The sequence below is a fragment of the Novosphingobium sp. BL-S-33 genome, assembly GCF_056857025.1.
This window is the reverse complement of the sequence record NZ_CM166474.1, coordinates 1,486,494-1,714,478: the sequence shown is the minus strand read 5'-3', so window position 1 is coordinate 1,714,478 and position 227,985 is coordinate 1,486,494. Positions and strand designations below refer to the sequence as shown.

Annotated in this window: 207 protein-coding genes, 4 tRNA genes and 2 pseudogenes (2 of these 213 running past the window's edge); 102 read left to right on the top strand and 111 right to left on the bottom strand. The window is 65.2% G+C overall.

The window, feature by feature from the left end:
- Positions 1–1,892, bottom strand: partial view of a transglutaminase family protein gene (locus AC1VVM_RS08135; RefSeq protein ID WP_482956288.1) — the 5' portion only. The gene continues 1,492 nt to the left of window position 1, outside the view; the window shows 1,892 of its 3,384 coding nt (coding positions 1–1,892); the start codon lies at positions 1,890–1,892; its stop codon lies beyond the left edge, outside the window.
- A gap of 206 nt (positions 1,893–2,098) precedes the next feature.
- On the opposite strand from AC1VVM_RS08135, the gene AC1VVM_RS08130 reads away from it, so the two are divergent.
- Together AC1VVM_RS08130 and AC1VVM_RS08125 are read left to right on the top strand one after the other, a co-directional pair.
- The gene (locus AC1VVM_RS08130; RefSeq protein ID WP_243652659.1) at positions 2,099–4,267 is read left to right on the top strand and encodes an RNA degradosome polyphosphate kinase; all 2,169 of its coding nucleotides are present in this window, start codon (positions 2,099–2,101) and stop codon (positions 4,265–4,267) included.
- An 83-nt stretch (positions 4,268–4,350) separates the two neighbouring features.
- Positions 4,351–5,832 carry a Ppx/GppA phosphatase family protein gene (locus tag AC1VVM_RS08125; RefSeq protein ID WP_482903493.1) on the top strand — a complete coding sequence of 494 codons (1,482 nt, stop codon included), beginning with the start codon at positions 4,351–4,353 and terminating at the stop codon, positions 5,830–5,832.
- Between the two features lie 172 nt (positions 5,833–6,004).
- Here AC1VVM_RS08125 and virB11 read toward each other — a convergent pair whose 3' ends face one another.
- The 8 genes from virB11 to AC1VVM_RS08085 form a co-directional block, all read right to left on the bottom strand.
- Positions 6,005–7,054: a P-type DNA transfer ATPase VirB11 gene (gene virB11, locus AC1VVM_RS08120; protein WP_482903492.1), complete on the bottom strand. Its 1,050-nt coding sequence runs from the start codon at positions 7,052–7,054 to the stop codon at positions 6,005–6,007.
- Between the two features lie 6 nt (positions 7,055–7,060).
- On the bottom strand, positions 7,061–8,164 hold the full coding sequence (locus AC1VVM_RS08115; protein ID WP_482903491.1) for a TrbI/VirB10 family protein: 1,104 nt from the start codon (positions 8,162–8,164) through the stop codon (positions 7,061–7,063).
- A gap of 3 nt (positions 8,165–8,167) precedes the next feature.
- Positions 8,168–9,007, bottom strand: coding sequence for a TrbG/VirB9 family P-type conjugative transfer protein (locus AC1VVM_RS08110; RefSeq protein WP_482903490.1), 840 nt, complete (start codon positions 9,005–9,007; stop codon positions 8,168–8,170).
- On the bottom strand, positions 9,007–10,317 hold the full coding sequence (locus AC1VVM_RS08105; RefSeq protein WP_482956287.1) for a TrbL/VirB6 family protein: 1,311 nt from the start codon (positions 10,315–10,317) through the stop codon (positions 9,007–9,009). Before AC1VVM_RS08105 ends, AC1VVM_RS08110 begins: the two co-directional genes overlap by 1 nt.
- A gap of 5 nt (positions 10,318–10,322) precedes the next feature.
- Positions 10,323–12,749, bottom strand: coding sequence for a VirB4 family type IV secretion/conjugal transfer ATPase (locus AC1VVM_RS08100; protein ID WP_482956286.1), 2,427 nt, complete (start codon positions 12,747–12,749; stop codon positions 10,323–10,325).
- 25 nt (positions 12,750–12,774) lie between these two features.
- Entirely contained in the window at positions 12,775–13,056 is a 282-nt protein-coding gene (locus AC1VVM_RS08095; RefSeq protein ID WP_132389294.1) for a VirB3 family type IV secretion system protein, read from the bottom strand.
- A gap of 10 nt (positions 13,057–13,066) precedes the next feature.
- The gene (locus AC1VVM_RS08090) at positions 13,067–13,411 is read right to left on the bottom strand and encodes a TrbC/VirB2 family protein (RefSeq protein WP_482903487.1); all 345 of its coding nucleotides are present in this window, start codon (positions 13,409–13,411) and stop codon (positions 13,067–13,069) included.
- A 307-nt stretch (positions 13,412–13,718) separates the two neighbouring features.
- Positions 13,719–14,093: a hypothetical protein gene (locus AC1VVM_RS08085; RefSeq protein ID WP_132389290.1), complete on the bottom strand. Its 375-nt coding sequence runs from the start codon at positions 14,091–14,093 to the stop codon at positions 13,719–13,721.
- 307 nt (positions 14,094–14,400) lie between these two features.
- On the opposite strand from AC1VVM_RS08085, the gene AC1VVM_RS08080 reads away from it, so the two are divergent.
- From AC1VVM_RS08080 to AC1VVM_RS08065, 4 genes are all read left to right on the top strand, one after another.
- Positions 14,401–16,017, top strand: a complete 1,617-nt coding sequence (locus AC1VVM_RS08080) for a hypothetical protein (RefSeq protein WP_132389288.1) — start codon at positions 14,401–14,403, stop codon at positions 16,015–16,017.
- Positions 16,018–16,118: 101 nt separating this feature from the next.
- Complete coding sequence (locus AC1VVM_RS08075) at positions 16,119–18,818, top strand: TonB-dependent receptor domain-containing protein (protein WP_482956285.1); 2,700 nt, start codon at positions 16,119–16,121, stop codon at positions 18,816–18,818.
- A gap of 339 nt (positions 18,819–19,157) precedes the next feature.
- On the top strand, positions 19,158–19,736 hold the full coding sequence (locus tag AC1VVM_RS08070) for a TMEM165/GDT1 family protein (RefSeq protein ID WP_482903485.1): 579 nt from the start codon (positions 19,158–19,160) through the stop codon (positions 19,734–19,736).
- 183 nt (positions 19,737–19,919) lie between these two features.
- The gene (locus tag AC1VVM_RS08065; protein WP_132389282.1) at positions 19,920–20,321 is read left to right on the top strand and encodes a Rap1a/Tai family immunity protein; all 402 of its coding nucleotides are present in this window, start codon (positions 19,920–19,922) and stop codon (positions 20,319–20,321) included.
- 8 nt (positions 20,322–20,329) lie between these two features.
- Here the strand turns inward: AC1VVM_RS08065 and AC1VVM_RS08060 are convergent, their stop codons facing one another.
- Complete coding sequence (locus AC1VVM_RS08060) at positions 20,330–20,794, bottom strand: nuclear transport factor 2 family protein (RefSeq protein ID WP_482903484.1); 465 nt, start codon at positions 20,792–20,794, stop codon at positions 20,330–20,332.
- Between the two features lie 174 nt (positions 20,795–20,968).
- On the opposite strand from AC1VVM_RS08060, the gene AC1VVM_RS08055 reads away from it, so the two are divergent.
- Entirely contained in the window at positions 20,969–21,904 is a 936-nt protein-coding gene (locus AC1VVM_RS08055) for a hypothetical protein (protein ID WP_482903483.1), read from the top strand.
- Positions 21,905–21,911: 7 nt separating this feature from the next.
- On the opposite strand, the gene AC1VVM_RS08050 is transcribed toward AC1VVM_RS08055, so the two are convergent.
- Positions 21,912–22,586, bottom strand: coding sequence for a response regulator transcription factor (locus tag AC1VVM_RS08050; RefSeq protein WP_482903482.1), 675 nt, complete (start codon positions 22,584–22,586; stop codon positions 21,912–21,914).
- A 225-nt stretch (positions 22,587–22,811) separates the two neighbouring features.
- Between AC1VVM_RS08050 and AC1VVM_RS08045 the strand changes: the two genes are divergently transcribed.
- Positions 22,812–23,723, top strand: a complete 912-nt coding sequence (locus tag AC1VVM_RS08045; RefSeq protein ID WP_482905175.1) for a UDP-2,3-diacylglucosamine diphosphatase — start codon at positions 22,812–22,814, stop codon at positions 23,721–23,723.
- Positions 23,720–24,787 (top strand): glycosyltransferase family 4 protein, encoded by a 1,068-nt coding sequence (locus AC1VVM_RS08040; protein ID WP_482903481.1) that lies wholly within the window; start codon positions 23,720–23,722, stop codon positions 24,785–24,787. Before AC1VVM_RS08045 ends, AC1VVM_RS08040 begins: the two co-directional genes overlap by 4 nt.
- Positions 24,788–24,949: 162 nt before the next feature.
- On the opposite strand, the gene AC1VVM_RS08035 is transcribed toward AC1VVM_RS08040, so the two are convergent.
- Both AC1VVM_RS08035 and AC1VVM_RS08030 read right to left on the bottom strand, forming a co-directional pair.
- Entirely contained in the window at positions 24,950–25,744 is a 795-nt protein-coding gene (locus AC1VVM_RS08035) for an IclR family transcriptional regulator (RefSeq protein ID WP_482903480.1), read from the bottom strand.
- A 6-nt stretch (positions 25,745–25,750) separates the two neighbouring features.
- Positions 25,751–26,758, bottom strand: coding sequence for an LLM class flavin-dependent oxidoreductase (locus tag AC1VVM_RS08030; protein ID WP_482903479.1), 1,008 nt, complete (start codon positions 26,756–26,758; stop codon positions 25,751–25,753).
- Positions 26,759–27,003: 245 nt separating this feature from the next.
- On the opposite strand from AC1VVM_RS08030, the gene AC1VVM_RS08025 reads away from it, so the two are divergent.
- Positions 27,004–27,489 (top strand): tetratricopeptide repeat protein, encoded by a 486-nt coding sequence (locus AC1VVM_RS08025; RefSeq protein ID WP_482903478.1) that lies wholly within the window; start codon positions 27,004–27,006, stop codon positions 27,487–27,489.
- Between the two features lie 634 nt (positions 27,490–28,123).
- Here AC1VVM_RS08025 and AC1VVM_RS08020 read toward each other — a convergent pair.
- Positions 28,124–29,008, bottom strand: a complete 885-nt coding sequence (locus AC1VVM_RS08020; RefSeq protein ID WP_482956284.1) for a tyrosine-protein phosphatase — start codon at positions 29,006–29,008, stop codon at positions 28,124–28,126.
- A gap of 25 nt (positions 29,009–29,033) precedes the next feature.
- Positions 29,034–31,343, bottom strand: a complete 2,310-nt coding sequence (locus AC1VVM_RS08015) for a TonB-dependent receptor (protein ID WP_482903476.1) — start codon at positions 31,341–31,343, stop codon at positions 29,034–29,036.
- 188 nt (positions 31,344–31,531) lie between these two features.
- On the opposite strand from AC1VVM_RS08015, the gene AC1VVM_RS08010 reads away from it, so the two are divergent.
- Both AC1VVM_RS08010 and AC1VVM_RS08005 read left to right on the top strand, forming a co-directional pair.
- On the top strand, positions 31,532–32,743 hold the full coding sequence (locus AC1VVM_RS08010) for a TetR/AcrR family transcriptional regulator (RefSeq protein WP_482956283.1): 1,212 nt from the start codon (positions 31,532–31,534) through the stop codon (positions 32,741–32,743).
- Between the two features lie 101 nt (positions 32,744–32,844).
- On the top strand, positions 32,845–33,066 hold the full coding sequence (locus tag AC1VVM_RS08005; protein WP_132389262.1) for a hypothetical protein: 222 nt from the start codon (positions 32,845–32,847) through the stop codon (positions 33,064–33,066).
- Between the two features lie 97 nt (positions 33,067–33,163).
- Here AC1VVM_RS08005 and ssb read toward each other — a convergent pair whose 3' ends face one another.
- The 5 genes and pseudogenes from ssb to AC1VVM_RS07980 form a co-directional block, all read right to left on the bottom strand.
- Positions 33,164–33,769, bottom strand: a complete 606-nt coding sequence (gene ssb / locus AC1VVM_RS08000; RefSeq protein WP_482903474.1) for a single-stranded DNA-binding protein — start codon at positions 33,767–33,769, stop codon at positions 33,164–33,166.
- 449 nt (positions 33,770–34,218) lie between these two features.
- A complete protein-coding gene (feoB, locus tag AC1VVM_RS07995; protein WP_482903473.1) occupies positions 34,219–36,063 on the bottom strand; it encodes a ferrous iron transporter B in 1,845 nt (614 codons plus the stop codon).
- Positions 36,064–36,191: 128 nt separating this feature from the next.
- Positions 36,192–36,419, bottom strand: a pseudogene (locus AC1VVM_RS07990) (FeoA family protein); the annotation flags it as partial.
- Between the two features lie 241 nt (positions 36,420–36,660).
- Complete coding sequence (locus AC1VVM_RS07985; protein ID WP_482903472.1) at positions 36,661–37,341, bottom strand: COQ9 family protein; 681 nt, start codon at positions 37,339–37,341, stop codon at positions 36,661–36,663.
- A 33-nt stretch (positions 37,342–37,374) separates the two neighbouring features.
- Positions 37,375–38,016 (bottom strand): ankyrin repeat domain-containing protein, encoded by a 642-nt coding sequence (locus AC1VVM_RS07980; RefSeq protein ID WP_243652639.1) that lies wholly within the window; start codon positions 38,014–38,016, stop codon positions 37,375–37,377.
- A 142-nt stretch (positions 38,017–38,158) separates the two neighbouring features.
- Here AC1VVM_RS07980 and AC1VVM_RS07975 point away from each other — a divergent pair, with 142 nt between their 5' ends.
- The 6 genes from AC1VVM_RS07975 (at position 38,159) to AC1VVM_RS07950 (ending at position 42,261) form a co-directional block, all read left to right on the top strand.
- Positions 38,159–38,764, top strand: a complete 606-nt coding sequence (locus tag AC1VVM_RS07975; protein WP_482903471.1) for an SCO family protein — start codon at positions 38,159–38,161, stop codon at positions 38,762–38,764.
- 41 nt (positions 38,765–38,805) lie between these two features.
- Entirely contained in the window at positions 38,806–39,303 is a 498-nt protein-coding gene (locus AC1VVM_RS07970; protein WP_482903470.1) for a YcgN family cysteine cluster protein, read from the top strand.
- Between the two features lie 3 nt (positions 39,304–39,306).
- Complete coding sequence (locus AC1VVM_RS07965) at positions 39,307–40,032, top strand: M48 family metallopeptidase (RefSeq protein WP_482903469.1); 726 nt, start codon at positions 39,307–39,309, stop codon at positions 40,030–40,032.
- A 97-nt stretch (positions 40,033–40,129) separates the two neighbouring features.
- Positions 40,130–40,672 carry a hypothetical protein gene (locus AC1VVM_RS07960; protein WP_482903468.1) on the top strand — a complete coding sequence of 181 codons (543 nt, stop codon included), beginning with the start codon at positions 40,130–40,132 and terminating at the stop codon, positions 40,670–40,672.
- Entirely contained in the window at positions 40,669–41,640 is a 972-nt protein-coding gene (ribD, locus tag AC1VVM_RS07955) for a bifunctional diaminohydroxyphosphoribosylaminopyrimidine deaminase/5-amino-6-(5-phosphoribosylamino)uracil reductase RibD (protein WP_482903467.1), read from the top strand. Before AC1VVM_RS07960 ends, ribD begins: the two co-directional genes overlap by 4 nt.
- A 3-nt stretch (positions 41,641–41,643) precedes the next feature.
- Complete coding sequence (locus tag AC1VVM_RS07950; protein WP_482903466.1) at positions 41,644–42,261, top strand: riboflavin synthase; 618 nt, start codon at positions 41,644–41,646, stop codon at positions 42,259–42,261.
- 266 nt (positions 42,262–42,527) lie between these two features.
- Here the strand turns inward: AC1VVM_RS07950 and AC1VVM_RS07945 are convergent, their stop codons facing one another.
- The 3 genes from AC1VVM_RS07945 to AC1VVM_RS07935 form a co-directional block, all read right to left on the bottom strand.
- Positions 42,528–43,064 carry a GNAT family N-acetyltransferase gene (locus AC1VVM_RS07945; RefSeq protein ID WP_482903465.1) on the bottom strand — a complete coding sequence of 179 codons (537 nt, stop codon included), beginning with the start codon at positions 43,062–43,064 and terminating at the stop codon, positions 42,528–42,530.
- A 1-nt stretch (position 43,065) separates the two neighbouring features.
- Positions 43,066–44,244, bottom strand: coding sequence for an amino acid aminotransferase (locus AC1VVM_RS07940; RefSeq protein WP_482903464.1), 1,179 nt, complete (start codon positions 44,242–44,244; stop codon positions 43,066–43,068).
- A 350-nt stretch (positions 44,245–44,594) separates the two neighbouring features.
- Positions 44,595–45,395, bottom strand: coding sequence for a DUF1134 domain-containing protein (locus AC1VVM_RS07935; protein ID WP_482956282.1), 801 nt, complete (start codon positions 45,393–45,395; stop codon positions 44,595–44,597).
- A gap of 298 nt (positions 45,396–45,693) precedes the next feature.
- Here AC1VVM_RS07935 and AC1VVM_RS07930 point away from each other — a divergent pair.
- From AC1VVM_RS07930 to AC1VVM_RS07910, 5 genes are all read left to right on the top strand, one after another.
- Positions 45,694–45,785 (top strand) — tRNA-Ser (locus AC1VVM_RS07930).
- A 289-nt stretch (positions 45,786–46,074) separates the two neighbouring features.
- Positions 46,075–46,380: a hypothetical protein gene (locus AC1VVM_RS07925; RefSeq protein WP_482903462.1), complete on the top strand. Its 306-nt coding sequence runs from the start codon at positions 46,075–46,077 to the stop codon at positions 46,378–46,380.
- Positions 46,377–47,036 carry a hypothetical protein gene (locus AC1VVM_RS07920; protein WP_482903461.1) on the top strand — a complete coding sequence of 220 codons (660 nt, stop codon included), beginning with the start codon at positions 46,377–46,379 and terminating at the stop codon, positions 47,034–47,036. Before AC1VVM_RS07925 ends, AC1VVM_RS07920 begins: the two co-directional genes overlap by 4 nt.
- A gap of 124 nt (positions 47,037–47,160) precedes the next feature.
- Positions 47,161–47,898, top strand: a complete 738-nt coding sequence (locus tag AC1VVM_RS07915) for a response regulator transcription factor (RefSeq protein WP_482905174.1) — start codon at positions 47,161–47,163, stop codon at positions 47,896–47,898.
- Complete coding sequence (locus AC1VVM_RS07910) at positions 47,898–49,223, top strand: ATP-binding protein (RefSeq protein ID WP_482903460.1); 1,326 nt, start codon at positions 47,898–47,900, stop codon at positions 49,221–49,223. The genes AC1VVM_RS07915 and AC1VVM_RS07910 overlap by 1 nt, the downstream gene beginning before the upstream one ends.
- 8 nt (positions 49,224–49,231) lie before the next feature.
- Here AC1VVM_RS07910 and AC1VVM_RS07905 read toward each other — a convergent pair whose 3' ends face one another.
- Positions 49,232–49,645, bottom strand: a complete 414-nt coding sequence (locus AC1VVM_RS07905; protein WP_482903459.1) for a hypothetical protein — start codon at positions 49,643–49,645, stop codon at positions 49,232–49,234.
- Positions 49,646–49,902: 257 nt separating this feature from the next.
- On the opposite strand from AC1VVM_RS07905, the gene AC1VVM_RS07900 reads away from it, so the two are divergent.
- From AC1VVM_RS07900 to AC1VVM_RS07890, 3 genes are all read left to right on the top strand, one after another.
- On the top strand, positions 49,903–50,592 hold the full coding sequence (locus AC1VVM_RS07900) for a carbonic anhydrase (RefSeq protein ID WP_132389228.1): 690 nt from the start codon (positions 49,903–49,905) through the stop codon (positions 50,590–50,592).
- Positions 50,589–52,118 carry a SulP family inorganic anion transporter gene (locus AC1VVM_RS07895; protein WP_482903458.1) on the top strand — a complete coding sequence of 510 codons (1,530 nt, stop codon included), beginning with the start codon at positions 50,589–50,591 and terminating at the stop codon, positions 52,116–52,118. Before AC1VVM_RS07900 ends, AC1VVM_RS07895 begins: the two co-directional genes overlap by 4 nt.
- 269 nt (positions 52,119–52,387) lie before the next feature.
- Positions 52,388–53,245, top strand: a complete 858-nt coding sequence (locus AC1VVM_RS07890; protein ID WP_482956281.1) for a TorF family putative porin — start codon at positions 52,388–52,390, stop codon at positions 53,243–53,245.
- On the opposite strand, the gene AC1VVM_RS07885 is transcribed toward AC1VVM_RS07890, so the two are convergent.
- Positions 53,158–53,982: a glycosyltransferase gene (locus AC1VVM_RS07885; RefSeq protein ID WP_482903456.1), complete on the bottom strand. Its 825-nt coding sequence runs from the start codon at positions 53,980–53,982 to the stop codon at positions 53,158–53,160. The two genes, AC1VVM_RS07890 and AC1VVM_RS07885, sit on opposite strands and share 88 nt — an antisense overlap.
- On the opposite strand from AC1VVM_RS07885, the gene AC1VVM_RS07880 reads away from it, so the two are divergent.
- Both AC1VVM_RS07880 and AC1VVM_RS07875 read left to right on the top strand, forming a co-directional pair.
- Positions 53,981–54,112: a hypothetical protein gene (locus tag AC1VVM_RS07880; protein ID WP_482903455.1), complete on the top strand. Its 132-nt coding sequence runs from the start codon at positions 53,981–53,983 to the stop codon at positions 54,110–54,112. The genes AC1VVM_RS07885 and AC1VVM_RS07880 overlap by 2 nt on opposite strands.
- Positions 54,109–54,561: pseudogene (locus AC1VVM_RS07875) on the top strand (sugar transferase); the annotation flags it as partial. The gene AC1VVM_RS07880 and the pseudogene AC1VVM_RS07875, both read left to right, overlap by 4 nt.
- An 8-nt stretch (positions 54,562–54,569) precedes the next feature.
- Here the strand turns inward: AC1VVM_RS07875 and glgX are convergent.
- Genes glgX through AC1VVM_RS07850 form a run of 5 tightly spaced genes read right to left on the bottom strand, consistent with a single transcriptional unit; the run spans position 54,570 to position 63,740 of the window.
- A complete protein-coding gene (glgX, locus tag AC1VVM_RS07870) occupies positions 54,570–56,384 on the bottom strand; it encodes a glycogen debranching protein GlgX (RefSeq protein ID WP_482956280.1) in 1,815 nt (604 codons plus the stop codon).
- Complete coding sequence (glgA, locus tag AC1VVM_RS07865) at positions 56,381–57,838, bottom strand: glycogen synthase GlgA (protein WP_482903453.1); 1,458 nt, start codon at positions 57,836–57,838, stop codon at positions 56,381–56,383. The genes glgX and glgA overlap by 4 nt, the downstream gene beginning before the upstream one ends.
- 22 nt (positions 57,839–57,860) lie before the next feature.
- Entirely contained in the window at positions 57,861–59,120 is a 1,260-nt protein-coding gene (glgC, locus tag AC1VVM_RS07860) for a glucose-1-phosphate adenylyltransferase (RefSeq protein WP_132389170.1), read from the bottom strand.
- Positions 59,121–59,169: 49 nt separating this feature from the next.
- Positions 59,170–61,344 carry a 1,4-alpha-glucan branching protein GlgB gene (gene glgB / locus AC1VVM_RS07855; protein WP_482956337.1) on the bottom strand — a complete coding sequence of 725 codons (2,175 nt, stop codon included), beginning with the start codon at positions 61,342–61,344 and terminating at the stop codon, positions 59,170–59,172.
- 14 nt (positions 61,345–61,358) lie between these two features.
- Positions 61,359–63,740 (bottom strand): glycogen/starch/alpha-glucan phosphorylase, encoded by a 2,382-nt coding sequence (locus AC1VVM_RS07850; protein ID WP_482905172.1) that lies wholly within the window; start codon positions 63,738–63,740, stop codon positions 61,359–61,361.
- A 320-nt stretch (positions 63,741–64,060) separates the two neighbouring features.
- Here AC1VVM_RS07850 and AC1VVM_RS07845 point away from each other — a divergent pair, with 320 nt between their 5' ends.
- Positions 64,061–65,713 carry an alpha-amylase family glycosyl hydrolase gene (locus tag AC1VVM_RS07845; RefSeq protein ID WP_482903452.1) on the top strand — a complete coding sequence of 551 codons (1,653 nt, stop codon included), beginning with the start codon at positions 64,061–64,063 and terminating at the stop codon, positions 65,711–65,713.
- Between the two features lie 151 nt (positions 65,714–65,864).
- Entirely contained in the window at positions 65,865–67,148 is a 1,284-nt protein-coding gene (locus AC1VVM_RS07840; protein ID WP_482903451.1) for a cyclic di-GMP phosphodiesterase, read from the top strand.
- Positions 67,149–67,608: 460 nt separating this feature from the next.
- Here the strand turns inward: AC1VVM_RS07840 and AC1VVM_RS07835 are convergent, their stop codons facing one another.
- A complete protein-coding gene (locus AC1VVM_RS07835) occupies positions 67,609–69,174 on the bottom strand; it encodes a bifunctional GNAT family N-acetyltransferase/carbon-nitrogen hydrolase family protein (RefSeq protein WP_132389162.1) in 1,566 nt (521 codons plus the stop codon).
- A 118-nt stretch (positions 69,175–69,292) separates the two neighbouring features.
- Here AC1VVM_RS07835 and AC1VVM_RS07830 point away from each other — a divergent pair, with 118 nt between their 5' ends.
- Complete coding sequence (locus tag AC1VVM_RS07830) at positions 69,293–69,559, top strand: hypothetical protein (protein ID WP_482903450.1); 267 nt, start codon at positions 69,293–69,295, stop codon at positions 69,557–69,559.
- Between the two features lie 312 nt (positions 69,560–69,871).
- Here AC1VVM_RS07830 and queF read toward each other — a convergent pair whose 3' ends face one another.
- Positions 69,872–70,333 (bottom strand): preQ(1) synthase, encoded by a 462-nt coding sequence (gene queF, locus AC1VVM_RS07825; RefSeq protein WP_207904722.1) that lies wholly within the window; start codon positions 70,331–70,333, stop codon positions 69,872–69,874.
- A gap of 189 nt (positions 70,334–70,522) precedes the next feature.
- On the opposite strand from queF, the gene AC1VVM_RS07820 reads away from it, so the two are divergent.
- Together AC1VVM_RS07820 and metC are read left to right on the top strand one after the other, a co-directional pair.
- On the top strand, positions 70,523–71,815 hold the full coding sequence (locus tag AC1VVM_RS07820) for a hypothetical protein (protein ID WP_482956279.1): 1,293 nt from the start codon (positions 70,523–70,525) through the stop codon (positions 71,813–71,815).
- Positions 71,816–71,876: 61 nt separating this feature from the next.
- Complete coding sequence (gene metC / locus AC1VVM_RS07815; RefSeq protein WP_482956336.1) at positions 71,877–73,109, top strand: cystathionine beta-lyase; 1,233 nt, start codon at positions 71,877–71,879, stop codon at positions 73,107–73,109.
- A 165-nt stretch (positions 73,110–73,274) separates the two neighbouring features.
- Here the strand turns inward: metC and AC1VVM_RS07810 are convergent, their stop codons facing one another.
- Positions 73,275–74,174, bottom strand: a complete 900-nt coding sequence (locus tag AC1VVM_RS07810; protein WP_132389154.1) for a GGDEF domain-containing protein — start codon at positions 74,172–74,174, stop codon at positions 73,275–73,277.
- Positions 74,175–74,461: 287 nt separating this feature from the next.
- Positions 74,462–75,181, bottom strand: a complete 720-nt coding sequence (locus tag AC1VVM_RS07805) for a helix-turn-helix domain-containing protein (protein WP_132389152.1) — start codon at positions 75,179–75,181, stop codon at positions 74,462–74,464.
- A gap of 549 nt (positions 75,182–75,730) precedes the next feature.
- Here AC1VVM_RS07805 and cobA point away from each other — a divergent pair.
- From cobA to AC1VVM_RS07780, 5 genes are all read left to right on the top strand, one after another.
- Positions 75,731–76,504, top strand: a complete 774-nt coding sequence (gene cobA / locus AC1VVM_RS07800; RefSeq protein WP_482903448.1) for a uroporphyrinogen-III C-methyltransferase — start codon at positions 75,731–75,733, stop codon at positions 76,502–76,504.
- Positions 76,501–76,797, top strand: a complete 297-nt coding sequence (locus tag AC1VVM_RS07795) for a DUF2849 domain-containing protein (protein WP_482956278.1) — start codon at positions 76,501–76,503, stop codon at positions 76,795–76,797. Before cobA ends, AC1VVM_RS07795 begins: the two co-directional genes overlap by 4 nt.
- A complete protein-coding gene (locus AC1VVM_RS07790) occupies positions 76,797–78,431 on the top strand; it encodes a nitrite/sulfite reductase (protein WP_482956277.1) in 1,635 nt (544 codons plus the stop codon). The genes AC1VVM_RS07795 and AC1VVM_RS07790 overlap by 1 nt, the downstream gene beginning before the upstream one ends.
- A gap of 86 nt (positions 78,432–78,517) precedes the next feature.
- The gene (locus AC1VVM_RS07785; RefSeq protein WP_482903446.1) at positions 78,518–78,949 is read left to right on the top strand and encodes a DUF934 domain-containing protein; all 432 of its coding nucleotides are present in this window, start codon (positions 78,518–78,520) and stop codon (positions 78,947–78,949) included.
- Positions 78,950–78,995: 46 nt separating this feature from the next.
- Positions 78,996–79,799: a phosphoadenylyl-sulfate reductase gene (locus AC1VVM_RS07780; protein ID WP_132389142.1), complete on the top strand. Its 804-nt coding sequence runs from the start codon at positions 78,996–78,998 to the stop codon at positions 79,797–79,799.
- 87 nt (positions 79,800–79,886) lie between these two features.
- On the opposite strand, the gene AC1VVM_RS07775 is transcribed toward AC1VVM_RS07780, so the two are convergent.
- Genes AC1VVM_RS07775 through AC1VVM_RS07765 form a run of 3 tightly spaced genes read right to left on the bottom strand, consistent with a single transcriptional unit; the run spans position 79,887 to position 82,083 of the window.
- Complete coding sequence (locus AC1VVM_RS07775) at positions 79,887–80,255, bottom strand: hypothetical protein (protein WP_482956276.1); 369 nt, start codon at positions 80,253–80,255, stop codon at positions 79,887–79,889.
- Positions 80,252–81,088 (bottom strand): proline dehydrogenase, encoded by an 837-nt coding sequence (locus AC1VVM_RS07770; RefSeq protein WP_482903444.1) that lies wholly within the window; start codon positions 81,086–81,088, stop codon positions 80,252–80,254. Before AC1VVM_RS07770 ends, AC1VVM_RS07775 begins: the two co-directional genes overlap by 4 nt.
- Positions 81,085–82,083, bottom strand: a complete 999-nt coding sequence (locus AC1VVM_RS07765; protein WP_482903443.1) for a GNAT family N-acetyltransferase — start codon at positions 82,081–82,083, stop codon at positions 81,085–81,087. The genes AC1VVM_RS07770 and AC1VVM_RS07765 overlap by 4 nt, the downstream gene beginning before the upstream one ends.
- Before the next feature lie 324 nt (positions 82,084–82,407).
- Between AC1VVM_RS07765 and AC1VVM_RS07760 the strand changes: the two genes are divergently transcribed.
- Entirely contained in the window at positions 82,408–83,610 is a 1,203-nt protein-coding gene (locus tag AC1VVM_RS07760) for an MFS transporter (protein WP_482903442.1), read from the top strand.
- Between the two features lie 97 nt (positions 83,611–83,707).
- On the opposite strand, the gene AC1VVM_RS07755 is transcribed toward AC1VVM_RS07760, so the two are convergent.
- Positions 83,708–84,256 carry a dihydrofolate reductase family protein gene (locus AC1VVM_RS07755; protein WP_132389132.1) on the bottom strand — a complete coding sequence of 183 codons (549 nt, stop codon included), beginning with the start codon at positions 84,254–84,256 and terminating at the stop codon, positions 83,708–83,710.
- Between the two features lie 366 nt (positions 84,257–84,622).
- Complete coding sequence (gene putA, locus AC1VVM_RS07750; RefSeq protein ID WP_482956275.1) at positions 84,623–88,228, bottom strand: trifunctional transcriptional regulator/proline dehydrogenase/L-glutamate gamma-semialdehyde dehydrogenase; 3,606 nt, start codon at positions 88,226–88,228, stop codon at positions 84,623–84,625.
- Positions 88,229–88,326: 98 nt separating this feature from the next.
- Between putA and AC1VVM_RS07745 the strand changes: the two genes are divergently transcribed.
- A complete protein-coding gene (locus AC1VVM_RS07745) occupies positions 88,327–88,800 on the top strand; it encodes an Lrp/AsnC family transcriptional regulator (RefSeq protein ID WP_482903440.1) in 474 nt (157 codons plus the stop codon).
- 199 nt (positions 88,801–88,999) lie between these two features.
- Here AC1VVM_RS07745 and AC1VVM_RS07740 read toward each other — a convergent pair whose 3' ends face one another.
- Positions 89,000–90,430 (bottom strand): protoglobin domain-containing protein, encoded by a 1,431-nt coding sequence (locus tag AC1VVM_RS07740; RefSeq protein ID WP_482903439.1) that lies wholly within the window; start codon positions 90,428–90,430, stop codon positions 89,000–89,002.
- Positions 90,431–90,751: 321 nt separating this feature from the next.
- Here AC1VVM_RS07740 and AC1VVM_RS07735 point away from each other — a divergent pair, with 321 nt between their 5' ends.
- The 4 genes from AC1VVM_RS07735 (at position 90,752) to AC1VVM_RS07720 (ending at position 92,249) form a co-directional block, all read left to right on the top strand.
- Positions 90,752–91,276 (top strand): hypothetical protein, encoded by a 525-nt coding sequence (locus AC1VVM_RS07735; RefSeq protein WP_482903438.1) that lies wholly within the window; start codon positions 90,752–90,754, stop codon positions 91,274–91,276.
- Between the two features lie 97 nt (positions 91,277–91,373).
- The gene (locus AC1VVM_RS07730) at positions 91,374–91,505 is read left to right on the top strand and encodes a hypothetical protein (protein ID WP_482903437.1); all 132 of its coding nucleotides are present in this window, start codon (positions 91,374–91,376) and stop codon (positions 91,503–91,505) included.
- Positions 91,506–91,796: 291 nt separating this feature from the next.
- Entirely contained in the window at positions 91,797–92,063 is a 267-nt protein-coding gene (gene infA / locus AC1VVM_RS07725; protein WP_132389124.1) for a translation initiation factor IF-1, read from the top strand.
- A 33-nt stretch (positions 92,064–92,096) separates the two neighbouring features.
- Positions 92,097–92,249, top strand: coding sequence for a hypothetical protein (locus AC1VVM_RS07720; protein WP_165912212.1), 153 nt, complete (start codon positions 92,097–92,099; stop codon positions 92,247–92,249).
- A gap of 114 nt (positions 92,250–92,363) precedes the next feature.
- On the opposite strand, the gene AC1VVM_RS07715 is transcribed toward AC1VVM_RS07720, so the two are convergent.
- A complete protein-coding gene (locus AC1VVM_RS07715; protein WP_243652631.1) occupies positions 92,364–92,600 on the bottom strand; it encodes a hypothetical protein in 237 nt (78 codons plus the stop codon).
- 75 nt (positions 92,601–92,675) lie between these two features.
- The gene (locus AC1VVM_RS07710) at positions 92,676–92,882 is read right to left on the bottom strand and encodes a cold-shock protein (RefSeq protein ID WP_132389122.1); all 207 of its coding nucleotides are present in this window, start codon (positions 92,880–92,882) and stop codon (positions 92,676–92,678) included.
- Between the two features lie 559 nt (positions 92,883–93,441).
- Between AC1VVM_RS07710 and AC1VVM_RS07705 the strand changes: the two genes are divergently transcribed.
- The 5 genes from AC1VVM_RS07705 (at position 93,442) to AC1VVM_RS07685 (ending at position 99,643) form a co-directional block, all read left to right on the top strand.
- Complete coding sequence (locus AC1VVM_RS07705) at positions 93,442–95,934, top strand: hypothetical protein (protein WP_482956274.1); 2,493 nt, start codon at positions 93,442–93,444, stop codon at positions 95,932–95,934.
- An 8-nt stretch (positions 95,935–95,942) separates the two neighbouring features.
- Positions 95,943–97,760, top strand: coding sequence for a GMC family oxidoreductase (locus tag AC1VVM_RS07700; protein ID WP_482956273.1), 1,818 nt, complete (start codon positions 95,943–95,945; stop codon positions 97,758–97,760).
- Positions 97,757–98,938, top strand: coding sequence for a catalase family protein (locus AC1VVM_RS07695; RefSeq protein WP_482956272.1), 1,182 nt, complete (start codon positions 97,757–97,759; stop codon positions 98,936–98,938). Before AC1VVM_RS07700 ends, AC1VVM_RS07695 begins: the two co-directional genes overlap by 4 nt.
- Before the next feature lie 208 nt (positions 98,939–99,146).
- On the top strand, positions 99,147–99,353 hold the full coding sequence (locus AC1VVM_RS07690) for a cold-shock protein (RefSeq protein ID WP_132389120.1): 207 nt from the start codon (positions 99,147–99,149) through the stop codon (positions 99,351–99,353).
- Positions 99,354–99,433: 80 nt separating this feature from the next.
- Entirely contained in the window at positions 99,434–99,643 is a 210-nt protein-coding gene (locus tag AC1VVM_RS07685; protein ID WP_132389118.1) for a hypothetical protein, read from the top strand.
- Between the two features lie 74 nt (positions 99,644–99,717).
- On the opposite strand, the gene AC1VVM_RS07680 is transcribed toward AC1VVM_RS07685, so the two are convergent.
- From AC1VVM_RS07680 to AC1VVM_RS07670, 3 genes are read right to left on the bottom strand one after another with little or no spacing between them, the layout of a single operon-like run.
- A complete protein-coding gene (locus tag AC1VVM_RS07680) occupies positions 99,718–101,121 on the bottom strand; it encodes a Dyp-type peroxidase (RefSeq protein ID WP_482956271.1) in 1,404 nt (467 codons plus the stop codon).
- The gene (locus tag AC1VVM_RS07675) at positions 101,118–102,404 is read right to left on the bottom strand and encodes a hypothetical protein (RefSeq protein WP_482956270.1); all 1,287 of its coding nucleotides are present in this window, start codon (positions 102,402–102,404) and stop codon (positions 101,118–101,120) included. The genes AC1VVM_RS07680 and AC1VVM_RS07675 overlap by 4 nt, the downstream gene beginning before the upstream one ends.
- 10 nt (positions 102,405–102,414) lie before the next feature.
- Complete coding sequence (locus tag AC1VVM_RS07670; protein ID WP_482903431.1) at positions 102,415–102,852, bottom strand: hypothetical protein; 438 nt, start codon at positions 102,850–102,852, stop codon at positions 102,415–102,417.
- A gap of 225 nt (positions 102,853–103,077) precedes the next feature.
- On the opposite strand from AC1VVM_RS07670, the gene AC1VVM_RS07665 reads away from it, so the two are divergent.
- Positions 103,078–103,698 (top strand): SOS response-associated peptidase family protein, encoded by a 621-nt coding sequence (locus tag AC1VVM_RS07665; RefSeq protein WP_482956269.1) that lies wholly within the window; start codon positions 103,078–103,080, stop codon positions 103,696–103,698.
- Between the two features lie 51 nt (positions 103,699–103,749).
- Here the strand turns inward: AC1VVM_RS07665 and AC1VVM_RS07660 are convergent, their stop codons facing one another.
- On the bottom strand, positions 103,750–104,445 hold the full coding sequence (locus AC1VVM_RS07660; RefSeq protein WP_482956268.1) for a glutathione S-transferase: 696 nt from the start codon (positions 104,443–104,445) through the stop codon (positions 103,750–103,752).
- A gap of 265 nt (positions 104,446–104,710) precedes the next feature.
- A tRNA-Ser gene (locus AC1VVM_RS07655) sits at positions 104,711–104,800 on the bottom strand.
- 155 nt (positions 104,801–104,955) lie between these two features.
- On the opposite strand from AC1VVM_RS07655, the gene hspQ reads away from it, so the two are divergent.
- Entirely contained in the window at positions 104,956–105,336 is a 381-nt protein-coding gene (gene hspQ, locus AC1VVM_RS07650) for a heat shock protein HspQ (protein WP_132389112.1), read from the top strand.
- Positions 105,337–105,415: 79 nt separating this feature from the next.
- On the opposite strand, the gene AC1VVM_RS07645 is transcribed toward hspQ, so the two are convergent.
- Positions 105,416–106,294 (bottom strand): ABC transporter permease, encoded by an 879-nt coding sequence (locus AC1VVM_RS07645; RefSeq protein ID WP_132389111.1) that lies wholly within the window; start codon positions 106,292–106,294, stop codon positions 105,416–105,418.
- Positions 106,295–106,392: 98 nt separating this feature from the next.
- Here AC1VVM_RS07645 and AC1VVM_RS07640 point away from each other — a divergent pair, with 98 nt between their 5' ends.
- The 3 genes from AC1VVM_RS07640 (at position 106,393) to AC1VVM_RS07630 (ending at position 109,399) form a co-directional block, all read left to right on the top strand.
- On the top strand, positions 106,393–107,100 hold the full coding sequence (locus tag AC1VVM_RS07640) for a GcrA family cell cycle regulator (protein ID WP_482956267.1): 708 nt from the start codon (positions 106,393–106,395) through the stop codon (positions 107,098–107,100).
- 25 nt (positions 107,101–107,125) lie between these two features.
- A complete protein-coding gene (locus AC1VVM_RS07635; protein ID WP_482956266.1) occupies positions 107,126–107,815 on the top strand; it encodes a peptidylprolyl isomerase in 690 nt (229 codons plus the stop codon).
- A 405-nt stretch (positions 107,816–108,220) separates the two neighbouring features.
- Entirely contained in the window at positions 108,221–109,399 is a 1,179-nt protein-coding gene (locus tag AC1VVM_RS07630) for a sensor domain-containing diguanylate cyclase (protein WP_482956265.1), read from the top strand.
- 405 nt (positions 109,400–109,804) lie between these two features.
- Here the strand turns inward: AC1VVM_RS07630 and pnp are convergent, their stop codons facing one another.
- The 7 genes from pnp to AC1VVM_RS07595 all read right to left on the bottom strand — a co-directional run bounded on the left by pnp (position 109,805) and on the right by AC1VVM_RS07595 (position 117,432).
- Entirely contained in the window at positions 109,805–112,111 is a 2,307-nt protein-coding gene (gene pnp, locus AC1VVM_RS07625; RefSeq protein WP_482956264.1) for a polyribonucleotide nucleotidyltransferase, read from the bottom strand.
- A 169-nt stretch (positions 112,112–112,280) separates the two neighbouring features.
- Complete coding sequence (gene rpsO, locus AC1VVM_RS07620) at positions 112,281–112,550, bottom strand: 30S ribosomal protein S15 (protein WP_132265086.1); 270 nt, start codon at positions 112,548–112,550, stop codon at positions 112,281–112,283.
- A gap of 6 nt (positions 112,551–112,556) precedes the next feature.
- Positions 112,557–113,513: a tRNA pseudouridine(55) synthase TruB gene (gene truB, locus AC1VVM_RS07615; protein ID WP_482956263.1), complete on the bottom strand. Its 957-nt coding sequence runs from the start codon at positions 113,511–113,513 to the stop codon at positions 112,557–112,559.
- 58 nt (positions 113,514–113,571) lie between these two features.
- Complete coding sequence (locus AC1VVM_RS07610) at positions 113,572–114,258, bottom strand: site-2 protease family protein (RefSeq protein ID WP_482956262.1); 687 nt, start codon at positions 114,256–114,258, stop codon at positions 113,572–113,574.
- A gap of 48 nt (positions 114,259–114,306) precedes the next feature.
- Positions 114,307–115,392, bottom strand: coding sequence for a tyrosine-protein phosphatase (locus AC1VVM_RS07605; protein ID WP_482956261.1), 1,086 nt, complete (start codon positions 115,390–115,392; stop codon positions 114,307–114,309).
- A gap of 157 nt (positions 115,393–115,549) precedes the next feature.
- Positions 115,550–116,470 carry a hypothetical protein gene (locus AC1VVM_RS07600; protein WP_482956260.1) on the bottom strand — a complete coding sequence of 307 codons (921 nt, stop codon included), beginning with the start codon at positions 116,468–116,470 and terminating at the stop codon, positions 115,550–115,552.
- 368 nt (positions 116,471–116,838) lie between these two features.
- Positions 116,839–117,432 carry a thymidine kinase gene (locus tag AC1VVM_RS07595; RefSeq protein WP_132389093.1) on the bottom strand — a complete coding sequence of 198 codons (594 nt, stop codon included), beginning with the start codon at positions 117,430–117,432 and terminating at the stop codon, positions 116,839–116,841.
- 155 nt (positions 117,433–117,587) lie between these two features.
- Between AC1VVM_RS07595 and AC1VVM_RS07590 the strand changes: the two genes are divergently transcribed.
- Positions 117,588–119,369, top strand: coding sequence for a DUF1963 domain-containing protein (locus tag AC1VVM_RS07590; RefSeq protein ID WP_482956259.1), 1,782 nt, complete (start codon positions 117,588–117,590; stop codon positions 119,367–119,369).
- A gap of 50 nt (positions 119,370–119,419) precedes the next feature.
- Here AC1VVM_RS07590 and rbfA read toward each other — a convergent pair whose 3' ends face one another.
- Complete coding sequence (rbfA, locus tag AC1VVM_RS07585; protein ID WP_132389089.1) at positions 119,420–119,842, bottom strand: 30S ribosome-binding factor RbfA; 423 nt, start codon at positions 119,840–119,842, stop codon at positions 119,420–119,422.
- Between the two features lie 110 nt (positions 119,843–119,952).
- Between rbfA and AC1VVM_RS07580 the strand changes: the two genes are divergently transcribed.
- Positions 119,953–120,291, top strand: coding sequence for an RcnB family protein (locus tag AC1VVM_RS07580; RefSeq protein ID WP_132389087.1), 339 nt, complete (start codon positions 119,953–119,955; stop codon positions 120,289–120,291).
- An 85-nt stretch (positions 120,292–120,376) separates the two neighbouring features.
- Here AC1VVM_RS07580 and AC1VVM_RS07575 read toward each other — a convergent pair whose 3' ends face one another.
- From AC1VVM_RS07575 to pspF, 10 genes are all read right to left on the bottom strand, one after another.
- On the bottom strand, positions 120,377–120,910 hold the full coding sequence (locus tag AC1VVM_RS07575) for a DUF1697 domain-containing protein (RefSeq protein WP_132389085.1): 534 nt from the start codon (positions 120,908–120,910) through the stop codon (positions 120,377–120,379).
- A 167-nt stretch (positions 120,911–121,077) separates the two neighbouring features.
- Positions 121,078–123,900 (bottom strand): translation initiation factor IF-2, encoded by a 2,823-nt coding sequence (infB, locus tag AC1VVM_RS07570; protein ID WP_482903418.1) that lies wholly within the window; start codon positions 123,898–123,900, stop codon positions 121,078–121,080.
- Between the two features lie 23 nt (positions 123,901–123,923).
- Complete coding sequence (locus AC1VVM_RS07565; protein ID WP_482956258.1) at positions 123,924–124,664, bottom strand: DUF448 domain-containing protein; 741 nt, start codon at positions 124,662–124,664, stop codon at positions 123,924–123,926.
- On the bottom strand, positions 124,645–126,264 hold the full coding sequence (nusA, locus tag AC1VVM_RS07560) for a transcription termination factor NusA (protein ID WP_132389079.1): 1,620 nt from the start codon (positions 126,262–126,264) through the stop codon (positions 124,645–124,647). Before nusA ends, AC1VVM_RS07565 begins: the two co-directional genes overlap by 20 nt.
- 4 nt (positions 126,265–126,268) lie before the next feature.
- The gene (rimP, locus tag AC1VVM_RS07555; protein WP_132389077.1) at positions 126,269–126,829 is read right to left on the bottom strand and encodes a ribosome maturation protein RimP; all 561 of its coding nucleotides are present in this window, start codon (positions 126,827–126,829) and stop codon (positions 126,269–126,271) included.
- A gap of 412 nt (positions 126,830–127,241) precedes the next feature.
- Positions 127,242–127,604 carry a JAB domain-containing protein gene (locus AC1VVM_RS07550; protein WP_243652630.1) on the bottom strand — a complete coding sequence of 121 codons (363 nt, stop codon included), beginning with the start codon at positions 127,602–127,604 and terminating at the stop codon, positions 127,242–127,244.
- Entirely contained in the window at positions 127,601–128,104 is a 504-nt protein-coding gene (locus AC1VVM_RS07545; RefSeq protein ID WP_165912211.1) for a hypothetical protein, read from the bottom strand. The genes AC1VVM_RS07550 and AC1VVM_RS07545 overlap by 4 nt, the downstream gene beginning before the upstream one ends.
- 18 nt (positions 128,105–128,122) lie before the next feature.
- On the bottom strand, positions 128,123–128,452 hold the full coding sequence (locus AC1VVM_RS07540) for a hypothetical protein (RefSeq protein ID WP_165912210.1): 330 nt from the start codon (positions 128,450–128,452) through the stop codon (positions 128,123–128,125).
- An 80-nt stretch (positions 128,453–128,532) separates the two neighbouring features.
- On the bottom strand, positions 128,533–129,057 hold the full coding sequence (locus AC1VVM_RS07535) for a LuxR C-terminal-related transcriptional regulator (RefSeq protein WP_482956257.1): 525 nt from the start codon (positions 129,055–129,057) through the stop codon (positions 128,533–128,535).
- Positions 129,058–129,264: 207 nt separating this feature from the next.
- The gene (pspF, locus tag AC1VVM_RS07530) at positions 129,265–130,329 is read right to left on the bottom strand and encodes a phage shock protein operon transcriptional activator (protein WP_482903415.1); all 1,065 of its coding nucleotides are present in this window, start codon (positions 130,327–130,329) and stop codon (positions 129,265–129,267) included.
- Between the two features lie 172 nt (positions 130,330–130,501).
- Here pspF and AC1VVM_RS07525 point away from each other — a divergent pair, with 172 nt between their 5' ends.
- The 7 genes from AC1VVM_RS07525 (at position 130,502) to AC1VVM_RS07495 (ending at position 133,302) form a co-directional block, all read left to right on the top strand.
- A complete protein-coding gene (locus tag AC1VVM_RS07525; RefSeq protein WP_132389071.1) occupies positions 130,502–130,690 on the top strand; it encodes a hypothetical protein in 189 nt (62 codons plus the stop codon).
- The gene (gene pspA / locus AC1VVM_RS07520) at positions 130,687–131,562 is read left to right on the top strand and encodes a phage shock protein PspA (RefSeq protein WP_132389069.1); all 876 of its coding nucleotides are present in this window, start codon (positions 130,687–130,689) and stop codon (positions 131,560–131,562) included. Before AC1VVM_RS07525 ends, pspA begins: the two co-directional genes overlap by 4 nt.
- A 104-nt stretch (positions 131,563–131,666) precedes the next feature.
- A complete protein-coding gene (locus tag AC1VVM_RS07515) occupies positions 131,667–132,080 on the top strand; it encodes a PspC domain-containing protein (RefSeq protein ID WP_482956256.1) in 414 nt (137 codons plus the stop codon).
- A gap of 47 nt (positions 132,081–132,127) precedes the next feature.
- Entirely contained in the window at positions 132,128–132,427 is a 300-nt protein-coding gene (locus tag AC1VVM_RS07510) for a hypothetical protein (RefSeq protein ID WP_132389065.1), read from the top strand.
- Positions 132,424–132,702, top strand: coding sequence for a hypothetical protein (locus AC1VVM_RS07505; protein WP_482903414.1), 279 nt, complete (start codon positions 132,424–132,426; stop codon positions 132,700–132,702). Before AC1VVM_RS07510 ends, AC1VVM_RS07505 begins: the two co-directional genes overlap by 4 nt.
- A gap of 19 nt (positions 132,703–132,721) precedes the next feature.
- Positions 132,722–133,060 (top strand): hypothetical protein, encoded by a 339-nt coding sequence (locus AC1VVM_RS07500; protein WP_132389061.1) that lies wholly within the window; start codon positions 132,722–132,724, stop codon positions 133,058–133,060.
- Positions 133,057–133,302, top strand: a complete 246-nt coding sequence (locus tag AC1VVM_RS07495; RefSeq protein ID WP_132389059.1) for a hypothetical protein — start codon at positions 133,057–133,059, stop codon at positions 133,300–133,302. The genes AC1VVM_RS07500 and AC1VVM_RS07495 overlap by 4 nt, the downstream gene beginning before the upstream one ends.
- A 5-nt stretch (positions 133,303–133,307) precedes the next feature.
- Here AC1VVM_RS07495 and AC1VVM_RS07490 read toward each other — a convergent pair whose 3' ends face one another.
- Both AC1VVM_RS07490 and AC1VVM_RS07485 read right to left on the bottom strand, forming a co-directional pair.
- Entirely contained in the window at positions 133,308–134,132 is an 825-nt protein-coding gene (locus AC1VVM_RS07490; RefSeq protein WP_482956255.1) for a CatB-related O-acetyltransferase, read from the bottom strand.
- A gap of 279 nt (positions 134,133–134,411) precedes the next feature.
- Positions 134,412–136,466 carry an NAD(+) synthase gene (locus AC1VVM_RS07485; protein WP_482956254.1) on the bottom strand — a complete coding sequence of 685 codons (2,055 nt, stop codon included), beginning with the start codon at positions 136,464–136,466 and terminating at the stop codon, positions 134,412–134,414.
- A gap of 78 nt (positions 136,467–136,544) precedes the next feature.
- Here AC1VVM_RS07485 and AC1VVM_RS07480 point away from each other — a divergent pair, with 78 nt between their 5' ends.
- Complete coding sequence (locus tag AC1VVM_RS07480; protein ID WP_482903411.1) at positions 136,545–136,958, top strand: SufE family protein; 414 nt, start codon at positions 136,545–136,547, stop codon at positions 136,956–136,958.
- Positions 136,955–137,314: a YbaN family protein gene (locus AC1VVM_RS07475; RefSeq protein WP_482903410.1), complete on the top strand. Its 360-nt coding sequence runs from the start codon at positions 136,955–136,957 to the stop codon at positions 137,312–137,314. Before AC1VVM_RS07480 ends, AC1VVM_RS07475 begins: the two co-directional genes overlap by 4 nt.
- A gap of 2 nt (positions 137,315–137,316) precedes the next feature.
- Here AC1VVM_RS07475 and AC1VVM_RS07470 read toward each other — a convergent pair whose 3' ends face one another.
- Positions 137,317–137,829: a sterol desaturase family protein gene (locus AC1VVM_RS07470; RefSeq protein WP_482956253.1), complete on the bottom strand. Its 513-nt coding sequence runs from the start codon at positions 137,827–137,829 to the stop codon at positions 137,317–137,319.
- 414 nt (positions 137,830–138,243) lie between these two features.
- Between AC1VVM_RS07470 and AC1VVM_RS07465 the strand changes: the two genes are divergently transcribed.
- The 8 genes from AC1VVM_RS07465 to AC1VVM_RS07430 all read left to right on the top strand — a co-directional run bounded on the left by AC1VVM_RS07465 (position 138,244) and on the right by AC1VVM_RS07430 (position 143,272).
- Positions 138,244–138,618, top strand: coding sequence for a hypothetical protein (locus AC1VVM_RS07465; RefSeq protein WP_132389041.1), 375 nt, complete (start codon positions 138,244–138,246; stop codon positions 138,616–138,618).
- A 100-nt stretch (positions 138,619–138,718) separates the two neighbouring features.
- Positions 138,719–140,152 (top strand): 3-isopropylmalate dehydratase large subunit, encoded by a 1,434-nt coding sequence (gene leuC, locus AC1VVM_RS07460; RefSeq protein ID WP_132389039.1) that lies wholly within the window; start codon positions 138,719–138,721, stop codon positions 140,150–140,152.
- Positions 140,153–140,160: 8 nt separating this feature from the next.
- Positions 140,161–140,322 (top strand): hypothetical protein, encoded by a 162-nt coding sequence (locus tag AC1VVM_RS07455; protein ID WP_165912208.1) that lies wholly within the window; start codon positions 140,161–140,163, stop codon positions 140,320–140,322.
- Positions 140,322–140,921, top strand: a complete 600-nt coding sequence (gene leuD, locus AC1VVM_RS07450) for a 3-isopropylmalate dehydratase small subunit (RefSeq protein ID WP_132389037.1) — start codon at positions 140,322–140,324, stop codon at positions 140,919–140,921. Before AC1VVM_RS07455 ends, leuD begins: the two co-directional genes overlap by 1 nt.
- A 238-nt stretch (positions 140,922–141,159) precedes the next feature.
- On the top strand, positions 141,160–141,477 hold the full coding sequence (locus AC1VVM_RS07445; protein WP_482903406.1) for a DUF1476 domain-containing protein: 318 nt from the start codon (positions 141,160–141,162) through the stop codon (positions 141,475–141,477).
- A gap of 12 nt (positions 141,478–141,489) precedes the next feature.
- Entirely contained in the window at positions 141,490–141,723 is a 234-nt protein-coding gene (locus tag AC1VVM_RS07440; protein ID WP_132389033.1) for a BolA/IbaG family iron-sulfur metabolism protein, read from the top strand.
- A 29-nt stretch (positions 141,724–141,752) separates the two neighbouring features.
- Positions 141,753–142,082, top strand: coding sequence for a Grx4 family monothiol glutaredoxin (gene grxD / locus AC1VVM_RS07435; protein WP_132389031.1), 330 nt, complete (start codon positions 141,753–141,755; stop codon positions 142,080–142,082).
- A gap of 398 nt (positions 142,083–142,480) precedes the next feature.
- Positions 142,481–143,272 (top strand): NUDIX hydrolase, encoded by a 792-nt coding sequence (locus AC1VVM_RS07430; protein WP_482903405.1) that lies wholly within the window; start codon positions 142,481–142,483, stop codon positions 143,270–143,272.
- A gap of 10 nt (positions 143,273–143,282) precedes the next feature.
- Here the strand turns inward: AC1VVM_RS07430 and AC1VVM_RS07425 are convergent, their stop codons facing one another.
- The 5 genes from AC1VVM_RS07425 to AC1VVM_RS07405 all read right to left on the bottom strand — a co-directional run bounded on the left by AC1VVM_RS07425 (position 143,283) and on the right by AC1VVM_RS07405 (position 148,559).
- On the bottom strand, positions 143,283–144,551 hold the full coding sequence (locus AC1VVM_RS07425) for an MFS transporter (RefSeq protein ID WP_482903404.1): 1,269 nt from the start codon (positions 144,549–144,551) through the stop codon (positions 143,283–143,285).
- Positions 144,552–144,720: 169 nt separating this feature from the next.
- Positions 144,721–145,041, bottom strand: coding sequence for a PilZ domain-containing protein (locus tag AC1VVM_RS07420; RefSeq protein WP_482903403.1), 321 nt, complete (start codon positions 145,039–145,041; stop codon positions 144,721–144,723).
- 123 nt (positions 145,042–145,164) lie between these two features.
- On the bottom strand, positions 145,165–146,478 hold the full coding sequence (locus AC1VVM_RS07415; RefSeq protein ID WP_482956252.1) for a sugar MFS transporter: 1,314 nt from the start codon (positions 146,476–146,478) through the stop codon (positions 145,165–145,167).
- Between the two features lie 255 nt (positions 146,479–146,733).
- The gene (locus AC1VVM_RS07410) at positions 146,734–147,723 is read right to left on the bottom strand and encodes a bile acid:sodium symporter family protein (protein WP_482903401.1); all 990 of its coding nucleotides are present in this window, start codon (positions 147,721–147,723) and stop codon (positions 146,734–146,736) included.
- Positions 147,724–147,980: 257 nt separating this feature from the next.
- A complete protein-coding gene (locus AC1VVM_RS07405; protein WP_482956251.1) occupies positions 147,981–148,559 on the bottom strand; it encodes a TetR/AcrR family transcriptional regulator in 579 nt (192 codons plus the stop codon).
- A 264-nt stretch (positions 148,560–148,823) separates the two neighbouring features.
- Here AC1VVM_RS07405 and AC1VVM_RS07400 point away from each other — a divergent pair, with 264 nt between their 5' ends.
- The 4 genes from AC1VVM_RS07400 to AC1VVM_RS07385 all read left to right on the top strand — a co-directional run bounded on the left by AC1VVM_RS07400 (position 148,824) and on the right by AC1VVM_RS07385 (position 157,657).
- Complete coding sequence (locus tag AC1VVM_RS07400) at positions 148,824–149,876, top strand: efflux RND transporter periplasmic adaptor subunit (RefSeq protein WP_482956250.1); 1,053 nt, start codon at positions 148,824–148,826, stop codon at positions 149,874–149,876.
- 3 nt (positions 149,877–149,879) lie between these two features.
- Positions 149,880–153,071: a multidrug efflux RND transporter permease subunit gene (locus AC1VVM_RS07395; RefSeq protein ID WP_482903399.1), complete on the top strand. Its 3,192-nt coding sequence runs from the start codon at positions 149,880–149,882 to the stop codon at positions 153,069–153,071.
- Positions 153,064–154,524, top strand: a complete 1,461-nt coding sequence (locus AC1VVM_RS07390) for an efflux transporter outer membrane subunit (protein ID WP_482956249.1) — start codon at positions 153,064–153,066, stop codon at positions 154,522–154,524. The genes AC1VVM_RS07395 and AC1VVM_RS07390 overlap by 8 nt, the downstream gene beginning before the upstream one ends.
- A 457-nt stretch (positions 154,525–154,981) precedes the next feature.
- Positions 154,982–157,657, top strand: coding sequence for a TonB-dependent receptor (locus AC1VVM_RS07385; RefSeq protein ID WP_482956248.1), 2,676 nt, complete (start codon positions 154,982–154,984; stop codon positions 157,655–157,657).
- A 186-nt stretch (positions 157,658–157,843) separates the two neighbouring features.
- Here the strand turns inward: AC1VVM_RS07385 and AC1VVM_RS07380 are convergent, their stop codons facing one another.
- The 8 genes from AC1VVM_RS07380 to AC1VVM_RS07345 all read right to left on the bottom strand — a co-directional run bounded on the left by AC1VVM_RS07380 (position 157,844) and on the right by AC1VVM_RS07345 (position 169,701).
- Complete coding sequence (locus tag AC1VVM_RS07380) at positions 157,844–158,119, bottom strand: LysR family transcriptional regulator (RefSeq protein WP_132389009.1); 276 nt, start codon at positions 158,117–158,119, stop codon at positions 157,844–157,846.
- A gap of 102 nt (positions 158,120–158,221) precedes the next feature.
- Complete coding sequence (locus AC1VVM_RS07375; protein ID WP_482956247.1) at positions 158,222–159,214, bottom strand: phosphatase PAP2 family protein; 993 nt, start codon at positions 159,212–159,214, stop codon at positions 158,222–158,224.
- A 932-nt stretch (positions 159,215–160,146) separates the two neighbouring features.
- Positions 160,147–161,271: a glycoside hydrolase family 53 protein gene (locus AC1VVM_RS07370; protein WP_482956246.1), complete on the bottom strand. Its 1,125-nt coding sequence runs from the start codon at positions 161,269–161,271 to the stop codon at positions 160,147–160,149.
- 14 nt (positions 161,272–161,285) lie between these two features.
- Positions 161,286–163,766 carry a beta-galactosidase GalA gene (gene galA, locus AC1VVM_RS07365; protein WP_482956245.1) on the bottom strand — a complete coding sequence of 827 codons (2,481 nt, stop codon included), beginning with the start codon at positions 163,764–163,766 and terminating at the stop codon, positions 161,286–161,288.
- A 191-nt stretch (positions 163,767–163,957) separates the two neighbouring features.
- Complete coding sequence (locus AC1VVM_RS07360) at positions 163,958–164,689, bottom strand: FadR/GntR family transcriptional regulator (protein WP_132388999.1); 732 nt, start codon at positions 164,687–164,689, stop codon at positions 163,958–163,960.
- 259 nt (positions 164,690–164,948) lie between these two features.
- Positions 164,949–166,133, bottom strand: coding sequence for a pyridoxal phosphate-dependent aminotransferase (locus AC1VVM_RS07355; protein ID WP_482956244.1), 1,185 nt, complete (start codon positions 166,131–166,133; stop codon positions 164,949–164,951).
- Positions 166,134–166,161: 28 nt separating this feature from the next.
- Positions 166,162–166,989, bottom strand: coding sequence for a sulfite exporter TauE/SafE family protein (locus AC1VVM_RS07350; protein ID WP_132389574.1), 828 nt, complete (start codon positions 166,987–166,989; stop codon positions 166,162–166,164).
- 84 nt (positions 166,990–167,073) lie between these two features.
- Positions 167,074–169,701, bottom strand: a complete 2,628-nt coding sequence (locus tag AC1VVM_RS07345; RefSeq protein ID WP_482956243.1) for a TonB-dependent receptor plug domain-containing protein — start codon at positions 169,699–169,701, stop codon at positions 167,074–167,076.
- Positions 169,702–170,579: 878 nt separating this feature from the next.
- On the opposite strand from AC1VVM_RS07345, the gene AC1VVM_RS07340 reads away from it, so the two are divergent.
- Both AC1VVM_RS07340 and adh read left to right on the top strand, forming a co-directional pair.
- A complete protein-coding gene (locus AC1VVM_RS07340) occupies positions 170,580–171,548 on the top strand; it encodes a GAF domain-containing protein (protein WP_482956242.1) in 969 nt (322 codons plus the stop codon).
- 177 nt (positions 171,549–171,725) lie between these two features.
- Positions 171,726–173,252, top strand: coding sequence for an aldehyde dehydrogenase (gene adh, locus AC1VVM_RS07335; RefSeq protein WP_482956241.1), 1,527 nt, complete (start codon positions 171,726–171,728; stop codon positions 173,250–173,252).
- Positions 173,253–173,294: 42 nt separating this feature from the next.
- On the opposite strand, the gene AC1VVM_RS07330 is transcribed toward adh, so the two are convergent.
- On the bottom strand, positions 173,295–174,341 hold the full coding sequence (locus AC1VVM_RS07330; RefSeq protein WP_132388991.1) for an acyltransferase family protein: 1,047 nt from the start codon (positions 174,339–174,341) through the stop codon (positions 173,295–173,297).
- A 193-nt stretch (positions 174,342–174,534) separates the two neighbouring features.
- Here AC1VVM_RS07330 and AC1VVM_RS07325 point away from each other — a divergent pair, with 193 nt between their 5' ends.
- Positions 174,535–175,953, top strand: coding sequence for a radical SAM protein (locus tag AC1VVM_RS07325; RefSeq protein WP_482956240.1), 1,419 nt, complete (start codon positions 174,535–174,537; stop codon positions 175,951–175,953).
- Between the two features lie 66 nt (positions 175,954–176,019).
- On the opposite strand, the gene AC1VVM_RS07320 is transcribed toward AC1VVM_RS07325, so the two are convergent.
- A tRNA-Arg gene (locus AC1VVM_RS07320) sits at positions 176,020–176,096 on the bottom strand.
- A 102-nt stretch (positions 176,097–176,198) separates the two neighbouring features.
- Here AC1VVM_RS07320 and AC1VVM_RS07315 point away from each other — a divergent pair.
- Positions 176,199–177,017 carry a queuosine precursor transporter gene (locus tag AC1VVM_RS07315; RefSeq protein WP_207904717.1) on the top strand — a complete coding sequence of 273 codons (819 nt, stop codon included), beginning with the start codon at positions 176,199–176,201 and terminating at the stop codon, positions 177,015–177,017.
- 54 nt (positions 177,018–177,071) lie between these two features.
- Positions 177,072–178,169, top strand: a complete 1,098-nt coding sequence (gene recF / locus AC1VVM_RS07310) for a DNA replication/repair protein RecF (RefSeq protein WP_482903387.1) — start codon at positions 177,072–177,074, stop codon at positions 178,167–178,169.
- A 151-nt stretch (positions 178,170–178,320) separates the two neighbouring features.
- Here recF and AC1VVM_RS07305 read toward each other — a convergent pair whose 3' ends face one another.
- Positions 178,321–179,037, bottom strand: coding sequence for an arylesterase (locus AC1VVM_RS07305; RefSeq protein ID WP_482903386.1), 717 nt, complete (start codon positions 179,035–179,037; stop codon positions 178,321–178,323).
- Positions 179,038–179,074: 37 nt separating this feature from the next.
- On the opposite strand from AC1VVM_RS07305, the gene AC1VVM_RS07300 reads away from it, so the two are divergent.
- A complete protein-coding gene (locus AC1VVM_RS07300) occupies positions 179,075–179,785 on the top strand; it encodes an ABC transporter ATP-binding protein (RefSeq protein WP_482905170.1) in 711 nt (236 codons plus the stop codon).
- Positions 179,778–182,318, top strand: a complete 2,541-nt coding sequence (locus AC1VVM_RS07295; RefSeq protein ID WP_482956239.1) for an ABC transporter permease — start codon at positions 179,778–179,780, stop codon at positions 182,316–182,318. The genes AC1VVM_RS07300 and AC1VVM_RS07295 overlap by 8 nt, the downstream gene beginning before the upstream one ends.
- Here the strand turns inward: AC1VVM_RS07295 and AC1VVM_RS07290 are convergent.
- A complete protein-coding gene (locus tag AC1VVM_RS07290) occupies positions 182,315–182,797 on the bottom strand; it encodes an RDD family protein (protein WP_132388981.1) in 483 nt (160 codons plus the stop codon). The genes AC1VVM_RS07295 and AC1VVM_RS07290 overlap by 4 nt on opposite strands.
- A gap of 528 nt (positions 182,798–183,325) precedes the next feature.
- Here AC1VVM_RS07290 and typA point away from each other — a divergent pair.
- Positions 183,326–185,158 (top strand): translational GTPase TypA, encoded by a 1,833-nt coding sequence (typA, locus tag AC1VVM_RS07285; RefSeq protein ID WP_132388979.1) that lies wholly within the window; start codon positions 183,326–183,328, stop codon positions 185,156–185,158.
- Positions 185,159–185,233: 75 nt separating this feature from the next.
- Here the strand turns inward: typA and AC1VVM_RS07280 are convergent, their stop codons facing one another.
- From AC1VVM_RS07280 to AC1VVM_RS07250, 7 genes are all read right to left on the bottom strand, one after another.
- The gene (locus AC1VVM_RS07280; RefSeq protein WP_243652626.1) at positions 185,234–185,644 is read right to left on the bottom strand and encodes a PilZ domain-containing protein; all 411 of its coding nucleotides are present in this window, start codon (positions 185,642–185,644) and stop codon (positions 185,234–185,236) included.
- 346 nt (positions 185,645–185,990) lie between these two features.
- Positions 185,991–186,758: a methyltransferase domain-containing protein gene (locus AC1VVM_RS07275; RefSeq protein WP_482956238.1), complete on the bottom strand. Its 768-nt coding sequence runs from the start codon at positions 186,756–186,758 to the stop codon at positions 185,991–185,993.
- A 100-nt stretch (positions 186,759–186,858) separates the two neighbouring features.
- A tRNA-Thr gene (locus AC1VVM_RS07270) sits at positions 186,859–186,934 on the bottom strand.
- Positions 186,935–187,028: 94 nt separating this feature from the next.
- Entirely contained in the window at positions 187,029–188,765 is a 1,737-nt protein-coding gene (locus tag AC1VVM_RS07265; protein WP_482956237.1) for a DUF885 domain-containing protein, read from the bottom strand.
- A 71-nt stretch (positions 188,766–188,836) separates the two neighbouring features.
- On the bottom strand, positions 188,837–189,700 hold the full coding sequence (locus AC1VVM_RS07260; protein ID WP_482905169.1) for a hypothetical protein: 864 nt from the start codon (positions 189,698–189,700) through the stop codon (positions 188,837–188,839).
- A 20-nt stretch (positions 189,701–189,720) separates the two neighbouring features.
- Positions 189,721–190,092: an MmcQ/YjbR family DNA-binding protein gene (locus tag AC1VVM_RS07255; protein ID WP_482956236.1), complete on the bottom strand. Its 372-nt coding sequence runs from the start codon at positions 190,090–190,092 to the stop codon at positions 189,721–189,723.
- A gap of 7 nt (positions 190,093–190,099) precedes the next feature.
- Positions 190,100–191,422, bottom strand: a complete 1,323-nt coding sequence (locus AC1VVM_RS07250) for a replication-associated recombination protein A (protein WP_482956235.1) — start codon at positions 191,420–191,422, stop codon at positions 190,100–190,102.
- Positions 191,423–191,505: 83 nt separating this feature from the next.
- Between AC1VVM_RS07250 and AC1VVM_RS07245 the strand changes: the two genes are divergently transcribed.
- The 4 genes from AC1VVM_RS07245 to AC1VVM_RS07230 all read left to right on the top strand — a co-directional run bounded on the left by AC1VVM_RS07245 (position 191,506) and on the right by AC1VVM_RS07230 (position 194,526).
- A complete protein-coding gene (locus AC1VVM_RS07245) occupies positions 191,506–191,943 on the top strand; it encodes a hypothetical protein (protein WP_482956234.1) in 438 nt (145 codons plus the stop codon).
- 159 nt (positions 191,944–192,102) lie between these two features.
- Complete coding sequence (locus AC1VVM_RS07240) at positions 192,103–192,483, top strand: hypothetical protein (RefSeq protein WP_132388971.1); 381 nt, start codon at positions 192,103–192,105, stop codon at positions 192,481–192,483.
- 237 nt (positions 192,484–192,720) lie between these two features.
- A complete protein-coding gene (locus tag AC1VVM_RS07235; RefSeq protein ID WP_132388969.1) occupies positions 192,721–193,221 on the top strand; it encodes a hypothetical protein in 501 nt (166 codons plus the stop codon).
- A 153-nt stretch (positions 193,222–193,374) separates the two neighbouring features.
- Positions 193,375–194,526: a glycosyltransferase family 4 protein gene (locus tag AC1VVM_RS07230; RefSeq protein WP_482905168.1), complete on the top strand. Its 1,152-nt coding sequence runs from the start codon at positions 193,375–193,377 to the stop codon at positions 194,524–194,526.
- 235 nt (positions 194,527–194,761) lie between these two features.
- On the opposite strand, the gene AC1VVM_RS07225 is transcribed toward AC1VVM_RS07230, so the two are convergent.
- The 4 genes from AC1VVM_RS07225 to AC1VVM_RS07210 all read right to left on the bottom strand — a co-directional run bounded on the left by AC1VVM_RS07225 (position 194,762) and on the right by AC1VVM_RS07210 (position 200,170).
- Positions 194,762–195,709 (bottom strand): MarR family transcriptional regulator, encoded by a 948-nt coding sequence (locus AC1VVM_RS07225; protein ID WP_482956233.1) that lies wholly within the window; start codon positions 195,707–195,709, stop codon positions 194,762–194,764.
- A 203-nt stretch (positions 195,710–195,912) separates the two neighbouring features.
- A complete protein-coding gene (gene hemH, locus AC1VVM_RS07220) occupies positions 195,913–196,917 on the bottom strand; it encodes a ferrochelatase (RefSeq protein WP_482903376.1) in 1,005 nt (334 codons plus the stop codon).
- On the bottom strand, positions 196,917–199,187 hold the full coding sequence (locus tag AC1VVM_RS07215; protein ID WP_482956232.1) for a molybdopterin cofactor-binding domain-containing protein: 2,271 nt from the start codon (positions 199,185–199,187) through the stop codon (positions 196,917–196,919). The genes hemH and AC1VVM_RS07215 overlap by 1 nt, the downstream gene beginning before the upstream one ends.
- Positions 199,187–200,170, bottom strand: coding sequence for a P-loop NTPase (locus AC1VVM_RS07210; protein WP_482903374.1), 984 nt, complete (start codon positions 200,168–200,170; stop codon positions 199,187–199,189). Before AC1VVM_RS07210 ends, AC1VVM_RS07215 begins: the two co-directional genes overlap by 1 nt.
- 210 nt (positions 200,171–200,380) lie before the next feature.
- Between AC1VVM_RS07210 and hflK the strand changes: the two genes are divergently transcribed.
- From hflK to dinB, 4 genes are all read left to right on the top strand, one after another.
- On the top strand, positions 200,381–201,658 hold the full coding sequence (gene hflK / locus AC1VVM_RS07205) for a protease modulator HflK (RefSeq protein WP_482905167.1): 1,278 nt from the start codon (positions 200,381–200,383) through the stop codon (positions 201,656–201,658).
- Complete coding sequence (hflC, locus tag AC1VVM_RS07200) at positions 201,658–202,497, top strand: protease modulator HflC (protein ID WP_482956231.1); 840 nt, start codon at positions 201,658–201,660, stop codon at positions 202,495–202,497. Before hflK ends, hflC begins: the two co-directional genes overlap by 1 nt.
- A gap of 164 nt (positions 202,498–202,661) precedes the next feature.
- A complete protein-coding gene (locus AC1VVM_RS07195) occupies positions 202,662–204,215 on the top strand; it encodes a Do family serine endopeptidase (RefSeq protein ID WP_482905166.1) in 1,554 nt (517 codons plus the stop codon).
- Between the two features lie 284 nt (positions 204,216–204,499).
- Complete coding sequence (dinB, locus tag AC1VVM_RS07190; protein ID WP_482956230.1) at positions 204,500–205,618, top strand: DNA polymerase IV; 1,119 nt, start codon at positions 204,500–204,502, stop codon at positions 205,616–205,618.
- A 16-nt stretch (positions 205,619–205,634) separates the two neighbouring features.
- Here dinB and AC1VVM_RS07185 read toward each other — a convergent pair whose 3' ends face one another.
- The 5 genes from AC1VVM_RS07185 to AC1VVM_RS07165 form a co-directional block, all read right to left on the bottom strand.
- A complete protein-coding gene (locus AC1VVM_RS07185) occupies positions 205,635–206,048 on the bottom strand; it encodes an NUDIX domain-containing protein (protein WP_482905165.1) in 414 nt (137 codons plus the stop codon).
- Positions 206,049–206,104: 56 nt separating this feature from the next.
- Positions 206,105–206,725: a 6-phosphogluconolactonase gene (locus AC1VVM_RS07180; RefSeq protein ID WP_482956229.1), complete on the bottom strand. Its 621-nt coding sequence runs from the start codon at positions 206,723–206,725 to the stop codon at positions 206,105–206,107.
- A gap of 55 nt (positions 206,726–206,780) precedes the next feature.
- Complete coding sequence (locus tag AC1VVM_RS07175; protein WP_132388949.1) at positions 206,781–207,242, bottom strand: Dps family protein; 462 nt, start codon at positions 207,240–207,242, stop codon at positions 206,781–206,783.
- Positions 207,243–207,326: 84 nt separating this feature from the next.
- On the bottom strand, positions 207,327–207,884 hold the full coding sequence (locus AC1VVM_RS07170) for a hypothetical protein (RefSeq protein WP_482956228.1): 558 nt from the start codon (positions 207,882–207,884) through the stop codon (positions 207,327–207,329).
- Positions 207,885–207,966: 82 nt separating this feature from the next.
- Entirely contained in the window at positions 207,967–208,428 is a 462-nt protein-coding gene (locus AC1VVM_RS07165; protein ID WP_482956227.1) for an XRE family transcriptional regulator, read from the bottom strand.
- 280 nt (positions 208,429–208,708) lie between these two features.
- On the opposite strand from AC1VVM_RS07165, the gene AC1VVM_RS07160 reads away from it, so the two are divergent.
- Positions 208,709–209,269 carry a murein L,D-transpeptidase catalytic domain family protein gene (locus AC1VVM_RS07160; protein ID WP_482956226.1) on the top strand — a complete coding sequence of 187 codons (561 nt, stop codon included), beginning with the start codon at positions 208,709–208,711 and terminating at the stop codon, positions 209,267–209,269.
- 200 nt (positions 209,270–209,469) lie between these two features.
- Positions 209,470–209,712, top strand: a complete 243-nt coding sequence (locus AC1VVM_RS07155) for a hypothetical protein (protein WP_482956225.1) — start codon at positions 209,470–209,472, stop codon at positions 209,710–209,712.
- A gap of 100 nt (positions 209,713–209,812) precedes the next feature.
- On the opposite strand, the gene AC1VVM_RS07150 is transcribed toward AC1VVM_RS07155, so the two are convergent.
- The 3 genes from AC1VVM_RS07150 to AC1VVM_RS07140 all read right to left on the bottom strand — a co-directional run bounded on the left by AC1VVM_RS07150 (position 209,813) and on the right by AC1VVM_RS07140 (position 213,161).
- Positions 209,813–210,979 (bottom strand): nucleotide sugar dehydrogenase, encoded by a 1,167-nt coding sequence (locus tag AC1VVM_RS07150; protein WP_482956224.1) that lies wholly within the window; start codon positions 210,977–210,979, stop codon positions 209,813–209,815.
- Between the two features lie 262 nt (positions 210,980–211,241).
- The gene (locus AC1VVM_RS07145) at positions 211,242–211,988 is read right to left on the bottom strand and encodes an HAD-IIB family hydrolase (RefSeq protein ID WP_482956223.1); all 747 of its coding nucleotides are present in this window, start codon (positions 211,986–211,988) and stop codon (positions 211,242–211,244) included.
- 126 nt (positions 211,989–212,114) lie between these two features.
- Complete coding sequence (locus AC1VVM_RS07140; protein ID WP_482956222.1) at positions 212,115–213,161, bottom strand: mannose-1-phosphate guanylyltransferase; 1,047 nt, start codon at positions 213,159–213,161, stop codon at positions 212,115–212,117.
- 260 nt (positions 213,162–213,421) lie between these two features.
- Between AC1VVM_RS07140 and otsB the strand changes: the two genes are divergently transcribed.
- From otsB to AC1VVM_RS07120, 4 genes are all read left to right on the top strand, one after another.
- On the top strand, positions 213,422–214,246 hold the full coding sequence (otsB, locus tag AC1VVM_RS07135) for a trehalose-phosphatase (protein ID WP_482956221.1): 825 nt from the start codon (positions 213,422–213,424) through the stop codon (positions 214,244–214,246).
- Entirely contained in the window at positions 214,243–216,057 is a 1,815-nt protein-coding gene (locus tag AC1VVM_RS07130; RefSeq protein ID WP_482956220.1) for a glycoside hydrolase family 15 protein, read from the top strand. Before otsB ends, AC1VVM_RS07130 begins: the two co-directional genes overlap by 4 nt.
- A gap of 50 nt (positions 216,058–216,107) precedes the next feature.
- Positions 216,108–217,553 carry an alpha,alpha-trehalose-phosphate synthase (UDP-forming) gene (gene otsA, locus AC1VVM_RS07125; protein WP_482956219.1) on the top strand — a complete coding sequence of 482 codons (1,446 nt, stop codon included), beginning with the start codon at positions 216,108–216,110 and terminating at the stop codon, positions 217,551–217,553.
- A gap of 196 nt (positions 217,554–217,749) precedes the next feature.
- Positions 217,750–218,007, top strand: coding sequence for a hypothetical protein (locus AC1VVM_RS07120; RefSeq protein WP_482903361.1), 258 nt, complete (start codon positions 217,750–217,752; stop codon positions 218,005–218,007).
- A gap of 25 nt (positions 218,008–218,032) precedes the next feature.
- Here the strand turns inward: AC1VVM_RS07120 and AC1VVM_RS07115 are convergent, their stop codons facing one another.
- The 4 genes from AC1VVM_RS07115 to AC1VVM_RS07100 all read right to left on the bottom strand — a co-directional run bounded on the left by AC1VVM_RS07115 (position 218,033) and on the right by AC1VVM_RS07100 (position 223,265).
- Positions 218,033–219,190: a hypothetical protein gene (locus AC1VVM_RS07115; RefSeq protein ID WP_482956218.1), complete on the bottom strand. Its 1,158-nt coding sequence runs from the start codon at positions 219,188–219,190 to the stop codon at positions 218,033–218,035.
- 7 nt (positions 219,191–219,197) lie between these two features.
- Positions 219,198–221,393 carry a GumC family protein gene (locus tag AC1VVM_RS07110; protein WP_482903359.1) on the bottom strand — a complete coding sequence of 732 codons (2,196 nt, stop codon included), beginning with the start codon at positions 221,391–221,393 and terminating at the stop codon, positions 219,198–219,200.
- Positions 221,394–221,537: 144 nt separating this feature from the next.
- Positions 221,538–222,785 carry an O-antigen ligase family protein gene (locus AC1VVM_RS07105; RefSeq protein WP_482956217.1) on the bottom strand — a complete coding sequence of 416 codons (1,248 nt, stop codon included), beginning with the start codon at positions 222,783–222,785 and terminating at the stop codon, positions 221,538–221,540.
- Between the two features lie 216 nt (positions 222,786–223,001).
- The gene (locus AC1VVM_RS07100; RefSeq protein WP_482903357.1) at positions 223,002–223,265 is read right to left on the bottom strand and encodes a hypothetical protein; all 264 of its coding nucleotides are present in this window, start codon (positions 223,263–223,265) and stop codon (positions 223,002–223,004) included.
- A gap of 58 nt (positions 223,266–223,323) precedes the next feature.
- Between AC1VVM_RS07100 and AC1VVM_RS07095 the strand changes: the two genes are divergently transcribed.
- Both AC1VVM_RS07095 and AC1VVM_RS07090 read left to right on the top strand, forming a co-directional pair.
- The gene (locus AC1VVM_RS07095; protein ID WP_482956216.1) at positions 223,324–224,256 is read left to right on the top strand and encodes a M48 family metalloprotease; all 933 of its coding nucleotides are present in this window, start codon (positions 223,324–223,326) and stop codon (positions 224,254–224,256) included.
- A gap of 99 nt (positions 224,257–224,355) precedes the next feature.
- A complete protein-coding gene (locus AC1VVM_RS07090; protein WP_165912202.1) occupies positions 224,356–225,069 on the top strand; it encodes a polysaccharide biosynthesis/export family protein in 714 nt (237 codons plus the stop codon).
- Positions 225,070–225,083: 14 nt separating this feature from the next.
- On the opposite strand, the gene AC1VVM_RS07085 is transcribed toward AC1VVM_RS07090, so the two are convergent.
- A complete protein-coding gene (locus AC1VVM_RS07085) occupies positions 225,084–226,022 on the bottom strand; it encodes an NAD-dependent epimerase/dehydratase family protein (protein WP_482956335.1) in 939 nt (312 codons plus the stop codon).
- A gap of 296 nt (positions 226,023–226,318) precedes the next feature.
- Between AC1VVM_RS07085 and galE the strand changes: the two genes are divergently transcribed.
- Positions 226,319–227,323: a UDP-glucose 4-epimerase GalE gene (gene galE, locus AC1VVM_RS07080; protein WP_482956215.1), complete on the top strand. Its 1,005-nt coding sequence runs from the start codon at positions 226,319–226,321 to the stop codon at positions 227,321–227,323.
- A 62-nt stretch (positions 227,324–227,385) separates the two neighbouring features.
- Here galE and AC1VVM_RS07075 read toward each other — a convergent pair whose 3' ends face one another.
- On the bottom strand, positions 227,386–227,985 hold the final stretch of the coding sequence (locus tag AC1VVM_RS07075; RefSeq protein WP_482956214.1) for an autotransporter domain-containing protein. It continues 2,589 nt past the right edge of the window; 600 of the gene's 3,189 nt are visible here — the last part of the coding sequence; its start codon lies beyond the right edge, outside the window; it ends in the stop codon at positions 227,386–227,388.

Sequence of the window (227,985 nt, the reverse complement as noted above, 5' to 3'; positions counted from 1 at the left end):
TCGACCGTGAGCGCAGTGCGCACGGCGCCTTCGATGATATGCTGCTCGACCACGTCCTGCGCGGCGTGGCTGCCCTCCGCCTGCTCCACTTGCTGCATGCGCTGGCCGTGCCGTTCCGCACCGGCCACGCGCGCCTCGCTGCCGCGCTCGATCACCTGTTCGCGGAAATCGGCCATCGGCTCGCGCGGCTCGGCCGTGTCGCGGGGGTGGATGTAGGGATAATCGGACGGCGGCACGAACGGCAGCGAACCCAGCGGCAATCTGTAGCCCAGCGCGGAATCGCCCGGCACCGCCGTCAGCACTTCCTTGCGCACGCGCCAGCGCTCGCTTTTCCAGCGCGGCACCGAGAGATCGGCGGCGTTCCAGCGCTGCACCGGCAGCACGTAACCCACCGCCTTGTCGAGCCCGCGCCGGTAAGTCCGCACGAAGCGGCGCGCCAGTTCCTCGTCATCGACCTTGGGATCGAGCGGGGTGACATTGAGCGGAAGCTCGGCCTCCTTCTCCGCCCATTCGCCCCTATCCTCGTAGACCGGCTGGACGAAACCATCCTCGACGCCCAGCCCCCGCGCGGTTTCGCGCAGGAGGATTTCCGCCACGGCGACATCCACGGTGGGAACCGGCTCCGCCTCGGCATCCTTGGCGCGCGGCTTTTCACCCGCGATCAGCGCGGGGTCGCGCCAGATCGGCGTGCCATCCTTGCGCCAGTAGATCGAGAAGCCCCAGCGCGGCAGGCTCTCGCCCGGATACCACTTGCCCTGTCCGTAATGGAGCAGCGAACCCGGCGCGAACTTCTCGCGCAGCAGGCGGATCAGCTTGTCGGCATAGGCCGCCTTGGTCGGGCCGACGGCAGCGCCGTTCCACTCGGCCGCCTCGAAATCGCTGTCGGCGATGAAAGTCGGCTCGCCGCCCATCGTCAGGTTGGCCCCGGCGGCATCCAGTTCCGCGTCCACCTTGTCGCCAAGGTCGAGCAGGGCCTGCCAGCGCTCTTCGGTGAAGGGCTTGGTAATCCGCACCGCCTCGGCAATGCGGCTGATGCCCATCTCGAACTGGAACTGCACTTCGGCAGGTTCCGCCATGCCCTCGATCGGGGTGGCGGAGCGATAGTGCGGCGCCGCGCAGAGCGGGATATGCCCCTCTCCCGCGAACATGCCCGATGTGGCGTCGAGCGCGATCCAGCCCGCGCCGGGCACGTAGGCCTCGGCCCAGGCATGAAGGTCGACCACATCGTCCTGCACGCCCTTGGGGCCTTCCTTGGGGATCACGTCGGCAACCAGCTGGATCGAATAGCCCGAGACGAACCGCGCGGCAAAACCAAGCCGCCGCAGCAGTTGCACCAGCAGCCACGCCGAATCGCGGCACGATCCGATGCCCACGCCCAGCGTCTCTTCCGGGGTCATCACCCCCGGCTCCATGCGAATCACATAGCCGATGCGCTGCTGGAGCTGGCGGTTCACCTCGACAAGGAAATCGACCGTCCGCCCCGCATAGCCGGTATGGCTGGCCACCAGTTCCTCGAACAGCGGCCCCTGCGGTTCCACTTCGAAATAGGCGGCAAGGTCGGCTTCCATCGCTTCCGAATAAGCGAAGGGGTAATTCTCGGCCTCAGGCTCAACAAAAAAGTCGAACGGGTTGATTACCGCCAGTTCGGCCAGCAAATCCACCTCGATCGAGAAATGGTCGATCGGATCGGGGAACACCACCCGCGCCTGCCAGTTGCCATGCGGATCCTGCTGCCAATTCAGGAAATGCTCGGGCGGGCTGATCTTCAGCGAATAGTTCGGCACCGCTGTCCGACTATGCGGCGCCGGGCGCAGCCGTATAACCTGGGGACCGAGGCGCACCCGCCGTGAATAACGGTAGCGCGTGAGATGGTGGAGGGCCGCCTTGATCATCGAACGCGACTTTGCTTGAAACAATGCTGCACTGCAATGATCTTCCATTGGTCTGGCGCCCGGAACTTGTTAGATTGCGCAAATGACCTCCCCGATTGCAGCAAAACTGTCATCGTGGCATGCAAGGGGGTCCACGGGTGCTCCATTGCGGGCTCTCCCCGCGCGGGGACCATTCCCGCCTACAAGCTCGGATGAAAACGAAGGACATGCTGGACATTCACGAAGCTCAGCCCGCCGGCGAAAGCAGCCCGGTGACGGACGTCACCACGCTGCCCGCGCGCTACTTCAACCGCGAGCAGAGCTGGCTGGCCTTCAACGAGCGCGTGCTCGCCGAAGCGACCAATCCGAACTATCCCTTGCTCGAACGCCTGCGCTTCCTCTCGATTTCGGGCAGCAATATCGACGAGTTCCTGATGGTCCGCGTCGCCGGTATCGCCGGGCAGGTCCGCCGCCAGATCGAGGAGATCTCGATCGACGGGCTCACCCCGACGCAGGCGATGGCCACTACGCACGAAAAAGTCCTCGAACTGGAGGCGATCCAGCAGGAAACCTGGGCCGGGCTGAAAGTCCAGCTGGCCGAGGAAGGCATCCGCGTCGTGGCCGAGGAAACGCTCGATCCGGAGCGCGAGGCGTGGCTGCGCACCTATTTCCTCGACCTCGTCATGCCGGTGATCACGCCGCAGGCGATCGATCCCGCGCACCCGTTCCCCTTCGTGGCCAATCAGGGCATCGGCATCCTGTTCTCGCTGACCCGCATGGCCGACGACGCGCCGGTCATGGAAATGGTGCTGATCCCCGCCCCGCTGCCCCGCTTCGTGCGCATTCCCGGTGAGGAAGCGGCGTGGATCTCGATCGAGGACCTGATCTACCGCAACGCGGGTGAACTGTTCCCCGGCTTCACGCTCCACGGTCACGGCGTATTCCGCATCCTGCGCGACAGCGACATCGAGATCGAGGAAGATGCCGAAGATCTGGTCCGCTATTACCGCACCGCGATCCAGCGCCGCCGTCGCGGCTTGGTCATCGTGCTACAGCTTCAGGGCAAGTTCGATCCGGCGGCCGAGGAGCTGCTGCGCAACCAGCTCGGCCTCGACAAGGCGCTTATCATGAAGACCGAGGGGCTGATCGGCTTCTCCGGCCTTTCGGCGATCTGCGACGAGGACCGGCCCGAACTGAAGTTCGAACCCTATTCCCCCCGCTATCCCGAGCGTATTCTGGAGCATGACGGAGATATTTTCGCGGCCATCCGCGAGAAGGACATCGTCATCCAGCACCCCTACGAAAGCTTCGAGGTGGTGATCGACTTCCTGCGCCAGGCCGCCCGCGATCCGGACGTGATCGCGATCAAGCAGACGCTCTACCGCGCCGGCAAGCAGTCGGGGATCATCTCGGCACTCATCGCCGCGGCCGAACAGGGCAAGTCGGTGACGGCGGTGGTCGAACTGAAAGCCCGTTTCGACGAGGAGCAGAACCTGCTCTGGGCCAGCCAGCTCGAACGCGCGGGCGTTCAGGTGATCTACGGCTTCGTGGACTGGAAAACCCACGCCAAGACATCGATGATCGTGCGCCGCGAAGGCGAAGGGTATCGCACCTACTGCCACTTCGGCACCGGCAACTATCACCCGATCACCGCACGCATCTATACCGACTTGTCGTACTTCACCGCCGATCCGGCGATGGGGCGCGATGTCGGCCGCCTGTTCAACTTCATCACCGGCTATGTCGAACCCAAGGGCACCGAGTGCCTGTCGATCTCGCCGATCTCGCTGCGCTCGACGCTCTATACGAACATCGATGGCGAGATTGCCAATGCCCGCGCCGGAAAGCCTGCGCAGATCTGGGCCAAGATGAACTCGCTGACCGACCCTGACCTGATCGACAAGCTCTATGCCGCCAGTGAGGCGGGCGTGGACATCGAACTGGTGGTGCGCGGCATCTGCTGCCTGCGCCCCGGCATCACCGGGCTTTCGGAGAACATCACCGTGAAGTCGGTGATCGGTCGCTTCCTCGAACACTGCCGCATCTGGGCCTTCGCGAACGGCGCTGAACTGCCCAATCGCAAGGCCAAGGTCTACATCACCTCGGCCGACGCTATGAGCCGCAATCTGGACCGCCGGGTGGAGGTGATGGTGCCGATTACCAACAAGACCGTGCACGATCAGGTGCTCGATCAGGTCATGTTGGCCAATCTGCTCGATACCGAACAGTCCTGGGTGCTCCATCCGGACGGCAGTTACGATCGGGTGGGAGAAGTGGACATGCCCTTCAATATCCACCGCTATTTCATGACCAACCCGTCGCTTTCCGGGCGCGGTGCGTCGCTTGCCAGTGGACGGAAGGTGCCAAAGCTCTCGCTAAGACGCGGCAACATCTGACATAAGGGGGGCGTCCGCCCGTAATGGGCTCAAAGGCGATTCGTCCAAAGCCCCCCTATGATCGGCATCAGCCTGGCCTTCCTATGATCGGCATAAGCCTCAAAAGCGAAAAGCGGGCGATCATCGATATCGGTTCCAATACCGTGCGCATGGTCGTCTACAACGGGCCGCCGCGTGCGCCCGTTGTCGTCCTCAATGAAAAAGTCAGCGCCCGCCTCGGCCGCGACCTCGGCAAGACCGGGGCGATCTCGGACAAGGCGATGCGCAGCGCGCTCACCACGCTGGCGCGCTTCGCCGGCTTGCTGCGCCTGCTCGACGTCCGCAACGTCGAATGCGTGGCCACCGCCGCCGCGCGCGATGCCAGCAACGGGCCCGCGTTCCTTGACGCCGTGCGTGCGCTTGGCCTGTTCCCGCGCCTGCTTTCGGGCGAGGAGGAAGCCCGCGCCAGCGCCACCGGCGTGATCGCCGCTTTCCCGGGCGCGCGCGGCGTTGCTGCCGACCTTGGCGGTGGCAGCCTCGAACTCGTCGAGATTGCCGAGGGCGAAAGCTGGCACGGCATCACCCTGCCCTTCGGCACTCTGCGCCTGCCGGACTTGCGCACCGAAGGTCCCGCGAAGTTCTCCGAAACCGTACACAACGGCCTTCACAACGCGGGCTGGGAGCAGGGACGCGGGCTGCCGCTCTACATCGTCGGCGGATCGTGGCGCGCGCTAGCGCTCCAGGCCATGCGGGTGCTCGACTGGCCGGTGGACGATCCGCACGGCTTCGAACTTCCCGCCTCCGAAGCGCTGCATCTGGCGCGCGATTTCGCCAGAGGCAAACTGGGCGAGGTCGATCCGCGCATCTCCAGTTCGCGCCTTGCCTCGCTTCCCGACGCGGCGGCGCTGATGGTGGAAGTGATCACCCGCATCAAGCCTTCGAAGCTGGTGTTCTCGTCATGGGGCCTGCGCGAAGGCCTGCTCCACGCACAGCTCGATGCGGAAGTTCAGGCCGAGGATCCGATGCTGGCCAGCGTCGCCGGCTTCTCCGCCAGCGCCCGCGTCACGGCCGACGATGCGGTCGAAGTGGCGAAGTGGACCGCGCCGGTCTGCCGCGAGGAACCGCAGGACCGCCAGTTGCGTCAAGCCTCCGGCTTGCTGGCACTGGCCGCGATGCGCACCGAGCCGAACTTGCGCACCGAAGAAGCCATGACCTGGGCACTCCGCAAGCGCTGGATCGGCCTCGACATGCACGGCCGCGCGATGATGGCGATGACCGTCTTCGCCAATTCCGGCCAGACCGATGTGCATGAAGCGTTCGACCGCCTTGCCTGCAAGGAAGACCTCGACCGGGCGATTGGCTGGGGCCTTGCCGTGCGCCTGTGCCGCCGCCTGACGGGCTGCTCCGAAGCCGGTCTCTCGCAGACCTCGATCCGGATCGCGGACGGGGCGCTTGTGCTGACATTGTCCGAGGCGATGCGCCCGCTTTACAGCCCCGGCGTCGCCAAGGATCACAAGGCGCTGGCCGATTGGCTTGGGCTGGCATGCGAGGTTCACGATCCAGCGGGACTGGCGATCGTCGATTGAGCCCCCTCATTCCTCCCCTGCAAGGGGAGGGGGACCGCCCCCGCTCATCCTGAGCTTGTCGAAGGAAGGGTGGTGGAGGGGTGTCAGCCCCTCGGCCGGGCGCCACGTCAAGAGCGTTACACCCCTCCGTCAGCCCTGACGGGCTGCCACCTCCCCTTGCAGGGGAGGAACGTCAGCTCAGCAGGCTCGCGCTTTCGGCGATCTGGCTGATGCCGCGCTTGCCGTCCTGCCGATCCAGCTGGACGACGATGTCGATCACCGAAGCCGCATATTCCAGCGTCTCGGCCCGTGTAAGGCCAATACCCGTCTGCATCGACATCAGCGCGATCTGTTCCAGCGCACCGCGCGGTGTATTGGCGTGAACGGTCGAGAACGAACCCGGATGGCCGGTATTAATCGCGCGCAGGAACGAGACCGTCTCGGTGCCGCGTAGCTCGCCCAGCACGATACGGTCGGGCCGCAAACGCAGCGCGGCTTGCAGGAGATCGTTGGCCGAAACTTTCGCCTCGCCCAGTTCGCCCTTCACGGCGATCAAGCCCACGCCATTCGCACCGGGCAGATGCAGTTCGGCGGTATCCTCGACCAGAACCACACGCTCATGCGCGGGAATTTCGCCGAGCATGGCATTGAGGAACGTCGTCTTGCCGGTGGACGTACCGCCCGAGATCAGGATCGTGCGGCGACGACGGATCGCATCGCGCAGGAAGGCGATAGGCTCGGCCATCGGATCGGGCGTCGGCTCTTCGACCGGAGGCGTGATCGGACCGCGATCGTAAGCATCCAGCGGGAGTTCGAGCAACCGATGGCGGCGAATCGCCATGGCCCAGTTCGCCCGCGTCGCTGGCGGCCCGACAAGCTGGATACGCGCACCGGACTGGCCGCCGTACCCCGGCAACGTGGCCGAGAGCAGCGGATGCTCGCGGTTGATGCCCTGATGGCTGATCCGCGCCACCTGTTCGGCCAGGCGCTGGAGCAGGCGGTCGTCCATCTCGGGCAGAAGCACGCGCTGCATGCCCGAGTGCTCGGCATCCTCGACCCAGATCTCGCCGGGGCGGTTGATCAGGATCTCGGTCACCGTCTCCCGGTCGAGCCAGGGCCGCAGCGGCGCGAGATAGGCGTCAAGATAGACGCTGCGCGGCGCGGCCTGATGCGGCGACACGCCCTCAGTCATGGTCGGGCCCGTCGGCGCCTGTGCGCCCTGAAGCGAAAGAACGTCCGCCATGCTTGGTCACTGAGCCTGACTGAAATCGAGGTCCTTGGCGGTAAACACGCGGATCGGTTCCCCCTGACGCACGCGTATGGTCGGTCCAACGCTGCCGGTCTGCTGGATAGCGGCCGCCGCTGCCGACTGGCCGCCGCCAACCACGACGCTCGCCCCACTCGACGCGATGGTGGACAGGCCTCCCACGACCGAAAGCAGCATCGCCGAACCGAACCGCTCGAAGAAATGCGAATTGACCTTGCCCGGCAGGCCGGTCTCGCCGCCGAAGGCAATGGCCGGCGAGCCGAGATTGACCGAGACGCCGTCCGGGCGGATCAACCGGCTCCAGATCACATAGGCGCGCTTCTGCCCCGCCGTGAGGCCGCTCTTGTATTGCCCGATCAGGCGCGAGGAACGGGGGATCAGCACGCGCTTGCCATCGAAGCTACGCACATCGGTCGAGACGATGGCGCGGACATAGCCGGGAACGTCGGTATCGATCGCGGTCTCCAGCACGGCCGGGATCAGCGTGCCCTGCGTGACCGTAGTCGCAGGGTCAAACGTGCGCGAGGCCGTCGCCGTGGAGCCCGAGCCGCCGATGCGCGCGGCGAAATCGTCATTGGCATTGCCGCCGGACTTGCCCTCACCGGCCGGGCCCGCGAGCTGCGGGACCCCGGTGCCGCTACCGACGTCGAAGACCACGGTCGGCGTCGCATAGGGATTGGCGGCGGTCGCCGTGGCAGCGCCGGGCGCGGCGGCAAGAACGGGTGCCGGGGCCGGGGCGGGAAGCGGTGACGGAGTCGCCTGAGGCTGGGGAGCCGGCTGCGGCGCCGCGATTGCGGGGGTCGCAGCAGGCTGCGGCACGACGGCGGCCTGCGGCGCGGAAGTCGAAGCCGGCGCCTTGCGCACCGAGTCCATGGACCACAGCGTCAGTCCGCCCAAAGCCATGACGAACACGACACCGGCAGCCAGACCCAGCCCGTCCGCCTTCTTGCGCTGGGTGACGCGCGGCAGGACGTTGCGGCTGGTGAGATCGATGACCTCTGCGCCCTGCCCGTCACGCGGATCGGTGGCGGTGGTGGGCGCGATCCGTTCGCGTAACGAGGATTTGGGCGAGGAATTGGGCGCCATGTGTCAGTTCCCCAGAGACGAAGCGGCAGTAGGAGCGGTGCCGGCCGTATTGGCCGCAACTGCGGCGGCGGCCGGAACGGGAGCCGCAGCTGGCATGGCCGCGCGGTTGTTTTCCAGCGTCGCGCTGGACTTGCCGGAACGCAGGATGATCAGCCGGGGCACTTCACCGATAACGATGGTCTGGCCGCGCACGGCATAGTTCACCGGGCCTTCGTCACCCTTCTCGTCCTGCACGAGGATCGCCGGGACAGCCGTGTTTGCCGGCCAGAGCAGATACGTCGACAATCCATCGTCGTAGACGCGGGCGGGCAGCAGCTTGGCGACACCGGCCGACTTCCACGCAAAGTTCAGCGCCGCCGCGTCCGAAGGCATCGCCAGCGGATCGCCTTCCGCAATCGCCCGTTCCGACGAATCGAGCGAAGCCAGCGCGGCAGGCACAGGCGCCGCAGTCTCGACCGGCTCGTCCTTGTAGGTAAAGCGCAGCATGTAGAGCGGCCGCGACTTGGGCGAGGCGACGAGGTCGAAGAAATAGGTGTGGCGGTTGGTCACCACCGTCATGTTGGTGCGCGCGGCAGGTTCCAGCGGCTTCACGAACAGCAGGTCGGCGCGCTTGTTGGGCGTGATCTGCCAGGTCTGGGAATTGCCGACCGCCACGTTCTCGATCGCTTCGTTCTTGCCGAAAGCGATGGTCGCCTGCACGCCGGTCCGTCCGTCGATGCGCACCACCTCGTTATCTGCGTAGGCGTGGCTCACGAGGCGCTCGTCCGCCAGAGCGGGGGCCGCCAGGGCAAGAAGCACCGGGGCTGCGGTCGCGGCGAGGGCATGGGCCTTGCGGCGGATCATCACGACTTCTCCTTCGCCGGCCCGGAGCCGGTATTTCCTGCGGCCGTGCGGCCGATGTCCCTCGACGTATCGTTGGAGGCGCTGCGGAACCGGCTGCCGATGCCGCGCGCGCGCGCCGCCGCGCCTTGCGCCAGCGGCTCGATCCCGCCCCCCGAAACTTGTGTGATCACCGTGCGCCGGTCGCTTGAATGCGTAGCCGAACCACCCTCGCCGCCCGAAGCCGCCACCATGGCCGCCGCGCTGGCGGCGGAAATCGCCGGGGCCCGTCCCTGCGCCGAAGCGGGTGCGAAAGGCTGAACCTGAACCGAGGGCATGGGCGCCGAAGCCGATTGTGCGCCGCTGTCGCTCCGGCCCCTCGCCTGCTCATTGTCGGCCAGGCCGAACACCCGCCAACCGGAAACCAGCCTGCCCGCGACTTTCAGCACCATGCCCATGAGCGCGAGATGGACGGCGGCGACCATGAACAGCGCCATGGCCGCGCGCCCATCGATCTCGCCCATTTCCGCGCCTTTCACTAGCGACGAGACGATCGGCACCAGCAGTTCCAGCGTGATCCCGCCGCCCAGCACGACGAAGAGCGGGGTCATCGCCGTCAGCGCAACGCCGCGCAGCCAGCCGGCGGTCAGTCCGCGCGTACCGCCGAACAGGCCCAGGACCACGAAAATCGGCCCAAGCGCGACCAGCACGCCCAGCGCGATGCGGGCAGTCAACAGTACGCCCACAGTCCCGAGTAGCAGCAGGAGCGCGCCCATCCACATGACGCTGTCGGGCGAGAACAGGCCCGCCCCTCCGGCTGCCACTGCGGTCTTGGCAGCGCCTGCACCCGCAGCAGCGGCGCCTTGGGCGGCTCCCTGAGCCGCTTCACCGCCGCTCTGGGTCGCGGCCTGCGAGGCCTCGGCAATGGCATTGAAGACGATATCGATGCGGTCTCCGAAGATCTGCGTGGCCGATCCCTTGGCCCCCATCACCGCGCCTGCGATCCAGTCCGGCCCGCCGATGGCGAGGTTCCAGACCACGCTCTGGTAGGCGATCCAACTCGTCGCAAACGTCAGCACGAAGCCGATCGTCAGCATGCGCGGCGTCAGCGCCGAGACACTGAGGCTCGACCGGCCCGAAAGCAGCGAAAAGCCGAGGAACGCGATATAGAGCGTCAGGACGAGGATCAGCACCGGGGCCATCGCCCCGTTGGCGCCGAACAGGCGGCCGAAAGCAGCCGCCGCCATCTCGTTGGACACGCAATCGACCGCGCGGAGCGCCGGGGCGACGCCCTGAGAGGCCAGTTCGGTGAGTTGCTCGCAGGCGGCGCTCATCCGCCTTACTCCGCCGCCTGGCCCCAGGCGGCATCGTGCTCGCCTTCCTCGAATTCTCCGGGCCATTGGAAGCCGGTCAGCAGCGGATACCACGCCGAGGGCGCATCGCCGTAGCGTTCGCGCAGCTGGTCCAGTTTGCGCACCGTGCTCTCTCGGCCCGACAGCACCGTCAGCACTTCGGGCATGCCCGAGAGATCAAGGCGCACCACCACCGAGGCATCGGACTGGCGGATCAGGAAGCAGCGCGAATGCGCGGGCAGCGTCTTGATGACGTCCAATTCGTGCTGCGAGAGTCCGAAGCCCTCGCAATAATCCTCATAGCGCGCGCGGGCGTTGGGCATGAACATCATCGTCGCGGTCTGTTCGACCAGTGCCGTCGCGATCTTGCTGTCCAGCGCGTCCCGCGCCGACTGGGTGGCGAAACCGACCAATGCGTTGCGCTTGCGCAGCGTCTTCAGCCAGTCGCGGATGCGCGCGGCGAAGACTTCGTCGTCGAGCGCCTTCCAGCCCTCGTCAATGAGGATCATCGTCGGCTCACCGTCGAGACGCTCGTCGATGCGGTGGAACAGGTACATCATGACCGGCGTGCGCAGGCGCGGGCTTTCCAGCAGCGCGGTCATGTCAAAGCCGAGTACGCGGGCGGACAGGTCGAGCCGGTCTTGCTGGTTGTCGAACAGCCAGCCGTGCTCGCCGCCCTGAATCCACGCATCGAGGCGCGATCCAAGGTCCCCGGGCTCGGGACGGCGGGCACCGGCCAGCAGTTCGCGGAAATGCGAGAGGCGGCGCAGCGAGGGATCGTTGTGATAGGCCGCATCGACGGCGCCGGCGATCATCGCCAGTTCCTCGGGGCCCTTGGCTTCCAGCAGCACGCCCAGCCAGTCGCGCAGGAAAGCGCGGTTGGCGGCGGTGTCGGGCAGCGAGAGCGGATTGAAGCCGGTCGGGTGCCCGGCAGCGACGCGGCTGTAGGTGCCGCCAATGCCGCGCAGGAACACTTCGGCGCCGCGATCCTTGTCGAACAGCACGGTGCGGGGGCTGAACTTCTGCGCCTGCGCGGCCAGGAAGTTCATGACCACCGTCTTGCCGGAGCCCGACGGACCGATAACGGTAAAGTTACCGAGATCGCCCTGGTGGAAATTGAAGAAGAACGGCGTCGCGCTGGTGGTGGCGAGCAGCGTGACCGCGTCGCCCCAGTGGTTGCCACCTGCCTGCCCCATCGCGAAACCGTGCAGCGAGCCGAAGCAGGCCATGTTGGCGCTGGAAATCAGCGCGCGGCGCACGATCATCGCCTCGTTACCGGGGAACTGGCCCCAGAAGCCGGGCTCCATGTTCACATCCTCGCGCACCGCGACGGCACCGGCATCGGCCAGCGCGGCGGCGCAGGAGGCCGTGACGTCGTCCAGCCCTTCCAGCGACGGCGCGCGCACCAAAACCGAGAGGTGATGGTCCCCGAAGCCCACCGCGCCGGTGCCGAGCGCATCGCGCGCGGCGGACATCTCGCGCCGTTCGGCCATGGCTTCCTCGTCCGCCGAGCGCAGGCGGCGGATCGCAAGGTCAATGCGTTCGCGGGCGATCTGGCGGTCGCACGGCGCATATGTCTCGGTCAGCACCAGTTCGGTCGGCAGACGCAACAGTGCGTCGGTCAGGCCCGGCGAAGTCGAATCCGGATAGTCCTTCAGGCTCACCAGCGAGGCGAAGCCCGAGCCTTCGGCGCCGCGCAGTTCCAGCGCGTCCATGCCGAAGCTCACGCGGCGATAGGGCAGCATGTGGCCAAGGTCGGTGCCCTCGACCGGGCGGCGCACCGGGCGCATTTCGCCATTGTAGAGCGCCGAGAGCAGTTCGAGAACTTCGGAACAGTTGCCCGCACCGCCCTCGTAATCGCCAAGGATGCGCGCGCCGTAGGAGCCGAGCGAGGCGACCATCGCCGTCGCTGCCGAGCGCAGCGCGCGCACATCGGCCACGTCAGCTTCGGCGGGCGCCTTCCCTTTGTTCCTCATGAAGCGGGAAAGCTTGTCCGCCCAGCCCGCCTTGCCGCGCGCGGGGCGGCGGACCAGCGTGATGAACTGGTCGTTGACAAACAGCGCGCCGGAACCCGTGCGCACCTTCCAGCGGGCGTCGATATGCGCGGCGAGCGGATCGTCGAACTGGCCGTCCATGGCGATCTCGACGCGGCGGCGGATCACATGGTGGTACAGCACGAAGCGGGCATCGAGCGACGAGCGCAGCAGCACTTCGCGCGTGGCAACGTGGGCGTTCAGTTCCTCGCTGTCGGCGGTCTCGAACGCGAGGCCCGGCACCACCAGCGAGAGCATGACCGAACCGTCGCGCAGAAGCACCACGTTCTCGTCCACGAAGGACTGGTAAGGCAGCCGGTCACCGACCAGCATCTCCTTGGCCCCCCAACCTTTCAGGCCCGATTTCCTCTTCCCCGACATCGTACCGCTTCCCCCCGTCACGCGCTCAGGGCGCGTAACTGTTGCAGCCCCAGCGCTGCCAGTTCGGCACGCGCGGGCACTTGCTGACCTTGGCAAGCCAGAGATCGAAAATCCTCGGCTCGCGAAGACAGGCGACATAGCCGACGCCGTGAATCGCCAGCGCCGCCGGCAGAGCCCAGAAGCTCTTGGTGATGAGGAAGATCTCCGTCGTCACCAGGCCATTGATGATGAAGAACGTGAACGTCACCCCCGCGAACATCTGCGGGCGGGTGAGTGCCCGATGGACCGGGAAGCGCGCCAGGCTCATCAAACGCCCCTTACCCTGCCGCCGACTGGATGCCGGAAACGATCGCCCCGGCGCCGAACAGCACGAAGCAGCCGATGATGACCGTCGCGCCAAAGCGCCAGTTCATGCGGCCCGTCAGCATCATGAAGCCCACAGCGGCGACTGCCATGACCGCAACCGCGGTGGCGACATTGCCCAGCAGCGTGCCTTGCAACCATCCAAGAGCTGCCACAATCGGGCCAGAACCAGCCGGATCGGCGCGCGTCACCTGCTGCGCCTGCGCAGCGGTGGCGGCAAACATGCCGAACGCACCGGCAAAAACCGAAAGAACACCGCGCAACGCACGGACCTGAACCTGAACGAGTCGAATCACCATTGCCCTCCGTATGAGGGCCCAGTGCGCCGTCCAGATGACAAGAGTGTGACGAGAAGACGACCCTACCCGGGTTCCGCCCCTCGATCCACCTCCCGCCAGAGGTACCTGTCACCAGCCTTGCACGGGGCCGTCGCGCTCCGCGCAGCGTCAGGAGATATGCAGATTTCCCCCGACCCCACCCGCACGGGCGAGCGAACTATACGTCAGGGCACGCGTTCCGCCTACACCCGATCCTGCACCGTCCACAGTGCACGATCCGGGGCCCGGCCCGCCAGACAGAATGCAAGAAAACGGCGCTTTTCAGGCCTCAGCGCGCGGCTTGCGCATTGGCGCGAAGCATCTGTTGCATCGCCATGCGAGCCGCCGCGCGCGAGTCCACCCAGGTCCCATCGGCCAGTTGCAAGTCATACCGCTGAGGGCTGACGATGGCCGCACGGTAGCTGATCAAGGCCTTGTCGGTGCGACCCGTGGCGGCATAGGCGGCGGCGAGGTTGATTAGCGTGGCCGGATCGTCCGAATGGGCGGCGCCATTGGCCTCCAGCTTGCGCAGCGCGGCGTCGGCACGGCCCTGCGAGAGGTCCTGATAAGCGACATCCACAGTGTCGTGCGTAGGCAGGTCCGTAGCCAGCGCAGCGGGGCTCTGAGCCAGCAGAACCGAAGCAAATGCAGCGACGAGCGACATGATTCTTCTCCCGGACGGATATGTTGATTGAGAGCAACATCCGCCGCAATTCGGCACTCCGCAAGAAAATGACGTAAGTGTCATAAAACTGCAATTAACGCATGAAGCGTCCGGACAATCGCGAGTCGCCGTCCCTTCGAGGCCGCTGCGCGCCTGCATCGCACAGCAATTGTCATATCACGGTCATCAATCGGTATATTTCTGTCACCGTGACGCCAACAAAGTGTCACTTCATCAACCTACACGCCCCTGACAACGAAAACGGACTCGCCGTTTCGTACCGACCTGTCCAAGGGGGGAAATTCACGTGAAGACTATTCATGGCATGCTGCTTGGGTGCAGCGCTCTTGCTCTCGCCGGTTGCGGTGCCGACGACATCTCCTCGCCGGGCGCAGGCAGCATCGTGATCAACAATCCGACGCCAACCCCCTCGCCCACGCCGACACCCACGCCGGGCACCGTCGTTGCGGCGGCAAGCTGCCCCAGCTTCAACGCCACCGGCGGCCTGACCGACAGCGGCGTCCTCACCGTCCCGCAGGGCAGCTGGCGCGTCTGCACGCTGCCGGCGCTGGTTGACGTCAACGCCACGCTTCCCAAGGTTACCGGCGTAATCTACCGCCTCAATGGTCGCGTCGACGTCGGCTGCGACGGCGGCTTTGCGGCGCCGACGGCCTCGGCGACGTTCACGACCACCACCGCCAGCTGCAAGAGCAAGGTCCTCTCGGCGGATACCAACGTCACCTTGACGATCGATCCGGGCGTGATCGTTTACGGCGAAAACTCTGCCGAGCCGGCCTGGCTTGCGGTCAACCGCGGCAACAAGATCAACGCTGTCGGCACCGCCACCAAGCCGATCATCTTCACCAGCCGCGACAATGTCGTCGGCACGAACGACGATTCGTCGCAGGGCCAGTGGGGCGGCGTCGTGCTACTTGGCCGCGGCAAGGTGACGGATTGCAACTACGGCGCTGCCGCCACCACTCCGACCGGCAACGGCACCTGCGAACGCGACACCGAAGGCTCGGCCAACAAGGCCGTCTTCGGCGGCAGCGACAACACCTACAGCGCCGGCGCCATGAAGTACGTGCAGATCCGCTACTCGGGCTTCATCCTGGGCAACGGCAAGGAACTCCAGTCGTTGACCGCCGAAGGCGTCGGCACCGGTACCACGCTCGATTACTTCCAGTCGGTCAACAGTTCGGACGACGGCGCCGAGTTCTTCGGCGGCGCGGTGAACTTCAAGCACTACATCTCGGTCAACGCCGACGATGACAGCCTTGATATCGACACCGGCCTCCAGGGCGCCTTCCAGTACGTCCTGCTGCTCCAGCGCAATGGCGGCGGCGACGCCTTGGTCGAAGCCGACTCCGACGGTTTCGAAGCGCAGTTCCCCCGCCAGAAGACGACCATCGCGAACTTCACGATGATCCAGCCTTCGGCCAGCTCGAACAACGACAGCAATGACAAGGCCTCGCTGCTGATCCGCGGCAACGCCGACATCGCGCTGGTCAACGGCATCATCTACACGCCGAACAACGAGTGCATCCGCGTCAACGGTTCGGGCGCGAATCCGGCAGATCAAGCCACGTTCACGGCCAATTCGGTGGTCATGACCTGCAACGCGACGAAGTATCTGGACACCGGCACTTATGCCGCCGGCACCGCCCAGTCCATGTTCGCCGCAGGCACCAACAACAGCGACACCTTCACCTCGACGCTGACGAGCACCTTCGTCAACGGCGCGAACGAGAGTGCCCGCACCGCTTACGCCAACCTCACCACGCTCTCCAGCTTCTTCGACAACGTCGCCTACATCGGCGCCGTCGCGAACGCTTCGGACACCTGGTACAAGGGTTGGACCTGCGACAACTCGACCGCCAACTTCGGTTCGAACGCCAGCTGCACCTCGCTGCCGACGACCTGAACGGGCCACCCGTGACTTCGGGGGGTGGTCCATCGCGGGCCGCCCCCTTTGTCACACTCCAAAGCCTCAACGACATCCTACGCGTTCCAGGGGGACCAGACATGACCAAGCCGCGGCTCGCCTCGTTGCTGCTGCTTTCCACCACGATCCTCACGCCGTCGCTGGCGTGGGCACAGGACAGCAGCACACCTCCCGCTCCCGAGAGCCCCGCCCCGCCCTCCGCATCGGCTGAAACCGAAGCCGACGCGGAAGGCCAGGCTCCCGAAATCTCGGTGCCCGGCGGCGCCATCATCGTCACCGGCCAGCGCAGCCGCAACGCGATGCGCACCGCGCCGCAGGTGATCTCGGTCCTTTCCACCGAGGAAATCGCCCGCACCGGCGAAGGCGACATTGCCGGCGCGCTCGGCCGCGTCACCGGTCTGTCGGTGGTCGGCAACGGCTATGTCTATGTGCGCGGCCTTGGCGACCGGTATTCGCTGGCCCTGCTCAACGGCTCCCCCCTGCCGAGCCCCGAACCGCTAAAGCGCGTGGTCCCGCTCGACCTCTTCCCGACCAGCATCGTGGCGTCCTCGCTCGTGCAGAAGAGCTATTCGGCGAACTTCCCGGGTGAATTCGGCGGCGGCGTGATCAACCTCACCACCAAGGCGATTCCGGACAAGAACTTCCTGGAAATCGGCGGCGGCATCGGCTGGGACACCGAGACGACCAACCAGCTGAGCTACACGTATTACGGCTCGAAGACCGACTGGACGGGCTGGGACAACGGCAACCGTTCGATCCCCTCGGCCCTGCAGGACTATTTCAACAGCGATCAGGTCATCAATCCCACCAGCGACTTGGCCCAGCAGCTGGGCGGTTTGCTAGTCAACGGCCGCAACGCGGTGATCCAGCGGGTCGACCATACCCAGCCGAACTGGTCTGCCGACCTGTCGGCCGGCGCCAAGTTCGATCTCGGCTGGGGTACTCTCGGCGTGATCGGCTCGGCCGGGTACTCGAACAAGACGCAGACCAAGCAGATCACCCAGCAGCGCGCGCAGGGGCTGACGTCCCAGCAGCTGTTCGAGGATTTTACTGCCGTGAACACCGACAACCGCATTGTCGGCAATGCCCTGCTGGGCCTTGGTCTGGAATGGGGTGAGAACTCGATCCGCTGGACCAACGTGTACATTCACGACACCGACAAGCACACGGGCCTGCGCATCGGCCACCGCGAGAACAACGCGCAGGCCGATTACATGAACCAGACCACGGCGTGGTACGAACGCCAGTTGATCGACACCCAGTTCGTCGGTGAGTTCAAGCCGGCCGACAACACCACGATCGATGTGCGCGCCGGCTACGCCAACTCCAAGCGCCTCGCCCCGTTCGAAATCACCGCCGAATACTTGCGCACCAATACCGACACCGACCAGTTCGGTGCCGATTTCGTCAACCGTTTGGGCAATGGCAACCAGGAGCCGACGACCATCACCTTCTCGCGCCTAAACGAGAACGTGTGGTCCGCCGGGGCCGACCTTAGCCACATGTTCGTGCCGGGCTGGACGGGCACGGTAGGCTATTCCTACCAGATCAACTCGCGCACCAACTCCCGCCGTTCGCTGGGCGTCTATGCCTATGGCGACCAGAACCAGATCTCGAACTTCGGCCTGCTGCGCCTTGACGTGCTGCTGCAGCCGGGCACCTGGAACCTGATCGACAACGGCGTGAACTACGGCCTCGAACTGCGCGAACCCGATGCGGCGACTTCGGTGTTCGATTCGCGGCTGCTCAACCACGCCTTCTACGGCAAGCTGGACGGCGAGATCACCGACGCGCTGAGCTTCGACCTTGGCGTGCGCTGGGAATACGCCAAGCTTTCGACGATCCTGCGCCCGGTTGGCCAGGCCGCTTCGCAGCCCACCGACCTCAAGAACGAGTACTTCCTGCCCGCGCTGACGCTGACTTACGAAGTCCAGCCCGGCATGCAGGTCCGCGCCAGCGCGTCCAAGACCATCGCCCGCCCGCAGTTCCGCGAGCTGCTCTATCAACCGTACTTCGATCCCGACACCAACCGCACGTATCAGGGCAACCCGTTCCTCGTGGACAGTCAGCTCTATAATGCCGAGGCGCGGTGGGAGTGGTACTTCGCGCCCGAACAGCGCGTGTCGCTTGGCGGGTTCTTCAAGCGCATCAACAAGCCGATCGAATCGTTCCTGACCGGTTCGGAGAGCTTCATCACGTCCTACGGCAACGCGCCCAAGGCCAACCTCTACGGCGTCGAACTGGAAGCGCAGAAGTACGTACGCCTCGAAAGCATGGGCAAGTTCTTCGAGACGCGCCGCTTGCTGCTCATCGGCAACTACACCTTCACCAAGTCGGAACTGAAGGTCTCCGATACCGATACCGTGCGCATCTACGGCGCCGGTACCGCCACCTCGCTCGCCACCGATTACTTCATGAACGGCGCCCCGCTGACCGGTCAGTCGAAGCATATCGGCAACGTGCAGATCGGGCTGGAAGACACCGACCACCTTTCGCAGCAGACGCTGCTGTTCAACTACGCCAGCAAGCGCGCGGTCAGCCGCGGTCTGGCCAACTCCGGCCAGCCGGACGTGGTCGAGAATCCGGGCCTCACCATCGATCTGGTGGTGCGGCAGGGCATCAGGCTCTCCGAGAACAAGGAAATCGAGCTGAAGTTCGAGGGCCGCAACCTCACCGGTCGCGGCCATCAGGAATACCAGCAAATGGAAGACGGCCGGGTGGACTACAATACTTACGACCTCGGCCGCGTCTTCACGATCTCGGCCTCGGCCAAGTTCTGATCGCTTCTCTCACCCGGAGGACCCTGACCCTCCGGACTATCCTTGAAGGGCCCGGCCGCGAGCATCGCGACCGGGCCCTCTTTTTCCCGCCCTCTTTTTTCTTTTGCCTCCACGCCCGCCCCCGGGTAAGGGCGGGGCGTCATCTGGGGAGTAGCCGCCCGCGTTTCCCGCGCGGGACCTGTCGTCAACATACTTGGTCGAGAGACCGTGGCGCACAGGAGGACGGACCGAACGATTTCGGACCAGTCCGGGCGAGACCAATGGCGTTGCAGCTCCGTCCGGCCGGGCGGGTTCTGCCGCGCTATTGTCTTGTCTGTCGCCCGGCCCGGAGAATTCGCCTTGGAAGCCCTGCTCACGTCGACCGCCGTCGTCGCACTCGCCGAGATCGGCGACAAGACCCAGTTGCTCGCCATCCTCCTTGCCACGCGTTTCAAGCGGCCCTGGCCAATTGTCGGCGGCATTTTCGTGGCGACGCTGGCCAATCACTTCCTCGCCGCGCTGGTCGGCGAACAGGCCGCTGCCTTCCTTCAGGGCCACTGGTTCCGCTACCTGATTGCCTTCAGCTTCATCGCCATGGCCGCCTGGACGCTGGTTCCCGACAAATTCGACGATGACGAAGCGCCCAAGCCCAGCCGCTTCGGCCCCTTCCTGACGACCGCGATCGCCTTCTTTCTGGTCGAAATGGGCGACAAGACGCAGATCGCCACGATCGCACTGGGCGCCCGATTCCAGAGCGTTCTGCCGGTCATGGCCGGCACCACGCTGGGCATGATGATCGCCAATGTGCCCGCCGTGTTCCTTGGCGATGCGCTTATCAAACGCGTTCCGCTGGGCATGGTCCGCACGGTGGCCGCGCTGCTGTTCCTGGTGATCGGCCTCTGGCTGCTGGCCCAGACTTCCGGCCTGCTGGGCGGCTGACAGGTCCACCCGCGCCGTGAGGTGCAAGCAGAGCATGATCCGTTCAAACGGAAGCGGATCATGCTCTGTCTATCATTCGGTGGCCGCATTTTCCGCGCCGTCGGATGCCATCGCCGCAGAGCGGTTATTGACGGGCTCTCCATTTGCCTCAAGTGTTTGCACCTTGGCTGGAGAGACTCGCGCATGAAACCCAGATACCTGGCCTGCATCGCCGCCGTGGTGCCTTTCGGGCTGATCCCCGTGGCCGCCGATGCGGGGTTTTACAGCGGCAATGAACTCTACGACGTCTGCACCGCCGAAAAGGGCGACAAGGGCTATGTCGAGAGCGCCTATCAGTGCCTCGCCTATATCACCGGCGCGGTCGATGCCTTCAACACCACGCGGGAGGCCGCCAAGCTCAAGAGCTGCATCCCGCCGGACGTGACGATCAGCCAGCTCAAGGATGTCACGGTCGCCTACTTGCGCGACAATCCGGAGACCCGCAACGCCTCCGCCTCCTCGCAAGTCTATGCAGCAACGCGCAAGGCATGGGCCTGCCCCGGCGCGAAACCAGCCGCCGCAGCGACGACGAAAAAGAAGAAATAAGCGCCCGTTTATTCCCCGCGCAGAGGAGCGCCGTCTTCCGGCCATTCGATATCGAGCCGCAGCCGCGTCAGGCTCAGGGTCGCTATGCGCCACGCACCGTCTTCGCGGCGGTAGGTCTCGTGATAATGACCGCGCCCGAGGATGCGCTTCCAGCCCTGCCGGGGATGGCGATCCTCCCATTCGATCACGTCCTGCATCGCCCAGATCGCGCGGGCATTCGCCGCATCGACGATCTCGATCTCGGCCGTCAGCCCCTGATGGCACGACACTGCGTGCTCCAGACTGTGCCGAAGACTGGCGGCATAGTTCGCCCCGCCTTCCGAATAGATGTCCCCCGCCGGGGTCACGACGGTCATGTCGCGGGTGAAAACGGAGGCCAGCTCGTCCCACAGCTTGCAGTCCATGCACCGGAAGTACTTCGCCTTGAGGGCGCGGATGTCCTCGATGGCTTCCAGCCTTGCTATTCTGTCCAAGATTGCCTCCGTCCTCACGGGATCCGCAGTACGAACGCGCCTTCCGGCAGGTCGAGCCCGATCCGGCGGCGCTGCCCGCATGGTCAAGACAGCCTTCCCGGGCATGCGTTCGCCTGACCGGCCAATGCGCGCAGAGAGATCCTGCTCGCCATTCGAGACCGGAGAATGTGACAGGTGACCGAATTCCCCGCCGCCGACCGCTTCAGCGACGGCGCTGACGACAATCCCTACTGGAACGAGAACAGCTGGTTCTCCGTCTCGATCCCCGAACGCGGCATTCACGGCCTGATCCAGCATTTCTTCCGGCCCAATATGGGCCTGCTGAACGGCGGCCCGGTGCTGTGGGATCGCACCGGAACCACGCAGTGGAACTGCCTCTACTACAACTGGAGCCATTTGCAGGCGATCCCGGAGGGCGCCGGGAAGTTCGACGTGACGGCCCGCAATTCGCTCTCCGTCAGGGTTCTGGAACCGCTCAACCGGTACAAGATCGATTACGACCGCGACGGGTTCCGGATGGACCTGCTGTGGGAAGCCGTGGGCCGGCATCACCGGATGGAAACCGGCGATCCCGATCAGGCGAAGACCGCCGCCTATCATATCGAGCAGCCGGGCCGGATGACCGGCACGATCCGGCGGGGCGGCGAACTCTATCCGATCGATTGCTGGTCCATGCGGGACTGTTCGTCCGGCCCCTACGACACCGAGCACTGGCCGACCGGCGGTTATTTCTGGGGCATCGGCGAGAGCGGCAGCTTCCTGACGCTCTGTATCGGCAAGGCCCGCGAAGTGCAGACCATGGGCGGCTTTCTGATGCGGGACGGCGTCATGGCGTCACTCGCATCGGGCAAGCGCACCGTGCTCGAATACGGCCACTTCGGACCCAGCCGCGTGATCTTCGAAGGCACCGATACCATGGGCCGCCGGATCACCGCGACCGGGACCATCGAACCCGGTCTGGTGTTCACCGGCTACACCGATCACACCGTGATCTGGTCGCTCGAAAAATGGGATGTCGCCGGCGAAACCTACTGGGGCGACAATCAGGAGTTCTATCCGGCCGAGGTCTTCCGCAAGATAGCGCGGGGCAAGATCAAGCTCGGCGCGTGAGCCCCGCTCACACCGTGTCGAAGACGTACCCCAACGAGCGCACGGTGCGCAGCGGATTGCCGGCACCCACGCCCTTGAGCGCGCGGCGCAGGCGGCCGATCCAGACGTCCACGGTGCGCTCGTCCACCGCCGGTTCCTGCTTGCCGAGCGCGGCGATCAGCTGGGTGCGGGTGAACACGCGGCCGGGATGCTCGATGAAATAGCGCAGCAAGCGCAGTTCGTTGGGCATCAGCGAGATCGGCTTGCCCTGCCAGCGGGCCTGGAACGCAGCCACGTCCACCGTCAGTTCGCCTTGCGCCAGCACGCGCAGGCCGGTGCTTTCCTGTTCGCCGATATTGGCGCCCAGCACGCGATCCAGCAGCGTCGCGCGGGTTAGCGGGCCGACGATATAGTCGTCCGCGCCCATGCGCAGCGCGCGCTTGCGATCCTCCTGGTTGTCTTCCTCAAGCACCATGGTCACGTGCGCGGTCTGCGTCAGCGGATCGGCGCGCAGGCGGCGGCACAGTTCAAGGCCCGACATTTCCGGCAGCACCCAGTCGATAAAGAGCCAGAGCGCGCCTTCCAGCAGCGGAAGCTCGGCAAAGTCGCTCCAGCGGTGCAGCACGACATCGAAGTCGTCATGCCGGAAGGCGGCGAGCCCCCCGGAGAGTTCGCTGGTCAGGAAGATGTCGATCCGCTGCATGGCCCCCGCGCCTTTTTGCCCCGATGTTCAGGGGCACGCGCGGCTAATTGCCCGGTGACTGTGACGATCACGTGACAATTCGGACAATACTGCCGTCAAAACAGAAGCCTGCCGACAGTTGGCACAGAGACACAAATTTCCTGTCATCGAATTGACCCGCAACCGTCACGCCCGCGCAACGCGAAGATGCCAAATATGACACAGCGAAACGGGGGTTTTGGAACGATGCGCAACGACGTGCAGGCACTCTTCGAACGCACCACGGGCCTTGCTGTCGGCAACGACAGCGGCGACGAACCCGGCGGCAAGATTCCCGCCTGGCTCGATTTGCCCGATCCCAAGGGCTTCCGCCCCAAGCGCAAGTACGACACCGTGTGGATCTCCGACGTCCACCTCGGCACACGCGGCTGCAATGCCGAGATGCTGGTCGATTTCCTGCGCTCCATCGAATGCAAGACGCTCTACCTCGTTGGCGACATTGTCGACGGCTGGCGCCTGCGCAAGGGCTGGTACTGGCCCGACGCCCACAACGAAGTGATCCGCCGCATCCTCAAGATGGCCCATCGCGGTACCCGCGTGGTCTTCGTCGCGGGCAACCATGACGAGATGCTGCGCGATTACGCGGGCCTCACCTTCGGCGGCGTTGAACTGGTGCTGGAAGCGGTCCACGAAACCAAGGACGGTCGCCGCCTGCTGGTCACCCACGGCGATGCTTTCGACGGCGTGGTGCTCTATGCCCGCTGGCTCGCGTTTCTGGGCGACAAGGCATACGGCATGCTGCTGCGCGCCAACATCGTGTTCAACGCGGTGCGCCGCCGCCTGAAGCTGCCGTACTGGTCGCTCTCGGCCTACATGAAGAAGAAGGTCAAGAACGCCGTCCAGTACGTGTGCAGCTACGAGGAAGCTGTTGCAAACGAGGCGATCTCGCGCGGGTTCGACGGCGTGGTCTGCGGCCACATTCACTGCGCCGAGATCCGCCAGTTCGGCGGCATCACTTACTATAACGACGGCGACTGGGTGGAAAGCTGCACCGCGCTGGTCGAGGATGCCAGCGGCCATATCTCGATCATCGACTGGATTGCCGAGACGGGAGGCCACACCGTTTCAGCCGATGCGCTGGCGGAGGCCGCCGAGTGAAGCTGACGCTGGCGACCGACGCCTGGCTTCCCCAAGTCAACGGCGTCGTCCGCTCGCTCTCGGCCACGCTGGATGAGCTGGTCCGGCGCGGTCATCAGGTCGAAACGCTGACGCCCGAACAGTTCCTGACCGTGCCGATGCCCGGCTATCCCTCGATCCGTCTGGCCATGGCGCCGCGCTTCGGGGTGCGCCGGATGCTCGACCGGACCCGGCCGGACATCGTCCATATCGCCACCGAAGGCCCGATCGGCTGGGCCGCGCGCGGCTGGTGCCTTGCCCGCGGGGTGCCGTTCACTTCGGCCTTCCATACCCGCTTTCCCGAATATGCCGCCGTGCGCACCGGGATCAGCGCCGAACGCTTCTGGCCGATCATGCAGCGCTTCCACGCGCCGAGCCAGGCCGTCCTGGTCTCCACCGCCAGCCTTGCCAAGGAACTGAGCGAGCGCGGCATCGGCCATACCCGGCGCTGGAGCCGGGGCATCGACCACGGCCAGTTCCGCCCCCACGGCCCGCGCCACCCGGCGATGGGTGCCCTGCCCGGCCCGGTCCTGCTCAACGTCGGCCGCGTCGCGCCCGAGAAGAACCTTGAGGCGTTCCTCGACGCGGACGTGCCCGGCAGCAAGGTTGTGGTGGGAGACGGCCCCGCGCTGGAAAGCCTGCGCCGCCGCTATCCGCACGTGCTGTTCCTCGGCGCCCTCGGCGGAGAGGAACTGGCGAGCGCCTATCGCACTGCCGACTGCTTCGTGTTTCCAAGCCTCACCGACACTTTCGGCCTCGTAGTGATCGAGGCACTGGCCTGCGGCACCCCGGTCGCCGCCTTCCCGGTGACGGGCCCGGTCGACATCCTCGGCCATCATGGCTGCGGCGTCGACGAGCCGCTGGATCGGCCCGCCGGAGCGGTGGACGATGACCTTGCCGTCGCGATCCGCAAGGCGCTGCGCATCAACCGGGTGGACGCTGCGGCTTTGGGTGCACAGTTCTCATGGGAACGCGCGACCGACCAGTTCCTCGCGGCGCTGACGGCGGCGCTGGAAGGCGATCGCGGGCTGCTCAGCGCGGCTTGAAGGGGCGGATCAGGACTTTCCGATTCATTACTCCGTCGCCCCCGCGAAGGCGGGAGCCCCGCTACCTTTTCGCCTCGCTCGCCGAGAAAAGCGGGGTCCCCGCCTTCGCGGGGACGACGGGGTTAGAGCGAACTGATTTCACCCGACCTTGCCGCTGATGCGCTACCGGAACCCCAGACTGCGCGAGATCAGCGCCGCTTCCGCCACCACCATCTGCGCCAGTTCGGAAAGCCGATCCCGTGCCCGCGCGGTCGGTGCGGCGATCACCAGTGCGCCGACGACCTGCCTCGCCGCATCCCGGATCACGGCCGCCGTGCCGGTGACGCCCTCGGCCGCCTGATCGACGGTCTGCGCAAAACCCTGCTCTCGCGCGATGCCGATCTCCGCCCTGAGCGCCGCCCGGTCGACCTGCGTGGCCGGTGCCAGCCGCTGGGCGACCAGCCGCTTGAGATAGCTGTCCACCGCCTCGGGCGAACACGTGGCCAAGAGCGCCCGCCCGCCCGCCGTGGCGTAGAACGGCCGTCGGTCACCGATACTGACGAGGTAGCGGACGACATGGCTGCTCTCGACAAGGTCGACATAGGTCATGCTGTCGCCCTGCGGCTCACCGACGCCGAGCAGCACCGTCTCGCCGCTGGCGCGGCTGAGGCGGCGCATGCCGTCGCGGATGAGGTCGGAACTTTGCAGCCGCCGCCGCGCCTCGGTCAGCGCGCTGCCCAGCCCGAAGGCACCGGGCCCGAGCCGCCATGCGCCGTCCAGACCAGTCACGAACCCCTCGTCCGCAAGCCCCCGCAACAGCGCCGCCAGACTGCTCTTGGGCGTGGCGAGGCGGCGGCTGAGATCGGCCAGCGAGACCGGCTCGCTGCTGGCGCAAAGCACTTCGAGCAGGCGGATCACCCGCGTCACCGACTGCGGCGATGCCGCCCGTCGCTCTCCCTCCTGCACCGTGTCGCTCATCTGGTCCTACCGAAACGCCGGGATCACTTCGTCCGCGAATAGTTTCGCATAGGCAAGGAAGCGCTCGGCAGGAAGCCCGGGCGGCATCATCATCGTGGCATGTTCGATCGGGGCGGCTTCGCGCAGCCCACGAAAATGATCGACCGCCTCGGCGGGGGTAAGGATGCGCAGCGTGCCGCTGGCCTTGAAGGCATCGAGCGTCAACGGCTTGAACAGCGGATCGTCGATGCCGATCGCCCCGTCCTCGGCCATCCACGCGGCGTAGGAATTGGCGACGTGCAGGAAATGCGGGGCCAGTTCGTCCATGGCCGCCGCCTTGTCATGCGCCACCACCAGCATCAGTTCCTGCACCCAGACTTTCGCCTCGGCCGGGTCCTTGCCCTGCGCCTCCAGCTTCTGGCGATAGAGCGGCCAGACATCGGCATTGCCGAAGTAGCCGTCGCCATACTTCGCCACGCGCTCCATCGCCTTGGGCGCGAAGCCGCCGATGTAGAGCGGCACCTGCCCCCGGCTTGAGAGCGCAGCAACCCGCGCGCCTTCCAGCCGGAAGTGATCGCCCGAAAAATCGACCGTCTCGCCCGCCCAGAGGCGGCGCACCACGTGCAGGAACTCATCGAACCGCGCGCCGCGCTTGCGGAAGTCGAGCCCGTGCGCCGCATATTCGCGCGCCCGGTACCCGATGGCGAGGCCCATCCTGAGCCGTCCGCCCGAGATCGCATCGAGCACCGCGCAGTCCTCGGCAAAGCGCAACGGTTCATAAAGCGGGCCAAGCGCGATCCCCGCCCCCAGCGCCATCCGCTTCGTACGCGCGGCAATCGCTGCCAGCATGACCATCGGCGAGGTCATGTAGCCGTCCTCGGCAAGGTGATGCTCAGGCACCCACGCACCATCGAAGCCAAGCGCCTCGGTTTCGGCAACCACGTCGAGCACTTCAGCATGAAGCACCTCGGACGAGCGGCGCCAGGGCGCCGGGTTGCGCATGTCGTAGAGATAACCGAAGCCCAATTCGCGCACTGATACTCTCCTGTAGTCGGGGAGAGCCTAGCGTGCGGCGAGCGCACGGAACATCAGGCGCCGGGGCGCCGGGGCGATGATGCTTTTCGGGCGGGAGCAACGGCAGGACGACCGGGCTGTTGCGGTAGGTGCGAGGCGGATCGGATTATGTCCGGGATGCGGACTTTCTGCCGGATAACTGCTGTTCCGGATCGCCAACCAAAGCGGACGTTGGCATTTCGGTAGGCGAGTGGCATTCTCAGCCAATGGTAAACACCAGAGCCCTTTTCCAAATCGGAGACGCCGCTGAAGAGGCCGGAAACTTCGCACACGCTCGTGCAGCCTTTGAACGCGGCGCTATTCTCGGCGACGGAGATTGTCTCACACGCCTCGCTTACCTTTTCGAAACTGGAACTGGCGTCGAAGCGGACAAATCTACCGCAATGCGGCTCTACCAACGTGCTTGGCGCAAGGAGCATAATATCGTGGCGGGCTCGAACATCGCCATACTATATCGTGAACGAAAAGAGTGGCGGTCCATGTTCCGATGGTGGCAGCGGGTTGCGGAAACCGGTGATGGAAGCTCTCAATTGGAAATGGCGAAGTGTTACTTTCGAGGGCGCGGCGTCAGGCGCGACGTGCAGGCAGCACTCCGCTGCCTCGCGATTGCCGAAAGTTCGTTCTACATCAGCGAATACGAGCGAGACCTAGTTCGACGCCTTTTGCGTAAGCTCCGCCCACGGCGGGTTTAAATCAGCTTGGGCGTGCCACTCCTGATTATGTCTGCTTCCCCAACACATCAGCCCTTCGGCACGGTGCCGCAATGCTTCAAAAGCGGACATCACTGCTTTCCTCTCCTCCCGACCATCGTTTCGATCCCGCTCAGGCTGAGCTTGTCGAAGCCCTCTGCGGCGTGGCGCTGTGGCTCCTATCCTTCGACAAGCTCAGGATGAGCGGTGCGTGAGAAAGTGAGGCAGTTTTCTCCGTTCATCGAACGCTGCGCAAAAGAAAAACGGGTTCACGCAGAGGCGCAAAGGTGTAGCGCTTCGGGAGAAGTCGTTTTGCGCTGCAAGGCTGCGGTTGCCGCAGTGTCGGGTGAAGAAGGAGAGATCGCGGCCCGGAGCGACATCTCTGCGCCCCCGCGTCTCCGCGTGATCCGATTTGCTTTTTCCGACCTGCGCCCAATCCCGCTCAGGCTGAGCGTGTCGAAGCCTCCTGCGGCGTGGCGCTGAAGCTCCTATCCTTCGACAAGCTCAGGATGAGCGGTGTGTGGGCGGGAAGTCTCGCTGGAAAGGTCGTGCATCTGCTGAAACTTCCCGGGCAGGCCCCGCAAGGTAATCATTCCCCTGCCCCCATGCGAAAGCCCGCCCGGGAAGTTCCCCTCGATCAGTCGAGGTACATCGCGCGCAGCTTTTCGATCTGCGCCTGATCCATGCCCATCTCGTCCTTGAAGTAGCCCATGGCGCCGCCCGGGTGCGCGTCGAGCTGGCTGAGCGCGGCCTCGATATAGCTGCGGTCTGCCTTCATGAACGCCGATTGCACGGCAGGCGGCAGCGACAGGAAGGCCTGTCCGGTGGCAGCATTCGGCGAAGTCTTCGCCTTGGCCATCGCCGCCGGGAGATATTGGTTGGTGAGCAGGTAGTCCTGGATCACCGTCTCGCGCGGCACGCCCAGCGCGGTGAGCAGCAGCGCGGCGGAAACGCCGGTGCGGTCCTTGCCGGCCGAGCAGTTGAAGGCCAGCGGCGCCTGTCCCGCCAGCAACTGCGCAAACATGCGCTTGTACTGCGGCCCGAAAGTCTTGAGCATCATCGGATAGCTCTTGGCCATCATCCCGGTCGCGCCTTCCGGCGTGATCTTGCCCATGTCCTTGGGCATCAGGCCAATTGCCATGCCGTCGTAATCATCGGCGAAGATGGTCGGGCCGGTTCCGGCCGCCCACGGCATCGGCTCGGCCTTGCGCTCGTTCTTGTCGCGGTAGTCGCAGACGGTCTTGAGGCCCAGCTTGTTGAGGTAGGCAAGATCGCCCGCCGTCAGATCCACCATCGAGCCCGAGCGGAACAACAGGCCCCACTTCACGGTGTGGCCGTTGGCGGTGCGATAGCCACCAAGGTCACGGAAGTTGCGGCCGCCTTCGAGCGGCAGCAGGCGCTGGTGCGCTGCAGGAGCAGCAGCGGTGACGGGTGCTTCACCAGCGGCCTGGGCGGCGAAGAAAGCCGGGGTGGACAGCGCGACAAGCGCTGCCCCGAGGATGGCGATCTGACGGATCTTCATTGTTTTTCCTTATGTTCTCTCAGGCTCAGTATTGGATGGTCGCCTGCACGCCGAAGGTGCGCGGGTCGTTGAAGATGCCGTAGTAGCCGAGCGACGCACCGCCGTTGGCCTTCACGAAAGTATGCTGTTCGTTGAAGAGATTGCGGGCCCAGACCGCCAGTTCCAGCTTGGCGCCGGTGCCGGGCATTTCCATGTCGCCCAGCGCGATGCGGCCGTTGACGACGAACGAGGAACCGGTCTTCGTCGGATCGTTGGCCATCGAGTACTGACCCGAGGAATAGTTGCCGTCGAGGTGGAAGTGCAGCGAGGCGTTGTCCACCGGCAGCTGGTAATCGACGGCGCCGCTGGCGGCATGGTCAGGCGTGTAGACGGCGTAGACCGGCGTCAGCACATTGCCCATGAACGGGTTCGGCGCGGGCGGCAGGTGCACGTCGGTATAGGCATAGGAGCCGCTCAGCGTCAGGCCTTCCAGCGGCGTGACGGTCAGGTCGGCTTCAATACCCTTGATGCGGCCGTTGCCATCGGCATTGGTGGTCTCGATCGTGCCGCGCGTGGTGTTGGCGACCGGCGCGTTGAAGTCGATCTGCATATCCTTGTAGGCCGAGGTATAGGCAGCGATGTTGAAGCGGGCGTGGTTGTCGAGGAACTCGGTCTTCGCGCCGATTTCGAAGGTCGCAACCGATTCCGGGTTGAAGGCGCGATAGGTGAGCGAGCGGCTGTTGGCGCCGCCGGCCTTATAGCCGGTGCTGTATTTGCCGTAGACGTGCACGTCCGGCGCCACGTCGACCGCAAGGTTCACCATCGGGTCGAAATGATCCCACGACTTGTCGAGCGTGTAGTCGGTGGCAACGCCGTTCACTTCGTCCAGACCGCCGGTCTTGGCGTCATGCGTATAGCGGCCGCCGGCAGTGAGGTGGACGATCTCATTCAGCATCTCGGGCGTCCAGGTCGCCTGACCGAACACGCCGACGCTTTCCGTCTTCGCGTGGCTGGCACGGTCGGGGAACGGGATCGACGAGGTCGGCGTGGCGAGAATGGTATAGGCCGTGCCGTCCGCGTTCCACTGGTTGGTGTAGGGCGTCCAGGCGTTGTCGTTGACCTTCTCGTGGTAATAGAAGGCGCCGGTCACGAAGGTCAGCTCCTTCAGCGTGCCTATCAGCTGGAGTTCCTGGCTGTACTGCTTCTGCCACGTATCGGCGAGGCTGAAGCGGCTGAACGCGGTGTTGTTGCTGTAGCCCTTGATGAAGACGCCAAGGTTGCTCGAACCGTTGTCGTTCTGGGTCTGGCTGAGCTGGCGGTAGGAGCTGATCGACTTCACTTCCAGTTCGGGCGAAATCGTCCAGTCCAGCGTCAGCAGGTGGCCGTGCGTCTTGCCGAGCGCCCAGGGCTGCGGCACGCCGATGTTGGCGGTATCGGCGCGTTCGTCCTGCATCTGCAGCAGCGGGCCGGTGGTCTTGCTCAGCAGCTGGAGGTAGTACGGCGTGGTCTCGTCGCGCGAAATGTCGAACGAATAGAGCGCGTTGAAGTTGCTGCTGGGCTCCCAGTAAACAGCCGCGTGTGCGCCCTTCTTGTTGTAGGCGTTGAAATCGCGCGCGCTGGCGAGCGGGTTGTCCACCGTGCCGCCGCGCGTGTTGATCACGCCGTCCAGCTTGACGGAGATATTGGCGAAGCTCGGCAGATCGACGTGCAGGCTGGCTTCACGCGAATCGTAGTTGCCCACGCCGACGCTGCCGCGCGCCGCGAATTCGCCGCTGGGCTTCTTGGTGACGATGCTGATCGCGCCGCCTTCGGTGTTGCGGCCGAACAGGGTGCCCTGCGGGCCCTTGAGCACTTCGATACGCTCGACGTCGTAGAGCGCCGAGCCCAGGCCCTGCGCACGGCCCTGGAACACGCCGTCGATGTAGACGCCCACGCCCTGGTCACGGGCGGGCTGGTTGGCATCGCCCAGCGTGCCGACGCCGCGCATGCCCACGGTCAGGGCCGAGCTGCGCGAGAACATCGGCGCGATGCGCAGCGAGGGGATCGAACCATCGCCCAGCGATTCGAGGCTGACGACGTGGCGGTTCTGAAGATCTTGCGAATTGACGACAGAGATCGAGATCGGCGTGGTCTGGAGGTTCGTCTGACGCTTCTGCGCGGTGACGACGATGTCGGTAAGGCCCGAACCGCCTTCACCGTCGGCGCCCTCAGCTGCGGGTGCGGCATCGGCTGCGGCAGAAGCGGCAGCATCAGCCGGAACGTCCGCAGCATGCGCGGCGCCGCCGAGAAGGAGTGCCGAAAGCGCGGTACCGGCAAGCGCGGCGGAACGGAAGGAATGCGAAATACGAACGGACATGTGCAAGCCCCTGAGCTGTTGTCGAGGGGGCCTCTAGAACGCCTGTATGGCGCTGCCGTTACACTTGTATTGAGGTTTGAAGACACTCTGGCAGTTACGGTTGTCGCACGGCTGTCACGTGTGGCATGGTACACCCTGTAGCGCCGATACAGGCCGCGCATGAAAGAGACGACGAGCCACTTCACGTCATGGATGCTGTTTTCCAAGATTTTTCGACGCAGGAGCGCCTGATCGGGACGGTCCTCGATATGTGGGCCACGCAAGGTCATGCCGCGATTTCCGCGCGCAACTTGTCCCGCGCAACCGGGTTGCCGACTTCCAGCATCTACCATCACTTCGGATCAATGGAACACTTGTTCCACTCCGCGCAAGACCATGCCCTGAAGGCCGCGCGTCACTGGTGTTCACATCGCCTCGACGATCTGGCCCGCTGGCCCGAAGGTGGCGGGCCAGAGGCGCTGGCGGCCATGATGGCCTTGCTCATCGACGATTGGGCGCGCGATTCGCGCCCGCTCGCCTTCGCCTGGGCGCAGTGTCACCTGCTCGCTTATGACGATGCCGCCTATTTGCCCGCGCTCGAAGGATGGCGCGATATCTGGAGCCATTTCTGGCGCGAGATCTGCCATCGCGCCGGGCTCGCGGCGTTTGGCGCGGTCACCGGCCACATGTTCGAAGGCACCGCGCAGCTCCACCTGATCCGCTGGCATCCGACCATCGACCGTGCCGCGCTTGGCGAACTGTGCCACGGCTGGGGCCACTGGCTGAACGGAAAACTGACCGCCGAAACGCCGTGGCGCCGCCTCGCGCGCGAAACCGCTGCCGAAGCCACGCCTGCGGCGCCGAGCCGCAGCGCCACTGCCGCCGCCATTGCCCGGGCGGCCGCCGCCGTTGTCGAGGATGGCGGAGTGTCCGCCCTCACCCATCGGGCCGTTGCCGCGCGCGCGGGGGTGACGCTGGGCGTTGTCTCCTACAATTTCCGCACCAGTTCCGATCTGGCGGAAGCGGCCTTCGAAACCATTTACCTCGGCATCACCGAGGTCGTGCGCGAAAGCGTGCACCCGGCACCCGCGCGCGACGAAATCATTGCGTCATGGCGCGATTTTCCCTCGCAGCCGCGCGGGATTTTCGCGATCGAGGAACTGACGCTGGCCGTTGCGCGCGATCCCGCGCTGATCGCGTTCGGGCCGCAGCTGCGCTACTTGCGCGGCCGCACCAGCGGCCTGCAACTGGCAGCCCGGCTTGGCGCGATGGGCGATCAGCTATCGCCGCTCGACACTGCGATCTACTCAAGCCTGATAAGCGGACAGCGCCGCGCGCTGATCGGGCGCAGCGTTGCCGAAATCGACGCCAGCCTGGACGAGATCGAGCGTCTTATCAGGGAACTGCACGCCCCTTCCTGACGTTTCACGCGCGGGAAACCCCGCAGCGGCAGTTCAGGAAGCCGAAAGCCGGCGGGGGGCACCGTCTGCCGCACGACGGGTGCGGCCGAAGGAGAGCAGCTATGATTCGCAAGATATTCGCGATCGCCGTTGTTGCAGGACTGTTGGGCGCATCCCCGGCGATGGCCGCCAGCAGTTGCCGGGATGCCCATGGCAAGTTCGTCAAGTGCCCGACTGCCTCCGCCCAAAAGGCGCCGCCCGCCGCCGCAACGGCCAAGGGCAAGGACGGCAAGTGCCGTTACACCTCCGGCCCGAACAAGGGCAAGTTCGCCAAGTGCCCCTGACGCGGCAATAACCCGTCACCGATAGCAGCACGGGCAGTGAAAAGGCCCGCATTCTTGCGAATGCGGGCCTTTTTCATGTCTGCAATGCAGGGCGATCTCAGAACGGGATATCGTCGTCGAGATCGTCGCCGAAGCCGCCGCCCGACGAGGAGGGCGTGCGGCCCCAATCGTCGCCGCCGCCCGTAGCACCGCCGGTGGAACCGCCCGAACGGCCCCAGTCGTCACCGCCGCCGCTGCGCGCGCCGCCGCCCGAGCGGCCGCCGCCGAAGCCGCCCGACGCGCCGCCGCTGCTGCCGCCTTCGTTCCAGCCGCCACCGCCGCTGCGTGCGCCGCCGCCACCGGCACCGCCCTGGGCGCCGTCAAGCATGGTCAGCACACCGCCGACGCCGCCGACCGAGACTTCGGTGGTGTAGCGGTCGTTACCGTTCTGGTCCTGCCACTTGCGGGTGCGCAGCTGGCCTTCGATGTAGATCTTCGAGCCCTTGCGCAGGAACCGCTCGACCACGCCGACGAGACCTTCGCTCTGGATCACGACGGAGTGCCACTCGGTACGCTCCTTGCGTTCGCCGGTTGCACGGTCTTTCCAGTTTTCGGAGGTCGCGATGCGCAGGTTGGCGATGCGGCCGCCGTTCTGGAACGACTTCACCTCGGGATCGGCACCCAGGTTGCCGATCAGAATGACCTTGTTGACACTGCCTGCCATGATGGAATCGCTTTCTTCTGAATCTTGGCGAATGGGGTAGCGAATGGGGCGCCCGGGCGCGAGTCTGATGCGCCGCGTTTCCCCAATCGAAAATGGATTTCACGCGGAGGCGCGGAGACGCGGAGGAATGTCGCGCCGCGTGGCGGCCTTCCGTCCTGTTCTAGATAGGAGCAGCTGCGGCAAGGTTCGAGGGCAAAATGCGGCAGCGTCCGGCTAGAATTTCTCCGCGTCTCCGCGCCTCCGCGCGAAACTGGAAAATAGATTTCGCGCAAAGGCGCAAAGGCGCGAAGATGAAGCGCTCGCGGCGCAGGCGCGCTTACCTCATAAAAGGCATCGGTCGAAAGGCCGGTTGGAGAGAGCATGCGGCGCGGTTCGGCATCTTTGCGCCTTCGCGCCTTTGCGCGATTCCCCTGCTCTCTTTCAGCTCACCGACTCGAAGCCGGGAAACGCTAAAGCCCCGCGCCCACGGCAATCCAGTAAGTCGCCCCCGCCGCCACGTAAGCAAGGCCGAACAGGTACGCGAGCATGAAGGCCGGCCACTTCCAGCCATTGGTCTCGCGCCGGGTCACGGCGATGGTCGACATGCATTGCGGCGCGAAGACGAACCATGCCAGGAACGCCAGCGCCATCGGCAGCGTCCAGCGGCCCTTCAGCCGGTCACCCAGTTCGACGGCCTGCGCGTTCTCGTCGTCGCCCGCGTCGACCGCGTAAGTCGTCGCCAGCGAGGAGACGGCCACTTCGCGCGCGGCCATTGCCGGGATCAGCGCCAGCGCCATGTCGCGGTTGAAGCCGATCGGCTCCACCACCACGGCAAGGCCATTGGCGATCTTGCCCGCGATCGAGACGTCCACCTGGCTCTCGCCCGGCTTGGCCTGCGGAAAGTTGAGCAGGACCCAGAGCACCACGGTGACCGTGAAGATGATCGTGCCCGCCCGGCGCAGGAAGATCCACGCGCGCTGCCACAGGCCGATCGCCATGTCCTTGATCCGGGGCATCTGGTACTTCGGCAACTCCATGATGAAGCCCGAAGCGGCGCCCTTGGTGATCGAACGGCGCAGGATCAGCGCCACCGCGATCGCGCCGACAATGCCGGCGATGAACAGGCCGAACAGCACCAGCCCGCGCAATCCGATTCCCAGCCCCACATCGACATTCGGGATGAAAGCCCCGATGATCACCGTGTAGACCGGCATGCGCGCCGAGCAGGTCATCATCGGCGCGATCAGGATCGTGGTCAGGCGGTCCTTGGGATCGGTGATCGAGCGGGTCGCCATGATGCCGGGAATGGCGCAGGCGAAGCTGGAGAGCAGCGGAATGAAGCTGCGCCCGGACAGTCCGACCATGGCCATCAGCCGGTCCATCAGGAAGGCCGCGCGGGCCATGTAGCCCGAGGCTTCCAGCGCCAGGATGAAGGCGAAGAGAATGATGATCTGCGGCAGGAACACCACCACCGCGCCGACGCCGGAGATCACGCCGTCGGTCAGCAGATCGCGCAGCAGGCTGGGCGCCATGGCGCCCTTCACGGTGTCGTGCAGCCATCCCGCCGCGCCGTCCAGCGCATCCGCGAACGGCGTCGCCCAGGCGAAGACCGCCTGGAACATGACGAAGAACACCACCAGCATGATCGCGAAACCAATCCACGGATGCAGCAGCACCCGGTCCAGCCGCGCGTGAAGGCGGTGGCGCTTCGATTCGGAAAGGATCGCGGCATCGGCCATGGCATGGGCGGCAACGCGGCGTTCGATGGCGCCCAGCGCGGTCAGGCCCGGGCCCGGATGGCGGGTTTCGGCAGAGGCAATCGCCTCGCCCAGTTCGGCAAGGCCCCGGCGGCGCACGGCCACGGTGGGGACCACACGCACGCCCAGCTCTTCCGCCAGCACCGCAGGATCGAGCACCAGCCCGTCCCGCTCGGCAAGGTCCACCATGTTGAGCGCAACCACGGTCGGCTTGCCCAGCGCGAGAATTTCCTGCGCGAAGACGAGATGCTGTTCAAGGTTGGATGCATCGAGCACCACCACGAGCACGTCGGGCGCGGCCTCTCCGGGGAAATGGCCGGCGATGACCTTGGCGGTGACTTCCTCGTCCGGGCTGGTGGCATCGAGGCCATAGGCGCCCGGCAGGTCGGTCATTTCCACCGGCTCGCCCGTCGGCAGCACCATGCGGCCCGACTTGCGCTCCACGGTGACGCCCGGATAGTTCGCGATCTTCTGGCGCGCGCCGGTCAGCGCGTTGAACAGCGCGCTCTTGCCCGCATTGGGATTGCCGACGAGGGCGATCTTGCGCTGGCGGCTCACGCGGCGTTCCTCCCGCTGGGCTGGGTATTCTGGCTGCTGGGCTCGCCATTTTGAGCGTCGCCGGAGTCGGCGCGCGGCGTTTCCACCTCGCTCGCAGTGGCGCGGGCGGCGCTCTTATCGATCGGAATAACAGTCATCGCCGCGGCGTGGGCCCGGCGCACCGCCACGGTCATGCGGCCGATGGCGATGGCGATCGGATCGCGGCCGCCGAACACCCCGCGATGCGCAAGCGCGACCTTGGCCCCCTCCTCCAGTCCGAGCGCACGCAAGCGGCGCGCTTCCTCGGAAACGAGAGCGTTCCAGTCCACCGCGACGATGCGTGCGTCCTGGCCAATGGGTAGCTGATCGAGAGTCATGAGGCTGCGCTGCCAGATAAGCGATTCAATTGCAACTTGTTCGCAATAGCCCGGAATGCAGCGCGTGTCCGCAGTTAATCGACCGCGCGCAAAGGGGCGCTGAAAATGCACCGAAAGCATATCCGCGGCACCGGCCCGCTCCCCCTCCCGATCTCCCCTACAGGTTAGAATTTGGGAGGTCGGGAGGGGGAGCGGGCTGGTGCCGCAAGTTCGTCACGGATGTGACGAACGCACCCAACCATCAACGCGCCGGGTAGCGCAGGCGTCCCATCAGTCGCACCAGACTGATTCGTTCCTCGGTCGGGCGGAGGAACTGCGCCTTGGTCTTCTCGAAGCGGATGATCCCCTCGATCCGGCGGTCGAGGAAGGCGCGTGTCTCCGCCTTGGGGCCCACCGCATCCTCGCTGGTGTCGCTGGCAAAGACCTTGAGCGTGGCGGCATAGATCGTGCCGAGGATCGCGCGCTTGGTATAGTGGTTGTAATCGGTCGCAGTGTCGCCCGCGAGCCGCCACATGGCGTCCGCACTGCGCCAGCCGAGCCGCGTGGCGGCCAGGACATTGCGCGGGAGCGCCATCACGGCGAGCGCCCGGCTGAGCGCCTCCTCACGGCCCGCCACGGCATCGAGCCGGGCCATGACGAGGCGGCGAATCCGCTCGCGGATCGGCAGGCCCGCCAGCGAGGAGGCCGGGGTCGTGCGCAGCATCTCGGCATCGACATGATCGATCCACGCCTCGATCATCGCCATTTGCGACAAGTGCGAGGATTCGCCGCGAAACGCGAAGCGGGCCAGTTCGGGATCGACACCGGCAAGCTGCGCGGCCTCGTCCACCGCCTTGGCGCTCCAACCGTCGAACGCGGCGGCGGCGGCAATCGCGGGCGCGAGCTGGCGGCGCAATTCCTCAAGCGTCCGGGGTTCGTCCATCACTTGTCCCTTCGCCGCCACGCCCATGTCCTCTTACAATACCGGCCCGTAGACCGCCTTGGCCTTGCCGCCCTTGACACCGTACTGCTCCACCACCTGGGCGAGCTGGCTGCCCTTGCCGCCTTCGACATTGGCATAATCGCGCGCGCTGCGGCCGGAATTGTCGGCACGGTCGGCATTGGCGCCTGCCTGAAGCAGCGCCTTGACCATGTCCACGTCCTTGCGGTGCACGGCGAAGATCAGCGGCGTTTCACCGGCGTCGTTGGAGGATTCGGTGGAAGCCTTGGCATCGAGCAGGATTTCCACGCCTTCGCGCCAGCCCAGATTGACGGCCAGTTCCAGCGGCGTGCGGCCATGATCGTCGGCAAGATTGACGTTGGCGCCCTTGCCGATGAGGAAGTTCAGCCAGGTGGCATCGCGGCGCTGGGTAACGACGTGGAGCGCGGTCTCTCCGGTCGTCACGTCCTTGGCGTTCACGATCTGGCTGTTGTCCATCAACTGCTTCTCGACCTTGTCGCCTTCCTTTTTCTTGACCGATTCGAGGAACTTGTAGCCCTCGGAATAATCGGCGTGCGCGGGCGAGGCGATCATCATTCCGGCTGCAAGAGCGGCCAGCCCCGACGCGAGGATGCGGCGCGAAAGCCTGGAGACATTCCCGGACACGGTGTTCGACACGTAGACATTCCTTCCAGACTTGACCCGCACGAGGGTCTGCGGGGCCTGGTGGCCGGCCCCGTCCGACTCCGGCGCCTAACCCCGGCGCCCTGACATCGCACCCTTGCACGGCCGCCTCTAGCAGAGCATGAAGCCTCGCGCCATGACCTACCGTTTCCCGTTTCGCCGGCTTGTTGCCGTTTCCGCAATCGCGCTTGCCTGCGCCCTGCCGCTGGCTTCCTGCGGCCAGTCCCACGAGGCGCCGCCGCTGGAAGGCGCCGAGATCGGCGGGCCGTTCACGCTGTTCGACAAGGACGGCAAGGCGCACACCTGGGACTCGTTCAAGGGCCAGTGGCGCATCGTCTATTTCGGCTACACGTTCTGCCCCGATGCCTGCCCGATGGACGTTCAGGCGATGATGCGCGGCTTCACTCTGTTCGAGAAGCAGAACGCGGACGCGGCGGCCAAAGTCCAGCCGATCTTCATCACTATCGACCCCGCGCGCGATACGCCCGCGATCGTCGGCCAGTGGACCGCCGCCTTCGGGCCGCGCCTGCTGGGCCTCACCGGCAACGCCGCGCAAGTGAAGCAGGCAGCGGATGCCTTTGCAGTCTACTACAAGAAGGGGGATAATACCCCCGGCGGCTACCTGATGGACCACAGCCGCATCGCGTTCCTGATGGACCCGGACGGCAAGCCGATCGCCATGTTGCCGGTGGACAAGGGGCCCGAGGCCGTGGCCGCCGAGCTTGGAAAGTGGGTAGACTGAAGACACCGTGAGGAAGGCCAAACCGTGACCTGGGCCAAACCATGACTGGGGAAACCCCCTTCTGGGAGCGTCCGCTCCACACCCTGAACCGCAAGGAGTGGGAAGCCCTCTGCGACGGTTGCGGGCAGTGCTGCCTGCACAAGGTGGAAGATGCCGATACCGGCGAGATCTATCACACCAATGTCGCCTGCAAGCTGCTCAACCTGAAGACCGCGCAGTGCAGCGACTATCCCAATCGCCGCAAGTTCGTGCCCGATTGCCTGAAGCTGACCCCGGCTTCGGCGGGCAACCTTTCGTGGCTGCCGCCCAGCTGCGCCTATCGCCTGCGCGCCGATGGCGATCCGCTGCCGGAGTGGCATTATCTCGTCTGCGGTGACCGCAATGCGGTGCACGAAGCAGGCATGTCGGTGGCCGGCAAGGCCGTCAGCGAGACGGTCGCCGGGCCGCTGGAGAACCATATCGTCTGGCCTTATGGCGAGGACGACGAGGATTACGAGGAACTGGAACCCGAAGGCCCCGCCCCCTGGGATAACCGGTAAAACGTGCTCGACTGGCTGCGCCGCGCTCCTGACGAAGACCCGGTGATAGAGATCGCCGGACGGCAGGTGCCGGTCCTGATCCGCCGCCTCTCCAATGCGCGCCGCATGACCATGCGCCTTGCGCCCGATGGCAGCGAGATCCGCATCTCTGTCCCGCGCTGGACCCGCACCGAAGATGCTCTCGCCTTCGCGCGCGCCAAGCGGTCATGGCTGGCGATCCAGATCGAGGCGCTGCCCGAAGCCCACCCGCTGGCCGACGGCACCACGATCGCCTTTCGGGGCGACGCACTGATCCTGCGCCACGATGCCGCCTATCCCCGCCGCCCGGTGCCCGATGACGGCCAGTTGCTGGTGGGCGGGCCCGAATCCTCGCTCCCCGCACGGCTGAAGCGCTGGCTGGAGACCGAAGGGCGCACGCTGCTGGAGCAGGACCTTGCGCATTATTGCGCCGTTGCGGGGCAGCCGGTGCCGCCGCTGGCGCTGTCCAGCGCGAAGCGGCGCTGGGGTTCCTGCGCGCCGGACGGGTCGATCCGGATCAACTGGCGGCTGATCATGGCGCCCGATTCCGTGCGCCGCTCGGTGGTCGCGCATGAAGTGGCGCACCTCGTCCACTTCGATCACTCGCCCGCCTTCCATGCCTTTCTGGCGAAGATCTTCGAGGACAGCGTGCCTGCCGCCAATCGCTGGTTGAAGGAAAAAGGCCGCACGCTCTACCTGCCGTTTGGATAGGATTTTGCCCGCCGCCACGGGCACATGCGCCGCCGCGCCGCAGAAATGCATGCGCTGCGGATTTCCAAAACGCCAAATCACGCCTACATAGCGCCACATGTCTCTGTTCAAGCGCTCCGGATACTGGAAAGACGTCAGCCCGACCGGCATGCTCGCGGATTTCCGCGCCGTGTGGAAGGAAGCTGGCCAAAACCGCTGGCGCATCGCCGCGGTTTCGGCGGCCTGTACGTTCGGCGTGTTCTACATGATGGCAATGCAGGAGGGCAAAGGCCCGCACCCGCCGCCGAAGGTGACGTGGATCTCGGTCCTGCCCGAGCACCAGACGGATGCGGAAATCCTCGCCTCGAACGTCGCCAACCAGAAGCGCAAGGAAGCCTGGGCCGCCGAAATGGCCCAGCGCGACAAGGACGTGCGCGAGATGTACAAGGTGATCGGCCGCTACTCCGGCATGGACGTGGACAAGATCGCCCGCGAGGCCGAGGCCGACGAAGCCGCCCAGAAGGCCGCCGAGGCCAAGCGCATCGGCACGCCGCGCCTGCCCGATGGCGTATCGCTGCCGAAGTATGACGAGCAGGCCGCCGCGCCGAAGGCCACGACCCCCGGCACTTCGGCACAGTCCCAGACACAACAGCAGCAGTGAGCGACGCCCGCTGGCTTTCGGCGGCGGCGGCGCTGGCCGCGCGGGCACGCCCGCTCAGCCGCCCCAATCCCGGCGTCGGCGCGATTCTCGTCAAGCACGGAAAGGTGATCGCGCGCGGCTGGACCCAGCCCGGCGGTCGCCCTCACGCCGAAGCCGTGGCGCTGGCCGCAGCCGGTGAGGCTGCGCGCGGTGCCACGCTTTACGTCACTTTGGAGCCCTGCGCGCACCAGTCGGCACGTGGGCCGGCTTGCGCCGATCTCGTCTGCGCATCCGGCGTGGCGCGCGTGGTGATCGGCTGCATGGACCCCGATCCGCGCACCTCGGGCGAAGGATTGGCCCGGATTCGCGCGGCGGGGGTTGCGGCGGAATACCTGCCCTCGTCCGCGTGCGAACGCAGCCTTTCGGGATACCTGATTTCCAAGCGCATCGGCCGCCCCGAAGTGACTCTGAAACTCGCCCTCTCGCTCGATGGCTGCATGGCCATGGCGAATGGCGAGAGCCAGTGGATCACCGGCCCGCAAGCCCGCGCGCACACCCACGCGATGCGCGCCAAGGCGGACGCCATCCTTGTCGGCGGCGGCACCCTTCGCGCCGACAACCCGCGCCTCGACGTGCGCCTGCCCGGACTTGCCGAGCGTAGCCCCGAGCGCTGGGTGCTGACCCATGGCGCAGCCCCCGAAGGCTGGCGCGCCCTGCCCTCGCCCGAGGCGATCTCCTCGATGGAAGGCGTGCAGTATCTCTTCGTCGAAGGCGGAGCGGTTACGGCCACGGCCTTTCTTGCCGCAGGACTGGTCGATCGCCTGCTGCTCTACCGCGCACCGATCCTTGTCGGCGGTCGGCCGGCGCTGGGCGATTACGGGCTTGCCCGCCTTGCCGATGCCCACAACCGCTGGTCCCTGACCGAGCGGCGCCAGCTTGGCAGCGACACGCTCGAAGTCTACGAGGCCCAAAATTCCAACGGGAAATAAGCCATGTTTACCGGAATAGTCACCGCCGTCGGCGAAATCCGCGAAGCCCATCAGTCGGGCGACTTGCGCGCCGTCATCACCTGCCCCTGGGACCCCGCCGGGATCTCCATGGGTGCCTCGATCGCCTGCTCGGGCGTGTGCCTTACCGTCGTCGACAAGGGCGGCGCGGCGGGCGATGCATGGTTCGCGGTCGACATTTCGGCCGAATCGGTCTCGCGCACCGTCGCCGGCCGCTGGGCCGAGGGTACGCCGCTCAATCTGGAGCAGGCGCTTAAACTGGGCGACGAACTGGGCGGGCACATCGTCACCGGCCATGTCGACGGGGTCGGTACCGTGGTCAGCATCACCCCGGAAGGCGATTCGCTGCGCTTCGTGATCGCCGCTCCGGCAGAACTCGCCCCCTACCTCGCGCCCAAGGGGTCGATCACAGTGGACGGCGTCTCGCTGACCGTGAACGACGTGGCCGACCAGAGCGACGGCACTTGCCACTTCATGCTCAACATCATCCCGCATACCGCCGAAGTGACGACCATCGGCGCGCTCAAGGCTGGGTCCGGGGTGAACCTCGAAATCGACGTGCTGGCGCGGTATCTGCAGCGGATGCAGTCGCTGCGGGGCTGATGGTTCACGCAAAGGCGCAGAGGCGCAAAGGGGTCGCGTCAGGCCGCCCCGCCGCGCTCTCGACGCCCTCAATTCACTAACCTCGTCGCCCCCGCGAAGGCGGGGGCCCCGCTTCCTTCTGCCACGCCCGCAAGAACAAGCGGGATCCCCGCCTACGCGGGGATGACGGTGTTTTGAGGTGACGGGTTGGAGGTAACCGGTAGGGGCAGACCGGTACCGGGCCAGTTACGCGACTTCTTTGCGCCTTCGCGCCTTTGTGCGAACCGCTATCCCGCCGCCAAAGGCCCAGCCGCGAAACTCTCGCGCGTAATCTCGAACAGCACATGCGGCACGATCACGCCGCACATCACCCGCTCAAAGGTGCGGTCGGTCAATCGCCCGCCGATATGCCCCATAGCCTTGCGCGAGATCACGTTGTTCGCGCCGACCATGAAGACCACCCGCTCGAAATGCGCGAGGGCGTGGCCGAGCATCAAACGCTTCATCTCGGCATTGAATCCGCTGCCCCAGTAAGCCCGGGCCAGAAACGTCCAGCCGATCTCGATCTCATCGCCCTCAGGCGGCCCGAAGCGGCTGGAGCCGATCACGGCCCCGCTCGACTTGTCGATAATGGCAAGGGCGCCGCCGCCATCCAGAGCGTCGGCAAAGTACTGGCGGAACACGGGCTCCTGCCAGCGATCGTGGGCGGGGTGAAGCGCCCAGATCTCGCGGTCCGAAGCGACCGCGTAGAGCGCGTCCCAATCGTCTGCGCGAAGGGGACGGAGGACCAGCCGGTCCCCTGCGAGGACCGGCTGGCGATCCATTTTACGCAGTCACGTCCGCAACGGCGGCGATGAACTTGTCGATGTTGCCCATCGTCAGGCCCGCCACGTTGATGCGGCCCGAACCGGCCATATAGACGCCGTGCTTGGTACGCATGGCAAGGACCTGGTCCTTGTTCAGCGGCACGATCGAGAACAGGCCGTTCTGCCCGCCCATCGGCGTCAGGTCGGCCGAACCGGCGGTGCCGGCCTCGGCCAGCTTGGCGCGCACTTCGCGCATGCGGTCACGCATTTCGTCCAGCTCGGCCAGCCAGTCGGCGGTCAGCTTCTCGTCTTCGAGGACGAGGCGGACAGCGGCGCCGCCGTGGTCTGGCGGCTGCGACCAGTTGGCGCGGGCAAGGTTGTGGCCGTTCGACATGACCTTGGCGAGGTCGGCCGGATCGGCAACCATCGCGTAGAGCGCGCCGACGCGGTCACGGTAGAGGCCGAAGTTCTTGTCGCACGAATAGCAGATCAGCGCTTCCGGCACGGCGGCGAGCACGCGGCGCAGGCCATAGGCGTCTTCTTCCATGCCCTTGCCCAGGCCCTGATAGGCGAGGTCGAGGATGGGCAGGATCTTCGATGCGGCGATCAGGCCGGCAATCTCGTCCCACTCCGCGTTGCTGTAATCGATGCCGGTGGGGTTGTGGCAGCAGCCGTGCAGCAGGATGGCGTCGCCTTCCTGGGCATTGGCGATGGCGCCGCGCAGCGCGTCCATGTCGGTGGTGCCCGAAGCGAGCGCGTGGTTGAATTCAACAACTTCAAGGCCGAGGTCGGCACAAATCTGGGCGTGGTTGGGCCAGCTGGGAACGCCGACGATGATGCGCTTGTAACCCGCGCGCTTCACCATGGCGAGCGCGAGGCGCAGCGAGCCGGTGCCGCCGGGGGTCTGCATGCCTTCGATGCGGCCGCCCATGCTGGGGTCGGCCTTGCCGAAGACGTAGGGCATCAGCGCTTCGACGAAGCCCATGTCGCCCTCAGGCCCGAGGTAGGCTTTCGAATCCTGCTCGGCGACGAGTTTGGCCTCTGCGGCCTTGATCGAGCGGAACACCGGAGTGTCGCCCTCACCGGTACGGTAGACGCCGACACCAAGGTCGATCTTGTCCGCGCGCGGATCGTCGTTGTGGAGCTTGATCAGCGCAAGAAGCGCGTCGGCGGGCTGTTGCTGAAGGTTCGTAAGCATGGCGGGCGGGCCTTACTCCGGGCCGCTGCGACGCGCAACCGGGATTGACAGGGAATTACCGCAAGTGGCGCACAGAGTGTTGCAACGGCCACAAAACCTATGCGGTGAAGCAACTTTCTTGGCGCGATGTGGGGGTGTCGGCTGCCTCACGGAACGCTCCGACACGAAACCCGAATGAAAAAAGTGCCCACCTCACCCGTCATCCCCGCGAAGGCGGGGATCCCGCTTTTCTTGCGGCAAACGAGAGGTTGCAAAGAAAAGCGGGGCCCCCGCCTGCGCGGGGGCGACGAATGAACTAACGGGTGATCGTCGAATTCGATCGAATTCGCAGAATTCTCAAATCGGCGTCCTCAGAACGGCAACCAGTTCTGCTTGTGCGAAAACTTCATGTAGCCAATATTCGCGCCAAGACGCAGACCGGCACCCGCACGAACCGGGATCAGCACCACATTGCCGCGCCGCAGGTAGCTGACGGTGAAACCGCCGACGAGATAGGCCTGCCCCTCGCCCGCGCCGAAGCGGTGGTAGAGGTCCTCGCTGTCATAGAGGTTATAGACCAACACGAAGGCATTGCCCGCATTGGCGCCGGCGTCGAAGCCCAGCGACGGGCCGGTCCAGTAGACCGGCTGCTCACCTTCTACCTTGTGGAAGAGCGTACCCGAGCCGTAACGCAGACCCACGGCAAATGCCCCGCCCGCCTCGCGGCCGATAATATAGCCGTTGGGCTCGCCCTGCTTCTTGAGCAGCCCCTCGATCAGTTCGGCCAGCCCCTTGGCGCCCTTGCCGAACACGCCCTCGGCCGCGCCGATCAGGTCGTCCTGATGATAGGTATCGGACGAGGACGGGCCTCTGGGCGGGATCGGTGCGGCGGCGGGAGGCGGCGCAACGCGCCCCTGGCCCTGATCGACCGGCATGCCGTTGTCCTGCGGCTCTACGGGTTGCTGCTCCGGCACCTGCTGGACGGGGGCAGCGTTCTGCGGCGGCCTGCCGATGTCCGAATCGATTGCCGCATCGGGATCGACCGTTGTCACTTGCGCCATGGCAGGGGCGAGCGGCGCGGCAAGGCCCGCCACCATCATGGCCACACTCACGGCGACCCGCATGCGGCGCGCCCTGTTCGGCGTTTCCGCGCTTGACGTCTCGGCTGGCATTTCTCTCGCTCCCCTGGCGTAATCTGAACTGTGCGAACCCGCATCGCATGCGCCGGGAGAGGCGCATTGCGGCATTCCACTAGAGAATCCACCACGCCTGACCCTGCAATGAACGGTCGACGGTGCGAGTCCAATTCGCGACAGACCGAATCGGCCAGAACCCGGCCTCAAACAATCGGCAGGGAAAAACAGTCCACAGGCATTTACCCAAGCAATTCGACAAATGCGCAAATCTGTAAAACGACCCCCTTGCCCGACCCGAAACCCCTCGTTATAGCGCGCCTCCTAGGCCGCATCCGGAGACGTGGGTGAGTGGCTGAAACCAGCGGTTTGCTAAACCGTCGTACCCTTAAGGGGGTACCGAGGGTTCGAATCCCTCCGTCTCCGCCAGCGGGCGCAGAGCTTTCTGTGCTTACAAGGCCTAGGTTTCAGCCCAAATCCAAACGATAGTACCCAGACGGTCGCCTCGAAAGAGACGACCTGAGAGGGGACTATCGGCGGATGGGCCTGCTGCCTTCCCCCTCCTCATCGCTCATTCGGCGCATCGGCCCTCGCGCAAGTCTATTGCCGCGACGTGTCCGATGATTTCGCGGCAGCAACACTTCGTTACAGGCACGTACGAAGCAGGACACGAAGCTGCACCATTTTCAGGGTCATCGCAGTCTTTGGAGACCTGAAAGTGGCCAAGTTCCCCGTTCTTTCTACCACCCTTTTGACATCGCTTGCCGCAGCGGCGCTTGCCCTGCCCGGCGCAGCGATGGCCAATGAAACAGTCGCCCATCTCAAGGGCAACCTCGCCGTCGCCGCGCCGAAGGCCCAGAACAACGCATCGGCCCGCACGGCCTGCCATCCGGACCCCGCCAAGGGCCGCGACTGCCGCCACCGCGCCATGCAGCGCGAAACGGAAGCTCACAAAGCGTTCGCCCAGAATCGGGCCGAGACGGTCGCCATCAACGAGGTCGCCGTTAACGAGGCTGGCCGGTGAACATGCTCGGCGCGGGCATGGTCGGGCTTTTGGCAGTGCCCGCGCTCCTGCTTTCCGGCGGGGCGCAGGCGCGCGAGGACCTGCCCCACGCTCTCGCCACGCTGACCCCGCAGGACTTCGCCGCGCGCACCGAAGTGGTGGACGATCCCGCCGAGTCGCACGTCCTTGCCAGCACCCGCAAGGCATGGCCGCGCGGATATGGCCGGTCCTCATCGGGCGGCGTGGAGATCGGCGACGTGCACTTGCGCGCGCTGGTCGACCGCGAGAGCGGCGCGGTACGCTGGCAGCTCTGGCAGGAACTGACGCATGTTGGCGCGCCCAGCGCGCTCACCGGCCTTGGCTTCCATGACGGGACCGAACCGGTCGAAGCCGCACTGGTCCATGCCGAGCGGCGCCCCGAACGCTGCCCCGCGCAGGACGCCCTGCACACGTCCTGTACGGTCCGCGTGCATTACATGTTCGATCTGCCGGCCGAGGCGATGACGCGCATCGCCGAAAGCTATGCCCCCGGCAGCCGCACCCCCTTGCGCCTTGCCTTCAGCGACGCCGCCGGACGCACGCACGAAGTGGCGCTCGCCCCGGCCGAAGTGGCGGGCCTCGCTGCCGTGGTCGGGTCCCTGCGCCCGGTAACGCAAAGCACGCGCTCCACCCGCTGACCGAAATCCCGGCCGATCCACGCGCGCCGTTTGCCATTCGCCGCCCCTCCCCCTACATTCAGCCGACGACGAGACCATGAACCAGAGTGTCGCCCCGATTTACCGCCACCTCGACGAAGCACCCATGTCCACCCCCACGATCCTGCTCGTCGAGGACGACGGCCCCCTCCGCACCCTCACCGCCCGTGCCTTGCGGCAGAGCGGCTTCAACGTGCTCACCGCCGCCACCGGCGCGGAGATGTGGGTGACGCTGCGCGAAGGGCCGGTCAGCCTTGTCGTGCTGGACGTCATGCTGCCGGGCACCAGCGGATTCGACCTGTTCCGCCGCTTGCGCCGCGAAAGCGACGTGCCGGTGATCTTCGTCAGCGCGCGCGGCAGCGAGGAAGACCGCGTGCTCGGCCTCGAACTGGGCGCCGACGACTATCTCGCCAAGCCGTTCAGCACCCGCGAACTGGCCGCCCGCGTCAGCGCCGTGCTGCGGCGCGGCAGTAACACGGCCGCTGCCGATACCACCGCCGGCGAAGGCGTGGCCGATGGCCGCATGCCCGAATCGATTCACTTCGAAGGCTGGAGCCTGTCGATGGCACGGCGCGAGCTGCGCTCGCCCACCGGGGCGATGATCGACCTGACCGGCGCCGAATTCGACCTGCTCGCCACGTTCCTGGCCTATCCGCAGCGCGTGCTGGGGCGCGAACGGCTGATCGAACTGTCGCGCGCGCGGCTGGGCGACAGCTCGGACCGCAGCGTGGACGTGCTCGTCAGCCGTCTGCGCCGCAAACTTCAGGGCGAAGGCGCCGAACCGCCGATCGTGACCGTGCGCGGCGTCGGCTACATGTTCAAGGCCGAGGTCACGCGCATCTGATGGAAACACGCCGGTTCCGCCTGTTCCGGCGCTTCGGCCTGGTCGAGCGGCTGATCGCGGTCCTGCTGCTCGTCATCCTGATCGATTTCATCGCCAATACCGTGCTGTTCGAGCGCGCCAGCTCGTTCGAGCTGCGCCGCGACGATGCCGAACGCATTGCCGAAAATCTCATACTCGCCAGCCGGGCCATCGAACGCGCCCCGCTGGCAGACCGGCCGGGCGTGACTGCCGCGCTCTCCACACCGCGCTTCGTGCTCGAATGGTCGCCGCCCTCGCAGCGGCGGCGCGGTTCGATCGGCCTTGCCAACTTGCGCGCGCAAGTGGTCCAGATCCAGCCCGAGCTGGCCCATGCCGATCTGGAACTCCATCTCGAATCGATCCCCGCGCGCGGCAATATTGGCGGTTCGCTGCGCCTTGCCGACGATTCAGTGCTCGACTTCCGCACCCACGCCCGCGCGGCATGGTCGCTGACCGCCGGGCGCGTGGCGAGCCTGCTGGTGCCCGCGCTGCTGCTGGTCTCGCTGGCATGGCTGCTGCTGCGCGCCGCGCTCGATCCGCTGCGATCGCTGGTGCGCGCGACCCGCAATCTCGGCGCCGGACCGCCCCGGCTCGTGCCCGAGCATGGCCCTGAGGAAATGCGCGAGCTGATCCGGGCCATGAACGAGATGCAGGAGCGCATTCACCAGTCGCTGCAGGATCGCACGCATACGATGCTGGCCATCGGGCATGACCTCAAGACGCCGCTCGCCCGCATGCGCCTGCGGCTCGATGACGGCGGCGTCGATCCCGAAGTGCGGGACGGGCTGGATCACGACATCGAAGAGATGCGCCTGCTGCTCGATTCGATTCAGGCCTATGTCGATACCGGCGGCACCAATATTCCGGCCGAACGCATCGACCTTGCAGTGATGGCCGAAACGCTGGTCGACACCGCCGCCGATCGCGGCGCGGATGCGACCTATTCAGGCCTGCCCAGCCTTGAGATCATGGCTCGCCCGGTTTCGATCCGCCGCGCGCTCTCCAACCTGATCGAGAACGCGCTCCATTATGGCGGCAATGTTCGCGTGCAGGTGCGCCGCGATGGCGGAGAGGCCGAGATCACCGTGGAGGATGACGGCCCCGGCATTCCCGAACACCGCATTTCCGACGCATTGCAACCTTTCGTCCGCCTCGACACGGCGCGTGCGCGCGATACGGCCGGAATGGGACTTGGCCTGCCCATCGTGCGCAAGGCGGTGCTTCTGGAAGGCGGGACGCTGGACTTGCGCAATCGGCCTGAGGGCGGATTGAGGGCTACGATCCGGCTGCCGTTGGAGGCTGCCTGAACCGCTCCCTAATTCTGATCAGGCTCAGACCATGTCGCAGAAACGCTGTCGACAAACAGCGTAATAGCATCGGGTAGGTCGGACGATGGCGGATGGGGCAATACTTCTGCCCTCCCCTTGACCGTTGCCATTACCCGATCCTTGGCATGTTCGATCTTATATCCGACCAAATCCACCACACCGCTGTCAGTTTCCGCAACATCGATCGCGTTTTTGCCATCGACAAGAATAGTGACGGGCTTTTCACAACCGATTTGCCGCGCCTCGAAGGGCCCATCGACGCTCAGAGCGACGATTTCGATCGATATCTCGATCTCTCGACCTTCGAATTGCTGGGCCCGCGACGGATCAAGACAGATTTCAGGGCCGACTTGCCCCATTCCGGCCAGCAGCAACAATGCGGTAGCGTCAACAAGAGGCATGCCCCAACCTAGGCGGAGCATGGGATGTCGGCAACCGGCAATGCTGCCCGTTCCCGAAACACCAAAGCGCCGGACGACCCTCCGCCCACCAGCTCTCCAAACACGACCAACCCACACCCTGCTGCACCGCAGCAACATTTCCTGACAAACCCGCACGACGGCCGAAAACGACTGGCCATACCTTACCAACAAGCCCCGCGCCGTACGTTCCCCACCCCTGACGTGCGCGGGGCGACCTGTTTGGAAAGGTTACGAAAGTGAACGAGCTGATCGGACGCGTCTTCCATTTCGAGAAGACCATTTTCCCCGCCAGCAGCGAGCTGTTCGGCAAACTGACGAGCGAGGGGCAGGAGCCCAAGGCGCTGATGATCTCGTGCGCCGATTCGCGAATCGTGCCCGAGCAGATCATGCAGGCCCAACCCGGCGACCTGTTCGTCTGCCGCAACGCCGGCAACATCGTGCCGCCCTATTCGACGCTGAACGGCGGCGTCACCTCGACGGTCGAATATGCCGTCGCCGCGCTCGGCGTGCGGGACATCATCGTCTGCGGCCATTCGGATTGCGGCGCGATGAAGGCGCTCAGCAATCCGGCCGGTCTAGAAACGATGCCCAATGTCGCGGCATGGCTGAAGCACGGCGCCGCCGCTGAGCACATCGTCACCACCTGCCACGGCGAGCTTGAGGGCAAGGAGCGCGTGCGCGCGATCAGCCTTGAGAACATCATCGCCCAGATCGCCCACTTGCGCACGCACCCCGCCGTCGCCGCCAAGATCGCGCGCGGCGAGATGACGCTGCATGGCTGGTTCGTGGACATCCACGCCGGTCAGGTCCTCGGCCTCGACGGCGATACCGGCCAGTTCGAGCCGCTGCGCGAAAATGCACCGCTGCCGGTCGCGCTCCATGCCCGGACGCGCATCGCCACCGAATATGCAGAGGCCGCCGAATGACGACCCTCACCGAAACCCGGAGTGGGCCTTTCGCCCACTTCGCCCGGGATTTCACGGCCTCGATTGTGGTGTTCCTGGTGGCGATGCCGCTTTGCATGGGCATCGCCATCGCCTCCGGCGTGCCGCCCGAAAAGGGCCTCGTCACCGGCATTATCGGCGGTCTGGTCGTGGGCCTACTGGCGGGATCGCCACTTCAGGTGAGCGGCCCGGCGGCGGGTCTTGCCGTGATCGTCTTCGAATTCGTGCGCGAGCATGGGCTTGAGGCGCTCGGCCCGGTGCTGCTGCTGGCGGGCGTGTTCCAGCTTATTGCCGGAGCCTTGCGCCTTGGCGGCCTGTTCCGCGCGATCAGCCCGGCGGTGGTCCACGGCATGCTGGCGGGTATCGGTGCACTGATCGTGATCGGTCAGTTCCACATCCTGTTCGACCAGAAGCCGATGTCCAGCGGGCTGCAAAACATCGCGATGATGCCCGCCCGCATCCTCGGGCTCGATCCCGGCAACATGGCCTCCACCGAAATGGCGGTGATGCTGGGCGTGCTGACGATGGCGGTGATGGTCGGCTGGGAGAAGCTGCGCCCGAAGAACCTCGGCCTCGTCCCCGGCGCGCTGCTGGGCGTGATGGCGGCCACGCTGGTCGCATGGACCATGGGGCTCAACGTGGCGCGTATTGCCGTGCCCGAATCGATCGGCGCTGCTTTCGCGCTGCCGACCAGCGCGAACTGGTTCGCCCCGCTCGCACAGCCGGCGCTGATCGTCGCCGCGCTGGCCATCGCCTTCATCGCCAGTGCCGAAACGCTGCTTTCCGCCGCCGCAGTGGACCGTATGCATGACGGCGTGCGCACCCATTACGACAAGGAACTGCGCGCGCAGGGCATCGGCAACCTGCTCTGCGGCGTGTTCGGCGCCCTGCCGATGACCGGCGTGATCGTGCGCAGTTCCGCCAACGTGCAGGCCGGTGCCAAGACTCGTCTCTCGACGATCCTGCACGGCGTCTGGATCCTGGCCTTCATCGCTCTGCTGCCCTGGCTGCTGCGCGAAGTGCCGATGGCGGCGCTGGGCGGCGTGCTGGTGGTGACCGGGTGGAAGCTGGTGAACCTCAGCCATGTGCGGCACCTGTTCCATGCCTATGGCGCGTTCCCGGCGGTGATCTGGGCGGTGACGTTCGTGCTGGTGGTGACCACCGACCTGCTGACCGGCGTGCTGGTGGGTCTGGCGCTGACCATGGTCGAACTGCTGCCCCATGCGAAGAACCTGCGCCTCAAGGTGCAGGAGCATGACAACGACGAGCATACCCGCCTCGAACTGGGCGGCGGCGCGACGTTCCTGGGCCTTACCCGCCTGAACGCGGTGCTGGAGAAGCAGCCCGACCACAAGCCGGTCCACCTCGACCTGCATCAAGTCAAGGTGATGGACCACACGACGGCGGAGACCATTCGAGAATGGCTCGGCCGCCGCCGCCAGAGCGGCCAGACCGATAGGGTCACCGGCCCCGAGGCGATCCTGCGCCCGCTGCCGCAAATGGCCTGAACGGACAACACATAGACGGCGGGCTCCTCACGCACCGCCTTCCCTTGCCGGGCGGCCTTTCCCATTCGGGCCGCCCGGTCTTTTCTTTGTCCGACGCCCTCGTCAGGTTTCGTGGAAACACTTTGTCACGCAGCGGCAAGCCATCGGACAAGGCCGGCCGGTAAGCAGAGGGTTCCGGCACGAAACGGCCCCGCCACGCATGCGGCGGCCGGCTGCCGGACGCAGGCAGGAACGCGAATAATCAATCGAAACATGAGGGCGTTCCGATCATGAATTACCGTCTTGCCAAGGGCCTGCTGGGCCCTGCTTCGCTGTTGATGGCCGCCGCCATGTGCGCCGCTCCTGCCATGGCGCAGGAGGAAGCACCCGGCGCGATCACCGTCTCGGGAAGCGCTGCGCTCGTCACCGATTACCGTTTCCGCGGCGTCTCGCAGACCGACAAGGAAATGGCCGTTCAGGCCGGCGCCACCGTCACCCACCGCAGCGGGTTCTACGTCGGCACCTGGGGTTCGAACCTCTCCGGCTGGGGCACTTTCGGCGGCTCCAACATGGAGCTGGACCTGATCGGCGGCTACTCCACCGAAGTCATGAGCGGCGTGAAGCTGGACGTCGGCCTCACCTGGTACATGTATCCGGGCGGCGCCAGCGATACCGACTTTGCCGAACCTTACGTGAAGCTCTCGGGCGATCTCGGCCCGGCCACGGTGCTGGTCGGCGTGGCTTATGCGCCGAAGCAGCAGGCGCTGGGCAAAGTCTACGCCAGCGGAGCGGACTATGCGGACGGTATCGGCCGCCCCGACGCCAAGTCGGACAACTTCTACATGTGGGCGGACGCCGGCGCCGGCATCCCGGGCACGCCGCTGACAGTGAAAGCCCACCTCGGCTATTCGAACGGCAACTCCGGCCTTGGCCCCAACGGGACGAGCGTGGCGCCCACCGGCGAATATCTGGACTGGCTGATCGGCGCCGACGCGGTGTTCGGCCCGGTCACGTTAGGTGTCGCCTATGTCGATACCAACATCTCGAAGTCGGAAAGCGCCTATCTGCTTCCCAACTTCTCCTCGACCAAGAACGGCTCCTCGATCGCCGGGTCGACCGTGTTGTTCTCTGCCACTGCGGCGTTCTGAGCCGGAGGTCCGCACCGGGCCAGCCATGCCGCGAAATCGGCATGGCAGCGCTCGGCGCCGAAATGCTCTGCGACCGCACGCCGCGCCGCCTCCCCCAGCGCGCGGCGCGCCTCGCGGTCGGCATCGAGAGCGATGACGGCATCCGCGAAGTCCTCGGCCTCTGCGGCGACGCGCACGGCGCCCGAGCAGATCGCCTCCACCCCCTCCACGGTAATCGGAGTGGCGACCACGGCCTTGCCCCCAGCCATCGCCTCCACCAGCTTGATCTTCAGCCCCGACCCGAACGTCAGCGGCGAGATCACCACCGAAGCGCGGGCGTAAAGCGGCGCCAGATCGTCGACCAGTCCGAGCAACCTTATGCCCGGTCGCTCGCCCGCTGAAAGCCCGCGCGCCACCGTTCCGGCCACGTCGAGTACGACGCCCGGCCGCGTCGCCCTCACGCGCGGCCAGACCTGCTGGCAGAACCATTCCAGCCCGACGACATTGGGTGCCGTATTGCTGCCCACGAACAGCAGCCGCCCCTCCTCCCCAGGTATCGCCGCCGCGACCGGCTGTGCCGCCATCGGCGTAAGGATGGCCTCCACGTCCGGCACCTCACGCAAGAGGAAGTCCGCCTCGGCCGCCTGAATGGCCAGCACGGCATCGGCGCGCGCAAGCATCGCCACTTCGGCATCGCGATCGACCAAGGCGACCGAGTCCGCGCCGCCCCCCGCCCGCGCATGAAACAGGTCATGCATGACGATGGCCGTCGGCACGCCACAGGAAGGCGCTGAACAGGCCCGCATTGTCGAAGTGCCGCCGGCATCGGCCGATACCCCGACGCAACGGGCGGCCCCACGCGTCTGGGCCGAGCTTTCGACATCGTGATCTCCTCGCTGGCGATCCTGGCCCTGCTGCCGCTGATCCTGCTGACCGCGCTCGCTATCCGCTCCTCAGGCAATGGGCCTGTGCTGTTCGTCCAGCAACGCGTCGGACATGGCGGGCGGCCTTTTCCCTGCTTCAAGTTCCGCAGCATGGTCAGCAACGCACAGGATGTACTCGAACGGCTGCTCGTCGAGTCGGAGGAAGCGCGGAGCGAATGGGCCATGGATCAGAAGCTGCGCCGCGATCCACGCATCACGCCGGTGGGCCGGTTTCTGCGCAAGAGCGGCCTCGACGAACTGCCGCAACTGTTCAAAGTCCTTGCCGGGCATATGAGCATCGTCGACCCGCGCCCGATCATTGCTTCGGAAATTCCGCGTTACGGCCATCGCTTCGATGCCTATTGCTCGGTCAAGCCAGGGCTGACCGGGCTGCGGCAGGTGAGCGGGCGCAACGCGGTTTCCTACGAGGCCCAGGTCCGCCGGTCCGTGACGCTGCGGGCATCGCGGTCGATCATGAATGAGCGGTGTGCGCCGCCCAGCCCGATGGGCGAACTCCAGCCCAGCCAGCTTTCGCCGGGCCGTTCCCAGTCCGCCACGGTCATGCTTTCGCCGCTCCGCGTCTGCCATGTCCCGAGATCGTCAAAGCGCTGGAACGATTCCAGGTTCTCCGCCCGCGCGGCGGCAAGCGCGGCCACGTAGTCTTCCAACTCGCGGTCGCGCCGTTCCCAATCGACCCAGCCGATAACGTTGTCCTGACAATAGGCGTTGTTGTTGCCTTGCTGGCTCCGCCCGAACTCGTCGCCCGCCGTCAACATGATCGTGCCGGTCGAGGCGAACAGCGTGCCAAGCATCGCCATGATGTCCGCCTTGCGCGCGGCGAGGATTTCGGCGTTCTCTGCCACGCCCTCCACGCCGTGGTTCCAGCTGAAGTTCTCTCCGTGCCCGTCGCGGTTCTGCTCGCCATTGGCCCAGTTGTGGCGGGTCTCGTACGACACCGTATCGGCCAGCGTGAAACCATCGTGCGCGGCCAGAAAGTTGACCGAGCGGCAGACCGCGTCCGGCCCCACTGGCCCGAATATGTCCGACGATCCCGCCAGCCGTGTCGCCAGCGTGCCGATGCCGCCGTCGCCGCGCCAGAAGCGACGGACATCGTCGCGATAACGGTCGTTCCATTCGAGGCAGTTCGCCGGGAATTTGCCGAGTTGATAGCCGCCGGGACCGACATCCCACGGCTCCGCGATCATGACGCGGGTGGAAAGCACCGGATCGGCGGCGATTTCGGCGAAGATCGGCGCGGCGGGATCGAAGCCCGGCCCGCGCGCGAGGACCGGCGCCAGATCGAAGCGAAAGCCATCGACACCGCAGGCCGTGACGAAGTGCCGCATCGCATCGAGCACCAATCGCCGCACCTCGGGATGGGCGAAATCGAGCGTGTTGCCGCACCCCGTGTCGTTGATGAGCGCGCCATCCGGGGCATGGGCATAGGCCGCATTGTCGAGCCCCCGCAGCGAGATCACGCCGCCCGCCACATCGCTTTCGCCTGTGTGGTTGAACACCACGTCCAGCAATACGCCGATCCCTTCGGCATGAAGCGCGGCGACCGTATCGCGCAGTTCGGCAATGCCGCCCGGGCAAAGGCCGGGATCGAGCGCCATCATCGCCACCGGATTATACCCCCAGGCATTGACGAGCCCGAGCGGCGGCAAGTGGCGCTCGTCGATCCAGGCAACCACCGGCATGAGTTCCACGGCCGCGACATGCAGCTTCTTCAGATGCGCCAATACCGCCGGATGCGCGAGCGCGGCGACGGTGCCGCGCACGGGCTCCGGAACATCAGGATGCAGCTTCGTGAAAGCGCGGACATTGACCTCGTAGACAAGGCCGCCGGGCGTGAAATGCACCGGCTCGGGCGTGACTGGCGGCCGCAGCGGGGGCACCACGGCGCGGGGCACGATATCGGCGGTGTCCTCGCCAAAGATCGTCAGCCGGGGATCCTGCACGAAGCGCCGGTCCAGTTCGACCGCGCGCGGATCGACCAGCAGCTTGGCCGGGTCGAACCACAACCCGCGCGAGGGCGCCCATTCACCAGCGGCGCGGTAGCCATAGTGGAGACCCGTGCAATCGCCCGGCAGTTCAATCGTCCAGTCCGGCCCCTGCCGGGTCATTGCATGGCGCGTTTCGTCCGGCCCATCGAAGCAGCAGAGCCAGACGCTGTCGGCCAGCGGCGAGCGGACCGTGAAGCGGGTTCCGCCCTGTCCGACTGCGGCCCCGCTCATCCGGCCAGCTTGTGATAGAGCCTTGCGTAAGCCGCCCCGCTCGCGCTCCACGAGAAGTCCGCCTTCATCGCATTGCGCTGGAGCATGCTCCAGCTTTCGGGCTCGTGCCAGAGTTCGAGCACACGGGTCAGCGCGGCAGCCATGGCGTCATAATGCACTCCGTCGAACTGTACGCCGGTGGCGACGCCTGCCGCCAGCGCTGCCGGGTTGGCGTCGATCACGGTATCGGCAAGACCTCCGGTGCGCGCCACCACGGGGATGCAGCCATAGGCAAGGCCGTAGAGCTGCGTCAGCCCGCAGGGTTCGAAGCGGGAGGGGATCAGGATCGCATCGCCGCCGCCCTGCATGCGGTGCGACAGGTCTTCGTCATAGCCGAAGCGCAGGCCGATCCGCCCCGGATGGCGGGCAGCGCCTTCGCGGAGCTGGCGCTCGATGGAACGGTCTCCGGCGCCCAGCAGTGCCAGCCTGCCGCCGATGCCGGCAAGGTGGTCCAGCACTTCGGGCAGCACGTCCATGCCCTTCTGCCAGGTGAGACGGCTGACGGCGATGAACAGCGGGCCGTCGTCCTCGTCCAACCCGAATTCCACTTCCAGCGCGCGCTTGTTGGCCTTGCGCTTGTCCAGCGTGCGCGCCGTGTAACGGGCGGCGAGTACCGGGTCCGTCGCGGGGTTCCACAGTTCGGTATCGATGCCGTTGAGAATGCCGCTGACGGCATTGCCACGCGCGATCACCAGCCCTTCGAGCCCCATGCCGAAATTCGAGGAGCGGATTTCGCGCGCATAGGTAGGGCTGACGGTGGTGACGGCATCCGCGCAGGCCAGCCCCGCTTTCAACATGCCGAGGCCGCCGTGGTATTCCACGCCGTCCATCGTCCACGCCGCTGCGGGCAGGCCGACGCTGGGGAATATCTCGGCGCCGAACCAGCCCTGAAACGCCATGTTGTGCACCGTAACCACAGAGGGCACCCGGCCGCTTTCGCCGCCCAGTGGCGCGAAGCGCAGATAGGCGCAGGCCATGGCCGCCTGCCAGTCATGCGCATGGAGCACGTCATAGCGCTGAGGCTTACCCTTGCTGACCACCGCCCCGCCCGCGATATCGGCAGCGGCACGGCCGAAGGCGGAAAAGCGCCGCCAATTGTCGCCCCAGTCGCGCCCGGCTCCGTCGGTATAGGGCGCGCCGTCACGGGTGAAGAGCGCCGGGGCATCGAGCACCAGCAGCGGATAACCGTCGATCTTCGCCGAAAGCAGCCGCGCCGGCACGCCCAGCAGCGATTCCCAGGTATGGACCGCCTTGGCCCGGCCGATCGCCTTCAGCACCGAGGGATAGCCCGGCAGCAGCGTGGTCACTTCCACCCCGTTTGGCGCGAGCGCGGCTGGCAAAGCCCCGGCAACGTCGGCCAGACCGCCAGTCTTGATAAGGGGAACCGCTTCGGATGCGACCGACAGAACCTTCAACTATCTATCCTTCTTCGGCCGATCAGAGTTCCAAACGCTCGATCATGCGCTTGGTGATCAGGCATACGCCATTGTCGGTGCGGCGAAAACGCTGCCCGTCCAGAACGGGGTCTTCTCCCACCACCAGTCCTTCGGGGATGCGCACGCCGGAATCGATGATCACCCGGCTCAGCCGCGCGTGACGACCGATGTTGCAGTAAGGCAGGATCACCGCTTCGTTGACGGAAGAGTAACTGCCCATCTTCACGCCGGTAAACAGCAGCGAGCGCCGCGCCAGCGATCCGGAGACGATGCAGTCCTGACTGATCAGCGAGGAGATTGCCTCGCCCCGCCGCCCTTCCTCGTCATGCACGAACTTGGCAGGCGCGGCGACGACGGTGTCGGTCCAGATCGGCCAGTCGCGGTCGTACATGTTGAGCTTGGGCACGGTGTCGGTGAGGTCGAGGTTGGCGTCGAAATAGGCGTCCACGGTGCCGACATCGCGCCAGTATTCGCCGATTTCCTCGGCCGCGCGTATGCAGGAATTGGTGAAGCGGTGGGCCTGCGCCTTCCCGTGCTTGACGATGTAGGGGATGATGTCCCCCCCGAAATCGCGCTTGGAATCGGGTTCGGCGGCATCGCGGCGGAGTTGTTCGAACAGGAACTCCGTATCGAAGACGTAGATGCCCATGGAGGCCAGGCAATTGTCCGGATCGCCGGGGATCGTCGGCGGATCCTTCGGCTTTTCCAGGAACGAGGTGATGACGTCGTCCTTGTCGACATGCATCACGCCGAACGCAGTCGCCTCCTTCTTCGGCACGACGAGGCAGCCCACGGTAACATTCGCGCCGGAGTTGACGTGCTGTTGCAACATCAACTCGTAGTCCATCTTGTAAATGTGGTCGCCCGCCAGGATCACCATGTACTTGGGGCTGTACGATGCGATGATATCGATGTTCTGGAACACCGCGTCCGCCGTGCCCTCGTACCACAGCATTTCGGAAATGCGCTGGCTGGCGGGCAGAATGTCGAAGCTTTCATTGCGTTCCGGCCGCATGAAGTTCCACGCGCGGTTCATATGGCGGATCAGGCTATGCGCCTTGTACTGCGTGGCCACGCCGATGCGGCGGATGCCCGAATTGATCGCATTGGACAGCGCGAAATCGATGATGCGGCTCATGCCCCCGAAATAGACCGCCGGCTTGGCACGATTGTCGGTCAATTCGGCAAGACGACTGCCCCTCCCTCCCGCGAGCACATAGGCCATGGCGTCGCGTGCAAGCGGCGATCCGGAGGTACGCATCTCAATCACTCTCCCTTGCAGACAGCGGGCCCGACGGTGGGCCGCATCCTCAGTCTTCGAATTCCAGCATGATGGTCGACAGCGGCGGCAGCGTGACGGTGGCGTGGCCATCGGCAGCCTTGACGGCACCCAGATTGCCCTTGCCGCTGCCGCCGTAAGTCAGCGCATCGGTGTTCAGTACTTCGTTCCAAGTGCCCGCCAGCGGCAGCGGCAGGCGATAGCCGGTCAGCAGCGCCGGGGTCATGTTGGAGATAACCGCGATGGGCTTCGCATCGGGCGTTTTGCGCAGCCACGCAAAGACCGAGTTCTCGGCATCGTCCACCACCAGCCATTCGAACCCGTTGCCATCGCAATCGCCGGCGTGGAGCGCGGGTTTGGTACGGTAGAGCGCGTTCAGGTCCTTCACCAGATTGCGCACGCCTTCGTGCGCCGGAGCATCGCGCAGTTCCCAATCGAGCGCGCGTTCCTCGCTCCATTCGCGGCGCTGGGCGAATTCCTGCCCCATGAACAGCAGCTTCTTGCCGGGATAGCCCCACATCATGCCGTAATAGGCACGCAAGTTGGCGAACTGCTGCCAATCGTCGCCGCTCATCTTGCCCAGCAGCGATCCCTTGCCGTGGACCACTTCGTCATGGCTGAGCGGCAGCACGTAGTTCTCGCTGAAGGCGTAGGTCAGCCCGAACGTGATGTCGTTATGGTGATAGCGACGATGCACCGGATCGCGGCCCATGTAGCGCAGCGTATCGTGCATGAAGCCCATGTTCCACTTGAAGCCGAAGCCCAGTGCACTGGCGCGCTTCCCATCGTCCACTTCGTAAGCGGGTTGCGTCACCCCCGGCCATGCGGTCGATTCCTCGGCAATCGTGATGACGCCGGGATGCTGGCCGTAAAGCGCGCGGTTGACGGCGCGCAGGAAGTCCACCGCCTCCCAGTTCTCTCGGCCACCCTGCGCATTGGGGATCCATTCGCCTTCCTTGCGCGAATAGTCACGGTAGAGCATCGAGGCGACGGCATCCACGCGCAGCCCGTCCACGTGATAGCGGTCCGCCCAGAACAGCGCGTTGTTGACCAGAAAGCTCACCACCTCACGCCGGCCGAAGTTGTAGATCAGCGTATTCCAGTCCGGCTGGAAACCCATGCGCGGATCGGCATGTTCGTAAAGCGCCGTGCCGTCGAAGCGGACGAGCCCGTGCTGGTCGGTGGGGAAATGCGCCGGCACCCAGTCGAGAATGACGCCGATCCCCGCCCGGTGCGCACCATCGACGAAGCGCGCGAAGCCCGCCGGTTCGCCGAAGCGCGCGCTGGGCGCATAGAGCCCGGTGGTCTGGTATCCCCATGACGGATCGTAGGGGTGCTCGCTGATCGGCAGGAATTCGATATGGGTGAAGCCCATCTCCACCACATAGGGGATCAGCCGATCGGCCAGATCGTCCCAGTTGAGGAACCAGTTGAACCGGTCACGCTGCCACGAACCGGCGTGAACCTCGTAGATCGAGACCGGCACCTTGCGCGGATCGACTTTGGCCCAATGCGCGCGGTGCGCCTCGTCCCCCCAGTCCAGCTTGGCCGGGTGCGCGGTCATCGAGGCAGTGGCCGGGCGGATTTCCGACATAAAGGCGAAGGGATCGGCCTTCAGCGGCTGCTCCGCGCCGTCCGCGCCGATGATGTGGTACTTGTAGGCGCGATAGTCAGCGATGTCGGGGATGAAGATTTCCCACACGCCGATGTCCTTGCGGTCGCGCATGACATGGCGGCGCGGATCCCAGTCGTTGAAATCGCCGACGACGCTGACCAGCCGAGCATTCGGCGCCCAGACCGCGAAGTGGACGCCGCCCGCGCCCTCATGCGTGATGATATGCGCGCCCAGCTTGTCGAACAGGCGGAAATGCGTGCCCTGCGCGATCAGCAGATCGTCGAGCGGCCCCAGCACCGGCCCGAAGGTATAGGGGTCTGTAACCAGCCATTGATGCTGCCCGTCCGAACAGCGGTAGCGGATCGGCTGCGGCTTGGCGATCAGGCGGCCTTCGAACAGGCCGCGATCGTCCACTTTGCCCAGCATGCCCAGCCGCCGCCCGCCCAGGCTGAACGCCTCGACATCCTCGGCCCCGGGCAGGATCGCGCGGACGAAGGTGCCGTCAGGTCCGGGCAGCACGCCCAGAAGCGAAAACGGGTCGACATGAACGCCTTGAAGGAGAGCTTCTATCGCACTTTCCGGTGGTTTCAGACTGTCCCTTGGCGTCACAGAACCTTCCAGATCTCTCTCGCATATTCGGCGATTGTCCGGTCGGACGAAAACCACCCGACATTCGCAATATTGCGTATCGTTGCCGCGCGCCAGCGTGAAGTATCTTCCCACCAGGCATCAACCGAACGCTGCGCGGCGGCATAACCGTCGAAGTCGGCCGCGCACATGAACCAGTCATGGTCATAGATGCCGCCGATCAGATCCTTGTAACGATCGGGGTCATCGGGAGAGAATACGCCCGAGGATATGGCGGTCAGCGCCTGACTCAACTCACGTGATCCGTCGATGACTTCGCGGGGATTGTAACCGCTGGCGCGTTTCTGGGCCACTTGATCGGCAGTCAGGCCGAAGATGACGATATTGTCGTCCCCCACATGGTCCTTGATCTCGACATTGGCGCCATCGAGCGTGCCGATGGTCAGTGCACCGTTCAACGCGAACTTCATGTTGCCGGTTCCGGAGGCCTCCATGCCCGCGGTCGAAATTTGTTCGGACAGATCCGCCGCCGGGAAGATCCGCTCGCCCAGACTGACGTTGTAGTTGGGCACGAAGACCACCTTCAGCAGCCCGCCCACCGAAGGGTCGGCATTGACGCGCCGCGCGATGTCGTTCGCCAGTTTGATGACCAGCTTGGCGTTGTGATAGCTCGGCGCCGCCTTGCCTGCGAAGATCTTCACGCGCGGCACCCAGTCCCGCTCCGGATGGCTGCGGATCTGGTCGTAGAGCGCCACCGTCTCGATCAGGTTGAGCAGCTGCCGCTTGTATTCGTGGATGCGCTTGATCTGCACGTCGAACAGCGCATCGGGATCGAGCCGCACGCCCATGGTCTTCTTGATATAATCGGCCAGCGCCACCTTGTTGGCGCGCTTCACTTCGGCCACGCGCTCACCCAGTTGCTTGTCGTCGGCATGGGCGTTGAGGTCGGACAGCTTTTCCGCGTCATCCAGGAAGCCGTCACCGATGGCGTCGCGAATCACGCGGGTCAGGCCCGGATTGCACTGCTGCAACCAGCGGCGGGGAGTTACGCCGTTGGTCTTGTTGTTGATCCGCGTCGGGTAAAGGCGGTGGAGATCGGCGAAGACCGTCTCCTTCATTAGTTCGGTGTGCAGCGCGGCCACGCCGTTCACCGAATGCGATCCCACGAAGGCGAGGTTCGCCATGCGCACGCGCCGCTCGCCGCCCTCGTCGATCAGAGAGATCGCCGCGATCTGCGCATCGTCGCAGCCCGCCTTGCGTGCTTCGCGCAGCACGCGGCTGTTGATCGCGTAGATGATCTGCATGTGGCGCGGCAGCATCCGCTCGAACAGCGGCAGCGGCCAGGATTCCAGCGCCTCGGGCAGCAGGGTGTGGTTGGTGTAGGAAACCGTCTGGCGGCACAAGTCCCACGCCTCGTTGAACTCAAGGCCGTTTTCATCGACCAGCAGCCGCATCAGCTCCGCCACCGCGACCGAAGGGTGCGTGTCGTTCAGCTGGATCGCCACCTTCTCCGGCAGCGTGCGGATATCGCCTTCGTACTGGACGTGGCGGCGCACGATGTCCTGGATCGAGGCGGCGGTGAAGAAATACTCCTGCCGCAGCCGCAGTTCCTGACCCGCAGGGCTGGAATCGGCGGGGTAGAGCACGCGCACCAGACTGTCCGCCCGCACCTGCTCCGCCAGCGCCCCGAAGTGGTCGCCAGCGTTGAAGGCATCCAGCTTGATCGGGTCGAGCGGGCTGGCCGTCCACAGCCGCAGCGTGTTCACGCGCTTGCCGCGCCAGCCGACGATGGGCGTGTCGATCGCGGTGGCCTCGACCTGCTCGGCCGGATGCCAGAACACGCCCTCGCCCTCTGCCACCACTTCGCCGCCGAAGCCGATGCGGTAGGTGCTTTCCACCCGCTCGAACTCCCACGGGTTGCCGTGGGCCAGCCATGTCTCGGGCAGTTCGACCTGCCAGCCATCGTCGACGCGCTGGCGGAACATGCCGTTCTTGTAGCGGATGCCGTAGCCGTAGGCCGGGATGTCCAGCGTGGCGAGGCTCTCCATGAAGCAGGCCGCCAGACGACCGAGTCCGCCGTTGCCCAGCGCCGCATCGGGCTCAAGCTCCTCCAGCGCGGCAAGGTCCAGCCCGTGCGCGGCCAGCGCCTTCTCGAACTCGCGCGTCATGCCCATGTTCGAAAGCGCGTCGCGCAGCAGGCGACCGATCAGGAACTCCATCGACAGGTAATAGACCCGCTTGCCGCCCGTATCGTACGTGCGGCGCGTGGATTCGAACCACTTGTCGATAATCTTGTCGCGCAGGGCCAGGATCGACGCGGTGTACCAGTCGTACTGCTTGGCCGCGCGCTCGTCTTTGCCCACGCGGTTGCGCAGCACGCTGACGATGTGCTTGTCCATCTCGGACGGGGTTTGCACGGACGCAAGGGGGCCCGCATCGGAAACGGAACCGGAAGTGTCTGACACAGGATCGGTAGCCACGGGCACACTCCTGAACGGGCCGACCGCCGGACAGAAAATCGCCAGACGGCAGCAGTTTACGTCATCGTCAGGATGCCTGGCTGCGCAAGCATCCCTATCCCTTCCCGACTTCCTCCCCCCCATGGCTAGCACAGCGTTGCAGAGCGGCAAGAGCCATTGTGCGCTGCCGCAAAAAATTCGCCAGCCCGCCGCGCCGATGCTATAGCGGCACGCTCCGCCAGCCTTCGCGAAAGGTGCGCATGACCCTGGACCATACCCCTGCGGATACCCCTCTGGGCGAGCCTGCCGAAACATCGCCTGACTCGTCCGCCCGCCCATGGTGGCAGGGCGCGGCGATCTATCAGATCTATCCCCGCAGCTTTCAGGACAGCAACGGGGACGGCGTGGGCGATCTGGCCGGGATCACCCGCCGGCTGGACTATGTGGCGGCGCTGGGCGTCGATGCGATCTGGATATCGCCCTTCTTCACATCCCCGATGCGCGATTTCGGCTATGACGTGGCCGATTACTGCGGGATCGCCCCGGTATTCGGCACGATGGCGGACTTCGACGCGCTGGTCGCCCGCGCGCACGAACTGGGCCTGAAAGTCCTGATCGATCAGGTCTATGCACACACTTCGGACCTGCATCCGTGGTTCGCGGAAAGCCGCCAGAACCGCGACAACCCGAAAGCCGACTGGTACGTCTGGCAGGATCCAAACGAGGACGGCACCCCACCCAACAACTGGCAATCGGTGTTCGGCGGCCCGGCATGGACCTGGGACGCGCGGCGGCGGCAATATTACATGCACACGTTCCTCAAGGAGCAGCCGCAACTCAACATGCACAATCCGCAGGTGCAGGACGCGGTGCTGGCCGTTGCGCGGTTCTGGCTGGAGCGCGGGGTGGACGGCTTCCGGCTCGACGCGCTGAACCACGCGATGCACGATCCGGAACTGCGGAACAATCCGCCCGCCCCCGAAGACGGTCGCACGCGCAGCCGTCCTTTCGATTACCAGATCAAGAAGTACAGCCAGTCGCACCCCGGCATGGTAGCGGTGGTCGAAAAACTGCGCGCGGTCTGCGACGAATTCCCCGGCGTCCACACCGTGGCGGAGATCGGCGGCGATCATCCGCAGGCTGACCGGCGCGCCTACACGGCGGGCGATCACCGGCTCAACAGCGCCTATGGCTTCGACTTCCTCTATGCCCCGGCGCTGACGGCCGGGTTCGTGGCCGAGACGCTGGCGCGCTGGGAACTCGCTCCCGGAGAAACCGGCGGCTGGCCAAGCTGGGCCTTCGAAAACCACGACGCTCCGCGCGCCGTCTCGCGCTGGTGTACGCCCGAGGATCGCCCCGCTTTCGCTCGCGTAAAGATGGCGCTGCTCACGGCGCTGCGCGGCAATGTGATCGTCTATCAGGGCGAGGAACTGGGGCTGGTTCAGGACGAGATTCCTTTCGAGCAATTGCAGGACCCGGAAGCCATCGCCAACTGGCCGCTCACTCTCTCCCGCGACGGCGTGCGCACGCCGTTCCCATGGGAAGAGGCCGCATCGGGCGGCTTTACCACCGGCGCGCCGTGGCTGCCGATGTCCGGCGAGAACCTCGCGCGCGCCGCTGCGGTGCAGGAAGCCGATTCGGAATCGTTGCTGCACTTCACGCGCCATGTCCTGTCGCTGCGAAAGGCGATCCCCGCGCTCCATCACGGCAGCCTGATCGACTGCACGGCCGACGGTTCGCTGCTGACTTTCGAGCGCGACGCGGGGACCGCGCGGGTGCGCTGCTTGTTCAACCTCTCGGCGGAACCGATAGACCTGCCCGAACCGGCCGAGGGCATGATCGTGCTCTCGGTAAACGGCGCCGATCACGACCATCTGCCCGCTTATGGCGCGCTCTGGCTGGGGATCGCCTGAGGCCTGCGCTCAGGAAATCGGATTTGCCGCGCGATCCCGCCCGCGGCGGCAAAATCCTTCTATAATAAGTATACTTACTGATCCTACCGCGAACGTCGAGACAGCCTTGCCCGCGTTATCGCGGGGGTCGGCACCACATCGCGGGTTTGGCATGGTTCTCAAGCGCATATCGCCGTCGCAAGTCGAATTGGGGATGTACATCCAGTCCTTCCACGGCAACTGGCTGCGCCACCCGTTCTGGCGCGCGCAGTTCCTGGTAGAGGACGTGGAACGGCTGGAAACCGTCCGCAACAGCGAACTCGACGCCGTCATCATCGACACCGAGCGCGGCGCCGACGTTCCCGCCGAAGACCCGCCCGCCCCCGCGCCGACCGCGCCGTTCCACATGCGACCGGTGCAGCGCCGCATGGCCTCCGTCCCGCCGCCCCGGGGTGCGATCATCGCCAACGGCGCCTCGCTGCGCTCCGGTCCGATCCCGATCAGCCGCGAATTCGGCAATGCCCGGCTGGTGGCCGGCAAAGCCCGCAAGACGGTTTCCAAAGTCTTCCTCGCAGCCCGGCTGGGCAAGGCGCCGCGCGTGATCGAAGTCGCCCCGGTGGTCGATGACATTCACGCCTCGATCGAGCGCAATCCTTTCGCTTTCTCCGGCCTGATGCGTTGCAAGTCCGACAGCGAACCCGTCTATCGCCACATGCTGGCGACCAGCGCGCTGATGGTCTCGCTGGCGCGGCAGATGCGGTTGCCCCCGGGCGAATCGCGGCTTGCGGGGATGGCCGGGCTGCTGCTCGATATCGGCGTGGCCCGGCTCGACGTGGAGATCGGCGACGAGGCTGGCGGCATCGCCCGGCTCGATCCCCGGCTCTGGGAGCGCCACACCCTGATCGGCCGCGACCTGCTGGAAGCCGCCGGCGACATGCCCGATGCAGTACTGCACGCGGTGGGCCGTCATCACGAACACCTTGACGGCAGCGGCTGCCCACTCGCCCTGACCGACCGGGATCTCGACCTGTTCTCGCGCATGGCGGCGATCTGCGATTTCTACGACCTCGCCTGCTGCGGCGCCCTGACCGGCACGGTGGAAGACCCGTCGCACGTGCTGGCCCACATGAGCGAGCGGCCGAACCTCTACGACGCCGAGATCGTCGCCCGCTTCATCGAGGCGGTGGGCGTCTATCCGATCGGCTCGTTCGTGACCTTGCGCTCGGGCCGCATCGCCATGGTCGTCGATCAGGATCCCGAGGCGCCGGAATTGCCGACCGTCCATGCGTTCTATTCGGCCGAGACCGGGCGTCACGTCGGCGGGCACACCATCGCCCTGGCCCATTGCTATGGCGAGGATGCGATCATGGGTGTGGCCCGGCTGGAAAACTACGCCCTGCCCCCGGCCAGTACGCTGCGCGAGCGGATCTCGGCGCAGATCCAGCGGATGGTTTAGTTCGCGCGGAATGGTGGGTGGCCAGCGGGGATTCTGATCCAAGACCTTCCTTTCCGGATGCGCCTAAATTGCGGAAGCTGGGATGACGATCGAGGAATGGCAGTTCCCCGCGTATCGTCATCCTGAAACAAGTTCAGGATGACGTGAAGGAGGAGGAAGTTTCGCATCTTCCCAAATCTGGCTATCCTGCGCGATCCGCCGCCAAAACAGCCACAACCACTTTCCAATTGATTGACTGTCTGACCTGACCCCAACCCGCTCAGGCTGAGCTTGTCGAAGCCCCGTCGGCGTAGCGCTGATCCAGCATCCTTCGACAAGCTCAGGATGAGCGGGATGAGGGAGAGCCAGCCCTAGACAAGCTGAGCCAAACACCCCCGTCGCCCCCGCGAAGGCGGGGGCCCCGCCTTCGCGGGGACGACGGGTGAGGCTCAATCCAAAGAACTTGCGAGCAGTCCGCTCCTCACCCGGGCTGCTGCGTCCACTCCACCCGGTACAGGTCGAACCGCCGGTCCTTCAGGTTCTGCACCGCCCCTGCCTGACGCGCGGTCAGCAGCGCGTCCAGACTGAGGTCGGCAATCGCGATCGTCTCGGTATTGGGCGCGGTATCCGCCGCCACGCCGTCGCGCGCGAAGGGGAAGTCCGAAGGCGTCAGGATCGCGCTTTCGGCATAGTGCACGTCCATGTTCTCCACGTTCGGCAGGTTCCCCACCACGCCGGAAGTGACGACATAGCACTGGTTCTCCACCGCGCGGGCCTGACAGCAGTAGCGCACGCGCAGGAACCCGCGCCGCTCGTCGGTGCAGAACGGCACGAACAGCATCAGCGCGCCCTGGTTGACGAGGTGGCGGGCCAGTTCCGGGAACTCGCTGTCGTAACAGACCATCACCCCGATCGGCCCGCAGTCGGTGGGGATCACATTGGCGCCGTAGCCGCCCTTGATGTTCCACCACTTGCGCTCGGACGGCGTGGGATGGAGCTTCTGCGTCTCATGCACCGCCCCGTCGCGCAGGAAGGTATAGGCGATGTTGCGAATCTCGCTCTTGCTGCCGCCCAGCTTCACGCGGGTGGGATGCGATCCGCCGACGATGTTGATGTTGTAGCTCACCGCCATGCGCTGCATGAATTCGACGAAGCGCTCGGTATAGGTCGCGATCTTTTCGATGGCCTGCGCCGGCTCCAGCTTGGTTTCCTCGATCGAGAGCAGTTCCAGCGTGAACAGCTCCGGGAAGACCACGAAGTCGCTCTCGTAATCGGCGGCCACGTCGATCCAGTATTCGACCTGTTCCTCGAACTGGTCGATGGTCTCGATCTTGCGCATCATGAACTGCACGGTGGCGACGCGCACGCTGGAGGGCACGCGCTCCTTGAAGCCCGGGATCGCCTTGCCGGTGTCGCGCGGGGCGAGCGGGTTGGTCCAGTACATGATCACGGCGTTGCCGCCGCTCTCGCGGTCGTTGGGCAGATAATCCGGCAGGATCCCGCGCGGCTCGTAGCCCTCGTTCATCTGGAAATTGATGACCTGATCGCGCAGCTTCTTGTTCTTCACCGCCTCCAGATAGTCCGCCGGGTTCGGGTACTGGCGCTTGCGGCGCGAATAGCCGGGCATGCGGCCGGCGAAGGCAATGCCTTTCAACTCGAAATACTGGCAGACTTCCTTGCGCTTGCGATAGAGCCGCTGGCCGATGCGCAGGCGCCGGTAATCGGGATCGACGCAGACCTCGAAGCCATAGAGCACGTCGCCCCCATCGGCAGGCGGGCGGCCGTAGCCGCCGTTGCTGATCTCTTCCCAGGTATGCGGGCGGAATGCCTGATCGGCGGTGACGATCATCGTCGCACAGTGGCCGACCACTTTGCCTTCGTACTCGGCGACGAACTGGCCTTCGGGGAAATTGATGACCTGCCCGCGAATTTCGGCGCGGGTGAAGCCGTCCGGCTTGCCGTAGACCTTGGTGGAAAGCCGGGCGATGGCGGGCGCATCGGCAACCGTCGCGGGGCGGATGATGAGCTTGGCTTTGATCTGATCCATGAGCCAAGGTTTACGCGCGGGAAGGCCAGCGGTTCCAGCCCCGAAAACGAGTCTTTTTCGTTGTATGGCGGGATATTTCCGGCGTGCCGACCGTTCTACCGGGCAAAGGAGAAAGATCATGAGCGCAGCCCTCATCGCCCTTGCCCTGTTCGGCTGCAGCGACGACGGGTCCGCTTGCGAGCGCCTCCCCATTCCCGTCCAGACTTACGAGAGTCGTGCCGCTTGTACGGCGCGGCTGGACGATGCGCTGGCCACGCAGGACGCCCTGCGCGCCGATGCGCCGACCGTCTATGCCCAGTGCCTGACGACGCGACAGCTTGCCGCGCTCGGCAAGGGCACGGTCGATCTGACGCGGTTCAACGATGTGCGGTTTGCCGCCCGATAGGAAGGGCCAAGTTAGAGAACGCAACCCGGCGCGGACTTCCGGGGACACGGCGCAAGCCGTCTGGAGGGAAAGCTCGGGGATACGGGGGCGCCGGATCGGCCCGGCGCCCCCGTTTCATTTTGGCCCGTTTCATATGGAGAGCGGCGTCTCTGTCCTCTCCGGCACGGGGAGGGGGACCGCTCCCGCTCATCCTGAGCTTGTCGAAGGAAGGGTGGTGGAGGGGATTCTCCACTCGGGACGACGCTTAAAGACGCAACTCCCCTCCGTCAGCGCTGCGCGCTGCCACCTCCCCGTACCGGGGAGGACAAGAGGTTAGCCCCGGCCGCGATAACCCGGCACGCCCTGATCGGGCACCCACAGGCCTTCCGGCGCCGCGCCGGACTGCCAGAACACGTCGATGGGAATGCCGCCGCGCGGGTACCAATAGCCGCCGATGCGCAGCCAGCGAGGCTTCATCTCGTCGAACAGACGCTGGCCGATGCCGACGGTCACGTCCTCGTGGAAGCCATTATGATTGCGGAAGGCGCCAAGGAACAGCTTGAGGCTCTTCGATTCGACGATGGTCGCCTCGGGCGCGTAGTCGATCACGAGATGCGCGAAATCGGGCTGGCCGGTCACCGGGCAGAGCGAGGTGAACTCGGGCGCGGCGAAACGCACCAGATAGAGGCTGCCCTGACGCGGGTTGGGCACATAGTCGAGCACGGCTTCCTCGGGCGAGGCGGGCAGATGGCTCGCCTGGCCGAGGTGCAGCGGGGTCATGGGGGTTTCGGTCATGCCGCCTTGATAGGTTCGCGCGCGGACTCGTTCAAGGCGCGCGCTATATCCGTACAAACTCGTTCGGCGGATTTGTCCGCGGCCACCGGTTCGGCTATGATGGCTCTCGTCTCGTCGCGGCGGCACCATACATTAACACAAGGTTCAGCGCCTGCCCGCTTCCGCGCTGGAGGGATGATGCGGGGCAAAATGACAAGAACTGGTACTCTTTCGGTAAATGCGGCGCTGGCGGGCGCCCTGATCGTGGCCGGCTACGCCGTGCCCGCTTCAGCGCAGGCCACCTGGAGCCTGCCGCCCGGACCCAACGCCACCGATACACCGCGCCCGCAGGGCCCGGTCGACGCGCAGGCCCCGGTCGTGCGCCCAAGCGACGCGCCTTCCGAAGCGCCACGCCCGGCGCCGAGCCCGCCCGTCCTAGTCGCCGCGCCGCCGCCCCCGGCGGCCGCCAAGCAGGCACAGACGCCTGCTCCGGCTCGTCCGGAACCGCGCGCCACCGCGACACCGGCACCGCAGAAGGCACCACAAACGGCAACGCCGGCCCCGGCCGCCGCAAGCCCGCAACCTGTGGCGACGCCGGAAAATACCTCGCCCTTCGTCCCGGGACCCGCCGCCAGCGAGAGCCCCGCGCCTGCGCCATCCGTGGCCGCACCGGCAGAAACCGCGCCTGCTGCAACGGCAGAGCACTGGCCCGACTGGTGGTGGGCGATCCCGATCGCGCTGCTGCTGGTGGCTGGCGGCATCGTCGCCCTGCTGCGCCGCCGCACCGCGCCGGCCACCGCATGGGCCGAAGCCGGCCTTGAACCGGAAGCCGAGGAAGAGGACGCTCCCGAACTGGCGGAAGCTCCGAAGCCAACGCCTGCCCCCATCACTGCTGCCCCGCGTCCGGCGCCCGTCGTGCCGCCCGCGGCAAAGCCGCTGGCGTCCGCCATCGTTTCGCCCTTGCCGAAGGCCGCCCCCTTGGCGCGTGCCGAATGGACGCTCGAACCCGTGCTGCTGCGCCAGTCGCTGGTCTATGCGACGTTGCAGTACCGGCTTACGCTGACCGCGCCCGCCTCGGGGCTGGCCGAGGGCGCGTCTGTCGCGGCCGACATGATCGCCGCCCATGCCTCGCTCTCGCAGACCGAACAGCTTGCGCCTGATCCGGCCTCGGTACCGCTGCGCCACCGCTTCGGGGCGCTCGAACCCGGCGAGACGCGCGAAGTGAAGGGCGAGATCCAGCTGCCGCTCAATGCCATCCGCGCGGTGCGGCAGGGCGATGCCGCGCTCTTCGTGCCGCTTGTGCGCCTGTTCCTCACGCTGCCCGACGGTTCGATCGAGCGCCGGGTGTTCTCGCTCGGCCAACCCGGTGCGGGCGCGGGCCTTGCGCCGCTGCGCGTGGACACCGGCCCGCGCGACCATGCGCCGATCCTCGCCCGCGAGATCGAAGGCGCCCGCTCGATCGGCGGCGCTGCGCCTTCCGGGGTTCCGGAAGCGGCGGAATAGGCCATCGGCCCTCTCGACCCCCGCTGATGCCCGGACTAGGGTTTCCCGCCGAGCTGCGGAGATTCCCTTGAGCGACTTCGAAAATATCGACGACCTGTCCCCCGCCACCAAGCTGGTCGCGGGCGGCCGCCGCAAGGACTGGACGGGGGCGGTCGTCAATCCGCCGGTCTGGCGGGCGAGCACGCATCTTTACGAGAACACTGCCGCGCTGGCCGAAGGGCCGCGCCATAACGAGGACGGCCGCTTTTTCTACGGCCGCCGTGGCGCGCCGACGCAGTGGGCGCTCTGCGATGCCCTCACCCAGCTTGAGCCCGGCGCGGCGGGCACGGTGATCTATCCTTCCGGCGTCGCCGCCATTGTCGGCGTCATGCTCACCCTGCTGCTCCCCGGCGACGAACTGCTTATCACCGACAATGCCTATGACCCCACCCGCTCGATGGGGCTTGGCCTGCTGACCGACTTCGGCGTGACCACGCGGTTCTTCGATCCGCTCGACCTTGCCGCTTACGAGGCTGCCTTCACGGAGCGCACGCGTGCAGTCATGCTGGAAGTGCCCGGCAGCCTGTCGATGGAAGTCTGCGACGTGCCCGCGCTGACCCGCATCGCCCGTGAAAAGGGCGCGATTTCGGTGCTCGACAATACCTGGGCCAGCTCGCTCGGCTTACACGGCCTGCGCAAGGGTGCCGATATCACGGTGATGGCGCTGACCAAGCATGTCGGCGGCCATTCGGACCTGATGATGGGCTCTGCCAGTGCCGGGCCGGAGCTTTACGCCAAGCTGCGCAACCGCGCGCAGCAACTGGGCAACGTGGTCTCTCCCGACGACGCAGCGCTGGCGTTGCGCGGCCTGCGCACGCTGGGGGTGCGGTTGAAGCAGGGAACCGAGACGGCGCTGAAGATCGCCCGGTTCCTCGCCGACCGATCCGAAGTGGCGCAAGTTCTCTGCCCGATGCTTCCCGACGCATCGGGCCATGACCTGTGGCTGCGCGATTTCACCGGCGGCTGCGGCCTCTTCAGCGTAGTGTTCAAGGATGTGAGCGTGGCCCAGCGCAATCGCTTCGTCGACGCGTTGCGGCTGTTCGGGATCGGCTATTCGTGGGGCGGCTTCGAAAGCCTCTGCATCCCCATCGCGCCGGCCGGCTATCGCTCGATCATGCCTTGGCCGCCCGAGGCGGAAAACCCGGAGGACCGCCCCAGAAATTCACAGGGCGTACGCTTCTCGATCGGCCTTGAGGACGCGGGCGACCTGATCGCCGATATCGAGCAGGCGCTGGAGGCGATGAAGGCCGCCTAGGTCTCACCGCCGTTTTTGGCGGCCATGCATTCGAATTTGATGATGAGCCGCCAGATCCATCACTTCGTCGCCCCCGCGAAGGCGGGGGTCCCGCTGCCTTGAAACTTCCCGTTTTGGACTGGCGTTCGGACTGGGAGCAAGCAATCCGCAGGAACGCCCGCGCCTTTACGCCGCCACGCGGCGCGGCTTCTCCATTTCCAGACGGTTGCGCCCCTTGGCCTTGGCGCAGAACAGCGCCAGTTCCGCACGCTCGATAGTGCTGTCCAGACTCTCGGCGATCTGTGCGACACTGCCGCTGGCGGTGATCGCCATGCGGCTTTCGCCCACGGTCTGGCGAAGGTCCGCCAGCGTCGCCACCACGCGGCTGCAGATCGCCTGCGCCTGCGAGGGGCTCGTGCGCGGCAACAGCACCGCAAAGCGCTCCGAACCGATGCGCGAGATCAGGTCGTCGCTCCGCAGCATCTCGCGTAGGAGGTCGGCGAAGACGCGCAGCACATCATCGCCGGTGTGCTGACCGTACTTCATGTTGATGGTGCGGAAGAAATCGATCGAGAACATCGCCAGACAGCCGTCCATCCCGGCATCGACCATGTGTTCGAGCATCGAGATGAAGGCGGCGCGATTGGTCAGGCGCGTGAGCGGATCGGTGTAAGTCGCCGCGAAAAGCTGGTCCTTGAGCACCCGCTTCTCGTCGATACTGCGCATGACCGCCAGCGCGCCGTACACCGTGCCCTGATCGTCGCGCAGCGCGCGGGCCTGCAATTCGAACCAGGTGTCGCGGTCATCGTTCGAGACGGCGGGAAATTCGACCCAGCGCTCCGTCTGTTGCCCGGCCAGTGCCGCATCGAGTTCGCGCGCCACCGCCGCCCGGGCGCTGTCGGCCACGAGATCGAGCACATGCGGCCCGATCCGGTCCGCCTGCAAGCGCACGCCAAGCCGCTCTATCCCCGGCGAGGCGTGGACGATGAAACCGTCACTATTGGTCTTGAGGATGACGTCCGACGTGGCCTCCGCAAGAAGGCCGTACAGCGTCCAAGATTCCTGGAATGTGAATTCCATTCCCATGCATAGTGCCCCGGTGCCGATGGATCGCAAAACGATCGCAAGGAACAAACGGCCTCCCGAAGCGAGCAGTTAGCAGACGCGCACCCATGGAAATGAGTAAAACCGACTACCAATCGAACGACTTCGAGCGACCCAAACAACGCCTCAAGCGCAAATTACGTTAGCCCTGTTATCTAACACACTTTGTCTTAAGTAATTGTTATTCCTATATTTACCATTGGGTAACTGAGTCGCAAAGGCGTTTCTCGGAAAAGACACGCCTCTGTTCGGCCCGAATCAGGACAAGATCACAATTCGATCATGATCTTGATCTTGTCGGGCGTGGTCTCCACCGCGGCAGCGATCTGTTCGCGGCAACGGGCAATGAGTTCTGGAAGCCCAGCGACAGTACGCCCCGGGCGCAGTTCGGACGTGCCCACACCCAGCTCGCGGGCGATCGCATCGAGCCGCTCCTCGATCGGGCGGGCCCGGCCCTGCTCCCAGGCCCAGACGGTGGGCTTGCTGACTCCCAGCCGCATGGCGAGTTCGCCCTGCGTCAGCCCGCGCTCCTTGCGCAGCCGATGCAGACGCTCCCCAAGACTTTCCCCGCCGATGGCCGCCGGGGCATTGCCGCCGGTCCCACCAGTGGAGACATCCGGGAAGCCATTCGTGGGAAGCTCGAAGCCGGGCTGGACCGCACTGCGCAATTGCGCCGCGCTCAGCGCCGCCCTTGGCAGCACGCGGTCGAACGCGCAGCCGTAGAGCTTGCCACTGGACCAGACCACGCGTGCGGGCGTGAGCCCCACCTCGGGCAAATCCAGCTCGATCGTCTCGCCGGGTGCAAGCACGGAATCGCTTTCAAGAAGCAGCCCCGTCTCGGAAAAATTGTGAACCAATACGGGCATATCCCTGGCAGTGGCACTCGATCCTTGCGTTTCGAGCATCAGCTTGCGGCGGGGTGCACGTATGCGGTCGCCGTCGGTCATGACAGCTGCGGGGTTAACTTCGAAATGTGCCTCAATGGGCATTGCGCGATCTCCAGGAGGCGCAAGGCTCTCCTCCCTGGGTTAAGATTCCGTTAGCGCACCGGCTAATCATCACCGGAACACGGCTAACCACTTACCCACCCTATCCACCTGCGATCGCAGTCTTAGAACCCACAGTTCACTTGTAGACAGAAGGAGGTAAGCCTGGACAGCATCTTGCGACCACCCGCACCAGATCTGCGCCAGATCAATTGAAGATCAATTGACAATTATCCGCGACGTTCCTTATCTATTTTTACTAATGCATATTCACCATAACTCGAAATTTTCCAGCCAGATCAAGATCTTGATGCGGTTCGACATGCATTCACCGCACTCCGGACGTCGAGTCCTGTGCATTAAACACGTTTTATCGTAGAGCACAGTTCGGAAAAACCGAGAGTGCACCCGTAAAATATTCCCGATCAGAGTCGGAATGCGGCGGGGATCGTTGCAACCGAAAACATTTTCCAGAGCCCCTAAAGCCGCTCTTGCCCCCTGCAAAGCCATTCTGGCTGGCATCGGCCTCATGGGGGGACCATGTGCGCCACCATGCAACCGAATCCCGCTTCCATTGGCCGAGTCTTTCTGGTCGGCGCCGGCCCCGGCGATCCGGACCTTCTGACCCTGCGCGCCGCGCGGCTGGTGATGAATGCCGCGCTGATCGTGCATGACGGGCTGGTCGATCCGGCGATCCTGTCGATGGCGCGCCCTTCCGCCCGTCTGATCTCGGTGGCCAAGGCCCGTTCGCGCCACACCATGAAGCAGGAGGAGATCAACGCCCTCCTCGTGCGCGAGGCGCTGGCCGGGAACGACGTCGTGCGCCTGAAGGGCGGCGATCCCTTCGTGTTCGGCCGCGGGGGCGAGGAAGCCGAAGCCTGCCGCGCCGCCGGGGTTCCGGTGGAAGTGGTGCCCGGCATCTCGTCCGCGTTGGGCGCTGCCGCCGCCGCGCAGATCCCGCTGACGCACCGCGACCATGCCTCGATCGTCAGCTTCGTGGCCGGCCAGTGCAAGGGCCTGACCGATCAGGACTGGTCCGGCCTTGCCGGCAAGGGCCGGACCCTGGTGATCTTCATGGGCCTTGCGACCGCCGCCCAGATCACCGAAAAGCTGATCGCGGACGGCCTGACGCCCGACGTTCCCGTCGCGGTGATCGAAAAGGCCACGCGGGGCGACATGCGCGTGATGCGCGCGTCGCTCGCCGGCCTTGCAGACCTTGTTGAGCGGGAACGGGTGGCCAGCCCCGCGCTCATCGTCATCGGCGCTGTCACCGCGCAGCCCGATACCATCGTAAGCGCAACAGCGCTGGAGGCAGTACAACAGTGAAGATCCTGACGGGCAACGACCTCAAGACCGGGGCGGTCATCTGGTGGACCGGCGTAAGCTGGTCGCTGGATGTCAACGATTCCGCCGACGTGGGCGAGCATGGTGCCGCCCTTGTCGCGCGTGAGGAAGGGGCCCGCAATGTCGTCGGCGCCTATATCGTCGATGGCGCGAAGTCCGATGAAGGCGTGCGTCCCGCCCATATCAAGGAGCGTATCCGCGCTCTCGGGCCGACCGTTCGCCCCGATCTGACGCTCAAGCCGTCCGACCCCGAAGCCGTGAACTGGGTGATCTGATGTACAAGTATGACGAATACGACCAGCAGATGGTCGATACCCGCGTCGCGGAATTCCGCGATCAGGTCCGCCGCCGCCTCGCCGGTGACCTTACCGAGGACCAGTTCAAGCCGCTGCGCCTGCAGAACGGCCTCTACCTCCAGCTGCACGCCTACATGCTGCGCGTCGCGGTGCCCTATGGCACGCTGAATTCCGCGCAGATGACGCTGCTGGGCGATATCGCGGACAAGTACGACCGCGGCTACGGCCACTTCACCACGCGCCAGAACATCCAGTACAACTGGATCAAGCTGGAAGACACGCCCGACATCCTGGCCGAACTCGCCAAGGTGGAGATGCATGCCATCCAGACCAGCGGCAACTGCATCCGCAACATCTCGTCCGACCAGTATGCGGGCGCCGCTGCGGAAGAAATCGTCGATCCGCGTCCTTACGCCGAACTGCTGCGCCAGTGGTCCAGCTTCCACCCGGAATTCCTGGTGCTGCCGCGCAAGTTCAAGATCGCCGTCATCGCGTCGGAAACCGACCGCGCGGCGATGCGTCTGCACGACATCGGCATCAAGATGGTGAAGAACGACGCCGGCGAGATCGGCGCCCAGTTCTACGCCGGTGGCGGCATGGGCCGCACCCCGATGATCGCCCCGCTGATCCGCGAATTCGTGCCGCTGGACCAACTGATCACGTATTCGGAAGCCTGCCTGCGCGTCTACAACCGTTATGGCCGCCGCGACAACAAGTACAAGGCACGCATCAAGATCCTCGTCCACGAACTGGGCCGCGACGAATACGTCCGCCAGGTGGAGGAAGAGTTCGCGCACCTGCTGACCCAGCCGATCGAGCCGCCGCTGGCCGAGCTGGAGCGGATCAAGACCCACTTCGTCGATCCCGGCTTCGAGGCCGGCGCCTCGGACGAGCTGGACCTGACCGATCCCGACTTCCGCCTCTGGGTGGAGCGCAACACGCATGCCCACAAGCAGGCGGGCTATGTGATCGCCACGGTTTCGCTGAAGCCCGTGGGCGGCATCCCCGGTGACGCCACCGGCGAACAGATCCGCCTGATGGCCCAGTTGGCCAAGGACTACAGCTTCGACGAACTGCGCGTGACCCACGCCCAGAACATCGTCTTCCCGCACGTGAAGAAGGCCGACCTCTACACCGTGTGGCAGGCGCTGGACGCAGCGGGCCTGTCGACCGCCAATCTCGACACCGTGGGCGACATCATCGCCTGCCCCGGCCTCGACTATTGCGCGCTGGCCAATGCCCGCTCGATCCCGGTGGCGCAGAAGATCTCCGAACGCTTCGGCAGCGCCGAGCGTCAGGCCGAACTGGGCGAACTGAAGCTGAAGATCTCCGGCTGCATCAATGCCTGCGGCCACCATCACGCGGGCCACATCGGCATCCTCGGCGTCGACAAGAAGGGGCTGGAAAACTACCAGCTCCTGCTGGGCGGCAGCGAGGGCGCGGACACCTCGCTCGGCCAGATCACCGGCCCCGGTTTCACCGAGGACGGCGTGGTCGATGCCATCGAAAAGGCCACCGAAGTCTATCTCGCCAACAAGCAGGGCGAGGAACGCTTCCTCGACACCTATCGCCGTATCGGCATGGACCCGTTCAAGGAAGCGATCTATGGTTGATTCCGCCACCACCGCTCGTGCTGAGCTTGTCGAAGCACGCTGCAATCCGTTCACCCTTCGACAGGCTCAGGATGAGCGGGGGCTCCATGGTTGATGTGCAATTCCGCTTTCGTGAAGACGAAGCGGTCAACGATCCGGCGGTGACCGTCGATTCCTTCGGCGAGCAGTCCAACGCCACCGCCGTCCGCATCGAGCCCGGCGACGACGCGCGCGACCTGCTGCCGCATCTGAACCGTCTCTCGCTGGTGGAAGTGAGCTTCCCCGCCTGGACCGACGGCCGTGGTTACTCCTCGGCCCGTATCCTGCGCGAAGCGGGCTATGCGGGCGAACTGCGTGCCGTGGGCGATCTCGTGATCGACATGCTCTCGCACCTCAAGCGCTGCGGCTTCGACGCCTTCGCGCCCGACAAGGCCCTCAACGAGCAGGACGCGCAGAATGCGTTCGAGCGTTGGGAGAACGTCTACCAGGCCACCGGCGTCGATGGCCGCCAGGCGATCTGGGCCAAGCGCCACGGCTGATTTCCGCCTCAATAACCGGAAAATCGCCGTCAAAAGGGACCACCCGATGACCCGTACCGAAGTGACTCGCATTCGCGACCTGATCGACACCGGCCCTCGTTTCGACGAGGCCGATGCCGTGCGCCTGAACCGCCTGTTCCGCGGCACCGACACGAACGAAATGCTCGAAACGGTTCTCAAGGAAGGCATGGCCGGCGATATCGCGATCGTGTCCAGCTTCGGTGCGGAATCGGCGGTTCTGCTGCATCTCGTCGCCTCGGTCGATCCTTCGGTGGCAGTGCTGTTCCTGGAAACGGGCAAGCACTTCCCCGAAACGCTGGCCTACCGCGACCAACTGGTCGATCGGCTGGGCCTGACCAACCTGATCAACCTGCTGCCCGACGCGGAAGAACTGGCGAAGAAGGACGAGAGCGGGCTGCGCTGGTCCTACGACCCGGACGGCTGCTGCGAGATCCGCAAGGTGAAGCCGCTGGAAAAGGCGCTGCTGAACTACGACGCCTCCTTCACCGGCCGCAAGGCGTTCCAGAACTCGACCCGCGCCACACTGCCGCGCTTCGAGATCGACACGACCGACGCGCAGGGGCGCCTGAAGGTCAACCCGCTGATCGACTGGAACCCGGACCGCATCGCCGCCTATATCGCCGAGCACGACCTGCCCCCGCATCCGCTGGTGGCGCAGGGCTATCCGTCGATCGGCTGCATGCCCTGCACCAGCAAGGTGGCGGCAGGCGAAGACCCCCGCTCGGGCCGCTGGCGCGGGTGGGACAAGACCGAATGCGGCATCCACGTCGCCCATCCCACGACCGACCACACCGACCAGAACGCGCCGGAGTTCGGGCTGGATCTGTGAGTTTGGTAGGAAGTCTGCTGTCGGCGGACTTCCTATCATCCATCTTGCCTACTCATTCGCCCAGACCGGCGCCGAACGTTTAGATCTTCAAAGGCCGAGACGTTGTTCGAGGACGCTCAGTCTCATTTCATGGCGATCAATCGCCCCCCGATAAGATGGGCACCTGCGACTAATCGGGATGATATACACGTCCGGCAAACCGCCATAACGGACCTTCATTGCTTTATCGATGCGCTTTTCCCGGTCAGCAAATCGCATTTTGTACCATGCCTCCGCTTGACGAGCACTCATCCCTCGGCAACGCGCCTCGTTGAAGGCCCCATCCGCAATCGAAGAACGCCAAAGCGAGACATCATCCAGAGCCTGTATCTTCCGGCGATCTTCATCGTTCGTTGTGGCGCAGCCGGAAACTGCCAAAAGCACGGCAAGGCCGAGAAGATATGACCGAACCTTCATCGCTTGCCCTTCAAGCGATCCTGCACCCACCACTTCGGCAGATAAGGCCGTTCGACCAGTTTCTCGGCGGCGTAGGGCCACCAGCCCGGGCCGAAGGGCCAGTAGAGCCGCACTGGCGCGCCGAGTTCGACCGCCACCCGGCTGCTGCGCTTCATGGGAAGGCCGCGCAACTGTTCCAGTTCGCAGGGGGTACCCGAGGCTCTCAGGATCTCCAGCGCCGCGCGGGCCAGAGTCGGGTCGTGCGTGGCTACGCCCACCGGCGCGGATCGTCCGGCGAGCAGGCGCACCAATTCGAGAAATGCCACCGAAAGGTCGCCCGCGTCGCTATCCGGATCGGCCCACTCGCCCTTGACCAGACGGATGCGCACGGGCGCGTCGCGCAAGCGTTCGGCGTCGGCCGCGCTGCGCTGCCAGCGGGCAGGGAGCGCAGTGCCGCTTGTGCCGTATTCGCCGGCCAGCCACTCGACCAGATCGAGCGTCGGCCCCGCCTGCGCGTGGGTCAGCGCGTCGAACACCACGGTCATGCCCGCCGCGCTGGCCGGAGTGGCGACGGCGCGCAGCAGGTCCTTGTCGAAATGGAGTGGGGACGCCTTGATAGCCAGGCACGTGCCCGGAACCGCGCCGTTCAAGGCGCGTGACAGGGCCCCGCAGGCGGTCACGATCCCGCCCGGTACGCCGTCCCACGCCGGAAAGTAGCTGAGCGTCGCGGCCATACCCCGTCTGTGCAAGGAAACCGCCGCCCGCGCTGCTGCCGCCGCGTCGGGCGCGGGAGCCACAGCCTCCACCGTGCGCGAGAAGGCCACACGCAATTTTGTGCCGATGCCTGCGCTCATCCGCGGCCCGGTCGCCGCTGCCACAGCCAGTTGGCCGCCTCCACCACGAGCGCGGCAAGGCCGTGGAGGTTGAACGGATAGGTCTGGAGCCGCACGCAGGCCATCGCCTCGCGCGTCCAGACATCCATGATCCACGGCTCCACTTCGCCCAGCAATTCGATGCCCAGCAGCCCTCGCCCGGTGGCATCGGCCAGCGCATGAAGCATCAGCAGATTGCCGGGAGACACGCGCGAGAAGGCGGTGTCGAACCCGATCTTGAACAGCCAGTAACGGCGCTGGAATTCCACCGCGAGCTGCATCGCCACGGCCTTGCTGCCGATCCGCATGAAGGCCACGCGGCAGGCACCCTCCCCACTCGCGCGGCTCAGAAAATCGCGGAAGAACGCAGCCTTGACCGGATCGCATCCCAAAGCCGTACCCGCATCGCCCTTCCAGCCGCTCCGTTCGATCTCCACCGCCTCGTCGAACAGGGCGTCGAACGTGGCGCGGCTGGGCGCGTGCATTTCAAAAGTGACTTCGCCTTCGGCCTCCGCCCGGCGGCGGGCCCGGCGGAAATCGGAGCGGCGGCCCGCGTTGAAGCGCGCCTCGGGATCGGGCGCGGCGGGGTCTATGGCAATCGTCGGGCATCCCGTGGCGGGGCGGACGACCAGCAGGCCCCTGCCCTTCATCGCCGTGCCGAGCGCCGCCACCAGGGGAGAATCCGTCGGCACCCGCTCCAACCGCAACGGACGCCTGAGCCGCGCCAGCTCCTGCCCCAGCGCGGCGGCGGCCACATCATCGCGGCACAGCGCATCGACCGGTTCGTAGACCTGTCGCTCACCCGCCACATGCCAGCGCCCGAACCAGCCCGGCCGGCGGCACAGCGGCAGCAGCGCGATGGGCCGACCACTCTCACGGATCGCCACCACGCGTCGCACGCAGCCCGCCAGCATGGTGGCGACAAGCGCTTCGTAGAACGCGAGCATCTGCGACGGCAGCCGGGCGCTTGCCTCCAAGCGGCGCCAATCTTCCTGCGGAACGTCGCCGGATGAGCCGCGCGGGACACGCAGGCGCGCCTTCAGTCCGGACCTTTCCGGTCCGGCCCTCCGTTCGGCCTCTGGTGTTTCATGGCGCACGCAGCGATTCCCTTGGCGACATGTTGGTCGCCCCCCGCCAAAGCGATAGCGAGAATCTGCTTATCCGAAGTTAAAGCGCGTCCGCGCCGGATCACTTCGGTTGCGACTGCCGAACTTTAACATGCAGAAAACGCACCTCCGAATCGTATTGGCTTTGCGCCGGGTTGCAGTAAGGCCCAAATGCCCCCAATATTGCAGTGCAACATGACCAATCGAAACGCCTCTCATACCCACCCCGCACTCGTCACGCTCGCGCTGGCGATGGGCGCTTTCGCGATCGGCACGACCGAATTCGCGGCCATGAGCCTCGTGCCCTATTTCGCGCGCGATTTGCATCTGACTGAGCCGCAAGCGGGCCATGCGATCAGCGCCTACGCACTGGGCGTCTTCGTGGGCGCGCCGGTGATCGCGGTACTGGCGGCACGACTGGGGCGGCGGACGCTGCTGATCGGGCTGATGGCGCTGTTCGCGCTGGGCAACGGGCTTTCGGCCATGGCGCCGAGCTATCCGCTGCTGATCCTGTTCCGATTCCTCTCCGGCCTGCCGCACGGCGCCTATTTCGGCGTGGCAGCGCTGGTGGCCGCCTCCATGGTGCCGGAAAACCGGCGCGCGCAGGCCGTGGCCATGGTCATGTCGGGCCTGACGGTCGCCACCGTGATCGGTGTTCCCGCCGCCAACTGGCTGGGGCAGGCTCTGGGCTGGCGTGCAGGCTTTGCCGTCGTTTCGGTGCTGGCGCTGATTACCGTGGCTCTCGTCGCACTGTTCGCGCCGCACCAGCGGCCTTCGGAAGGCGCGAGCCCGATGCGCGAGCTGGGTGCATTGCGCCGTCCGCAAGTTCTGCTGACGCTGCTGACCGGCGCGATCGGCTTCGGCGGGCTCTTCGCGGTCTATACCTACATCGCCTCGACCATGATCGAAGTGACAAAAGTGCCCGAAACCATGGTACCGCTGGTACTGGCGGTGTTCGGCGTGGGCATGACCGTGGGCAACCTGTTCTGGGCCTGGGCGGCCGACCGCGCGCAGAGCCGCGCGGCGATCGGTGCGCTGCTGTTCAGCGCCTTCTCGCTGGCGCTGTTCCCCTTTGCGGCGGGCAATATCTGGACGCTGGTTCCGGTGATCCTGATGGTGGGCTTCTCCGGCGGCCTCGGCACAATCCTGCAAACGCGCCTGATGGACGTCGCGGGCGAGGCGCAGGCACTGGCCGCCGCCGCGCACCACAGCGCTTTCAACTTTGCCAATGCGCTGGGCCCGTGGCTGGGCGGGCTGGCGATCTCGGCGGGTTGGGGGCTGACCTCCACTGGATGGATCGGCGCGGGGCTGTCGTTGGGCGGTCTGGCAGTGTTCCTGCTGACGCTGGCGCATCACAAGCGCGGCGTGGAACTGGAAGCGGTTCCGGCCTGCGCCTGAGGCGCTCAATACGCTAGCTGCGCCCATTACTCTCCGTCATCCGCCTTCGCGGGGGCGACGAAGTAGTTTTTGATGGGGCGAGGTAGGCCGCGCCGGCCTAATTCTGGTCCCGCCGCTCCAGCCGCATGTGGACGGCGCTGGGCGTGTTCTCCATCTCGGACACGAAATAGTCCTCGAAGGGCATATCTTCATCGAACAGCGGCGCGCCCCTGCCCAGCGCACGGGACATTACGCGCAGCCAGATCTCATCCGCCTTGCCGGTGCTGAGCGCGGCACTAACCGTTCGCGCTCCGCCGATCACCAGCACCGCCCTCTCGCCCGCCACGTTCTGGGCCGCAGCGAAAGTGGAGGCGAAATCGGCGTGAAAGTGGAAGTGCAGCCGCGCATTCTCCCGCGGCGCGGGAACGGGGGCATGGTCGGTAACGACGAAGATCGGCACCTGAAGCTCGTAATTGTCGGCATACCAATCGGGATCGCCGCCCGCCGCGAAGGCATGGGCGCTCATCACCACGGCACCGCAAGTATCCGCCAGCCGCGCAACCATCTTGGCGCGCCGCGCGTCGTCGACCGGGAAAACGGTCACGCCATCGGCATCGGTCCAATATCCGTCGATGCTCGTGGCAGCCTCTACGATCATCCTGCCCATGGGTGTTTCTCCACCTGATATCCTACACCTGTGACGGTCGGTCGCAAAGATGTGAAGAATGGCGGGCCGTCCGGGTTGCCGGAAAGCGGACGAGACGGGCCTCAGCCGGGCTGCGGCGACTGTTTCCGGCGTGTTTCGTTTTCCTACAAGCGTGCGATTTGAGACTCTTGCGCCATGCGGCGCGGCACGACTCGAATTGCGGGCAGGATCAGCGGCTTGCCCTCTGGCGGCTGCTGCAAGGTGACACCGGCGAGATTTTCTCTGGACCGTGTCAACTGTGTCAACCGGCCTGTCACCTAGCGAAAACGACAACGGACCGCCCCCACGAAGGGAGCGGCCCGCCCGAGTCGCAGTGATGAAAGCGGATCAGCCGATCATCATCAGGCTGGCATTGCCGCCCGCCGCCGTGGTGTTGATCGAGGTGGAGACCTCTTCCAGCAACCAGGCACCATTGGGTCCCGCGCTGACGTGCACCGGCACAATCGGGCCGGACATCGCCGCCACGGCCTCGCAGGCGGCGCGCACGGCGGCGGCGTCACCCTCCACAAGGCAGGCCGCGAAGGCTTCGCCCGCGACGGGGTGGAACCGCGCCTCGATCTCGGCAGGCAGGCCGCCGGGGACGTCCATGCCCTCCACGGCAGCGGTGTTGCCGGTGGCCAGTACCGCTGCCATCTGCGCGAAGAGGCCGGCGCGGGTGGCCGGGCGCAGCAGCACGCGGCCGCGCGGGTGAAGCGCGTAGAGGTTGCGCTCGCCCACCGGGCCGGTCAGTTCCATCTCGGTGCCGAGGGCGGATGCCGCGCCGATCTTGCGCGCCTGGACAGCGGCGCTCGCCTCGCCCACGCTCTCAAGCCATGCGGCGAAGGCTTCCACCAGCGGCGCGCCGTGCCCTGCTGGACCGAGCACTTCGGGCGCCTTGGTGACCAGACGGCCGAGGTAGAGCGGACCGCCCGCCTTGGGGCCGGTGCCCGAAAGCCCGCGCCCGCCGAACGGCTGCACGCCGACGACCGCGCCGATGGTGTTGCGGTTGACGTAGAGATTGCCCGCCTTCACCGCCGAAGTGACGCGCTCCACCGTGGCGTCGAGGCGGGTGTGCAGGCCGAAGGTCAGGCCATAGCCGGTGCCGTTGATAGCATCGATCAGACCCGGCAGATCGTCGCGGCGGAAGCGGACGACATGGAGTACGGGGCCGAAGACCTCTCGGCCAAGCTGGGCGATGCTGTCGATCTCGACGATGGTGGGGGCGACGAACGTGCCCTTTGCACACTCGGCGGGGATCGCCACCTGCTCCACCTTGCAGCCGCGTGCCTTCATCGTCTCAATATGCGCGGCGATGTTGGTCTGCGCCTCTGCGGTGATGACCGGGCCGATGTCGGTCGCCAGCGTCTGGGTATTGCCGACGGAGAGTTCAGCCAGCGCGCCCTTCAACATCTTCAAGGTGCGGTCGGCCACGTCTTCCTGAAGGCACAGCACGCGCAGCGCCGAGCAGCGCTGACCGGCGGAGTCGAAGGCAGAGGCGATGACGTCCGCCACCACTTGCTCGGCAAGCGCGGAGGAATCGACGATCATCGCGTTCTGGCCGCCGGTCTCGGCAATCAGCGGAATGGCACGGCCATCCGCCGAGGTGCGACCCGAGAGCTGCTTCTGGATCAGGCGCGCGACCTCAGTGGAGCCCGTGAACATGACGGCGGCCACTTGCGGCGCGGCCACCAGCGCGGCGCCGACCTTGCCGTCGCCCGGAACCAGTTGCAGCGCGTCGGCCGGAACCCCGGCCTCATGCAGGATGCGGACGGCTTCGGCGGCGATCAGCGGGGTCTCTTCGGCGGGCTTGGCCAGCACGGTATTGCCGGCGACGAGCGCGGCGGCAACCTGCCCGGCGAAGATCGCCAGTGGGAAGTTCCACGGGCTGATGCAGACGACGGGGCCGAGGGCGACTTGCTCCGCACCGAACGTCGCGCGGGCCTGCTGCGCGTAATAGCGCAGGAAGTCGATCGCCTCGCGCACTTCGGCAATGGCATTGGCGGCCGACTTGCCGGCTTCGCGGATGACAAGACCCATCAGCTCGCCGATCCGCGCCTGCATCATGTCGGCAGCGGCATCGAGCATGGCGGCACGGTCGGCCACCGGCGTACCGCCCCAGCGGCTGATCGCGGCGCGCGCGACCATGACGGCGGCGGCTTCGGGCGCTACTTCCATCACCTTGCCCACCACGTCGCGGTGGTCGGCGGGGTTCAGCACGTCGCGCACCTTGCCCTGCGCATTGGCCGGCATGGCGAACCATTCGCGCGTCACGGAGGCCTGAAGTGCGGCGGTGAGCGCGGTCAGCGCCGTCTCGTCGGCCAGATCGATACCGGCGGAGTTGCGGCGACCAGCGTAGAGGCCGGCAGGTGCGGCGATCTCGCTATGGCGCGCGCCGGGCTGCGGCATGGCGCGGACGATGTCGACCGGATCGGCAACCATCTCGTCCACCGGCACCGCCGGATCGGCAATGCGGTTCACGAACGAGGAGTTCGCGCCGTTCTCCAGCAGGCGGCGCACGAGGTAGGCCAGCAGCGTCTCATGCGTGCCGACCGGCGCGTAGATGCGGCAGGGACGGTCCAGCTTGTCCTTGCCGACGACCTGCGAATAGAGCGGCTCGCCCATGCCGTGCAGGCACTGGAACTCATACTTGCCGATGGCGAAGTCCGGCCCGGCAAGCTGGTAGATCGTCGCCAGCGTCTGCGCGTTGTGGGTGGCGAACTGCGGGAACACCGCGTCCGGCGCGGCCAGCAGCTTCTGCGCGCAGGCGACGTAGGACACGTCGGTATGGACCTTGCGGGTGAACACCGGGAAATCGGCCAGCCCATCGACTTGCGCGCGCTTGATTTCGGCATCCCAGTAGGCGCCCTTGACCAGACGCACCATCATGCGGCGGCCGGCGCGGCGGGCCAGATCGATGATCCAGTCGAGCACATAGGGGCAGCGCTTGCCATAGGCCTGCACCACGAAGCCAAGGCCGTCCCAGCCTGCCAGATCGGGATCGAGCGCCAGGCTCTCTAACAGGTCGAGCGAGAGTTCGAGGCGGTCCGCTTCCTCGGCATCGATGTTGAGGCCGATGTCGTAGCCCTTGGCGATCACCGCCAGCGCCTTCACGCGCGGCAGCAGTTCGCCCATCACCCGGTCCGCCTGCGCGCGGACATAGCGCGGGTGGAGGGCGGAAAGCTTGATCGAGATGCCGGGCCCGCCATAGACGCCGCGCCCGGCGCTGGCCTTGCCGATGGCGTGGATGGCATTGACGTAATCGATGTTGTAACGGTCCGCGTCGGCGGCGGTGGTGGCGGCTTCGCCCAACATGTCGTAGCTGTACTGGAAGCCCTTTTCTTCCAGTTCGCGCGCGCGCTTCACCGCTTCGTCGATGGTTTCGCCGGTGACGAACTGTTCGCCCATCAGGCGCATCGCCATGTCGACGCCGCGACGGATCACCGGTTCACCGGCGCGCGCGACAAGGCGCGTCAGCGCGGCGCCGAGGCCCTTGTCATCGACGCTCCCGACCAGCTTGCCGGTGACGACAAGGCCCCAGGTGGCGGCATTGACGAACAGCGACTTGCCATTGCCAAGGTGCGCACCCCAGTCGCCACCGGCGATCTTGTCGCGGATCAGCGCATCGCGGGTAGCATCGTCGGGAATGCGCAGCAGCGCCTCTGCCAGACACATGAGCGCGACGCCCTCCTCGCTCGACAGCGAGTATTCCTGCACCAGACCCTCGACGCCGGTGCCCTTGTGGTTGGCACGCAGCGTGGTGACGAGATTGCTGGCGGTGGCACGGACGGCGGCGCGGGTGGCGTCGGGCAGCGTCGCGGCGGCCAGCAGCGGGGCCATGCATTCGGCCTCGTCGCGGCGGAAGGCATCGGTGATGGCGCTGCGCAGCGCGGTCGGCGCGCTGACGGCGGGGGCGAAGGCAGCAAATGGGGCGGCGAATGGCGGGGTCTGGGTCATGCGCGCACAATATCGCGGGCGCACGTGGCAATCCGCCTTTTCACGCGACTTAAACAGGCCATATGGACTTATGTTCAAGCCATACCTAGTCTGTTCGCATGGCCAAACCGATCAAATCAGTCGATCTGGACGAACACGACCGCAAGATCATCGCAACGCTCAGAAACGATGGGCGGATCAGCGTCACCGAACTCGCGCGCGTAGTCGGCCTGTCCAAGACGCCCTGTCAGGTGCGGCTGCGGCGGCTGATCGATTCGGGGGTGATCCGGGGCTTTCACGCGGCAGTCGATCCGGCTGCGCTGGGGCTGGATCACGTGGCCTTCACCGAAGTGAAACTGTCCGACACGCGCGAGCAGGCGCTGAAGGAATTCAACGCGGCGGTGCGGCGCATTCCCGAAGTGGAGGAATGCCACATGCTGGCCAGCCACTTCGACTATCTGCTGAAAGTCCGCACCCGCGACATCCGCCGCTATCGCGAGGTGCTGGGGGAGAAGCTGTCCAATCTGCCCCACGTTTCCAGCACATCGACTTACGTCGCGATGGAGACGGTGAAGGATACCGGGAACGTGTGAGGTCGGGTTTGGGCCAATCGACACCCCACCCTGCCAAAAAACACCCACGTCGTTCCCGCGAAGGCGGGAACCCCGCTTTTCTTCAGGCGTGGCGAAAAGGAAGCGGGGCCCCCGCCTTCGCGGGGGCGACGGAGTGTTTGACTGGTCGGCCTGCGGATGATCGAGAGGCCGGCCCGTAATCCTAGCCTGAAGCGAATCCTCAGGCCGCGCGAAGGCCCGGCTTGCGTCCTTCCTCGATCTGAAACAGCCCCGCCTGCACGGCCAGCGCAGTGGCATCGGACGAGAGCGACCGGGTCGCCGCCGAAGTCTGCTCCACCATCGCCGCGTTCTGCTGGGTCGAACGATCCATCATACCAACAGTCGCGTTGATCTCGCTGATGGCGATAGCCTGCGCATCGTTATCGCGCGCCATGGAGGCGACCAGCTTGTGCACCCGGTCCACCTCGCCAGCGATCCGTTCCAACTCCTGATCGACGCGGGTGACGGCCGAAGCCGCTTCCTCGATCTCGTTGCGGGTGGCCGAAAGCCCGTCGCGGGCGCGGCGTGCCTCTTCCTCGGACCGCATGGCCAGCGAACTGACGAGATCGGCCACGACCGCGAAACCGCGCCCTGCCTCACCCGCGCGGCCGGCTTCCACCGCCGCGTTCATCGCCAGAACCCGCGTTTGGAAGGCGATCTTGTCGAGGCCCTCGATCACGCCGTCGATCCCGCGCGCGCTCTCCAGCACGGTGCGCATGGCCTGCACGGCATCCACTGCCACGCCACGCCCCTGCCCAACGGCGTTGAGTGCTTCGCCCGCGATCTCCAGCGTTTCCTGCGCGCCGCCGGCGGTGACCTTCACGCGGTCCTCCACCTGCTGCAGCGTCGCCGCCGCCTGTTCCAGACTGGCGGCATTGCTCTCGGTGCGGCGGGCCAGATCTTCCGAAGCGCGTGCAATCTCGCCCGCGCCGCCCTGGATGGCGCTGGAGGTCTCCACCACCGAGCCGATGGTACCGCGCAAGTTGGCAAGGCTTTTGTTGTAGGACTGGGTGAGCGAGAGATAGGTCCGCGGCAGATCGTCGATGTCATGCACCAGATCGCCATCGGCCAGACGCGACATCGCCCGGTCCAGCGCCGTGATCGCCTGCGTGCGCTCTGCCTCTGCCTCGCGGAAATAGATCGAGATGGACAAGTCCATGTCCAGCATCGCCGCCTTCACCAGTGCGCGATTGACCTTGCCGGCATCGCTGCAGGGGCGGAACAGGCGGCGCCACGGGCTGGCGGTGCGCTCCACGGCGGCCATGATCTCCTCAAGGATCATCGCATAGCCGCCGATGTACCAGCGCGGCTCCAGCCCGATGGTCGCATGGACTTTGCCGATCCGTGAAACGGCGTCGTAGTAATCCTGATCGAACTTGCCGGTGGCGATGCGCATCCAGTGGCCCACCTGCGCGGACTTGGCGGAATCGATATGGCTGTCACCCCGGAACATGCGCACCATTTCAGGCGTCGCGCGGACACGGGCGTAGAAACGGTCGAGAGCGGGGCCGATACACTTGCGCAGGAGCGGCTGGGCAGATGCGAGCACACGCCGCTGCGCAGCATTGAACTCAAGGAACGTGAGCCGTTCCTCGATGGTCTTGATGGTCAACTTCGTCTCCTATGCCGCCGGCTACGCCGAGCGATGATGAAAGCCCCCCACACGGAGGCTATGATAGGAGAAAAGAAAGACAATCCGGGCTCTCCGCCTAGGAATTTTGGCCGCTCACGCGCCCCCGCCGCTCGCAATTCGGCCATGGCAGAACCGGGATCGCTGTGTTAGGCGAAGCCTTCACGCGCAAGGCGCTCCTCTGTTCTGACTGTTTCGGAGAAGGGCAAACGTCGGAAAGGACAAGGCGTCATCGATCGATCGCCAACTGATCTCGCTATCCCGACCGGGCCTCTTGCGGCCGTTGCCACCGCACATCGTACATTGTCGTCGGGCTGCGCCTTCTGGGCGAGCCACGCCGCGCCGTTCTCGCCACCCACCGCGAAGGGCGTGACCGCGCTCATCCGCATGAACGGGAATCGGCTGAAGGAACTGGACCGCTTCCTGTTCAACCTGCTCGACGCCATTCTGCTCGCGAGCGGCCAGCGTATCCGCGAATATGGCGAAAATCCGCCTGCCGATGCGGCCATTCGCAAACTTTCGGCGGTGCAGTCGCTGCTGGGCATGGACTTTCATGCCCTGACCCGGCTGCGCGCGTTGATGCGGATCGCATCGGCGCTGGGCCGCCAGCCCGGCGAAGAGGCCGCTCGCCAGCTTCGCGCCGACATCCGCATCGCCTCAGGCCAAAAGGATATCGGGAAGGCCATCGATCCCAGACTTTTTTCGGAATCGGCAATCCTCGGGATATGCGAATTCTACCAGACGCTTGGCGACAATCTGGTTGCCGCTCTCCCCGCCCCGGGCGCGATTCGGGCGCATTCCGCGCCTCGGAAATCGAGATTCGCCTAGGCACTCCCTCTACCCGGTGTTAGCCTCCGAAAATCGGGCGCGGAGTTCTCTCGGTCCGATCAGGGAACGCATCGTTCCCGCGAACGAGGAGAATGCCGTGGGAGCCGATCTCCTTACCCTTGAGGCCGTAATCACCGGCACGACGATTCTGGCCACATCCGTCGGCTGGCAAGCCTTCGCGGTCCAGCGGAGATCCTTCCGCCGGGCTGATACGAAGAAGAAATACTGACGTCCTCAGGAATGCAGCCACCCAAGGGTCCCTCAGTCACCGATAGGCAAAACTGACTCGGCGATTATTGATTTTGTTCCGCGAGCACCTATCTGGATAGGGGCCATGGCCGTTTCTTTGACTTGAAATTGGCCGCGTCATTCCCTATCTGGCGGGTGCTGCGTCGCTCAATGACGCGATTTTGCGCCTGAATGGCTGCGACCTCGCTTTCCTCTTCGGCTTCCTGGCATTCACTCCTGGCTTTGCATCCGTGCACTGGCAGGGCAAAACGCATATCCGAGGACCGTTAGATTGGCGAAAGAAGAATTGCTGACGATGGAAGGCTTCATTGAGGAAGTGCTTCCCGATGGACGTTTCGCCGTCCTGCTCGACAACGGGCACCGCATCATCGCCTATACGGCGGGCAAGATGCGCAAGTTCCGTATCCGCACGGTTGTCGGTGACCGCGTCCACGTCGAAATGACACCTTATGACCTGAGCAAGGGCCGCATCGTATTCCGCGAACGCACCCCCGGCCAGGCTGGACCCGGCGCACGACGCAGCGGTTTCAGACGATAAAAAAGCGGCCGAGGGCCGCGAATTTAGGACTACATGATCAATAAAATTACCGACGCCTTCAAGCGTCCCTACGATAAATCTTCCCGCGGCAGCCTGCCGTCGCCTTTCGGTCAAGCACTGGATGCGACGCGCGCCGCACTCTCCCCCGAAGAACTTCGCGTTCTTGTCGCCGCAATGGTGGACTGAACCGGTGCTGCCCACGCCACGGTGTGGGTGACGCATCCGGAGGGAGAGACATTCCGCCGCAGGATGAAGGCAAGGCCCCCATCCTGCGGCGACAGGTATCGCGGATCCGATCCGCTACTGCAATTTCCCGGAACGATCGCCTTCGGCCCCGTCATCCTTGACGGAGGCCTCGACGCGTTCCCGCTCCTTCATTTCGCGCGCTTGCTCGGTCTTGAGGATGCGTTCCGACATGGCTTGCCATGCGGAAGCGGACCTCAGTTCGCGATCCCGCACGTTGGTCAAAGTTGCCTGAGCAGCCGCCTGGTTAGCCAGGCGAGCCATCTCGTCGCAATAACTCCGGCTCATGCTCATGTCGAAATTCCTGACAATCGGCAGCGGCGTTCGATCGGCTGGCAGGGCTGGCGGGGCCGCCCTGCGCAGTCACGATCAAACCGAGCGGAGATTGACTGCCGAAGCCTTGCCGTTGCGGGCAACTTCGATCTCATACGAGACGCGCTGGTCACGCTCGAGCGTCTGCATGCCGGAATTCTGAACGGCCGAAATGTGCACGAAGCTGTCCTGGCCGCCGTCTTCAGGCGAGATGAAACCAAAACCCTTATCGACGTTGAAGAATTTAACGGTTCCGACTGGCATTTTGCGTCTCCTTTCAAGAAACGATTATTGTGCGCACGAATATCGTGCGACTTTTAGGCGTCAAATCATCGAATGAAAGGAAATCGTCGCAAGAGGAAATTGAGCCGAGAAAACCTCCGCTCAAAATGCCAATATTGCCGAGACCCGTCGCAAATTCGACGTCAGCATTTCCGAAATAGCACATGTGGATCGAAACCACCAGTCGCAGTTCCGGCGCTCACCCCGGGAATTGGGCGCAAAGCCGCCAGATAGCGGGCCAAGTCAGGCCGTTTCGACGGCAGCAAACGCCCGGCCACACGGCAGCGTCCCCATACCCTTGGAGCCGCGACCAAACAGTTGAATCGGCTACGGATATCCAAAGGACAAGAAACAAGCGACTATTGATGCTTGTAAACATCATCCGAACCCCAGCCAAAAACGCTTGACCTCCGCTTCAAATCGGGTCCTCTTGATTTCCGATATCTTTCAGCGCCGCATTCCATTCGGTGCTTGGGGTCGCCGGTAAATACCACAGGTAAATCCGCACCATGGGACATGGGCGGCGCTATCGGGGGGAAGCATGGTGACCTGCAAGAAAGTGACCTGCTACAAATTCGCTGGCCAGAAAACCGTCCTGCGCTTGTCGGTCGCGGTGTCGCTCACTGCCCTGGCCGCCTGTCATGCCGGCCCGAAGGACGAAGCGCAGCAAGCCGGCGTGCGGGACGACGTTCTCGTCCAGGCGGACGAGGACTATTTCAAGGCCATGGACGATGGCGCCCCGCTCACCCTCGATGAGGTGAAGGGACGCAACATGTGGCTCGTCTGGAGCGGCGGCAACGACCGCTTCTGGGACGGCATGAGCAAGCCCACGCTGGGCGGCTTCGACTTGCTGAAGATCGTCGCGCCGCCGCCCGGCAGTCCCAATGCCCGCCCTACGCGCTGGAAAGTGCTCGGCCTCGTCAACGAACCGTGCTTCTCGCCCGCGACAGCGCCTGACCAGTACGGCCTCTGGCGCGACCGTCGCGATCCCGCCTGCCCGCCCGACCCCTTTGCCAATGCGCAGAAGTACCCGGGCGTGAAGATCGGCGCGCGCGGCTCCAATGTCCCGGTCGGCTCCTATTTCGGGGAGCCCTCCGGCATTCTCGGCCTGCGGCTCTTTCCCAATCCCGCTTTCGACGAGAAGGCCAAGGCGCACTGGGACGCCAAGCGCTATTACACCGATCCGCGTTACTACAACGATCCGAACCTCGTCCGCCCCTATCGCGTGGGCATGAGCTGCGGGTTTTGCCATGTCGGCCCCAGCCCCACGCACCCGCCCGCGGACCCCGCCAACCCCACCTTCGCGAACCTCAACTCCACCGTAGGCGCACAGTACATGTGGGTGGACCGGCTGTTCATGTGGAACCCGGACCCATCGAACTTCATGTACCAGCTGGTCTCGACCTACCGGCCCGGCGCGATGGATACGTCGCTGGTCTCCACCGACAACATCAACAATCCGCGTACCATGAATGCCGTCTACCTGCTGGGCGACCGGCTCGACGTCGCGCGGCGCATCGGGCGCGAGAAACTCGCCGGAGGCAGCAAGAACAACGTCCAGTTCAACGACATCTTCGATTCCGGCCCGCTGACCCGCTTTTTCGAGAAGCCCGACACTGTGTGGACGCCGCATGTGCTCAAGGACGGGGCCGATGCGGTGGGCGCGCTGGGGGCGCTGAACCGGGTCTACCTCAATATCGGCCTGTTCAGCGAGGAATGGCTGAGACATTTCAACCCGGTCGTCGGCGGCAAGATCATCTCTCCGATCGAGATCAAGGTGGCCCGTCGCAACTCGGCTTACTGGCGCGCAACCGAGAAGGGCACGCCGCTGACCGCGCTGTTCTTCCTCAAGGCCGCGCGCCCCGATCCGCTGGCCAATGCGCCCGGCGGCGCGGGCTACCTGAAGGCCAGCCCGCAAGTGCTCCAGCGCGGCGCCACGGTTTTTGCCAATACGTGCGCGCGCTGCCATTCGAGCAAGCAGCCCGAGGCGCCCGCCAATGCCACGCTGGTCGATGCGATCGGGGCCGACTATGTCACTCGCTTCAAGGCGTGGTGGCACTGGACCCAGACCGAGGACTTCAAGGGCAAGATGCGCGCCATCGTCGCCCAGCCCGATTTCCGCCAGAACAACTACTTCAGCACCGACGCCCGCATCCCGGTGACGCTGCTGCGCACCAACTTGTGCAGCCCGCTCGCCACCAATGCCCTGCGCGGCAATATCTGGGACAATTTCTCCTCGGAATCCTACAAGATCCTGCCTTCGGTGGGCACGGTTTCCTATCAGGATCCGTTCACCGGCGAAGTCCGGCAATATCGCATGCCGGGCGGCGGGCGCGGCTATACGCGGGTGCCGTCGCTGGTCTCGATCTGGTCGACCGCGCCGTTCCTGCTCAACAACACTGTGGGCAAGTTCAACGGCGATCCCTCGGTCGCCGGGCGCATGGCCGCGTTCGACGACGCCATCGGCAAGATGCTCTGGCCTGAGCGGCGCGAACACGATGCGATAGTCCCGGGCGCCTGGGGCATGATCGACCGCACCACGGCGCGCAGCTACCTCTACGTTCCCGCCTCCTTCCTGCCCAAGGCGCCCGGCCCGCTGGACGAAGAGGCGCAAAAAGCCTTGCGCTCGCTGGAAGATGCCAACGGCAATATCGACCTTGGCCCGATCCCCGCCGGCATGCCGGTCAACCTGCTCGCCTCGCTCCAGCCGCTGGCCGAAAGCCGCGATCCCGGCGCCATCGCGAAGCATTACGGCGAGCTTGTGATCCTGCTCGCGCGGCTCAAGCAGAGCCTGCTGACGGTGCCGAAGGGAGCCGACGACGCGGCCCTGCGCGCGCACTTCGCCGCTCTGCGCGGACCACTTCTGGCATTGAACAAATGCCCGGACTTCATGGTCAATCGCGGCCACTATTTCGGCACCGCTCTGTTCAACCAGCAACAGCATGCCACCGGAGATGAGCGCGCATTCGGCACCGAACCGGTGCTCTCCGACGAGGACAAGCGCGCGCTGATCGAATTCCTCAAGACGATTTGAGCTGAACGATGTCCGCCCCCGCCCATGACTATATCGTGGTGGGATCGGGCGCTGCCGGAGGCACCGTGGCCGCACGGCTCGTGGAAGCAGGCATGCGGGTGCTCGTGATCGAGGCCGGCCCCGATCCCTGCGCGCCATCGGAGGAAAATGCCGAAGGGCGGGCAAAGGCGGACTATGAGATCCCGGCCTTCCATCCCTTCGCGTCCGAAAACCCCGATTTCGCGTGGGACCACCGGGTCAGGCACTTCGCGGATGAGAGCGCGGCGAAGGCCGATCCCAAGGCGGATGGCGACGGGCTGATCGCCTATCCCCGTGCCGGTTCGTTGGGCGGCTGCACCGCGCACAACGCCATGATCTTCCTGCCCCCGCCGGACAGCGACTGGGACCGACTGGCGGCGCAGACCCACGATACCGGGTGGTCCGCCAGTGCCATGCGCGCGCATCGCAAGGCGGTCGAGAACTGCCGCCACCGGCCGCTCTGGCGCGCGCTTTCCCATCTTGGCATCGATCCCACCGGCCATGGCTGGCACGGCTGGCTGCCGGTCGAAAAGGCCGTGCCATCCAGGGCGCTGCGCGATGCAGTGCTGATCCGCTCGCTCCTGTTGGCCACATTGGCGGACCTTGCCAGCGAACACGGATGGCTCGGCAAGATCGGCGTCTTCCTGCGCGACTGGGGCGATCCCAACGACAGCCGGCGTCAGGACCGCGAGCAGGTCTGCTACACCCCGCTCGCCACGCGCGGCCATGTCCGCAGCGGCGCGCGCGAGCGGCTGGAGGCTGTGCGGCGCCGCCATCCGGGCCGGCTCGACATCATGACCGACTGCCTTGCCACGCGCGTACTGTTCGACGGGACCGGGCGTGCCTGCGGCGTCGAATGGCTGCGCGGCCGGCATCTCTACCGCGCCTCTCCCCGTCCGGGCATGGCGCTGGCCGAGGGCGAGAGCCTTGCCGATAGCGAAGTGATCCTGGCCGGGGGTGCCTTCGCTACGCCGCAGCTGCTGATGCTCTCCGGCATCGGCGAGAGCGCGCAGCTTGCCGCCCACCGGATCGCGACGCGCGTGAACTTGCCCGAAGTCGGCTGCAATTTGCAGGATCGCTACGAGATCAGCCTGGTCCATCGCATGACCCGGCCCTGGGGCTCGCTGGAAGGCGCCGCTTTCGCGCCAGGCGACCCGCTCTATCGCGAATGGCAGGAGAAAAGGCGCGGCATGTACATCTCGAACGGCGCGGCACTGGCCGCCCTGCGCCGTTCGAGCACGGCGCGAGACAGGGCGCCGGACTTGTTCCTGATGGGGCTGATGGCCCGCTTCAAAGGCTATTATCCCGGTTATTCCGCCGATCTCTGGCCGGGACTCGATGGCTTCAGCTGGACCGTGCTGAAAGGCCAGACCGGCAATCGCGCGGGCACCGTGCGGCTTGCCTCGTCCGATCCGCGCGACGCGCCGCAGATTAATTTCGCGCATTTCGAGGAAAACGGCGATGCCGACCTCACCGGCCTTGTCGAAGGCGTGGAGATGGCCCGCGCGCTCGCCCGCCCGCTCGTGGCGCGCGGCGTCATTGCCGAGGAGGAACTGCCCGGCGCCACAGTGACGGGCGAGGCCCTGCGCGACTGGGTGCGCACCAATGCCTGGGGGCACCATGCCTGCGGCACCGCCGCCATCGGCCCGGTGCTCGACAGTTCCGGGCGCGTGCACGGCGTCCGCGCGCTGCGTGTCGTCGATGCCGCGATCTTTCCGCGCATTCCCGGCCTGTTCATTGCCGCGCCGATCTATCTCGCAGCCGAAAAGCTCGCCGCCGACATCCTTGCCCAGCGCAGGGAGGCGTGACCTTGCTGCTTTTCCTCCATCGCCTGCTGGAACGGGGCCTTCATTTCGAGCGCCGCTTCGATCCCTTCTTTCGCCCGCTGTTCGACCGGCCGCTACGCATGCCGCTGACGCGGCTTGTCAACGGGACCATCAATCTCACCCGCAGCCGCGACGTGCCGCCGATTGCCGGGGAACACGTCGACCCCGACGAGGATCTCAGCCTCGACACGATCATTGCCGAGATGCAGCACCACCTCGACCTCGACTTCAAGCCGGGGCATTACGAACGCGCAGGCAATACCAAGACCCACGGGCTGGTGCGCGGCACTTTCACCGTCCTGCCCGGCCTTCCCGAGCATGTGCGGCGCGGCGTCTTCGCCAGCGAGCGCAGCTTTCCCGCTTGGATCCGCTTCTCCAACCCCGGCCCCCACGTGGAGCCCGACATCGACGATGTTGGCTTCGGCAGCATGAGCGTGAAGCTGATGGACGTGCCCGGCCCCAAGCTGATGGACGACGAACGCTTCACGCAGGATTTCACCTCGGTCACCGTCATCACGTTCCCCACGCCGGATACGCGCGCGAACGCGCATCTTCAGTATTGGAGTCGGCGCGAGATGGGGATCTGGTACTTCCTCAACCTGAAGCAGCCGCATTTGCGCGACTTCATCATGCAGGCGCTGTGGAACCGCACACTCGCCAATCCGCTGGCCAACGAGTACTTCTCCTGCACGCCCTATCTGCTGGGAGAGGGGCAGGCGATGCAGTACAGTTTCCACCCCCTCACCCGCGTTTCCACGCATATTCCCCGGCTGCCCCTGCGCCCCGGCGACGACTATCTGCGTGACAATCTTGCCGCCTCGCTGCGGGAGGGCGAGGCCCAGTTCGAGATGCGACTGCGCTTGCAGAAGGACCCGTTTCTCCAGCCCGTGGAGCAAGCCGGAGTGCTGTGGGATCCGGCGCGCACGCCCTATATTCCGGTCGCCCGGATCACCATTCCGCCGCAGGAATTCCGCGCGCCCGGACAGTTCGCTTTCGCCCGGCAACTCACCTGGAATCCTTGGCACTGCGTTCCCGAACACCGCCCGCTGGGTAACCAGAACCGGGCGCGAAAACGGCTCTACTACGAGATGTCGCGCTATCGGCAGGGCAAGAACGGCGAGGTCCATCTGGAGCCGACCGGGGCCGAGCGTTTCGAGTAGCGCGGGTACCGGCAACACGAAACATCCCCGGCCCGCATGTCTGAAATTGCATTTTCCGCAAATGCAGCCTATGGCTGTCCGTGCTGACGTCGCGTGCGACGGACTATCGGGCAGCCTTTGGCTTCCCCCTTTGTCCCTTACGAGCCTCATGAAGCCGGAATGCGCCGCGACGGCGCATGCGCGCCGCGTCGGCCAAAGGATATTCCATATGACTACCGGAACCGTAAAATTCTTCAATGCCGACAAGGGCTATGGCTTCATCGCGCCCGAAACCGGCGGCAATGATGCCTTCGTGCACATCTCTGCCGTGGAGCGTGCAGGCATGGGCACGCTGACCAAGGATCAGCGCGTTTCCTACGATCTGGAAACCGACAACCGCGGCAAGACCTCGGCTGTCAATCTTCAGCCGGCCTGAAGGGCGTTCGTGCGGGTGGCTCAGGCCATCCGCACCGCTTTTCCTGGCCTTAGAGGCCTACCGTTGAACGGGAATTGAACATGTCCGATCCGAGCTCACGCCCTTTCCTTATCAATAAGGACGCGGACGGAAACTTTCGCCTGACCGTAAGAACCACACGGTACAATTCGCAAGGTTATCCGCTCGTCACGTCTTCCCTTCAGGAAGAGTTCTTCAAGACAGCCAATGCCGCCCGCGCTTTTGCAGTGGCAAACTTCAACGCCAAGCCCGGCGAATACACAACGAAGTAAGGGTTTGGACGCGGTGTGTCGGTATGCGAAAGGCGCGTACCAGCACGCTTGCGACGTCGGCTTCGAATTGCCGCTTAATCCCTGAGGATCCGCGCGAGGCCGCCGATCCCCGGCAGAAAGAAATAGGCGCCGCCCACCACTGTCACGAACCGCGGCAGTCCCGAGGCAAGGCGCGGATTACCCGCCGTATCGTGGTGCGCGAAGGCATCGGTCGGCAGCCCTCCGTTTACCGGACAGCGATTGCCGAGCAGCGGATCCTGCCCCCCCGAGAGACCCGCGAAATAGGGGCTGGCGATCCAGCTTCCCTGCACGAACTCGAACTGACGGGCGAGACTGGCGTTCAGCGCGATGAAGTGCAGCCCGCATTCCTCTTCCGAGACGCGCCCGGCCATGGCGGCCTGCGGATCCGGCGCCGGACCGTAAGGACGCCCCCGCCGCAGCACCCGGTGAAACCGCGCCGATGCGACGGCATCGTGGATGGCGCTGCCCTTGAGGCCCAGCGAAGAAATCAGATCGCCGAAAAAGCCCCGCCGCCCGCGCGGATCGTCGCCGCTGCGCGGGTTGGCCCGGCGGATATGCGCGCCGATCGGACAGGCTATGCCGTCCGGATCTCCGCCGAAGGTGAAGCCGTTTCGGTCCACGGCACCGAGCGCCGGCAGCGGATCGCCATCGATCCGCCGTCCGACCATCCGCTCCGCCAGCGCCACGGCTTCGCCCTCGCCCGCCGCCCGCGCAGCCCAGCCCCAGAAACCGGCGACATCCTGCACAAGCTGGCGATAGACGAGATAGGTCCCGTTCAGGCCGATGCCGTCCTCGACCGGATAATCGGCGATGAACCCATACTCGTTGCCGTGGCCGAGCAGGAATTCGCCCCGCGCTATGCGCGCTCGATAGAGCCGGTCCTTCGCTCCCCCCGGCGCGAGCGCTCCCTCCCAGTCGATCTCCGGCTGCGAAATGCCGTCTACAAAGCCGAACGGCTCACGCTCGACATGCGTGCTCGCCGCGTTGGCAAGCATGAGCGAACAGGCATTCGCGAGCATGCCCGCGAGCATCTCGGCCATGAAGCCCGCGATGTCATCTGCTTCGGCCAGCAGGATCAGCAGGACATGCGGTTCTCTCTCGCCGCTGCCCCAGCGCCACTGCGACGGCGCGCTGTCCCCGATGTCTCCCAACCGGCGCGACCGCGCGGGATCGCCCGCCAAACCGTCAAGAAATTCGGGCGCAAAGCCGGGTATGGCGTCCACCGGCAGCCCAAGTGCCCGAAGCCCTGCCGCCGTGAAAGCGATCTGGCACACCCGCGGCAGACGTCGCGCCCGCGCATCGGCCAGCGTGGTGACGGCAAGGCCGCGCAGCCATGCCCGCGCCGCGCCTGCCTCCTCCACTCGCAGCAGCAGATAGCGCGATCCGTCGAGCGAGCCGAACCCGCGATCAACCAGAGCTTGCACATCTCCGGGCGCGAAGGCGGATTGGCCGCTCATATCTCGGCGATCCAACGGCGCAACGCATCCCCCTTGGGCACTGCCTCGAACCCCGCGCGGATACGGGCATTGCGCGCCATGTCGTAGTTCGAAAGGCCGGGAAACGCCTTGTACCAGACCTGTGTCGGGATCTGGTGGTGGAACAGATATCGTTTGAAATCCTGCTCGTGCCGCGCCCCGCCGACAATCAGCCAATCGGTGCGCGGATAGCCAAGCCCGTTCGAAAACGAGAGGTTGAGCCCGAAGGCCACCTTGTTGATGAAATCGTCGTTATAGGCCTCGCGGCTGCCGTCGTAATTGCTGGCGAAATAGACGCGGCGGCGGTCGTCGAGGAACGTCCAACTGGCGAAATGGATCGTGTTCACCCGCGCCAACCGTCCCTTGCAGTACAGATGACGCGCGCCCCAGTTGATTACCCAGAGGACGGCAATGGTCAGCCAGCGCCGAAACAGGCCGGGCTTGAGCGAGCCGATTGCGCTGTACTGGTTGGTCACGTCGTGATCCTCCAGCGCCGAAAGCATGCGGTTGCGCGCGCGGTCCGGTACCGGGACGAGGACCGGGTCGGTCTTCTCGCGATGGCGGAGCACGAGGATGAAGGGGATCAGGCCCAACACGATGAACGGCAGCAGAATCAGTCCGATCACGGGCAGCAGCAGGAGATGAGCAAGATGGCGCAGTTTCTGGCCGAACGTCGCGCCTTCCAAAGGCGTCAGCGACACCCGCCTCCCCGCCTCTGCCATGATCGGCCAAAGATCCTCGGGGCAGCCGGTGCCATGGGCGAGCCTTACGCTCCGCAGCACGCGGTGTAATTCGGCCTCTTCCGCGATCTGCCGCGTGCTCCGGCCGGGCCAGTTGATATAGTTCGCCGCCGTCGGCAGGCGATGGCCCAGCATCCACGAGGCAAGGTCTGTGTCCTCCTCGAAATCGATGCAGAAGGCAAAGATGCGCCGCAGCCCTGCCCCGGCCACCGCCACCAGCGCTTCGATAAAGGCCACATCCGAACCGTCGAAATCCGCAATAAAAGCCAGTCGCTCCGGCTCGTTCACCGGCAGGCTCTCTGCCAACGCGATCCGGTCAGGCAGCGAGGGATCGTCCAGCACCACGAAGCGTGCGACGTGGATCTGCTCCAGACGGCTGAAGGGAACGAGCGCGTTGTCGGGATCGGCTTGCCCGGGAAGCGCCGTCATCGTCGCCAGCAGAGCCTCCAGTTCCTCCCGCGCACCATGGCGGACCGGCGCGGCAATAAAGACGTGTCCTTGAGAGATCAGGCGTTTCCGGACCACCGGGCCGCGCTCAGCCGCCGAATTCCAGTGCGAAGTCGATCAGGCGCTTCTTGTCCCAGTAGACTTTGCCGAGATAGACTCCCGGTTCGATCATCCTGATCTCGTCGCGAATATGCGAAGCAAGCAGCGAGGTTTCCGAATAGTCCAGCACTATGCATTCCTTGCCATCGAGCCAGCTTGGATCCTTGTAGACTTTCGCGACGATCGCCTTCAGCCCGAATGGCAGGATCGTATTGCGCAGAAAGCCGCGCTCGGCATCGAAGTCCTTCCCCTGCCAGGCGAAGATATTGATGACTTTGGCGATTTCGTCGGAAACCGCTGTGCCGGGAACGATGATCGCGGTGCCCTTGGCCTCTCCATTAGGGATCGGCCCCGCCTCATGGGCCGAAAACAGCGCATCAAGTTCGTCCTGCGACATCTTGAGCCAATTCGAAACCGTCTGTCCCATCGCCGTCCTCCCAAGTCGATCGTGCGTACGAAAAGGAAAAGCAGAGCTTGAGCTTCTTCGGAAAACTTTACGTCACCTACCATAAACACTTGGACTCCGTAGAATCGCACATGAGTTTTCCGACGCTGACGCGAATGTATCATATGGGGAACAAACTACCATGCGGGCGCACATTGACTCCTGCCGGCGCACTCCCATCTTTCAGAAATGAGCAACATTTACCGCATGACCAAGCCAGTCGACGCGGTCACTGGCCTATTCCACGCCCCCGCAGGGGATTTGCCGCGCTTTGCAGCAGAGGTGCATCCGGGCAACCTCGGCCTTGTTGTCGCAGACGGAACGGTTCACGCCATGCGCTGGGGCTTTCCGGTTGCGCCCAAGAACATGATCGCGGCGCTGCCCTTAAGGCCCAACCCGGTCACCAGCGTCCGTGACGGCGAGTTGGAAACCGGCATGTGGGCGGACAGCTTCCACCATCGTCGCTGCCTGATCCCCATGACAGCCTGGGCCGAGCCGGAAGGTGCCGAAGGCGCCATGACGCGCACGTGGTATTCGCCGCTGGAGGAATCGCTCTTCGCCGTTGCCGGAATCTGGCGCCCCACCGTCGAATGGGGCCATGCCTTTTCCGTGGTGATGGTCGGCGGTCCTGACGCCCACGACGGCGAACAAAATCACATGCCGGTGATCCTCGCTCCGGAAGATTGGGAACAATGGACGCATGGCACCCCTGACGACGCCATCGAGCTTTGCCGGGTATACGGCGACGCGCTGATCGTCGACCGCACGGACGAACCATGGTTCAAGCTCACGGACCTCACGGGATCGACTGCGGCGCCTTTTTCCTGAGGTACGCCAAAGCACCTAGCCGCCGCCAAGTGTGCATTGCTTCGTTCGTCACTAAACGACTTTGCGCAAGGATTTCTCGATTTCCCCGCCGCAATAGGCATCGCCATAAGCATGCCTGGAATCCTGCGCGAGGCGGGCCAATTGCGGCAATTCGCGGGTCCTGCGCATCAAGCCCGCGACGCGAGGCGCGACCTCCTCCAGCAAGGACGCAATTGAGTCGAAGCGCTCGGCCATCGTCGACCACAGGACCGAGGTGACAATGTCGGCGACCCCAAACGCTTCCGTTCCGAGCAATGTGCCCGCCCGTGCTTCGAGCCCATGCGCTCGTCCCGTGGCTTCCCAGATTTCCATCCACCGCGTCAGGCGCGGAACGAATTCGTGCCACTTACGCACCGTCCACATCTCGCGCCCGCCATCGAGAGTGATTTCATCGAGCACATCGTTGGCATCGTTGACGACCTTCAGCGAAGATGCGCGGTCTTCCGGAGTGGACGGCAAAAGTTCCAGTCGTTCTCCGAGATAGAAGGCAATCGCGGGCATTTCCGCAATGGCAAAGCCGCTCGTATTGTCGATCAGGAGCGGCGGCCCCATGAACGGCGCCGGCTGATCGGCCGGCGCACGGCTCATGAGTTGGGCGATCTCGCCGCTGTCATGCTCAGTCCAACTCTTCCCCGCGAAAGCGAGAATGCCCCGGATGAACTGCCCGCGAAACGGGACCGGCCAATAGTAGAGTTCGAAGTCGGACATCACACGGCCTCCTCAGCGCGGGCACCGAGTTCAAAGCGCCGGACGAGCCGTCGTTCCCTGAAAAGGCTTCAGACTGACCTGCCAGGTTACCAATGGCGAGAAGGCGCCGGCCCCATAGTCCCTCGTTCACGCCGCACCATCGCGGCATCGATTCGATGCAAGGATTGCGTGCGATCCAGCTCCGATCGAAGCGGCATTAAACCATGAATTTTCGGTGGGTTTCGTCAATCCCAGTGCCGTACTGGGGCCCCGACGGAGGGGCTCTTGGCGGAGAGGGTGGGATTCGAACCCACGGTACGGTTTCCCGTACACTGCATTTCGAGTGCAGCGCATTCGACCACTCTGCCACCTCTCCGCTAGAGATGCGATAGCGATGGAAGGTCTCCATCGGGTCGGGAAGCGCGCCACTAGCCGGTGTTATCGGACTTGCCAAGCCCTCTTTTTACGAATTGTGGGGAACAATCCACAGGCAAGCTTGCCCGCCCTCTCCCGGAAACCTATATTCGGCCCATGAACAGGGCTTCGTTCTTTTCACCCCAGGCCGGCCGCGTCATCGACGCGCCCCGCCAGACCAGGGCCCGCTTCGCCATCGGCGATGTTGTCCGTCATCGTAATCACGACTTCCGCGGCGTCGTTTTCGACATCGACCCGGTCTTCGCCAACAGTGAGGAATGGTACGAATCGATCCCGGTCGATGTCCGCCCCAAGCGTGACCAGCCTTATTACCACCTCCTCGCCGAGAACGAGGATTCAAGCTATGTCGCCTATGTCAGCCAGCAGAACTTGATGGATGATGCAGAGGGCGGTCCGGTGGATCATCCTTCCGTCCCCCAGTTGTTCGACGCTTTCAACAACGGGCACTACCGGCTGCGGCGCGGCCTCGCGCACTGATCCGGCTGGTCAGGATACAAGAACGCCGGCGTGACAGGGTCACGCCGGCGTTCTTGTTTGTATCAAAGTGTGGAGCCGCTCAGCCCTTCAGCTTCCAGCCCGAGCGCAGCACCCAATAGACCACCAGCGCGAAGGCGGCATTGAGCACGCCCAACCCGATCGCGCTGTGCAGCACGGCAAGGTTGGAATTGCCGATGTCGCTCTGCCCCAGGAAGCCGAAGCGGAAGCCCGAGATCACATAGAAGAACGGGTTGAAGCGGCTCACCGTCTGGAACGCCGGCGCAAGGTTGTCGATAACATAGAACGTGCCCGACAGCAGCGAAAGCGGCGCGATCACGAAGTTGGTGACGGCGGCGTTGTGATCGAACTTCTCGGCCCAGATCGACGAGAGCAGGCCCAGCAGCGCCAGGAACACCGAACCGTTCAGTCCGAACCAGACGACCGCCCAGGGATGATGGAGCGTAAGGTCCACGCCCGGCCAGAGCAGCATGGCGCCGCCCAGCGCCAGTCCGACGAGCACCGCGCGCGTCACTGCCGCGCCGATCATCGCCAGCATCAGTTCGCCCTCGCTCAGCGGCGGCATCAGATAGTCGATGATGGTGCCCTGGATCTTGCCCGCCAGGAACGAGAAGCTGGAATTGGCGAAAGCGTTCTGCATCATCCCCATGACGATGAGGCCCGGCGCCACGAACGTCGCGAAGTTGACTCCCAGTACCTCGCGCCCGCCGCGACCCAGCGCGACGGTAAAGATCACCAGAAACAGCATCGTCGTGATCGCCGGTGCCCAGATCGTCTGGGTCTGGACCTTGAAGAAGCGCTTCACCTCCTTCATATAAAGGGTCTTGAGCCCCAACCAGTTTACCTGGTGTATCAGGGGCTCTCCCTTTGCCGGGAAGTGGCGGGGCTGCACAATCCCCTCGGGGGTCTGCAGAGCGGTCGAATTCGTTTGATCGGCCATGCCCCCGCGAGTATCGGCTGCGGCTTTCCAAGGCAAGCCGTGCGACGGAATTTCGGGGCGATTCTCCTGTATCGCTCCCCTGTAGAGATGGAAATGGAATGAGCTGGACGGACGAGCGGATCGAGAAGCTGACCAAGATGTGGGAGGGCGGTGCCACTGCCAGCCAGATCGCGGACGAGCTTGGCGGCGTCAGCCGCAACGCGGTGATCGGCAAGGCCCACCGCCTCGGCCTCAAGGCACGCCCTTCCCCGGTCAAGGCCAATGAGAAGCCTGCGCGCCCGGCGCCCGCCCCCAAGAAGGCGAAGCCCGCGGCCGAAGCGCAACCTGCCGCGCCCGAGCCCAAGGCGGAGCCCGTGGTTGCACGCGCTGCGCCGCAGGCCCCGGCAGCACCCGCACCGCGCGCAGCCGAACCGGTTGCGCCGCAGGCTGCCGCCCCGGCGGCCGACGATGCCGTCGTGAAGCCGAGCGGCCCGCGCGTCGTTTCGGTCGGCCCCGGCGGCTTCCTGCGCCAGGGCCCCGGCGATCAGCAGCAGCCGATCCCGCCAGCCCCGCCGCGCCGCCTTGTGCCCGCAAAGCCGAGCGCCGAGATTTCGGGCAAGACCAGCCTGCTCGATCTCAACGATCGCGTTTGCCGCTGGCCGATGGGTCACCCGGGCGAGCCGGACTTCCACTTCTGCGGCGCGGCCGTGAACCCCGGCTTCCCCTACTGCGTCGAGCATTGCGGCCGGGCCTATCAGGCACAGCTGCCGCGCGGCGCGCGCCGTCCCCCTCCGCCGCTGCCCTTCGGCGGCCCGCGGGTTCGCTGATCCCATGTCAACGCCAGAGTCGATGATGGCACGATGGAGCCGGCGCCTTGCCGTGCCCGTCCTTGCCGGCGCGGCTCTGGCACTGATGGCGGCACCGGCGATGGCGCAGCAGGCGCCCGCCGCTGCTGCGACCACCCCGGCTCCGGCCGCGACTCCGGTGGAATATGCCTACGTGGCCATGGTCACGAGCGAGGGCACGATCGTACTCGCGCTCGACAAGACGCATGCGCCGCTCACCACGGCGAACTTCCTCAAGTACGTCGACGGCAAGAAGTTCGACGGAACGACATTCTACCGCTCGATGCATCTCGACTGGGGCGATACCCCGGCCGGGCTGGTTCAGGGCGGCTTGCAGGGCATCAAGGTCCTGCCCCCGGTCGCGCATGAGCCGACCAGCCAGACGGGCCTGCATCACACTTCGGGCACGATCTCGATGGCGCGCTATGCGCCGGGCACCGCCACGGCTGATTTCACGATCATGGTCGGCGATGTCGTCACGCTCGACGCCAATCCCTCGTCGGACAATCCCGAGTTCAAGGCCGGATTCGCGGCCTTCGGCCATGTCGCTTCGGGCATGGACGTGGTCCACAAGATCTGGGACGCGCCGCGCTCGGCCACCAAGGGCGAAGGCGTGATGCGTGGGCAGATGCTGGATCCGCCGGTGAAGATCGTCAGCGCACGCCGGGTCCCGGCCCCGCCGACACCGGCTCAATAAGCATCCTGTAAAACCCTCCGCGGAGGCGCGCGCCTTGTTGGCAAGGCTGCCCCGCCCCCTCCAGATCTCGCGCCCAAAAGGCGCTGGATGCCGGGCGCCGCTGCGCGTTCATCGCCAGCCCGGATGACCATTCGGGCCGCGACACCTGCCCCCTCGCAATGCACCCAATGGTTAACAACAGAATTCGCAAAACTCCTGCCGAATGCCCGTTGTTATGTTTTTGTAATCGCAAATCGAGGACTTGCAGGGTTACCGTTTATTAGAGATTCCTACCTAGGCTCTTTTTAAATCGAATCTGGGTGCGAAGCGGTGCAGCAGGAAAGTATACTGTCGCCAAACGAAACGGTCACTTCTGTCCGTCGGTTTGCGGTGCATGCGATTCAGGCGACCTGCACCATCTGCGCCTTGGCCGCCCTGTTCGTCGACGGGCCGCTCGGCCACTCGCTCGCCACTGTGGCCGCTGCCTGCGCGCTCTTCACGCTCTTCGTCGGCGTCGTGTTCGGACGCCGCGCGGTTGCCGAACTGGACGACCATCTTCGCCTCATCGACGAGGCTCGCGACGCCCGCAATCAGGTCGAAGAGCTTTTCGCCATGACCGACATGCTTCAGGCGGCCGAGGATCATGACGATGCCGGCGCGGTGCTGATGGCAACTGCCGTGCGGCTGCTCCCCGGCTTCGGCGGCGCGCTCTATGTCTTCAACAACTCGCGCGACCGGCTGGATCTGGCCAAGTCATGGGGCCTTTCGGACAGGTTCGAACCGGCTGCGGCCCTGGTGCCCAGCAATTGCTGGGCGCTCAAGCGCGGCAAACCCCATATCAACGACCCCGCCGGCGGCACGCTGTGCTGCATGCACCAGATCGGCACCGGAGCGACCGTGGAAGTGCCAATGATGGCGCGCGGGCAAGTTTTCGGGTTGTTGCTGCTCGCCAGCGATGCGCCGGATGCGCTGGAGCGGTTCAACGACATCCGCCGCGTGGCGCGGGCGCTGGCCGATTCGATGTCGCTCGCGCTGTCCAATATCGCGCTGCGCGAAAAGCTGCGCACCCAATCGCTGCGCGACCCGCTGACGGGCCTCTACAACCGCCGCTACATGGAAGATGCGCTCGAACGCTATGTCAGCCTTGGCGAGCGGACCGGCACCGCCACTTCGGTGCTGATGATCGATCTCGACAACTTCAAGCGCGTCAACGACGAGTTCGGCCATGCCAAGGGCGACGCGGTGCTGCGTGACGTGGCGGCACAGCTTGTCGGCGCGCTGCGGCCCTCGGACGTGGTGGCCCGCTACGGCGGCGAGGAACTCGTGGTGATCATGCCCAAGTGCACGCTCGAGGACGCCGCCGACAAGGCCGAGATCCTGCGCAAGCGCATCGAGAGCCTCTCCGAAGCGCACGGCGCCGCGATCAGCGCCTCATTCGGCGTCGCCACCGTCCCCGAAACCGCGACCAATGCCTCCGACGTGGTGCCCTGCGCGGACAGCGCGCTCTACGTAGCCAAGCAGAGCGGGAAGAACCGCGTCAACCTCTCCGAGCGCCGCGCCAAGCGCGACGATGCTCCGGCACCGCGCCTCGCCGTTACGAACTGACCGATTTCGGCAGCGCGGGCAGGAATAACACCTCTCCTTACCTGCTCGCTACTAATATCCGACTTACGCGTCCAAAGCCGCGCGAAGTTTAGGTCTCACAGGCAACACCACACCATCTCGTCGCCCCCGCGGAGGCGGGGGCCCCGCTGCCTTCTCTCCGCGTCCGCAAAAGAAAGCGGGGTCCCCGCCTTCGCGGGGACGACGGGGCTTTGATTGCCGCGATAGAATTGGCCTCATCGGTAGAATTGGCCCCACTGGTAGAATTGGCTGTGCTGGCGAGAATCCGCGAGCGCCGTTCGCTTCGCGCAAAGAAAAAGGGGCCGCATTGCTGCGGCCCCTTCGTCATTTCAGCTCATGCGAGCCCTGAAGGATCAATCTTCCTTCAGGGCACTGATCGCTTGGCGATCAGTCTTCCTTCAGGAACGCCGGCATGTGGTCGGGATCGCCGCCGCCGTCGCGAGGACCGCGGGGACCGCGATCGCCGCGGGGACCACGATCGTTGCCGCCACGGCCACCGTCACGGCGCGGACCACGACGGTCACCGCCGCGATCGTCGCGGGGACCACGATCGCCGCGCGGTTCGCGCGGTTCGCGGGCTGGACGGGTGTCTTCCAGCTCGGCGCCGGTTTCCTGGTCGACGACGCGCATCGACAGGCGAACCTTGCCGCGCGGATCGATCTCGAGGACCTTGACCTTAACTTCCTGGCCTTCCTTGACGACATCGGTCGGCTTTTCGACGCGCTCGTTCTTCATTTCGGAGACGTGGACGAGACCGTCCTTGCCGCCCATGAAGTTCACGAAGGCACCGAAGTCGACGATGTTGACGACCTTGCCGTTGTAGATCTTGCCGACTTCCGCTTCCTCGACGATGCCGAGGATCCACTTCTTGGCGGCTTCGATCTGGGCGATGTCGGAAGACGAGATCTTGATCATGCCTTCGTCGTCGATGTCGACCTTGGCGCCGGTTTCGGCCACGATCTCGCGGATCACCTTGCCGCCGGTGCCGATGACGTCACGGATCTTCGACTTGTCGATCTGGATCGTCTCGATACGCGGTGCGTGGGCCGACAGTTCGGTGCGAGCCGAGCCGAGAGCCTTGTTCATCTCACCCAGGATGTGCGCGCGGCCGGCCTTCGCCTGCTCCAGCGCCTTGCCCATGATTTCCTTGGTGATGCCGGCGATCTTGATGTCCATCTGCATCGTGGTGATGCCGAGTTCGGTGCCAGCCACCTTGAAGTCCATGTCGCCGAGGTGATCCTCGTCGCCCAGGATGTCCGAGAGGACTGCGAACTCGTCGCCTTCCAGGATCAGGCCCATGGCGATGCCCGAAACCGGGCGGGCCAGCGGCACGCCGGCGTCCATCATCGAAAGGCAGCCGCCGCAGATCGTCGCCATCGAGGACGAGCCGTTGGACTCGGTGATGTCCGACAGGATGCGGATGGTGTAGGGGAAGTCTTCCTTAGCGGGCAGCACCGGGTGCAGCGCGCGCCATGCCAACTTGCCGTGGCCGATCTCGCGACGGCCCGGGGCGCCGAAACGACCCACTTCGCCGACCGAGTAGGGCGGGAAGTTGTAGTGCAGCATGAACGACGAGTACGACAGGCCTTCCAGGCCATCGATCATCTGCTCGGCGTCCTTGGTGCCCAGCGTGGTGGTGCAGATCGCCTGCGTTTCACCGCGGGTGAACAGCGCCGAACCGTGGGTGCGCGGCAGGAAACCGACCATCGATTCGATGGGGCGAACCTGATCGAGCTTGCGGCCGTCGATGCGCTTGCCGTCCTTGAGGATGGCGCCGCGAACGATTTCCGCTTCCAGCTTCTTCATGGTCTTGATGGCGACCATCTGCAGCTGCGGCGTTTCGCCGGCGAAAGCTTCCTTGGCCTTGGCGCGAGCGGCGTTCAGCGCGTTCGAGCGGGCCGACTTGTCGGTCAGCTTGTAGGCAGCGGTAACGTCCTTGCCGACGGCCTTCTTGAGCTTCGCCTTAACGTCGGCCGTGTTGTCCGACAGGTCGATTTCCCAAGGTTCCTTGGCAGCCTTTTCGGCCAGGTCGATCACGAGGTTCACGACCTTGCGGCATTCGTCATGCGCGAACATGACGGCGCCGAGCATCTCTTCCTCGGTCAGCTCCTTGGCTTCCGATTCCACCATCATCACGGCATCGCCGGTGGCGGCGACGACGAGATCGAGGCGGCCATCGGCCAGCGCGGCGGTCTGCTTCGGGTTCAGCGTGTATTCGCCATCGACGAAGCCGACGCGGCAAGCGCCGATCGGGCCCATGAAGGGCACGCCCGAGATGGTCAGCGCGGCCGAAGCGGCGATCATCGCAACGATGTCGGCCTCGGTCTCGCCATCAAAGCTCAGAACCTGGGCGATGACGTTGATTTCGTTGTAGAAACCTTCGGGGAACAGCGGACGGACCGGACGGTCGATCAGGCGGCTGGTCAGCGTTTCCTTTTCGGTGGCGCCGCGTTCACGCTTGAAGAAGCCACCCGGGATGCGTCCTGCGGACGAAAACTTTTCCTGGTAGTGCACGGTCAGCGGGAAGAAGTCCTGGCCTTCCTTCACCGACTTGGCGGCGGTAACCGCGCAGAGCACAACCGTTTCGCCATAGGTGGCAAGGACGGCGCCGTCGGCCTGACGGGCCACGCGGCCGGTTTCCAGAGTGAGCGTCTTGCCGCCCCACTCCATGCTTACGGTTTTGACGTCGAACATAAGAGGTTTTCCTCAGCCCACCGGCCCTATTGCGCGGCGGGGTTTACTGCCGGGTATGCCGTCCCGGTCCGGTGTGAGGCCGCTTTGGGGCCCCCGGGTCTGCCGCCGAATTGCGGACGGACCCCTGATGCAAGAAGCGGCCCGCTGAGGGGCCGCTTCCCATTAGTTCTTACTTACGCAGACCCAGCTTCTGGATCAGCGAGTTGTACCGCGCGACGTCCTTCTTCTTAAGGTAGTCGAGCAGCGAGCGGCGCTTGTTGACCATGGCCAGCAGACCGCGACGCGAGTGGTTGTCCTTGTGGTGAGCCTTGAAGTGCTCGGTCAGGTTGCGGATGCGCTCGGTGAGGATCGCGACCTGAACTTCCGGGCTGCCCGTGTCGCCAGCGACGCGTGCGTTGTCCGAAATGATGTCCTGCTTCTTTTCAGCGGTAACCGACATAGTACTTTACTCCGCGACATCTGATAGATTGAATCCCCTGACGACGCGGGCTTCTCCGCCCGAAAGCTCCATCAGCGCGACGGGAATGGTTCCCTCTCGCGCCCAGTAGAGCCCGTCTTCATGGGGCAGTTCGGTCAGAACGCGGCCCTGTCGGACCGCTCTTGCCTGCTCCGAACCGAGGTCGATGGCCGGGATGTCGTCCAGCCCCACCTCTAGTGGCAAGAGTATCTGTTCAAGCGGTGCGCCCTTGCCGATTTCGTTCAATTTGTCCAGCGAAATCGCCCGGGACAGGTCGAACGGACCGGCCTTGATGCGGCGTAACATGGTGACATGGCCCACCGTTCCGAGAGCAATCGCGATGTCGCGCGCGAGGCTGCGAATGTACGTTCCCTTGGAAACTTTTACCCGCAACGTAACGTATTGCTCACTCGCATCCCATTCGCCGACGAACCCCTCGGCGACGTACTCCCATTCGAAAATCGTCACCCTGCGGGATTTGAGCTGAACCTCTTCCCCAGCCCTCGCCAGGTCATAAGCCCGCTCGCCATCCACCTTGATCGCCGAGTACACTGGAGGGATCTGCTCAATTTCACCGGTGAAGCGCTCTTGCACGATCGATTCGACCGCGCCGAAGCCCGGCTGAAAGTCGCTCGTGGCTACTACCTCACCCTCAAGATCCAACGTATCGGTTTGTCGGCCAAACTGAATGGTGAACTCATAAATCTTGCTGGCATCGAGCATACGGCCGGCCAGCTTGGTCGCCTCGCCCAGCGCAACCGGTAACACGCCGGTCGCCAACGGATCGAGCGTGCCGCCGTGGCCGACCTTGACCTTCTTGCCATACCCCGCCTCGCGCAAGTTGCGCTTCACGGCGGCGACGGCCTGCGTCGAGCCCAGCCCGAGCGGCTTGTCGAGGATGATCCAGCCATGAGGGGCGGGGCGGGTTGCGGGAGTGGAAGTCATGCCCTCCCCCCAAGTCCCGCCGGGTCGGTTTGTCAACGTTAGTGCGGCTTTCGCGCCGTCAAATGCCGGCGACGGCGTGGGCCAGCGCATAGTAATGGTCGGTCATCCAGATCACTGGCGGCAGGACGAGGTGACGGACCAGCGCCCACTGCGGGAAGAAATAGGGCACCACGATCAAGAGCAGGATCAGCAGCGGAAATCCGTAAGGCCGCAACCGCGCATAGCTCGCCGCCAAGCGATCCGGCAGCAGCCCCTCGACGATGTGCGAACCGTCGAACGGCGGGATCGGCAGCAGGTTGAACAGCGCCAGGAACACGTTGATCATGATGAAATTGTTGAAGTTCATCGCGATGAACTGGAGCGCCGCGCTCTCGGAAGACCCGGCCACGCGCACCAGCAGTCCCAGCAACACCGCGCCGATCGCCGCCAGCACCAGATTGCTGCCCGGACCGGCTGCGGCCACCACCATCATCCCGCGCCGGGGATCGCGCAGCCGCCAGCGGTTGACCGGCACCGGCTTGGCCCAGCCGAACACAGGCGCTCCCGCCAGCGCAAGCGAGCCCGGAAGCAGCACCGTGCCGATGGGATCGACATGTCGCAGCGGATTGAGCGAAAGCCGCCGCTGTTCCAGCGCGGTGGGATCGCCAAGCGCCAGCGCGGTCCAGCCATGGGCAACCTCGTGGAAGACGATCGCAAGGATAAGGGGAACGATGAGCGCCGCGGCTTGCAGCAGGGTATTGTCCATGCCGCCGATCTAGGGTGCCGGGGTGCTCATCGCAATGGGCCCTCGGACTTACTCCAGATAGAACTTGCGAAGCTGGGCAATGTCTTCCTTGTGCAGGCCGATCCCCTGATCGAGGAAGGCATCAACCGATCCCCATTTCGCCTCGATCGCCTGGAAAGCAGCGGCGATGAACGGCACGCCGTCCGCGCCGGTCAGCGGAAACGGTTTCGCAAAGGCGGGTTCGCTCTGCATGGCCGCCCACATCGCCGCTGCCGGATGCTCCTTGACCGTCTCGGCCGAAATCGGCGGCATTTCCCAATGGGGATTGCGGGACTTCGTGGTCAGGACGTAATCGGCATAGATCTGGTCACGCGGCACGCCCAATGCAGAGAGCACCAGCGCGCTCACGATGCCGGTTCGATCCTGCCCCGCCGTGCAATTCCAGACGAGCGGCCCCTGATGATCGAGCATCGTGCGGAACACCATGCGGATCTGCGGCGTGATCATCTCCGGCATCGTGCGATAGGCCGCCATCAGGCCGGCGCCGGGATTTTCCTTCATTTTCTGAAGCTGATCGGGGCCGATGTTGATCGCGTTCATCGAATAGCCCATCGCCTGATAGCGAATGCCGTCGAGACGCGTGGGCGCGAGCACGCGCTCGTCGTTCGAGCGAAGGTCGGTGAGATTGACGATACCAAGGCCCTTGATCTCGCGCACGTCGTCGTCGGTCAGCATCGCCTGACCGCCCGACCGGTAGAGCATGCCCCAGCGGACATGCTTGCCGTCGGCACCCGGATAGCCGCCCAGATCGCGGAAGTTGGTGCCCTGCTCCAGTTGCAGAACGCGTTCGGCGACATGGACTGTCTGGCCCGTGCGCGTGTCGCGAAGCAGGTAGATCGGCCGCTCATGCTGGCCGGGATGCGCCTCGAACCGGCCGCCCGCATCCTTGGATACGAGCAGGCTGGCGGCGCTGTCCGGCGTGTCGAAGCCATTCGCAGCCAAGACGTCGACGGGATCGCCGCCGTTCCAGCGCACCGCGACCGTATCGGGCGACAGGCGCTCCACGACCGGAGCGTCGATCGTCGCGGCCAGCACCGGAGAGGCCGCCAGGCTGGTAGCAGCCGCCAGCGTCGCCAGAAGGATTGCACGTGTCATGGTCATGTTCCCCGTTTCAGAGCGTCATGGCGGGCCTGCCGCCATGATTACCCAACTCCTCTGGAACGGTTGTGTGTAGAGTTTATGACGCGTGCGATAGCTTAAGCATCACCGTTTCCACATTTTGAAACGATTGTATTCACAGCCCAACACCCGCCTAGAGCGGGTAGCCCAGCTCTTCCAGCGGCAGATCGCGCAGGGCCATGAGGCGCCGGTTGCTGTCCGGGTAGTGCCCGGCGATGCGCTCACGCAGGCGCGGAGCGATGCGGGCCGGGCGCATGGTGATCGCCGGCATGCGCCTACACAGCCACTTGGCACCGTGGCGCAGCACCTGTCCGCCGGGCAGGTCGACGATGTGGTCCTTGTTCACCACCGACTGCCGCGTGAAGAGGTTGACGCCGCGCATCACCGCCAGCCCGGCCGCCCCCAACGAGATATTCGCACGCGATCCCTCCGGCGGCATGTCCTCGATAGACAGACCCAGATCCTGCTGCATCCGTTCGATCAGGGCGTTGCGGTCGCACAGCCACTCGTAGGGATAGACGTGGACATGCTCGCGCCCGAACAGGTCGTCGTAATAGGCGACAAGGCGGTCGTACTCGAAATGCTCGAATTCGAAGACCGGCGCCTTCCACGGCCGCGTCAATGCGCCGCGCACCATGCGCGCGGTCTCGAAATAGCGGCGCTGGCCCCATGTCCCGCCCCCGGAGACATACTGCGCATAGCTTGCGCGGCAGATCTCGAACTGATTGCGGATGAAGATCACGATATGTGCATCGGGCAGGACCGCCTTGATGCGCCGCGCCACCTCGGGCGCCACGAAACCGTGGAGGCCGCCGTTATGGATATAGCCGGAGAGGTTTTCCTCGCTCAGCAACACCGGCCGATTGCGCCCGCGCAGTGAGAGTACCTCGCTGGCCTGTCGGGGACAGAAATGCATGCCGGTAGGCTTGAGAAAGGCCTCCTGAACGGCCTGCCGCGGAAGGAAATCGTGGCTGGTCGCATTGGGAAACAGCTGCTTCTGCAGCCATGTGGTGGCCGTCTTGTGATATCCCAGATGGACTATCGCATTCTGCATCAAAACCCGTCGCCTGCACCCGTTGTCGCACTCCGAACGAGAGAAAGAGACAATCGTTGCCTGCCGATTTCGCCCAGATTGCCACCGGGGGACAGGCCGCAGCGGGGAGTCGCCCGACTAACGGGACGGCTTGAGCCAGCGGCGCGGAGGCCGCCCGCGAATTCGGCGCTGAATTGAAGCCGTTTTCAACCCGCGACCAACGCGCTCAATATCGAGGCCGGACCACCAACCCAAAAGCTCGTCGCCCCCGCGAAGGCGGGGGCCCCGCTTCCTTTTGCCACGCTCGCCAAGAAAAGCGGGATCCCCGCCTTCGCGGGGATGACGGGTTGGAGTTGGCAGCCTTGTTCCTGTCTGAATTGGTCGTTCGCCTACAACCCCAGCGATTCCCCGAAATGGCGGCGACACAGCGCAACGTAGCGATCGTTGCCGCCGATCTCGGTCTGCGCGCCCTCGCGCACGCCCGCCCCGGAGGCATCAACCCGCAGGTTCATCGTCGCCTTGCGGCCGCAATGGCAGACCGCCTTCAGCTCGACGAGGGAATCGGCAATCCCCAGCAGCACGGCGGAGCCCGGAAACAGCTCTCCGCGAAAATCGGTCCGTAGCCCGTAGCAGAGCACCGGGATGCCCGACCGGTCGGCAATCCGCGCGCATTGCCAGACCTGTTCGGGGGTGAGGAACTGCGCCTCATCGATCAGCACGCAGGCCAGCGGCTCCACCGCGTGGACGGCGCCGACCCGTGCGGCCAGGTCGGTCTCGGGCGTGAAGCGGTGGGCGGCGGCATGGAGGCCGATGCGGCTTTCGATGGCGTGCTCGTCACCGCTTTCGCCGCTGCCACGGTCGTCCAGCGCGGCCGTCCAGAGCATCGTGCGCATGCCGCGTTCGTGGTAATTGAAGTTCGCCTGAAGCAAGGTCGCCGACTTCCCGGCATTCATGCTGGCATAGTAAAAATAGAGTTTAGCCATCTAACTGGGGATAACATGCCCACTTGCCCTCCGCACGGGCATGAACTGCATTTGTCCCCGCTTGAATGGAAGCCAGCAAGGTTCTCTAAGACACTATGGCGACAACTCGAAGCTGACGGTGGCCGAGGCTGAGTTGGCCCTTGCTGGAGGTGGTGATGAGGAGATGGATCGCCGTCTTCGCGGTCTTCACGCTGACCGCGATCGTAGCTGCATATGTCGCGCTGTTCCCGCTGGCACCGTTGGGTCCCCCCGCTGCGCGACCTGCTCTCGAAACGCTTGACCAGACCGCCGCACGCGCCTCCGCGCTGTCCGGGCGAGACGCCGCCGTGATCGCGCCGCTCGCAACCGGCATGGTGCTGGCCCTGCTGTTGGCGGTGGTAGGGCGTGGCAGCGGGCGCACAGCGCTTGTCCCGATGTCCGATGTCGAGCCCTCGCGGTCCCGGCAGGGGCGTCGGCGCAAGCTGGTGCATCCCGATCCCGAACTGGTCTGGCGGCCTGAACCCGATCCGGTCGAACCCGAAATGGACCGCGTGCCCGGCCTCCTGCGGGGTGAGGGCTACGAAGAAGTCGCGGATGTCGTCGGCGAGGCCATTCCGGCAGAGCCCGAATTTCCCCCGGTGCCCGATCCCGAACCCGTGGCGGTGGAGCCGCGACGGGCCGGCACCGTTCCGGCGCTTTCGCTCACCCCCATCGTGCTCTCCCGCCGCCCCCGCGAACGCGACATCGACGAGCAGACATGGTTCGACAGCACCAGCTGGCTGGGCGGCCTGCCCCGGCTCGGCGCACTGTCATGGCCGCGCGACGAACACGGCGCCCTGCCCTTCGCCGCGCAGATAGACCTTGCCGAACTGGCTGCCGCCTGCCCCGAAAGCCCGTTGCCCTGCTCGGGAGCCCTCGCGTTCTTCCTGGGCACCGGCGCGGTGATCGAGGTGCCCAGCGGCGATCACGTCTTCACCGAACCGCCCGCCGATCTGCCGCCCGCGTTCGACGAGGGCGGCTATCCGCTCCCCGAGCATGTTTCGCGGCTGTCCCGGCCCTACTTCCCGTTCTGGCCGGTGGCGCCAATGGTCGCGGAACGGCCTGCCGGTGTGCTGGCTCCGGTCGGCGGCGACTTGGCGGACGAGGACTACGAGCACCCGGTCGCGGAAGAGCCTGCGGTAGATGCAGGCGAAACCGCCTGGCTCACCGCCCGCGTGGCAACGCGCGAGAGCGCCTATACAGTGCGCGAACCGGTGCAGCGGCTGTGGTGGCACGGCGTTATGTATCTGGCTGACTGCCTGCACGCCGCCATGGATGGCGCCGCGCGGGAAATGGCAATGGAGCAGGAGCGCCTGACCCACGCCGAGGCCCGTCTGGCCACCCTGCAAGCAACGCCGACAGCCGCGCGCGGCGATCTCGACGAAGCGCGCGCCGCACTCGCTGCGAGCGAAGCGGAGCTACCCGCGCTTCAGGCCGAGCGTGCCAGCCTCGCGCGGATGATCGCCGCCATGGATGGCTTCATCGCCGGACGCGATGCGTGGAGCCCGCTCGATCCCGACGAGATGGATGTGATCGAGGAAGTGCTCGCGCAGGTCCATCACGACTGTGCGCGATTGGTGCGCTTCTGCGTGCCCCAGACGCTGGGTGATCTGGCGACGGTCTCGCTGCGCGCCATGGTCACCGGCGATGACGGCGCCTTTGCGCAAGTGCCCGACGAGGAACTGGCGCGGATCAATTCCGGCCATCTGCTGGCGATCCGCCACCAGCACCAGTTGTTCGGCGCCGGTGTAGCGGGCTCGCTGGTCCACCCCGGTCAGGTGATGCTGCTTCAGCTCGGCTGCGACGATATGATCGAGTGGAACTGGGGAGATACGGGGCTGTTCCAGTTCTGGATCACGCCCGAGGATCTCGCCGCCGCGCGCTGGGACCGCGTCACGCTGACATTCGCGCCGGGCTGACCCGGCGCGGGAGTATCGGGGGACGGAGGGCCACACGGCCCTCCCGCGCCTCACTCTTCCTCGTCGATCGGATCGCTTCCGGCAGCATCGAGATCGCGCTTCACGCGCGGGTCGCTGAGCAACGCATCGATGCGGCTCGCTTCCTCGAACGTCTCATCCTGACGGAAGCGGATCTTGGCCGCCGACCGCAGCTTCAGCCGCTGGGCGACTTCGCGCTGGAAGAAGGCGGTGTTGGTGCGCAGCGCCTTGAGCACCTCTTCCTCGTCCACACCGAGCAGCGGCTTCACGAAAACCGTGGCCTGCCGCAGATCGGGTGTCATCCGCACTTCGGTAACGGAAACGAGATGCCCGCTCAGCGTCTGGTCGTGGACCTGCTGGCGCGAGAGAATCTCGGAAATGATGTGACGCACTTGCTCACCCACCTTGAGAAGGCGGACGGAGTGCTGTTCGGGCGTGATCTGCTGGCGGGCCATGGAAGTCTCCATGTGGGCGGCCGGCGACAATTTGCAACAATTGTTTCTGACACCATTCGCCGTTCCTGTGGTTAAGACACCGTCCCCCCACGCTTCAAGGAGCTGACAAAATGCGAAAGTTCACCGCCACCCTGCTCGTCGCCGCGCTTGCGATGCCCGGCCTCGCAGCACCCGCGATGGCGGCGCCCGACTATCATGGCCAGCAGGGCCATGGTCCGCAGGGCCACTCCGAGCCCCACAAGCAGGCCCCCGCGCCGCACCGTTTCCAGAAGGGCGAGCGGTTCGACCGCAATCGCGCGACCAACTACCAGGTCGTCGACTATCGCCACTACCACAACGTGAAGGCCCCGCCGAAGGGCTACCACTACGTCCGTTCGGGCAATGACATGCTGCTCGTGGGCATCACCAGCGGCGTCATTGCCGCTGTGACCATGAACATGTTCCACTGATCCCCGATCACGGAACCAAATAGGAAGGGCGGTGCGCATCTGGCGCGCCGCCCTTTTTCATGCCCGACGCGGATGCGCCGGAGGCTCACATCTTGGCGACGATACGCGCCAGCGAGCGCACATTGCGTGCAGTGCCCCGGCAGCCAAGCTTGCGCTCGATGAAGGCCGAGGTCAGCCGGCTCTCGGCCACGCCATGGACGAAATCGACGTAGAGGCTGCGCGGCCCCAGCGCGAGAGTCTCGTCCCCGCGCCCGGCGTAATCGGCCACCAGCTTGTCGAACTGCGCCTGGGTGGGCTGACGTTCGAGCAGGAAGGTATGGACAAACTTGTCCTCGCTCCCGCCGACGAAGGGGTTTTGCTCCACTGCCGCCAGCACTTCGGCGCGATTGCGGACGGCCGCGAAGGTCTGCATGTCGAAGCGTTCGCGCATCACGTATTCGAACAGCTCTTCCAGGCCTTCGGTCGGGCGGTCGTCGTAGTCGAACAGGACATTGCCGCTGGCGATGACGGTTTCGACATTGGCGATATCCTCGCGCTCAAGCGCATAGCGCAAGTCGGCCATGGTCAGCCGGTTTCCGCCGACGTTGATCGAGGCGAAGAAGGCACAGTAACGGGTCATCGGTCCACCATCATAACCAGAGGTTCCGGCACTTAATCCGGCTGCCGGAAGATACAAACTGCTGCGGGTCCGGGAAGCCCCAACGGCGGACGGCCACCGCCGGGCTATTCGCCCGACGATGGCCGTCTGTTCGCGTTGAGCTTTCGCCCGCGTGAGAACGGCAGGCGTTAGCCGACCGTACGCTCGCGATGGCTGACCTCGAAGACTTCGAGGTGGTCGCCCGGCTTGATGTCGTTGGTATCCGCCAGCACGACACCGCATTCCAGACCGGCGCGCACTTCGTCCACGTCGTCCTTGAAGCGGCGCAGCGAGGAGATCGTCGTTGCCGAAACGATGACGTCGTTGCGGGTAAGACGGGCGCTGAGACCCTTGCGGATGAACCCTTCGACCACCAGCAGACCAGCGGCCTTGTCGCGCTTGCCGGCCGGGAAGACCTGCTTGACCTCGGCGCGGCCGACGACGGTTTCGATGCGTTCCGGACCCCAGATGCCGGCCATCTGCTTCGCGACCTCTGCGGTCAGCTCATAGATGACGTCGTAGTACATCATCGGCGTCTTGGTCTTCTCGATCTGCTCGCGCGACTTGGCGTTCGGGCGGACGTTGAAGCCGACGATCGGCGCCCCCGAAGCCGAAGCCAGAGCCACGTCGGTCTCGGTGATGGCACCGACGCCCGAGTGCAGGATGCGGACCTTGATCTCGTCGTTCGACAGGGCGTGGAGCGCCGAGTTGATCGCTTCGACCGAACCCTGCACGTCTGCCTTGACCACCACCGGGTACTCGATGACGTTCTGCTTGGCGGCAAGCGCCGAGAACATCGTGTCGATGCTGGCGGGCGCCGTCGCGGTGCGCTTGGCAGTCGCCTGTTCCTGACGGTAGGCCGAGACTTCGCGGGCACGCTGCTCGCTTTCGACCACGGTCAGCTTGTCACCGGCCATCGGCACGCCGCCGATACCGAGGACTTCGACCGGCATCGAAGGCGGTGCGGCCTTCACCTGACGGCCCTTGTCGTCGAGCATGGCGCGCACGCGGCCGCTCTCGGTACCGACGACGAGGATGTCGCCGACCTTGAGCGTGCCACGGTTGACCAGCACGGTCGCGAGCGGACCCTTGCCCTTGTCGAGCTTGGCTTCGATCACGGTCGCCTCGGCCTCACGGTCCGGGTTGGCCTTCAGCTCCATCAGTTCGGCCTGGAGCAGGATCTTCTCGATCAGCTCGTCCAGACCGGCGCCGGACTTCGCCGAGACTTCCACGTCCTGCACTTCACCCGACATCGCCTCGACGACGATCTCGTGCTCAAGCAGACGTTCGCGGACGCGCTGCGGGTTGGCCTCGTGCTTGTCCATCTTATTGATGGCCACGATCATCGGCACGCCCGCCGCGCGGGTGTGATTGATGGCCTCGATGGTCTGCGGCATGATGCCGTCGTCGGCAGCGACCACCAGGATCACGATGTCGGTCACATTGGCGCCGCGCATACGCATCTGCGTGAAGGCGGCGTGGCCCGGCGTGTCGAGGAAGGTGATCAGCTCACCGCCCTTGGTCTTGATCTGGTAGGCGCCCATGTGCTGGGTGATGCCACCGGCTTCACCCTTCACCACGTCGGTGCCGCGCAGGGCATCGAGCAGCGAGGTCTTGCCGTGGTCGACGTGGCCCATGATCGCGACGACCGGCGGACGCGGCTTCAGCGTCTCGGTCGCATCGACGTCGGTCGAGCTGTCGATGTCGACATCGCTTTCCGACACGCGCTGGATGTTGTGGCCGAATTCGGTCACGAGCAGCTCGGCGGTGTCCTGATCGATCGTCTGGTTGACGGTGACCATCATGCCCATCTTGAAGAGCGACTTGACGAGGTCGGCGCCCTTCTCGGCCATGCGGTTCGCCAGTTCCTGAACGGTGATCGCCTCGGGGACGACCACGTCGCGGACCTGCTTCTCGCGCTGCTGGTTGTAGCCCGAGAAGTGCGCACGGCGCTCCTTCTCACGGGCACGCTTCAGCGCGGCGAGCGAACGGGCGCGGGCGCCCTCGTCGTCGTTCAGAGCGCGGTTGACGGTCAGCTTGCCCGACTGGCGGCGGTCGCCGCCCTTGCGGTCACGCTCGGGCGTGCTGCGCGGCGGCGGCGGAGCGCCCTTCTTGGGTGCGGCCGGACCACGGGGAGCAGCGCTGCCCGCGTTCGCGGTTGCGGCAGGTGCCGAAGCCGTAGCCTGCGCGGCGGGCGCGGGAGCAGCAGCCGGAGCGGCAGCAGCGGGCTCGGCAGCAGCCGGAGCAGGCTCGGGACGACGCACCGGCTCGGGGCGCTTCACCGGGGTGAAACGACGCGGCGCGGGAGCCGGAGCGGGCGTTGCAGCAACAGGTGCGGCAGGCTGCGAAGCAGCCTTGGCTTCGACAGGCGCTTCAACGGAAGCCTCGGCAGGCGTTTCAACCGGAGCAGCGGCTTCGGCAGCCGGAGCGGCGACTGCTTCAGGCGCAGCCGATTCGGCAGCAACGGCTTCCGGGGCAGCAGGCTCGGGGGCCTGTTCGGTCTCGACCGGTGCGGCAGCCTCGCTCTGGGCGGCGCGGGCGGCTTCCTCTTCGGCGCGACGGTTATCTTCCGCGCGGCGCTTTTCATCCTCAAGCGCGCGCAGCTTCTCTTCCTGCTCGCGGCGATTGGCTTCTTCGAGCGCGGCAAAGCGATCGGCCTCAGCCTCGCGCTGGAGGCGGGCAACGCGCTCCTGCGGGGTCTCGCCCGGAATGATCGTCGGACGCGGAGCCGGCGGCGGCGTCGGCGCGGGGCGCTGCTGCACGGGGGCGGCAGCCTGCGGCGCAGGCGCCGGAGCGGCCTCTACTGCGCCTTCGGACCCGGGCTTGCCGATCAGCTTCTTACGCTTCACCTCGACCACCACCTTGTTGGTGCGGCCGTGGCTGAAGGTCTGCTTGACCTCACCCGCTTCCACCGAGCGCTTAAGCCCAAGCGGCTTGCGGCCCAGGGTCGGTTTGTTGTCGGTCTCGCTCATATCTCTCGTCTTGCCCTTCGGTCTCAATTCGTCGTCGCGGATGCAGCAGCCTGTGCCGTATCCGTGCCACTAGCCATATCGCCCCCGTGCTCATCGGCGGTTTCGCCGGCACGGGGTTGCCCCTGGAAATGCAGGAGGCGCTGCAACTGCGCCGCGACTCGGTTGGCCGAGCCGCGATCGTTGAGCGCCAGGTGAACGACGTTGTCGCGGCCCAATGCCACAGACAGCGTCTCCCGGTCCAGTGGCAAGCGTGTGCCCTTGAGACCGCTTCCTTCCGCCTCGCTCCCGACTCTCCAGGCCTGGTCGAGCTTTCGCGAGCCATCTTCGCTCGCATCGGCGGCATGGGCGAGCCACTCCACCCGGCCCTCACGCGCGTTCTGCGCGATACGGTCCGAGCCCATGAGCAACTTGCCCGATTTCAGTTCGAGTCCCAGCCGATCAGTCAGTGCGCGGATCAGCGCCTGTTCGATCCTGTCTGCCAGGTCTTCGGGGATGGTGAGTTGGGCGCCTTTATAAGCGCGCGCCATCGCTCCCTTAAGTTTGCCCTTCGCGAGGGCAATTTCAAGGGTCTCGCGCGAAACGCCAAGCCACGCGCCGCGCCCGGGGGCACGCGCGTGGACGTCGGGAAGCACCAGTCCGTCAGGCGAAATCGCCAGACGGACGAACGCTTCACGCGCACCGGTCTGGCCGGAGAGGATGCAAGTCCTCTCCGGGCCGGAACCGTCGATGTCGGAGCTTACGCGCTCATTGCGAGGATTCCGCATCGGCGGCCTCCTCGGTAGCCGGTTCGTCTTCGAACCAGTGGGCACGGGCAGCCATGATGATCTCGTTGCCCTGTTCTTCGTTCAGGCCGTACTCGCCGAGCACGCCGCCCTTGTCTTCGTCGCGGGCGCGCTTGTTCACGGAACCGTCGCGGCGACGCTGTTCGGTGCGCTTCTTGGCGATCAGCTCGTCGGTGGCGAGGTCCGCCAGATCGTCGAGCGTCTTGATCCCGGCCTTGCCGAGAACCACCAGCATCGCCTCGGTGAGGTACGGCAGTTCGGCCAGCGCGTCTTCGACGCCCAGACCGCGACGTTCCTCGCGGCTCGCTTCCTCGCGGCGCTCAAGCGCTTCCTGCGCGCGGCTCTGAAGTTCCTCGGCGAGTTCTTCGTCGAAGCCTTCGATTCCGGCCAGTTCGGCAACCTCGATATAGGCCACTTCTTCCAGCTCGCTGAAGCCTTCGGCCACCAGCAGCTGCGAGAGGGTTTCGTCGACGTCCAGTTCTTCCTCGAACATCTTCGAGCGCTCGGTGAATTCCTTCTGGCGCTTCTCCGAAGCTTCCGCCTCGGTCATGATGTCGATCTGCGAGCCGGTCAGCTGCGAAGCCAGACGCACGTTCTGACCGCGGCGGCCGATTGCCAGCGAAAGCTGGTCATCGGGCACGACGACTTCAATGCGGCTTTCTTCCTCGTCGATGACGACGCGGCTGACGGTCGCGGGCTGAAGCGCGTTGACCACGAAGGTCGCGGTGTCTTCGCTCCAGGGGATGATGTCGATCTTCTCGCCCTGCAGTTCCTGCACGACGGCCTGCACGCGGCTGCCCTTCATGCCGACGCAGGCGCCGACCGGGTCGATCGAGTGATCATGGCTGATCACGCCGATCTTGGCGCGCGAGCCCGGGTCGCGGGCTGCGGCCTTGATCTCGATGATGTTGTCGTAGATCTCGGGCACTTCCTGCGCGAAGAGCTTCTTCATGAAGTCCGGGTGCGCACGGCTGAGGAAGATCTGCGGACCGCGGTTCTGACGCTCGACGCGCATCACCAGCGCGCGGACGCGCTCGCCGACGCGGGCGGCTTCGCGCGGGATCTGCTGATCGCGGCGGATCACGCCCTCGGCGCGGCCGAGGTTCACGATCACGTGGCCGAATTCGACCGACTTGATCACGCCGGTGATGATCTCACCCACGCGGTCCTTGAATTCTTCGTACTGACGGTCACGCTCGGCATCGCGGACCTTCTGGAAGATCACCTGCTTGGCCGACTGCGCGTCGATACGGCCGAGGTCCACCGGCGGCAGCGGATCGACGATGAAGTCGCCGAGCTGCGCGCCCTTCTGGAGCTTTTCGGCCTGCTTGAGGTCAACCTGCTTGAAGTAGTCCTCGACGTGCTCGACCACCTCGACGACGCGCCACAGGCGCAGGTCGCCGGTCCGCGGATCGAGCTTGGCGCGAATGTCGTTCTCGGCGCCGTAACGGTTACGGGCCGACTTCTGGATAGCTTCCTCCATCGCCTCGATGACGATCGACTTGTCGATCATCTTCTCCGAAGCGACGGAATTCGCGATTGCAAGCAGCTCGGCGCGGTTGGCGGAAATCGCACTGGCCATTGGCTTAGTCTTCCTGTTCCTCGACGATCTCGTCGGCCCCGCTGACATCCAGCGGGCGGGTTGCGGCGATCAGCTTGTCCGTGAGGACCAGCCTTGCGGAATGAATATCGCCGAGCGGGAAAGTCACCCGGCCAGACTTGCGCTCGTCGAGCGTCACCACATCGCCTTCGATCCCGACCAGATCGCCTTGCAGCGTCTTGCGGTTACCTTCGATGGCAACGGTGAGAGTGATCTTGGCTTCCTGCCCTGCCCAGTTGGCAAAGTCCTTCGGGCGGGTAAGCGGACGGTCGATACCGGGCGAGCTGACTTCGAGGCGGTAAGCCTCCTCGATCAGCACTTCACCGGCTTCCTCAAGCGCGTCCATGCGGTCGGAAATGCGGTGAGACAGCTTCACGCAGTCCTCGATCACAAGCTGGCCGGTTTCCGGATTCTCAGCCATGATCTGGAGCGCGATTTCATCGTCACCCACTTCGCTTTTGCCGAAGATCCGCACGCGCACGAGATCGAAGCCGAGAGCGGTAACTTCCGGTTCGATGACTTCAGTAATGCGCGCGATGTCGGCCAAGCCGTGTTCTCCGGATCGATTCGTTGAGTCTGCAAACTGGACATTCGGTACAACGCGGTTTCGCGCCGGCCCCTTCCGGCGCCAGCCCGAACCTTGTTTCACCAATGTCGGGATGAGGCGCAGATAATCCCATTGCCGCAAAAAGGCAAGGCCGGAAAACGCCGCCGACACGCTCTCTATACAGCCCCGCAATCTTCGCGACAGAGCCTGTTTGAAAATACTCCGAGGCGCATTTTGAATGCGGCATCGACCCGCTCCGGGGCCCGGAATTTCGGAAAAAAGAGCAGGCCGGGCGGATGTTGTGGGTGGGGGGTGGGGCCCGCCCGGCCTGCGTCCGGCGACGGAGGGATTGTCGCCGAACCTTGTCGTCGGTCATCGGGTGGGCCGCTGGGACGGACAGATCGGGAGTGGATCAGGCCGATTGCGCCTGCGCCGTCCCCACGATCAGTCCAGCCTGGCGCATGCTTGCAACGCAGCGCCCGCCAATCACCAGATGGTCGAACAATTCCAGATCCACAGCCCGGCACACCGCCGCCAACTGGCGCGTCGCGGCAACATCGGCACGGCTTGGCCGATGACTGCCCGAGGGGTGGTTATGCGCAAGCACGATACCCGCCGCGTCACGCTCCAGCGCGCGATGGACAAGCATCCGATAACTGCCGCTGATCGAGTCGACACCTCCGGCGATGCACAAGGCCTCGCCGACCAGCCGCCCCTCGCGGTCGTATGGCAATTCCACCAGTATCTCCCGGCCAAGGCAGCCGAGCTGGATCACCAGTGTTTCGAGTAACTGGCGCGATAGGGGTCTGACCCGGCAGTATCCGGGGACCAGTCCTGCCAGGAGCGATCGCTGCCATCGCGACGCAGGCGCCGCAGGTGCAGTATCGTCCCGAAGATCAACGCCAGCAACGCGAAGGCCGTCGGCGTCCCACGCATCACCGCATAGACCAGGGGCGGAATGCCCAGGTCCGCCCACCGCGCGAAGTGCGCGCTCAGGCTCAGCAGTTGCAGGGAAGTAGCCCATAGCGGCCAGATCCTCAGTGCCTGGATGGCAAGCCAGCCGAAGCCGACAGTGCCCACCAGATCGGTCAGCAGGGAGAACGGATCGACTCGCCGGAACCCGCTGGGGAGGACGACCTCCGCCAGGGCTTCGATGCCGACCATGGCGAGGATCACGACGGCACCCCATCTCTCGGGGGCACCACCCTTCCACAACGCCAGCCCGACCGAGCCGATAAGGAGCAGGAAAAACACCACCTGTTCGGTATTGATCACGCTGCCCCTCCTCCGGGCTCAAGCGGCGATTGCCGCCTCCATCGTCGCGGGCTCATCCGCGACACGTGCCTGATCGGGGCAACGGATCGGAATGTCCATGGTCTCTGCAACCTTGGTCAGGTCACGGTGTGCCTTCACGAGTTCGAGACGCGCGTCCATCAGGCTCTTCTGCATGCTGGCAACGCGGGCCATCGGCTGGTGAACCAGACGGGCGGCTTCCTCGGTGGCAACGCGGGCGCGGGCGATCTCGGCCAGCAGTTCACCTGCCTTGGCGAGCAACTCGTCCATGTCGTCTTCTACCGAACGGATGCTGCGGGTAATGCGCAGGCTGGCAATTTCCGGTGTCATCGCTTCGATTCCTCGATGGCGCTCATGCGCCGAGTAAAGACCGAAGGCTTTGCGGGAAGATCCGCCAGACCGGCGCGCCGCTAGATCAGGCGTCCCAGCGCGGCTGCGATGGACAGTGCTGCAGCAAGTGTCAGCGCCATCATCAAGGCCAGGACGATCACAGCGGCAAGGCGCCCGGCACGGCCGAACCTTGCATCAAAAGCCTCCAGGCCCGCCAACCCCGATGGCTGCACCCCCGTCCAGTCCGGATGCCGCGTCAGAGGGCGGGCATCTGAAAGAACGAAGACCGGATCGACCGGCAGGTCCTGATCCATCTCATCCGCTTGCTCGTCCCCGTCGTCGACACGGGAAAACTCATATGGGGGTTTGCCACATAGCTCCACCAGCCGTCCGTAAAGGCGGGCGGTGTCCTTGCGGTTGATCGTGCCCCACTTGTCGCGGACGGCGGTGATGCGCTGGTCCACGGTATTGGGAGCGATCGTCAGCTCGCGCGCGATTTCCTTGGTCGTGCGGTGCAGCACCAGACGGTCGAGAACCTCGACCTGCTTGCCAGTCAGGCTGTCGAGCATGGCCCTGGCCTGCGCAATGTCGGTCACGTCGTACACGCCGGCCCTCAAAACAACACCTCGCACGGACTATAACAGAGCGCGCCGCTTAGCGAGCAGCCCCTTAAGCAAAATTTCCTACAGAATTGAAGCCAGGCACGTGATTCTGTCGACAATCACGGCATTTGCGGGCCCGCATTTTCGGGGCGATACTTTCCGCCACCCCGAAAAGGTTGATCGAGCAATCGATTGTACGCCCGATTCGCATCACACCCGCTCGCGAATCGAAGGCTCGGCCGAGAGCCGGTGCCGCTTCATCGCGTGACGAAGCTGATCGTAGCTGAGACCGAGCGCGGCGGCGGCACGGCGTTGATTCCAGCGATGCGCTTCCAGCGCTTCCACCAGCAGCCGGCGCTCGAAGCCATCGACCGCCGCGCGCAGGCTGCCGCCGCCAAGGGCATCCTTGAGATCCTCACGCGGCGGAGCAGTCGGCGCCGCCGGACGTTCGGCCGGGGTCGCCGTCGTGGAGACAGTCACGGCGCGCGCTTCGATTCGCCGCCAGGGATAGTCGAAGGGATCGAAGACGATTCGCCCGATCGCCTCGCCGCCGAAGCCCCAGCGATAGACCGCCCGCTCAACGACATTGCGCAGTTCGCGCACATTGCCCGGCCAGTCATAGGCCTCCAGCGTGGCCATCGCTTCGGGCGAGAAGCCCGGCCAGCCCTCCCACTCCAGTTCCGACGCCATGCGCCGCCCGTAATAGTCGGCCAGTTCGTGGACATCGCCTTCGCGCGCGCGCAGCGGCGGCAGGTTGATGACCTCGAAACTCAGCCGGTCGAGCAAGTCGGCGCGGAAAGTGCCCTCGTCCACCATTCGCGGCAGATCGGCATTGGTGGCGCCGACGATCCGCACATCAACCTGCGCCGGGCGCGAGGCACCGATTCGGGAAACCTCGCCATATTCGATCGCGCGCAGCAGCCGCTCCTGCGCCGCCATCGACAACGTACCCAGTTCGTCGAGGAACAGCGTCCCGCGATCCGCCTCCTCGAAACGCCCTGCCCGCGCCCGCACCGCGCCGGTGAAGGCCCCCGCCTCGTGCCCGAACAGTTCGGCCTCGATCAATGTCTCAGGCAGCGCCGCGCAATTGAGCGTGATCAGCGGCTCCCCCCAGCGCGGAGAAAGGTGATGAAGCCGCTGGGCGATCAGTTCCTTGCCGGTCCCCCGCTCGCCGATCACCAGCACCGGACGACGCACCGCGGCGGCGCGACTGGCCCGCTCGACCGCGTCGAGAAAGGCAGTGGATTGGCCGATGAACTGGACTTCGCGCTCCATTCCCAACTTTTAGCGAATTTCACCATTCATTGGCAATTCATATTTCGAACCCCGTCGGCGCAACACGCTGGAATCGAGGGATTCCGCCACTCACGCAATTTGGCACGCCCTTTGCGATAAGGCCCGCAACCCCCTTGGGGAATTTCACCGATCCAATCGAAGGACCGAAGCCATGCCGTTCCACGAAGCCCCTGCCGCCAGCCGCGCCGCTCCCCGCGCTCCGGTCCGCAGCAAGCTCGACTGGGCCATCATCGCCAGCATCCTGGCGATGGGCACGCTCAACCTGATCGTGATGAGCGACCAGTTCGCGACCAAGGCTTACGCCGCGGCCCCGATCTGCACTTCGGCCCACCTGCAATGAGCAGGCTCGACGCGGAGATCGAAATTCTCCAGACTTCGGCCAACGGCGCCAACGGCTCTTCCGGGCGGGCGCGCCCCTTCAACCCGGCCTCGCTGGGTTTCGAGGATACGGCGCGCGCCCCCCGGTTCAGCAGCTATGGTTCGGCCCATACCAAAGGAATTGCCACGATGGGTATCTTCTCCCGCACCCGCGACATCATCGCCGCCAACTTCAACGACATGCTCGACAAGGCCGAAGACCCGGCCAAGATGATCCGCCTGATCATCCTCGAGATGGAAGAGACGCTGGTCGAAGTGCGCACCAGCAGCGCGCGCACCATTGCGGACCAGAAGGAACTGCGCCGCCACGTCGCCAAGCTGGACAAGCTTCAGGCCGACTGGGGCGAGAAGGCTCAGCTCGCGCTCAGCAAGAATCGCGAGGATCTGGCCCGCGCCGCGCTTCTGGAAAAGAAGAAGGCCGGCGACATGGCCGAGCAGCTCAATGCCGAGGTCTTCGTGCTCGATGACGCTCTTCGCGCTTACGAGGAAGATATCGAGAAGCTCCAGAGCCGCCTGCGCGAAGCCCGCAGCCGCCAGTCGTCGATTGCCGCGCGCTTGCAGAGCGCCGAGAATCGCGTCAAACTGCGGACCTTGCTGTCGAGCGAACGCGTGGACGAGGCGCTGGTGCGCTTCGAGCAGCTCGAACGCCGCGTCGACTATGCGGAAGGCCGCGCCGAGGCGATGAGCCTGGCCGACAAGCGCCAGCCCTCACTCGCCGAGGAAATCGCCGCACTCGCCGATGGCGACACGATCGAGGCCGAACTGGCCGAGATGAAGCGCGCGATGGGCACTCCGGCGAAAGCCCCCGAAAAGGCGGCCGACGAGGAAGCCTGACCCAAACCGGCGCCTGCCCGGCATCCCGGCGAGCAGGCACCGCCCACCCGACCGGGAGCGGGGGCCCAGCCTCCACCAGTGTCTTTCAGGGAAGGGAAAACACAGTGTCACGCGGACATTTCTATATCGACAAGTCGAACGCCAAAGTGGCGGGGGTATGCTCGGGAATTGCCGAATATACCGGGGTAGACACGTTCTGGGTGCGTCTCGGCGCCGTGCTGCTCACGCTCTTCGGCTTCTACCTGACGATCCCGATCTACATCGCGCTCGCCCTGCTGGCCGACAAGAAGCCGATGTACCTCTTTTCGGACGAGGAAGAAGAACGCCTGCTGCGCCGCATGGAACGCCGCCGCGTGCGCCAGAGCCGCGGGCTTGACCGGGGGCTTAGCTTGGGCGGGGGCCGTTCCAGCCGCCTGCGCTCGGACATTTCGGACATCGACCGCCGCGTCGCCGAAATGGAAGAGCACTACGCCGGTACCAACGCGCGCCTTGCCGCCGAAATCGACAGCCTGCGCTGAACCTCACGACGTCGGGAAACGACGTCGTGAAAATGGGACACGACCACATGGATACCGCAAACCTCGCCCTCATGATCCCGCTGGCACCGTTCATCATCGGCGGCATCGCGATCTGGACGCGGCACCAGCACAAGATGGCCGAGCTTCAGCTCAAGGCCACCGCCGAAAAGGCCGCGCAATACGCCTCGGGCTCGCGCGAGCTGGAAGAGCGGGTCCGCGTGCTCGAACGCATCATCACCGACGGCGGCTACGACACCGCGCTCCAGATCGAGGCCCTGCGCGACGTTCGCCAGAGCGAGGGGCGCGTGGCCGAGGAAACCGCGCCTGAAAAGGAAACCCGCCAGTGAGCTTCGGAGATGTCATGGGCCTTGCGGCCGTGGTGGGCGGAATGATCGCCATCGCCGCCATCCTTGCCGGGGTCTACAAGCGCCGCCTTACCTATCTCGAACGCAAGCTGGAGCTGACCGCCGGACAGGCCGCCGAAAAGGCCGCCCAGTACGCCACCCACAATGCCGAGATCGAGAACCGCCTGCGCTCGCTGGAAACCATCGTCACCGATGGTGCCTGGGATACCGCGCGCCAGATCGAGACGCTGCGCGACGGCGAGCCCCGCACCAACTGAGCTTGAGGACACATCGCACATGGCTTTCGATACTCACGTTCTCGAATTGCTCTCGCCCGTGGTCGTGGTCGTCACTGCGGTGGTGATCGGCGGCTGGATCTTCAACAACTGGCTGCGCATGCGCCACGGCTATCCGTTGGAGAATTCTTGGGGCCGGGCGATCTATCCGAAGGACGACGGGCAGGCGCAGGCCCGCGTGCAATTGCTGACGCAGGAAAACGCCCAGCTTCGTGCCGAGATCGGCTCGATCAAGGACCGTCTGGCCAGCGTCGAGCGGATTGTCACCGACCAGGGTTATGATGTAGCTCGCCAGATCGAAAGCCTGCGCGATGCGCGACATGAGGTGACGCAACAATGAGCTTCTGGAATGCCGTCGTCGTTCTCTTCGCGATTGCCTGCGTGACCTGGCTGCGCGCCCAGAAGCTGCGCGGCGAGAAGCTGGGCTTCCACTTCGGCTCGGACGACCACAGCGCGCGCGAGCACGAGCTGGAAAAGGAAGTCGAGAACTTGCGCAAGCGCATCGCCGTCCTCGAACGCATCGCCACCGACGACAAGCGCGGCAGCGACCTCGCCCGGCAGATCGAGTCCCTCAGGGACTGAGGAAATCAGGCCGCGACGGGAACAAGGTGCTGCGCATCGGCATCGTAACGACACAACGTCAGGCTAGCATCCGTACCGATTACCGCCAGCGGAGCGGAATGGATGCGCGCCTCTCCGGAAGCGATGCGACGGTCCGCCGTGCTGATGACATTGGCGATATCCGTGAAATCGGCACCTTCCAGGGCGGTCAGGCCGTAATTCCACCATTGCAGGCGCAGCAGTTCGCCGACCACCTCGGGCTCGAACCGGTAGCGGATGATGCGCGCAGGGGAACCGCCGACGATGGCATAAGGCGGCACATCTCGGGTCACGACGGCGCGCGCGGCGATCACGGCACCATCTCCGATGGTAACACCGCGCCGGATGAAGGCCCCCTCCCCGATCCAGACGTCATTGCCGATGCGGACTTTGTCGGCACGGTCGCCCAGAGCCGAGGCCAGCTTGCGCCCCGCTAGGGCGATGCCCTCTTGGTTGCGCGCCTTGAATTCGTCGACATCCCGCCCCTTCATCGGGAAGCCTACGAATATCGGACTGGCCGAAACGAAATCGGTAGGATGCTCCGACGCGCCGCACAGGACGTTGGCCGCGATGGAGCAGAAACGGCCGATCGAATCGATATGCGTCATGAACGTGTGCGAACCGTCGATGCCGATATAGCTGAACGCGCCCATGAAACCGAACTTGTAGGTGCCTAGCTCCAGCCGGGCGGGGCTTTCGATGATCGTCTCGGTCGTGTCATGATGCGAGAATACGAATTTCGTGTTGTCCCGAACCGCGATATCCACGGCGTCCAGCATGGCGATCTGGTCATCGGAAAGCGCGGAAATCATCGGGGAGCCTCAAGTTGTTGCGGTATCATTATAGGCCGCCCGCCCCGATCCGCGTCCCGGAGCGCTTTTCCATTTTCCTACATGAGGGTCCGTCCATACCCTCGGCGACATGATATCGCCGCCAGCCTTCCTTCACTCCTCAGCCCGCTGTCACCTTGCGCCGACACAAGGTGACAGGTCATGGCATAAGGTGACACTTTCCGGTCGTGAAGTGTCACCTTGGACCCGCAAGGTGACAGGTTTTTCGCCTGGACCGTGTCAACTGTGTCAACCGCCGCTTCAGCGGATGGGCACCCTCGCTTCCAGTTCGGCCAGCCAAACCGCTGCGCTGGCATCAGAGGGCGCGCGCCAGTCGCCGCGCGGGCTGAGGGCGCCGCCGGAGGAGACCTTCGGGCCATTTGGCACGGCCGAGCGCTTGAACTGGCTGAAGGCGAAGAAGCGCCGCACGAACTTCTCCAGCCAGGAACGGATCGTAGCGAGGTCGTACTCGTTCTTGCGGTCCTCCGGGAAGCCCGCCGGCCATGCGCCCAACGCGGCATCGCGCCAGGCATGGAGCGCAAGGAAGGCGACTTTCGACGGCTTCTGCCCGAAGCGCATCACGTGATGGAGGAAGAAGTCGTTCAGCTCGTAAGGCCCGATCTTCGCCTCGGTGCTCTGGATCGCGCCGTCCGCGCCGGCGGGCACGAGTTCGGGCGAGATCTCGGTGCCGAGAATGGCGAGCAGCACCTCCTCGGTCTCGGCGCCGAACTGGTCGGTCGTCGCGCACCAGCGGATCAGGTACTGGATCAGCGTCTTGGGTACGCCGGCGTTGACCGTGTAGTGGCTCATCTGATCGCCGACGCCGTATGTGCACCAGCCGAGCGCGAGTTCGGACAAGTCGCCGGTGCCGATCACGAAGCCGTCGTGCTGGTTGGCAAGGCGGAACAGGTAATCGGTGCGCAGGCCCGCCTGCACGTTCTCGAACGTCACGTCATAGACCGGCTCTCCGTTCGAGAAGGCGTGGCCGATGTTCTGGAGCATCGTCGTCGCCGTGGGGCGGATGTCGATCTCTTCGGCGGTAATGCCGACGGCGTTCATCAACTTCCAGGCGTTGGACTTGGTGCCATCGCTGGTGGCGAAGCCGGGCATCGTATAGCCGCGAATGAAGGTGCGCGGCAGGCCAAGCCGGTCGCAAGCGCGGGCGGCGACGATCAGCGCATGGGTCGAATCGAGCCCGCCCGAGATGCCGATCACCATCGACTTGGCCCCGGTCGCCTCGATGCGGCGCATCAGGCCGTCGACCTGGATGTTGAACGCCTCGTAGCAGTCGGCATCCAGCTTGTCGGCGCGCGAGGGCACAAAGGGGAAGCGCGAGACCGGGCGGATCAGAGCGATGTCGCCGCCCGCCGGGGCATGGCGGAAGCGCACGGTGCGGAAGGTCTCGTCGGGATTGCCCGCCACTTCGGCCGCGTCGTTGAAGGTGGGCACACGCATCCGGTCGTTGACGATGCGGTCCACATCGACGTCGGCGATGCAGAGTTCCGCCTCCAGCGAGAAGCGCTCGCTCTCCGCCAGCAGGTCGCCCAGTTCGTAGACGATGCCCTGCCCGTCCCAGGCAAGGTCGGTCGTGCTCTCGCCATGCCCGGCGGCGGAGTAGACGTAGGCCGCCGTGGCGCGGGCCGACTGCGAGCGGCAGAGCAAGTGCCGTTCGTCCGACTTGCCGATGACGATGTTGGAGGCGGAAAGGTTGCACAGGATCGTCGCCCCGGCGAGCGCGCCGTGCGAGCTGGGCGGGGTGGCGGCCCAGATATCCTCGCAGATCTCGATGAAGAAGCGGAAGTTCGGCAGCACTTCGGAGGCGAAGACCAGGTCGACGCCGAAGGGCACGTCCTGCCCGTTCACGCGGATGGTCTGGCCCTTCAGCGTCTTGCCACTGGCGAACCAGCGCTTTTCGTAGAACTCGCGGTAGTTCGGCAGGTAGGACTTGGGCACCACGCCCAGCAGCCGCCCATGCGCGATGGCGAGCGCGCAGTTATAGAGCCGCCCCTTGTGCGGCAGCGCCGCGCCCACCAGCAGCACGGGCGAAAGATCGGCGCTGGCGTGGACGATTTCCGCCAAGGCCGCTTCCACCGCCTCGATCATCGCCGCCTGCAAGTGCAGATCGTCGATCGCGTAGGAAGAGAGGCACAGTTCGGGGAAAACCAGCAGGTCCACATGCGCCTCATGCGCGCGCTGCGCCTCTACCAGCACGGCGTCGCGATTGAAGGCGACATCGGCAGTGCGGACCTTGGGCGTGGAAGTGGCGACGCGCACGAAGCCGTGTTCGTGCATGGAGAAAAAGGGATGTGCACTCATGGGCAAATCCCTGACAGGATCGGACGCGAGAGGCAACTTCCCCTTGCCCTCCCCCGCGTCGCGCTTAAATGGCAGGTCATGCGCAGCCTCGACGACATCCGCGAAGAATACGAGTTTTCCGAAGGCGATGAACGCTATCGCCTGTTGATCGGCCTCGGTTCCGAACTCGATCCCATGCCCGACGCGCTGAAGACGGACGCGACCAAGGTGCGCGGCTGCTCGGCCAGCGTCTGGGTCTATCCGATGGCGCGCGAGGACGGCACGCTGCACTTTCTGGCGGACAGCAATGCGGCGATCACCAAGGGCATCGTCTCACTGGTGATCTCTGCCGTGCAGGATCGGCCCGCCGCCGAAGTGGCCGAAACCGACATCGCCGCCGCGCTGGAGCCGTTCGACCTGAAGAACCAGCTCTCGTCCAACCGCACGCAGGGCGTGCCGAACATGATCGCGCTGATCCGCGAGACCGCCGCGCGCTACGCGAGCACTGCATGAAGCACGTCAGCCGCCACGCATGGATGGCGGCGGGGCTGTTCTTCGTGGCGCTTGGCACGATCGGCATCTTCCTGCCGGTGATGCCGACGGTGGTGTTCTACCTGCTGGCGGCATGGTGCTTCGGCAAAAGCCACCCGGAATGGGCGGAGCGGCTCTACAACCACCCGCATTACGGCCACAACTTGCGCGAATGGCGCGATCGGCGGGCGATCAGCCGCAAGGGCAAGGTCTCCGCGATTCTGGCGATGAGCGCCTCGATCCCGTTCACCTGGTTTACGGTAGGCTGGCCCTGGGTGCTGATCCCGGCGGGAGTGCTGGCCGTGATCGGCCCGTGGATCTGGACGCGGGCGGAGTAACGTCAGACGGCGTCGCGCAGCACCGCAATGCCGTTCTTGCGCTGTTCGCGCAGTTCGCGCCGGAGCGCCGCAGGGTCACGCGCGATCAGGAAGCCAAAGCTCACGCCGCCCTCGCGGCCCAAAGTCGCATGGTGCAACCGGTGCGCCTGCACCAGCCGCTTCGCATAGCCCCGCTTCGGCACCCAGACGAAGTACCGCTGGTGGACAAGGCCATCGTGCACCAGCGTATATATAATGCCGTAGATCAGCACGCCGAGGCCCAGCCAGGTCCCCGGCTCCCACGCGCTCGGCCCCATCAGCATCGGCGAACCCACCGCGAAAAGGGCAATGCTGAACGCTGCGCCGAACAGGGCGAAGCGGTCGTTCCGTTCGAGGCGATTGTCGTGTGGCTCATGATGATCGCGGTGCCAGCCCCACGCGAAGCCGTGCATGATGTACTTGTGGCTGGCCCAAGCCACACTCTCCATCGCAGCGACGGTGGCAAGCACGATAAGGGCAGCAAGCAACGTGGACATGGCCGCCAGTCTAGCCGCCGTGAGGCCGCTTGTCAGCGCCGTCGCGCAAGCACGTATTCCGCAACGATTCGCGGCCAAAAAAAAGGCCGGTCACAAGGACCGGCCTGAAAAAGTTTTGGGAGAGGATGCCTGAAAGGCCCGATCCTTTTGCGTCATGTTGCGTCGCAGCACAAATGAATAGGGCGAACCCGGTGTTGCAAATCATGCAACCTTATTGTGCGCGCTTCATGCAACCGCCGCCGGTTTCGAACGCCGACTCGAACATCCTTCCCAGAAATGGGCTCTCAGCGACAATTGGTTACAAAAGCCGACAGGACTGTGACGTTTCAGTCGTCTGACGTTCAGGTTCACTCTCTTAAGTCTGAATGGACGGGAGCAAGTCCCGGAAGAGAAAACCAAAAAAAGGAACGCTTCATGCGCAAGACCGCCCGCTTCATCGTCCCCGCCCTGGTCGCCGCTCTGGGCATCTCGGCCATTGCCCCGGGCATTGCTGAAGCCGCTGCACCCCGCCACGAGGCTGCCCGCATCACCCCCAACCGCGAAGCCTCGATCCGCGCCGATATCGCCGGCCTGCGCGGCCAGATCGACCGTGCTGCCGCCCACCGTACGATCAGCCCGCGCGAAGCCGACGGCTTGCGCCGCGACGCAGCGGATATCCAGCGCCTCCATGCCTCTTACGCCCGTGGCGGCCTGAACGCCCGCGAGATGCAGACGCTCCAGACCCGCATCGACAAGGTTCACTTCGCCCTGCGTGCGGAACGCGGCGATCGCAACGGCCATCGCGGCTAAGCGCCAACCTCGATTGACCCCATAACGAATAAAGTTGCGTGAAAAGGCGTGCCCGTCCCCCTTGAATTGCCGGGCGGGCACGCCTAATCGCCCTTTCATCATGACCAACACGCCGCGCACCCTTTACCAGAAGATCTGGGACGCCCACGTCGTCGACACGCGCGATGACGGCACCAGCCTCGTCTACATTGACCGTCACCTCGTTCACGAAGTGACCAGCCCGCAGGCCTTCGAAAGCCTTCGCGTGGCCGGACGCCCGGTGCGCCGCCCCGACCTTACGCTCGCGGTGCCCGACCACAACCTGCCGACCACGGCCCGCAAGGACGCGGAAGGCCACGTGCTGCCCATCGCGGATCCCGAGAGCGCGCAGCAGCTGGCCACGCTCAAGAAGAACGCGCCTGAATTCGGCATTCGCTATATCGATTCGACCGATGCCGAACAGGGCATCGTCCATGTCGTCGGCCCCGAGCAGGGCTTCTCGCTGCCCGGCGCGACGATCGTCTGTGGTGACAGCCACACCGCCTGCCACGGCGGCATCGGCGCCCTCGCCTTCGGTATCGGCACCAGCGAGGTGGAGCACGTGCTCGCCACGCAGACGCTGCTCCTCAAGCGCTCGAAGAGCTTCGAAGTCCGCGTCGAGGGTACGCTGGGCGCCGGCGTCACGCCCAAGGACGTGATCCTGCACGTGATCGGCGTGATCGGCACGGCCGGCGGCACCGGCTACGTGATCGAGTATCGCGGCAACGTCTTCGAGGAAATGTCCGTCGAAGGCCGCCTGACGGTCTGCAACATGTCGATCGAGGGCGGTGCCCGCGCCGGCCTGATCGCGCCGGACGACATCACGTTCGAATATCTGAAAGGCCGCCCCTACACGCCCGTTGGCGAGGACTGGGACAAGGCCGTCACCTGGTGGAAGAGCCTGGCGACGGACGAAGGCGCGACGTTCGACAAGTCCGTCTTCATCCGTGCCGAGGAAATCCAGCCCACCGTGACCTGGGGCACCAGCCCCGAGGATACGTCTGCCATCGGCGGCATCGTCCCCGCGCCGGAAGACTTCGCCGACGCGTCCAAGCGCGACGCGGTGAAGGTCAGCCTCGACTACATGGGCCTGACGCCGGGCACCCGGCTGACCGACGTGGAAGTGCAGAACGTCTTCATCGGCTCCTGCACCAACAGCCGCATCGAGGATATCCGCGCCGCTGCCGAAGTGCTCAAGGGCCGCCACAAGGCCGATAACGTGAAGTGGGCGATCGTCGTCCCCGGATCGGGCCTCGTGAAGGCGCAGGCCGAAGCCGAAGGGCTCGACAAGATCATCATCGACGCGGGCCTGGAATGGCGCGAACCGGGCTGCTCGGCCTGCCTCGCCATGAACCCGGACAAGGTTCCGGCGGGCGAACGCTGCGCCTCGACCAGCAACCGCAACTTCACTGGCCGCCAGGGCCCCGGCAGCCGTACCCACCTGATGAGCCCCGCCATGGCCGCCGCCGCGGCCGTGACCGGCAAGCTCACCGATGTGCGCGAACTGATGGGATAAAGCACGATATGTCCGACGAAACCAAGAACGACCTCGCCGGCAAGGCCGCGATTGCCGCCGGCGCCGCCATCGGTTCGGCCGCCATCGCCGCCGCCCTGCTCTTCGTGAAGCGCCGGAAGGCGCGCGCCGAAAAGCCGCTTCACCCCGAGAAGGCACCAGAGACCGATTGATGCAGCCGATCTCCCATGTCGCCGGACGGGCCATCCCGTTCGGGCGCAAGAACGTCGATACCGACGTCATCATTCCCGCCCACTGGCTCAAGACAATCACCCGCGAAGGCCTTGGCCGAGGCGCGTTCGAGGCGGTCAAGAAAGAGCCGGGCAACGTCTTCACCGATCCCGACTATGCGGGCGCCCCGATCCTGATCGCGGGTGACAACTTCGGTTGCGGATCGAGCCGCGAGCATGCCGCCTGGGCCCTGCTCGACATGGGCGTGACCTGCGTGATCGCGCCCAGCTTCTCGGACATCTTCTCGGGCAATGCGTTCAAGAACGGCATCCTGACCGTGGCACTGCCGCAGGACGCGATCGACCGCTTGATGGAAGTCGCGCCGGAGCAGCCGATCGACATCGATCTGGAGACGCAGTCGGTAACGACGCCGTTCCAGGACCGCTGGACGTTCGAAATCGACGCCTTCCGCAAGCACTGCCTGCTCTTGGGGCTGGACGAAGTCGGCCTGACGATGGCGCAGGGCAAGCAGATTTCGGGTTACGAGGCGAAGGCCAAGGCGGATCTTCCGTTCCTCGCCCGCACGCCGGCGACAGCGTAAGATAAAGACACCTTTCGCGGCACCGGCCCACGCCCCCTCCCGACCTTCCTATGGGATATACTCTGGGAAGTCGGGTGGGGGCGTGGGCCGGTGCCGCAGCTCGTCACGGATGTGACGAGCCCACCCGACAAAGCCGCTTTTGCGACTCATTCTGCGAAACAGGATTGAACGCAATCCGTCCCCGCCCTATCGGCACGTGCTAATCCTACCGTGGCAGTGTATTACCAAAGGGTGCCTGATGACGAGTTTCCAGGATCGCGAGCGGGCAGAGGAGGCCAAGTTCGTGCATGATGCCGACATCCAGTTCCGCATTCAGGCCCGCCGCAACCGCCTTCTGGGCGAATGGGCGGCCGAGCGCATGGCGCTTTCCCACGCGGAGACCGAGGCTTACGCCAAGGCCGTAGTCCAGGCCGATTTCGAGGAAGCCGGTGACGAAGACGTGATCCGCAAGCTCATCGGCGACCTTACCGCCGCTGGCGTGGACACCAGCGAAGCCGAAGTGCGCACCGCGCTTGAGGCCAAGCAGGTCGAAGCCCGCCGCGCTTTCCTCGGCTGAAGGAACCCCGCCATGGCTATGTCCGCAACCGAGATCGAGGCGCTCATCCGTGAGGCCCTGCCCGACGCTCAGGTCGAAATCACCGATCTCGCCGGCGACGGCGATCACTACGCCGCGCGCGTAACCAGCGCCGCTTTCGTCGGCAAACCGCGTGTAGCCCAGCACAAGATGGTCTACGAAGCACTGGGCGGCCGCATGGGCGGCGTGCTCCATGCCTTGCAACTTACCACCGCCGTTCCCAACTGACGTCGGTACGTTTCTGAAGGTTTCGAACAATGTCCGACGTCAACGCCCGCATCGGCGAGATTGTAAACAATAACGACATCGTCCTTTTCATGAAGGGCACCCCGCTGTTCCCGCAGTGCGGCTTCTCCAGCCGCGCGATCGCGATCCTCGATCACCTCGGCGCCACGTATGAGAGCGTCGACGTGTTGCAGGACATGGAAATCCGCCAGGGCATCAAGGCCTTCTCGGATTGGCCGACGATCCCCCAGCTTTACGTGAAGGGCGAATTCGTCGGCGGCAGCGACATCATGATGGAGATGTATGAAGCTGGCGAACTGCATCAGCTCTTCATCGACGCCGGGCTTGCCACGCAGGGCTGATCCCCCGCCACAAGCCAGCATCGCATTCACGAACGCCCGGGAGGAAACTTCCGGGCGTTTTTGTATGCGCGCAGCAGGACGACGTCCTGCCAGAGGCCCGGTTTCAGCGATTTCGGGGGAGAGGCTCGGGGAGACGGGGCCGGGAGACATTCGGCCCCGTCTCAGTCGAGACTACTCGGGGGTACGAAAGTATATAAGCACAAGGCGTGCCAAGTCCATAAATCGGCCAAATTCAGCCATTTTCACTTTTGCGCCCGCCCCTTCGGGAACGCCTGTTGTAAAGATCACCGACAATGGTTGCCGGATATGGTTGCCGCCGTGGCGACGAATTGCCGCCCTGCCGACCCCGGCGGACAATTCGGCTTGCCAGCCCCGCGCGCGCGCGCGAGGCTGGGGCCATGGATACATCACCGCCCAGCGATCAACCGATGCCGCCAGACGGCCCGAAAGTGATACCCGCCTCCACGCTCGTCATTTTTCGAACTTCGGCTGAAGGACCGCCCGAACTCCTGATGGTCCAGCGCGCCAAGGAAATGCGCTTCGCCGGCGGTGCGGCGGTGTTCCCCGGCGGCCGGGTCGACGAAGCTGACCGCGAACTGGCCCGCGCCATTCTGCCCGACGAACCCATCGAGATCGCCGCAGGACGCATCGCCGCCATTCGCGAGACCTTGGAAGAAACAGGGTTGATGGTGGCCACGCATGCACCCGTCACCGCCGCAGAAGCGGCCGAGGCACGGCGCATGCTGCTTGAAGACGGGAGACTGGCGCCCGTGCTCGATCATTTCGGATGGCAGCTCGCGCCCGAGCGGCTCGCCTTCTTCGCGCATTGGTGCCCGCCATGGGAAGGCGCTTTCGACACCCGCTTCTTCGTAATCGACCTTGGCACCGGCGCGGTCGATGTGCAGGTGGACGCCACCGAGAACACCCGCCTGTTCTGGGCCAGCGCAGCCGAAGCGCTCGCCATGGCCGACCGGGGCGAGATCTCGGTGATCTTCCCGACCCGCCGCAATCTCGAACGCCTGGCCGGCTTCGCCTGCCATGCCGAAGCGCTCAGCGACATCGCGAGCCACCCGGTCCGCCGCATTCATCCCCGGATCGAGATCCGTGACGGGGCCGAGTGGCTGACGATCCCGGCCGACCGCGGCTACCCGGTGGACGGGCAGCCGAGAGCGACCGCACAACGCGGTTGAGCGCGCGCCGTCAGGCCGGCGCGACTTCCACTGCCGGGCGGGCGATGCGCCCCCCGGCGGCATAAAGACCCAGCAACATGGCCACCGCGAAGAAGCCAGCCATCGCCATGATCGCGCCGTCGTAGCTGCCGCTCGCCGTGAAGACCTTGGCCGAGCCGATCACCGAGAATGCGATGAACGGCAAGCCGATCAGCGTGTTGAGCCCGAAACCACGGCTGTAGCTCGCCTGCCCGAAGGCATCCGAAAGGCCGCGCCCAAGCGTCGGGATCGCCCCTGCCCCGTGCAGGCCGATCAGGCCGATCACGATGGCCGTAACCGCGAAGGGCGGGTGCAGCAGCAGCAGACCCCACAGCAGCGCACAGTCGAAGCCGATCAGCGCCAGCGAACGGCCGCCACCGAGCCGGTCCGCGATCCAGCCGAACAGGATCGAACCGGCAATCCCCACAAGCGACATCAGCGACTGAAGCAGCGCCGATTCGGCACGGGTGAAGCCCCAGGACTGGCCCATCGGCACCAGCAGCGAGCCAAGCATGACCGAACTGGCCATGCTGGCGATGGCCGCGAGGCACATCGCCCAGAAACGCGGGCGGCCGAGCAACTGGCCAACGCTGAGCGAGCCGTCCGATGTCCGCTTGCCGGCCGCCACCGGGGCGACCGTCTCGCCGCCCGGAGGATGGTCGATCGCGAAGAGACTGGCAGGAACCAGCACCAGAGCAATAGCAGCGGCGATCGCAAAGTAGATCGTTTGCGCGTCGAAGACCCGCAGCCCGCGCTCCGCCAGCCAAGGGGTGATCGCGATCACCACCGGCAAGTGCACAAGGCCAAGCGCCAAGCCCCGGTTGCGGCCGAACCAGCGCGTCACCAGCGTTGCCGGGGCGATCGAGCCGGCAAGGCTCATCGCCGGGCCCAGCAACAACCCGTAAGCAACGAGATAGAGCACATAACTATGCGTCAGCCCCAGCAGCGCGAAGCCGCAGGCTGCCAGCAGCGCACCGATCAGCATGATCAGCCGAAGCGAAACCTTGGCGATCAACACCCCGACGAAAGGCGCCAGAATGGAGGAGCCGACCAGCACCAGCGGAATACCGGCAGCTGCCGCCTCCGCGCTGATGCCGAGGCGCTGCTCGGCGGGCGCGAGCATGATGCTGAAGGCGCCCATGATCGTGCCGATCACGAAGTTATGCGATAGTCCCGCAATCACACCCATGCGCTTTGCCAGCGGATGGTTGGGGGATGCGTCCGTGAGCATGCCCCCGGCGTTGTCGGCATCCAGTGCCATTACTCTCTCCCGACTCGCCGGCTTGTTGCCGGGCTGCTTGCCTTTGGAAGAGGGGAGCCTAGGCGCTCACCGCCGCGTGGCGAGCGTGTTCACCAGCGGTGCGGCAAATACCGCCGCAGCGAAGCGCCGTGTACTGGGAAGGTGATGTCGCCCGGACGGAGTCTACGTCCTAAAGCCACTCGACCGTGGCAAGTCCGTGCTGGCGCAACAGATGATCGACGACCGGCTGATAGATGGCGCGGTCGAACTCGATTCCGGCAAAATCACGGTCTACCCAACGCACTATGCCGGTCAGGCCTTCAAGCCCCTGCGGGCGGATCACCACGCGGGTACCCACGCGAAACAGCAGCCCGCGTACGCGCACGCAGCACCCCTGAGCGGAAATGTCGGAAATCTCACCCTGATCGCGCAGCCCGTTCTGCGTCCGACACTGTGCTGTCAGCGAAATGGCCCGACGATACGCCTGCCGAGGGAGATCCGAGGAAGACATGTCGGAAATCTAGCACGTCCACGGTTTAACAAGTGTTAATCGCCGGACAAGACCGAATATCGGCAAGAGTTTCTTCAGAAAACCACATCAATAAATTGATATTTAAAGAAACTTTAGAGGCTGTTACTGGACCTCAAGGGGGCGGCGGGCACTCCAGCCAAACAGCGCGATTACCGCATAGCACAGCGCCGGCAACACCAGAGCGAGCGAGAGGCTACCGCTGCTGTCAGCAAGGACCCCGGTCAGCGGCGGGATCACGGCACCGCCCACCACCATCGTGCAGATCACGCCGGAGCCCTCCGGCGTGCGCTCTCCCAACCCTTCGCAGGCAAGGCTGAAGATCGTAGGGAACATGATCGCGTTCGTCAGGCCTGTGGCAAGGAACGCCACGCCCGCGACGGTGCCGGTGGAACCCACCGCGATCGCGAGCAGCACCACGGCGCCGATCGCGACGGTCGCCAGCGCCTTGCCGGCACTGACGTAGCGCAGCGCCCATGAGCCCACGAAGCGCCCGATCAGCGCCCCGCCCCAGTACCAGGGTAGCAGCGTGCCGGCCGTCTGCGGATCGAGCGAAAGCACCTGCGACTGCCCCATCCAGCTCACCACCAGCGAAGCAATGGCGTTCTCGACGCCGACGTAGAGGAAGATGCAGACTGCGCCGAAAGCGAAACGCGGGCGCAGCAGGAGGTTGAAGCTCCGGAAGATCGGCCCACCCTCACGCTTCTCACCCGGGATGCGGTTGCGGTTGAACCATACGGCCGCCGTGATGACCGCAAGGGCGGCGGCCACCATCAAGTAGCCGTGGGCGATGGCCTGCGTCGCGGCCGAGCGATAGGCCTCCAGTTCCGCGCCCGAAAGCGCGGTCTCGTTCACGGAGGCCAGCCCGCCCAGCATCAGCACGGCGCCGAAATGCGGGAAGACCGTGGCGCCGAGAGCATTGAATCCTTGTGCGAAATTCAACCGCGACGATGCCGTGCGCGATGGCCCCAGGAGCGAGATCAGCGGATTGGCGACGACCTGAATCAGCGTGACTCCGCTCGCCAGCACGAACAGCGCGAGGAGGAAGAGCGCGAAAGTCGCTCCGGTGGCGGCAGGTACGAAAAGCAGGCACCCGGCCAGCATCGCCAGCAGCCCCAGCGCTGCGCCGCGCATGTAGCCGATGCGTTTGACCAGTCCGGCACCGGGCACGCTCAACACGGCATACGCTGCAAAGAAGGCGGTATTGACGAGCATCGCCTCGGTATAGTCGAGCACGAAGATCGCCTTGAGCTTCGGCATCAGCACGCCGTTAAGCGCGGTTACGCCGCCGAATATGAAGAACAGCGCGAAGACAAAAACCTGAAGTCCCGGAGCATTGATATGGCCGGAACTGGCGACTTCGGCTCCCGGATCGGCGTCAGGGTCAGTGCTGGTCGGAGCGAAATCCTTCAGGGCCATGGACGCCTGCCTCGAATTGGAGGGATTCGTTTCTGGACTCCTGTCTGCGCATTTAGCGGTCGGCGGGCAAGTCTTTGTTGCCGGGGCGTTCTTTTGCGGTGCGCTGGCGGGCTACTCACCTGACCTCACCTCACCCCTATCCCATCCCGCTCAGGCTGAGCTTGTCGAAGCCCCCGCGGGCGTGGCGCAAGGCCTCCATCCTTCGACAGGCTCAGGATGAGCGGAGTGGAATGGACGGGAGTGGAGGAAGCTAATCTACTCAGCCGCCACCGGCTCCCCTGCAGCCTCGGCCTGCGCCGCCATCCGGCGCGCCAGCACCGCACAGACCATCAACTGGATCTGATGGAAGAACATCAGCGGCAGGATGATCGCCCCCACCTGAGCAGGCGGAAACAGTACCCCTGCCAGCGGCACGCCGGTCGCCAGACTCTTCTTCGAACCGCAGAACAGGATCACGATCCGGTCCGCGTGGTTGAAGCCCAGCACCCGCCCGAGCACATTGCCCACCACCATCACGACCGCAAGAATCCCCAGCGACAGCGCCGCGATCAGCCCGAGTTCGGCCAAAGTCACCTTCTGCCACAGCCCTTCGAGCACGGCCGCACCGAACGCCGTGTAGACCACCAGCAGGATCGAACCGCGATCGGTATAGCCCACCAGCTTTTTGTGCTTCTGCACGAAGCCGCCGATCCACGGCCGCAGCAGATGCCCGGCGACGAACGGCAGCAGCAACTGGACGGCGATGGCGATGATCGGATCGGTCGAGAAGCCCTGCGTCTTGCCGGTGATGAACACCGCCGTCAGCACCGGGGTCACGAAAATCCCAGCAAGGTTGGAGAACGAGGCACTGCACACTGCCGCTGCCACATTGCCCCCGGCAATAGCGGTGAAGGCGATCGATGACTGCACCGTCGAAGGCAGCAGCGTCAGGTAGAGCACGCCCATCGCCAGCGAGGGCTCCAGCCCCGGTATCGCGCTGACGCCCAACCCGATCAGCGGGAAGATCCCGAAGGTCAGGCTCGCCACGGTCAGGTGCAGCTTCCACGCCCGCGCCCCGTCGAGGATCGCCTGGCGCGAGAGCTTGGCGCCGTGAAGGAAGAACAGCAGCGCGATGCCTGCGTCCGCCGCGCCGCCCGCGATCCCCGCCCACATGCCGCGCGCCGGAAGCACCGAGGCAAGACCCACGGTCGAGATCAGCAGCAAGAGATAGGGATCGATGTTCAGGCGGGCGAGAAGGCGGTTCATACCCGCCCCTCTAGGACTTCGCGGCGCGCTGCAAAAGCCCCTGCTTTCCGGCCTTTGCATGCCGAGCCTTGCCATGTATCCTGCACGGCACCGCCCATCCCCCCGATGGCGGCCTCCTCACGGACGTGCGACCGGGAGAACAATATGCAGCCCAAGGCTCGACTGGACAAACTGTCCGCCATCCGATTTCCCGGAGCCGGAGACGAGCCCGGTTAGTGCCCCAGTCCCGGACCGGCATGCGACTGTTGCACGCCGCCTTACTGAATGCTGGGGGTGGTCTTCGCCGCCTCGCCGGTCGGGCGCGGCCGGATGCCTCCGAACAGCAGCGCGGCACCGCGCGCATAGGAGACGTCTTCCGGCACCACGCTTTTCGAACCGCGCGCCATGCTGAGCATCTCGATAGCCAGCTTGAGATCCTCGACGCCGAGGTCCGAATGGACCTGATCCAGAGCCTTGGCCGTTTCCAGCACCATGGCAATGATGCGATCGAACGTCGGGCCAACCGATTCGACGAAAGCCGCCAATCGCCCCTCGTCGAAGTTCATGAAGACCGGCATGTGGACGGCGAAAGCCCGGCTCTGACTTTCGAGGAAATCCTCGAAAAGCGCGGGATCACCCTTGCGGGTCTCCACTTCGGCCAAAGTGCGGAACACCTCGAATTCGATAACCGCCATGATCAGCGCCTCGCGGTCGGCAAAGTGGCGGTAGAGCGTGCCCCGGCCCAGCCCGGCCACCGCCAGAACGTCCTGCAAAGGCGCGGAAGGGCCCTTCGCGGCAAAAACGAGCGCGGCCGCCTCGATCAGATCCTGTCGATGTTTTCTCGCGTCGGCGCGCATGATTCTCCGTCCCCACGCCCATTCTCACCCTGGTGGTCCCATACCATGCCGACACAATTTGGCAACGCAAGCGGACACCCCTTGTCCGCTTACCGCAACTGCGATATGGACGCCGCTCAGAGCCCCCCGAAACCAGCTCATGGTGAAAATTTGTCTTCCAAAATCAGCAGGCTGCGCCACGTTGCGCTCCTGAGTGCCTTCGTCCTCACTGCGTGCGGTGGCGAACAAAAGCAGGGCGAAGCGCCCCCGGTTGCAGTGGAATCGATGGTGATCCGGGCTCAGCCCGTCCCCAATATCGTCGAACTGCCGGGCCGCATCGAAGCCGTGCGTTCCGCCGAAGTGCGCGCGCGGACCGACGGTATCGTGCTGCGCCGCCTCTATGACGAAGGCGCCTTCGTCACCGCCGGCACGCCGCTGTTTCAGATCGATCCGCGCGATTATCAGGCACAGGTCAAATCGGCCTCCGCCTCGCTCCAGCGCTCGATAGCGGCGGAGCAGAACGCCCGCTCGATCGTGCTGCGCTATGGCCCGCTGATCGACGAACGCGCCGTTTCCGCGCAGGAATACGATCAGGCGCAGTCCGATCTCCGCCAGGCTTCCGCGCAAGTCGCCGAGGCCCGCGCCGCGCTGGACCGGGCCAAGCTGCAATTGGGCTACACCACGGTCGATGCGCCGATTTCGGGCCGCGTTTCCGCCGCCGAAGTGACCGAAGGCGCGCTCGTCAGTGGCGCTTCGGGCACACTGATGACGCGCGTGGACCAGACGAGCCCGGTCTATGCGGTGTTCTCCGCCTCGAACGCCTCGATCCTCGACCTGCTTGCCAAAGTCCGCAACGGGGAGTTGAACCTGCCCGCGCTCGAGACCATCGAGGTCAAGCTGGTGCTGGAAAACGGGCAGGAATACGGTCCGGTCGGCCACCTCAACTTCACCAGCCCGGTGGTCGCGCCCGAAACGGGCAGCCAGACCGTACGCGCCACGTTCGTCAACAATTCGCAGGGCCTGCTGTTCCCCGGCCAGTTCGTGCGCGGCCGCCTCAGGCTCGGCACGCTGGAGGGCGGCATTCTCGTGCCTGCCCGCGCCATCCAGTTCAGGGGCGATGAGGCGCAAGTCTCCGTCATGGGCAAGGACGGCACCGTGACCGCGCGCACTATCCGGCTCGGCACCCTGCTCGGCAAGCAGTGGATCGTCACGTCGGGCCTCCGGCCGGGCGAGCGCATCATCGTCGACGGCTGGGCCAAGCTGCACCCGGGGCAGAAGGCAGTGGACGCGGCACAAGCGCAGAAGCCCGCCGCGCAGCAGCCCCAGCAGGGGCACTGAGGCATGAACCGCTTCTTCGTATACCGGCCGGTCTTCGGCTGGGTCATCGCTGCATTCATCGCGCTGGGCGGCCTGATCGCGCTGCTCAACCTGCCGATCGAACAGTATCCCTCCGTCGCCCCGCCGGCGCTCAACCTTGCCTACACGTACACCGGCGCCGATTCCGAAACGCTCGACAAGAACGTCACTTCGGTGATCGAGCGCGAGATGAACGGCATCGACGGCTTCCTCTACATGAGTTCGGCCAGCCGCTCGAACGGCACCGGGCAGATCACGCTGACGTTCAAGTCAGGCACCGATCTCAATGCCGCCCGCGTGGAGGTGCAGGATCGCCTCAATCGCGCGGAATCCCGCCTGCCCGCCGAAGTGCGCGCGCTGGGCATTCAGGTGACGGACAATACCGCCGGCTTCCTGATGGTGCTGGGTGTCTCGTCGGGCGACAATTCACTCAGCCCGCTGGAGATCGGCAACTACACGAACAACAACATCGTCAATGAGATCCGGCGCGTGCCGGGCGTCGGCGATGTCCAGTTGTTCGGTTCGCAATATGCAATGCGAATCTGGCTCGATCCGGTCAAGCTCACGTCCTTTTCGCTGACTCCCGGCGAAGTGCTGAGCGCGGTGCAGGAACAGAACAGCCAGGTGGCCGGCGGCGGCATCGGCGAGCAGCCGATTTCGCAGGAGACTGAGTTCACTGCCAAGATCGTGACGCGCGGCCGCTTTTCCACGCCCACCCAGTTCCAGGAAATCATCGTCAAGTCGAACCAGGACGGTTCGACCGTGCGTCTGGGCGACGTCGCCCGCGTCGAACTGGGCGCCGAAAACTACACATTCAAGGCACGCCTCAACGGCAAGGAAATCGCCGGCATGGGCGTGCAGCTTGCCTCGGGCGCCAATGCCGTGGCCACCGCCACTGCGGTCCGCGCGCGCATGGCGCAGCTTCAGGAGAACTTCCCGCCGGGCATGGAATGGCACGTCGCTTTCGATTCGACGCCGTTCATCAATGCCTCCATCGATTCGGTGATCCACACCCTGGTCGAAGCCATGGTGTTGGTCTTCCTCGTGATGTACCTGTTCCTGCAATCCTGGCGGGCGACGATCATCCCCGCCGTGGTGGTACCGATCGCGTTGCTCGGTGCCTGTCTGGGCCTGCTGCTGTTCGGGTTCTCCATCAACACGCTCTCGCTATTCGCCATGGTGGTGGCGATCGGCATCCTCGTCGATGACGCCATCGTCGTGGTCGAGAATGTCGAACGTATCATGACCGAGGAGAATCTTCCGCCTCGCCTCGCCACGATCAAGGCGATGGGCCAGATTCGCGGCGCGATCATCGGCATCACGCTGGTGCTGATCGCGGTGTTCATCCCGATGGCCTTCTTCCCCGGATCGACCGGCGGCATCTACCGCCAGTTCTCGGTCACGCTGGCCGTCTCGATCTTCTTTTCGGCGCTGCTGGCGCTCACGTTCACCCCCGCGCTCTGCGCCACCCTGCTCAAGCACCACACGGATGCGCCCCACAACGCCGAGCCTCTCGCGGGCTGGCGCGGCGCGCTGCCGCGCTTCTTCCGCTGGTTCAACGACCGGTTCGGCCGTGCCACCGACAACTACACCCACCGCGTCGGCGGCATGATGCGCGCGCCCGTGCGCTGGCTGGCAGTCTTCGCGGTCATGGCGGTGATGACCGGGCTGCTGTTCACGCGCCTGCCCGGCGGCTTCCTGCCGGACGAGGACCAAGGCTACTTCATAATCAACTTCGACGCCCCCGTCGGCGCCACCATGCAACGCACACAGGCGGTGGTGGAGCAGACCGAGGCGTTCCTCAAGAAGCAGCCGCAAGTGCGCGGCGTGGTCTCGCTGATCGGCTTCAACTTCTACGGCCAGAGCCAGAGCGCGGCGCTGTCCTTCGTCGATCTCCAGCCCTGGGAAGACCGCAAGCACTCGGACGACAAGGTCACTTCGCTGATCGGCAAGACGCAGAAGTTCGTGTCCGGCCTCACCGGCGCCACGGTCTTTGCGCTCAACCCGCCGGCGATCCAGGCGCTCGGCAATGCCACCGGCTTCTCGATGAAGATCGAGGACCGCTCGGGCACCGACCGCGCCGGGCTTGTCGCCGCGCGCGATGCGATCATCGCCGAAGCCGCGCAGAACCCCGTGCTCGCACAGGTCCGTCCTGACGGACAGGGCGACGCGCCCCAGCTCTATGTCGATATCGACCGGGTCAAGGCACGCGCCATGGGCCTGTCGATCAACGACGTGAACCAGACGCTGGCGATCAGCTTCGGCTCCTACTACGCCAACGACTTCACCCGCGACGGCAATACCCTGCGCGTCTATCTGCAGGCTGATGCCAATGCCCGCATGACGCCGGACGACATCATGGCCCTGCAGGTGCGCGGCAGTAACGGGCAAATGGTGCCGTTCAGCGCCTTCGCCCGCGCGCAGTGGGAATCCGGGCCGATCCAGGTGGAGCGCTACAACGGCTATCCGTCGCTGACGATCTCGGGCACGGCCGCCCCCGGCCAGTCCTCGGGCAAGGCGCTGGAGATCATGGAAGAGATCGCGAACCGGCATCTCTCGGGCAATTTCAGCTTCGAGTGGACCGGTACCGCGTTCGAGGAAAAGCAGGCCGGCGGACAAGTCGGCGCGCTGCTGGGCCTCTCCGTCATCGTCGTGTTCCTGCTGCTGGCGGCGCTCTACAATTCGTGGGGCATCCCGATCTCGGTGCTGATGGTCGTCCCGTTCGGCATCCTCGGCGCCGTGGTCTTCACGCTGCTGAGAGGATTGTCGGCCGACGTCTACTTCAACATCGGCCTCATCACGATCATCGGCCTTGCCGCGAAGAACGCGATCCTGATCGTCGAATTCGCGATCGAGGACGAGGACGCGGGCAGATCGCCAGACGATGCCACCGTGGAAGCGGCGCGCCAGCGCCTGCGGCCGATCCTGATGACCAGCCTTGCCTTCATCCTCGGCATGGTGCCACTGGTGATCTCGAGCGGCGCGGGTGCGGCCAGCCGTCAGGCGGTGGGTACCGGCGTCATGGGCGGCATGATCGCGGCAACCCTGCTGGGCGTGTTCTTCACGCCGGTATTCTACAACTTCGCACGCAAGCACCTTAGCAAACGACGCGACCCCGAAGGGGAAGACGCCATCTGGCTTGAACAGAACAAGCGGGAAGGAGGCGAACATGCGTAAGCAGGCCCTCCTCCTTTCCGCCGCGATCTCCACTGTGCTGTCCGGGTGCAATTTCGCGCCGCAGTACCATCAGCCGGTCGCGCCGGTTTCGAGCAGTTTCCCGAATGCCCCTTCGCGCGAAGAACTCACGCCTCTCGCCACCGAGCTCGGCTGGCGCGAGTTCTTCCGCGATCCGCGTCTCCAGACGCTGATTGCCACTGCCCTCGATCGCAACCGCGATCTCGCGCAGTCCTACGCCCGCATCGACCAGGCGCGCGCGCAGTACCGCATCCAGGCCGCCGACCGCCTTCCCGCGGTCGGTGTCAACGGCACGGGTACCCGCCAGCGCACACCGACATCGGTTCTGGGCGCGACCGGGCAGACGACGGGCGCCGACCTGCCGAACGGGATCGACTACTCGGAATTCGACGCCAAGGTCGGCGTGACCTCGTTCGAGCTGGATCTCTGGGGCCGGGTGCGCAACCTCACCGATGCGCAGCGCCAGTCGTGGCTGGCCTCGGTCCAGGGCGCGCGCGCCTTCCGCATCTCGCTGATCTCGCAAGTCGCTGCCACGTACTTCGACATCCGCAGCGGAGAGGATCGCATCGAGCTTGCCCGCCGCAGTATCGACGTGCGGCGCGAAGGCGTGCGCATTGCCAAGCTGCGGCTCGACGCGGGCGTTACCTCCACGGTCGACTACGATCAGGCGGTCCTGCTTCAGACGCAGGCCGAAAGCGAACTGGCCGATCTCCAGCGTACGACAGAACAGGCGCGCAACCTGCTCGACGTGCTGGTTGGCGGCCCGGTCGAAGCGACGCTGCCCACCGGCCTTGGCCTGTCCGACCAGCTCCTGCCGATCGCACCGGGCCTGCCCTCGGACTTGCTGATCAACCGGCCGGACGTGTTGCAGGCCGAACACAACCTGCGCGCGGCGGACGCCAATATCGGCGCGGCGCGGGCGGCGTTCTTCCCGAAGATCTCGCTGACCGCCGCCTTCGGCTTCGCGTCCACCGGACTGTCGAGCTTGTTCACCGGCGCGAACCAGAGCTGGAGCTATGGCGGATCGGTGGACCTGCCGATCTTCGACTGGGGCAAGCGCGAGGCGGAGCTGAGGCTGAGCAAGGCGCAGGCGAAGGAACTTACCGCCGCTTACCAGAAGGCCGTGCAGACCGCGTTCCGTGAAGTCTCCGACGGCCTCGTCGCCCGCCAGCACTACGCCGAGCAGATCGAGATCCAGCAGCGCACGGTAGAGGCCCAGCAACGCCTCGCCCACGCCGCGCGCCTGCGGTACGACAACGGCATCTCGATCTACCTCGAAGTGCTGGACGCCGAGCGCAGTCTGTTCTCGGCCAACCAGACACTGATCCAGCTGCGCGCCACCGAATTGCAGAACGCCGTCAGCCTCTACGCCGCACTGGGCGGCGGGCAGGAGGAAATTGCGCAAAAACCAGCGGGCGAGCAGCCGGAGCAATAGCTTTGTAGCTGAGGTCCGGATCACCCTGTTCCGCCGGGCTTCGTTCGACCTGACAGATCCCGCGTGGACCCGCCCCATACTGGTTCTGGCCGCGCGAATACCATTAGGGCGTAGGGATCAGCCATCCCTGCGCCCTATTCATTTCGCCCCGTCATGCGTGCCGAGTGCCTCCTGACCGGCAGGGTATCCGGCGTTGATGAGACTTGCCGGACCAAGGAGCACCTGTCTGTCGAGGGGCGCTCACGCCCGCGCGAAACGGTGTTAAATCGCGAATCGCCATTCTCGGAGTGATAGCGGTATCGCAACCGCCCCTCAGGCCACATCATCGATCATAAATATCTGTAAAATAGCGATTTAACGCTACACCAAAAGGCCGTAACGGCCCGCCCCGTTGACTTTCATGTCCGACAAATATAATTATCTTATAAATAAGACAGCAGTCTATCGGGAGGGATACGTGTACCTGCATCTTCGCAACGCCTTGCGTGCGTCCAGCGCGCTCGCCATCGCGCTTTTTGCCCAAACCACTTTCATCGAGCCTGCCTTTGCGCAGTCGACCAATTCCGGGGCGGCCGACGCGGCAGCTGACCAGAATTCGGGCCAGGACTCGAACAGCGACGCCATCGTCGTCACCGGGCTGCGCGCTTCGCTGCGCGACGCCATCAACGCCAAGCGCAACGCCACCGTCGTCACCGAAACGATCAGCGCGAAGGACATCGGCGTCCTGCCCGACGTTACCATCGCGGATTCGCTGGCCCGCCTGCCGGGCGTGACGGCCACGCGCGATCGCGGCAATGCCAGCCAGGCTGCCGTTCGCGGCCTTGGCCCGCGCCTCGTGCTCGGCCTCATCAACGGCCGCGAAGTCGCCTCGTCGGAGCCGGACCGCAACGTTCGCTGGGAAATCTATCCGTCCGAAATCGTCTCGGGCGTGACCGTTTACAAGTCGCAGCAGGCCGATCTGATCGCCGGCGGCGTCGCCGCCACGATCGACATCCGCACCGTGCGCCCGCTCGACTACTCGGGCCCCGCGCTCACCGTGCGCGCCGGCGCGCTCTACAACGACGGCGGCAAGGACATTCCGGACTACTCGGGCTGGGGCTCGCGCGGCAGCGCGCAGTATGTCGGCCGCCTGACCGACAACCTCGCCGTGGTCGTCGGGGGCACCTTCCAGCGCCAGAAGAACGGCTTCAACTCGTTCCAGGGCTGGGGCTACAACACGGTCGACACCGGCAGCCCGCCGACCCTCAATGGCGAGCCGATCAACGCTCCCTGGGGCGCGCAGACCGAGGTCAACGGCCTCAAGGAAACCCGCTGGTCGACCACCGGCGCGTTGCAGTGGAAGCCGACCACCGAGTGGGACATCAACCTCGATGTCCTCTATTCCAAGGTGAAGATCGACGAGAACCAGGCTCAGCAGTGGTACGGCCGTTCGAACGGCTGGGGCGACTGGGGCGGCACCATCGGCGGCCCGGACGATATCTATCAGGACGGCAACTACACGCTGTCCGGCAACACGATCACCGGCGCGACGCTGAACAACTTCTCCTCGGTCACCAACGCGATCGCCAAGTACACCGAGGACAAGAACCTCTTCGTCACCGGCTTCAACGCCAAGTACGACGATGGCGACTGGACCGCGAAGTTCGACGCGTCCTATTCGCGTGCACGCCGTGACAACACCTGGGGCGCGATTTACACCGAGTCCTACCCCGACACGACGACGTTCTCGACGGGCCGCAACGTGGTACCGACGGTCTCCGTCAGCAACAACCCGGGCGACATCACCAACCAGACGGTGCCGAGCTACTTCGCCGGCCAGTTCGACGGCCCGCAGCGCCTCCAGGACGACCTCGGCGCCGCGCAGTTCGACGCCTATCGCCACCTCGACAACGGCTTCTTCACCGGCTTCGGCGTGGGCATGCGCTATTCGAACCGCGTAAAGAGCTATCACGCCTCGACCGCGGCGGTTTCGACCAACACCGGCGGCGATCTCTCGATCGATCCCACGCAGCTCACCGAGTTCTCGGTCGGTACCTTCAATGTGCCCAACCTCATCTGGGGCAACTACAAGGATCTGGCGGCCGCTTACCTCACGCTCGCCGATCCGGTCGAGGACCAGTCCCAGTACTGGCGCGTGAAGGAGGACAACTTCGAAGGCTACGTGATGACGGACTTCAAGGGTTCGTTCTTCACCGGTAACCTCGGCGTGCGCTTCGTCAACGTCTCGACCCATTCGGACGCGATCTCATCCGTCACCTCGTGGGACGATGCTCTCCAGGAGAACGTCACCACGACGGCGCCGATCCGCGAGAACAACACCTACTTCCGCGCGCTGCCGAGCCTCAACCTCAACTTCGACCTGACCGACACGCTCAAGCTGCGCGCCGGCATTGCCCGCGTGATGTCGCGTCCGCCGCTCGACGAGCTGCGCGCCAACCTTGCGCTCAGCTACTTCCCGCCGACCAACACCGGCTCGGGCGGCAACCCGCAGCTCAAGCCGTTCATGGCGAACCAGGCGGACCTCTCGCTTGAGTGGTACTTCCACAAGGATTCGCTCTTCGCGCTGGCGGGCTACTACAAGGATGTGTCGAGCAACATCGGCTACACCCAGACGCAGCAGATCATCGGCGGCAACAGCTACCAGATCACCGCGCCGGCCAACGGCAAGGGCGGCCACATCGCCGGCGTCGAAGGCACGATCCAGACCCCGTTCTACTTCATCGGGCTCAACAACTTCGGCATCTACGCCAACGCCAGCTACGTCGATTCGAACATCAAGGAACTGGCACCCGCCAGCAATCCGTTCCCCGGCGTCGGCCTGACCAAGTTCACCAGCGAGGTCGATCTCTGGTACTCGGCGCACGGCATCGATGCCCGCGTGGCGCTCAAGCATCACAGCCCGTACACCGTGATCTACGGCTGGGATTCCTCGCAGCTGACCCGCCTCGAATCCGAGACGACGCTGGGTGCGAGCATCTCCTACGCGATCAACAAGAGCATCTCGGTCCGCCTCCAGGCCAACAACCTGACCAACCAGGCAGCGCGGTTCTACTGGAACAACGATCCCGACCAGATCGCCCGTTACGAGAAGTACGGCCGCAGCTACCTCGCGGACGTCACCTTCAAGTACTAACACCGATCACGGTTTGGGCCCCGCCTCCATCGGGGCCCGATACCCGGCCTGCCCAAGCGGGCCCAACCTCGAAAAGGGGCGCCACTCCTCCCGGCGCCCCTTTTTTCTTGGCCTTTTCCCGGCCCTGCTTCAGCCCGCACAAGGTGACACAGTTGACACTGTTGACACGGTCCTGGCCCAAAACCGTCACCTTGCGCCGCGCCTGTCACCTTGCATCGAAACTGTCACCTTGCGGGCGGCGCCGAGGCGCAGGCCCTCGTCCCACACATCGGCGAACTCCTTCCCCAACCGCGCGCGCAGACGATAGGCGGACTGGCGGCTCATGCCGACATGCCGGGCCGCCGCAGCGACCGAGGTCGTGCGCGCCAGCGCATGCAGAAAGGTGAGGATCTTCGCCCGGGTCCACCGATAGTCGGCATTGGAGCGGCGGGACTTGGGAGCGGCGCTGTCTGTCGGGATCATGCCCGCGAAATTATCGCAGCGGCCTGCCTGTAGGAAAACGGAATATGCGGATCGCAAAACGCGCGCCGGGTGCCCCGAAGAGCCACCCGGCGACGTTGGCCTTCACCCCGCGGCAGCCACGGAGGCCGGAGCCCCTGCCCTGTCACGCCGCGCCATAGCGAATTGCATGCGCTCGTAGAAACCGATCAGAGCCAGCGACACCACCGCCACAACCGCGCCCAGCAGCATATCGATCAGATAATGCGTGCCCTCTACCGGCGTGGACAGCAGCATCGCGACATTGAGCGCCACGATCGGCCAGCGCATCGACGGTATGCGCCACGCCGCAACGATGTAGAGCACCGCCGCCGCCGTGTGGAAGCTGGGCGCCGACACGATGCCGCGCAGCTTCGCCAGATCGACGATATGCACGCTGTGCGCCCGCAGCGCGGGGATCAGGCCGGACTGCCAAAGCTCGCTCTCAGGCATGTAGGGGATCGAGCCATGCCACAGGTGGGAGAACGGCCCGACCGCCGGCATCAGGCTGAACACGGCCAGGGTAATGACCGCCGCCAGCCAGAACCCGGCAATGAACCGATAGGCCTCTGCATGCTGCCCGGCCCGTGCCTTGGCCCATAGCAACAGCGCGGGCGTGACATAGATGCTGCGATAGGCCGCCGTCCCCAACAGTTGGAGCACGGGATGGGCGGCCACCGTGCGGTACCAGCCCAGCCAGTTGAACCCCAGAGCCTCATCCACGCGCTGCAAGGCGACATCCGCATAGCCGTGCGTCAGCGCCGCCACCGGATAGCTCGCGGTGGCGCCCATCAGCGAAATCAGCGTGAACAGCCCGGCATATTCGCAGAAGCGCGCGACCGGCACCGCGTGCTGCCACGCCGTGCGCGGCAGCCCGAAACGCAGCGCCAACAACACCACCCCGGCGGCATAGTACGGCAGATTACCCGCACGCCAGGGGTCGATGTGCAGCCCGGCGGCATGCATCAAGGCAGAGAGCGCGAACAGGCTGAGCAGCAGCGCGGTCAGGAAATGCCGCGTGATGGACGGCCCGGTCTCTCTCACGGCGGCCAGCGCGGGCGTAACAAGCTCATCGGCCATTGCTGAATCCACGCCTGCGGTGGAGGGCACGGGCCAGGACGGCTGCATCAAAGTCATTACGGTATGTCCAGGGCAGGTATGAGGGCAGACGGCGACGTGGGTGGCGACCAGCCCGAGTCACGCTTAAGGATGGATGAACCGGATACTCGAAGGCGCTCGAAACCGGCAGCTGAAATGTATGTTGGGGGAAACCGGGCGCTTCGGCAAGACCGTGTTGCAGTTCGTCCGGCGCATCGGGGCGATGCCCTCCGACATCCCTTTCACAACCCTGACGTTTCCGGATTTTACCGACCGGCGCATCGGCAAGTGCGCGCGCCGAACATACCGGAATCCGCGCCTTTCCGGGCAAGAGCAGTCCGGCCGAAGCCAAAGTTCATGAAATTTTTGACATGTTCTGTCCGCCTGCACTTCAACTGCCGAGAGATCCAGAACTGACGCCATCGGCGCTGCGCGGCCATGCGTTGACGCGCTGCGCGAATTGCATGCCCGGCTCCACGGAGTAATCGATCCGGCGAGATGCAAACCGGCCTATCGCCGCGAAGCCTGAGTGCCTCACGGCACGATCGCCATGCGCGTGTCCGCTCGCTACCGCGACGTCGCGAATAGCTGTTGGCGACGGAATCACCCCCTTCACCCTCACCTTCGATGTGGCGGATTGCGTCTCGTCGCCGCCGATTGTCGTCATCGCCGAACACATGCTTCAAGACGCTTCGCTGAGCACACTTTGATGCCGCCCACTCAGGACTGCCCCGCTTAGGACTGCCCTGCCGAACCCTCTCCCATCCCCGTCATCCCCGCGAAGGCGGGGATCCCGCTTGTTCTTGCGGCGGGGAAAAAAGGAAGCGGGGCCCCGCCTTCGCGGGGGCGACGGTGTTGTCAGGCCGCTCGCTCGTTACCAATATCCAACGCATTGGCACCGAGGCTTTGGCGCCCTACTTCGCGGACTTCGTGTAAGTCTTCGAGAGGAAGTCCATCACCGGCAGCACGTCGTGGCGCTTGAGATCGAACCACGCGGCGTTTTCCCAGTTGGAGCCGGTGCCCCAGCGCGTCTTGCACTGGGTCGAGACCCAGTCCGGCGCCCAGTAGACGACGCCGTTGCCGCCCGCATCGACCACCGTCTGCGTCAGGTCTTCCAGATACTTGAGCTGGCCCTGCGGGGTCGCCGGATAGCCCGGAACCAGCGAGTCCGTACCCAGCAGGTTGGGCGAGGCATCGGCGCTCTCCTCGGTAAAGGGATAGGCCGTCTCCACCACCATGACATCGGCGCCGTAGCGCTGGTGCGCGGCGGTGATCACCTTGCTCAGACCGGCGAAGTTATATTTCGACCACTTCGAATAGTAGCTGATGCCGATGATGTCGTAATCGAGCACACCCGCCGCCGTGGCATCGTCGAACCACGGCAGGACGTTTTCGGGCTGGGCGATGTGGAGCATCACCTTGATCGGCTTGCCCGCCGCCTTCGATGCCTCGCGCACGGCGGCGACACCGGCATTGATGAGGCGCGCGTTGCGCTTCCAGTCGATCGGCTTGTCCTTGGTGCCGCCCATGACTTCGGGGTTGGTCTCGTTGCCGACCTGCACCAGTTCGGGCAGTTCACCCGCAGCGTTCAACTTCGCGAGGACATCGCGCGTATAGTCATGGACCGCGCGGACCTGATCGTCCGTGCTCAGCCCGGCCCAGGCCTTGGGGGCGATCTGCTTGTCACCGTCGGCCCAGTCGTCCGAGTAATGGAAGTCCAGCAGAACCTGCAGGCCCGTCGCATGGGCACGGCGAATGGTCTTCAGCACGTCTTCGTAGTTCGAATAGTGCGTCCAATCCGGATTGTTCCAGATGCGCACGCGCATGATGTTGCCGCCCTTCTGCTTGAGCAGCACGAAAGGATCGACCGGCTTACCGTTCTGGCGGAACACCGCCCCGCAATCCGCCATCTCGTTGGCGAAGGAAAGGTCGGCGCCAAGGTAGAGCGTGCGGCCGGTTTCGGCGGCATGGGCCTGTGCGGCGGTCAACAGCGCGGCGGATGCCAGCATGGTGGCCAGCACGGGGCGAAGGGACTTCATGGAACCGGTGTCCTTCAGGAGTGGAAGCTGAGATCGATCGATGCGGGCGCCAGCCCGGCGCCGGAGACAGTGACGCGTACGGCGCCACTTTGCCCCGTGCCTTGCACGATCGCTTGCGCGAGGCCGTTGAAGGCCTTGCGCGTGGTGCCCTTGTCAGGCTCCGTCGACGTCGGATTGCCGTTGCCTAGGCCGATGATCCGGCCCGGTCCGGAAACCGCGAAGCTGAGAGCATCGTCGGCGGTGGGGACGGGGTTGCCCGCCCGGTCGAGCACTTCGATGCGCAGCATGGCCGCATCCGCAATGGCAGCGGTGTAACGCTTGCGATCGGCGGTGAGGCGCAGCTTTGCGGGGGCTCCGGCGGTCATCCGCGTGTCGCTGGCCGCCAGACGGCCGCCGTTGTAGCCGCGCGCCTCCAGTTTGCCGGGTGCGTAAGGCACCTGCCATTCGAGATGGCCGTTGCGCGGCATCGGCTTGCGGCCAAGGCTCTTGCCGTTGAGGAGAAGCTCGATCTCCTCGCAGTTGCCGTGTGCCCAGACCGGGATCGCCTGCCCGTCTCGCCCCGCCCAGTTCCAGTGCGGCAGCAAGTGGACCAGCGGCTGGTCCGGACGCCACCACGCGCGGTAGTAGAAGTAGTTGTCCTTGGCGAAACCGCACAAATCCATCGCGCCGAAGTAGCTGGAAACGCTGGGGAACGCCGGATAGGGCGTGGGCTCACCGCGATAGTCGAACCCGGTCCAGATGAAGCCGCCGGCGATATAGGGCGCATTGGCAACGATGGTCCACCACTCCTCGGCGGTGGAGGCCCACCAGGGGTGTTCGGTGTCGTAGGCCTTCACGATATGGCGCGCGGCATCGTTCTCGTAAGCGCCGCGCGTGGAGACGGTGCTGCCCGTCTCGGTGCCGATCACCGGCTTGTTCGGGTGGCGTTCGTGCCAGGCCGGGATCTTGTCGGTACGGTAGTTGAAGCCAACCACGTCCACCGCATCGGCGGCGCCGCTGTCCCAGCCCTGGTCCATCGCCTGCGTGGTAAGGCGCGTGGGATCGAGCGCCTTGCAGCGCGCGACCAGCTCCGCCGAAATGCGACGGCCGCGCTCGGTGCCCTGATGGCCTTCCTCGTTGCCCACCGACCACAGGATCACCGAAGGGTGGTTGCGCGAGGAGAGGATCATCCGCTCCAGCTCGTCCATCGCTTCGGGATTGGTGGTGTTGAGCCGCGTTTCGGCGAGTATCATCATGCCCTTGCGGTCACACAGGTCGAGCAGCGCCTGCGCGGGCGGGTTGTGTGCGCTGCGCCAGGCGTTGACGCCCATCTCGATCGAGCGGTCCACCCGCCATTCGTGCAGCGCATCGGGGATCGCGGTGCCGACGCCCGCGTGGTCCTGATGGTTGCAGACGCCCATCAGCTTCACGTTGCGGCCGTTGATGATGAAGCCCTTCACCGCGTCGAAAGTGACGGTGCGCACGCCGAAGGTGGTTTCATAGCGGTCCACCGGTGCGCCATCGCGCAGTACTTCGGTGAGCAGCGTGTAGAGGTTGGGCGAAGCGGGAGACCAGAGCTGCGGCGCGCGGATGTGCAGGTCCTGCCCGATCTCGGTGCTGGCAAGCGGCTCCAGCGCAACCTGCCGGTCGTCCGCCCGTGCCACTTCCCGTCCGGCGCCATCGCGGATGCTCTGGCGCAGCGTGACGGCGGACTTGCCCTCCCCGGCATTGGCCAGCGTGGTCAGCAGCGACACCTCGGCACCGGCCGCGTCGATGGCGGTGCGCACGCACGTGCCCCACTGCGGCACGTGGGCCGCATCGGCGCTGACGAGGCGGACATTGCGGTAGATCCCCGCGCCTTCGTAGAACCAGCCCTCCCCCAGCGAGGCGTCCACGCGCAGGGCAAGCTGGTTGGGGCCCCCGTCATAGTCGAGGAAATCGGCGATATTGACGCGGAACGGCGCATAGCCGCTCTCGCTCCCACCGGCCTCGAAGCCGTTGACGAAAACCTTGCTGGCGCGGAACACGCCGTCGAATTCAAGCCAGACCGCGCGGCCCTTATCGGCGGCGCCGACCGGCAGGCGCAGGCGGTACCAACCGACGCTGTTCTGCGGGAAAGCACGGCCAATCGCCTTGAACCCATGCGCGGCGACGGCATCGGCCTTGTCCTCGGGCGCGGGCGTCGCTGGAGGCGCATAGGGCAGGTCCACCGCCCAGTCGTGCGGAACCGAGACTTCCGCCCAGCCGCTCTCGTCGAAGTCGGCCACGGCAGCCGGCGAGGTGACGAGGCCGGGCTTGGCGTAAGTCCGCTGGTTAATTCCCCAGTCGAAGTCCTTGCTCATGTCCGCCGCATGGCCGCGATGGAAGCGCCAGCCGCGATCGAGCAGCCATGTGCGGCGCGGGCTCGGCACGGCGACAGGCGTATTCTCGGGAAGAGCCAGAGCGGTCTGCGGCAGGCTGGCAGCGGCCACGCCCGCTACGCCCAACACCATGGCATGGCGACGGTCGGTACGCATTCCAGCGACTTCTACGGGGGAAATTCCGGGGACTTCGGTCATTGCTTGCAGGGGCTCTCGTAGCTGTTTCCGGCGCGAATGGGGAGTCCACCCCGTCGCGCACGGGCCGGACTCATCGCCGCTCTGCCATTTTTTCGGATTTATATGATATATACGCTCAATGGGTCAATCCGGCGCGATACCGGCCTCGATCAGACCCGATTGGCGGCGCTTTCGTTGTGGTCGATAGCGACAAGAGCCTCGACGATGATACGCTCCATCCGCTCGCGCGCGCGCTGCGGATCGCGGGCGAGGATCGCCTCCATCACGCCCTCGTGCGCATCAAGGTCCCCACTGCGACCGACGATCCGGTTGGTATAACGGATCGAGGTCTTGAGCGCGGTGGAGACGACATCGCGGAACTGGCCGAAGAACGGATTGCCCGAGGCCTTGAGGATGGCGACATGAAACGCCACGTCGGCTTCCAACACGTCATCACGCCCGGCCTCGGCCGCCTGCATCCGCGCGAAGCCCGCCTCGATCAGCGCCCGGCCATCGTCGTCGGCAGCCTGTGCGGCCAGCGCGGCGGCGGCGGGCTCAATGGCGACACGCAGCTGGCTGAACTGCTTGAGCAGATCGATGGAAAAGCTGCGGTCGAGCATCCAGCGCAGCACGTCGGTGTCGAACAGGTTCCACTGGCTGACCGGCTGGATCATCGTCCCCTGACGCGGCCGCGCGGTGACAAGGCCCTTGGCCGTGAGCATCTTGACCGCCTCTCGCGTGACCGAGCGGCTTACGCCGTGCTGCTGCGAGAGTTCCGCCTCGGTGGGAAAGGAGCGCCCCTCGTAGGCATGGCCCACTATCTGCGACCCCAGCCGGTCCAGCAGTCCGTAAGTCAGATTGCGCCCGAGCGCCTCGCGATTTTCATGCGGATCGATGGGCATGCGTAGTCCCGGCACCTCTCAGTCTATTTAATCATATAAATAGGCAAAGACCGGGGATGGGCAAGCGGAAACACCCTTGGATGCGCCAAGGAAATCGGATCTTTTGCGTCGCCACAAGTATTTGATGCGGCAGCCATTTGAACGCCGGAATACCGAAGGCCCGGCGCGAGACGGTTCGCGCCGGGCCCTCTCCTGTCGGGACATTACTGCCGTGCTGGCCCGAGCCCCCACGGGCCGGCACGGCAGGCGGTATCCGCGATCAGGCCATCAGGATCTTGTCGAGCGCGAGGCGGAACTTCTGCATGTCCTCTGCCGAACCCACGGTGACGCGCGACATGCTGGGGTAAGCGCTCCAGCCACGCCCGATCTGCACGCCTTGCGCAAGGAAGGCGGCCATCATGTCCTTGGGCGTCTTCCCGTTCCAGTCGACCATGAACATGTTCGCGTGGCTGCCGGGCAGAACCTTGAGGCCGCGTCGCTCGATATGGGCGATGGTCTCCTCGCGCGCGGCGATCATCTGGTCGCGGCGGGCCTTGATCTGGTCGGCCAGCGGCAGCGAGGCGGTTCCGCAGGCGACCGCCGTCATCGGCAGCATCGACGTGACCTGACCGCCATCGTAACGCATCATCTTCTCGTGCAGGGACTTCGCGCCGAGCGTCAGGCCAAGGCGCATGCCCGCCATGCCGAACAGCTTGGAGAACGTGCGCATCACCAGCACATCGTCGCGCGAGGCGGCGAGTTTGGCGGCGTTTTCGGTCCCTGCGAAGTGGATATAGGCCTCGTCCACCAGCAGGATCGCGTCCTTGGGCTTGTTCTCGGCCAGCCAGGTGATGTCGGCGATGGGCGTCAGCGTGCCGGTCGGGTTGTTGGGCGAGCAGATGTAGTAGAGCCCGGCGTTGGGATCGGCGGCCAGCATGGCTTTCACGTCATGGCGATAGTCCGAGGTGAGCGGCACTTTGGTCACCTTGGCGCCGATCCATGCGCCGGTGCGCCAGATCGCTTCGTAGGTCGGGTCCGCCGTGACGATCCCGCGTGAGGGCGAGGCGAACGTGATCGCGGTGCGGCTGAGCGGGTCGCTCGATCCCGGCCAGGCGACCACATGGTCCTGCGGGATGCCCTCCACTTGCGCGACAGTGGCGAAGAGCTTGGCGTGCTCGTCATTGGGTTCGTAGCGGTTGCCCTGCATGACGATGGCCATGGCCGCCTGCGCGCCGGCGGGCAGCGGGCCGGTCCAGCACTCGTTGGCGCCGATCCGCACCGCGCCGGCCACGGCCTTGGCGGCCTGCTGCGCGGAGGCGGGCATGGCCTGCGCCACGGCCAGGCCGCCGCCCAGCAGCGCCGCGATCTTGCCTATGTTGCGGCGCGAATAGCCGCGCTCCAAAAGGTCCTGCGTGACCTCTTCGCCGCCGATCCGTTCGGCCAGCATGTCTTTCTCAAGCTGCATCCATCGAACTCCTTCCAGCCAATTTACGTCAGATTTTCAGTGCGTTGTGGAACATGACCATGGAGATCACGATCAGGTAGATGCCAAACACGCGCTTCAGCATGCGCGGCTCCAGCCAATGGGCGGCCGCCACGCCCAGCGGCGCTGTCAGGAGCGACATCGAGGCGATGGCCAGCGTCGCGGGCATGTTGACGAAGCCGAGCGAGCCCCATGGCAGCCCCTTCTCGTGCATGCCGATGATGGCGAAGCCGATGGCGCTGGGAATGGCGATCAGCGTGCCCACCCCCGATGCCGTGCCGACCGCGCGGTGGATCGAGCGGCCGCAGAGCGTCATCACCATGATCGCGATGGTGCCGCCGCCGATGCCCAGCAGCGAGGAAAAGGTACCCAGCCCGCCCGCGATGCCGACGCGCAGGATGCCCGAAGGCATCTGGTCGGTGATGACCTTGTCACCCACGCGCGGGACCAGGAAGTTCAGGCTCATGAGCAGCACGCCCGAGGCGAAGACCATGGTCAGCACTTTGCCGTCCACATGGCTCGCCAGCACCACGCCCACGCCGTCCCCCAGCACCACCCAGGGCGCCCATGACTTGAGGATCTCGAAATCGACCGACCCGCGCTTGGAATGGCTCATGACCGAGCGGATCGAGGTAACGATGATCGTCGCTGCCGACGTGCCGATGGCAACGTGTGCGTACTGTGCGTGATCGCCGCCCAGCAGCGGCAGCATCAGCAGAAGCGCGGGGACGACGATGAAGCCGCCGCCGATCCCGAAGACGCCCCCTGCGAAGCCGGCGACGAGACCGGCTGCCAGCAGACCGAGCGCCGGGACCAGCCAACTCAAGTCAGATACCATCACTATCGCAACTCCCTGAATGATCCTGGTTGTGGACTCTGCCTCCGGACGAACCGGGAGCAGTGCCTATGCAAACACTATTCATCAGAACTTCACCAAAACCCGGCCGTAGTAATAACCGCCATTGATTCCGTAAGGTGAAATGGTGGGGTAGATATTTGACGCGTACGTGCTTGAACCCGACGCCAACTGTGCGGCACGAATATTTTCGTAGGAACGCTTGGTCGGATACTTGTTGAACAGGTTGTTTGCGCCGATCGAAAGCTTGATGTTCTCGGTCGCCTTGAAGCCCAGTTCGAGATCGGTGATGAAGGCGGACTTGACCGGAACCTCAAGGTCCTGCCCGGCGATCGGGCTGCCGCCCGGCGCGGTTTCGAGGGCGAAGACCTTCGAATAGTAGCTTTCGCGCAAGTTCACCGAGAACCGGCTCGATTCCCAGAATGCCCCCAGCGTGGCGCGGACCTTGGGCGTGCTGTGCTCCAGCGTGACGACGTTATACTTGCTGATGAGCGCCGATTTCGAGGGATCGACCGTGCTGGTGTAAAGCGCGTCGGGCAGGTCCGCGATCTTCTTGACCTTGTTGTCATTGTAATTGGCGGAGAAGGTCCAGTTGATCTCGCCGATGCCGGTCGGCATGTCGTAGCTGGCCATGAAGTCCACGCCGCGCGTGCGCATGTCCGCGCCGTTGACGAAGGACTGGACCGAAACCGTGCCGCTGGTGTTGCGATAGCCGTTGACGTCGGTCAGCACGTAGCTGGGGATTTCGCCGCCCAGCGCCGAAGCCACCGCGTCGAACACCGCCTGCTGGTTGTAGAGATTGTAGTTGTCGGTGGTGTAGGGCACGCAACTGGCGGCATTGGAACCGGCATAGCCCGCCGGGCAGTACTGGCCGTTGAAGCCGTAGAACGAGCTGGAGATCATGATGCGGTCGCGGATCTCGATCCAGTAGGCATCGAGCGTGATGCTGACCCGCGAGTCCGGGGTGAAGACCACACCGGCACTGAAGTTGGTCGATTTCTCAGGCTTGAGGCCGCCGAACCCGAGCGAGGCTGCTGCGGCAGAGTTGGCAGGCAACACGCCCGAAACCGAGCTTGGGCCGACGTTGATGCCCGAATAAAAGCCTTCCGCCAAAGTCGGCGCGCGGAAGCCGGTCGATACGGTGCCGCGCACTGCGAAGGCGTCGGAGATGTCGTAGCGCGAGGTCAGCTTGAACACGGTGGTCGAGCCGAAGTCGCTGTAGTGCTCGTGGCGGACCGCGCCGTCGACCAGCCACCCCGGCACCGGTTTGAGCGAAATATCGAGGTATTGCGAGAAGTTGGTGCGGTTGTAATTGCCCGCGTCGTTCGGGCTGTAGCCGAAGAACGACTGGGCGCCGCTGCCGTAATAGGACGCCGGATCGCCCGCGACGATGCCGTACGTCTCGCGCCGCCACTCAAGGCCGCCGGCAATGTTCATCGGTTCAGACAGGCCGATGTCGAGCGGGTAGGTCAGGTCAAGCGTGTTGCTCCACTGCGATGCCTTGAAATCGCCGTTGTGGAACTCGGTCGGCGTGAAGCCGGTATTCTTGTAGAGCGAGGCGTTGGCCGAATTCTCGACATAGACGCCCACGAAATCGTCGCCGTACGTGGAGGAGAGATCGAAATCGAGATCGCCGAACTTGCCCTTGAGGCCCCCTGCCACCGAGTAATCGGTCTCGCGAATGGCCTCGAACGGAGCGAAGCCGGTCGGGAACAGCGGAACCCCGGCCGCCGATACGACGATGCCCGGCGTGCGATAGTTCTCATAGGCGCGGGCATATTTGTGGCCGTAGCTGCCGAAGCTGTAGAGTTCGAAATCGCCCGAGGTCCAGCCGGCGTTGTACATCGCCGTGGTCTGTTCGATCTGCGGATCGCCGGCGATGCGATTGACGTAAGGGTAGTACTTCTGGTCCACCAGATCGGGGAACTTGGTCAGGTTGCCCTGCGCCACCGCGTTGTCGCCGTAGACGCGCGGGTCGATGTCGCCCCGGAAGCTGAAGCCTTTCTTCTTTTTCTGGACGGTCAGGCTGACGTAGGAATTCTCGATCGGTGCGAAACCGACGTTACCCGAAACGCTGTAGGTATCGCCGCCCTGGTCCATGTATTGGCCAAGAGTGCCGTTCAGCACGCCGCCGTGGTCGTTGTCCTTGAGGATGATGTTGATGACGCCGGCGATGGCATCGGTGCCGTACTGCGCGGCCGCGCCGTCCTGAAGCACCTCGATATGAGCGATGGCATCGTTCGGAATGAAGCTCATGTCTGGCGCGGCGCTGCCGCCGAAGGGGCCTCCCGCGACCGAGACGTTGGCGGTGCCGTGGCGACGCTTGCCGTTGATGAGGATCAGCGTGTGGTTGGGGCTCAGCCCGCGCAGCTTCATTTGCAGGTTGTGCGCCTGAAGATCGCTGCCGAAGGCTTGCGCCTGGATCGATGGCAGGTTCTGCGAAAGGCTCTGGATCAGGTCCGGCTGGCCGGTGCGGGCGAGCGCTTCGCTGGTCATGATCTGGATCGGCGCCGGGCTCTCGGTCGCCTTCATGCCGATGGTGCGCGTGCCGGTGACGATGATCGCGCCGCCCGAAGCGTCCGCAGTGGAAGCCTCCGGTGCGGGCTCGGCCGGTTCTTCGGCCAAGGCCGGTGTTGCCCCGAATAGAAGCGCTGCCGCCAGCGCCGTTGCCGATACGGATACCCTGTCTGTCATCTAGGCCCCCTTGCCTGGTTTTGCTCCACGGTTGCGGCCTCTCCCTGTTTTCCCGCGGTCATCGCCGCCCCTGCACCTGCCAGACGCACGCCTTCCCCCTCGGGCCCGACGAATGGGCCAGAGGCCGGTCAACGGCCTGAAGCCGTCCGGAAATGACGTGCGCGCGAATGCCCCCGGCCCACCCCCCGGGGACCGGAACTGACTGTGCCCGGGCAAACGTGCCGCGAGTTCAGCGCGTTTTTGGAAACGGTGCGACCCGATGGCGGCCCCTCGAAGCAGTTCGAGTGGGCGGCGATACGGCGATCACGTCATGGCATGAGTCCCGATCTCGGCTGACGCCGACAATCGCTGCGGCCGGGCAAACGCGCCCCGCCCCACGGACACGCTTAGCGTGACCACGTTCCCAGAATTAAATTCGGATAATCAGAAAGCCCCAAGAAACGATTTCTGCTATTCGTTCTTAAAATCAGCACAGGTACGCGAATTCATGACGAACATTGACCAGCCCCCTCATAAGTTGGTCCAGCGCGTTCCTATCTGACATCGACCCCGAGAAATTTTATTTCATTTCTGTTTCACGACCGTATGTGAAATTGGCTGCATGTCAACGGCATCTCGCGCCCTCAAGATTATGTGCGCGAGGCGTCAATTTTGCCTCTCGCGCACAGTTCCGACAGAGGTGACGCAAATCCGCCAAAACTGCGTTTTAAGCTGGCAAGATCGTCCCATGAATGAAACATTCGGAGCCGCTGCCGGACTCGCGCACAATTGCATAGCGCCCGTGCCGACCTCAGGTTCAGCTATCGAGATGAACCGGGCGGCAGAGCAATGCAGCCGGATTCGTTCCGGTCAAAAGGCCGGCGGAGAGGACGAAAACAATGGCCAGCGACAGGCTCAATCACAGCGACCGGGTCATGGATACCGTGAAGCGGGGCAATGCCGCGGCGACATCGTCGCTGGCCGCGTCGTGGTGCCGGTCCGCCCTGCACCATGGGCTTGACCCCGCCGCTTCGCGCACGCGTGAGCGGATCGGCGGCAACATGCTGGCGGGCCTGCGCGACAGCAATGGAGAACTGCTCGCCGCCGCAACGCCGGTGCTGGACCAGCTGTTCGGCAACGTGGGGCGGACCGGCTGCTGCGTGGTGCTGTCCGATATCGACGGCGTGGTGCTCGAAGCGCGCACGGGCGCGGGCGATTCCTCGCTGTTCGACGCCATCGGCCTCGTCCCCGGCGGGCTCTGGGGCGAAGCGGCCGAAGGCACCAACGGGATCGGCACCTGTCTGGTCGAGCAGCGCCCGGTGACGATCCTGCGGCACGAGCACTTCGCGAGCCGCAACATCGGCGTAAGCTGCATGGACGCCCCTGTCTTCGATCCCGAGGGCCATCTTGTCGCCGCGCTCGACGTATCGAGCGCCCGCGCCGAACATGGCGAGGCGACAGCGGCACTCGTCGCCGCGCTGGTGCAGGATGCCGCACGCCAGATCGAGCGGGACTTCTTCTGCATGCGCTATGCCGGGGCGCGGATCGTCTACAGCCCGGATAGGAACGGTAATGGTGGGCGCGGTCTGGCACTGCTGGCGGTCGACCGTGACGATCTCGTCATCGGCGCCACGCGCGCCGCGCGCCTGACTCTCGACCTTGGCAACCGGCCTTTCGAGCGGCCGAGGCCGCTGGCCGATGTCATGGGCGATGTATCGAGCGGCTTCGACGACAGCGAGCGCGCGGTGCTGCGTCAGGCCCTCGCGCGGTCGGGCGGCAATGTCACCCGCGCCGCCCGCGAACTGCGGATCGGCCGCGCCACGATGTACCGGCGGATGGAGCGGGTGGGGGTCTCGCCCAATCAATAAGCGGGGCCAATAACGGGGATCAGTAACGGGGGCAAAAGCGGACGGATCTCCGTGTCTCACCGGCGATACACCGGGAGGCACGGCTTTCGCCCTCCCCCTGTCGCACCGGTACGACCAGCGGCAGGTTAATACCCAAGGCCGGACACCCGCGCCGACCCGTAACGAGAGGATCCAGTCATGGCAGATATTCAGGTTACCGAGAGGCCCCCGGTATTCGCCGCGCCCTTCGCGGCGAGCTACGACAACTTCATCGGCGGCGCATGGGTACCGCCCGTGGCCGGCCGCTATTTCGACAATGTCAGCCCGATCACCGGCAAGCCGGTCTGCCGCGTCGCCCGCTCGGACAGCGACGATATCGAGCTGGCGCTCGACGCCGCCCATGCCGCCAAGGACGGCTGGGGCCGCACGCCGCCTGCCGAACGCTCGCTGATCCTGTTGCGCATTGCCGACCGCATGGAACAGAACCTCGCCAGGCTGGCCACTGCCGAGACATGGGACAACGGCAAGCCGATCCGCGAGACCACTGCCGCCGACATTCCGCTCGCCATCGATCACTTCCGCTATTTCGCGGGCTGCATCCGCGCACAGGAAGGCTCCATCGGCGAGATCGACGACGACACCATGGCCTATCACTTCCACGAGCCGCTGGGCGTGGTCGGCCAGATCATCCCGTGGAACTTCCCGATCCTGATGGCGGCGTGGAAGCTGGCCCCCGCTTTGGCGGCGGGCAATTGCGTGGTCCTCAAGCCTGCCGAGCAGACCCCGGCCTCGATCCTCGTACTGGCCGAACTGATCGCCGATCTGCTGCCGCCGGGCGTGCTCAACATCGTCAACGGCTTCGGGATCGAGGCGGGCAAGCCGCTCGCCAGTTCCACGCGCATCGCCAAGATCGCCTTCACCGGCGAAACCTCCACCGGGCGCCTCATCATGCAGTACGCCAGCGCGAACCTGATCCCCGTCTCGCTGGAACTGGGCGGCAAGAGCCCCAACATCTTCTTCGCCGATGTCTGCGCCGAGGATGACGACTTCCTCGACAAGGCGATCGAGGGCTTCGTGATGTTCGCGCTCAATCAGGGCGAGGTCTGCACGTGCCCCAGCCGCGCGCTGATCCAGGAATCGATCTACGACAAGTTCATGGAAAAGGCGCTGAAGCGCGTCGCCGCGATCCGGCAGGGCAGCCCGCTGGAGATGGAAACGATGATCGGCGCGCAGGCCTCGCAGGAGCAGCAGGAGAAGATCCTGCGCTACCTCGACATCGGCCGCGAGGAAGGCGCGACGGTGCTGATCGGCGGCGATGCGGCCCATCTGGGCGGGGACCTGTCCGGCGGCTTCTATATCCAGCCGACCGTGTTCAAGGGCCACAACAAGATGCGGATCTTTCAGGAGGAGATCTTCGGCCCGGTGGTTTCCACCACCACGTTCCGCGATGCCGAGGAGGCGCTGGAGATCGCCAATGACACGATGTTCGGCCTTGGCGCGGGCGTGTGGAGCCGCGACATCAACACCTGTTACCGCTTCGGCCGCGCCATTCAGGCCGGGCGCGTCTGGACCAACTGCTATCACGCCTATCCTGCCCACGCGGCGTTCGGCGGCTACAAGCAGTCCGGCATCGGGCGTGAAAATCACAAGATGATGCTGGAGCACTACCAGCAAACCAAGAACCTGCTGGTCAGCTACAGCCCCAAGAAGCTCGGCTTCTTCTGAAGGACCAGTTGCCCGGTGCGGCCATGCTCCGCGCCGGGCAGCTCAGGCCGGGGGCGCGTCGGGCAGCGGTCTTGTCGGCAGGATCAGCGGCTCCGGAGCGGGCCGCGACCGAATGGCGCGCGCCAGACGGTGCGAGGGACGCTCGATCGCGTGATAGAGCAGCACGGCGGCGGTGATGCTCGCGGCCAGAATGAGCACGAGGCAGATAAGATCGGCCGCCATCCCGTGCCCGAACAGCCGGTGCACTATCGAATCCACCGCCTGCATCAGCGGCACGTGAACGAGATAGAGGCTGTAGGAAATCGCGCCCAGAAACTGCAGCCAGCGCCAGTTGAGGCCGGTCTCGGCCCAACCCGTCCACGCCGAGACGAACAGCAGCAAAGCAACCAGCGCCGGCATGCGCTCGAACCCGGAACCGCACAGCAGCGCCACGACCAGCAGCGCAAGGCCCACCCGCGCAATCTGCGAATCCAGCGCGCGCCGGGCAATGACGCCCACATAGAACACCGCCCAGTGCTCGACGAAGAAGCCGTGCCAATGCGTGCCGACCAGACCGAGCGCCGAAAGCATCGCCAGCGCCCATGTCCCGCCCTCCATCCACCTGGACCGGATCGTCAGCGAGAGCGCGAAGATCAGATAGAACTGGAACTCGTACGTCAGCGTCCAGTAGACGATGTTGATCTCCGGAATGCCGAGCATCTCTTGCAGGTAGAATACGTGGGCGAGCAGTTCGCCGATCGTCGGCAGATGGAAAATCCGGCCGTGAACGATTGCCGCCAGCAAGACGAAGGCGATGGCCACCAGCATCGAGGCCCAATAGGCGGGGTCCAGACGAATGGACCGGCCCAGCATGAACCTGCCGACCATGGCCGGCGTCATGTTCACACCGGCAAGGCCATGCGCGGTAACGAAGCCGCTCAACGTGAAGAACACGGAGACGGCGAAGAAATCGTTGATCAGCGAAAACGGTAATGCGGCCAATATGCTTGGCACATGCCCGCCCTGAATGGCGTGGAACAAGAGCACTGCAATCGAGGCAAATCCCCGCAGTCCCTGAACGATGGTGTAGTTAACCCGCTTTGTCGCCATCCGGTCATCATGACAGTGTGCCGGTGGGGTGTTCAATTTACCGGACCGTGAACAGGGATCGCGGACCTAAAAAATAAGCATGCCTCCCAATACCTCCCCGCCAGCAGGTTTTTCGCGGCCCTTTTCAGCCGTTCCAACGATCGATCGGCTACAATGAAGGCATCCGTTGGACGCACACGCATGGGGATTACTCTTGACCTTTCAGGATGACGCGATCGAAGCAGCCGAACCGATCCTGGTCGACGGCGAAACCGCCGCATCGCAAGCCTGCGACATCATGCTCGGTGTGCTGGGCGACCGTCTCGATCATCCCGAGCTGTGGGCGCTCGTGCCGTCGCTGATCGCTGAAAACCCGCTGGTGCCGAGTACACTACAGCACCGCGCCGCCAACGAACCCGATCCGCTGATCCGCATCCGCCTCCAGCTTCTGATCGGTATATGCATTGCTGGAGCCGGCGCTCCTGAAAAAGCGCTCAACATGCTCACGCCACTGAGTGTCGACCACAGCCAGAACGTGCAGGTCCAGGGCGCCCTCTTCCATGTCGAAGGCCTGATCGACCCCGAGAACCCGAAGTACAACCTTGCCGGCAAGATCTGTCTCTCGCCCTTCCTCCAGCTCGATGTGCTGGAATACTCTACCCACCAGTGCTGCGCGAGCTGGCTGCCCACTTCAGCGGGCAACCTGGCGTTCACGCCATGGCAGCAGGTCTGGAACGGCCGCGCCGCGCAGTCGATCCGCGAAAGCATGTTCGACGGGTCGTTCCGCCACTGCAACAAGCGCACCTGCCCGGCAATCCAGAGCAATCACCTGCACAAGATTGCGGACCTAGAGGAAAATCCCCGGTGGGGTGACATCGTGACCGCCCGCAGCACGGCAATGCCGCGCGGGCCGGAGAAGGTGAACCTCTCCTACGACCGTACCTGCAACCTTTCCTGTCCGAGTTGCCGGACGAGCCGCTATGCGGCCGATGATGCCGCCCGCGCACGGTACGAAACGATGCAGGACCGTGAAATCCTGCCCCTGCTCAAGAACGCCACGACAGTTTTCGTGACGAGCTCGGGCGATCCTTTCGCCAGCAAGAACTTCCGCCGGCTGATCGAACAGCTAAATGCCGAGGACTATCCCGACCTGAAGTTCATGCTGATGACCAACGGCATGCTGTTCACGCCGCGGCAGTGGGAGGCTTTCCCCAGTCTGCACCGCCGCGTGAAGTCTCTGCGCATCAGCCTCGATGCAGCGACCGGCCCCACGCACGAACTGCTGCGCCGCGGCGCGCGCTGGTCGGTGATGGAAGAGAACCTGAAGTTCGCAGGCGAATTGCTGGCGGCCGGCCTGATCGACGATTTCACCCTGCCCTTTACCGTTCAGACCGAGAATTTCCGGGAAATGGGGGATGTGGTCGACCTCGCGTATCGCGTCGGTGCGAATCACATATCCTTCTCGCGCATGACGAACTGGGGAACGTTCAGCGCCGAAGAATACGCGCGTAAGGCGGTCTTCGTACCGGGGCACCCCGAGCATGAGGACTTCCTTGCCGTATGCCGCGATCCGCGCCTGCGCGATCCGGTCGTGCAGGCCAGCGACCTTGACGAGTTCATCCGTCGGGATTGATGAAGGTGGCCAAGCCGGCAGATGTCCCCGCCGGCGCCCAACGGACTCTGCGGCCAAAGGCAAAAGTGGCGCGCCCGGCAGGGTTCGAACCTGCGACCCCAAGCTTAGAAGGCTCGTGCTCTATCCAGCTGAGCTACGGGCGCGCGCCGCGCTCCCCATAGCGTGGTTCGTCGCGCACGCAAACTGCACATCGGATCGAACTCCACACAACTTGTGCTTTGCCGAACGATCCCGGCAGGTTACGCATGCAGCCGATGAGCAACGCACCCCTTTCCCGTATCGACGGCATGACCGGCGCCCGGCGCCATTTCCGCTATTTCGATTTCGTGATGGTCGCCTTCGTGGTGATACTGTTGCTCTCCAACCTGATCGGCGCGGCCAAGCAGGCGCAAGTCGATTTTCCGCTGGTCGGCTCGGTCACGTTCGGCGCGGGCGTGCTGTTCTTCCCGGTGTCCTACATCATCGGCGACGTGCTGACCGAGGTCTACGGCTATGCCAACGCGCGCCGCTGCATCTGGGCGGGCTTCTTCGCGCTGCTGTTCATGGTGCTGATGAGCGTGGTGGTCGTCGAAATCCCCGCCAACCCCGAATGGGCGCTCGCCTCGGCAACATATGTGATCGACGGCAAGCAGGTGACTGCACCGAATCAGGCCGCCTATTATTCGATCTTCGGACAGACGCCGCGCATCGTCTTTGCTTCGGTCTGCGCGTTCTGGGCGGGCGAGTTCGTCAATTCCTTCGTGCTCGCGCGGATGAAGGTGATGACGCAGGGCAAGCACTTGTGGACCCGCACTATCGGATCGACGATCTTCGGCGAAGGCGTAGACAGCGCGCTGTTCTATCCCCTCGCCTTCCTGGGCGTGGCCGGCTTCACGCCGCACTCGATCGCGCTGCTGGCGCTGACCCAGTGGGTGATCAAGACCGGCTGGGAAGTGCTGCTTACCCCCGTGACTTATGTCGTCGTCGGCTGGCTCAAGCGCCGCGAGGGCGTGGACGTGTTCGACAACAACGTGAACTTCTCGCCCTTCGCCAAGGCCCGCAAAGCGGCAGCCCTCCCCGATTAACCTGCGCCCGAAGCTTGGCATGACCCGCCCACCCCGGTAGGTCCGCCAGCGATCATGCTCGACCGCATCCTCCTGTCCCGTTTCCGCAACCACCGTGAGACCGCGGTGGAAGGCACGGCGCAGTTCAACCTGCTCGTCGGGGAAAACGGCGCGGGCAAGACCAATGTGCTGGAGGCGATCTCGCTGCTCTCGCCGGGGCGAGGCCTGAGGCGCGCGAGCCTTGCCGACATGCCGGGGCAGGAATTCGACGGCGGCTTCGCGGTTAGCGCCGCGCTCATGGTGCCGGGCGCCGAACCCGTCCGCCTTGGCACCGGCGTCACGGCAGAGCGGCCGGGACGGCGGCTGGTGCAGGTCAACGGAGCAGAAGCGCCTGCGGTGCGCCTTGCCGAATGGCTCTCGATCGGTTGGCTGACCCCGGCGATGGACCGCCTTTTCGTGGAAGGCGCAGGGGCGCGGCGGCGTTTTCTCGACCGGCTGGTGCTCGCCGTTCGCCCGGACCATGCCAGCCACGCCACGCGCCTGGAAAATGCCCTGCGCGAACGCAACCGTCTGCTTTCGGACGAGCGGACGCCCGATCCGCGCTGGCTCGACGCTATCGAGACGCAATTGGCCGAGGCCGGCGCGATGGTTGCCAGTGCGCGCGCCGAACTGGTCGAGCGGCTGGAACGGACGCTGGCCAGACTGCCGGAGTCGCCGTTCGCGCGTCCTTCGCTCGCCTATCAGCCGGGCGGACCGATCGCTGCCGAGGCGCTCGCCCGCGCCTTGCGCGACGGCCGTGCCCGCGAGCGCGCGGCGCAGCGCACGCTCACCGGGCCGCACCGCGACGAGCTTCTCGTCACCATGGCGGGCAAGGGCCAGCCCGCCGCCGATTGCTCGACCGGCGAGCAGAAGGCCATGCTGATCGCGATCACGCTCGCCCACTCGCAACTGCTTGAACAGGGCACCGAACAGCGCCCGCGCCTGCTGCTGCTCGATGAAGTGGCCGCGCATCTCGATCCCGTGCGCCGCGAAGCCCTGTTCGACCGCCTGCGCGCCGGTTCCGCGCAAGTCTGGCTGACCGGCACCGAACTGGCTCCGTTCGAAGCGATTGTCGGAGAAGCGGCGGTCTGGGAAGTCACTGCGGGCTCCGTGCGGCGACTGGGGCAGCATTAAGCGCGCCGCAAACCTCCGCCAAATTCTTCAAATCGCACCATCACCAAAACACCCCGTCGCCCCCGCGAAGGCGGGGGACCCGCTTCCTTTTCTTCCTGCTCGCCAAGAACAAGCAGGGTCCCCGCCTTCGCGGGGACGACGAGGGTCAGTTTCAATGAGAGCCCGGCACTTTCGGCAGTGCATCGGCCACATCGTCAACCGTCGCGGTAACGATTTCCTCGACGCCAATGGCCGTCGGATGGACATGATCCGGTTGAAGCAGGTCTGGCTTGTCGATCACCGGCTGAAGGAAGAACGGGACCAGCACCGCGCCATATTCCTGCGCAAGCTGCGGATAGATCGGGTTGAACTGAGCGGCAAAATCCTTGCCGAGATTGGGCGCCGCCATCATCCCGAGCAGGACGACGCGGATATTATCCTGCTTGAACCGCTTCAGGATCGCCTCAAGGTTCTGGCGCGTCTGCTCGGGCGGGAGGCTGCGCAGCATGTCATTGCCGCCCAGGCTGATAATAACGAGTTCGGGCTTTTCGCTCTGGCTCTTGAGCGTGAAATCCAGCCGTTCGAGCCCCGCCGCCGTGGTGTCCCCCGAAACCCCGGCATTAGTGATCCGCGCATTGATCCCGCGTGCACGCAAGGCATTCTGCAGCCGCGCCGGATAGCTCTCGCCGTCTTCAAGACCATAGCCCGCCAGCAGCGAATCGCCGAAGGCCAGGATCCGCCGCTCGGGGCCCATGACCGGGATCGCCGGCGGCGCATCGAGCGCGCCGGTGCTCTGCTCGGGCGCGGGCGGCGCGCCTTTCTGGCACCCCGCAAGCACCAGCGGAATGAACAGCACGGGGGCGAGAACGGCAATCGCTTTGGCGCGCAAGGCTTTGTCCTTGTGAAACGACGGGTTGCGCACCCATATGGGGCACGTGAGCGATCCTTCCCAGCCCCCCGCCCTTTCGATTCATGCGCAGGACCTGCGCCTCACTCTCGGCAGCGGCGAAAGCGCGGTTGAGATCCTGAAAGGCGTCGACCTTGCAGTGCCGCAGGGCCAGACGCTGGCCCTGCTCGGCCCCTCGGGCTCGGGCAAGAGTTCGCTGATGGCCGTGCTCTCGGGGCTGGAACGCGCGTCATCGGGCGCGCTGCACGTGGCCGGGCAGGACTTTTCGGCAATGGACGAGGACGCGCTGGCCCGCGCGCGGCGCGGCCGGATCGGCGTTGTGCTTCAGGCTTTCCACCTGCTGCCGACGATGACGGCGCTGGAAAACGTGATGACGCCGCTCGAACTCGCCGGGATCGGCGGCGCGCGCGAACGGGCTGAGGCGGAACTGGTCGCGGTCGGGCTCGGCCACCGCCTTTCCCACTATCCGGCGCAGCTTTCGGGCGGCGAACAACAGCGCGTGGCGATTGCCCGCGCCCTCGCGCCGCGCCCCGCGCTGGTCTTCGCCGACGAGCCAACCGGCAATCTCGACGCCGCAACCGGCGCCACCATCATCGACCTGCTCTTCGCCCGCCGCGAGGAAGCGGGCGCGACGCTGCTCATCATCACCCACGACGAAAGCCTCGCCACGCACTGCGAGCGCGTGGTCTCGCTGGCCGACGGCCGCATCGCGAGCGACACGCTTGGCTGAGCGCGCGCCGCCTCCCACTTTGGCCTGGCGCACCGCCTGGACGCTGGCCCGGCGCGACCTCTCGGCGCGGTTCCGGGGGCTGCGGCTGCTGCTCGTCTGCCTGTTCCTCGGGGTCGGCGCGCTGGCCGCGATCGGCAGCCTGACCGGGTCGATCGAGCACGAACTGGTCGCGCGCGGACGGCAAGTGCTGGGCGGCGATGTCGAACTGAGGGCGTGGCAGCGCAAGCCCGCCGACGCCGAACTGAAGGCGCTGGCAAGCTACGGCACCGTCTCGCAGGGACTTCGCCTGCAAGCCATCGTGCGCAAGGGCGATCTCACCGCGCCGGTGGCGCTCAAGGCCGTGGACGCGCGCTGGCCGCTCTTCGGAAGGCTTGCACTGAAGGACGGCCGCACCGTCGGCGCACCGCCCACCGGCACGATCTGGCTGGCCGAAGGCACTGCCGCGCGGCTGGGCGTGACGACCGGCGACACCGTAACCGTGGGCGACATGCCGCAGCGCGTGGGCGGGATCATCGCGTCCGATCCCGAAACGCTGTCCGAAGGTTTCTCCTTCGGCGACACCGCGATCTCAGGGCTCGACTTGCCCGAACGCGCGGGGCTGACCGCACCCGGCGCCATGTTCCGCAGCGCCGTGCGCGTGAAGTTCATGCAAAGCGAGCGCGATCCGGACGCCGTGATCGACGCGCTCAAGAAGAAATTCGGCGACAGCGCCTTCGACACCCGCACCCGCAACGCCGCCTCGCCCTCCACCCAGCGCTTCGTCAGCCGCATGGGCCAGTTCCTCTCGCTCGTCGGCCTTGCCGCGCTGGTGATCGCCGGAATCGGCATCGGCGGCGGCGTATCGTCCTACCTAGAGGCACGGCGGACCAGCATTGCCACGCTCAAGGTGCTCGGGGCCACGAGCGGCGACATCGCCCGGGTCTATGTGTTGCAAGTGGGATCGGCGGCGCTGGCGGGGAGCCTTGCCGGGCTCTGCGCGGGCGTCTTGGTGACGCCGCTGCTGGCCCGCGCGCTCGGCACGCTGCTGCCGGTCCAGACCGGGTTCACGCTCTCGCCCGCGGCGCTCTTCACAGCGGCAGCCTATGGCCTGCTGGTCGCGCTCGTCTTCGCCGCCCCTCCCCTTGCCCGGGCGCGCGGTTTTCCGGCCATGGCGCTGATGCGCGCGCGTGTGAGTCCGCTGGCAGCGCGACGACGTGCTTGGGCCTTGCCGGTCGGCCTCGGCCTTGCCGCCATGGCCGGGCTCGCCATGGTCAATGCCGCGCAGCCGCTCGTGACGGCAGGGTTCCTGGGCGGTGCAGCGGTCATGCTGGGCCTGCTGGCACTGCTCGGCACCGGCATCCGCCGCCTTGCCGCCCGCCTGCCGCGACCCCGCGATCCGGTGCTGCGTGCCGGGCTCGCCAACCTCCACCGCCCCGGCGCGCAGACCGGCGCGCTGGTGACGGCGCTGGGCTTCGGGCTCTCCGCCTTCGTGCTGATCGCCGGGGTCCAGACCAGCCTCGACGCCAATATCCGCAAGACCGTGCCCGACCGCGCGCCCGACTATTTCGTGCTCGATATCCCGCAGGACGGCGCCCAGTCCTTCAACGACCTTGTCACGCGCCAGATCCCCGGCGCCACCGTGTACATCGTCCCCAACTTGCGCGGACGCATCCTTGCCTTCGGGCCCAAGGACCGCATGACCCGCGTCGCGGATCTCAAGAACCTGCCCGACGATGCCTGGGCGCTGCAAGGCGAGCGCGGCCTGACTTATTCGGCCAATATACCCGAGGGCAGCACGATCACCTCCGGCGCATGGTGGCCGCCCGTCTGGCACGGCGAGCCGCTCGTCTCGCTGGACGAGAAGCTGGCGCAGGCGGTGGGCATCAAGGTGGGCGACTATATCACCGTCAGCCTGCTCGGCGTCGAGCGCACCGCACGGGTGGCGGCGCTGCGGCGGATCGACTGGGATACGATGGGTCTCAACTTCGTGCTGGTGTTCTCGCCCAACACGCTGGCCGACGCCCCGCACAAGCTGGCCGCGACGATTCAAGCGCCCCCGGGCACGCCGACGACCGCGCTGCTGCCGCGCCTTGCCCGCGCTTTCCCGTCAAGCTCGGTGATCGAGACCGGCACCGTGCTGGGCCAGGCGCGCGACCTGCTCGACCAGATGAGCATGGCGATTCTGGCCGCCGCCTCGGTCGCGGTGCTGGCGGGGCTTGCCGTGCTGCTCGGCGCCATTGCCGCCGCGCGGGCGAGCCGGACCTATGACAATGTGATTCTGCGCGTGCTGGGCGCCAGCCGGGGCCAGCTCCTGCTGCTCCAGCTTGTCGAATATGGCGTCTTGTCGCTGGTGCTGGCGCTTGTCGCGCTGGTGCTCGGTAGCACGATGGCATGGGCCGTGACCGTGAAGCTGTTCGAATTCGACTGGCTACCCGACTGGCCGCGCGTGCTGGCCGTGCTGGGCGCCGGCCTCGTCCTCGTGATCGCCTTCGCGCTGGCCGGTTCGCTGCCGCTGCTGCGGGCGAAACCGGCGCGTGCGCTGAGGGAGCTTTAGGCGAAGACGCCCTCGTCGATATGCCGGGCTTCACGCGGGTCGCGTGTCTTGTAGACGAGCGTGCTGGCGATAATATCGTGCAGGCCCTGCTTGCGCTCCGTAAACCCGACCATGGCGTAGCCGATAAGCAGGATCAGGCTCGACAGGATCTTCGCGAAATAGCGTCCGGTCGCGCGCAGGAAGCTGATCCGGTTGCCATTCAGGTCGGTAACCACCAGACCGATGGCAAGCTTGCCGATAGTGCCTTGCAAAGGCGAGCTTTCGAGCACCGCGAAGTAAAGCCAGTTCAGGATCAGCGACACGATGGAGTTGATAATGATCAATCCGATCATCGCGGACGGATCCGCTTGAAGGTTCGCCATCGATGACATCATGCCGATGCCGAAAACCATCCCGACGATCATCATCGCGATGTAAAGGATCACGGCATCAATGAAATAGGCCAGAACCCGCCACCAGAAGCCCCCGTACGGTACCACGTTGCATTCCCCCTTGAAAAAGTCAGGGCACAATAGCGCCCGGTGTGGGGACCGCAAGTTCTGCGAAAACGCGCAAAAAAACAGGAAAATGGGGCGCGCATTGCTGCGCGCCCCTTACCAGTCTGCGATCCTTCGCGTCTCCTCCCAGCCGCGTCGGGACCGCTTTCACGCTCCGACTTTGAGCCGGTAACGCGCCGCCGCGTCCGAAAACGCGGCTGGTTCCTCCTGATTCCACAAAGTCTGAAGAAATTCCCGTTTCGGGGAACCCCAGTCTTCCTCTCGACCGGCGCCCGGGATTTTTTCGCTTCCCGATCCGCCAAAATCTATGCCTTGGAGGCTAAGCGGATTGCGTAGCAGTTACAATGACTCGAAAGTCGCAAAAGACGACATTTCGTCATCTGTGACGGGAATGTCACATTTCGTACCATGCGCGTGGTGCTTGCCGAAAAGCATGGTTTCAGGTAAGGGCGCCCAAATTTTGCGGTGCAGCATGCGCCGCTGGCAACTCCTCGAACCGATAGGCACTGCATGTCAGCCCCGCTTCCCCTGCGCAATATTGCGATTATTGCGCACGTCGACCACGGTAAGACCACGCTCGTCGACCAGCTTTTCCGCCAGTCCGGCACGTTCCGTGACAACCAGCGCGTCGAAGAACGCGCGATGGACTCCAACGACCTCGAAAAGGAACGCGGGATCACCATCCTTGCGAAGCCGACTTCGATCGAGTGGAACGGCTACCGCATCAACATCGTCGACACGCCCGGCCACGCCGACTTCGGCGCCGAAGTGGAACGCATCCTCTCGATGGTCGACGGCGTTGTGCTGCTGGTCGACAGCTCGGAAGGCGCGATGCCGCAGACGAAGTTCGTCACCGGCAAGGCGCTCGGCCTTGGCCTGAAGCCGATCGTCGTCGTCAACAAGATCGACCGTCCCGACGGCCGTCACGCCGAAGTGCTGGACGAAGTGTTCGACCTGTTCGTCAGCCTCGACGCCAATGACGAGCAGCTGGACTTCCCCGTGCTCTACGCTTCGGGCCGTAACGGCTACGCCAGCTACGATCCCGATCTGCGCGAAGGCACGCTGACCCCGCTGTTCGAAAAGATCGTCGAGCACGTGCCCGCGCCCGACCTCGACGTCGACGCGCCGTTCTCGTTCCTCGCCACCCTGCTCGACCGTGACAACTTCATGGGCCGCGTCCTCACCGGCCGCGTCCAGTCGGGCACGCTGAAGGTCAACGATCCGATCCGCGCCATCGACATGGACGGCAAGGTGATCGAAGTGGGCCGCGCCACCAAGGTGCTGTCGTTCCGTGGCCTCGAGCGCGTTCCCGTGGAAGAAGCCCGCGCCGGTGACATCATCGCGCTGGCCGGCCTCGAAAAGGCCACCGTGTCGAACACCATCGCCGACCCGCAGGTCACCGAGCCGATCCAGGCCCAGCCGATCGATCCGCCGACCCTGGCGATGCGCTTTGCCGTCAACGACTCGCCGCTCGCGGGCCGTGAGGGCGACAAGGTCACCAGCCGCATGATCCGTGACCGCCTGATGCGCGAAGCGGAAACCAACGTTGCCATCCGCGTTACCGAATCGGCCGAGAAGGACAGCTTCGAAGTCGCCGGTCGTGGTGAACTTCAGCTGGGCGTCGTGATCGAAACGATGCGCCGCGAAGGCTTCGAACTGGGCATCAGCCGTCCGCGCGTGCTGTTCGGCACCGACGAGAAGGGTGGCCGTACCGAGCCGTACGAAACCGTCGTGATCGACGTGGACGACGAATACTCGGGCACGGTCGTCGAGAAGATGCAGCGCCGCAAGGCTGAACTTACCGACATGCGTCCTTCGGGCGCCGGCAAGACCCGCATCACCTTCTCGGCCCCGTCGCGCGGCCTGATCGGTTACCACGGCGAGTTCCTTTCGGACACGCGCGGTACCGGCATCATGAACCGCCTGTTCGAGAAGTACGACAGCCACAAGGGCCCCATCGAAGGCCGCCAGAACGGCGTGCTGATTTCGAACGGCACCGGTGAAGCGGTCGGCTACGCGCTGAACAGCCTCGAAGATCGCGGCATCCTGTTCGTGAAGCCGCAGGAAAAGATCTACGAGGGCATGATCATCGGCGAAAACGCCAAGCCCGACGATCTCGAAGTGAACCCGATGAAGTCGAAGCAGCTGACGAACTTCCGTTCAACCGGCAAGGACGACGCCATCCGCCTCACCCCGCCCAAGATCATGACGCTGGAACAGGCGATCGCCTACATCGACGACGACGAGATGGTTGAAGTGACCCCGCAGTCGATCCGTTTGCGCAAGGCGTACCTCGACCCGAACGAGCGCAAGAAGCAGAGCCGCAAGAAGGAATCTGCCTGATCTTGAAAACCCCGCCGCAGCAATGCGGCGGGGTTTTTCATATGTGAGGTTCTGAAATGCCGCGTCGGCGGCGCCTTACAGCCGCGTCTTGCCCCGCACCCAGCTCTGCGCCACTTCGCGCACCAGATCGCGGTCGGCAGGCAGATGTGCCTTGTCGTCAAGGTCGCGGGTGGCGATCAGGGTCGCGGTCGGGATCATGTCGAAGAAGGCGATCCCGCAATATTGGCCCCGGCACCAGACCACTTCGCCAAAGGCTTCGAAGCGGCCCCATTCCAGTACCACTTCGGCACCGGGCTTTAGTTCGGCCTCGGTAGCGATCCGGGCCCCGGTGAGCGAAAGATCGGCCAGCACGGCGGGCTTGGTCTGCGTGCGCGTTATCACCCGGGCCGTCAGCCTGACCCGCAGGCGGCTGCGCCCGCGCCGGCCATGATCGGCGCCTTGCGCTGCCATCGATGGACGTTCCGAACCGGAAGGACCGTTGCTCATCTCGCTTCCTTGCCATCAGGCCAGCCCACCACGCGTTTACAGGGGCCTGGTGGATTTCCCCTGCCGACCGCTGGCGCCGCGCCCGTCCGGGGGGAAATGCGTCAGGGACCGCGCGGTTTCGTCCCCGGTCGATCGGCAGTTCATTATAGGGGCCGGGTTGTGAGTGTGGTCGCGCGCGGCAGGGAAAATCGAGCCTTGGCTGCCCTTTGCGAGCATCCGCGAACGCGCGCCCGCTACTACAGTCGGAGAGGGGAACGGTCCTCAGCTCCAATCGCCGTCGCCCCCACGAAGACGGGAGACCCGCCGCCTTTGTCTCGTTATGCGCAAGAGAAGTGGAGTTCTCCGATCAGGCGATGGCCATGATCGACTTCTTCAACCCATAGACCCGTTCGAACTCGATCCCGGCATTCGGGAACAACGCACGCATCTGATCAGCGTTGAGGAGGCAATTGGCCTGAATCTGCTGCATCGCATCGTCCAGCGTCACCTTGCGGTCACCAAATCCCCGAGGGCGGCGCATCATCATTTTGGCGCGGGTGATCTCCGGATACCAGTGGAAGAACAGCGAACGGAAATGCGGCTCGACCGGGAAGCCGAAATTGGGCGTCTGCACGAAATAGTGCGGCGCCACGCGGCGAATTTCCCGCGCCATCCGCATCATGTTGTTCCAGACGCCGACATGCTCGATCACGCTGTTGGAATGGACCATGTCGAACGCGTTGTCGCCGAACTGCGCAAGGTCGCAGGCATTCCCCGGCCGCACGCGAATGGCGCCGTGGTCTTCCTCCGGCGCGTCGAGATTGACGACCGTGATATCGAGATTGAGCCCGCCCCACAGGTCTCGCGTGGCCTGCCAGTAATCGACCACGCCGCCGATATCGATCACGCTCACCTTGCGGCCCGCCGGGAAGCATTGCCGCACGTGATCGGTGAACCGACCGAACCGCTTGCGGCGGAACCGGTTCATGTTCATCCCGTCTATCGGCGTGGAAGGCGCTTCGGCGGCGACCACTTCGGTCGAAACCACTTCCGCCGGATAGGCACGCGCGCCCGGCGCACTGGTGATCGCGAAATCTCGCGCGGGATCGATCCCGAGCCGGCTGAAAATTCCCACGCGTCTACTCCTGCGAAACCATCGCAGAGTGCGAACAATGCCGCATCGCATCAATTGTGAGAAAACCGCACAGGAATTGCGCTAAACGTCTGGAAGGCGGTGGTGCCGGCTACAGGATTCGAACCCGTGGCCCCCTGATTACAAATCAGGTGCTCTACCAACTGAGCTAAGCCGGCCCTTGTGCCTCGACTGGGGTGCCCCGCGAAACAAGTCCGGCGCCCTTACCGCGAGGCAGGGGCGCCGGTCCAGTGGTTTTCTTGCAGGCCCGGTTCAGAATACCGCGTGCGGGGCGTCTTCGTTCATCATCGCCTGACGAACCAGCGGAATCGGCGGGCCGCCGTAGCTGAGGAATTCGTCATGGAACGGCTTCCATGCCGCACGGCCGCCGCGCGTGGCGGTCCAGTCATCGCGCAGCTTGCGGATCATCAGCTTGCCCAGCGTATAGTTGAGATAGGCCGGATCGTAGGTGCCGCGTGCAGCCTGCTGTTCGGCAGTGCCTTCGTCCTGATAGCACTCGGTCATGAACATGCGCTTGGATTGCTCCTGCGTCATCCCGCGCGCGTGCAGGCCGATGGCCGAGAGGTAGCGACAATTGCGCAGCAGCGCGTTGGAAAGCTGGCCGACATGGACGCCGGCATCGCCGTTCCCAAGGCCCGCATCCCACATCATTTCCTCGGCATAATGCGCCCAGCCCTCGGCAAAGGCATAGCCGACGAACAGGCGCCCCACCCACGAAGGCGAGCGGTTCGAGTGGAGGAACTGCAGGAAGTGGCCCGGCATCACCTCATGGACCGAGGTGAACAGCAGGTCGTTCTTCCCCGGAATGTAGTCCTGCTGCATCTGCTGCGACCACGCAGGATCGGGCGGCGAGATGTAGTAGACCGAGGCGATGCCCTTATCGAGCGGACCGGCCGGATCGATATAGGCCGAGTTCTGGCGGTTGTAGGGCGGGCTTTCCTCCACCTTCGCCTGCTCGGTGCCGGGGATCGTCACGATGTCATGCTGGCGCACGAAGGCGGTGAGATCGGGGATTTCCTTGCGCGCCTCGGTAACGGGTCCGCCGTCGGGCTTATCCGCGCGCATCTTGTCGAAGCAGCCGGCGATGTCCTTGCCCGGAGCATATTCGGCGCAGGCCGTCGTCAGCAGGTCCTGATTGCGCTTGAGGTCGGCGCGGCCCACGGCTTCGAGCTGGTCGAGCGGGGCGTCGACGGCCTCGGTTGCCGCCAGCATGCGCGAGAAGCGGTCCGCGCCCATCGCGAAGTCCTGCGTCGGCGTCGCCTTGGCCAGCCAGTCGGCCAAGCCCTGCATGGACTGGGCGGCGGCCTCCGAACTCGCCTTGAATTCGGCCTGAAGCTTTGCATCCTTCACATCGGCGAAGGCGGCGCGGGCGTCGCCCCGGTAGTATTCGGCAAAGCCCTTGAACCCGGCGACGCCCAGCTTGATGAAGCTGGCGGGCATCGCGGTCTTCAGGTTGCCGCGAATCTGCGTGGCGGCCTTGGGAACGGCATTGAAGAAGGCGATCATCGCCTTCATCCGCGTCGGCTTGTCGGCATAGTCGCGGCTGACATAGACGTTCGGGTCGAGGCCGTTCTCGATGTAGAAGCCGGGATTGTTGTGCGGCTTGTCGGCATCGACCAGCCAGAACAGCTGGCCCTTGGCGACCTGCACCAGATAGTCACGCTCGAACCGGTCGGCGGCGGACAGGTCGGTGAACTTGCCGGCATCGGCGATCACGCCGCGCAGGAAGTCGGCACGGGCCTTGAGCCCGGCCGCGCTCCAGTCAGGCAGCTTGCCGTCGAACTGGTGTGCGCCCTGGTAAATCGCGAATGCCGGGTCCTGCGCCATCCATGCGTCGAGCGTCTTGCCGACATAGGCCTTCCACGGCGTGGCGGGCGTGCCCATGGCGGCGGTAACCGGAGTCGGATTGGCGGGTGCCTGGGCGGATGCGGCCCCCGCGCCAACGGCGAGAGCGAGGCAGGCCATACCTGCCAGCAGCGTGTGCTTCATGTCTTCGAGCGATCCCTGTCCATTTTAAGGCTGCGCCCGGCCGGGCGCGCCGTGATGGGCAAGGTTGTGCGTCAGAGCGCGCCGAAGGTCCAGCCCTCGGTACGGGCGAGTTCCGGGGTCATTCCGGCGGGTTTCCACAAGTCTGCGCGCGGCGCGGCGGTGCGCAGCCACGCGGCAGTGAGCAAGGCATCGGCGCTGTGATCGTCGATGGGCCCTTCCCCTGCCACGGGCGGCGATCCCAACACGGCCAGCGCGGCGTTGAGCGCGGCGTAATCGGTCATCTTGGCGCGTCCGGCCGAGCGTCCTGCGGCCACGGCGGCGAGCGTCGTGTAGATCTCGGTCACTACCGATCCGCTTTCCGGCAGCGGATCGACCGGCCAGACCGGCACCGCTCCGCCCAGCCGGTGGAGCAGCCGCATCCCGGTGAGGCTGGACTTGCCGACTTGCGCCGCGCCGACGAGGTTGAAGTTCGAGTACGGCTTGCACCCCGAACGCGCCTGCGCTTCCTCGGTCACGCGCATGCGGCCCCGACGGTGGCGCGCACCGGGCAAGTGGAACCGCTCCCCCTCGCGCCCGCCATGGCGTCGGAAATAGGCGCTGAGATCGGGATGATCGACGAAGCTGGTGGCGGAAAGATGCTCATCCGCCGCGCAGATCGCATCGATCATGGCCCAGAGCGCATGGGCATCGGCGGGGCTCTGGGCCCAGCCGGGAAAGAAAGCCCCTGCATCGGCAAAGGGCAGCGACACGCCAAGGTCGAGCCCGACCAGCGTGTCCTCCGGCAGTCCATCGCGCAGCAAGGCCAGCACGTCCCCGCGCGACCAATGCGCCTGACCCGCCGGACGCAGCAGCGCCGGCGCGCCGTCCAGACCGCAGAGGGCCACGGCAATACCCTTCTGGCGCGGGCCCAGCGCGCCGGACCAGTCGATCGCCATGAAATGCCGGAAGCGCGGCCTCACCCCCCTGCCCTTTGGCGCCCGCCTTTGGGCCGCGCCGGCTTGCGCGCCGCCGCCTGATCGCGGGACAGCGCGATCATCGCCGCAACACGCTCCGGATCGGCAGGCCCGAAGCGCACCAGCACGGCGGGCCAGCCCTGATAATGCGGGGTCTGCCAATAGGTCTCGGGCTCGGTGGCCATGAGCAACTCGACCGTGTCGAGGTCCACCTGCAAGACAAACGAACTTTCCGGCTCATGCCCGACCGCGAGGAACGAACGCCCGTTCGCCGCCACTTTGACCGCAGGCTTGCCGTAGCTGGCGCTCAGCACGGTGCCCTCCAGCGAAAGCGCATGGGCGACGACCCCATCCCAGTCGGCAAAGCCGGTCACCGCCGCCTCACTCGCCCCGGCGCTCGGCGCGTTTGCGGTCCCACCATTCCATGCGCTTCAGCACCTCACGCTCGAACCCGCGTTCGACGGGCTGGTAGTACGTCTGCGGCTCCATGCCCTCGGGCCAGTAATTGTCGCCCGAAAAGCCGTCCGGTGCATCGTGGTCGTAGGCATAGTCCTTGCCGTAGCCGATATCCTTCATCAGCTTGGTCGGCGCGTTCAGGATATTGGCGGGCGGGGCCAGCGAGCCGGTCTCCCGCGCACTGCGGAACGAGGACTTGAACGCCGTATAGGCCGCGTTCGATTTGGGCGCGGTGGCCAGGTAGAGGCAGGCCTGCACGATCGCCAGTTCCCCTTCGGGCGAGCCGAGGAACTCGTAGGCATCCTTGGCGGCAAGGCACTGGACCAGCGCCTGCGGATCGGCCAGCCCGACATCCTCGCTGGCGAACCGCACGAGCCGGCGCAGCACGTAGAGCGGCTCCTCCCCCGCCGTCAGCATCCGCGCCATGTAGTAAAGCGCGGCCTGCGGGTCGGACCCGCGCAGCGATTTGTGCAGAGCCGAGATCAGGTTGTAATGGCCGTCCCGATCCTTGTCGTAGACCGCCACGCGGCGTTGCAGGAAGGCGCCCAGCCCCGCCGGATCGAGCGCCTCCGGAATGTTGGCCGAATAGAGCGTCTCGGCCTGATTGAGCAGGAACCGCCCGTCGCCATCGGCCGAAGCCACCAGTGCGGCGCGCGCATCGCCGTCCAGCGGCAGCGGACCTTCCAGTGCCTCGGCCTTGTCCAGCAGCGCCTCCAGCGCCTCGGGGCCAAGGCGGTGCAGGATCAGCACTTGCGCGCGGCTGAGCAATGCGGCGTTGAGCGCGAAGCTGGGATTCTCGGTGGTCGCCCCCACAAGGGTAACTGTGCCGCGCTCCACGAAGGGCAGGAAACCGTCCTGCTGTGCCCGGTTGAACCGGTGGATCTCGTCCACGAACAGCAGCGTGCGCTGCCCGGCCCGCGCCGCGACATCCGCCTCCGCGAAGGCTTTCTTGAGATCGGCAACGCCCGAGAACACGGCGGAGACCGCCGCGAAGCGCATGCCCACCGCCGCCGCCAACAGGCGCGCGATACTGGTCTTGCCGGTGCCCGGCGGCCCCCAGAGGATCATCGAGGAAAGCCGCCCCGCCGCCACCATGCGGCCGATCGCGCCTTCGGGGCCGGTCAGGTGCTCCTGCCCCACCACATCGTCCAGCGTGCGCGGCCGCAGCCGGTCGGCAAGAGGGGCATCCTCACCCGGAGCATCAGGGGCACGCGAAGGCGGAAGATCGTCGGCAAAAAGGTCGGCCATGGGGACTATCTAGCAATTGCGACCGGCAATTGCATCGGCCCTGCGGGACGCGTAGCAGGTTGCCGTCACAGGGGAGAGCAACGATGATCGGATCCACGCAAGCGCGCGCCCCGTGGCACCTCTGGGTGATCGGCGTGGCCGCCACCCTGTGGAGCGCCATGGCCTGTCTGGACTACTGGAAGACGGTCACGCGCGACATGAACTGGCTCGCCGCCGTCCCGCCGGACATGATGGACTGGCTGGACGCCACCCCCACATGGGCGATGGCCGGCTGGGCGATGGGCGTCGGATGCGCGCTGGCGGGGTCGTTGCTGCTGCTGATGCGGTCGCGCTGGGCCGTGCCCTTCTTCGCGCTTTCGCTGGTCGGACTGGCAGTCAATCAGGTCCATCTGTTCGTTTCGGATGCCCCGGCGGCTATACGGTCGCCCTCCGGAATCGCCTTGCGCGTGGTGATCTGGATCGTGGGACTGGCACTGCTCTGGTACGCCGTGCAGATGCGAGGCCGCCGGGTTCTCGCCTAGCTTCGGGTAAAAGTGTTCATACAATCTCGTACAAACCTGAACCGAATCTGCCGAACCCGCTCCCATCCCGTTCAGCCAGGTCCTTGTAGAACAGGCTTCAAGAGATGGCGGAAACCTTCCGAATAACCGGATGCTTCCGCCACGAAAGGAGCAAAAACCATGACCATTATGCGCAAGATCGGCCTTACCGGCGCGCTGGCGGCAACGGCACTCGCCGCAGCAACCCCGGCCATGGCCCAGGACTATCGTCGCGGTGGCGACAACACGGCCGCAGTCGCCATCGGCGCCGGCGTGATCGGCCTTGCACTGGGCGCCATCGTCGCCTCGGGCAATGACCATTACCGCGACTATCCGGGCTATGCCTACGGCACAGCCTATGGGCCGAGCTGGAGCAGCTGGGAATATCGCGACGGTTGGTACTACGACCATGACGGTCGCCGCCACAGCCGGGACGAATATGCCCGCTACCAGCGGAACGACCGTCCCGATGCCCGTCGCGGATACGACCACGATCGCGGTGATTTCCGCCGCGGGTACTGAGCCGTAAACATAGACGGCACCACTGACCACCGAGCTGCCGGGTAATACCCCTCACCCGGCAGCCACGAGACGCCCGGCCCTCCCTCCTGGCCGGGCGTCTTTTTTTTTCGGCCGGGGCGAATCTGAAACATAAGCGAAATGTGAAGTTCACGATCGGTTCAGTGGCACCCGGGCAAAACAGACCCAAGCCCACCGGAACCGCCGTTAACTGGTTGGCCGGATAGGGAGTTCAATGAAATGAATGTGAAGCTCAGAAATCTCGGACTCGGTGCGGCCCTCGCGGCCTCTGCCCTGACCGCATCGGCCCCGGCCATGGCCCAGGACTACGGTCGCGGCAACGACGCCGCCATCGCGGTGGGCGCCGGGATCCTCGGCCTCGCCATCGGCGCGGCCATCGCCGACCATGGCGACCGTTACTATTACGACCGGCGCTACTACGGCGCGCGTCGCTACGTGACCGTGCGCGATCGGCCGGGCTATTACTACTACTATGAAGGCGCGCCGGGCCGCTACTATCAGGATCGTTATTACGACCGGTACTATGCCCCCTACTGGCGCGGCGCCCATGGCCCCAGCTGGCGCAACGATGCCCGCTACGGACGCTATGACGACCGGCGCGGATACTACCAGCGTTATGACAACCACCGGGGCAATGCCTGGGGCCGGGACCGCCACGACAATCGCGGGCATGACGACCATCGCGGCCACGACGACCGTCGCGGCTACTGGCACCGCTGATCGCCTTCGGGTCGCGACGGTAGTTCCAGAATGAATGCGCGCACGTGGCGGCATCGCTGAAAGGGTGATGCCGCCACGTGCCGAACGCTGCATGGGGCATTCCATGATCCGCACTCGCCAAGCCGGGTGGGGGAGGCTATGGGGCACCCCATCATGGATATCGCCGAGCTTCGTATCGCCCTGTTCTCGGGCAACTACAATTATGTGCGTGATGGCGCCAATCAGGCGCTCAACCGACTGGTCGGCTACCTGCTGAAGCAGGGCGCGCAAGTGCGCGTCTACGCCCCGGTCGTCGCCAATCCCGCTTTCGAGCCCACCGGCGACCTTGTCGGGATCCGCTCGCTGCCGATCCCGACCCGTTCCGAGTACCGCATTCCGCTGGCGATCTCCGGCAAGGCGCGCCGCGATCTGGAGGCGTTCGCGCCGCATGTCGTGCACCTTTCCTCGCCCGATCCGGTAGGACATCAGGCGCTGAAGTGGGCGCGCGATCGCCATCTGCCGGTGTTGGCATCGGTGCACACGCGCTTCGAAACCTATTTGCGCTATTACAACATGGCCTGGGGCGAGCCGCTCATCGAAGCGATCCTGCGCCGCTTCTACCGCCGCTGCGACGCACTGGTGGCGCCGTCCGAATCGATGGCGCAGCTGCTGCGCGAACAGCGCATGAACTACGACGTGTCGATCTGGTCGCGCGGCGTTGACCGCGAGATCTTCAACCCCGCCCGCCGCGATCTTGCGTGGCGCCGCGCCAAGGGCATCGGCGACAACGAAGTGACGATCGGCTTCCTCGGCCGCCTTGTCATGGAAAAGGGCCTCGACGTCTTTTCGGACACTCTGGACGACCTTACCCGGCGCGGCGTTGCCCACCGGGTTCTGGTGGTGGGCGAAGGCCCGGCCCGCGAATGGTTCGAAGCGCGCCTGCCGCAGGCTGTCTTCGTGGGCTTCCAGCAGGGCGAAGACCTTGCCCGCGCGGTGGCCAGCATGGACATGCTGTTCAACCCTTCGGTCACCGAGACGTTCGGCAACGTCACGCTGGAGGCCATGGCCTGCGGATTGCCGGTGATCGCCGCTGCCGCCACCGGCAGCCAGAGCCTCGTCGACGACCGCGCCTCGGGCCGCCTTGTCCCGCCGGGCGCGATCCATCAGTTCGCCGAGGCGATCAAGGGTTACATCGAGGACCCGGCAATGCGCGAAGCCCACGGCCTTGCCGGCGAAAACCGCGCGCTGGAATTCAGCTGGGACCGCATCAATCAGGAAGTCGCAGATACGTATCTGAGGCTGATCCGCCAGCGCACCCGCGGCTGAGTTTTTGGGAGGATTGCGATCCCGCTACCCATCCTGACGGCACCAGTGTTGCAAGCGAATTCGCTACCTGCTCCTCCCCCTTAGGGGGAGGGGGACCACCCGCAGGGTGGTGGAGGGGTATCCCCCTCGGTACGCATCACCGCCGGCGGTTACACCCCTCCGTCAGCGCCCCAATAACAGGATGGGCGCTGCCACCTCCCCTTGCAGGGGAGGAAATGCAACTACTGGCCCTGCCTCAAACCGGCGCCGGGGCCGTCAGCCCGATTTCGCCGAAGTAGCGGCCCAATGCATCCACCGCCTTGTCGGTCAATTCGATGAACGCTCGCCGCCGGTCGCTGTCATCGCAGACGCGGCGGAACAGGCCGTTTTCAACCATCTGGCCGATCCACCGTAGCGCCGTCGTCGGCGGAACGGCCGCGGCAATGCAGAGCGAGGTCACCGAAACCTGCTTGCGCTCAACCCGCGCGGCGGCGAGGTCCAGCAGCATGTCCCACGCCGGATCGGCGAACAGGTCACCCTCGATGAACCGCCCCCGCAACTGCCGCTGGCGCAGGATCTTGCGCACAAGCCGTGCTTCCGGCAGCCGCGCAGGCCTTTCGAGAACCTCCTGCATGGTGTCCACCTGAACCGGAGGCGCCACGAAAGGCGCCACCGTCGGCTCGGAAACACGGCTGGAGCGCCCCCATTCTACCCCGGCTGGGCCGGTAGGCGCCAGCCGCTCGATCCGACCCGCGATTTCGCCGACCTGCTCGGTCAGCCGCAGGATCATCAACCGATCGTCCTCGGAAAGCTCGCGCACACGGCCTTGCGACAGCGTGGCCAGCGCACGGCCCAGCGCGACGACGCGCTCGCCGCGACTGGGATCGACCAGCAGGATCGGATTCGAACAGTCCATGCAGGCAAAGACGTCATCGAGCGCGTCGACGCTGGTCGAGACGATCAGCCGCACCCCGGCGTCCGCCACGCGGATGTCCAGACGGGCCAGCGCGGCGATGGTCCGGGCATCGGCCCGCGGACAATCCACGAGCACTACATCGCCCAGCATAAGCCCGCCGTCGGCGAACGAGTCGTCCGCGAGTTCGCTCAGCCCGCTGTCGGTAAAATAGAGCCCGGCCGCAGCCCCATCCTCACGCATCGCGGCGCGCACATGGTCGCGGTCGGCGAAAATCGTGAGCCTGGGCATGGGCCCCGGCCTGCGCGATCGTCGCTGCGATCCGTCAGCGGTACTGCCATAGGTGAAATCGGCCGGATTACCCGGGCTATAATGCCTGTCGTCGATACGCTCCCCTCAGCGCTTCAATGGAGAGGAACATGACTAGAACAGAAGGTCTGCAAGTCAAGGAAACCAGCCGTTAAATCCTTGTCATGGCATGCGCGGCCTTGGCCTCACCAACCCGAGAGTTCGCGCCTGACCAGCGCCTCCAGCATGTCCATGCCGGGAATCGAATCGTTCAGGCAGGCGAGCACGGCAAGCTGCTCTCCGCCCGCTTCCGTGAAGACTTCACGCCCGCGGATCGCCAGTTCCTCCAGCGTCTCCACACAGTCGGCCGAAAAGCCGGGGGCGGCCACGGCGATACGCCGCGTGCCTGCCTTTGCCTCGGCCGCGAGCACCGTTTCGGTCGAGGGTTCGAGCCATTTGGCGCGGCCGAAACGCGATTGGAAGCTGGTTTCGATCCGCAGCGCCGGGAAGCGCTCGGTCAGGCGGGCCGACAGCAGGCGCGCGGTTTCGCGGCACTGGTCGTGATAGGGATCGCCAAGGTCTCGCGTGCGCTGCGGCATGCCGTGGAAGGACAGCAGCAGCACTTCGGGCACGAAATCGAGGGTCTCCAACTGGCCCGCGAGATCGGCCTCCAGCGCGCCGATATGCGCGGGATCGTCGTAGTAAGGCGGCAGGCTGCGCAGCGTCGGCTGCCAGCGCAGCGCTGCCATCGCCTCTCCCACGCGGTCGGTGACCGACGCCGTGGTCGCCCCCGAATATTGCGGATAGAGCGGCACCACCAGAATGCGCTCGCACCCGGCCGCCTTCATGGCCGAGAGCCGCGCGGGGATCGCCGGATTGCCGTAACGCATCGCCCAGTCGACATGGGCGCGTGCGCCCAGCCGTTCCTGTAGCGCCTTGGCCTGCGCGGCAGTGATGACTGCGAGCGGAGAGCCCCCCTCGGTCCAGACTTGCGCATAGGCATGGGCGGACTTGGCGGGACGCGTGCGCAGGATCACGCCGTGGAGGATCGGCTTCCACAGCGCGGCCGGGATCTCCACCACGCGCGGGTCGGAGAGGAATTCGGCCAGATATCGGCGCACGGCGGGCGCCGTGGGCGCGTCGGGCGTGCCGAGATTGACCAGCAGCACGCCGATCCGGCCGGAACTGGCTTTGGGGTGTTCAGCAGCCATCACAGCTCCTCGGCAAACAGGGGAAGGCGGCGAAACCGGAGCCCGGTGGCCGAATAGAGCGCATTGGCGACCGCGGGCGCCACCGCCGCCACGCCCAGTTCGCCCGGATCGGCGGGATCGGCCTTGCTCTCGATGAATTCGACCTCGATACGCGGGCAATCGGCCAGCACCGGCAGTGCCATCTCGCCCAGCCGGTCGCTGTCGGGCCGTCCGCCGACGTAGCGCGGTGCGCAGCCGAGCGTCAGCCCCAGCCCGAACACCAGTCCGCCTTCGATCTGCTGGCGGGCGATGTCGAAATTGACCACGCGCCCCACGTCGGCAACCGCGCTCAGCCGGTCCACGCGCACGCCGTTCTCGTCCCGCCGCGCGCTGGCGACGACGGCGATGCGGCCCTCACCGATCACATGACAGGCGATGCCCTGTCCGCTGTTGTCTCCGCCGCCGCCCCATTCGGACAGCGCGGCCACGCGCTGAAGGCATTCGGCAAGGCGGGCATCGCGCCCGAGCATCGCCATGCGATAGGACAAGGGCTCGCGACCGGCGCGGTGGGCCAGTTCGTCGATGAAGCTCTCGTTGAAGAAGGCCGTGTAGCCGTGCGCATTGCCGCGCATCCGCGCGGTCGGCAGGTCTATCGCGGCGGGCAGATGGTCGACCGCAATCGCGGGGATCGCATAGGCGGGCACGGCGCCCGCCAGCGCCATCGGGTCTGCCTTCCCGGCGACGGCGGCGATGGCCTCGCCCGGCGTGTCGCCATGAAAGAAGCGGCGACCGAACGAACGCATGCCCGGCGGGGCGGCGATGCGGGCGCGCCATCCGGCAATGTTGCCCTCCGCATCGGGGCGCGCCGCCATCACGGCAACCGCCGGCATCCGCGGAAATGCCGCGCGAAATTCCTCGCCGCGCGGCCAGGTGAGCTGCACCGGCCGTCCCGCTTCCTTGGCCAGCAGCGCGACTTGCGCGGCGTGGGCGCATTCCAGCCGCAAGTCGAAACTGCCGCCCAGTGCCATCGGATAGTGCACGACCTTGCCGATACCGATGCCGATCGCCTCGGCCGCCGCCGCGCGGGCGGCCTCGGGCGCCTGCGTACCGATCCAGAGGTCCAGCGTACCGTTCTCGAACCGCGCGGTGGCACAGGCCGTCTCGATCACCGCATGCGTGGCCGGGGCGACCTCGTAGCGGATCTGGACCGGCAGCAACCCGTCCACGGCGGCACTGTCGCCGGTAAGGTGGATGCGCTCGCCCGCGCCCGTGCGCATGGCGCTATCCAGCGCATTGTCGATCGCATCGCTGTCCAGCGCGCCGATCACCCGGTAACGCGGCTGGGCACGGACGAGAGCCGTCTCCGCGCTCCACCAGTCGTCGGCCAGCGCGGCGACCCAGCCGGGCCCCTGAACGAACCGCCGAAAGCCGCGCACCGTCTTCGCGGCCTGTTCGTTGAGCCCCGAGACTTCGGCCATTGCCCCCTGCCCGCCGACCAGCGGCGCATGGCGGATCGAGGCGCGCAACATGTCCGGCAGGCGCACGTCGCCCGCGAAGACCCATGAACCGTCGACTTTCGACGGCAAGTCCAGTCGGGGATAGCGCAAGGGCGCACCGGGCGGGAACTCGCCCGGCTTCTCGGCGGGAAAATCGGGCCGCAGCGGCGGCGGGTCGGGCGGCGAGAATGTCGCCGCATCTTCCGCGAGCGCGCCGAACGACAGCACCTTGCCCGCGTGATGGACCAGCCCGCCGCTGACTTCGCATTCTTCTGCGGAGACACCCCAGCGCTTCGCGGCGGCCTGCGCCAACAGTGCACGGGCTGAGGCGGCGGCAGCCCGTATCGGCGCCTCGTAAGCCGCGAGCGAGGTGCCGTCGGCAGTCACGTTGAAGCGATTGTCCTCGGCCCAGCGGCGGGCGAGAAAGCTGTCGGGCGCTTCGGCGGCCGAAGGCGCAAGCGGCATCCACAGCGGCGCCCACTTCGCGGCAAGCACCGCATTGGCATAAATCGCACTGACCGGCGCGGATTCCACCGCGATCTGCCGCCAATCCGCCCCGAGTTCCCAGGCGACAACTTGCGGCAGCAGCGTTGTCACGCCCTGCCCCATCTCCACTTGCGGCACCGCCACGCTGACCACGCCATCGGCGGCGATCTTGATCCACGCTCCGAAAGCATATTCGTCCTGCTCCGGCTCCAGCGGCAGCGGAAACCGGCGCGGGCGCAGCAGATAACCGACCGCGAGGCCGCCGCCCGCCAGCGCACCGATCAGAACGCCGCGCCGGGAGACCTGCATCAGAGGCGGTCCAGCCAGTCACCCACCTTGCGGGCGAGGGCGATGAAGGACTCCGCTTGCGGTCCGCTGCCGGCAGCCGTTGGCGTGCCCGCATCGCCCTCACGCCGGATCGCGATGTCGAGCGGGATGCGGCCGAGGAAATCGAGGCCCATGGTCTTCGCTGCTGCCTCGGCGCCGCCTGCGCCGAAGGGATCGCTCACTTCGCCGCAGTGGGGGCAGGCATAGCCCGCCATGTTCTCCACCACGCCGACCAGTGGCACACCGCTCTTCTCGAACAGCGAGACGGCGCGGGTGGCATCGATCAGGGCAAGGTCCTGCGGGGTGGAGACGATCACCGCCCCGGCGGGCTTGAACTTTTGCAGCATCGTCAGTTGAACGTCGCCGGTGCCGGGCGGCAGGTCGACGACGATGATCTCGGCATTGTCCCAATGCGCTTCGAGGAACTGGGTGAGCGCGCCCGCCACCATCGATCCGCGCCAGGCAATCGCCTGACCAGGCTCGGACAGCTGCGCCATCGACAGCACCGGCACGCCCCAGGCGCTTGCCACCGGCACCAGCCGGCTTTCGTGCGCGACCGGGCGCTGGTCGCCGGTGCCCATCAGGCGTCCTTGCGAGGGCCCGGAGATATCGGCATCGACCAGCCCGACCTTGCGACCAAGCCGGGCCAGCGCCACGGCAAGGTTGGCGGCCAATGTGGACTTGCCGACCCCGCCCTTGCCCGAACCCACCGCAAGGATGTGCTGGCGCGGCTTGTCGGCCATGACGGCGACGTGAACCTCGCTCACGCCCTCTGCCCCTTCGAGCGCGGCGCGCACGGTGGGCTCTATGGCAGCATGTTCCTGCACCGAAAGCCCGGTGCCGTCGATCACCGCGACGACCCGTCCGTCGGTCACCCGCAGGGACCTTATCCGCGCCGCCAAATCGGGCGTCAGCAGGGATTTCAGGCGGTCAGCGTCGGGGCTGGCGGCATCGGGGCTGGTCATGGCATCCTGTCGGGAAATCGGGAGAAGAGGCGGCGCGAATGCCGCTCAGGTGGCGCAGTCGAGGAAAAAGGGCAAGAGAGGCACTGTTTTTGACGAAAAAGGGTTCCTATAGATGGTGCCATGAGAACAATCGGTGACGCCACCTCCAGCGCCGGCCTCGGCACTGATCCGGACATCCGGTCCGGACCCCTTTCCGGCAATACGCTCGCCATGACCGGCCGCAAGAGCCCCTGGGGCTCCGGCGGTGACGGCGGAGATGACGGCGACGGCCCGCCGCGTACGGGTCCTTTGGCCGGTCCGCAAAGCGGCAACGAGGGCGGCGCGCCTTCGGGCGGAGACGGCGAACCCGAAAGCGGTGAAGGTCGGCAGGAGCCCGGCGCTACGCCGCCCGGCCCTGCCACGCCCGGCACTTCTGCTCCCGAAGGCAAGGGCGCGCCCAGCGAGCCGCGTGGCCCGCGCAATCCCTGGCTGCCCAGCGGCGGCACTCCGCCGCGCCGCTCCGCCAGCATCGAAGACATCTTCCGCCCCCGCGATCCGCGTCGCACCTCCGGCGGTGGAAATGGCGGCGGCCTTGGCGGCTTACCGAACCTGCCGCGCCGGTCCGATGGCAAATCGTGGCTGCCGCTCGGCATCGGCGCCGCGGTCGTGGTGCTGCTGGGCATTTCCAGCGTGCACGTGCTCGGCCCCACCGAGCAAGGCGTCGTCACCCGTGTCGGCCAGTTCTCGCGCGTGATCGATCACGGCTTCTCGCTGACCTTGCCCTGGCCCATCGAGCAAGTCGAAAAGACCGACGTGCGCAGCTTCTCGGTCGACCAGATTCCGGACGGCGAGGGTGAGAAGCTGATGCTGACGGCGGACAAGAACCTTGTCGACCTCAGCTATCAGGTGCGTTGGAACATCAAGGATCTGAAGGACTATTCCTTCCGCCTGACCGATCCGAAGGATACCGTGCGCGAAGTGGCGGAAGCCGCGATGCGCGCCTCGATCGGGCAGATCTCGCTCAACGACGCGCTTTCGGGTGCCGGGCGCGCGCGGGTCGAACAGGACGTGCGGGACCGCACGCAGCGCATTCTCGACTATTACCGTGCCGGCGTCGCCATTCAGGGCGTTGAGATCAAGAAGGCCGATCCGCCGTCGAAGACCCGCGCGGCGTTCGATCAGGTCAATGTCGCCCAGCAGGAGGCCGACCGCGACCGTTCAAACGCGCGCGCCAGCGCCCAGCAGGTGATCGCCCGCGCCCAGGGCGATGCCGCGCAGTTCGACAAGGTTTACGAGGAATACAAGCTCGCGCCCGAAGTGACGCGGCGCCGCATGTACTACGAAACGATGGAACGCGTGATCTCCGACAACGACACCATTGTCGCCGAACCCAAGAACATGAACAGCTTCCTGTCGCTTCCCGAGATGAAGCGCCGTGCCGATCCGGCCGCCGGTGACATCACCGTCACGGCCGGGCCGACCGCTTCCGCCACGCAGGGAGGCCAGTGATGAACAGCGTCTGGCAAGACTACAAGCCGGCCTGGATCGCCCTTGGCGCGGTCGTGATCGGCGCGATGCTGAGCGTGATCGTGGTGCCCGAGACCGAGCAGGTCGTGATCGTGCGCTCCGGCAGCCCGGACCGCGTGTTCAACGCCTATGTTCCCGGCGCGCCGTTCGGCGCCACCGATGCCGGCATCCACTGGCGCATCCCGGTCTTCGAGCGCGCGGTGCGCATCGACAAGCGCCTGCTTTCGGTGGACATGCAGCAGGAGCAGGTCCTCTCCACCGACCAGTTGCGCCTGAACGTGGATGCCTTCGCGCGCTTCCGCATCATCGATCCGGTGAAGATGGTGCAAACCGCCGGCACGACCGAGGGTGTGACCGAACAGCTTCAGCCGATCCTCTCCTCGGTGGTCCGCCAGGAGCTGGGCAAGCGGACGTTCGAATCGCTGCTCACTGCCGAGCGCGGTGAGGCGATGGCCCATATCCGCGACGGGCTGGACCGCGAGGCGCGCGAATATGGCGCGCAAGTCGTGGACGTGCAGATCAAGCGCGCCGACCTTCCCGAGGGCGCGCTCGAAAGCGCCTTCGCCCGCATGCAGGCGGCCCGTCAGGAAGAGGCCAAGACGATCACCGCGCAGGGCCAGAAGGACGCGCAGATCATCCGCGCCGATGCCGAGGCGCAGGCCGCGCGGATCTATGCCGACGCGTTCGGCAAGGATCCCAAGTTCTACGACTTCTACCGCGCGATGCAGAGCTATTCGATCTCGTTCGCCAAGGGCGAGGCCGGAAAGACCATTCTGCTTTCGCCGGATAACGCGTATCTTCAGCATTTCCGGGAACCATAAGGCTTCCCGAGCCATCAACCGGTCGGGGCTTTCGCCCAACGGCCTCACGCATTAGACACCATTCAAACCCGGTTAAGCTCACCAAGCGTCAATCGGGACCGGTGTCGACAGGACGTTGATCCGGCACCCCCGCCAGGATGGAGGAATCAAAGGACGTGAAGCCCGTGCGATATGCTTATGGATTGACCACCGCGCTCCTGCTCGGAGGCGCCACGCTCACCCTCGTCACAGGCTATCCTGCCGGGGCCCAGGTTGCGCAGAACGAAGCCAGCCAGATCGCCCGCGTCGCCCCGCGATCCGGCGCTCCGGCCAGCTTCGCCGACCTGACCGAACAACTCGCGCCCGCCGTCGTGAACATCTCGACGCGTCAGCGCGTGCAGGTTCAGGGCGGCGGCAACAACCCCTTCGCGGGCACGCCGTTCGAAGGCCTGTTCGGCGGCGGCGGTGGCGGCGGCAGCGGTGCCCCGCAAACGCGTGAGGCGCAGTCGCTCGGTTCGGGCTTCATCATTTCGGCCGATGGCTACATCGTCACCAACAACCACGTGATCACCGCAGAGGGCAAGGGCGAGGTCGAATCGATCACGGTCATCATGCCCGACGGTACCGAGCTTCCCGCCAAGCTGATCGGCAAGGATGCCGCATCCGACCTTGCGGTGCTCAAGATCACTGCCCCCAAGGCGCTGCCCTTCGTGAAGTTCGGAGACAGCTCCAAGGCGCGCGTGGGTGACTGGGTGGTCGCGATCGGCAACCCGTTCGGCCTGGGCGGCACGGTTACGGCGGGCATCGTCTCGGCCGTGTACCGCAACACCGGCGCCGGCGGCGCTTACGACCGCTATCTCCAGACCGACGCCTCGATCAACCGCGGCAATTCGGGCGGCCCGATGTTCGACATGAACGGGCAGGTCATCGGCATCAACAACGCCATCTTCTCGCCCACCGGCGGCAGTGTCGGCATCGGCTTCGCGATCCCCTCGGAGATCGCCGCGCCGATCGTCAACCAGCTCATCAAGGGTGAAAAGATCCAGCGCGGCTACCTGGGCGTGCAGATCCAGCAGCTCAACGAAGACCTCGCCGATTCGCTGGGCCTTGAGCACAACAAGGGCGAGTTCATCCAGAGCGTCGTCGCCGATGGTGCCGCCGCCAAGGCGGGCATCCAGGCCGGCGACGTGGTGGTGAAGGTTGGCGGCAAGGAAGTGACGCGCGACCAGAGCCTGTCGTTCATCGTCGCCAATACACCGCCGGGCACCAAGGTTCCCATCGAACTGATCCGCAACGGCCGCCACATGACGGTGACCGCCACGATCGACCAGCGCCCGAGCGAGGATGATCTGGCCCAGAGCCAGAACTTCGACGACAACAGCGGCGATCAGGACAGCGACGCCTTCAACAATCCGCCCGCGCAGCAGGCGCAGGGCGTGATCGAGAAGGCAACCGGCCTTTCGGTGACCCCGCTCACCGCGCCGATCGCCCGCCAGCTTGGCGCTGCGGAAGGGACCAAGGGCCTTGTCATCGTCTCGGTCGATCCCAGCTCGGATGCCGGCCAGAAGGGCTTTGCCCGCGGCTTCATCATTCTCTCGGCGAACAATCAGCCGGTCAACACGAAGGCGGATCTGGAGAACGTGATCAAGGCCGCCAAGGCAGACGGCCGCAGCGCGATCCTGCTGCGCGTCCAGCCGCGCGGCCAGTCCCCGGCATTCGTGCCGGTGCGCCTGCGCTAAGCACCGCTCTTCCGACAAAACAAAAACGCCCGCCGGGAGACCGGCGGGCGTTTTCGTATCAGGCGCACCTCTCTCCCTGTCGCCCCCGCGAAGGCGGGGGCCCCGCTTTTCTTGAGTTCACGCAGAAAGACCGTGCAGCAATCCGCCGTTCTCTCTGCGTCTCTGCGTCCTAAAAAAGAACAAGCGGGATCCTCGCCTTCGCGGGGATGACGGAATTTGATGCATTAGATTTCATCGGGCCAGACTCATATGGAGCCCGCCCACCACGCCGCTATAACAGGTCCATGCCATCGGCCGAACATGCACGCGAAGAGGAGGAAGCCGACGGCCTGCGCAAGGTGATCCACGTCGACATGGATGCCTTTTTCGCCAGCGTCGAACAGCGCGACGATACTTCATTGCGCGGCAAACCCGTGGCGGTGGGCGGTTCCTCGCAGCGCGGCGTGGTCGCCGCCGCCAGTTACGAGGCGCGCAAGTTCGGCGTGCGCTCGGCCATGCCCTCGGCCCGGGCCGTGCGGCTCTGCCCGGATCTGATCTTCCGGAAGGCCCGCTTCGACGTCTACCGGCAAGTCAGTGAACAGATCCGCGCGATCTTCCTCGATTACACGCCCCACGTCGAACCGCTCTCGCTCGACGAGGCCTATCTCGATGTCACCGCAGATCTCAAAGGCATCGGCTCGGCCACCCGCATTGCCGAGGAAATCCGCCGCCGCATCAAGGCTGAAACCGGCCTGACCGCCAGCGCCGGGGTGTCCTACAACAAGTTCCTCGCCAAGCTGGCAAGCGACCAGAACAAGCCGGATGGCCTCTGCGTGATCCGTCCCGGAGAGGGCGTGCAGTTCGTGGCCGCGCTGCCCGTGCGGCGCTTCCACGGCGTCGGCCCGCGTGGAGCGGAGAAGATGGCGCGGCTGGGCATCGAGACCGGCGCCGATCTTGCCAAGAAGGACCTCGCCTTCCTGCGCGCCCATTTCGGCAGCTTCGCCGAATACCTGTTCCGCGCCGCGCGTGGGGTGGACCTCAGGCAGGTCCGCGCCGATCGGCCGCGCAAGTCGGTAGGGGGAGAGCGCACGTTCTTCGAGAACATTGCCGGTGCCGATGCCCTGCGCACGACCATGGACGATATCATCGAGATCGTCTGGACCCGCATCGAGCGTGCCGACACGCGCGGCCGCACCGTGACGCTGAAGCTGCGCTACGCCGATTTCACAACGCTTACCCGTGCCCGGTCATTGCACCATTTCGTTGCCGACAAGGCCGAATTCGGCGCGATCGGCCATGCCCTGCTGGAAGACCTGATGCCCCTGCCCCAGCCGATCCGGCTGATGGGCCTGACCCTCTCCGCTCTCGAACGCGGTGAGGAAGAGGTCCGCGAAACACGCGGCGGCCAACTTTCGCTGCTCTGATCCGAAATCCGCCTGCTCAGGCGTCCCTCATCTGAAGCGCCCATTCGCCGATCTTGCGGGCAAGCCCGGCTGGCATCGCCTCTGGCAGTGCATCCAGCGCGAAGAAGGCGACTTCCACGATCTCACGCCCATCGGCGCGCGGCGTCCCTTCGACATGCCCCGCCACCATATGAACGCGGTTGCTGGCCCCTTGCAGGTCCTCGTCGATGGTCAGCAGGACTTTGCCGCCGAGCAACTCGCAGCTCGTTTCCTCGACGAATTCGCGCATTCCGGCCGCCAGCGGGTCTTCCGCCCGGTTCATCCCCCCGCCCGGCGGCATCCATTTCCCCGAACCGTAGGAATGGCGCAGCAGCAGGATCCGGCCCTGCGGGTCGAACGCAAGCACCCGCACGCCTTCAAGCCGGGGGCGACGGATCGACCACACGACCATCCGCGCCCGGTGCGCCACCCGATAGAGGGCCCGATGGAGGCCGGCGGGCAGGAAGTTCAGCAGAAGCAGGTGACCTTGTGTCGCGCCGCGCGCAGCAGCCGGGCGACAGGCAGGTCGTGGCCGCCTTTCACCGCATCCTCGAAAATCGCGCGCTTGTCGTCGCCGCGAATCACGAAAACGATCTCGTCGCTGTCCGTCAGCGCGGGGATGGTGAGGCTGATGCGATCGAATGGCGCCTCGGGCGGGAGCGGATCGGGCGTGAGCCGGCGCACCGCGTAAGGATCATCGATCTGCGGATCGGTATTGGGGAACAGCGAGGCGATGTGCCCGTCCCCGCCCATGCCGAGCCAGGCGATAGCGAAGTGCGGCGGCTGCGCATCCTCTGCCAGCGGTACGATCCGCGCGCCCACTGGCTCCAGACGAGCGCGTATCTTGCCGACATTGCTGGCAGGATGATCCTCGTCGACGATGCGATCATCGCCCGGCCACACCGCGATGCGGTGCCAGGGGATATCCTCCTTCGCGAGCAGGTCGAAGATCGGGAATGGCGTGGAACCGCCGGGAACGGTGATCGCGATATCGTCGGGACTGGTGGCGAGCGCGGCTTTCAGGCGCTCGGTAAACCATTGGGCGATCACCGCATTGTCGGCGTTTTCGATGATTTCAAGCTTCGGCATGGGAGGAGCCTAGCACCCCCCACGCCTGTCAAAAAGCAATCATTGGAAACGATAATCAGGCAATGATCTCGCGCAGGAACCAGGCGCGCTGTTCGGCCTGATCGGTCCAGTCGTCGATGATGCCGTCGGTGGCATTGTCACCGGCCTCACCGGCCAGTTCCTTGGTCGCCTTGAGCGTCGCGACATAGGCGGAATTGTCCTCGAACAGTTCCTTGACCATCGCCATCGCGTCCAGCGAAGTGTCGTCCTGATTGGCAATCGAGGTCTTGGCACCGATCGCGCCGATAGAGGTCAGCGTCTTGCCGCCCAGCTTGCGCACCCGTTCGGCAATCAGGTCGGTCAGGCCGAAAATCTCGGTCGCCTGCGTATCGAACAGCAAGTGCAGGTCATGGAACTGGGGCCCCTTGACGTGCCAGTGGAAGTTTTTGGTCTTCACGTAGAGCGCAAAAGTATCGGCCAGCAGCCCGTTCAGGCTGTCGATCAGCGCGGCCTTCGAATTGTCGTCCTTGGAAGTCATGCCTGGTTTCCTCGTTGGTCCGTCGTGGTGGAATGTAGAGTGGTGAACGTATGAAGAGAAGCCCGCTTCGAACGCGATTTCCGATCAGAGCAGTGAGAATTCCCGCAGAAACAGCACGATTGCCGCCAAGAGCAGCACGCCGCCGAGCGCTCGCCTGACCGTGCGCAGTCCCTTGAAGTCCAGCGCCTGCGGGCAGGCCCAGGCGAGCCCGGCGAGAACCGCGCCGCCGAGCGCCCCGCCCGCTCCCGCCGCATAAGGCGCAGCAAGGCCGACGCCGAGGCCGAAGACCAGGAACCTCGCCGCGTCGGTCAGTTGCTGTGCGAAAAGAACCAGCGCCAGCGCGCCCAGCGAGTTCGTCGGCTCCTTCGGATCGCGCCGGGGGACGAGCAGCATGAGTTCGGCGCCCGCCAAAGCCAAAGCCATCCCCGCAAAGATCGCGCGCGCCGGAGGCGGAAGCTGCAGGAGCAACACGCTCGCCGCCCATGCTGCGATGGCCGCCGTCAGCACCGCGCAGGCCAATGCGACCATAAGGACGCCGGGCCGCGCGCCCTGCCGCCGGGCGAGCCCCGCCACGGTCACCTGATCGCGCGCACCAAACCCGGCCAGCAGCACCGCGATCCATGTCAGATAAAACGCGGGCATCGACTCGGCGTCCGTAAAATTCCTGCAATCTCACGGTCACTTACGGGAAGCGGGCGAGAATGTCCCGCCCCATGACCGGGCCTCAACTCCTGCCGTCGTCAGCCCGCGCGATCAACGCGTCGAGCGAGGCCCGACCCTGCCGCAGTTCGGGCAGAATCTTGCCCAGTTCCGCGCGCGTGATTCGCTTGCCCCCGTCGCTGTCCACCGCCTGCGCCTCGACCAGTCGGTGCAACGCCTCCACCAGCGCGAGGATCGGGTCGACGCCGATCACCCGCTCCGGCAACGCCACCGCCCGCACTTGCGCCAGCGCAAGGCACCGGTCGATGGCGCCGGGGCCGAAACCCCGTTCTATCGCCAGCAGGAGGATGGGATCGAGGCTGGTCGCTTCCGACTTCGCATTGCGGATCGTGCCGGGCGAACATCCAAGCTGGTCGGCCAATTGCCGGTCGTTCAGCCCCTGCCCTTTCTGAATGCTCCGGATGATCGCTGAAACGGCCTTGCGATACTCGTCGCTGGTGGGCGGACCGGATCGGCTAGCAGTCATGCGAGGGTTTCCTGGAGTTTTCGGGGCAAGGGCGCGAATACAGCACGTTGTGCCGATTTATGTGAATCTCTCCAAGACGTTGTCGATGAATCTGGCCTATTGGGACGACGATATGAGATTCAGCCGACGTAACTTCATCGTCGCCGCGACGGCATTTGCGGCGAGTTCCTCGACTGCGGTCAGCGCAATATCCGCCTCAACCCTCGGTTCAGGCGGCTTTCCTGTGCCCGGGTCGCCCCCTCCCGGCTCTTTGCCGATGGGTCCGGCGACGATAGGGGGAGTGGCGCCAACCGTCCCCGCCGCGCCGCGCACGATTCCCGAACTCCATCCCGCGATGGCGCCCGGACTCTACGCCGCCGCCCTGTCCGCCCTCGACCGACATGCCGGTCGCGCTCAGCGCGACCGCATCGGTATTGTCGACTTCGCGGTGTCCTCGTCGGATCCGCGCCTTCATCTCATCGACCTTGCCAACGGGACGGCCGCGTCGCTGCACGTCGCGCACGGCAGCGGCTCGGACCCGGGACACACCGGCTGGCTCCAGCGTTTCTCGAACAGTCCAGGTTCTAACGCCACCAGCGAGGGTGCGTTCCTGACCGGCGATTATTATTTCGGCCACCATGGCCGCTCGCAGCGGCTGATCGGGCTCGACCAGACCAATGACAACGCGCTGGAACGCGCCATCGTCATCCACGGCGCCTGGTATGCCGAGCCGACGATGATCGGCGCGCACGGCAAGCTGGGCCGCAGTCAGGGTTGCCTTGCGGTGGGAGACAGCCTGCTCAACCAGGCCTTCAACCACCTCGGCACCGGCCGGCTGATTTACGCTGCCAAGATGGCGTGAACGGCCCGGACTGAAGTCCCCGAAGATTGTACCGGCCCACTCTCGGCTGGAAAATGCCGCGCGATAACCGTCGACCGGACGCCCCACGGCCTCGGCACGTCTCATATTCCTTTTCTCTACTATATTAGTTGAGATAAGATGCTGTCGCCCCGGGACGTAAACCGAGTCGACCGGTTGCATCGCTATCGCGGAGATACGTGATGAACGATCACAGATGGGCTAGATCGACCCCGCGCGGCAATGTGCCTAGCCTCGCCATGCCACGCGATGGGCGGCCGACATGGCGGCGGCCGGATATCCGGGCCGACAACGACGATGTGTTCGCAACCGCCCACGACCTTGGCCAACGGCGCGGCCGGCGACTGGGCGCGTTGATCTGCCTGTTCGTGCCGCTGGTGTTCTGGGGCGCGCTGGCTGTCTTCGCCTTGGCGCAATCACTGTAGGCCGACCTCAAAACGCCGAGAACGAGGCGCCTGTCCGCAAGCCTGTAGGGCGCGCAGCAGGCAATCCGCCGCTCCAACAAGCGCACCCGCACACCGCAGATCAGTCCGCGCCGAACAAGTCGCGAGAGAAAACCTTGTCCATCACGTCCTCGATTTCGCCGGTCATGCGATTGGCGATAATAACGTCAACATCGCGCTTGAACGCATCGAGATCACGAACGACTTTGGAATTGTAGAATTCTTCCTCCGCCATCGCCGGTTCGTAGATCACGACCTCGATGCCCTTGGCCTTGATACGCTTCATGATGCCCTGGATGGAGGACTGGCGGAAATTGTCCGATCCCGCCTTCATGACCAGCCGGAACACGCCGACCTTCTTCGGCTTCCGCGCGATGATCTGGTCAGCCAGGAAGTCCTTCCGGGTGCGATTGGCATCCACGATCGCACGGATGAGGTTCTGCGGAACCTCCGAATAGTTCGCCAGCAGCTGCTTGGTGTCCTTCGGCAGGCAATAGCCGCCGTAGCCGAAGCTGGGATTGTTGTAGTGCATGCCAATGCGCGGATCGAGGCCGACGCCCTGGATGATCTGGCGCGTGTCCATGCCGCCGGCGATGGCATAGCTGTCCAGCTCGTTGAAAAACGCCACCCGCATTGCAAGGTAGGTATTGGCGAACAGCTTGATCGCCTCGGCCTCGCGGGTGTCCGTGAAGAGGACTTCAACGTCCTTCTTCTCCGCCCCGCCCAGGAGCAGATCGGCGAAAATGCGCGCACGTTCAGAGCGTTCGCCCACGATGACGCGAGACGGGTAAAGGTTGTCGTGCAGGGCACGCCCTTCCCGCAGAAACTCGGGGCTGAAAATCACCTGATCGGTCCGATAGCGCTCACGCACATCGTCGACGAAGCCGACCGGGATGGTGGATTTGACCACGATAGTCGCGGCCGGGTTCAGCTTTACCGCGGCCTGGATGACCACTTCGACCGACGACGTGTCGAACTTGTTCGTGTCCGCATCGTAATTGGTGGGCGTGGCGACAATGACGTAGTCCGCGCCCTTCAGAGCCTCCGCCTGATCCAGCGTGGCCGTGAGGTTGAGCGACCTTTCGGCAAGGAAGGTCTCAAGCTCGGGATCCGCGATCGGGGATTTTCTCGCGGCAAGCATCGCCACCCGTTCCGCCGAAATATCGACGGCAAAGACCTCATTGTGCTGCGCCAGCAACACGGCGTTGGAGAGACCAACATAACCAAGGCCAAAAACCGCGATCTTCATGTAGGTCACTCACGTTATCAGTGTATTCAATCACGGGAAAGCGCGCGCCAAGGCCGCCCGCAGCCCCGGGGTCATGTGTTCTATTGAGGGCCCGGCTGGCCGCGTCAACGAGATAGTGCTGCAACTGCACATTCCGGGATAAACCGAAGATTTTCAGCAGTCGAAGCGAAAAACCGGCATGTCCGGCGCCACAAAACGCCCGCCGCTGGCCCCGCATCGGACGAAGGAACCGTCCCCCATCCGGTGGAAAATGCGCGAGCGCTTACTTCTGGCAGGCAACGATGGCGTCGATGACGTTGAGCGTATCGGCCGGATCGCGCACGCAGATAGTATCCAGACCCATGGTCTTGGCCGGGTAGTCGTTACCGCCCGGGAAGATGGCGTCGCCGATGAACAGCATCTCCCCATGGGCGAAATTGCCGCGCTCGGACAGACGCTGAAGGCCCCAGGCCTTGTCGACGCCAGGCTGCGTCACATCGACCGAGGTCGCCCCGCCGAGATTGACCGAAACGCCGGGCAGGCGTGCCATGAGGTCGGCCTGGATCACCTTGCGCTTGGCGAAATTCGGGTCCCAGACTTCCTTGGCTTCGAGCGGCGCCTGCTGTCCCAGCGCCGAGAACGTGATCTGGCTGCCGCGATCCTCGATCCGCTCGCCCCAGGTTTCCTCGGGCGTGAAGCCGGTGGCGGCCAGCGCTGCGTCGAAAGCGTCGAGGATCTCGCGCTTCTGCTGATCGGTGAAAAGCTCGGCATAGACCGGGTTCCAGGCACCGTCGCCGTGAACGTAGAGCTTGGCCCCGCTAGTCGGCATCAGCCACAGGCGCTTGCGGTCGGCATGGGCCGGGAGACGGCTTGCCACCTGCTTGTCGAACTGCGGCCAGTCGCCGCCGGAGATCACGGCGACATCGGTGACCTGAAGCAGCCGGGCCATCGCCTCGGCCATCTCGTCGGTGAGCGGCTGCTTGCTCTTGGCCAGCGTACCGTCGAGATCGAAGGCAACGAGTTTCTTCATTTCCGGTCTGTCCCTGTAATTCGGAGCACTTGGCGGAGCCATCTGGTGCGCGCACCTGCCACCGGACGCATGACTTGAAAATCCCCTTTGCGCCGAATCCGTGGCAATCGGGGGACAATTGGCGTCTTACTGATTCACGGCGCCGGAAAGCTTGCCGACTTTCTGCACGCCTTCAACGGTGGTGACGAGCACCTCGTTCCCGTCAATCACGACGACCACGTTCGACAGCCCGATCACCGAGACACGCGGCCCGTCGCTGTCGACCAGCACATTGGTACAGTCGACCAGTTCGGCCTCACCCGCACCGCGCACCGAATTGCCGCTGCCGTCACGGTCGAGCGCGTCGTGCAGCGCCTGCCAGTTGCCGATGTCCGACCAGTCCATGTCGGCAGGCACCATGGCGGCGCGACTGGTGTTCTCCATTACCGCATAGTCGACCGAATCGCTCTCGACGTCCGCGAAAGTGGCGGCATCGGGATGGAAGCGGTGGCCGTCCGCCGCGCCCTTCTCGACCGCTTCGCGGACCTTGGCGGCGATCTCGGGCCGGTGTGCGGCGAGTTCGGCCATGAAGTCGCCCACGCGGAAGGCGAAGATGCCGCCGTTCCAGGCGTAGTTGCCGTCCTCAAGGAAGGCCTGCGCACGGGCGAGGTCGGGCTTCTCGACGAACTGGGCGGTGCGGAAACCGGACGTGCCTTCGATGGGCTCGCCGCGCTTCAGATAACCGAAGCCGGTCTCGGGCCGGGTCGCCTCGATGCCGAACGAGACCAGCCAGCCCTCGGCGGCAAGCGCCGCCGCTGCGCAGGCGACATCGGCGAAGACCTCGGGACGGCCGATATGGTGATCGCTCGGGCAGACCAGCATCACCGCGTCCTCGGGCAGGCGGCAGGCGGCCAGCGCGATGGCGGCGGCAGTGTTGCGCGCGGCAGGCTCGACAATCACGGTCGCCCCCGGCGCGCCGGCCAGCTGCGCCTCGACATGTTCAAGGTGCTTGGCGCCCGTCACCACCACCGGCGCGGCAAAGCCCTGCGCTGCCGGGCAGCGCGCGAGGCTCGCCTCGAACAGCGTGGTCTCGCCCACCAGCGGCAAGAACGGCTTGGGACGATCGGCACGGCTGCGCGGCCACAGCCGCGTACCGTTGCCGCCGCAGAGAATGACCGGAACTATCTGGGGCATGGGGCGTGATGTACTCGATGAAGGCCGCGTCACGGGCCACTGGTGATACCGGGTGAGTAACGTGTTGCAACCGCGATTTGCTCCCGCCGGCGCGGCCTGTCGCACGCAGCTGTACGCGGAACCTATTCGGTGCCGGTGCGTTGCCCCCACCATGCCTTTATCCGCGCCGAATTCCGCGCCCATTTTCTCAAACCGCCTTCGTTGCGCCACGACTTTTCAAGGGGTGGCCATTGCCGCTGCGAAGTGAGAGACTGCCGCCAATGACCAGCCCGAGCGAACGCGTTCCTCCGGCGGACCATGGCGAGATCCGGCGCGATCTCCCGCCGCCGCCGCCCTTGCGTTTCGCGCGCATCGGCGCACCGCCGCCCTCGCTCTTTCTCGATTTCGACGGCACGCTGGTAGAGATCGCCGACCATCCGGACGACGTGGTGGTGGCGACCACCCTGCCCAGCCTGATCGCACGGATTGCCGACGCCCTCGATGGACGGCTCGCGCTGGTGACGGGACGCTCGATCGCGTCGATAGAAGCGCTGGTGGGCCCGCTTGAGGTGGCCGTTGCCGGATCGCACGGCGGCGAATTCCGCCCCGCCGGGCAGCACGAGGCCCTCGCGCTCGCCGCCCCGCTCCCGCCGCTGGTGGTCGACCGGCTCACCGCCTTCGCACAAGACAACGGCGGCCTGCTGGTCGAACCCAAGCCCCACAGCATCGCCGTCCACTATCGCCGCCATCCCGAGGCGCTCGAACCGCTGCTCGCCTGCGCGGGCGCGCTGGGCGACGAGCTTGGCCTTGCCCTCAAGCACGGCAAGCAAGTGATCGAACTCGCCATGCCGGGATCGGACAAGGGCAGCGCGGTCGCCCGGTTCATGGGAACGCCGCCTTTCGCAGGCTCGCAGGCATTGTTCGTGGGCGACGATGTGACCGACGAAGACGCATTCGCCGCCGTTATCCGCCTTGGCGGCCACGGTGTGCTGGTGGGTCCGATGCGCGCAACGGCGGCGACATGGCGCCTCGACACCGTCGGCGCCGTCCATCGCTGGCTCGAAGAGGCCCTTGGGGCCACAAGGCAGGAGAATGTCCCGGCATGAGCGCGCTTGAACTCTGGCCCATCGGCAATTGTCAGGTCTCCGGCCTTATCGATACATCGGGCGCGCTGGTCTGGGGCTGCGTGCCGCGCGTGGACGGCGATCCCACGTTCTGTGCCCTCCTGCGCGGCGAAACCGGGCAGGACGCCGGCACCTGGCGCTTCGAGCTGGAGAACCAGGCCACCGTCCACCAGGGCTACTTGCGTAACACCCCGATCCTCGTCACCCGGCTTGAGGATGCGACCGGCGGCGCGGTCGACGTGATCGATTTCTGCCCCCGCCACGAACGCATGGGGCGGATGTACCGGCCGGTCGCCTATGCGCGCATCGTCCGCCCGGTCAGCGGATCGCCGCGCATCCGCTGCTTGCTGACGCCGATGAGCGGCTACGGAGCGCAAATGGCCGCCACGACGCGCGGTTCCAACCACATCCGCTACCTTGTCGAGCGCAATACCATGCGTCTCACCACCGATGCCCCGATCGGCTACGTGCAGGACGAGCGCTATTTCCGCCTCGAAACCCCGCTGCATTTCTTCCTCGGCCCCGACGAGCCCTTCGACGGCGATGTCGAGCACCGGCTGGAATCGATGCTGCGCCATACCGGCGACTACTGGCGGCTGTGGGTGCGCGGGCTCGCCACCCCGCTCGACTGGCAGGACGCGGTGATCCGCGCGGCGATCACCCTCAAGCTCTGCCAGCATGAGGATACCGGCGCGATCGTCGCCGCGCTGACCACCTCGATTCCCGAAGCGCCCGGCAGCCAGCGCAACTGGGACTATCGCTACTGCTGGATCCGCGATGCCTATTACACCGTACAGGCGCTGAACGATCTGGGCGCGCTGGACGTGCTGGAAAAGTACCTCGGCTACTTGCGCAATATCATCGACGATGCCGAAGGCGGCGCGATCCAGCCGCTCTATGCGGTCAGCGGCGCGCGCGAGATCATCGAGTGGGAAGCGCCGGACCTACCCGGCTATCGCGGCATGGGCCCGGTGCGCGTGGGCAATGCCGCCTACTATCAGGTGCAGAACGACTGTTACGGCCAGATCGTCCTGCCGGCGATCCAGGCTTTCTCCGACCAGCGCCTGTTGCGGATGGCCTCGGCAGACGATTTCGCCAGCCTCGAACAAGTCGGCGAACTGGCCTGGAAGACCCACGACCAGCCCGACGCGGGCCTGTGGGAACTGCGCACACGCACCGCGGTCCATACCTATTCTACCGTGATGAGCTGGGCCGCCTGCGACCGCCTTGCCAATGCCGCCGAGCATCTGGGCCTGCACGAGCGTGCGGACTTGTGGCGGGAGCGCGCAGAAACCGTGCGCCGGAACATCGACGAGCAGAGCTGGCACACGATCGAAGGGCCCGATTTCGACGATGGCGGCGCCGGCGGCCACTATGCCGCCACCTTCGGCGGGGACCAGCTCGACGCCAGCCTGTTGCAGATGGTCGAACTGCGCTTCGTCGCGGCCGACGATCCCCGGTTCAAGGCAACGCTGGCCGCCGTGCAGAAGGCCCTGCGGCGCGGCGAGCACATGCTGCGCTACGATAGCGAGGACGATTTCGGCCTGCCCGAAACCGCCTTCAATATCTGCACCTTCTGGCTGATCGAGGCGCTCCACCGGTCCGGGCAGGACGAGGAGGCACGACGCCTGTTCGAGGCGATGCTGGCCCATCGGACCCGGTCCGGCCTGCTGTCCGAAGACATGGATTTCGAGACCGGCGAGCTGTGGGGGAACTTTCCGCAGACCTATTCGCTGGTCGGTATCATCAACTGCGCCGGGCAACTGTCCCGGTCGTGGCGGGACTGGCGCTAACGCCCGTTCCACAAGAGCGCGTCAGGAGGCGCGCTACTGGGGATAATGCAATGAGTAGTAGATTGATCGTCATTTCGAACCGGGTCTCGGTGCCCAAGGCGGCGGGTGCCGCTGGGGCACAAGGGGGACTTGCGGTGGCGCTCAATGCCGCGCTGCTGGAACATGGCGGCATCTGGTTCGGCTGGTCCGGCCAGGAGACCGACGAATTCACCGGCCACCTCGACATGCAGCGCAACGACGGGATCACCACGGCCACGATCGACCTCGAACCGCAGGACATCGACGAATACTACAACGGCTATGCCAACCGCACGCTCTGGCCGCTGTTCCACTACCGGATCGACCTGACCGAGTACGACCGCAATTTCGGCGAAGGCTACGAGCGTGTGAACGAGCGCTTCGCCGATGCCGTGCTGCCGCTGATCGAGGGCGAGGACCTTGTCTGGGTCCATGACTACCATCTGCTGCCGCTGGGCTCGATGCTGCGGCAGAAGGGTGTGAAGAACCGGATGGGCCTGTTCCTCCACACGCCCTGGCCGCCGACGCGGCTGCTGGTCTCGCTGCCGCTGCACGAGCGGCTGGTGGCCTCGATGCTGGAATTCGACGTGATCGGCTTCCAGACCTCCGAGTGGCTCGAAAGCTTCCTGCACTATGTCCAGAAAGAGATGGGCCTGAAGGTCAATCCCGACAATTCGATCGACTATCAGGGCCGCCGCGTGGTCGCCCGCGCCTTCCCGATCGGCATCGATTTCGACGAATTCGTCGAGGGCGCCGCCGGTCCCGAGGCGCGCGACGCGCACGACCGTCTCAAGCAGAGCGTGCGCGGGCGCAAGATCCTGATCGGCGTCGACCGGCTCGATTACTCGAAGGGCCTGGGCGAGCGGATGGAAGCCTTCGGCCGCTTCCTGGCCGATAATCCCGAACAGGCGGGCAGCGCCGTGCTGCTCCAGATCGCGCCGCCGTCACGCGGGGATGTCGCCAGCTACCAGATGATCCGCGAGGATCTGGAGCGCAAGACCGGCCACCTCAACGGCGCCTATGCGGACGTCGCCTTCGTGCCGATCCGCTACGTCAACCGTGGCTATCCGCGCGAGCAACTTGCCGGGTTCTACCGCGCCGCCGACATCGGCCTCGTCACGCCTCTTCGCGACGGCATGAACCTTGTCGCCAAGGAATATATCGCCGCGCAGGATCCCGAGAATCCCGGTGTGCTGATCCTCTCGCAATTCGCCGGGGCCGCGCATCAGTTGAAGGATGCGCTGCTGGTCAACCCGCACTCGATCGAGCATGTCAGCGAGGCTATCAAGCGCGCGCTCGAAATGCCGCTCGATGAACGCCGCGAACGGCACCGGAAATTGCTCGCTTCCGTGCGCAATCACGATGTGCGCCGCTGGCGGCAGGATTTCGTGAGCGCCCTATTCGGCGATGAGGCCCCGCCCCTGCTGGACGATGCTTCTCCCGAAGATTCCAGCGAACCACAGGACCAGACGGCGTAGGAACCGACCGTCGCAGGCCCGGCACGGGTCCACCGGGAAAATTCGTGGTACCGCCAAAACATCCCTCGCCTGCAACCAATCTGACCACTAAGTCGGATATCGAGAGGGTGTGGACGACGGGAATCGGGCCATCGGCAAGATGCCCGGACGTTCTATAGTACACTGGAAAGCCCGAAGAAGCGGGCGACATGGTGAGATGATGGGCCAAGTTCTTTACGGCGAATGCGTTCGCTCCGGCGAGACGACGATCGTGCGCATATCGGAACTAGCCAGCCGCAGCTGCGCGGTTGAAACCGATTTGCCGGTTGTCGACATGGAAGGCGACCTGAGCCTGTGGATCGGTGCGATAGGCCCGCTCGCAGCCAGGGCGACGCGCCGGGATGACACCAATCTGGCCGTCCACTTCGTGCAGCCGCTCGACGCCCAGATCCTGCACCATTTCTCCCGCTCCTGACCGATCCCGGTCAGAGCGGGCTTGGTCAGAGCGGCCGGACGGTAACCGAGCGGATTGAACCTTCGCCGCGACCGGTCATGAGCGTCAGTTGCTGCGAGGTGCAGTCCTGCGCGGGAACGGTGAATTCGTTCGCCGCCGAATGCAGATCCAGATCGGCAACGGTGCCCCCCTCGCCGGTCGGAGCGAAGCAGGTAACCCTGAGCACGAGCGGCCGGAAACCCGCCTCACCCTTGGCATCGGCGTCGATCGTGACCGCATAACCACCTGCCGGAAAAGCCGCGTTGCGCGTGGCGATCGGACCACGTGCCGCATTCCGGTTGGTGTAGCGGATTGCGATACCGGTGCCTTGCGAGACGAACTCCCGCTCCATGCCGTCCACTTCGGGATATTGCCAATCAAACGGGCCGGGAAGGCTGCCTTCGGCATCGCTTCTGAAGGCAAAGTCGTTCGCCTTCGTCATCCGCCCCGCCGCGCAGAGGTCCTGCCACAGGATCACCGCCGCGCCCACTCGTCCTTCGCGGACAAGGCCGGGCAACGTTGCCGAGAGCGCCGCGCAATCGACCCGCGCACCGTGACGGGCCATCGCGCCAACGGTCTGGGTCAGCGGACCGTCCGCCAACGTTTCTCCGGCCCAGGATATGAAGGCAGTGGCCCAATTCTTTTCCTGGCCAAGCTGATTTGCGAAAGCCTTGGCGCCGTCCGGTTCGGACAGAAGCTGCGCGGTCATGTCCTTCAGGCGATCATCGGTGATGCCGACGCGCCAGAGGGCGAGGCTCCGCTGGGCCGCTACGCTCCATTCCCGTGACTGAAGCGCCATGACGATCAGCATGTCCTGCGTGAACCGATTGCGCCATCCGCGCTGACCGGCCAGCAGCAACGATTGGACAGCGCCGTTCTCGTCGCCCTTTTGCAACTGCCCGTAGGCCAGCAGGGCGAGTCCGTCCGAAGGCACGGGACTGCGGCGTACCAGTTCGCGCGACAGTGCCACACCGGCCGCACTGTCATGGCGATCGTAGGCATCGTCAATCAGCGGTTGCAGCGCGAAATACCGGAACGGCTCCGGAACCCGGGACGCCACGGCGCTGTCTTGCCGCGCCTCCCGGTCGAGCTGGAGCCCCGTGACCAGGACCGCGGCGATCGCAAACCCTGCGAACCAGGCAGTCTTTCCGATCGCCGCCATCATGGTCAGGTCAGTCCTGCTTTTCGCCGTAGCTATAGTAGTTGTACGTATAGTAGCTGTAATCGTCACCGCCGACCTTCGGATCGAAGCGGTTGAGCACAACGCCCAGAATGTTCGCCTTGATCAGGGCAAGGCGGCGAAGCGCCGATTTGACCGCACCGCGATGGAATTCGAGTGCGTCGATCACGAACAGCACGCCATCGGCATGGTTGGCAAGCAGCGCGGCATCCGACAAGCCAAGCAACGGCGGGCAGTCAAGAACGACAGTATCGAACCGCTTGCGCGCTTCTTCGATGAAGCCATAGAGACCTTCACCAGCCAGAATGAGCGCCGGATCGGGCGGCATCGGCAGCGCCGACATGTAGCTGAGCGTCGGCACGTTGGAGCTGTAAACGGCGTCGTCAAAGCTCTTCTGGCCTGTCAGCACATCGGCAAGGCCGGTGGCCTTCTGATCGCTCATCACACGGTGAAGCGTGGGACGGCGCAAGTCGGCATCAACCAGCAGCACGCGCTTGCCAAGCTGCGCGATATCGCTGGCGACAGCACGGGCGGTCGTCGATTTACCTTCCGATTCCCGCGAACTGGTGACCATCAGAACGTGCGGCAAACCAGTGGCGGTCGAATAGCGCAGATTGGTGACAAGCGAGCGATAGGCTTCGCTGACCTTCGAGCGACGGTCTCCGAAATGCGCCTCGACATCGCCATCCTTCTCGAGCGGGATAAGCCCGAGAAGCGGCATGCCCAGCTTGCGCTCGACATCGTCGGGCGAGCGGATCGTATCGTCGAAGATTTCGCGCAGGAACACTGCGCCGGCCGCGACGATGATGCCAAGCACCAGCGAAATGAGCACATTGATGAGCAATCGCGGCGAATAGGGTTTGGTGGGAACCTCTGCCTGATCCACGATCGTCAGGTTGTTGGACGATGCCCCGGCAGCCGCATTGAGCTGATTGTAACGCGACAGCAGGGTATCATAGAGCGTCCGGTTGGTATCGGCCACGCGCTTGAGCACCGCATACTGGACACCGCGATCCTGCTCCTTGAGCGCATCGCCGCGCAAGCTGCCGACATGGGCCTGAAGGGAATTTTCCTGCTGGAGCGCTGCCTGATATTCGAGCCAGGCCGACTTCTTGAGCGAATCCGCGATCACGCTGATGCGCTGATCGTATTCGGCAATCTCGGCCTTCTTCGACTTGACTGTCACGAAATCGTCGCGGTGGCGCGATTGCTCTTCGGCAAGATCGGCTTGGACTTTGGCCTTTTCGCTGACGAGCGTCGAAATCGCGGGGTTTGCGTTGACTTCGGGAATCGAAAGCGGCGCCGCATTCGCAAGCGTATGCCAACGGTCCTCAGCCTCGATCCGCGCCGCGGTCGCTTTGGAGGCAGCGTCGTTCAGCTGAACGAGCGTGCTGTTGGTAACCGAAAGTACCGATTCCTCATTGCCGTTCTCACCTTGGCTGGTGATACGGATGAGCCCTGCCGCGCGCGCGTACTGGTTCAGATCGCGCTCCGACTGCGTCACCTTTTCCCGTGCTTCGTCGAGCTGATCGGAAAGGAAGCGACGCGCGTAGGACGAGCTGTTGTACTTCTGGTCAAGATTGCGGTCGATGAAGCGCTGGCCATATAGCTGGGCCAGCTTCGCAGAATAGGCGGCGTTCCGGCTGCTGACACTGATCGAGACGATGCGGCTGTCCGGCGGAAGATCGACAGTCAGATTATCGAGGAGGGCCTCAATGGCGGCCTCCTTGCGAAGCTGGTCGAGAGTTTTCTTGCCGCCGACTTCGGCGAGGTCCTGTTCGGTGGGGAATTCCACGCCCATCGCCTCGAAGAACGCAGGGTCGCGATTGAGACGGCCGCTTTCGACGACGCTCTGCGCCAGCGAACGGCTCTGGATAATGCCGACCTGGGTCTGAAGGAAGCGATCCGTATCCTGGACGTTGTTGACCTTTTGCAGGTCCGTGCCTTCGATGATCTGATCTGCCTGATCTTCAATCAGGACACGTACCTGAGCACTATACTTGGGAGCGACAAGCAAGGTTACAATAATGCCGAGCACCAGAACAGTGGCGATCACCCCTGCAATGAGAGCCCAATTGCGCCGCATGGCGCCCATTACCATCTTCAGTATGGCAGTCAGATCCGGGCCCGTTTCCTCAACGGCGGGATAACCCTCCAGATCGTCCCTATCGAGATATGCGTCACTCAAGATTTCTTCCCGCCATATATTCTGTTTCGGTTCATGACCGAACGAGACCCATCACTCGCCCCGTAAGGGCTGCTTCCGACAACCACCGGTTGCACGGCTTGGACAATAAAACTTCGCCTGATCAGCTGACTGCCGCGTCAATCTTCAAATGCGATCGGGCAGGCCTCCCTCATGCGCAGGCCTTCCCTCTCGCGTGCCCAGAAGCAACGCGAACATTAAGGCGGCAATGCACAGCAAGGTCTGACTCCGCAAGGGGTAGTCAGTGAGCGATTGAAGCGCCAGCTGTACCAACACGCCAACAGCGGCAAGAGGCACACCTCCATGCCGCGCCGAAAAACCGAGCGTTGCCACGGCAACCATCCAGCCGCCGATCAGCAGAATTCCGATAATCCCGGATTCCAGTGTGACCTCCAGAAAATCGTTATGCGCACGTCCGGCGCGGCCGAGGCTGACGTTTTCAAGCGCTTCATCGACCTGGAAGACTTCGTCAAACGATCCAATTCCCGCCCCAAGCGGCCAATAGCGCTTGATGGCGACAACCGTGTCCGCCCAGATTTTCGGGCGCTCCTCATCCTCTACGGAATCGAAACGCGTCAAACTCTGGTGGACACGCTGATTTCCGCTCAACAAGAAACTCCCACCCCCAATCACCAGCGCCACGGCGAGCACCGCTCCCACGACCACCTTTCGGCTATGGGCAGCCCCCCTCCTGATCCACCAATTCCATATTGCGACCAAAGCCGGAACTGTCAGAAGCGTCATGCTTGAGCGAGACCCCGTCAACACGACACCAACCACAAGAAGGATCGCGACGGCTACTGAACCAAGCTTCCATACGGGTCCAGCCCGATGCCACGGAACCGCGCCGACAAGTGCAACAAGGGCGATACCCAGCATGAGACCGGCGGTATTGCGATTGGCAAAGGTGCCCTGCAAGTTCCTGGATCCCGCGACTTCGTCATAGAAAACCAGCAACCGATTGTTCGTCGCAAGCTGTTGGGCGCCAAGCAGCATGACGATAATGCCGGCGACAACCACCGCCTGAAGCATCAGGCGCTTCTGCCGTTCCGGAAGATCCCACGACAGGACCAGAATCGCCAAAGGAGGCAAAAGAGCGAAAAAGGCCATCGCCGTTCGGTTGACGCTCAGCGTGAACGGGCGCCACGCGCCTTGCACCCCGATCAGGTCATAGGATTGCACCGCCAGGTCGCGCCCCGGGAGGGACTGCCAAATCGCAGGCGGCAAAGGCAGGAGTTGCAGCAAAGGCAACAGCAGCGTAGCTGCGACAAGAATGACAGGCATTCTCGGAGCTTGCGCAAAAAAGGCAAAGATAGCCTGCCGGTTGAAGGCAAGCACGGCAAGGCCAGCCAATTGCACAACCAGATTGGCCAAACCCGCAGCGGATCCCCCACCCCCGAAAATGAGTGCGACGAGAAGCAGCAGGACCGCGTACCCGGCCCGGCCCTGCGGGATAAAACCGACCGATGGCGGCCTTTTACGCTTTGTTCGCGACCCGGACAGAGCGTCACCTTTTAAATTATTATTCAGGACATAAAAAATCCTGCCCCTGGATTTCTCAAGGGCAGGACTCTTACGAAGTCAGGCGAATCAGACGCCCTTCGACTTCGAATTGCCGCTGGTGGCAGCCACGATACCGCCGATAGCAGCAGCACCACCAAGAGCGGCAAGCGCATAAACGCCGGCTTCAGCCTTCTGGCGGCCCTTGACGGCAACCGAGCTACGCTGGCCAACGCTCGACAGGCTGGCAGCCTTCGGAAGCGCGGCCGAAGCTGCGGTCCCTGCCTGAGCGGCCATCGGAGCTACGATCGCGCTGGCAGCAGCCACGGCCACGAGCACATTCTTCAGCTTCATGTGTCCTCCTTGAACAACTATAGACGAAGTGTCCTTTCTGGATGTACCGCCCTGCACAATGCAGCGCAATCGTATATCTGTGTTTTTCCGTAGCCTTGCGCTTCTCGCCGCCTCTTGCGGGCTATTCATCGCAAAGGGTCATGCAAATGCGGCGGAAGCTCCCTGGCCGGTCGCGATTCGGTCCGAAATGGACCGACTTGCGGACGTTGGATTCAGACTGAACCTGGCGGCTGCCCCTTTATGCAGCACCTCCGCAGCAGGCACCGGAATCGTCCTGGACCATATCGAAGCCTATTCGCCCGCGGACCGTGACGCGGTACGCGCGTTGCTTTCCATGACGGACGCTCCGCAAATTGCAGCACTGGCCATGAACAGCCCCGCATCGCGCGCCGGTGCGCGGGTTGGGGACGATATCCTTGCGATCGACGGGCAATTGACCAGCGATCTCCTTGCCGTATCGCCGGATCGCTCCATCTTCGCGGACGAACTTGAGACACGCCTTGCCCTGACACCACCCGGCAGGATGATTCACCTATTGTTGCGGCGGGATTCCAGGTCATTCGAAGTGGAGATTGCGCCCGTGCGAACCTGCTCCGCGCGCTTCGTCATCAAGACGGACAAAGGTTTCGATGCCTTCAGCGACGGCAAAAACGTCGCCCTCTCTCGAAAACTGATCGACTTTGCCCGCAACGACGATGAACTCGCGCTAATTGCCGGCCATGAACTGGGCCATATCGTCAACAAGGACGGTGACGCCCACTCTTTGGGAGAAAGGCGCAATATGGAAGATCGCGCCGATCTTCTGGGGGCGGGCCTTGCAAGATGTGCTGGATACGACCCTCAGGCGGGCGTCGAGTTCTGGCTCCGCCGTGGCAGGCAGGACCCCTTTCGCATGTTTCGCGCGCCTACCCACCGCAAACCTGAGGACAGGGTTGCTCTGATGCGGGAGAAGGCCATGACCGGGCCATGCCCGCCAAATGAGGTCAAGTGAGCAGGCACTGCTTGGAAACGAAATCCCAGACCTTGCGTGCGCCCCCCCGCCCGATTACCCGGTGACCAAATGCGTTTAAGGCCATGGAGACCCTCGAAGGTGCACAGTTCAAACAAGGCCCTTGTTCTTACCCCCCTAATGGTCGCGGTCTCTCTGACCGGCTGTACCGCCACGGCTACACATAATCCCGCGCTTCCTGTCGGCGAGGCTGCCTATCAGGTCATTCCCGCCACTGTCCCCGCTCCCAGTGTCTATACGATCGTGCCGCGCGACGTTCTGCAGGTGCGCGTCTACGGCGAGCCGGACCTTTCCGTCGAAAAGGCCCGGGTGGACGATGCCGGCTTCATCCAGCTTCCCATGGCCGGACAGATCAGCGCCGCCGGCCTGAGCGCGGACGAGTTGACCAAGCAGGTCACCGCAGTGCTGGGGCGCAAATACCTGCGCAATCCGCAAGTCGCCGTCTCCGTGGACGAGGCAGCTCCGCGCTACGTCTCGGTCGAGGGCGAAGTGAAGATGCCCGGCGTCTACGAGCTGACCACGAACACCACGCTGCTGGGCGCATTGGCGCGCGCGCAAAGCCCGCTCGTTACGGCGAAGCTGGATCAGATCGTGATCTTCCGCACGATCAATGGGCAGCGCATGGCCGCACGCTTCAACGTGAAGGACATTCGCACGGGCATCAGCCCCGATCCGATCGTCATGGACGGCGATGTCGTCATGGTCGGCTATTCGCGGATCAGCGGAGCCTGGCAGGACTTCCTGAAGATGGCGCCGATCTTCAATATCTTTGCAGTCGTGGCCACCCGGAACTGATCCGGGTCACTCGCTCAATCCGGCAAATAGGCCCGATACCATTCCACGAAACGCGGCACGCCCACTTCGATGGGCGTGCTGGGCGCATAGCCGGTATCCCGCGTCAGCGCGGTGATATCGGCATATGTCGCGGGCACATCGCCCGGCTGCATCGGCAGCAGCCGCAGTTCGGCCTTCACCCCGCAGGCACCTTCCAGCACTTCGATCATCCGCATCAGTTGCTCGCTGCGGTTGTTGCCGATATTGTAGAGCGCGTGCGGCTTGACGCTGCCGCCGGCCTTGGCTTGTCCGTCATCCGCCGGAGGCTGATCGAGACAGGCGAGCACGCCGCCGACGATATCGTCGATATAGGTGAAGTCCCGGTACATCTCGCCGTTGTTGTAGACCTCGATCGGGCGCCCCGAGAGCATGCGCTCGGTGAATTTCCAGAGCGCCATGTCCGGCCTTCCCCACGGCCCGTAGACGGTGAAGAAGCGGAGGCCGGTCAGCGGAATGCGGAACAGGTGCGCATAAGTCTCGCTCATCAGTTCGTCCGCCTTCTTGGTGGCGGCATAGAGCGAGACGGGATGATCGACACGATCCTCGACCGCGAAGGGCAGCTTTGCATTGCCGCCGTAGACCGAGCTGGAGCTGGCATAGACCATATGCGCGACCTGCCGGGCCCGGGCGATCTCCAGCATGTTGACGTGCCCGGCAAGGTTCGCGGCGACGTAGGCCTGCGGGTTCTCCAGCGAATAGCGCACGCCCGCCTGCGCGCCGAGGTGGACGATCGTGTCGAAGCGATGCGGTTCGAGCGCGGCCGTCAGCGCCGCCATGTCCGAGAAGTCCAGCCGATGGAACGTGAAAAGGTTGCCATGCCGCGCCGTCAACCGGTCCCGCCGGGCCTCCTTGAGCGAGACCGGGTAGTAATCGTTCATGCTGTCGATACCGATTACCGGCGTGCCGCGCGCCATCAGCGCTTCGGCAACCGCCGCGCCGATGAAGCCGGCCGCACCGGTGACGATCGTCGGGTATTGGGACAAGCTGGAAATCTCCGGTCTGGTGCCATCGGGGCCGGACGGTCCCTTCACGAAATGGCATGGTGGAGCAAGGCCTGTCGCTTGAACAGCACTCACTTGCGCCAGGTCGGCGCGAATCGTTGCATTTCAATGGCAGCGGAAGCGTTTGACGCAGTGCAACACGCACCATATCGAAACAGCAAATCATGCAAAGGCCGGCCGCGAAGCCCGGCGTGAATGAGCGGAGATCCATGACAAGCAAAGTCCCCGTCCTCGTTACCGGCGGCGCCGGCTACATCGGCAGCCACGCGGTCCTCGCGCTCAAGGATGCGGGTTGGCCGGTCGCCGTGATCGACAACCTGACCACCGGCTTCCGCTTCGCCATTCCCGACGGCGTGCCGCTCTACCAGGGCGACATCGAGGATGCCGACCTGCTCGCACGCATTTTCGCCGAGCGGGGCACGAAGGCGGTCATGCACTTCGCAGGCTCGATCATCGTGCCGGAATCGGTGGAGAATCCGCTCAAGTACTACCACAACAACACGGCCAAGAGCCGCGCGCTGATCGATGCGGCGGTGAAGGCGGGCGTCTCGCACTTCATCTTCAGTTCGACCGCGGCGACTTACGGCATCCCCGAAGTCTCGCCGGTGACCGAGGACAGCCCGAAGCTGCCGATCAATCCCTACGGCATGTCCAAGCTGATGACCGAGATCATGCTGGGCGACGTGGCGAAAGCCCATCCGCTCAACTTCTGCGCGCTGCGCTATTTCAACGTGGCCGGTGCCGATCCGCAGGCGCGCACTGGCCAGTCGACGGCGGGGGCGACGCATCTCATCAAGGTCGCGGTCGAGGCGGCGCTGGGCAAGCGCAGCCATGTCGGCGTGTTCGGGACCGACTTCGACACGCCTGACGGGACGGGCGTGCGGGATTACATCCACGTCTCCGACCTGGCCGCCGCGCACGTCCTCGCGCTGGAAGCGCTGATCGCGGAGCCTGCCCGCTCGCTGACGATGAATTGCGGCTATGGTCAGGGCTTCTCGGTGCTGGATGTGCTGGACGCCGTGGACCGCGTCACCAACCGCACGATCGAGCGCCGCCTCGAAGGTCGCCGCGCGGGCGACCCGGATTCGCTGATCTCGGACAACAGCCGGATCAAGGCGACGCTGCCGTGGGTGCCGAAGTACGCGGACTTGCCCACCATCGTCGAACACGCGCTCGCCTGGGAGCGCAAGCTGGGCGAGCTTCGCCCGGAATAGAACCAAAAAAAGGGCGTGGCCGGACCGAAGTCCGACCACGCCCGCAGCCGTATAGGTTTCCGTCAGAACGCGACGCTAAGCGAAGCGCGCGCCGACAAGTCGGTGGACCAGGTGGTCTGCTCCGCCCGGGCCGAGATCTTCCAGGTGAAGTCGTAACCACCCGCCAGCATCGAGACTTCGCCGATCCATGCGCCCTTCAGGCTTTCCGGCGTGATCGTGAAGCTGGAACCGGCGTCGTAGGTGTCGCCGCCGTTGAAGTAGGCGGTGGTGCTGCCAAGCTGGCCCGCAAGCACCTCGCGGCGGCCGGCTTCCAGCTGGAATGTCAGCGGGCGCCAGTCGGGCGAGATCTTGCCCAGCGAATAGGCGGCGGTGACGGTCGGCGTGACGGTCGTCTCCTTGCTGGTGCGGCTGTCGACGGTCAGCGCCATGGCCTCGCTGGTGCTGGTTTCGCTGTAGCCGTTCTCCTTCAGCCAGTACTGCTCCAGTTCGATCTTGGGCTTCAGGCTGAAGCGGGTCGAGGCCTGGTACTTGTACGAGGCTCCGGCGATGCCCGAGATCAGCCAGCCGTTCCACTTGCCGTTGGCGGTATCGGTGAAGTCCACATCGTCCACCGTACCGGTGAACGTGCGCTTGGAATCGACCGAAATGCGCGAGCCGCCAAT

What these genes read in the sequence shown, in the direction of transcription:
- AC1VVM_RS08130 (WP_243652659.1), top strand. Translation starts at nt 2,099, where the DNA reads ATGCTGGACATTCACGAAGCTCAGCCCGCCGGCGAAAGCAGCCCGGTG.
- AC1VVM_RS08125 (WP_482903493.1), top strand. Translation starts at nt 4,351, where the DNA reads ATGATCGGCATAAGCCTCAAAAGCGAAAAGCGGGCGATCATCGATATC.
- virB11 (WP_482903492.1), bottom strand. Translation starts at nt 7,054, where the DNA reads ATGGCGGACGTTCTTTCGCTTCAGGGCGCACAGGCGCCGACGGGCCCG.
- AC1VVM_RS08115 (WP_482903491.1), bottom strand. Translation starts at nt 8,164, where the DNA reads ATGGCGCCCAATTCCTCGCCCAAATCCTCGTTACGCGAACGGATCGCG.
- AC1VVM_RS08110 (WP_482903490.1), bottom strand. Translation starts at nt 9,007, where the DNA reads ATGATCCGCCGCAAGGCCCATGCCCTCGCCGCGACCGCAGCCCCGGTG.
- AC1VVM_RS08105 (WP_482956287.1), bottom strand. Translation starts at nt 10,317, where the DNA reads ATGAGCGCCGCCTGCGAGCAACTCACCGAACTGGCCTCTCAGGGCGTC.
- AC1VVM_RS08100 (WP_482956286.1), bottom strand. Translation starts at nt 12,749, where the DNA reads ATGTCGGGGAAGAGGAAATCGGGCCTGAAAGGTTGGGGGGCCAAGGAG.
- AC1VVM_RS08095 (WP_132389294.1), bottom strand. Translation starts at nt 13,056, where the DNA reads ATGAGCCTGGCGCGCTTCCCGGTCCATCGGGCACTCACCCGCCCGCAG.
- AC1VVM_RS08090 (WP_482903487.1), bottom strand. Translation starts at nt 13,411, where the DNA reads ATGGTGATTCGACTCGTTCAGGTTCAGGTCCGTGCGTTGCGCGGTGTT.
- AC1VVM_RS08085 (WP_132389290.1), bottom strand. Translation starts at nt 14,093, where the DNA reads ATGTCGCTCGTCGCTGCATTTGCTTCGGTTCTGCTGGCTCAGAGCCCC.
- AC1VVM_RS08075 (WP_482956285.1), top strand. Translation starts at nt 16,119, where the DNA reads ATGACCAAGCCGCGGCTCGCCTCGTTGCTGCTGCTTTCCACCACGATC.
- AC1VVM_RS08065 (WP_132389282.1), top strand. Translation starts at nt 19,920, where the DNA reads ATGAAACCCAGATACCTGGCCTGCATCGCCGCCGTGGTGCCTTTCGGG.
- AC1VVM_RS08050 (WP_482903482.1), bottom strand. Translation starts at nt 22,586, where the DNA reads ATGCAGCGGATCGACATCTTCCTGACCAGCGAACTCTCCGGGGGGCTC.
- AC1VVM_RS08045 (WP_482905175.1), top strand. Translation starts at nt 22,812, where the DNA reads ATGCGCAACGACGTGCAGGCACTCTTCGAACGCACCACGGGCCTTGCT.
- AC1VVM_RS08035 (WP_482903480.1), bottom strand. Translation starts at nt 25,744, where the DNA reads ATGAGCGACACGGTGCAGGAGGGAGAGCGACGGGCGGCATCGCCGCAG.
- AC1VVM_RS08025 (WP_482903478.1), top strand. Translation starts at nt 27,004, where the DNA reads ATGGTAAACACCAGAGCCCTTTTCCAAATCGGAGACGCCGCTGAAGAG.
- AC1VVM_RS08020 (WP_482956284.1), bottom strand. Translation starts at nt 29,008, where the DNA reads ATGAAGATCCGTCAGATCGCCATCCTCGGGGCAGCGCTTGTCGCGCTG.
- AC1VVM_RS08015 (WP_482903476.1), bottom strand. Translation starts at nt 31,343, where the DNA reads ATGTCCGTTCGTATTTCGCATTCCTTCCGTTCCGCCGCGCTTGCCGGT.
- AC1VVM_RS08010 (WP_482956283.1), top strand. Translation starts at nt 31,532, where the DNA reads ATGGATGCTGTTTTCCAAGATTTTTCGACGCAGGAGCGCCTGATCGGG.
- AC1VVM_RS08005 (WP_132389262.1), top strand. Translation starts at nt 32,845, where the DNA reads ATGATTCGCAAGATATTCGCGATCGCCGTTGTTGCAGGACTGTTGGGC.
- ssb (WP_482903474.1), bottom strand. Translation starts at nt 33,769, where the DNA reads ATGGCAGGCAGTGTCAACAAGGTCATTCTGATCGGCAACCTGGGTGCC.
- AC1VVM_RS07985 (WP_482903472.1), bottom strand. Translation starts at nt 37,341, where the DNA reads ATGGACGAACCCCGGACGCTTGAGGAATTGCGCCGCCAGCTCGCGCCC.
- AC1VVM_RS07975 (WP_482903471.1), top strand. Translation starts at nt 38,159, where the DNA reads ATGACCTACCGTTTCCCGTTTCGCCGGCTTGTTGCCGTTTCCGCAATC.
- AC1VVM_RS07970 (WP_482903470.1), top strand. Translation starts at nt 38,806, where the DNA reads ATGACTGGGGAAACCCCCTTCTGGGAGCGTCCGCTCCACACCCTGAAC.
- AC1VVM_RS07960 (WP_482903468.1), top strand. Translation starts at nt 40,130, where the DNA reads ATGTCTCTGTTCAAGCGCTCCGGATACTGGAAAGACGTCAGCCCGACC.
- AC1VVM_RS07950 (WP_482903466.1), top strand. Translation starts at nt 41,644, where the DNA reads ATGTTTACCGGAATAGTCACCGCCGTCGGCGAAATCCGCGAAGCCCAT.
- AC1VVM_RS07945 (WP_482903465.1), bottom strand. Translation starts at nt 43,064, where the DNA reads ATGGATCGCCAGCCGGTCCTCGCAGGGGACCGGCTGGTCCTCCGTCCC.
- AC1VVM_RS07940 (WP_482903464.1), bottom strand. Translation starts at nt 44,244, where the DNA reads ATGCTTACGAACCTTCAGCAACAGCCCGCCGACGCGCTTCTTGCGCTG.
- AC1VVM_RS07935 (WP_482956282.1), bottom strand. Translation starts at nt 45,395, where the DNA reads ATGCCAGCCGAGACGTCAAGCGCGGAAACGCCGAACAGGGCGCGCCGC.
- AC1VVM_RS07915 (WP_482905174.1), top strand. Translation starts at nt 47,161, where the DNA reads ATGTCCACCCCCACGATCCTGCTCGTCGAGGACGACGGCCCCCTCCGC.
- AC1VVM_RS07910 (WP_482903460.1), top strand. Translation starts at nt 47,898, where the DNA reads ATGGAAACACGCCGGTTCCGCCTGTTCCGGCGCTTCGGCCTGGTCGAG.
- AC1VVM_RS07905 (WP_482903459.1), bottom strand. Translation starts at nt 49,645, where the DNA reads ATGCCTCTTGTTGACGCTACCGCATTGTTGCTGCTGGCCGGAATGGGG.
- AC1VVM_RS07895 (WP_482903458.1), top strand. Translation starts at nt 50,589, where the DNA reads ATGACGACCCTCACCGAAACCCGGAGTGGGCCTTTCGCCCACTTCGCC.
- AC1VVM_RS07890 (WP_482956281.1), top strand. Translation starts at nt 52,388, where the DNA reads ATGAATTACCGTCTTGCCAAGGGCCTGCTGGGCCCTGCTTCGCTGTTG.
- AC1VVM_RS07880 (WP_482903455.1), top strand. Translation starts at nt 53,981, where the DNA reads ATGACGATGGCCGTCGGCACGCCACAGGAAGGCGCTGAACAGGCCCGC.
- AC1VVM_RS07885 (WP_482903456.1), bottom strand. Translation starts at nt 53,982, where the DNA reads ATGCATGACCTGTTTCATGCGCGGGCGGGGGGCGGCGCGGACTCGGTC.
- glgX (WP_482956280.1), bottom strand. Translation starts at nt 56,384, where the DNA reads ATGAGCGGGGCCGCAGTCGGACAGGGCGGAACCCGCTTCACGGTCCGC.
- glgC (WP_132389170.1), bottom strand. Translation starts at nt 59,120, where the DNA reads ATGCGTACCTCCGGATCGCCGCTTGCACGCGACGCCATGGCCTATGTG.
- AC1VVM_RS07850 (WP_482905172.1), bottom strand. Translation starts at nt 63,740, where the DNA reads ATGGACAAGCACATCGTCAGCGTGCTGCGCAACCGCGTGGGCAAAGAC.
- AC1VVM_RS07845 (WP_482903452.1), top strand. Translation starts at nt 64,061, where the DNA reads ATGACCCTGGACCATACCCCTGCGGATACCCCTCTGGGCGAGCCTGCC.
- AC1VVM_RS07840 (WP_482903451.1), top strand. Translation starts at nt 65,865, where the DNA reads ATGGTTCTCAAGCGCATATCGCCGTCGCAAGTCGAATTGGGGATGTAC.
- AC1VVM_RS07835 (WP_132389162.1), bottom strand. Translation starts at nt 69,174, where the DNA reads ATGGATCAGATCAAAGCCAAGCTCATCATCCGCCCCGCGACGGTTGCC.
- AC1VVM_RS07830 (WP_482903450.1), top strand. Translation starts at nt 69,293, where the DNA reads ATGAGCGCAGCCCTCATCGCCCTTGCCCTGTTCGGCTGCAGCGACGAC.
- queF (WP_207904722.1), bottom strand. Translation starts at nt 70,333, where the DNA reads ATGACCGAAACCCCCATGACCCCGCTGCACCTCGGCCAGGCGAGCCAT.
- AC1VVM_RS07820 (WP_482956279.1), top strand. Translation starts at nt 70,523, where the DNA reads ATGACAAGAACTGGTACTCTTTCGGTAAATGCGGCGCTGGCGGGCGCC.
- AC1VVM_RS07810 (WP_132389154.1), bottom strand. Translation starts at nt 74,174, where the DNA reads ATGGGAATGGAATTCACATTCCAGGAATCTTGGACGCTGTACGGCCTT.
- AC1VVM_RS07805 (WP_132389152.1), bottom strand. Translation starts at nt 75,181, where the DNA reads ATGCCCATTGAGGCACATTTCGAAGTTAACCCCGCAGCTGTCATGACC.
- cobA (WP_482903448.1), top strand. Translation starts at nt 75,731, where the DNA reads ATGCAACCGAATCCCGCTTCCATTGGCCGAGTCTTTCTGGTCGGCGCC.
- AC1VVM_RS07790 (WP_482956277.1), top strand. Translation starts at nt 76,797, where the DNA reads ATGTACAAGTATGACGAATACGACCAGCAGATGGTCGATACCCGCGTC.
- AC1VVM_RS07785 (WP_482903446.1), top strand. Translation starts at nt 78,518, where the DNA reads ATGGTTGATGTGCAATTCCGCTTTCGTGAAGACGAAGCGGTCAACGAT.
- AC1VVM_RS07780 (WP_132389142.1), top strand. Translation starts at nt 78,996, where the DNA reads ATGACCCGTACCGAAGTGACTCGCATTCGCGACCTGATCGACACCGGC.
- AC1VVM_RS07775 (WP_482956276.1), bottom strand. Translation starts at nt 80,255, where the DNA reads ATGAAGGTTCGGTCATATCTTCTCGGCCTTGCCGTGCTTTTGGCAGTT.
- AC1VVM_RS07770 (WP_482903444.1), bottom strand. Translation starts at nt 81,088, where the DNA reads ATGAGCGCAGGCATCGGCACAAAATTGCGTGTGGCCTTCTCGCGCACG.
- AC1VVM_RS07760 (WP_482903442.1), top strand. Translation starts at nt 82,408, where the DNA reads ATGACCAATCGAAACGCCTCTCATACCCACCCCGCACTCGTCACGCTC.
- AC1VVM_RS07755 (WP_132389132.1), bottom strand. Translation starts at nt 84,256, where the DNA reads ATGGGCAGGATGATCGTAGAGGCTGCCACGAGCATCGACGGATATTGG.
- putA (WP_482956275.1), bottom strand. Translation starts at nt 88,228, where the DNA reads ATGACCCAGACCCCGCCATTCGCCGCCCCATTTGCTGCCTTCGCCCCC.
- AC1VVM_RS07745 (WP_482903440.1), top strand. Translation starts at nt 88,327, where the DNA reads ATGGCCAAACCGATCAAATCAGTCGATCTGGACGAACACGACCGCAAG.
- AC1VVM_RS07720 (WP_165912212.1), top strand. Translation starts at nt 92,097, where the DNA reads ATGATCAATAAAATTACCGACGCCTTCAAGCGTCCCTACGATAAATCT.
- AC1VVM_RS07715 (WP_243652631.1), bottom strand. Translation starts at nt 92,600, where the DNA reads ATGAGCATGAGCCGGAGTTATTGCGACGAGATGGCTCGCCTGGCTAAC.
- AC1VVM_RS07710 (WP_132389122.1), bottom strand. Translation starts at nt 92,882, where the DNA reads ATGCCAGTCGGAACCGTTAAATTCTTCAACGTCGATAAGGGTTTTGGT.
- AC1VVM_RS07705 (WP_482956274.1), top strand. Translation starts at nt 93,442, where the DNA reads ATGGTGACCTGCAAGAAAGTGACCTGCTACAAATTCGCTGGCCAGAAA.
- AC1VVM_RS07700 (WP_482956273.1), top strand. Translation starts at nt 95,943, where the DNA reads ATGTCCGCCCCCGCCCATGACTATATCGTGGTGGGATCGGGCGCTGCC.
- AC1VVM_RS07690 (WP_132389120.1), top strand. Translation starts at nt 99,147, where the DNA reads ATGACTACCGGAACCGTAAAATTCTTCAATGCCGACAAGGGCTATGGC.
- AC1VVM_RS07685 (WP_132389118.1), top strand. Translation starts at nt 99,434, where the DNA reads ATGTCCGATCCGAGCTCACGCCCTTTCCTTATCAATAAGGACGCGGAC.
- AC1VVM_RS07680 (WP_482956271.1), bottom strand. Translation starts at nt 101,121, where the DNA reads ATGAGCGGCCAATCCGCCTTCGCGCCCGGAGATGTGCAAGCTCTGGTT.
- AC1VVM_RS07670 (WP_482903431.1), bottom strand. Translation starts at nt 102,852, where the DNA reads ATGGGACAGACGGTTTCGAATTGGCTCAAGATGTCGCAGGACGAACTT.
- AC1VVM_RS07665 (WP_482956269.1), top strand. Translation starts at nt 103,078, where the DNA reads ATGACCAAGCCAGTCGACGCGGTCACTGGCCTATTCCACGCCCCCGCA.
- AC1VVM_RS07660 (WP_482956268.1), bottom strand. Translation starts at nt 104,445, where the DNA reads ATGTCCGACTTCGAACTCTACTATTGGCCGGTCCCGTTTCGCGGGCAG.
- hspQ (WP_132389112.1), top strand. Translation starts at nt 104,956, where the DNA reads ATGAACAGGGCTTCGTTCTTTTCACCCCAGGCCGGCCGCGTCATCGAC.
- AC1VVM_RS07645 (WP_132389111.1), bottom strand. Translation starts at nt 106,294, where the DNA reads ATGGCCGATCAAACGAATTCGACCGCTCTGCAGACCCCCGAGGGGATT.
- AC1VVM_RS07640 (WP_482956267.1), top strand. Translation starts at nt 106,393, where the DNA reads ATGAGCTGGACGGACGAGCGGATCGAGAAGCTGACCAAGATGTGGGAG.
- AC1VVM_RS07635 (WP_482956266.1), top strand. Translation starts at nt 107,126, where the DNA reads ATGGCACGATGGAGCCGGCGCCTTGCCGTGCCCGTCCTTGCCGGCGCG.
- pnp (WP_482956264.1), bottom strand. Translation starts at nt 112,111, where the DNA reads ATGTTCGACGTCAAAACCGTAAGCATGGAGTGGGGCGGCAAGACGCTC.
- rpsO (WP_132265086.1), bottom strand. Translation starts at nt 112,550, where the DNA reads ATGTCGGTTACCGCTGAAAAGAAGCAGGACATCATTTCGGACAACGCA.
- truB (WP_482956263.1), bottom strand. Translation starts at nt 113,513, where the DNA reads ATGACTTCCACTCCCGCAACCCGCCCCGCCCCTCATGGCTGGATCATC.
- AC1VVM_RS07610 (WP_482956262.1), bottom strand. Translation starts at nt 114,258, where the DNA reads ATGGACAATACCCTGCTGCAAGCCGCGGCGCTCATCGTTCCCCTTATC.
- AC1VVM_RS07605 (WP_482956261.1), bottom strand. Translation starts at nt 115,392, where the DNA reads ATGACACGTGCAATCCTTCTGGCGACGCTGGCGGCTGCTACCAGCCTG.
- AC1VVM_RS07600 (WP_482956260.1), bottom strand. Translation starts at nt 116,470, where the DNA reads ATGCAGAATGCGATAGTCCATCTGGGATATCACAAGACGGCCACCACA.
- AC1VVM_RS07595 (WP_132389093.1), bottom strand. Translation starts at nt 117,432, where the DNA reads ATGGCTAAACTCTATTTTTACTATGCCAGCATGAATGCCGGGAAGTCG.
- AC1VVM_RS07590 (WP_482956259.1), top strand. Translation starts at nt 117,588, where the DNA reads ATGAGGAGATGGATCGCCGTCTTCGCGGTCTTCACGCTGACCGCGATC.
- rbfA (WP_132389089.1), bottom strand. Translation starts at nt 119,842, where the DNA reads ATGGCCCGCCAGCAGATCACGCCCGAACAGCACTCCGTCCGCCTTCTC.
- AC1VVM_RS07580 (WP_132389087.1), top strand. Translation starts at nt 119,953, where the DNA reads ATGCGAAAGTTCACCGCCACCCTGCTCGTCGCCGCGCTTGCGATGCCC.
- AC1VVM_RS07575 (WP_132389085.1), bottom strand. Translation starts at nt 120,910, where the DNA reads ATGACCCGTTACTGTGCCTTCTTCGCCTCGATCAACGTCGGCGGAAAC.
- infB (WP_482903418.1), bottom strand. Translation starts at nt 123,900, where the DNA reads ATGAGCGAGACCGACAACAAACCGACCCTGGGCCGCAAGCCGCTTGGG.
- AC1VVM_RS07565 (WP_482956258.1), bottom strand. Translation starts at nt 124,664, where the DNA reads ATGCGGAATCCTCGCAATGAGCGCGTAAGCTCCGACATCGACGGTTCC.
- nusA (WP_132389079.1), bottom strand. Translation starts at nt 126,264, where the DNA reads ATGGCCAGTGCGATTTCCGCCAACCGCGCCGAGCTGCTTGCAATCGCG.
- AC1VVM_RS07540 (WP_165912210.1), bottom strand. Translation starts at nt 128,452, where the DNA reads ATGACACCGGAAATTGCCAGCCTGCGCATTACCCGCAGCATCCGTTCG.
- pspF (WP_482903415.1), bottom strand. Translation starts at nt 130,329, where the DNA reads ATGGAGCGCGAAGTCCAGTTCATCGGCCAATCCACTGCCTTTCTCGAC.
- AC1VVM_RS07525 (WP_132389071.1), top strand. Translation starts at nt 130,502, where the DNA reads ATGCCGTTCCACGAAGCCCCTGCCGCCAGCCGCGCCGCTCCCCGCGCT.
- pspA (WP_132389069.1), top strand. Translation starts at nt 130,687, where the DNA reads ATGAGCAGGCTCGACGCGGAGATCGAAATTCTCCAGACTTCGGCCAAC.
- AC1VVM_RS07510 (WP_132389065.1), top strand. Translation starts at nt 132,128, where the DNA reads ATGGATACCGCAAACCTCGCCCTCATGATCCCGCTGGCACCGTTCATC.
- AC1VVM_RS07500 (WP_132389061.1), top strand. Translation starts at nt 132,722, where the DNA reads ATGGCTTTCGATACTCACGTTCTCGAATTGCTCTCGCCCGTGGTCGTG.
- AC1VVM_RS07495 (WP_132389059.1), top strand. Translation starts at nt 133,057, where the DNA reads ATGAGCTTCTGGAATGCCGTCGTCGTTCTCTTCGCGATTGCCTGCGTG.
- AC1VVM_RS07490 (WP_482956255.1), bottom strand. Translation starts at nt 134,132, where the DNA reads ATGATTTCCGCGCTTTCCGATGACCAGATCGCCATGCTGGACGCCGTG.
- AC1VVM_RS07485 (WP_482956254.1), bottom strand. Translation starts at nt 136,466, where the DNA reads ATGAGTGCACATCCCTTTTTCTCCATGCACGAACACGGCTTCGTGCGC.
- AC1VVM_RS07480 (WP_482903411.1), top strand. Translation starts at nt 136,545, where the DNA reads ATGCGCAGCCTCGACGACATCCGCGAAGAATACGAGTTTTCCGAAGGC.
- AC1VVM_RS07475 (WP_482903410.1), top strand. Translation starts at nt 136,955, where the DNA reads ATGAAGCACGTCAGCCGCCACGCATGGATGGCGGCGGGGCTGTTCTTC.
- AC1VVM_RS07470 (WP_482956253.1), bottom strand. Translation starts at nt 137,829, where the DNA reads ATGTCCACGTTGCTTGCTGCCCTTATCGTGCTTGCCACCGTCGCTGCG.
- AC1VVM_RS07465 (WP_132389041.1), top strand. Translation starts at nt 138,244, where the DNA reads ATGCGCAAGACCGCCCGCTTCATCGTCCCCGCCCTGGTCGCCGCTCTG.
- leuC (WP_132389039.1), top strand. Translation starts at nt 138,719, where the DNA reads ATGACCAACACGCCGCGCACCCTTTACCAGAAGATCTGGGACGCCCAC.
- AC1VVM_RS07455 (WP_165912208.1), top strand. Translation starts at nt 140,161, where the DNA reads ATGTCCGACGAAACCAAGAACGACCTCGCCGGCAAGGCCGCGATTGCC.
- leuD (WP_132389037.1), top strand. Translation starts at nt 140,322, where the DNA reads ATGCAGCCGATCTCCCATGTCGCCGGACGGGCCATCCCGTTCGGGCGC.
- AC1VVM_RS07445 (WP_482903406.1), top strand. Translation starts at nt 141,160, where the DNA reads ATGACGAGTTTCCAGGATCGCGAGCGGGCAGAGGAGGCCAAGTTCGTG.
- AC1VVM_RS07440 (WP_132389033.1), top strand. Translation starts at nt 141,490, where the DNA reads ATGGCTATGTCCGCAACCGAGATCGAGGCGCTCATCCGTGAGGCCCTG.
- grxD (WP_132389031.1), top strand. Translation starts at nt 141,753, where the DNA reads ATGTCCGACGTCAACGCCCGCATCGGCGAGATTGTAAACAATAACGAC.
- AC1VVM_RS07430 (WP_482903405.1), top strand. Translation starts at nt 142,481, where the DNA reads ATGGATACATCACCGCCCAGCGATCAACCGATGCCGCCAGACGGCCCG.
- AC1VVM_RS07425 (WP_482903404.1), bottom strand. Translation starts at nt 144,551, where the DNA reads ATGGCACTGGATGCCGACAACGCCGGGGGCATGCTCACGGACGCATCC.
- AC1VVM_RS07420 (WP_482903403.1), bottom strand. Translation starts at nt 145,041, where the DNA reads ATGTCTTCCTCGGATCTCCCTCGGCAGGCGTATCGTCGGGCCATTTCG.
- AC1VVM_RS07415 (WP_482956252.1), bottom strand. Translation starts at nt 146,478, where the DNA reads ATGGCCCTGAAGGATTTCGCTCCGACCAGCACTGACCCTGACGCCGAT.
- AC1VVM_RS07410 (WP_482903401.1), bottom strand. Translation starts at nt 147,723, where the DNA reads ATGAACCGCCTTCTCGCCCGCCTGAACATCGATCCCTATCTCTTGCTG.
- AC1VVM_RS07405 (WP_482956251.1), bottom strand. Translation starts at nt 148,559, where the DNA reads ATGCGCGCCGACGCGAGAAAACATCGACAGGATCTGATCGAGGCGGCC.
- AC1VVM_RS07400 (WP_482956250.1), top strand. Translation starts at nt 148,824, where the DNA reads ATGGTGATCCGGGCTCAGCCCGTCCCCAATATCGTCGAACTGCCGGGC.
- AC1VVM_RS07395 (WP_482903399.1), top strand. Translation starts at nt 149,880, where the DNA reads ATGAACCGCTTCTTCGTATACCGGCCGGTCTTCGGCTGGGTCATCGCT.
- AC1VVM_RS07390 (WP_482956249.1), top strand. Translation starts at nt 153,064, where the DNA reads ATGCGTAAGCAGGCCCTCCTCCTTTCCGCCGCGATCTCCACTGTGCTG.
- AC1VVM_RS07380 (WP_132389009.1), bottom strand. Translation starts at nt 158,119, where the DNA reads ATGATCCCGACAGACAGCGCCGCTCCCAAGTCCCGCCGCTCCAATGCC.
- AC1VVM_RS07375 (WP_482956247.1), bottom strand. Translation starts at nt 159,214, where the DNA reads ATGGCCGATGAGCTTGTTACGCCCGCGCTGGCCGCCGTGAGAGAGACC.
- AC1VVM_RS07370 (WP_482956246.1), bottom strand. Translation starts at nt 161,271, where the DNA reads ATGAAGTCCCTTCGCCCCGTGCTGGCCACCATGCTGGCATCCGCCGCG.
- galA (WP_482956245.1), bottom strand. Translation starts at nt 163,766, where the DNA reads ATGCGTACCGACCGTCGCCATGCCATGGTGTTGGGCGTAGCGGGCGTG.
- AC1VVM_RS07360 (WP_132388999.1), bottom strand. Translation starts at nt 164,689, where the DNA reads ATGCCCATCGATCCGCATGAAAATCGCGAGGCGCTCGGGCGCAATCTG.
- AC1VVM_RS07355 (WP_482956244.1), bottom strand. Translation starts at nt 166,133, where the DNA reads ATGCAGCTTGAGAAAGACATGCTGGCCGAACGGATCGGCGGCGAAGAG.
- AC1VVM_RS07350 (WP_132389574.1), bottom strand. Translation starts at nt 166,989, where the DNA reads ATGGTATCTGACTTGAGTTGGCTGGTCCCGGCGCTCGGTCTGCTGGCA.
- AC1VVM_RS07345 (WP_482956243.1), bottom strand. Translation starts at nt 169,701, where the DNA reads ATGACAGACAGGGTATCCGTATCGGCAACGGCGCTGGCGGCAGCGCTT.
- AC1VVM_RS07340 (WP_482956242.1), top strand. Translation starts at nt 170,580, where the DNA reads ATGGCCAGCGACAGGCTCAATCACAGCGACCGGGTCATGGATACCGTG.
- adh (WP_482956241.1), top strand. Translation starts at nt 171,726, where the DNA reads ATGGCAGATATTCAGGTTACCGAGAGGCCCCCGGTATTCGCCGCGCCC.
- AC1VVM_RS07330 (WP_132388991.1), bottom strand. Translation starts at nt 174,341, where the DNA reads ATGGCGACAAAGCGGGTTAACTACACCATCGTTCAGGGACTGCGGGGA.
- AC1VVM_RS07315 (WP_207904717.1), top strand. Translation starts at nt 176,199, where the DNA reads ATGCAGCCGATGAGCAACGCACCCCTTTCCCGTATCGACGGCATGACC.
- recF (WP_482903387.1), top strand. Translation starts at nt 177,072, where the DNA reads ATGCTCGACCGCATCCTCCTGTCCCGTTTCCGCAACCACCGTGAGACC.
- AC1VVM_RS07300 (WP_482905170.1), top strand. Translation starts at nt 179,075, where the DNA reads ATGGGGCACGTGAGCGATCCTTCCCAGCCCCCCGCCCTTTCGATTCAT.
- typA (WP_132388979.1), top strand. Translation starts at nt 183,326, where the DNA reads ATGTCAGCCCCGCTTCCCCTGCGCAATATTGCGATTATTGCGCACGTC.
- AC1VVM_RS07280 (WP_243652626.1), bottom strand. Translation starts at nt 185,644, where the DNA reads ATGAGCAACGGTCCTTCCGGTTCGGAACGTCCATCGATGGCAGCGCAA.
- AC1VVM_RS07265 (WP_482956237.1), bottom strand. Translation starts at nt 188,765, where the DNA reads ATGAAGCACACGCTGCTGGCAGGTATGGCCTGCCTCGCTCTCGCCGTT.
- AC1VVM_RS07260 (WP_482905169.1), bottom strand. Translation starts at nt 189,700, where the DNA reads ATGGCGATCGACTGGTCCGGCGCGCTGGGCCCGCGCCAGAAGGGTATT.
- AC1VVM_RS07250 (WP_482956235.1), bottom strand. Translation starts at nt 191,422, where the DNA reads ATGGCCGACCTTTTTGCCGACGATCTTCCGCCTTCGCGTGCCCCTGAT.
- AC1VVM_RS07245 (WP_482956234.1), top strand. Translation starts at nt 191,506, where the DNA reads ATGATCGGATCCACGCAAGCGCGCGCCCCGTGGCACCTCTGGGTGATC.
- AC1VVM_RS07240 (WP_132388971.1), top strand. Translation starts at nt 192,103, where the DNA reads ATGACCATTATGCGCAAGATCGGCCTTACCGGCGCGCTGGCGGCAACG.
- AC1VVM_RS07235 (WP_132388969.1), top strand. Translation starts at nt 192,721, where the DNA reads ATGAATGTGAAGCTCAGAAATCTCGGACTCGGTGCGGCCCTCGCGGCC.
- AC1VVM_RS07230 (WP_482905168.1), top strand. Translation starts at nt 193,375, where the DNA reads ATGGATATCGCCGAGCTTCGTATCGCCCTGTTCTCGGGCAACTACAAT.
- AC1VVM_RS07225 (WP_482956233.1), bottom strand. Translation starts at nt 195,709, where the DNA reads ATGCCCAGGCTCACGATTTTCGCCGACCGCGACCATGTGCGCGCCGCG.
- hemH (WP_482903376.1), bottom strand. Translation starts at nt 196,917, where the DNA reads ATGGCTGCTGAACACCCCAAAGCCAGTTCCGGCCGGATCGGCGTGCTG.
- AC1VVM_RS07215 (WP_482956232.1), bottom strand. Translation starts at nt 199,187, where the DNA reads ATGCAGGTCTCCCGGCGCGGCGTTCTGATCGGTGCGCTGGCGGGCGGC.
- AC1VVM_RS07210 (WP_482903374.1), bottom strand. Translation starts at nt 200,170, where the DNA reads ATGACCAGCCCCGATGCCGCCAGCCCCGACGCTGACCGCCTGAAATCC.
- hflK (WP_482905167.1), top strand. Translation starts at nt 200,381, where the DNA reads ATGACCGGCCGCAAGAGCCCCTGGGGCTCCGGCGGTGACGGCGGAGAT.
- hflC (WP_482956231.1), top strand. Translation starts at nt 201,658, where the DNA reads ATGAACAGCGTCTGGCAAGACTACAAGCCGGCCTGGATCGCCCTTGGC.
- dinB (WP_482956230.1), top strand. Translation starts at nt 204,500, where the DNA reads ATGCCATCGGCCGAACATGCACGCGAAGAGGAGGAAGCCGACGGCCTG.
- AC1VVM_RS07185 (WP_482905165.1), bottom strand. Translation starts at nt 206,048, where the DNA reads ATGGTCGTGTGGTCGATCCGTCGCCCCCGGCTTGAAGGCGTGCGGGTG.
- AC1VVM_RS07180 (WP_482956229.1), bottom strand. Translation starts at nt 206,725, where the DNA reads ATGCCGAAGCTTGAAATCATCGAAAACGCCGACAATGCGGTGATCGCC.
- AC1VVM_RS07175 (WP_132388949.1), bottom strand. Translation starts at nt 207,242, where the DNA reads ATGACTTCCAAGGACGACAATTCGAAGGCCGCGCTGATCGACAGCCTG.
- AC1VVM_RS07170 (WP_482956228.1), bottom strand. Translation starts at nt 207,884, where the DNA reads ATGCCCGCGTTTTATCTGACATGGATCGCGGTGCTGCTGGCCGGGTTT.
- AC1VVM_RS07165 (WP_482956227.1), bottom strand. Translation starts at nt 208,428, where the DNA reads ATGACTGCTAGCCGATCCGGTCCGCCCACCAGCGACGAGTATCGCAAG.
- AC1VVM_RS07155 (WP_482956225.1), top strand. Translation starts at nt 209,470, where the DNA reads ATGAACGATCACAGATGGGCTAGATCGACCCCGCGCGGCAATGTGCCT.
- AC1VVM_RS07150 (WP_482956224.1), bottom strand. Translation starts at nt 210,979, where the DNA reads ATGAAGATCGCGGTTTTTGGCCTTGGTTATGTTGGTCTCTCCAACGCC.
- AC1VVM_RS07145 (WP_482956223.1), bottom strand. Translation starts at nt 211,988, where the DNA reads ATGAAGAAACTCGTTGCCTTCGATCTCGACGGTACGCTGGCCAAGAGC.
- AC1VVM_RS07140 (WP_482956222.1), bottom strand. Translation starts at nt 213,161, where the DNA reads ATGCCCCAGATAGTTCCGGTCATTCTCTGCGGCGGCAACGGTACGCGG.
- otsB (WP_482956221.1), top strand. Translation starts at nt 213,422, where the DNA reads ATGACCAGCCCGAGCGAACGCGTTCCTCCGGCGGACCATGGCGAGATC.
- AC1VVM_RS07130 (WP_482956220.1), top strand. Translation starts at nt 214,243, where the DNA reads ATGAGCGCGCTTGAACTCTGGCCCATCGGCAATTGTCAGGTCTCCGGC.
- otsA (WP_482956219.1), top strand. Translation starts at nt 216,108, where the DNA reads ATGAGTAGTAGATTGATCGTCATTTCGAACCGGGTCTCGGTGCCCAAG.
- AC1VVM_RS07120 (WP_482903361.1), top strand. Translation starts at nt 217,750, where the DNA reads ATGATGGGCCAAGTTCTTTACGGCGAATGCGTTCGCTCCGGCGAGACG.
- AC1VVM_RS07115 (WP_482956218.1), bottom strand. Translation starts at nt 219,190, where the DNA reads ATGATGGCGGCGATCGGAAAGACTGCCTGGTTCGCAGGGTTTGCGATC.
- AC1VVM_RS07100 (WP_482903357.1), bottom strand. Translation starts at nt 223,265, where the DNA reads ATGAAGCTGAAGAATGTGCTCGTGGCCGTGGCTGCTGCCAGCGCGATC.
- AC1VVM_RS07095 (WP_482956216.1), top strand. Translation starts at nt 223,324, where the DNA reads ATGCAGCGCAATCGTATATCTGTGTTTTTCCGTAGCCTTGCGCTTCTC.
- AC1VVM_RS07085 (WP_482956335.1), bottom strand. Translation starts at nt 226,022, where the DNA reads ATGGCGCGCGGCACGCCGGTAATCGGTATCGACAGCATGAACGATTAC.
- galE (WP_482956215.1), top strand. Translation starts at nt 226,319, where the DNA reads ATGACAAGCAAAGTCCCCGTCCTCGTTACCGGCGGCGCCGGCTACATC.